Source organism: Psychrobacter okhotskensis, assembly GCF_965638355.1.
Taxonomy (GTDB): Bacteria; Pseudomonadota; Gammaproteobacteria; order Pseudomonadales; family Moraxellaceae; genus Psychrobacter; species Psychrobacter okhotskensis.
Genome location: NZ_OZ281822.1, coordinates 2,883,572 through 3,114,257, shown reverse-complemented (window position 1 = coordinate 3,114,257; position 230,686 = coordinate 2,883,572). Strand labels below are relative to the sequence as shown.

At 44.0% G+C, this 230,686-nt stretch carries 183 protein-coding genes, 3 tRNA genes and 3 rRNA genes (1 of these 189 only partly in view); 114 read left to right on the top strand and 75 right to left on the bottom strand.

Going from position 1 to position 230,686, the window contains the following annotated elements:
- Together ACSUPM_RS12930 and uvrC are read left to right on the top strand one after the other, a co-directional pair.
- Positions 1–596: the 3' end of a DUF3360 family protein gene (locus ACSUPM_RS12930; protein WP_173240041.1), read on the top strand. The gene continues 931 nt to the left of window position 1, outside the view; 596 of the gene's 1,527 nt are visible here — the last part of the coding sequence; its start codon lies off the left edge, out of view; its stop codon occupies positions 594–596.
- A 160-nt stretch (positions 597–756) separates the two neighbouring features.
- Positions 757–2,601, top strand: coding sequence for an excinuclease ABC subunit UvrC (gene uvrC / locus ACSUPM_RS12925; RefSeq protein WP_352287737.1), 1,845 nt, complete (start codon positions 757–759; stop codon positions 2,599–2,601).
- Between the two features lie 84 nt (positions 2,602–2,685).
- Here uvrC and ACSUPM_RS12920 read toward each other — a convergent pair whose 3' ends face one another.
- The 3 genes from ACSUPM_RS12920 to lgt all read right to left on the bottom strand — a co-directional run bounded on the left by ACSUPM_RS12920 (position 2,686) and on the right by lgt (position 5,215).
- Positions 2,686–3,258 (bottom strand): dihydrofolate reductase, encoded by a 573-nt coding sequence (locus ACSUPM_RS12920; RefSeq protein ID WP_101211429.1) that lies wholly within the window; start codon positions 3,256–3,258, stop codon positions 2,686–2,688.
- Positions 3,259–3,321: 63 nt separating this feature from the next.
- Positions 3,322–4,209: a thymidylate synthase gene (locus ACSUPM_RS12915; protein WP_201582815.1), complete on the bottom strand. Its 888-nt coding sequence runs from the start codon at positions 4,207–4,209 to the stop codon at positions 3,322–3,324.
- A gap of 121 nt (positions 4,210–4,330) precedes the next feature.
- Positions 4,331–5,215 (bottom strand): prolipoprotein diacylglyceryl transferase, encoded by an 885-nt coding sequence (gene lgt / locus ACSUPM_RS12910; RefSeq protein ID WP_025651504.1) that lies wholly within the window; start codon positions 5,213–5,215, stop codon positions 4,331–4,333.
- 303 nt (positions 5,216–5,518) lie between these two features.
- Here lgt and ACSUPM_RS12905 point away from each other — a divergent pair, with 303 nt between their 5' ends.
- The 4 genes from ACSUPM_RS12905 (at position 5,519) to ACSUPM_RS12890 (ending at position 9,989) form a co-directional block, all read left to right on the top strand.
- Positions 5,519–7,150 carry a DUF4139 domain-containing protein gene (locus ACSUPM_RS12905; protein ID WP_025651505.1) on the top strand — a complete coding sequence of 544 codons (1,632 nt, stop codon included), beginning with the start codon at positions 5,519–5,521 and terminating at the stop codon, positions 7,148–7,150.
- A 488-nt stretch (positions 7,151–7,638) separates the two neighbouring features.
- A complete protein-coding gene (locus ACSUPM_RS12900; protein ID WP_025651506.1) occupies positions 7,639–8,457 on the top strand; it encodes an NRDE family protein in 819 nt (272 codons plus the stop codon).
- 406 nt (positions 8,458–8,863) lie between these two features.
- On the top strand, positions 8,864–9,565 hold the full coding sequence (locus ACSUPM_RS12895; protein ID WP_350588135.1) for an alcohol dehydrogenase catalytic domain-containing protein: 702 nt from the start codon (positions 8,864–8,866) through the stop codon (positions 9,563–9,565).
- A gap of 58 nt (positions 9,566–9,623) precedes the next feature.
- Entirely contained in the window at positions 9,624–9,989 is a 366-nt protein-coding gene (locus ACSUPM_RS12890) for a zinc-binding dehydrogenase (RefSeq protein ID WP_350588136.1), read from the top strand.
- A gap of 151 nt (positions 9,990–10,140) precedes the next feature.
- Here ACSUPM_RS12890 and ACSUPM_RS12885 read toward each other — a convergent pair whose 3' ends face one another.
- The gene (locus ACSUPM_RS12885) at positions 10,141–10,662 is read right to left on the bottom strand and encodes an RNA pyrophosphohydrolase (RefSeq protein WP_350588137.1); all 522 of its coding nucleotides are present in this window, start codon (positions 10,660–10,662) and stop codon (positions 10,141–10,143) included.
- A gap of 512 nt (positions 10,663–11,174) precedes the next feature.
- Between ACSUPM_RS12885 and ACSUPM_RS12880 the strand changes: the two genes are divergently transcribed.
- The gene (locus ACSUPM_RS12880; protein WP_025651510.1) at positions 11,175–11,588 is read left to right on the top strand and encodes an OsmC family protein; all 414 of its coding nucleotides are present in this window, start codon (positions 11,175–11,177) and stop codon (positions 11,586–11,588) included.
- 14 nt (positions 11,589–11,602) lie between these two features.
- Positions 11,603–12,028, top strand: a complete 426-nt coding sequence (locus tag ACSUPM_RS12875) for an MAPEG family protein (RefSeq protein ID WP_025651511.1) — start codon at positions 11,603–11,605, stop codon at positions 12,026–12,028.
- Between the two features lie 47 nt (positions 12,029–12,075).
- On the opposite strand, the gene ACSUPM_RS12870 is transcribed toward ACSUPM_RS12875, so the two are convergent.
- The 7 genes from ACSUPM_RS12870 to ACSUPM_RS12840 form a co-directional block, all read right to left on the bottom strand.
- Positions 12,076–13,095 (bottom strand): tRNA dihydrouridine synthase, encoded by a 1,020-nt coding sequence (locus ACSUPM_RS12870; RefSeq protein ID WP_350588138.1) that lies wholly within the window; start codon positions 13,093–13,095, stop codon positions 12,076–12,078.
- A gap of 64 nt (positions 13,096–13,159) precedes the next feature.
- A complete protein-coding gene (locus ACSUPM_RS12865; RefSeq protein ID WP_350588139.1) occupies positions 13,160–14,659 on the bottom strand; it encodes a UvrD-helicase domain-containing protein in 1,500 nt (499 codons plus the stop codon).
- 171 nt (positions 14,660–14,830) lie between these two features.
- Positions 14,831–15,688, bottom strand: a complete 858-nt coding sequence (gene tatC, locus ACSUPM_RS12860) for a twin-arginine translocase subunit TatC (protein ID WP_350588140.1) — start codon at positions 15,686–15,688, stop codon at positions 14,831–14,833.
- Positions 15,688–16,386: a Sec-independent protein translocase protein TatB gene (tatB, locus tag ACSUPM_RS12855; RefSeq protein WP_025651515.1), complete on the bottom strand. Its 699-nt coding sequence runs from the start codon at positions 16,384–16,386 to the stop codon at positions 15,688–15,690. Before tatB ends, tatC begins: the two co-directional genes overlap by 1 nt.
- Before the next feature lie 62 nt (positions 16,387–16,448).
- Entirely contained in the window at positions 16,449–16,718 is a 270-nt protein-coding gene (gene tatA / locus ACSUPM_RS12850; RefSeq protein WP_025651516.1) for a Sec-independent protein translocase subunit TatA, read from the bottom strand.
- Positions 16,719–16,935: 217 nt separating this feature from the next.
- Positions 16,936–17,790, bottom strand: a complete 855-nt coding sequence (gene hisIE / locus ACSUPM_RS12845) for a bifunctional phosphoribosyl-AMP cyclohydrolase/phosphoribosyl-ATP diphosphatase HisIE (RefSeq protein ID WP_025651517.1) — start codon at positions 17,788–17,790, stop codon at positions 16,936–16,938.
- Between the two features lie 153 nt (positions 17,791–17,943).
- A complete protein-coding gene (locus tag ACSUPM_RS12840) occupies positions 17,944–18,387 on the bottom strand; it encodes a thioesterase family protein (RefSeq protein WP_025651518.1) in 444 nt (147 codons plus the stop codon).
- Between the two features lie 638 nt (positions 18,388–19,025).
- Here ACSUPM_RS12840 and rpmI point away from each other — a divergent pair.
- The 5 genes from rpmI (at position 19,026) to ACSUPM_RS12815 (ending at position 24,449) form a co-directional block, all read left to right on the top strand.
- Positions 19,026–19,223, top strand: a complete 198-nt coding sequence (gene rpmI, locus ACSUPM_RS12835; protein WP_025651519.1) for a 50S ribosomal protein L35 — start codon at positions 19,026–19,028, stop codon at positions 19,221–19,223.
- 124 nt (positions 19,224–19,347) lie between these two features.
- Positions 19,348–19,704, top strand: a complete 357-nt coding sequence (gene rplT, locus ACSUPM_RS12830) for a 50S ribosomal protein L20 (protein ID WP_025651520.1) — start codon at positions 19,348–19,350, stop codon at positions 19,702–19,704.
- Between the two features lie 357 nt (positions 19,705–20,061).
- Positions 20,062–21,117: a phenylalanine--tRNA ligase subunit alpha gene (gene pheS, locus ACSUPM_RS12825; protein ID WP_037026232.1), complete on the top strand. Its 1,056-nt coding sequence runs from the start codon at positions 20,062–20,064 to the stop codon at positions 21,115–21,117.
- A gap of 104 nt (positions 21,118–21,221) precedes the next feature.
- Entirely contained in the window at positions 21,222–23,633 is a 2,412-nt protein-coding gene (gene pheT, locus ACSUPM_RS12820; RefSeq protein WP_350588141.1) for a phenylalanine--tRNA ligase subunit beta, read from the top strand.
- Between the two features lie 516 nt (positions 23,634–24,149).
- Complete coding sequence (locus ACSUPM_RS12815) at positions 24,150–24,449, top strand: integration host factor subunit alpha (RefSeq protein WP_010197859.1); 300 nt, start codon at positions 24,150–24,152, stop codon at positions 24,447–24,449.
- 187 nt (positions 24,450–24,636) lie between these two features.
- Here ACSUPM_RS12815 and ACSUPM_RS12810 read toward each other — a convergent pair whose 3' ends face one another.
- Positions 24,637–24,993, bottom strand: a complete 357-nt coding sequence (locus ACSUPM_RS12810) for a hypothetical protein (protein ID WP_025651523.1) — start codon at positions 24,991–24,993, stop codon at positions 24,637–24,639.
- Between the two features lie 538 nt (positions 24,994–25,531).
- On the opposite strand from ACSUPM_RS12810, the gene ypfJ reads away from it, so the two are divergent.
- Positions 25,532–26,416 carry a KPN_02809 family neutral zinc metallopeptidase gene (gene ypfJ / locus ACSUPM_RS12805; protein WP_173240031.1) on the top strand — a complete coding sequence of 295 codons (885 nt, stop codon included), beginning with the start codon at positions 25,532–25,534 and terminating at the stop codon, positions 26,414–26,416.
- Between the two features lie 128 nt (positions 26,417–26,544).
- Here ypfJ and ACSUPM_RS12800 read toward each other — a convergent pair whose 3' ends face one another.
- From ACSUPM_RS12800 to trxA, 3 genes are all read right to left on the bottom strand, one after another.
- Complete coding sequence (locus ACSUPM_RS12800; protein WP_025651525.1) at positions 26,545–26,781, bottom strand: glycine zipper 2TM domain-containing protein; 237 nt, start codon at positions 26,779–26,781, stop codon at positions 26,545–26,547.
- A 298-nt stretch (positions 26,782–27,079) separates the two neighbouring features.
- Positions 27,080–28,348 (bottom strand): transcription termination factor Rho, encoded by a 1,269-nt coding sequence (gene rho / locus ACSUPM_RS12795; RefSeq protein WP_055125334.1) that lies wholly within the window; start codon positions 28,346–28,348, stop codon positions 27,080–27,082.
- A gap of 525 nt (positions 28,349–28,873) precedes the next feature.
- The gene (trxA, locus tag ACSUPM_RS12790) at positions 28,874–29,200 is read right to left on the bottom strand and encodes a thioredoxin (protein ID WP_057761928.1); all 327 of its coding nucleotides are present in this window, start codon (positions 29,198–29,200) and stop codon (positions 28,874–28,876) included.
- A gap of 479 nt (positions 29,201–29,679) precedes the next feature.
- Between trxA and ACSUPM_RS12785 the strand changes: the two genes are divergently transcribed.
- Both ACSUPM_RS12785 and ACSUPM_RS12780 read left to right on the top strand, forming a co-directional pair.
- Positions 29,680–30,393 carry an RluA family pseudouridine synthase gene (locus ACSUPM_RS12785; RefSeq protein ID WP_201578124.1) on the top strand — a complete coding sequence of 238 codons (714 nt, stop codon included), beginning with the start codon at positions 29,680–29,682 and terminating at the stop codon, positions 30,391–30,393.
- Positions 30,394–30,748: 355 nt separating this feature from the next.
- Positions 30,749–32,332 (top strand): flavin-containing monooxygenase, encoded by a 1,584-nt coding sequence (locus tag ACSUPM_RS12780; RefSeq protein WP_436880001.1) that lies wholly within the window; start codon positions 30,749–30,751, stop codon positions 32,330–32,332.
- Between the two features lie 60 nt (positions 32,333–32,392).
- Here the strand turns inward: ACSUPM_RS12780 and ACSUPM_RS12775 are convergent, their stop codons facing one another.
- From ACSUPM_RS12775 to ACSUPM_RS12765, 3 genes are all read right to left on the bottom strand, one after another.
- A complete protein-coding gene (locus tag ACSUPM_RS12775; RefSeq protein ID WP_201577805.1) occupies positions 32,393–33,334 on the bottom strand; it encodes a D-2-hydroxyacid dehydrogenase in 942 nt (313 codons plus the stop codon).
- Positions 33,335–33,545: 211 nt separating this feature from the next.
- Complete coding sequence (locus ACSUPM_RS12770; RefSeq protein WP_025651532.1) at positions 33,546–34,502, bottom strand: response regulator; 957 nt, start codon at positions 34,500–34,502, stop codon at positions 33,546–33,548.
- 83 nt (positions 34,503–34,585) lie between these two features.
- The gene (locus tag ACSUPM_RS12765; RefSeq protein WP_025651533.1) at positions 34,586–36,898 is read right to left on the bottom strand and encodes a sensor histidine kinase; all 2,313 of its coding nucleotides are present in this window, start codon (positions 36,896–36,898) and stop codon (positions 34,586–34,588) included.
- 975 nt (positions 36,899–37,873) lie between these two features.
- On the opposite strand from ACSUPM_RS12765, the gene rapA reads away from it, so the two are divergent.
- Together rapA and ACSUPM_RS12755 are read left to right on the top strand one after the other, a co-directional pair.
- Positions 37,874–40,762 carry an RNA polymerase-associated protein RapA gene (gene rapA / locus ACSUPM_RS12760; RefSeq protein WP_436880000.1) on the top strand — a complete coding sequence of 963 codons (2,889 nt, stop codon included), beginning with the start codon at positions 37,874–37,876 and terminating at the stop codon, positions 40,760–40,762.
- 390 nt (positions 40,763–41,152) lie between these two features.
- Complete coding sequence (locus tag ACSUPM_RS12755; RefSeq protein WP_025651536.1) at positions 41,153–42,055, top strand: acyl-CoA thioesterase; 903 nt, start codon at positions 41,153–41,155, stop codon at positions 42,053–42,055.
- 85 nt (positions 42,056–42,140) lie between these two features.
- Here ACSUPM_RS12755 and mutY read toward each other — a convergent pair whose 3' ends face one another.
- The gene (gene mutY, locus ACSUPM_RS12750; RefSeq protein WP_436879999.1) at positions 42,141–43,376 is read right to left on the bottom strand and encodes an A/G-specific adenine glycosylase; all 1,236 of its coding nucleotides are present in this window, start codon (positions 43,374–43,376) and stop codon (positions 42,141–42,143) included.
- 188 nt (positions 43,377–43,564) lie between these two features.
- On the opposite strand from mutY, the gene ACSUPM_RS12745 reads away from it, so the two are divergent.
- The gene (locus tag ACSUPM_RS12745; RefSeq protein ID WP_101211280.1) at positions 43,565–44,689 is read left to right on the top strand and encodes a hypothetical protein; all 1,125 of its coding nucleotides are present in this window, start codon (positions 43,565–43,567) and stop codon (positions 44,687–44,689) included.
- A 6-nt stretch (positions 44,690–44,695) separates the two neighbouring features.
- Positions 44,696–45,091 carry a hypothetical protein gene (locus tag ACSUPM_RS12740; RefSeq protein ID WP_101211279.1) on the top strand — a complete coding sequence of 132 codons (396 nt, stop codon included), beginning with the start codon at positions 44,696–44,698 and terminating at the stop codon, positions 45,089–45,091.
- Positions 45,092–45,112: 21 nt separating this feature from the next.
- On the opposite strand, the gene ylqF is transcribed toward ACSUPM_RS12740, so the two are convergent.
- The 3 genes from ylqF to ACSUPM_RS12725 all read right to left on the bottom strand — a co-directional run bounded on the left by ylqF (position 45,113) and on the right by ACSUPM_RS12725 (position 50,239).
- Positions 45,113–46,069 (bottom strand): ribosome biogenesis GTPase YlqF, encoded by a 957-nt coding sequence (ylqF, locus tag ACSUPM_RS12735; protein WP_101211278.1) that lies wholly within the window; start codon positions 46,067–46,069, stop codon positions 45,113–45,115.
- A gap of 124 nt (positions 46,070–46,193) precedes the next feature.
- Positions 46,194–49,310, bottom strand: coding sequence for a DUF2339 domain-containing protein (locus ACSUPM_RS12730; protein WP_436879998.1), 3,117 nt, complete (start codon positions 49,308–49,310; stop codon positions 46,194–46,196).
- 188 nt (positions 49,311–49,498) lie between these two features.
- A complete protein-coding gene (locus ACSUPM_RS12725; protein ID WP_201582835.1) occupies positions 49,499–50,239 on the bottom strand; it encodes a dienelactone hydrolase family protein in 741 nt (246 codons plus the stop codon).
- A gap of 161 nt (positions 50,240–50,400) precedes the next feature.
- Here ACSUPM_RS12725 and ACSUPM_RS12720 point away from each other — a divergent pair, with 161 nt between their 5' ends.
- Together ACSUPM_RS12720 and ACSUPM_RS12715 are read left to right on the top strand one after the other, a co-directional pair.
- Positions 50,401–50,997: a YcgN family cysteine cluster protein gene (locus ACSUPM_RS12720; RefSeq protein WP_025651545.1), complete on the top strand. Its 597-nt coding sequence runs from the start codon at positions 50,401–50,403 to the stop codon at positions 50,995–50,997.
- A gap of 45 nt (positions 50,998–51,042) precedes the next feature.
- Positions 51,043–51,840, top strand: a complete 798-nt coding sequence (locus ACSUPM_RS12715) for a hypothetical protein (protein WP_025651546.1) — start codon at positions 51,043–51,045, stop codon at positions 51,838–51,840.
- Positions 51,841–51,873: 33 nt separating this feature from the next.
- Here ACSUPM_RS12715 and ACSUPM_RS12710 read toward each other — a convergent pair whose 3' ends face one another.
- On the bottom strand, positions 51,874–53,157 hold the full coding sequence (locus tag ACSUPM_RS12710; protein ID WP_201582837.1) for an Lnb N-terminal periplasmic domain-containing protein: 1,284 nt from the start codon (positions 53,155–53,157) through the stop codon (positions 51,874–51,876).
- 256 nt (positions 53,158–53,413) lie between these two features.
- On the opposite strand from ACSUPM_RS12710, the gene ACSUPM_RS12705 reads away from it, so the two are divergent.
- From ACSUPM_RS12705 to ACSUPM_RS12685, 5 genes are all read left to right on the top strand, one after another.
- Positions 53,414–54,313 (top strand): CBS domain-containing protein, encoded by a 900-nt coding sequence (locus ACSUPM_RS12705; RefSeq protein ID WP_025651548.1) that lies wholly within the window; start codon positions 53,414–53,416, stop codon positions 54,311–54,313.
- Between the two features lie 538 nt (positions 54,314–54,851).
- Positions 54,852–56,426, top strand: coding sequence for an apolipoprotein N-acyltransferase (gene lnt, locus ACSUPM_RS12700; protein ID WP_201584635.1), 1,575 nt, complete (start codon positions 54,852–54,854; stop codon positions 56,424–56,426).
- Positions 56,427–56,565: 139 nt separating this feature from the next.
- Positions 56,566–57,018: a hypothetical protein gene (locus ACSUPM_RS12695; protein WP_201582841.1), complete on the top strand. Its 453-nt coding sequence runs from the start codon at positions 56,566–56,568 to the stop codon at positions 57,016–57,018.
- 323 nt (positions 57,019–57,341) lie between these two features.
- Positions 57,342–58,904 (top strand): peptide MFS transporter, encoded by a 1,563-nt coding sequence (locus ACSUPM_RS12690; protein WP_101211271.1) that lies wholly within the window; start codon positions 57,342–57,344, stop codon positions 58,902–58,904.
- 392 nt (positions 58,905–59,296) lie between these two features.
- The gene (locus tag ACSUPM_RS12685) at positions 59,297–61,114 is read left to right on the top strand and encodes an aminopeptidase P family protein (protein ID WP_350588387.1); all 1,818 of its coding nucleotides are present in this window, start codon (positions 59,297–59,299) and stop codon (positions 61,112–61,114) included.
- A gap of 257 nt (positions 61,115–61,371) precedes the next feature.
- On the opposite strand, the gene ACSUPM_RS12680 is transcribed toward ACSUPM_RS12685, so the two are convergent.
- The 3 genes from ACSUPM_RS12680 to ACSUPM_RS12670 all read right to left on the bottom strand — a co-directional run bounded on the left by ACSUPM_RS12680 (position 61,372) and on the right by ACSUPM_RS12670 (position 65,184).
- Positions 61,372–62,232, bottom strand: coding sequence for a hypothetical protein (locus tag ACSUPM_RS12680; RefSeq protein ID WP_201582845.1), 861 nt, complete (start codon positions 62,230–62,232; stop codon positions 61,372–61,374).
- A gap of 128 nt (positions 62,233–62,360) precedes the next feature.
- Positions 62,361–63,737 carry a beta-ketoacyl-ACP synthase II gene (fabF, locus tag ACSUPM_RS12675; protein WP_201582849.1) on the bottom strand — a complete coding sequence of 459 codons (1,377 nt, stop codon included), beginning with the start codon at positions 63,735–63,737 and terminating at the stop codon, positions 62,361–62,363.
- A 94-nt stretch (positions 63,738–63,831) separates the two neighbouring features.
- Entirely contained in the window at positions 63,832–65,184 is a 1,353-nt protein-coding gene (locus ACSUPM_RS12670; protein ID WP_101211268.1) for an anhydro-N-acetylmuramic acid kinase, read from the bottom strand.
- Between the two features lie 119 nt (positions 65,185–65,303).
- On the opposite strand from ACSUPM_RS12670, the gene tyrS reads away from it, so the two are divergent.
- From tyrS to ACSUPM_RS12650, 4 genes are all read left to right on the top strand, one after another.
- Positions 65,304–66,515 carry a tyrosine--tRNA ligase gene (gene tyrS / locus ACSUPM_RS12665; RefSeq protein WP_101211267.1) on the top strand — a complete coding sequence of 404 codons (1,212 nt, stop codon included), beginning with the start codon at positions 65,304–65,306 and terminating at the stop codon, positions 66,513–66,515.
- A gap of 94 nt (positions 66,516–66,609) precedes the next feature.
- Positions 66,610–67,737 carry an ImmA/IrrE family metallo-endopeptidase gene (locus ACSUPM_RS12660; RefSeq protein ID WP_025651557.1) on the top strand — a complete coding sequence of 376 codons (1,128 nt, stop codon included), beginning with the start codon at positions 66,610–66,612 and terminating at the stop codon, positions 67,735–67,737.
- A complete protein-coding gene (locus ACSUPM_RS12655; RefSeq protein WP_025651559.1) occupies positions 67,737–68,282 on the top strand; it encodes a DUF4411 family protein in 546 nt (181 codons plus the stop codon). Before ACSUPM_RS12660 ends, ACSUPM_RS12655 begins: the two co-directional genes overlap by 1 nt.
- Positions 68,283–68,297: 15 nt before the next feature.
- Positions 68,298–68,525, top strand: a complete 228-nt coding sequence (locus ACSUPM_RS12650; RefSeq protein ID WP_201566397.1) for a DUF1653 domain-containing protein — start codon at positions 68,298–68,300, stop codon at positions 68,523–68,525.
- 82 nt (positions 68,526–68,607) lie between these two features.
- On the opposite strand, the gene ACSUPM_RS12645 is transcribed toward ACSUPM_RS12650, so the two are convergent.
- Positions 68,608–69,366 carry an alpha/beta fold hydrolase gene (locus ACSUPM_RS12645; protein ID WP_320158118.1) on the bottom strand — a complete coding sequence of 253 codons (759 nt, stop codon included), beginning with the start codon at positions 69,364–69,366 and terminating at the stop codon, positions 68,608–68,610.
- Positions 69,367–69,553: 187 nt separating this feature from the next.
- Between ACSUPM_RS12645 and ACSUPM_RS12640 the strand changes: the two genes are divergently transcribed.
- Entirely contained in the window at positions 69,554–70,255 is a 702-nt protein-coding gene (locus tag ACSUPM_RS12640; protein ID WP_201578331.1) for an IS1 family transposase, read from the top strand.
- 171 nt (positions 70,256–70,426) lie between these two features.
- Here ACSUPM_RS12640 and ACSUPM_RS12635 read toward each other — a convergent pair whose 3' ends face one another.
- On the bottom strand, positions 70,427–71,395 hold the full coding sequence (locus tag ACSUPM_RS12635; RefSeq protein ID WP_201567833.1) for an alpha/beta fold hydrolase: 969 nt from the start codon (positions 71,393–71,395) through the stop codon (positions 70,427–70,429).
- Positions 71,396–71,631: 236 nt separating this feature from the next.
- Between ACSUPM_RS12635 and ACSUPM_RS12630 the strand changes: the two genes are divergently transcribed.
- Entirely contained in the window at positions 71,632–72,288 is a 657-nt protein-coding gene (locus ACSUPM_RS12630) for a hypothetical protein (protein ID WP_201577771.1), read from the top strand.
- 24 nt (positions 72,289–72,312) lie between these two features.
- On the opposite strand, the gene ACSUPM_RS12625 is transcribed toward ACSUPM_RS12630, so the two are convergent.
- Entirely contained in the window at positions 72,313–73,065 is a 753-nt protein-coding gene (locus ACSUPM_RS12625; protein WP_201577770.1) for an SDR family NAD(P)-dependent oxidoreductase, read from the bottom strand.
- A gap of 73 nt (positions 73,066–73,138) precedes the next feature.
- Positions 73,139–73,798 (bottom strand): uracil phosphoribosyltransferase, encoded by a 660-nt coding sequence (gene upp / locus ACSUPM_RS12620; RefSeq protein WP_057761878.1) that lies wholly within the window; start codon positions 73,796–73,798, stop codon positions 73,139–73,141.
- 311 nt (positions 73,799–74,109) lie between these two features.
- Between upp and ACSUPM_RS12615 the strand changes: the two genes are divergently transcribed.
- The 6 genes from ACSUPM_RS12615 to rrf all read left to right on the top strand — a co-directional run bounded on the left by ACSUPM_RS12615 (position 74,110) and on the right by rrf (position 80,846).
- Positions 74,110–74,766: a DNA glycosylase gene (locus ACSUPM_RS12615; protein WP_101210706.1), complete on the top strand. Its 657-nt coding sequence runs from the start codon at positions 74,110–74,112 to the stop codon at positions 74,764–74,766.
- Between the two features lie 776 nt (positions 74,767–75,542).
- Positions 75,543–77,081 (top strand): 16S ribosomal RNA (locus tag ACSUPM_RS12610).
- 92 nt (positions 77,082–77,173) lie between these two features.
- Positions 77,174–77,250: transfer RNA gene (locus tag ACSUPM_RS12605), tRNA-Ile, on the top strand.
- 9 nt (positions 77,251–77,259) lie between these two features.
- Positions 77,260–77,335: transfer RNA gene (locus ACSUPM_RS12600), tRNA-Ala, on the top strand.
- A 355-nt stretch (positions 77,336–77,690) separates the two neighbouring features.
- A 23S ribosomal RNA gene (locus ACSUPM_RS12595) occupies positions 77,691–80,552 on the top strand.
- 180 nt (positions 80,553–80,732) lie between these two features.
- Positions 80,733–80,846 (top strand): 5S ribosomal RNA (gene rrf / locus ACSUPM_RS12590).
- Together the 16S, 23S and 5S rRNA genes with 2 tRNA genes alongside form the textbook arrangement of a ribosomal RNA operon.
- A 339-nt stretch (positions 80,847–81,185) precedes the next feature.
- Here rrf and ACSUPM_RS12585 read toward each other — a convergent pair.
- Positions 81,186–82,337, bottom strand: coding sequence for a catalase family protein (locus ACSUPM_RS12585; protein WP_025651611.1), 1,152 nt, complete (start codon positions 82,335–82,337; stop codon positions 81,186–81,188).
- A 329-nt stretch (positions 82,338–82,666) separates the two neighbouring features.
- Between ACSUPM_RS12585 and ACSUPM_RS12580 the strand changes: the two genes are divergently transcribed.
- Both ACSUPM_RS12580 and ACSUPM_RS12575 read left to right on the top strand, forming a co-directional pair.
- Positions 82,667–83,719 carry a 5'-nucleotidase gene (locus ACSUPM_RS12580; RefSeq protein WP_350588477.1) on the top strand — a complete coding sequence of 351 codons (1,053 nt, stop codon included), beginning with the start codon at positions 82,667–82,669 and terminating at the stop codon, positions 83,717–83,719.
- Between the two features lie 39 nt (positions 83,720–83,758).
- Complete coding sequence (locus ACSUPM_RS12575; RefSeq protein ID WP_173239827.1) at positions 83,759–84,364, top strand: rhomboid family intramembrane serine protease; 606 nt, start codon at positions 83,759–83,761, stop codon at positions 84,362–84,364.
- A gap of 135 nt (positions 84,365–84,499) precedes the next feature.
- On the opposite strand, the gene ACSUPM_RS12570 is transcribed toward ACSUPM_RS12575, so the two are convergent.
- From ACSUPM_RS12570 to ACSUPM_RS12560, 3 genes are all read right to left on the bottom strand, one after another.
- Positions 84,500–85,045 (bottom strand): hypothetical protein, encoded by a 546-nt coding sequence (locus tag ACSUPM_RS12570; protein ID WP_350588476.1) that lies wholly within the window; start codon positions 85,043–85,045, stop codon positions 84,500–84,502.
- A 214-nt stretch (positions 85,046–85,259) separates the two neighbouring features.
- Positions 85,260–87,128 carry a sodium:solute symporter family protein gene (locus ACSUPM_RS12565; RefSeq protein WP_025651607.1) on the bottom strand — a complete coding sequence of 623 codons (1,869 nt, stop codon included), beginning with the start codon at positions 87,126–87,128 and terminating at the stop codon, positions 85,260–85,262.
- 4 nt (positions 87,129–87,132) lie between these two features.
- Positions 87,133–87,393: a DUF4212 domain-containing protein gene (locus ACSUPM_RS12560; RefSeq protein ID WP_025651606.1), complete on the bottom strand. Its 261-nt coding sequence runs from the start codon at positions 87,391–87,393 to the stop codon at positions 87,133–87,135.
- 880 nt (positions 87,394–88,273) lie between these two features.
- Here ACSUPM_RS12560 and ACSUPM_RS12555 point away from each other — a divergent pair.
- On the top strand, positions 88,274–89,770 hold the full coding sequence (locus ACSUPM_RS12555; RefSeq protein ID WP_025651604.1) for an alanine/glycine:cation symporter family protein: 1,497 nt from the start codon (positions 88,274–88,276) through the stop codon (positions 89,768–89,770).
- 104 nt (positions 89,771–89,874) lie between these two features.
- Here the strand turns inward: ACSUPM_RS12555 and ACSUPM_RS12550 are convergent, their stop codons facing one another.
- Positions 89,875–91,512, bottom strand: coding sequence for an electron transfer flavoprotein-ubiquinone oxidoreductase (locus ACSUPM_RS12550; protein WP_037026260.1), 1,638 nt, complete (start codon positions 91,510–91,512; stop codon positions 89,875–89,877).
- A gap of 740 nt (positions 91,513–92,252) precedes the next feature.
- Between ACSUPM_RS12550 and ACSUPM_RS12545 the strand changes: the two genes are divergently transcribed.
- From ACSUPM_RS12545 to ACSUPM_RS12530, 4 genes are all read left to right on the top strand, one after another.
- Positions 92,253–92,936 (top strand): DUF1285 domain-containing protein, encoded by a 684-nt coding sequence (locus tag ACSUPM_RS12545; RefSeq protein ID WP_025651602.1) that lies wholly within the window; start codon positions 92,253–92,255, stop codon positions 92,934–92,936.
- Between the two features lie 210 nt (positions 92,937–93,146).
- Positions 93,147–94,136, top strand: a complete 990-nt coding sequence (murI, locus tag ACSUPM_RS12540; protein WP_173239825.1) for a glutamate racemase — start codon at positions 93,147–93,149, stop codon at positions 94,134–94,136.
- Between the two features lie 144 nt (positions 94,137–94,280).
- A complete protein-coding gene (locus tag ACSUPM_RS12535) occupies positions 94,281–95,345 on the top strand; it encodes a DUF4062 domain-containing protein (RefSeq protein WP_025651600.1) in 1,065 nt (354 codons plus the stop codon).
- A 306-nt stretch (positions 95,346–95,651) separates the two neighbouring features.
- On the top strand, positions 95,652–95,951 hold the full coding sequence (locus ACSUPM_RS12530; RefSeq protein ID WP_025651599.1) for a hypothetical protein: 300 nt from the start codon (positions 95,652–95,654) through the stop codon (positions 95,949–95,951).
- A gap of 78 nt (positions 95,952–96,029) precedes the next feature.
- Here the strand turns inward: ACSUPM_RS12530 and ACSUPM_RS12525 are convergent, their stop codons facing one another.
- The 5 genes from ACSUPM_RS12525 to msrA all read right to left on the bottom strand — a co-directional run bounded on the left by ACSUPM_RS12525 (position 96,030) and on the right by msrA (position 101,041).
- Positions 96,030–96,992, bottom strand: a complete 963-nt coding sequence (locus ACSUPM_RS12525) for an IS30 family transposase (RefSeq protein ID WP_436879996.1) — start codon at positions 96,990–96,992, stop codon at positions 96,030–96,032.
- Between the two features lie 183 nt (positions 96,993–97,175).
- Positions 97,176–98,669 carry a lytic murein transglycosylase gene (locus ACSUPM_RS12520; protein WP_025650888.1) on the bottom strand — a complete coding sequence of 498 codons (1,494 nt, stop codon included), beginning with the start codon at positions 98,667–98,669 and terminating at the stop codon, positions 97,176–97,178.
- Between the two features lie 224 nt (positions 98,670–98,893).
- Positions 98,894–99,607 (bottom strand): DUF1499 domain-containing protein, encoded by a 714-nt coding sequence (locus tag ACSUPM_RS12515; protein WP_025650889.1) that lies wholly within the window; start codon positions 99,605–99,607, stop codon positions 98,894–98,896.
- Between the two features lie 69 nt (positions 99,608–99,676).
- A complete protein-coding gene (tmpT, locus tag ACSUPM_RS12510; RefSeq protein WP_101211113.1) occupies positions 99,677–100,345 on the bottom strand; it encodes a thiopurine S-methyltransferase in 669 nt (222 codons plus the stop codon).
- 174 nt (positions 100,346–100,519) lie between these two features.
- Positions 100,520–101,041 (bottom strand): peptide-methionine (S)-S-oxide reductase MsrA, encoded by a 522-nt coding sequence (gene msrA / locus ACSUPM_RS12505; RefSeq protein WP_025650891.1) that lies wholly within the window; start codon positions 101,039–101,041, stop codon positions 100,520–100,522.
- Between the two features lie 329 nt (positions 101,042–101,370).
- Here msrA and cmoA point away from each other — a divergent pair, with 329 nt between their 5' ends.
- The 4 genes from cmoA to ACSUPM_RS12485 all read left to right on the top strand — a co-directional run bounded on the left by cmoA (position 101,371) and on the right by ACSUPM_RS12485 (position 105,243).
- Positions 101,371–102,144: a carboxy-S-adenosyl-L-methionine synthase CmoA gene (gene cmoA, locus ACSUPM_RS12500; protein WP_436879994.1), complete on the top strand. Its 774-nt coding sequence runs from the start codon at positions 101,371–101,373 to the stop codon at positions 102,142–102,144.
- 31 nt (positions 102,145–102,175) lie between these two features.
- Positions 102,176–102,736: a hypothetical protein gene (locus ACSUPM_RS12495; RefSeq protein ID WP_201577241.1), complete on the top strand. Its 561-nt coding sequence runs from the start codon at positions 102,176–102,178 to the stop codon at positions 102,734–102,736.
- A 276-nt stretch (positions 102,737–103,012) separates the two neighbouring features.
- Positions 103,013–104,089, top strand: coding sequence for a tRNA 5-methoxyuridine(34)/uridine 5-oxyacetic acid(34) synthase CmoB (cmoB, locus tag ACSUPM_RS12490; RefSeq protein ID WP_201582886.1), 1,077 nt, complete (start codon positions 103,013–103,015; stop codon positions 104,087–104,089).
- Between the two features lie 32 nt (positions 104,090–104,121).
- Positions 104,122–105,243 (top strand): DUF1176 domain-containing protein, encoded by a 1,122-nt coding sequence (locus tag ACSUPM_RS12485; protein ID WP_436879993.1) that lies wholly within the window; start codon positions 104,122–104,124, stop codon positions 105,241–105,243.
- A 160-nt stretch (positions 105,244–105,403) separates the two neighbouring features.
- On the opposite strand, the gene ACSUPM_RS12480 is transcribed toward ACSUPM_RS12485, so the two are convergent.
- Positions 105,404–105,622, bottom strand: coding sequence for a DUF2788 domain-containing protein (locus ACSUPM_RS12480; protein WP_025668532.1), 219 nt, complete (start codon positions 105,620–105,622; stop codon positions 105,404–105,406).
- A gap of 611 nt (positions 105,623–106,233) precedes the next feature.
- Between ACSUPM_RS12480 and argS the strand changes: the two genes are divergently transcribed.
- The 3 genes from argS to ACSUPM_RS12465 all read left to right on the top strand — a co-directional run bounded on the left by argS (position 106,234) and on the right by ACSUPM_RS12465 (position 110,208).
- Positions 106,234–108,063, top strand: coding sequence for an arginine--tRNA ligase (argS, locus tag ACSUPM_RS12475; RefSeq protein WP_436879992.1), 1,830 nt, complete (start codon positions 106,234–106,236; stop codon positions 108,061–108,063).
- A gap of 80 nt (positions 108,064–108,143) precedes the next feature.
- Positions 108,144–108,968 (top strand): SPOR domain-containing protein, encoded by an 825-nt coding sequence (locus tag ACSUPM_RS12470; protein WP_025652537.1) that lies wholly within the window; start codon positions 108,144–108,146, stop codon positions 108,966–108,968.
- A gap of 145 nt (positions 108,969–109,113) precedes the next feature.
- Positions 109,114–110,208 carry a PTS transporter subunit IIC gene (locus tag ACSUPM_RS12465; RefSeq protein ID WP_025652536.1) on the top strand — a complete coding sequence of 365 codons (1,095 nt, stop codon included), beginning with the start codon at positions 109,114–109,116 and terminating at the stop codon, positions 110,206–110,208.
- Between the two features lie 130 nt (positions 110,209–110,338).
- On the opposite strand, the gene ACSUPM_RS12460 is transcribed toward ACSUPM_RS12465, so the two are convergent.
- The 6 genes from ACSUPM_RS12460 to rdgB form a co-directional block, all read right to left on the bottom strand.
- On the bottom strand, positions 110,339–111,226 hold the full coding sequence (locus tag ACSUPM_RS12460; protein WP_051395108.1) for an SDR family NAD(P)-dependent oxidoreductase: 888 nt from the start codon (positions 111,224–111,226) through the stop codon (positions 110,339–110,341).
- 486 nt (positions 111,227–111,712) lie between these two features.
- Positions 111,713–112,990 (bottom strand): ATP-dependent protease ATP-binding subunit ClpX, encoded by a 1,278-nt coding sequence (gene clpX / locus ACSUPM_RS12455; RefSeq protein WP_025652534.1) that lies wholly within the window; start codon positions 112,988–112,990, stop codon positions 111,713–111,715.
- 215 nt (positions 112,991–113,205) lie between these two features.
- A complete protein-coding gene (clpP, locus tag ACSUPM_RS12450; RefSeq protein ID WP_037025478.1) occupies positions 113,206–113,835 on the bottom strand; it encodes an ATP-dependent Clp endopeptidase proteolytic subunit ClpP in 630 nt (209 codons plus the stop codon).
- 399 nt (positions 113,836–114,234) lie between these two features.
- Positions 114,235–115,578 carry a trigger factor gene (gene tig, locus ACSUPM_RS12445; protein ID WP_025652532.1) on the bottom strand — a complete coding sequence of 448 codons (1,344 nt, stop codon included), beginning with the start codon at positions 115,576–115,578 and terminating at the stop codon, positions 114,235–114,237.
- Positions 115,579–115,583: 5 nt separating this feature from the next.
- The gene (locus tag ACSUPM_RS12440; RefSeq protein WP_201617272.1) at positions 115,584–115,790 is read right to left on the bottom strand and encodes a hypothetical protein; all 207 of its coding nucleotides are present in this window, start codon (positions 115,788–115,790) and stop codon (positions 115,584–115,586) included.
- 258 nt (positions 115,791–116,048) lie between these two features.
- Positions 116,049–116,729, bottom strand: a complete 681-nt coding sequence (gene rdgB / locus ACSUPM_RS12435) for an RdgB/HAM1 family non-canonical purine NTP pyrophosphatase (RefSeq protein ID WP_025652530.1) — start codon at positions 116,727–116,729, stop codon at positions 116,049–116,051.
- 513 nt (positions 116,730–117,242) lie between these two features.
- Between rdgB and ACSUPM_RS12430 the strand changes: the two genes are divergently transcribed.
- On the top strand, positions 117,243–117,872 hold the full coding sequence (locus tag ACSUPM_RS12430) for a superoxide dismutase (RefSeq protein WP_025652529.1): 630 nt from the start codon (positions 117,243–117,245) through the stop codon (positions 117,870–117,872).
- An 83-nt stretch (positions 117,873–117,955) separates the two neighbouring features.
- Here ACSUPM_RS12430 and ACSUPM_RS12425 read toward each other — a convergent pair whose 3' ends face one another.
- From ACSUPM_RS12425 to ACSUPM_RS12415, 3 genes are all read right to left on the bottom strand, one after another.
- The gene (locus ACSUPM_RS12425) at positions 117,956–119,035 is read right to left on the bottom strand and encodes a GTP pyrophosphokinase (protein WP_045455302.1); all 1,080 of its coding nucleotides are present in this window, start codon (positions 119,033–119,035) and stop codon (positions 117,956–117,958) included.
- A 404-nt stretch (positions 119,036–119,439) separates the two neighbouring features.
- Positions 119,440–120,258 carry a DUF72 domain-containing protein gene (locus tag ACSUPM_RS12420; RefSeq protein ID WP_436879991.1) on the bottom strand — a complete coding sequence of 273 codons (819 nt, stop codon included), beginning with the start codon at positions 120,256–120,258 and terminating at the stop codon, positions 119,440–119,442.
- 40 nt (positions 120,259–120,298) lie between these two features.
- Entirely contained in the window at positions 120,299–121,408 is a 1,110-nt protein-coding gene (locus tag ACSUPM_RS12415; protein ID WP_436879990.1) for a polyprenyl synthetase family protein, read from the bottom strand.
- A 779-nt stretch (positions 121,409–122,187) separates the two neighbouring features.
- Here ACSUPM_RS12415 and fadB point away from each other — a divergent pair.
- The 3 genes from fadB (at position 122,188) to ACSUPM_RS12400 (ending at position 126,493) form a co-directional block, all read left to right on the top strand.
- A complete protein-coding gene (fadB, locus tag ACSUPM_RS12410) occupies positions 122,188–124,347 on the top strand; it encodes a fatty acid oxidation complex subunit alpha FadB (RefSeq protein WP_025652525.1) in 2,160 nt (719 codons plus the stop codon).
- A 150-nt stretch (positions 124,348–124,497) separates the two neighbouring features.
- Entirely contained in the window at positions 124,498–125,670 is a 1,173-nt protein-coding gene (gene fadA, locus ACSUPM_RS12405) for an acetyl-CoA C-acyltransferase FadA (RefSeq protein ID WP_025652524.1), read from the top strand.
- 247 nt (positions 125,671–125,917) lie between these two features.
- A complete protein-coding gene (locus ACSUPM_RS12400) occupies positions 125,918–126,493 on the top strand; it encodes an isochorismatase family protein (protein ID WP_025652523.1) in 576 nt (191 codons plus the stop codon).
- Positions 126,494–126,636: 143 nt separating this feature from the next.
- On the opposite strand, the gene ACSUPM_RS12395 is transcribed toward ACSUPM_RS12400, so the two are convergent.
- Positions 126,637–127,905: an MFS transporter gene (locus tag ACSUPM_RS12395; protein WP_025652522.1), complete on the bottom strand. Its 1,269-nt coding sequence runs from the start codon at positions 127,903–127,905 to the stop codon at positions 126,637–126,639.
- 238 nt (positions 127,906–128,143) lie between these two features.
- Between ACSUPM_RS12395 and ACSUPM_RS12390 the strand changes: the two genes are divergently transcribed.
- Positions 128,144–128,788, top strand: a complete 645-nt coding sequence (locus tag ACSUPM_RS12390) for an HD domain-containing protein (protein ID WP_051395104.1) — start codon at positions 128,144–128,146, stop codon at positions 128,786–128,788.
- 187 nt (positions 128,789–128,975) lie between these two features.
- Positions 128,976–129,581: a DUF1287 domain-containing protein gene (locus tag ACSUPM_RS12385; protein WP_025652520.1), complete on the top strand. Its 606-nt coding sequence runs from the start codon at positions 128,976–128,978 to the stop codon at positions 129,579–129,581.
- 147 nt (positions 129,582–129,728) lie between these two features.
- On the opposite strand, the gene asd is transcribed toward ACSUPM_RS12385, so the two are convergent.
- Positions 129,729–130,571 carry an archaetidylserine decarboxylase gene (gene asd, locus ACSUPM_RS12380; RefSeq protein WP_201582914.1) on the bottom strand — a complete coding sequence of 281 codons (843 nt, stop codon included), beginning with the start codon at positions 130,569–130,571 and terminating at the stop codon, positions 129,729–129,731.
- A 128-nt stretch (positions 130,572–130,699) separates the two neighbouring features.
- Between asd and dtd the strand changes: the two genes are divergently transcribed.
- The 3 genes from dtd to phoR all read left to right on the top strand — a co-directional run bounded on the left by dtd (position 130,700) and on the right by phoR (position 133,194).
- Positions 130,700–131,152, top strand: coding sequence for a D-aminoacyl-tRNA deacylase (gene dtd, locus ACSUPM_RS12375; protein ID WP_201565617.1), 453 nt, complete (start codon positions 130,700–130,702; stop codon positions 131,150–131,152).
- A 164-nt stretch (positions 131,153–131,316) separates the two neighbouring features.
- The gene (gene phoB, locus ACSUPM_RS12370) at positions 131,317–132,021 is read left to right on the top strand and encodes a phosphate regulon transcriptional regulator PhoB (RefSeq protein ID WP_173239802.1); all 705 of its coding nucleotides are present in this window, start codon (positions 131,317–131,319) and stop codon (positions 132,019–132,021) included.
- 63 nt (positions 132,022–132,084) lie between these two features.
- Entirely contained in the window at positions 132,085–133,194 is a 1,110-nt protein-coding gene (gene phoR / locus ACSUPM_RS12365; protein WP_227687606.1) for a phosphate regulon sensor histidine kinase PhoR, read from the top strand.
- Here phoR and ACSUPM_RS12360 read toward each other — a convergent pair.
- Positions 133,191–133,781 (bottom strand): M23 family metallopeptidase, encoded by a 591-nt coding sequence (locus ACSUPM_RS12360; protein ID WP_173239801.1) that lies wholly within the window; start codon positions 133,779–133,781, stop codon positions 133,191–133,193. The two genes, phoR and ACSUPM_RS12360, sit on opposite strands and share 4 nt — an antisense overlap.
- 220 nt (positions 133,782–134,001) lie before the next feature.
- Here ACSUPM_RS12360 and ACSUPM_RS12355 point away from each other — a divergent pair, with 220 nt between their 5' ends.
- A complete protein-coding gene (locus ACSUPM_RS12355; protein WP_025652513.1) occupies positions 134,002–134,724 on the top strand; it encodes a putative quorum-sensing-regulated virulence factor in 723 nt (240 codons plus the stop codon).
- 70 nt (positions 134,725–134,794) lie between these two features.
- On the opposite strand, the gene ACSUPM_RS12350 is transcribed toward ACSUPM_RS12355, so the two are convergent.
- Positions 134,795–135,748, bottom strand: coding sequence for an alpha/beta hydrolase family protein (locus tag ACSUPM_RS12350; RefSeq protein ID WP_436879989.1), 954 nt, complete (start codon positions 135,746–135,748; stop codon positions 134,795–134,797).
- 501 nt (positions 135,749–136,249) lie between these two features.
- Here ACSUPM_RS12350 and ACSUPM_RS12345 point away from each other — a divergent pair.
- A complete protein-coding gene (locus tag ACSUPM_RS12345) occupies positions 136,250–136,927 on the top strand; it encodes a TIGR00730 family Rossman fold protein (protein WP_025652510.1) in 678 nt (225 codons plus the stop codon).
- A gap of 231 nt (positions 136,928–137,158) precedes the next feature.
- Here ACSUPM_RS12345 and ACSUPM_RS12340 read toward each other — a convergent pair whose 3' ends face one another.
- Positions 137,159–138,799 carry an FAD-dependent oxidoreductase gene (locus tag ACSUPM_RS12340; protein WP_227687607.1) on the bottom strand — a complete coding sequence of 547 codons (1,641 nt, stop codon included), beginning with the start codon at positions 138,797–138,799 and terminating at the stop codon, positions 137,159–137,161.
- A 710-nt stretch (positions 138,800–139,509) separates the two neighbouring features.
- On the opposite strand from ACSUPM_RS12340, the gene ACSUPM_RS12335 reads away from it, so the two are divergent.
- Entirely contained in the window at positions 139,510–139,944 is a 435-nt protein-coding gene (locus ACSUPM_RS12335; RefSeq protein WP_201582916.1) for a COG4315 family predicted lipoprotein, read from the top strand.
- Between the two features lie 158 nt (positions 139,945–140,102).
- On the opposite strand, the gene ACSUPM_RS12330 is transcribed toward ACSUPM_RS12335, so the two are convergent.
- Positions 140,103–141,254, bottom strand: coding sequence for a GNAT family N-acetyltransferase (locus ACSUPM_RS12330; protein WP_201565611.1), 1,152 nt, complete (start codon positions 141,252–141,254; stop codon positions 140,103–140,105).
- Between the two features lie 211 nt (positions 141,255–141,465).
- Positions 141,466–142,071, bottom strand: coding sequence for a YceI family protein (locus tag ACSUPM_RS12325; RefSeq protein ID WP_201565604.1), 606 nt, complete (start codon positions 142,069–142,071; stop codon positions 141,466–141,468).
- Positions 142,072–142,557: 486 nt separating this feature from the next.
- Here ACSUPM_RS12325 and ACSUPM_RS12320 point away from each other — a divergent pair, with 486 nt between their 5' ends.
- Positions 142,558–142,836 carry a type B 50S ribosomal protein L31 gene (locus ACSUPM_RS12320; RefSeq protein ID WP_201565603.1) on the top strand — a complete coding sequence of 93 codons (279 nt, stop codon included), beginning with the start codon at positions 142,558–142,560 and terminating at the stop codon, positions 142,834–142,836.
- 167 nt (positions 142,837–143,003) lie between these two features.
- Here ACSUPM_RS12320 and ACSUPM_RS12315 read toward each other — a convergent pair whose 3' ends face one another.
- The 6 genes from ACSUPM_RS12315 to ACSUPM_RS12290 form a co-directional block, all read right to left on the bottom strand.
- Entirely contained in the window at positions 143,004–143,864 is an 861-nt protein-coding gene (locus ACSUPM_RS12315; protein ID WP_201565600.1) for an SGNH/GDSL hydrolase family protein, read from the bottom strand.
- The gene (locus ACSUPM_RS12310; RefSeq protein ID WP_436879988.1) at positions 143,858–145,255 is read right to left on the bottom strand and encodes a nicotinate phosphoribosyltransferase; all 1,398 of its coding nucleotides are present in this window, start codon (positions 145,253–145,255) and stop codon (positions 143,858–143,860) included. Before ACSUPM_RS12310 ends, ACSUPM_RS12315 begins: the two co-directional genes overlap by 7 nt.
- A gap of 298 nt (positions 145,256–145,553) precedes the next feature.
- Complete coding sequence (locus ACSUPM_RS12305; protein ID WP_025652502.1) at positions 145,554–146,621, bottom strand: bifunctional nicotinamide-nucleotide adenylyltransferase/Nudix hydroxylase; 1,068 nt, start codon at positions 146,619–146,621, stop codon at positions 145,554–145,556.
- A gap of 112 nt (positions 146,622–146,733) precedes the next feature.
- Complete coding sequence (locus tag ACSUPM_RS12300) at positions 146,734–147,735, bottom strand: alpha/beta fold hydrolase (RefSeq protein ID WP_025652501.1); 1,002 nt, start codon at positions 147,733–147,735, stop codon at positions 146,734–146,736.
- Between the two features lie 262 nt (positions 147,736–147,997).
- Positions 147,998–148,522 carry an IS630 family transposase gene (locus ACSUPM_RS12295; protein ID WP_156915621.1) on the bottom strand — a complete coding sequence of 175 codons (525 nt, stop codon included), beginning with the start codon at positions 148,520–148,522 and terminating at the stop codon, positions 147,998–148,000.
- Positions 148,497–148,847, bottom strand: coding sequence for an IS630 transposase-related protein (locus ACSUPM_RS12290; protein WP_025652499.1), 351 nt, complete (start codon positions 148,845–148,847; stop codon positions 148,497–148,499). Before ACSUPM_RS12290 ends, ACSUPM_RS12295 begins: the two co-directional genes overlap by 26 nt.
- A 454-nt stretch (positions 148,848–149,301) precedes the next feature.
- On the opposite strand from ACSUPM_RS12290, the gene nfuA reads away from it, so the two are divergent.
- Positions 149,302–149,982 carry a Fe-S biogenesis protein NfuA gene (gene nfuA, locus ACSUPM_RS12285; RefSeq protein ID WP_025652498.1) on the top strand — a complete coding sequence of 227 codons (681 nt, stop codon included), beginning with the start codon at positions 149,302–149,304 and terminating at the stop codon, positions 149,980–149,982.
- A 236-nt stretch (positions 149,983–150,218) separates the two neighbouring features.
- The gene (locus tag ACSUPM_RS12280) at positions 150,219–151,541 is read left to right on the top strand and encodes an O-acetylhomoserine aminocarboxypropyltransferase/cysteine synthase family protein (protein WP_025652497.1); all 1,323 of its coding nucleotides are present in this window, start codon (positions 150,219–150,221) and stop codon (positions 151,539–151,541) included.
- 112 nt (positions 151,542–151,653) lie between these two features.
- Here ACSUPM_RS12280 and ACSUPM_RS12275 read toward each other — a convergent pair whose 3' ends face one another.
- Together ACSUPM_RS12275 and rsmI are read right to left on the bottom strand one after the other, a co-directional pair.
- Positions 151,654–152,673, bottom strand: a complete 1,020-nt coding sequence (locus ACSUPM_RS12275; RefSeq protein WP_025652496.1) for an adenosine kinase — start codon at positions 152,671–152,673, stop codon at positions 151,654–151,656.
- A 52-nt stretch (positions 152,674–152,725) separates the two neighbouring features.
- Positions 152,726–153,691: a 16S rRNA (cytidine(1402)-2'-O)-methyltransferase gene (rsmI, locus tag ACSUPM_RS12270; protein ID WP_025652495.1), complete on the bottom strand. Its 966-nt coding sequence runs from the start codon at positions 153,689–153,691 to the stop codon at positions 152,726–152,728.
- A 124-nt stretch (positions 153,692–153,815) separates the two neighbouring features.
- Between rsmI and ACSUPM_RS12265 the strand changes: the two genes are divergently transcribed.
- The 8 genes from ACSUPM_RS12265 to hisC all read left to right on the top strand — a co-directional run bounded on the left by ACSUPM_RS12265 (position 153,816) and on the right by hisC (position 162,070).
- Positions 153,816–154,340: a YraN family protein gene (locus ACSUPM_RS12265; RefSeq protein ID WP_025652494.1), complete on the top strand. Its 525-nt coding sequence runs from the start codon at positions 153,816–153,818 to the stop codon at positions 154,338–154,340.
- Positions 154,341–154,603: 263 nt separating this feature from the next.
- Positions 154,604–155,452, top strand: a complete 849-nt coding sequence (locus ACSUPM_RS12260) for a BON domain-containing protein (RefSeq protein WP_025652493.1) — start codon at positions 154,604–154,606, stop codon at positions 155,450–155,452.
- A 218-nt stretch (positions 155,453–155,670) separates the two neighbouring features.
- Entirely contained in the window at positions 155,671–156,678 is a 1,008-nt protein-coding gene (locus ACSUPM_RS12255; protein WP_227692010.1) for an alpha/beta hydrolase, read from the top strand.
- A gap of 192 nt (positions 156,679–156,870) precedes the next feature.
- Positions 156,871–157,116, top strand: a complete 246-nt coding sequence (locus ACSUPM_RS12250; RefSeq protein WP_025652491.1) for a BolA/IbaG family iron-sulfur metabolism protein — start codon at positions 156,871–156,873, stop codon at positions 157,114–157,116.
- 117 nt (positions 157,117–157,233) lie between these two features.
- Complete coding sequence (gene murA, locus ACSUPM_RS12245; RefSeq protein ID WP_025652490.1) at positions 157,234–158,502, top strand: UDP-N-acetylglucosamine 1-carboxyvinyltransferase; 1,269 nt, start codon at positions 157,234–157,236, stop codon at positions 158,500–158,502.
- 118 nt (positions 158,503–158,620) lie between these two features.
- Complete coding sequence (gene hisG, locus ACSUPM_RS12240) at positions 158,621–159,313, top strand: ATP phosphoribosyltransferase (RefSeq protein WP_025652489.1); 693 nt, start codon at positions 158,621–158,623, stop codon at positions 159,311–159,313.
- A 251-nt stretch (positions 159,314–159,564) separates the two neighbouring features.
- Positions 159,565–160,860 (top strand): histidinol dehydrogenase, encoded by a 1,296-nt coding sequence (hisD, locus tag ACSUPM_RS12235; protein ID WP_025652488.1) that lies wholly within the window; start codon positions 159,565–159,567, stop codon positions 160,858–160,860.
- Positions 160,861–160,936: 76 nt separating this feature from the next.
- Positions 160,937–162,070 (top strand): histidinol-phosphate transaminase, encoded by a 1,134-nt coding sequence (gene hisC, locus ACSUPM_RS12230; RefSeq protein ID WP_436879987.1) that lies wholly within the window; start codon positions 160,937–160,939, stop codon positions 162,068–162,070.
- A 122-nt stretch (positions 162,071–162,192) separates the two neighbouring features.
- On the opposite strand, the gene ACSUPM_RS12225 is transcribed toward hisC, so the two are convergent.
- A complete protein-coding gene (locus ACSUPM_RS12225; RefSeq protein ID WP_436879986.1) occupies positions 162,193–163,854 on the bottom strand; it encodes an anthranilate synthase component I family protein in 1,662 nt (553 codons plus the stop codon).
- 3 nt (positions 163,855–163,857) lie between these two features.
- Positions 163,858–165,093 (bottom strand): beta-ketoacyl-ACP synthase II, encoded by a 1,236-nt coding sequence (locus tag ACSUPM_RS12220; RefSeq protein ID WP_173239784.1) that lies wholly within the window; start codon positions 165,091–165,093, stop codon positions 163,858–163,860.
- 583 nt (positions 165,094–165,676) lie between these two features.
- On the opposite strand from ACSUPM_RS12220, the gene ACSUPM_RS12215 reads away from it, so the two are divergent.
- The 15 genes from ACSUPM_RS12215 (at position 165,677) to ACSUPM_RS12145 (ending at position 186,433) form a co-directional block, all read left to right on the top strand.
- Positions 165,677–166,777: an EcsC family protein gene (locus ACSUPM_RS12215; protein ID WP_201577926.1), complete on the top strand. Its 1,101-nt coding sequence runs from the start codon at positions 165,677–165,679 to the stop codon at positions 166,775–166,777.
- Positions 166,778–167,187: 410 nt separating this feature from the next.
- Positions 167,188–167,562 carry a 30S ribosomal protein S12 gene (gene rpsL / locus ACSUPM_RS12210; RefSeq protein ID WP_010200611.1) on the top strand — a complete coding sequence of 125 codons (375 nt, stop codon included), beginning with the start codon at positions 167,188–167,190 and terminating at the stop codon, positions 167,560–167,562.
- 210 nt (positions 167,563–167,772) lie between these two features.
- Complete coding sequence (gene rpsG / locus ACSUPM_RS12205) at positions 167,773–168,246, top strand: 30S ribosomal protein S7 (RefSeq protein ID WP_025652483.1); 474 nt, start codon at positions 167,773–167,775, stop codon at positions 168,244–168,246.
- Between the two features lie 363 nt (positions 168,247–168,609).
- Complete coding sequence (gene fusA, locus ACSUPM_RS12200) at positions 168,610–170,736, top strand: elongation factor G (protein WP_025652482.1); 2,127 nt, start codon at positions 168,610–168,612, stop codon at positions 170,734–170,736.
- Positions 170,737–170,959: 223 nt separating this feature from the next.
- The gene (gene tuf, locus ACSUPM_RS12195) at positions 170,960–172,150 is read left to right on the top strand and encodes an elongation factor Tu (protein ID WP_025652105.1); all 1,191 of its coding nucleotides are present in this window, start codon (positions 170,960–170,962) and stop codon (positions 172,148–172,150) included.
- A gap of 314 nt (positions 172,151–172,464) precedes the next feature.
- Positions 172,465–172,540: transfer RNA gene (locus ACSUPM_RS12190), tRNA-Trp, on the top strand.
- Between the two features lie 51 nt (positions 172,541–172,591).
- Entirely contained in the window at positions 172,592–173,080 is a 489-nt protein-coding gene (gene secE, locus ACSUPM_RS12185) for a preprotein translocase subunit SecE (protein ID WP_025652242.1), read from the top strand.
- Between the two features lie 107 nt (positions 173,081–173,187).
- Positions 173,188–173,718, top strand: coding sequence for a transcription termination/antitermination protein NusG (nusG, locus tag ACSUPM_RS12180; protein ID WP_010201718.1), 531 nt, complete (start codon positions 173,188–173,190; stop codon positions 173,716–173,718).
- Between the two features lie 92 nt (positions 173,719–173,810).
- The gene (rplK, locus tag ACSUPM_RS12175) at positions 173,811–174,242 is read left to right on the top strand and encodes a 50S ribosomal protein L11 (protein WP_010201717.1); all 432 of its coding nucleotides are present in this window, start codon (positions 173,811–173,813) and stop codon (positions 174,240–174,242) included.
- Complete coding sequence (gene rplA, locus ACSUPM_RS12170; RefSeq protein WP_436879985.1) at positions 174,243–174,944, top strand: 50S ribosomal protein L1; 702 nt, start codon at positions 174,243–174,245, stop codon at positions 174,942–174,944. It begins immediately after the preceding gene.
- Between the two features lie 394 nt (positions 174,945–175,338).
- Entirely contained in the window at positions 175,339–175,866 is a 528-nt protein-coding gene (gene rplJ, locus ACSUPM_RS12165; protein WP_101212190.1) for a 50S ribosomal protein L10, read from the top strand.
- Between the two features lie 120 nt (positions 175,867–175,986).
- Positions 175,987–176,358, top strand: coding sequence for a 50S ribosomal protein L7/L12 (gene rplL / locus ACSUPM_RS12160; protein WP_057761722.1), 372 nt, complete (start codon positions 175,987–175,989; stop codon positions 176,356–176,358).
- 807 nt (positions 176,359–177,165) lie between these two features.
- The gene (gene rpoB, locus ACSUPM_RS12155) at positions 177,166–181,284 is read left to right on the top strand and encodes a DNA-directed RNA polymerase subunit beta (RefSeq protein ID WP_025652246.1); all 4,119 of its coding nucleotides are present in this window, start codon (positions 177,166–177,168) and stop codon (positions 181,282–181,284) included.
- A gap of 188 nt (positions 181,285–181,472) precedes the next feature.
- Positions 181,473–185,690: a DNA-directed RNA polymerase subunit beta' gene (gene rpoC / locus ACSUPM_RS12150; protein WP_025652247.1), complete on the top strand. Its 4,218-nt coding sequence runs from the start codon at positions 181,473–181,475 to the stop codon at positions 185,688–185,690.
- Between the two features lie 215 nt (positions 185,691–185,905).
- Complete coding sequence (locus tag ACSUPM_RS12145) at positions 185,906–186,433, top strand: DUF6586 family protein (protein ID WP_025652248.1); 528 nt, start codon at positions 185,906–185,908, stop codon at positions 186,431–186,433.
- A 141-nt stretch (positions 186,434–186,574) separates the two neighbouring features.
- Here the strand turns inward: ACSUPM_RS12145 and ACSUPM_RS12140 are convergent, their stop codons facing one another.
- Positions 186,575–189,268: a penicillin-binding protein 1A gene (locus ACSUPM_RS12140; protein WP_025652249.1), complete on the bottom strand. Its 2,694-nt coding sequence runs from the start codon at positions 189,266–189,268 to the stop codon at positions 186,575–186,577.
- 193 nt (positions 189,269–189,461) lie between these two features.
- Between ACSUPM_RS12140 and pilM the strand changes: the two genes are divergently transcribed.
- The 12 genes from pilM to ACSUPM_RS12080 all read left to right on the top strand — a co-directional run bounded on the left by pilM (position 189,462) and on the right by ACSUPM_RS12080 (position 207,902).
- Positions 189,462–190,517 (top strand): type IV pilus assembly protein PilM, encoded by a 1,056-nt coding sequence (pilM, locus tag ACSUPM_RS12135; RefSeq protein WP_101212191.1) that lies wholly within the window; start codon positions 189,462–189,464, stop codon positions 190,515–190,517.
- Positions 190,517–191,176: a PilN domain-containing protein gene (locus ACSUPM_RS12130; RefSeq protein ID WP_025652251.1), complete on the top strand. Its 660-nt coding sequence runs from the start codon at positions 190,517–190,519 to the stop codon at positions 191,174–191,176. The genes pilM and ACSUPM_RS12130 overlap by 1 nt, the downstream gene beginning before the upstream one ends.
- On the top strand, positions 191,173–191,904 hold the full coding sequence (locus tag ACSUPM_RS12125; RefSeq protein WP_173238724.1) for a type 4a pilus biogenesis protein PilO: 732 nt from the start codon (positions 191,173–191,175) through the stop codon (positions 191,902–191,904). The genes ACSUPM_RS12130 and ACSUPM_RS12125 overlap by 4 nt, the downstream gene beginning before the upstream one ends.
- A complete protein-coding gene (locus ACSUPM_RS12120) occupies positions 191,904–192,437 on the top strand; it encodes a pilus assembly protein PilP (RefSeq protein WP_436879984.1) in 534 nt (177 codons plus the stop codon). Before ACSUPM_RS12125 ends, ACSUPM_RS12120 begins: the two co-directional genes overlap by 1 nt.
- 27 nt (positions 192,438–192,464) lie before the next feature.
- On the top strand, positions 192,465–194,825 hold the full coding sequence (gene pilQ / locus ACSUPM_RS12115; protein WP_436879983.1) for a type IV pilus secretin PilQ: 2,361 nt from the start codon (positions 192,465–192,467) through the stop codon (positions 194,823–194,825).
- A 197-nt stretch (positions 194,826–195,022) separates the two neighbouring features.
- Complete coding sequence (aroK, locus tag ACSUPM_RS12110) at positions 195,023–195,583, top strand: shikimate kinase AroK (protein WP_101212195.1); 561 nt, start codon at positions 195,023–195,025, stop codon at positions 195,581–195,583.
- Between the two features lie 81 nt (positions 195,584–195,664).
- Entirely contained in the window at positions 195,665–196,804 is a 1,140-nt protein-coding gene (aroB, locus tag ACSUPM_RS12105; RefSeq protein WP_201607779.1) for a 3-dehydroquinate synthase, read from the top strand.
- 113 nt (positions 196,805–196,917) lie between these two features.
- Positions 196,918–198,012, top strand: coding sequence for a hypothetical protein (locus ACSUPM_RS12100; RefSeq protein ID WP_201576123.1), 1,095 nt, complete (start codon positions 196,918–196,920; stop codon positions 198,010–198,012).
- Positions 198,013–198,916: 904 nt separating this feature from the next.
- Positions 198,917–203,380 carry a glutamate synthase large subunit gene (gene gltB / locus ACSUPM_RS12095; RefSeq protein WP_025652258.1) on the top strand — a complete coding sequence of 1,488 codons (4,464 nt, stop codon included), beginning with the start codon at positions 198,917–198,919 and terminating at the stop codon, positions 203,378–203,380.
- Positions 203,381–203,515: 135 nt separating this feature from the next.
- Entirely contained in the window at positions 203,516–204,937 is a 1,422-nt protein-coding gene (locus ACSUPM_RS12090) for a glutamate synthase subunit beta (protein ID WP_025652259.1), read from the top strand.
- Positions 204,938–205,187: 250 nt separating this feature from the next.
- Positions 205,188–206,423, top strand: a complete 1,236-nt coding sequence (locus ACSUPM_RS12085; protein WP_436879982.1) for an FUSC family protein — start codon at positions 205,188–205,190, stop codon at positions 206,421–206,423.
- A gap of 243 nt (positions 206,424–206,666) precedes the next feature.
- Complete coding sequence (locus ACSUPM_RS12080) at positions 206,667–207,902, top strand: FUSC family protein (RefSeq protein ID WP_025652261.1); 1,236 nt, start codon at positions 206,667–206,669, stop codon at positions 207,900–207,902.
- Positions 207,903–207,988: 86 nt separating this feature from the next.
- Here the strand turns inward: ACSUPM_RS12080 and ACSUPM_RS12075 are convergent, their stop codons facing one another.
- Positions 207,989–209,122, bottom strand: coding sequence for an ABC transporter substrate-binding protein (locus ACSUPM_RS12075; RefSeq protein ID WP_025652262.1), 1,134 nt, complete (start codon positions 209,120–209,122; stop codon positions 207,989–207,991).
- Positions 209,123–209,425: 303 nt separating this feature from the next.
- Here ACSUPM_RS12075 and ACSUPM_RS12070 point away from each other — a divergent pair, with 303 nt between their 5' ends.
- The 3 genes from ACSUPM_RS12070 to ACSUPM_RS12060 all read left to right on the top strand — a co-directional run bounded on the left by ACSUPM_RS12070 (position 209,426) and on the right by ACSUPM_RS12060 (position 211,258).
- Positions 209,426–210,223 (top strand): 3-oxoacyl-ACP reductase, encoded by a 798-nt coding sequence (locus ACSUPM_RS12070; RefSeq protein WP_051395094.1) that lies wholly within the window; start codon positions 209,426–209,428, stop codon positions 210,221–210,223.
- Positions 210,224–210,360: 137 nt separating this feature from the next.
- A complete protein-coding gene (locus ACSUPM_RS12065) occupies positions 210,361–210,624 on the top strand; it encodes a hypothetical protein (RefSeq protein ID WP_201565561.1) in 264 nt (87 codons plus the stop codon).
- A 208-nt stretch (positions 210,625–210,832) separates the two neighbouring features.
- A complete protein-coding gene (locus ACSUPM_RS12060; RefSeq protein WP_156915617.1) occupies positions 210,833–211,258 on the top strand; it encodes a hypothetical protein in 426 nt (141 codons plus the stop codon).
- A gap of 128 nt (positions 211,259–211,386) precedes the next feature.
- On the opposite strand, the gene ACSUPM_RS12055 is transcribed toward ACSUPM_RS12060, so the two are convergent.
- A complete protein-coding gene (locus tag ACSUPM_RS12055; RefSeq protein WP_201565559.1) occupies positions 211,387–212,214 on the bottom strand; it encodes a Cof-type HAD-IIB family hydrolase in 828 nt (275 codons plus the stop codon).
- A gap of 62 nt (positions 212,215–212,276) precedes the next feature.
- On the bottom strand, positions 212,277–213,812 hold the full coding sequence (locus ACSUPM_RS12050; protein ID WP_436879981.1) for a cryptochrome/photolyase family protein: 1,536 nt from the start codon (positions 213,810–213,812) through the stop codon (positions 212,277–212,279).
- A 244-nt stretch (positions 213,813–214,056) separates the two neighbouring features.
- On the opposite strand from ACSUPM_RS12050, the gene ACSUPM_RS12045 reads away from it, so the two are divergent.
- Together ACSUPM_RS12045 and ACSUPM_RS12040 are read left to right on the top strand one after the other, a co-directional pair.
- Positions 214,057–214,656, top strand: a complete 600-nt coding sequence (locus ACSUPM_RS12045) for a hemerythrin domain-containing protein (RefSeq protein ID WP_350587926.1) — start codon at positions 214,057–214,059, stop codon at positions 214,654–214,656.
- Positions 214,657–214,958: 302 nt separating this feature from the next.
- On the top strand, positions 214,959–215,498 hold the full coding sequence (locus tag ACSUPM_RS12040) for an REP-associated tyrosine transposase (protein ID WP_436879980.1): 540 nt from the start codon (positions 214,959–214,961) through the stop codon (positions 215,496–215,498).
- 72 nt (positions 215,499–215,570) lie between these two features.
- On the opposite strand, the gene ACSUPM_RS12035 is transcribed toward ACSUPM_RS12040, so the two are convergent.
- Positions 215,571–216,317 carry a hypothetical protein gene (locus ACSUPM_RS12035; protein WP_436879979.1) on the bottom strand — a complete coding sequence of 249 codons (747 nt, stop codon included), beginning with the start codon at positions 216,315–216,317 and terminating at the stop codon, positions 215,571–215,573.
- 142 nt (positions 216,318–216,459) lie between these two features.
- Positions 216,460–218,748, bottom strand: coding sequence for a DNA topoisomerase IV subunit A (parC, locus tag ACSUPM_RS12030; RefSeq protein ID WP_436879978.1), 2,289 nt, complete (start codon positions 218,746–218,748; stop codon positions 216,460–216,462).
- Between the two features lie 365 nt (positions 218,749–219,113).
- Between parC and ACSUPM_RS12025 the strand changes: the two genes are divergently transcribed.
- The 5 genes from ACSUPM_RS12025 to ACSUPM_RS12005 all read left to right on the top strand — a co-directional run bounded on the left by ACSUPM_RS12025 (position 219,114) and on the right by ACSUPM_RS12005 (position 226,770).
- On the top strand, positions 219,114–220,928 hold the full coding sequence (locus ACSUPM_RS12025; protein WP_436879977.1) for a vWA domain-containing protein: 1,815 nt from the start codon (positions 219,114–219,116) through the stop codon (positions 220,926–220,928).
- A gap of 368 nt (positions 220,929–221,296) precedes the next feature.
- Positions 221,297–223,024: an AMP-binding protein gene (locus ACSUPM_RS12020; RefSeq protein ID WP_201565547.1), complete on the top strand. Its 1,728-nt coding sequence runs from the start codon at positions 221,297–221,299 to the stop codon at positions 223,022–223,024.
- A 430-nt stretch (positions 223,025–223,454) separates the two neighbouring features.
- Positions 223,455–225,239, top strand: coding sequence for an AMP-binding protein (locus ACSUPM_RS12015; protein ID WP_025652275.1), 1,785 nt, complete (start codon positions 223,455–223,457; stop codon positions 225,237–225,239).
- 243 nt (positions 225,240–225,482) lie between these two features.
- Positions 225,483–226,199 carry a ribonuclease PH gene (gene rph, locus ACSUPM_RS12010; protein ID WP_025652276.1) on the top strand — a complete coding sequence of 239 codons (717 nt, stop codon included), beginning with the start codon at positions 225,483–225,485 and terminating at the stop codon, positions 226,197–226,199.
- Between the two features lie 73 nt (positions 226,200–226,272).
- Positions 226,273–226,770 carry a hypothetical protein gene (locus tag ACSUPM_RS12005; RefSeq protein ID WP_201615912.1) on the top strand — a complete coding sequence of 166 codons (498 nt, stop codon included), beginning with the start codon at positions 226,273–226,275 and terminating at the stop codon, positions 226,768–226,770.
- A gap of 120 nt (positions 226,771–226,890) precedes the next feature.
- Here the strand turns inward: ACSUPM_RS12005 and ACSUPM_RS12000 are convergent, their stop codons facing one another.
- Positions 226,891–229,026 carry a WG repeat-containing protein gene (locus ACSUPM_RS12000; protein ID WP_352288448.1) on the bottom strand — a complete coding sequence of 712 codons (2,136 nt, stop codon included), beginning with the start codon at positions 229,024–229,026 and terminating at the stop codon, positions 226,891–226,893.
- Positions 229,027–229,238: 212 nt separating this feature from the next.
- Between ACSUPM_RS12000 and ACSUPM_RS11995 the strand changes: the two genes are divergently transcribed.
- Positions 229,239–230,048: a hypothetical protein gene (locus ACSUPM_RS11995; RefSeq protein WP_352288450.1), complete on the top strand. Its 810-nt coding sequence runs from the start codon at positions 229,239–229,241 to the stop codon at positions 230,046–230,048.
- A 115-nt stretch (positions 230,049–230,163) separates the two neighbouring features.
- Here the strand turns inward: ACSUPM_RS11995 and hemJ are convergent, their stop codons facing one another.
- Entirely contained in the window at positions 230,164–230,598 is a 435-nt protein-coding gene (gene hemJ / locus ACSUPM_RS11990) for a protoporphyrinogen oxidase HemJ (protein ID WP_037025402.1), read from the bottom strand.
- Positions 230,599–230,686: the final 88 nt, after the last annotated feature.

The window sequence follows — 230,686 nt, the reverse complement described above, 5'->3', positions numbered from 1 at the left end:
ATTTTTTAGGGCATCAGGTGTTCCAAAAAATCAGCTATCCAAAACGCACTGAGCGTGTGTTAATGGATATCGATGATACGATGACCAGTGCCTCTATTCGTCAGGTGGCAGGCTCAGTATTGGGCGGTGCAAACTTTGCCTCATCATGGGGTACATATATTGTGCCAGCAGCGATTGCTAAGCGTCCTATTCCTGCAGGTGCCGTATTGACAGGGTTGTTCTGTGTTATCGCAGGTATCTGGGGCTATCCAATGGACTTGGCTATTTGGGAGCCCGTGATGTGTGTGGCACTGATTGTCGGCGTTTTTATTCCGTTACTTGAGGCAGGTATGGAGATGACACGCGAAGGAAAAACCACGCAGTCTGCTGCGATTGTCGTCTTTGCATCGGCACTGGTGAATCCTGCGTTTGGTTGGTCGATTACCCTTGTGCTTGATAATCTAGGGTTAATTGGTTCTAAAGAACGTAGTGCGAATTTATCAAAGATGAGCCGTTGGATTATTCCTGTGATTACTTTTGTGATATTGACTGGCGTGATGGCTATTGTCGGTATGTTACCGGGTATTCCAGCGCTAATGTCTAATTTTCGCCACTAGCAGCGCTTTATAAAATACAAGTAGCATTTTAAACTATAGAAAAAGTCAGCTTGGTGCTGGCTTTTTTTCTGTCTGACGTTACACTGATAGTTGCCTTGCAAAACTTTCGCTATCGCCCCATAAACAGCTATATATCAGTATCTTGAGAGCAATAAATTCTATGGTAACCGTCTCAGAAACAAGTCCCGTCGATGATAAAAAAGCCCGTCTAAAGCATTTGATTCAGCGCCTGCCAAATTTGCCAGGTGTTTATAAAATGCTGGGTAAGAATGGCGATATTTTATATGTCGGTAAAGCCAAATCGCTTAAAAGCCGCGTCAACAGCTACTTCGCTAAGACGATTGACCACCCAAAAACACGGGCATTGGTGGCGCGGATTCATAACATTGAGACCATTATTACCCGTAGTGAGACTGAGGCGTTACTGCTCGAGCAAAACCTGATTAAAGAGTATCGCCCACCTTATAACGTGCTACTGCGTGATGACAAATCTTATCTGTATGTGTTTATTTCGGCGGACAAGCCTTATCCGAGATTGGCTTATGGTCGTGGCAAAGGCAATCATCAAAAAGGTCGCTTCTTTGGGCCTTTTCCCTCTGCTCACGCGGCAAAAGAGACATTGGTTTTGATGCAAAAAATGTTTCAGATGCGCCAATGTACCAATACCTTTTTCAAGCAACGTAAGCGCCCTTGTCTTGAGTATCAGATTAAGCGTTGCCGTGCGCCCTGCGTGGGCTTGGTATCGCCAGAAGAATATGCAGAGGATGTGAATAACACCATTCGCTTTCTCAAAGGCGACTCTAGCGACATTCATAGTGCTTTGATTGAAAAGATGGAAGGTGCCGCCGAAGAATTAGACTTTGAAAAGGCGGTCTTTTATCGTGACCAGCTGTCTATGCTGCGTGAAGTCCAAGCTAAGCAAGCCGTTTATACTGTGCAGGGCGAGGCCGATGTGATTGCTATTGCCAGTCAGGCAGGCATGACCTGTGTCAACGTACTGACCGTCCGTGGCGGGCGTGTGCTTGGCGGTAAGAACTATTTTCCTGACGTCGATAGTAGCGAGCCGCTTGCTGATAATTTATCTGCCTTTATTACCTCGTTCTACTTTCAGGTGACGGATGACTTGCCAGCAGAAATTATACTCAGTCATGAGCTACCCGATCAGACGGCAGTTAGTGAAGCACTGGCAACGCATTTTGGTAGCAAAGTCGTCATCAAAACCAACGTACGTGAACATCGTGCCGAATGGTTAGATTTGGCAAAATTGAACACGAATAATGCGCTTAAGACTAAGTTGGGTGATTATTTAGAGCTGCATTCGCGCTTTGGCGCATTGAAAGACGTATTGGCCGATGTCACTGAGCGAACGATTGATAGAATTGAATGCTTTGATATCTCGCATACGATGGGTGAGGCGACCATCGGTAGCTGCGTTGTCTTTGACCAAGGTGGATCACGTCGCCGTGATTATCGTCAGTATGCCATCCATGATATTGTCGGTGGCGATGACTATGCCGCGATGAAGCAAGTGCTGACACGGCGTTATAAGAAGCAGCCGCTGCCTGATTTATTGCTGATTGATGGTGGTAAAGGTCAACTTGGCATCGCTAAAGAGGTATTGACCGAGTTGGGTATTCTTAATGATACGCTGCTCATTAGTGTGGCAAAAGGTGAGGGGCGTAAGGCCGGACTTGAAGTATTGCACTTTATCGATCATGAGCCGCTTGATTTGCCAATGGATAGCAAGGCGTTGCATTTATTGATGCACGTTCGTGATGAAGCCCATCGTTTTGCCATCACAGCGCACCGTAAGAAGCGTGATAAGCGCCGTTCATCATCAGTGCTAGAGGTCATACCGGGGCTTGGTGAAAAGCGTCGTCGTGACTTGCTGAATCACTTTGGCGGAATGCAGCAATTGCTTGGAGCATCACAACAAGAGCTGGCAGGTGTGCAGGGGATTGGTCCCATTTTGGCGAAAACGGTTTATAAAGTATTGCATGAGTAATCTGATTGATCGTAAAAAAGGGCTGTCCTAGAAATATCTAAGACAGCCCCAATTTTTCAATCATTTCTAATGAGTGAGCGACAGTTATTCAGCAGCTTTTATTTTATAAGTCACAAATCTAAAATCTAAATCACTCTTTTCATCGTGCATCTGCTCAGACTCTTCTGCCACTGTAAAGTCATTTGGTATTTTAGGATAAAAGGCTTCACCATCAGCGATTTCGGTATCTACATGAGTCAGCTCAATGCGATCGGTATACATCATCGCTTCTTTAAATACCCGCTCACCGCCAATGACCCAAATCGTATCAAGGTGCGCACCATGTGCCAGACTTGCCGCCTGCGTTAAGGCATCATCTAAATTATGTACGACATAAGCGTTGTTTTTGCCCACAAGGCCTTGTTGATCAGCATAATCCATCTGAGTGCTGATGATAAAGCTTACCCGCTTTGGCAACGGCTTGCTGCCCATTGACTCAAAAGTCTTACGCCCCATAATGACGATACCTTGAATAGCGCCATCGTTATCTTTGGTCGTCATTTTTTTAAAGTGCTGCAAGTCTGCTGAGATATGCCACGGCAGTGCATTGTCTTTACCGATACAACGATTGCTACTGATAGCAGCAACTTGGGCGACTTCAGTGTGGGCATAACTCATAACGTATCCTTTTTATTATCTATAAAATGCTATTCTTATTTAAAATATTTAGTCAGACAAATGCTATACAGCAACCTTTGCTTTGATAGCAGGATGCGACTCGTAGCTATCGACGCTAATATCTTCATATTTAAAAGCAAAAATATCATTAACATCAGGGCTAAGTGTTAATGTTGGAAGCGTATAGAGCTCACGTGTCAGTTGCAGCTCGACTTGCTCACGGTGGTTTTGGTAAATATGACAATCGCCACCCGTCCAGATAAACTCACCAACCTCTAGTCCGCAAACTTGCGCGACCATATGGGTCAACAGCGCATAGCTAGCGATATTGAACGGCACACCGAGGAATAAATCCGCTGAGCGCTGATAGAGCTGGCAGGACAGTTTATTGTCCGCGACAAAGAACTGAAATAGTGTGTGACAAGGTGGCAAAGCGACTTGCTCTGCTTCACCGGGATTCCAGCCGGAGACGATCAAGCGTCGTGAATTGGGATTGGTCTTGATTTGCTCAACGACTTGGGTGATTTGATCGACACCATCGTTATTATAGCTGCCATCGTCACGCTTACTCGCGCCATAATTGCGCCACTGATGACCATAAACGGGCCCTAAATCCCCAGCAGGACGCTTAAAGCGCGCCGTCTGCTCAGCCGTTGCCCATTCATTCCAAATACGCACGCCATTTGCTTGTAAGTAATCAACGTGAGTACTACCGCTTAAAAACCATAATAGCTCATAAACGATAGATTTGAAGTGGACTTTTTTGGTGGTTAATAATGGGAATCCTGATGCTAAGTCAAAACGCAGTTGCGCGCCAAAGTGACTTAGCGTACCAGTACCGGTACGATCGCCTTTTTCAGTGCCTTCACTCATAACCTGACGCAGCAAATCCAAGTAGGCTTGCTCATTTTTACTCTGCTTGTGGTGACTAATGGAGTTGCTAGTGCTCATAAAGTTACTCTTCTACGCTGCTAAAACGCATCATTGATATAGTGATTAACAGGGTTTTTGGGGCAAAGTACTGCTTTATACAAGATTGCTTTATACAAGATTGCTTTATACAAAATAATGCTTAATAAGCCGCTTGCTTACCCCAGTCATAGATACCGCGTTTGTAAGCATAAATCAGTAGGATGAAGCCTGCAATAATCATCGGTGCGCTGAGTATTTGACCTTTGGTCATCCAACCTAACAACACAAACCCTTGGTCAGCATCTGGCTGGCGGAAGAATTCGATGATAAAGCGGCTAATGCCATAACCCAACAAGAATACAGCCGTCGCAGCCATACGCGGGCGCGGCTTCGATGAATACCACCATAAGAAAAGGAACAATAGCAGTCCTTCTGCTAAGGCTTCGTATAACTGCGATGGGTGGCGCGGCAATAAATACTGTCCATTTACCTCAAGCATCAATTCTTGTAGCTCAGGATTGGTCTGTAATTGCTGCATATCAAAGGCAGCCGCTTGCGGGAAATACGTCAGCCAGTTATAGCCGCCATCAGAGACACGGCCCCACAGCTCCCCATTGATATAGTTGCCGATGCGACCGAACAGTAAGCCCGTCGGTACACAAGGAACGATAAAGTCAAAGACTTGAAAAGGTGTCTTCTTATATTTACGGGCGAAGAACCACATACCGAGCATCACGCCGATGAAACCACCGTGGAATGACATACCGCCTTCCCAAACCTTGAGAAGGTACGCCGGATTTTGCAACAGCTCGCCGAACTGATAAAACAACACATAACCGATCCGACCACCTAAAATGACACCAAGCGCGCCATAAAAGACCAAATCAGAGACCATATCGGTGGTCCAACTGTCGCGTTTGGTACTGCGATACCATGCTAGACCGAACGCCGCGGCAAAGGCCAATAAATACATCAGTCCGTACCAGTGTACTTCTACCGGACCCAAGGACAGCGCGACAGGGTCATATTGCGGATGAATCATCATAAGGATATCATTATTATTGATAATAGAATGTGGGTCATAATAGCAAAAATAGTTTGTTAGGCATACCAAATTACTATTAGGCGAATCCCATCGTAACAACTTATCTGCTACTGGTAACATCTAGAAAGAAAGATAGAAAACCGCTAAGATATAAAAAAGCTCCTTTAGAAAAGTGCTTTAAGAAATAATGCTTAGAATAACGATTATAATAAATATAGCATCATGTTTAATAAAGCGTTACAGAGCATGGGCTTGCGCTAATGAAACCTATTAATGGATTAAACGTACTTTTAAGGAATGATTATGCAAGCTGATTTATCCAAAGTGGCAATATCATCTAAGTTGATTGCTAAAACGCGGTTAATGTCGCTGAGTTTATTTGGCATAGCGGCTTTAAGTGTGACTCCTGCTCAGGCAGCCAATAGCAGTATTGAGCAAGTGACGATTTATCAAGGCTTAGCCAGTGTCACCCGTGCGTTACCCATTACTAATAGTGGCGAGCAAACACTGGTTTTTTCTTGTTTATCCCCTTATATCGATAAAGACAGCCTGAGTGTGCAAGCGGCTAATGGCGTTAATATTGGCGAAGTTAGCATTGAAACCTTAAGCGCTGAACAAGCGGCGCAGTGTCAATATCAAGGTGATGCCAACGTACAGACGCAGCAGAATAATTTGGACGCGATTAATGCGGAGTTAGAGGCGGCACGCTTAGCAAAAGCCTACTTGCAAAACCTTACCAAGGTCACGCAAATGAGTACAGAGGGTAGCCTTGCCGATAATGCGCGTGAGGTAGAGACGCAAGCGGCCAGTATCAATAAAAGAATTTTGAATATTCAGCAGCGCCAAGCGCGCGCGCAAGATACGCTGAACCAGCTGATGGCTGGCAGTACAACTCAAGCACAGGATAGTGTGACGCAAGTGAGTGTGCGCGTCGCAAGTCGTTCGCCAAGCAGCGTCAAGCTGCATTATCAAGTGCGCGGCGCCAGTTGGGAGCCGACCTATCAAGCACGTCTCAACACGGAGAGCAAACAATTAAACATCATCGCCTCTGCCGTTATTGCCCAGCAAACAGGGGAGAATTGGCTAAAGGTTCCTTTGGTATTAAGCTCAGTTAATCCCACTCAAACTACGACCAGCCAACTACCAAGAGTCGAGCGCTTGTCATTATATGAAGAACAGCCAAATAGTAAATTGTCACGCTATGCACAGCCTATGATGGAGTCTGCTCCAGTCGTTGTTGTAGGTAGTGATAGCTATGGCGGAGCAGGGGCTGCAGAGATGCCACCGCTACCGAGCTTTAGCGTGAGCAGTCAGAATAAAAACGGCATCACCGAATATCGACTGCCGCAGCGTATTAGTATTCCAAGTGATGGCAGGCGGGTACGGACGGTTATTGATGAGCAATCAGGCAGTAGCAAGCTGTGGATTCGTAGTACCCCGAGTGTGGAAGCCGCTGGCTACTGGTACGCATCCGCACCGTTTTTGACTCCGGCTTGGGTCGATGGCTCTTTGCAATTGTACCGTGATGACAACTATGTCGGGCAATCGCGCTATAGCTACCAGAATCTAAAAGAGCAGGGTATTGGTTTTGGCATCGATCCCAGTATGCTGGTCAAGCAACTCACTGATGAAGACAAACAAGGTGATAAAGGCGTGTTTAATCGTCAGCAAACCAGAACGACCATCCAAGCCTATCAGTTCACCAACCAGCACAATCGTAGCGTGCATTTACAAGTTTTGGGTAGTGAGCCGGTTAGTAGTGATGACAGTATCAAAGTCACTGCGATGCACACCCCAGCAGTGAGCCAAAAAGACTGGAATGACAATAAAGGTATGGTCGCTTGGGAGTTTGATTTGCCGAGTAAACAGTCGCAAGTGATGCAGTCTACTTATCAAATTAGCTATCCGGCTGATAAGCAGTTAAACACCAATTAATGCTAAATAAGAACTAGGGTCTGTTGAACATTCAAATAGTAGGACTGCTGATCGCTAAAATCGTCCCAAACCTTTTATCAAATCAGGCGTAAACCGACGATAATGTCGAGACCTTAGCTAGGTTTACAACAACGTTTGGGATGATTTTAGTATCAGCCCCAAGTATACAAGCAGGGGCAGGGCTATTTTTTGCCAATACATGGCGAAATTGTCTAACCTAGAACGACTAGTCGTCAAAAATTTCACTGCGTATTGTCTAAAAAATAGACGCTGCCAGTACCACATTTGAATGTTCATCAGACCCTATATAATCGATTCAATTGAAAAAAATATAATACCGATGGGAGTGCTGTTAGGATAAATTTTTTGAAGCCTCTGGAGTGCGAAGCGCACAGCAAGCTAGGAAAATTTATACCAGCAGGACGCTATTTTGAACGACCCTTTTTGATATCGGAACGATTATATAATAATCATATAAAAGGAATGCTATGTGTATCGTCGCCATTGCTTGGCAATTATTTGATGAGCTACCTTTGGTTTTATTGTCCAATCGCGATGAGTTTTTGCAGCGCCCAACCGAGCCGTTACATCAATGGGCTGATCACCCTATCTATGCCGGACGCGATAAACAAAGCGGCGGTACTTGGTTAGGTATCTATCAAAAGTCATATGACGATTTATATGAGCAAAACGGACGTTGGGCAGCGGTATTGAACTTTCGCGATGGCGTGCAGGCAAGTAATGACGAACGCTCACGTGGTGAACTGGTCACCGATTTCTTGACCAGTACGCTAAGCCCGATAGAGTTTGCACGGCAAATCAGTTTGCAAGACTATGCTGGCTTCAATTTAATTATAGGTGATGCGACCCAAGCGGTCCTCGTTAATAATCGTGGTCATGCTCCCACGCCCTTACATGCAGGATTGCACGTTATCTCTAACGGTCAGCCAGAGGATAGCTGGTTCAAAACTGAGCGCCTACGTGGCAGACTGCGGCAAGAAGTATTGCCCTTGATTGCTGAGAATAGCTCACCTGCATACTGGCAACAGGCGGCCTTTGAGGTGCTGTCAGATAATATCAAAGCACCAGCGGACAAGCTGCCAGATACTGGCATGACCAATGAGATTGAGCAAACCTTGTCTTCTATTTACATCGAGCCTGTCGCTTTTGGCGATAGTGCTAAGAACGTACCAACTTATGGCACTCGCACTCAAAGTATCTTAACGTTGCGTGATGAGGATAAAGGCTCAAATTTTACAGCTCAGATTGTCAGTCGCGAGTACCCACACTCAGCAGTTGGTGAATAAAACAATCACTTATTTTCAGTCATATGCACCCTTGTTCTCACACGAACCAGTAGGCAATTTTAAAAACCCTAAAGTAATTGTGGTTTTTGCTTTAAAGTGTCGCGCTTATGGCTTACACTCACTGAGTAGGGGCTTAGAATTTACTGCTAGTATCTAATGCAATTACTGACTATTAAATGACAGCCAGGGCGTGTTTTCAATTCACTCAATACTCATCTAGATGGGCTAAAAATGGATAAACCTTGCCAAACATTGTCAAATAGCTGGTTAATATCCCGATATTATCTACGCTATTTTTCTTGTTTGACGGCAATTGATCTCATTTTTATCACCATTTTTGAAATGAAGACACGCCCTAGTATGAATCAAATAAGTGTGAAAACAGTGTCAAAACAAGGAGTGTGACATGAGTATGATGAAATCACTAATATTTGTTGCGCCAGGTAAAATTGAAATTGCAGAGAAGAAAATTCCCGATGTTGGGCCCAATGACGCTCTTATAAAAATCACTACAACGACCATTTGCGGCACCGATATTCATATTTTTAAGGGTGAGTATCCCGTTGCTCAAGGGTTGACCATTGGTCATGAGCCAGTCGGTATTATCGAAAAGCTCGGTAGTGCGGTGATGGGTTATGAAGAAGGTCAACGAGTGATTGCTGGCGCGATTTGCCCAAGTTTTACTTCTTATGCCAGCCAAGATGGCTTTCCTTCACAAGATGGTGGTTACATCGGGCCAGACGGGACTTGTCCTTGTCATGGTTATAAAGCGACTGGCGGATGGCGCTTCGGTAATATCATCGATGGCACGCAAGCCGAATACGTTTTAGTACCCGATGCGCAGGCCAACCTAGCGCCTGTGCCTAATGGGCTGACTGATGAGCAAGTGCTGATGTGCCCAGACATCATGTCTACTGGTTTTAAGGGTGCTGAAAATGCCAATATCAAAATTGGCGATATCGTGGCTGTATTTGCGCAAGGTCCAATTGGATTGTGCGCCTCTGCTGGTGCCAAGCTGAGAGGGGCGTCTACCATTATCGCTATTGATGGCAATAACGAGCGCTTAGCGATGTCTAAGAAACTGGGGGCCGATATTACCCTCGTCTAAGAAACTGGGGGCCGATATTACCCTCAATTTTAACGAAGTGGATATCGTTGACGAGATTATGAAAATTACTGCGGGTCGCGGGGTTGATAGCAGTATCGAAGCATTGGGCTTACAATCTACCTTTGAACAATGTCTGAAAATTTTAAAACCAGGCGGTACGCTATCAAGCCTTGGCGTTTATTCAGAAGACTTAAGCATCCCCATGTCACACTTTGCAGCAGGTCTTGGTGATCATACTATCCGCACCGCCTTGTGCCCGGGTGGTAAAGAACGGATGCGTCGTCTATTAAATGTGGTGGAGTCAGGGCGTGTCGATTTATCTGAGATGGTCACACATACCTACGCGCTAGACGATATTGTTGCAGCCTATGACTTATTTATGCATCAACGTGATGGCGTACTAAAGGTTGCCATCAAACCATAAATCTAGGGCGTGTCCTCATTTTCATCACCATTTAGATTGTTATCAGTTGAATTGAGGACACGCCCTAGCTATTTTAAATATAAAAAATCCTGCATCCATAATAGATGCAGGATTTTTTATATTCACTAACAAACAAACAATAAACCAGAGGCTAGGTAAGAAGCAAATGGTTGGTATGCTCAGGGATAATCAGTTCTTGTTTAAGCGGTAATTCACGTGCCAGCTCTTGCAAAGCACGACGGTATACCCCGCGTTTAAAGTGAATCACTTGTCCGAGTGGATACCAGTAGCTGACCCATTGCCAATGGTCAAATTCCGGTTTTCCCTCATCAAAGCGGATATGTTGAGTATTTGGCTCATCTAAGCGCAGCAAAAACCACTTTTGTTTTTGCCCAATACACAAAGGGTGCTGTCCATGACGCACATAGCGTTTCGGCAGCCGATAACGCAACCAATCTTGCGTGACTGCCAATAAATCTACATGACGCGGATGTAAACCGACCTCTTCCCAGAGCTCGCGATACATTGCATCCATCGGCGTCTCCCCGCGGTCGATACCGCCTTGAGGAAACTGCCAAGCGTTGTGACCAATACGTTTTGCCCACAGAACTTGCCCTTGTGTATTTGCCAAGATGATGCCGACATTGGCGCGAAAGCCGTCTGCATCTATCATGACTAACCCTTTTTAATTTGTCTAAAAATAGCTTATTTCAACATGACACAACGATAGCAATCATAATTATTATAGGGTGACAGTTATCAATATCAGGTAAAAATAAGATTCATTACCGTTATTAAACCAAGAAACAACCCAAATGTGTAACAGTATTTTGCTATAAAATGTTTCACGAGTTTAACCCTTTAAAATCAGACAGTTATAAATGGATTTTTGTAGGTAAGTTTTAGACGCCATAACGATAAATATAAGTTATATTTAAAAAAGCATATTCAGAGCAGAACGATAAATCTCACTAACCAAAGTGAACACTCAAAAATAGACTCATCAAACGCTCAGGGTAATAATCTAAGACAGTGGCTTTTTAAAATCTCGTTTTAGCTTATGCTACACTAGGGCGTGTCCTCAATCTGAACCCTAAATGGTAAGTGGGCTAATCTCAAGCAAAAATAAAATATTCAGCCAATAAAAAACGTTTAAATCACACATTAAAATAAGGGTAATCTAACATGTCAGAGTCAAAAGCAAGCGTTACGTGGCAAGAAAATAAAGCCTTTATGGGCGTGTCCCCATCGGGACATAACGTTCAAATCGATGCCGATAAAGAGAAGGGTTCCAGTCCCATGGAGCTAATCCTACTAGGGCTAGGTGGTTGTGCGAGCTACGATGTGGTAGCGATTTTACAAAAGTCACGTCAAGCAGTGACAGACGTGCGTTGTGAGCTGACAGCTCAGCGTGCTGAAACCGTCCCAGCGGTATATACTGATATTCATATGCACTTTGTGGTGACTGGTCAAGATATCAAAGATAAGCAAGTTGAAAAGGCGATTCATTTATCAGCAGAAAAATACTGCTCGGCCAGTAGAATGTTGGTACAAGGTGGGGTGAATATTACCCATGATTTTGAAGTGATTGCAGGGTAGGGGCAAATAGACTAATGAATGCACTCTTTGGGTTGATCCCTAATACCGCAGCGTCAGCGATTTGGGCGATGGTGGTGGCAAGTCTGTTACCACTCGCTATGGCACTGACTGCGAAAGCCATTGGTGGCTTTAACTTGGCTGACAATGCGCATCCGCGTGACTTTTTACACAGTACGACTGGCGCAGCAGCACGTGCTAATGCCGCTCAGCAAAACAGCTATGAGACATTACCCGTATTTTTGGCAGCGGTATTGGTGGCGATGTTGTTCTTTGTACCGCAATCAATTATCAACACGCTGGCTTGGCTTTATGTGCTGATTAGGGTTGGCTATTGCGTGGCATATATTACTAATTTGGCAACGTTTCGCTCGATACTTTGGGTATTATCAATTGCCTGTTGTTTGATGCTTTTTTATCTGGCCATTCGGGTAAGCGTCTAGCGTTCGTTTTTTATCGAAAGACCAGTTTAGAATAAAGGCAGGTATTATTATCGGACACTCATTCGTAGTGCGCTAATAATAGCTGCTTTATTTTTTTCTCGCTTTATACGGTCCCACAATATCTTTGCCTCGCTATAGCCTTTGGTGAGCATCGCTAACCACTGCTTATAACGTCCGACCAATACCACATCGCTTTTTGCGGCACCTTCTAAGAACTTAATCTGATGCACGATTAAATCTTCCCAGACTAAGGCGGTCAATGTTTCTGCATCATTATTATGGCCATCAACCTGCGCAATCAAATCGGGACGAGTAACCGCGCCGCGACCTAACATCAAATGATTGGTCCCCGCTTGCGTCATACAATTCTGTGCATGCTCGGCGTTCCATATTTCACCATTGGCAATGACGGGAATATCTAAGTTATAAAAGTTTTGGATTTTATCCCAATAGGCTGGCGGTTTATAACCTTGGGTTTTTGTCCGTGCATGAATGGTTAGCCAATCAGCACCACTGTCTTCAATCGCACTGCGAATATCATCCATGCGACTGGTGTCGGTATAGCCCAAGCGAATCTTTGCGGATACAGGAATATCGCTAGGTACTGCTGTTCTTACTGTGTTGATTATCTCGTACATGACTTCAGGTTCATCAAGCAGCACTGAGCCACCACGATGGCTATTTACCGTTTTAGCCGGACAACCAAAGTTAATATCAATGGCCGGCGCCCCAAGCTCGGCAGCATAAGCGGCATTGTCAGCCATCAACTGCGCGTCACTACCGAGTAGCTGAATATGAATCGGCGTACCGGATGCAGTTTTGGCATCATAATGCAGCTCTGGCACGTACTTATAAAACACATGCGCGGGCAAGACAGTTTGGGTGACGCGAATAAATTCACTCACTGACCAATCATAAGGACGACCCAAGTCTGTGGCAATCTGTGTCAAAATTTGCCGCATTAATGGATCGGTCAAGCCTTCCATTGGCGCGAGCAGGCGAACGGGATTGGCAAATAACTGTTGTATGGTGTTTTGGCGTGTCTGAAGTTGCTGATTATGATTCATGATCGGAGAGTCAACATTATAAATTGAGAATGACAAAGGCGATAAAGTGTGAGCTCGAGCAACATTAAGTATTGCCAAAAATCACTTTTTTACCCGTCTGCAATCCTGATATCAAGTCTTTGATATGATGGATGTCCAAATTGCTTTGCGCACGTGTGCAAGCAACATAGAGCAAACGCAATTCTTCTGGGCTTATCTTGACCGCATTGGTGGTCACATCATAATAAAAATCATCATCGAGCTGTACTTTGCCCCATTCAAGACCTTTCGCTTTATGCGCGGTTGAGATGACATAATCGGCATTTTCAATACTGGATAGGCTATTCACGGCTTGGCTGAGTACATTAGTCCCATGGTCGTCGACCAATTTAACCAGAGTTTTTAAGTCACTGCCTTCGTTGGTTTCAGAATATTCTTGTACGTCACCCCAATTATAAAAATATGCCAGTTCAGGGACGCCATACGCCGATTTACCATTCTTTAAATTTTCGGCTGCCTGACAGAACTTAAGCATACGATCGGTATCCGCTTGTAGTGCCACCCGGTGACCGAGTTTAAGTCCAGTCAATAGCTGCGACATCGCAGCAGCATTGGTACGACATAGGATGGCATCTTTTTTACTGTGTGCCATGCCTTTTTCGGTAGAAGACTGCTTATTGGGGTTGCCTTTTAACGGTACGTCTTCTTGCAAGGCTTTGAGCAAAGTATTGGCAATCTCAGCAATCGGTTCACCAAAGCGAAACGACTGCGTCAACAAGGTCTGCGGCAATGGCAGCTTTTTCATCGCATTGATCGCGCCGCGCCACTCATAAATCTGCTGATGGGCGTCGCCGACATAAATCACCTGCCGTGGCTGCTGGGTCAAAATCCCCATCATTAAGGGGTCGGCATCTTGCGCTTCATCAAACAAGATGAAATCCGCAGGAATACTGGGCTTCGATAATGCCCATAATTTAAGATAGATATCATGCCCAATACCAGCCGGATGGCGCGCATCAATCGATTGTAGCCAGCGTTGCTCAACGGCAGGGTAGAGCATCTCGCGCAGCTGCTCGGCATCAGAATCATCGAGCCAACTTGGAAATTCAATATGCCGTGGTGCAGGATAACTGGCATGCGTACTACAAAAATTGTTCACCGCATCACTAACGAAGCGCGACAAGCGTGCTGGCGTGAGGGTGATATATTTATTAACCCCATCCATTTGCCGACGTACTTGCACCGGTTGTAAGCCTAAATCATCACCCAGACGTTTGGGTGAAAAGCGTGGCAACGACAGTTTGGCGGTAATATCACGGGCGACATGACGATAGGCGAGTGAGTGAAAGGTACGGCAATCCACGTGACCTGGGAATTTTTGCCGCGCATCGTTGGCAATCGCCTTGTTAAAGGCTAGATATAAGCCGCGCCCACGTAAGCGTTCACCGATTAATTTGAGCGTCGTTGTTTTACCTGCGCCTGCATAAGCGACCACTTTAAATGACTTGTGATCCATTGCCATATTAAGCGCGCTCAGCTGCTCATCAGTGGGATCGCTCATATAAGCTGGCATAGATGCGGACATAATAAAACTACCTAAAAGACTAAAAGTGAGTAAAAACCATGGGGGTAAAAAAAGCCACTGGATAAACAATGGCTGGCGGACAATGATGACGCTTAGTAAGGCTAATAACTACTAAGCTAATAAATGGGGTAGAGGACAGTCGAAAACAATTACTATAGGGGCTGTGTTTTTTTACTCGTTATCTACGGCTGTCGAATCAGAATTAGGCTTTTCTTTGATTAAGATTTTTGCTAATAGAAGCCCTAACTCAAACAATAGCCACATGGGAATGGCGAGTAACAACATCGACACACCATCAGGCGGTGTAACGACTGCTGACACGGCAAAACAACCCACAATAATATAGCGACGTTTCTCTTCTAGGCTTTGAATGGAGACAATGCCCACCAATATCAACAGTAAGGTCACCACTGGAATCTCAAAAGTCAGGCCAAACACCATAAACAGCTTAAGTGCAAAGCTTAAATAACTGTCGATATCCGTCATCGGCAAGACATTCTGCGGCGCAAACATGATAAAGAATTTCAACACGCCTTTGAGCACGATAAAGTAAGAAAAAGCCACACCCGCATAAAATAAAAAAATTGATGACGCAAGCACAGGAATCGCGATTTTTTTCTCTTTTTTATACAACCCCGGTGCGACAAATGACCAAATCTGATACAAAATATAGGGCATGGCACAGAAGGCAGCGACAAAAACGGTCAGGCGTATCGGCGCCATGAAATTGGAGGTGATATCCGTGGCAATCATGGTCGAATTGGCGGGTAGCTGAGCGACCAATGGATCGGATAAAAAATTATAGAGCTCGCGCGAAAACCCAACTAACGCTAAAAATATGACCAACACTGCCACGCATATTTTGATTAAATGCGAGCGTAGCTCAATCAGATGCTCAGTGATTGGCATATCAGCGAGTGAGGCTAATATGTCATTAGAGTCCTCATCAATCGCGGTATCAGCTACTTGCTCTCGGTCTGCGTCAGCGACTTTTTCTTGGCGACTCTTTTTGCGTTTAAATAAACCCACTAATCAGTCTCCTGCTTATTAACAGAAAGCTGTTTGTTTAAAGCGCTGTCTAAAGGCCGGTTTAGTAACATATCTGCTTTATAGTTTGGTAAATAGGGCGCTGCAGGTAAGCGTCGTGCCTTATCATAAGCGCCCAAACGAAACCACATGTTTTCCCATGGCTTGGTGGTGATGGCTTGAGTAATTGGTTGAGTATTAGCAATAGAGGCAGTTTTTGAGGTTTCGTCGTCAGTAGCGTGTTTCAGCAATTGCTCAGAATCTGTTGCTGTTTCGTCCTGACCGTAGGCGTAGTCGAATACCTTGGGCGTGATAGATGGCGTGTTTTTTTGACCGCTAGCATCTTGCTGGTGATTGCTTTTGTCATTATTAGCATGATCAGCGTCTGGGTCATGCGCAGCTTTTAGAGTCTGGTTCTGTGAAGACTCAAACTCTTGCATACTGCCGCGCATTTCTGCCATCTCACGCCGCATCTCCGCCTCAGTCTCACGGATTTTAGCCAGCTCTTTTTGCATTTGTTGCCGCGTTTCAGCCAAGTCAAGCTCAGCCTCTATTTCAGACTGTAACGTAGAGACCGTACGGCGAATTTTAGCATACCATTGCCCAGCAGTACGCGCTGCTTGGGGAAGTTTTTCTGGACCCAAGACAATTAAGGCAATAACGCCAAAGAGCAGTAATTCAGAAAACCCAATATCAAACATAATGGTTGATTATCACTATCTAGATGCTAGCAGTATTATACCCAGCACTATACTCGGTATTATCAATGGTGCTTATCGTCAACAGGCACAGTGTCAATATCGCTATCTTTCACTTTATTGGTTGCGGCGCGATCTGTTGGGTGTGCATTGCCATCATGATCGAGAACCACCTGTTTTTTGGCATGCTCTGCATTTTCGTCTTTGACTGCCTCTTTAAAGCCTTTAACAGCACCGCCCAAATCCTTTCCTGCATTTCTAAGCTTTGAGGTGCCAAATACGACCACCACTACCACCAATAATATCAGCCAATGCGTAATGGAAAAACTGCCCATAATGGTATCCTTAATGTCTTGGTTGCGATATCTATATATGAATGCCTTTATTTTATAGAATATAGATCTATTAAACAAAAAATATAGACGTAAGATGCGAAGCTAAAAAGAGCTATATTATAACCTACCATTGTGACAAAAAGGTGAAAGCAATAATAATCAAACAAGGAAGATGCTTATTCTAGAGTTCCACAAGTTATCTTTGTAATTTCACAAGTTATCGAGCCGCTTTTTCATCGATGCCTGATAGTCCAAAGCGTCGTCCCAGCTCATTCAACACCGCGTCCGACTCTATATCGAACCATGCCAGCCCAACCAAAGTATGAAACCAAACGTCGGCCACTTCGTAGATAAGCTCGTGCCGCGCTTCGTCATATTGTGCTTTGTCCGTATTTTCATCACAATGGGCAAAATCTTTGGCAGCGATGATACTCTCTGTGCTTTCTTCGCCCACTTTTTCTAGGATTTTATTCAACCCTTTTGCGTATAAGCTTGCCACATAAGAGCTGTCAGCGTCTGCTTGCTTGCGCTCTGCCAATACCTTATCAAGCTGTTGCAAAATAGAGGTATTGTCCGTTTGGGTATTATGATTTTCAGCGGCGTTATTAGCATTATCCGCATTAAGCGCAGCAGTATCGTGGTTGTGATCAGTAGCGCTGGCGGTTTTATCTGATTGATAAATATCTGCAGGGTCTTTTAATACCTTATCGACAGTTTGCCATTGCGGCGTTTGCCCAGACAAATCCAAACGCTGATAAAAGCAAGACTCGCGACCCGTATGGCAGGCGATACCCCCAGCTTGAGTCACGCTCAACACAATCACATCGGCATCACAATCTAAGCGAATATCATGGACTGTCTGAGTATGTCCTGATGACTCGCCTTTATGCCATAACTTGGCACGCGAACGTGAAAAATACACGGCGGTTTTTGTTTGTGCCGTTAATTGAAGCGCTTCAGCATTCATCCACGCCATCATCAAAATGCGCCCCGACGCATGGTCTTGAGCAATCGCAGGAATCAAACCATCAGCGTTAAACTTTATGGCAGTTAGCCAAGCAGGTAAAGTCATAATCTGTCTGTCGTCTTATAATTAGGAAGTGGTCAATAATTAAGTGGTCAGAAATAAAAGTCAATATCAGTATTGGCTATCTACTGATAAGATAAATAAATAGCTTGCGTCTATTGATGGACTACGTAAATTGATGGGTTATATCAGTGTTTATCAGAGCTCGAACAACTGCGGATACAAGGCTTTTTTAATCGTATTATCCAGCGTGGTTACTTTATTAAGGCGAAAGTCATAATTGACAAAATGCTGTCTGGCCTTTGCCACTATTTCGCCATTGTGCATGCGTGTGGCTTTGAACACGATATTGCCGCCATTATCATAAAGTGGCTCAACGCCCACCTCAAACAAAAGCTCTTCACGCGCCCGTACACAGCTGAAAACATTCAGCTGTAACTCATTAATAATCAAGCCTTGATGATCAGCGTTAATCTCTTTAATACCTTTGGCGTATAAAAAACGCTGCATAGCTTCCGTCAGCAAACCGGTCAATGACTCTAGGGCTAAATGTTGACCCATATCAATTTCGGTATTGCGCACGCGCATCACCGTTTCAAACACAAATATTCCGTCATCAAAGTTTAATTCTTGGTTTGACAACGCTTTCTCCTAGAATGATTGTCCATAATCAATTTTTTGAGCGCTTGGCAAGCGAGCTTAGGGCGTGTCCTCAATTCAAGCGCTTGTATCTAAATGGGCTAAAAATGGCTAAATTTTGCCAAACATCGTCAAATAGCTGATTAATATCCTGATATTATTTGCGCTATTTTCCTCATTTGACGGCAATTTATCTCATTTTTATGACCATTTCTAAAATGAGGACACGCCCTAGCAGTCCAAAAGCAACGAGCCGCGTATAATCCAAGACAAATATAGGCGATAAATGGCGTCGTTTATCGTCGCTTTAAGGTATAGCGCCGCTTAGTGTCTACTTAAGCACAGCTCAAGCTGACATTCAATCTATTTGCAAAAAAAATCGTGATTTACTAGGGTCTATTGAACATTCACAAATAGCCGTCACCAGTGCCACATTTGAATGTTCAATAGACCCTAATAATAACCAGACAGAACCTATTAAGGTAAGGCTAAAACTTTCCTTGGCAAAACAGCGCACTATCTGCTAAAATAGCGCCTCCCACCTCGAGGCAAATAGAGGTTTAGTGGTTGTTTTTAAAGCCACTATTCGTTATTGACTATTTGACGACCAGGTTCTATTAAAGACAAAGAGGCAAATCATCATGAAAAATAAGATGAAAACCAGAAGCGGTGCAGCTAAACGCTTCAAAAAAACAGCGAATGGCTTTAAGCGTAAGCAAGCCTTCAAAAGCCATATCTTGACCAAGAAATCAGCTAAGCGTATTCGCCAGTTGCGCGGTCTAAAGATGGTGGACAAATCTGACGAAGCAGCAGTTCGTCGCATGTGCCCATACCTCTAGTCGACTATCGTCATCTATTTTTAATTAAAAATATGTGACTTTGCAATCTGACAACGATGTCTGTTATTTACTAACATTCATTTCATAACATCGTTAATCGCTTAACAATATCTTGGAGTAATTTATGGCCCGTGTAAAACGTGGTGTACAGGCAAATCGCCGTCACAAAAAAATCTTAAAGCGCGCAAAAGGCTACTACGGTGCCCGTTCACGTGTTTACCGCGTAGCGGTACAAGCAGTGACCAAAGCTGGTCAATATGCTTATCGTGACCGTCGCAACAAAAAACGTACTTTCCGTCGTCTTTGGATTGCACGTATCAATGCTGGTGCACGCTTAAACGGTTTAAGCTACAGCCGCTTTATCAATGGCATGAAATTGGCTAACATCACTGTTGATCGTCGCGTACTTGCTGACATCGCTATGCATGATGCAGCAACTTTCACAGCCTTGGTCGAAAAAGCAAAAGCAGCCCTAGCATAAATATTAACTGTCCTTTAGGCATGCCGCTTGTTAAGTGATTATCTATAGTTACTTACTCATAAGGGATTATCTAAATGGATAGGACTAATATTGATTAACAGGTCGATATTAATAAAAGCTACCGCTGGTCGGTGGCTTTTTTTATATTAAATTATTTTACGGTCGGTTTTATTACCGTTATGATGTAAAACGCTTTTAGGGAAGTTGCACTTTTCATTGTCTAAATATTCAAGCCATTTCTGTAACACGTCTTTAATTTACAATGAATGGGTAAATGGTTTGCAATATTTGGTCAAATCCCTACAATTATAAATCACTATTACTAATAGTCCGTTTAAATCAGGAAGAATGCGTCTTATGACTACCCCTGCTGCTACCACCGATTTGTCGGCGCTACCGACCTTGTCTACAGAGCTCAGCGAGCTAACTGAAGCTCAGCTCACTGAGCTGGCCAGTGCTGCTGAAGCGTTGATCCTACAAGTAACTGATGTACGTGCGCTGCAAGATTTGCGCGTACAATTGACAGGCAAAAAGAGCCCGCTAACTGGCTGGTCAAAGCAGATGGGTAAACTCAGTAGCGATGACAAAAAAACCTATGGCGGCTGGTTACATCAAGTCCGTAGCCGTATTCAAGATGCATTGACGGCGCAGCAGCAGCAGCTAGAAGTGGCTGCACTAAATGCTAAGCTTGCAAGCGAAAGCATTGATATCACTTTGCCTGCTCGCGGTGGCCAAAAAGGTCACTTGCATCCAGTAACGATGATTACTCAGCGTATGCAGCAGTACTTTATACAAGCAGGTTTTAATGTCGCAACTGGCCCTGAAGTTGAAAGCGATTATTATAACTTTGAGGCGCTTAATATCCCTTCGCATCACCCAGCACGGGCGATGCACGATACCTTCTACTTCGATGCGCACTATCTATTGCGTACGCATACCAGTCCCGTGCAAATTCGTACCATGGAAAAGAATGAACCTCCGATTCGTATCATCTGTCCAGGTCGCGTTTATCGTAATGATTCGGACCAAACCCATTCGCCGATGTTTCATCAGTTAGAAGGTTTAATGGTTACTGAATCGAGCACTTTTGCTGAGCTAAAAGGCTTGATTAGTGAGTTCTTAGAAGCGTTCTTTGCTAAAGAATTGACTGTTCGTTTTCGTCCGTCATTTTTCCCATTCACTGAGCCTTCTGCTGAAGTCGATATCCTCGATGATAATGGTAAATGGCTTGAGGTCATGGGCTGCGGTATGGTGCATCCACAAGTGCTAACCAACTGCGGTATTGATAGCGATAAATACACCGGCTTTGCTTTTGGTATGGGTATTGAGCGCTTTGCGATGCTGTACTACGGCATTGACGATTTGCGCCTGTTTTTCCAAAACGACGTACGCTTCTTAAAACAGTTTGGCTAGAGCGCTCCTTGTTCATATAAAAAGTGCTCCTTGTTAATACAACAAGTTGATTCGCCAACCTTTAATCCAAAATCTTTATTATAAAATTCTGATCCGAGATATTTATGAAAATTAGCGAACAGTGGCTACGTCAGTGGGTAAATCCAAACAATAGCAGTGAGCAATTGGCTGAACAACTTACCATGGCAGGGCTTGAGATTGACGATCGCTTTGCGGTTGCCCGTGCCTTTAGTGGTGTGGTCGTCGGTGAAGTCATCAGCGTCGAGCAACATCCAGATGCTGATAAACTGCGCGTTACGCAGGTGAATATTGGTGCCGCTGAGCTGTTACAAATCGTTTGCGGTGCGCCTAATGTCTACGTCGGTATGAAAGCACCTGTTGCGACCGTTGGGGCAGTGCTCCCAAGCGATGATAAGAAAGGCTTTAAAATTAAAAATGGCAACCTGCGTGGTGTCGACTCTAACGGTATGCTTTGCGGTGGCTCTGAAATTGATTTGGTGGACGATATCGATGGCCTGCTTGAGCTACCAGCTGATGCACCAGTCGGTATGGATATCCGTGAATACTTAGGCTTAGACAATCAAATCTTAGATATCTCTATCACCCCAAACCGTGGCGACTGCTTCAGCGTACGCGGTATTGCGCGCGAGATATCGGTTATCAACGATTTACCGATGCAGCAGCCTAAAATTCCTGCCAACGTGGCAGTTACTGATAACGTTTCTACTACTACGCCAGCTGTCACAGTTAGTGCAGTTGAAGCGTGCCCGCGCTATTTACTACAATCAATCAGTAATATTGATCGTAGCATCGACACCCCAAGATGGATGCAAGATGCGTTGGTTCAGTCTGGACTACGCTCGCATAACTTCTTGGTTGACGTGACCAACTATGTATTGATGGAATTGGGTCAGCCGCTACACGCGTTTGATGCTGATACCATTGAAGGCGATATCGTGGTACGTTTGGCACAGCCTAGCGAGACCCTCACTTTATTAAATGAGCAAACCATTATCTTAACCGGCGATGAATTGGTCATTGCCGATGATAAAGGTGCATTGGCACTTGCTGGTATCATGGGCGGTCAACGTAGTAGTGTCACTGACAGTACCACCAATATTATTGTAGAAAGCGCTTTCTTTAGTCAGCTTGCTATTGCCGCTCGTGCACGCCGTTTTGGTCTGCATACCGATGCCTCACAACGCTTTGAGCGTGGTGTCGATTTTGAATTGCCAGAGCTTGCTTTGGCACGCGCTGTTGATTTGATTACCAGTGTCACTGGTGGTCAAGCTGGGCAAATAGTAAAAGTGGAAAGCAGAGAGCACTTGCCAGCACGTACGCCGATTACTTTGCCAATCACTAAAGTCCGTGAGGTCATCGGTATTGAGATTGAGCCAGCCGTGATGGTGCGTATTTTGACTCAATTAGGCTTTGAGGTAGATCAGCAAGTCGATAGGCTGATTTGCACGCCGCCATCGTATCGCTTTGATATGAGTATTAAGGAAGACTTAATCGAAGAGATTGCCCGTATTTACGGTTATGACAATATTCCGAGTGTGTTGCCGCATTTGCAAGTCAGCATGGATTATGACGATACTGCGGATTTAACGCATGAAATGAAGCTGGCCTTGGTCAATAATGGCTATATGGAAGCCATTAGCTTTAGTTTTAGTGATGCAAAAATAGAAGCCTTGCTCGATGATAAAGCGCTTGGAGAAGTGTTGGCACTGGCCAATCCTATCTCTAGCGACTTGGCGGTGATGCGCCGTACTTTGCTATCAAGCTTATTGCCTTGTGTACAATATAACCTTAATCGGCAACAGCCGCGCGTGCGTTTCTTTGAAACGGGTCTTAGCTTTGTCGGTCAAAGTATTGGCGAATTGGTACAAACGCCAAGTATTGCATTGGTCGCAGTGGGTGACATTTGGGACGAGCAAGCGTATCAAAACCGTGCGTTAGACTTTTATGACCTCAAACACGACATCGAACAATTGCTACCAGCGCAAATCGATAGCGCCCGCATCCGCTATGAGCGTAGTGCGCTTGCTTTCTTGCATCCGGGTCAAAGCGCAAAACTCTATATCGATAATGAGTATGTCGGCTGGTTGGGTCAATTGCATCCTAACACCGCTAAGCAGTTAGATTTGCCAGCTACGTGGGTGGCTCAATTATCACTTGCGCCGCTACTAACACTTGCTCGTGAACAAGATGCGATTACCACGCCAAGTAAATTCCCACAAGTACGTCGTGATATTGCCATTTTAGTAGATAGCGATATTAGCTTGCAGACCTTAGAGTCGACGATACGCACGGCAGCAGGTGAGCTATTGACTGACCTATGGTTGTTTGACGTCTATCAAGGCGACAATGTACCAACTGGGCAGCGTTCATTGGCTTTTGCTTTGGTATGGCAGGATAGGTTACAGACCTTGTCTGATGAAGCAGTCAAAACCGCGACTGACAAAGTGGTACGAGCTTTAACTGAGCAACATGCTGCGAAGTTGCGTGACAGCTAGCATTTAGCATTAATAGTAGAGCATGCTCTGTAGCCTTTATAATTGTGAGGCTATAGGGCATTGCTATTTATAGCGTTTTTTATCTTATCGATAGATTTTATTTGTAAAAAAAGTTAAGTGGTTATTAATAAAGGATTTTAATGCAGACTTTATTAAAAAGACGGTAAAAAACCTTTATAATGACTAGGGTCTGTTGAACACTCAAATATTAGGACTGCTGATCGCTAAAGTCGCATCAAACTAGGCGTAAACCGACGATAATGTCGAGACCTTAGCTAGGTTTACAACAACGTTTGGGGTGATTTTAGCATCAGCCTTTCAGGGCAGAATTATTTTTTGCCAATATCTGGCGAAATTGTCTAACCTAGAATAACTAGGCATCCAAAATTTCACTGCGTATTGTCTAAAAAATAGCTGCTGCCAGTGTCATATTTGAATATTCAACAGACCCTAAGATTAACCTGATACCGCTAATCCATGATATTCGACATCACGACATAGCATAGGAGTCGTACTGTGAGCACCTTAACCAAATCTGACATGATTGAGCATTTGATGAGTCATCTGAACCTGACACGCCAAGAAGGCCGCTGTTTGGTAGAGAATTTTTTTGATGAATTGTCAGAGAGTTTGATTGATGGCAACGAGGTCAAGCTTTCAGGCTTTGGTAACTTCGAGCTTAAAGATAAAAGCAGCCGTCCAGGACGTAACCCTAAGACAGGGGAGCCCGTGGCAGTATCAGCACGTCGTGTGGTCACCTTTAAAACAGGGCAAAAATTTCGTCAACAGGTTGATGAGCGCCTATTTGATGAGTAGTAAATAGCAGCTACTGAGTCTGAGTCCTACCTAACGCTTGTCATTGCGAGATCTTATAATATCGCGATGTTGTTAAAACTGACATGAGTGCTCTATAGTTGTAAATATACTAAATAGCAGACATAAAAAAAGAGAGCATAGGCTCTCTTTTTTTTACTACAGTATGTTTACCGTCGAGACGATAAAATTACTGAGCTGGCTCTTCAACAACAACTTCGTCAGATGCTGCAACAGCAGTATCAGTTTCGCTAGCTACGTCTACGCTAGTAGTAGTACCGTCTACAGGAACTTCAGCGTCCATTTCGTCAGTAGCAGTTGCAGCTTGTGCATCAGCGATGTCAGCTTCAGCACCGGCAACAGCAGCTTCAGCATCAGCAGTAACTTCGCCTTCAGCAGCAGCTTCGTTTAGCTCTTCAGAAGCATCTTGCACTTCTTCTTGCGCGTCAGATAAATCTTCAGCAGCGTTTTCTTTGTTGCTATCACAGGCAGTAAGGCCCATAGTTGCAGTCATGATACCAGCTAGAGCAAGTAATTTAAGTTTCATATGGTTTTCTCCGGAAAAATGAAATGAGCAGTAGCAGCGACAAAGGTTGAATGTCCGAGATGTCTCAGAATTCAACTAGTCTTAGTCACAGCTACTCAGCTTCCACGCATTCTATATGTTTTCTTTTCAAATGAAAAGACCTTGTACAATTGAGTAACAATAAAATTGTAAAAAGTATTTTACATAGCTCATCTAATATAATTTTTAATACAACAACCTCAATGAATCTACGTATAATTAACCAAAACCAAGCTGTTTTTAGACCCAATAAACGTCCATTATTGTTTAATATTTTCTTTTAAATATATATGCTTAGACGGATTACCTTAAATAGTACAGGCATAAAATTAATGTCTTATTAAGGCTAGGTAAATATTGTTAAGGATAGGTAAGTATTGCAAAAAGAAATGATACAAATAGGACCAAGCTTTAGATAACTAACAAGCATGGTTGTAGCAAAAGCGATTCAAAAATTATATAACATGAATAACTATCCATACGAATAGCAGGATGTATCGTATGTTTCTGGAGTAAGATTATGAAATGGCAAGGCAGACGAGGCAGCTCCAACGTACGTACGAGTAGCGGCGGTGGCAAGATGATCGGTGGTGGTATTGGCGGTATTATTATCGCGGGTATTTTGTGGTTAGTGTTTGGGGTCAACCCCATGACAGCCTTACAGACGGGTCAAGTAGTGGCCGGTGGTAGTAATACCTCGACTGAGCCGGCGACCAGTGATGACCGTGATACACAGTTTGTGAAAGTCGTGCTCGCTGATACAGAAGAAGTGTGGCATCAAATATTTAATGAGGGCGGTAGTACTTATCAGGAACCGTCGTTAATTCTTTTTAATGGACAAGTCAGTTCAGCCTGTGGCAGTGCCACGGCAGCGACAGGACCTTTTTATTGTCCAGGTGACCAGACGGTTTATTTAGATACGTCTTTTTTCGTAGAGATGCGTCAAAATCTAGGCATCGCAGGTGATCAGCAAGACTCTGGTGGTCAAGATAATGAAGGTAAGGCAGGTGACTTTGCCCAAGCCTATGTGATTTCACATGAAGTCGGCCACCATGTACAGACACTATTGGGTATTACTCAGCAGGTCAGTGAAGCCAGTCGTCAAGTCACGCGTGCAGAAGCCAATAAGCTCTCCGTGTTACAAGAACTACAAGCTGATTGCTTCGCAGGGGTATGGGCGCAGCGTAACCAAGCGCGTGTCCAGTTCTTAGAAGCAGGCGATATAGATGAAGCCATCAATGCTGCCAGCCAAATCGGTGATGATCGTCTGGCACGTGCTAGCGGTGGAGCGGTAGTTCCTGATAACTTTACTCATGGTACCAGTCAACAGCGCGTTCAATGGTTCACTCGTGGTCTAGAGAGTGGCAGTGTGCAGACTTGTGATACCTTTAGTGGCGCATTGTGAGATAGTAGCGCGTTGTAAGAATATTCTTAAAGTCATCAATGATCTATTAGACACAAAAAAGCCTGCAATGATTTGCAGGCTTTTTATTCTTACCGCTATCGCTTAATAGCTTCGATATTTATAACCAATTATTTGGTTTGGTCATAGATGTAACCACCAGCACCACCAAGTGCTGCACCAGCTAGTGCGCCACGTGCGATATCTTTGCTATCGCCTTTGCTTCTGATAAGGGCACCAGCAGCAGCGCCAGCAGTCGCACCTTTTACAGTGTTGCTTGCATTGCCGTATGGACCTGAGTTACAACCAGTCATGATTAGTGCTGAGCTAGTAATAGCTGTCATTGCAAATGTTTTAGCAAATTTCATAATGTCACCTGTTAAGTTGTTAAATTAAAAATACAATATACACGATATTTTTGAATACGTTTTACTACTTTTCATAGTAGTCGTTTAATACCTTTCTAGTCGTGGTAAAAACGCTAACCTTTGCAAATAGAGTGTAAAATATGTTGCTTCACTGTATCGATGGTAGTGCTTTTGATGAGGTTTATTGTATTTGATTCGATAATACGCTAACTGTTTTCATCTCTATTACTTATGTGAGTCAGAAAAAAGACCGCTTATAAGCAAGCGGTCTTTTTGTATAATAGCAACGATAAGACGATTAGTTTTGAGATTTACGTTTCATTTGCTCAAAGAACTCGTCATTGGTTTTCGCTTCTTTTAAGCGATCCAATAAAAATTCAGTGGCTTGTACACCATCCATCGGCTGCAGCAATTTGCGTAAAATCCAAACCTTACGTAGTTTGTCTTCGTCTAGCAAACGCTCTTCGCGGCGTGTACCAGATTTTTTGATATTAATCGCAGGGAAGACACGTTTTTCAGCCAAGTCACGCTCAAGCGTGATCTCTTGGTTACCCGTTCCCTTAAACTCTTCAAAAATAACGCTATCCATCTTACTTCCAGTATCAATCAATGCACTGGCAATAATGGTCAAACTACCACCTTCTTCAACGTTACGCGCAGCACCAAAGAAACGTTTTGGACGTTCTAGGGCATTGGCATCCAGACCACCCGTCAACACTTTGCCTGACGATGGGATAACCGTATTATAAGCACGTGCTAGACGCGTAATTGAATCAAGTAAAATCACCACGTCTTGCTTGTGTTCAACCAAACGCTTGGCCTTTTCGATGACCATTTCAGCAACTTGTACGTGACGCTGTGGAGGCTCATCAAAGGTAGAGGCGACCACTTCACCGCGTACCGTACGTACCATCTCGGTCACTTCTTCTGGACGCTCATCAATCAATAGTACGATCAAATAGCATTCAGGATTATTACGAGTGATTGATTGCGCGATGGTCTGTAGCAACATCGTTTTACCCGCTTTTGGCGGTGCGACGATGATAGAACGCTGACCTTTACCAATCGGTGCGATCAAGTCGATGATACGACCAGTCAAATCTTCAGTGGTTCCGTTACCAAGCTCAAGTTTTAAATGCTCAGTTGGGAATAGGGGTGTCAGGTTCTCAAAGATAAGCTTATGACGTGAGCGATCTGGCGTATCAAAGTTGATTTCGCCAACTTTTAATAGCGCAAAATAACGTTCAGAATCTTTGGGCGGGCGAATGGTGCCAGCGATACTGTCACCCGTTTTTAGGCTAAAGCGACGGATTTGACTTGGGCTGACATAGATATCATCAGGGCCTGCCAAATAAGAGCCTTCGGAGGAGCGCAAAAAGCCAAAACCATCAGGGAGAACCTCAAGCACACCATCACCGTAGATGGCTTCACCGTTACGAGCATGGGTTTTTAGGATAGCAAAGATAATGTCTTGTTTACGGCTACGAGCCATATTATCAAGACCCATTTCTTTGGCGATAGCCAATAGCTCAGCGATTGATTTTTTCTTTAATTCAGTAAGATTCATAGATAGGTCATTAGCAATTGATCAGATGAGAGATGCCATTAGCAGCACAAGTCACGACAGTGATTAAAATAACGGTAATATGATGATATGGGTGTGTGCACAGCGCTGTAGTTTATGTAGTTTTGGTTTTATATGTCTGCTTATGTACGCATTGCCATCATCGGAGGCAAGGTAATAAGAAATAAGGATAAAAAAGGCTACATAAGAGTCTGCGTCAAAAACTCAATATCAGTAATTGCGTTTAGTCATTTTGTTCAGCAATGGTGTTTATAATGACGATTGTGTTTTTGTTGATAAACACGAGGAGAATAGCGACAAGATACTTAGGAAAACAGTTGGTTTTCTCTTGTCAGCAGACTATACGGTCTTCACAATAGCGTTGTCAATAAATTTTGCCAAAAAAGTCACATTATCGAGTTTTTTGCACAAAAAACAAGCAAAAAAGCCACTATCTTAGTCAGATAATGGCTTTCTCAGTTATTCTATTTTACCCGCTCAAGATAGTCTGAAGCGAGAAAATTCAACTTATAAATGCTTGTCTAGTACTTTAGCCAATTCAGCTTTTGGCTGTAGGCCCATTACTGAATCAACTTTTTCGCCATCTTTGAATACAAATAGCGTTGGGATGTTACGAATACCAAAACGGCTAGCCGCTTGTGGGTTGTTGTCTACGTCTACTTTGACGATTTTAACTTTACCTTGGTACTCAGTCGCTAGATCTTCTAAAATAGGGGCGATGGCTTTACAAGGACCACACCATGGAGCCCAGAAGTCTACTAGTACAGGTACGTCTGATTGTAGAACGTCTTGATCAAAGTCTGTATCGGTAGTATGTACAATAAGGTCTGACATAATTTTATCTCTCTTGTTTTATTACTTCTATCACCACTCATCGACCTATATATCGGTTTAATAATAAATCAGTTGGTGGTCAAAGAATTGTTTAGAAGGGGTGAAAATGTGCCATTATATTAACATGTTTGGCAACGATTGGCAGACGCCAGCTGGTTAAATTGCTTAACAATTACTATTAGCACAATAAATCGAAACATAACTAAACAGGTTATGTTCTATCTGTCACTTGCATCCTCTGTTGTCATTTTAGTTTTGCACTCACACCTGACCTTGGCTTTGTGCGCTAAGATTGTTTTTATGCTCAGTTTCAGTTTCAACGTTAGCTAAAAGACTTAGTGTCAGTATTCAGTTTGTATACTTCAGTGTAGATAATTCAATTCAGATGCTATTGTCAGCTTGGCTTTTTGATACACGCTAGTCCCCAACTTTAAATCCAATAATATAATTTAAGTCCAATAATATAAGTAGCTTTTTTTATGCCTTTTACTGACGACAAAATCCTGACCCTTAACGCCCAAGAAAAGGACTATCCGCTTGAATTTTTTCAAGAATTTGCGCAAGCCGTTACCGTCTATGAAGATGATGACATCTGGGTGGTTGATAAGCCAGCAGGACTATTGAGTGTCGATGGTAAAACCCTAAAGGTGAGTCTGCTCGCGCGGCTTGAGCGTGCCAATCCGGCGGTTAAATTGATTCATCGATTGGATATGGATACCTCAGGGCTGCTCATTTTTGCAAAAAATGCCGAGGCGCAAACCAATATCAGTAAGCAATTTATTGAACGGTTACCACAAAAGAAGTATCAAGCACGGGTTTTTGGCGCGTGGGAAAGCGTAGGGGCAACGGGTAAAATCTCAGTGCCAGTGCGCTATGAGCCAAGCACCAAACCGCGCCATATCGTCGACCACGACTGGTCAAAGCACGCGCTCACTTTGTATGAAGTACTGGCGCATGAAGACTGCAATGGTCAGACGGTCACGCGCGTGATGCTAAAGCCAGTCACCGGTCGTAGCCATCAGTTACGTGTCCATATGGTACACGTCGGTCACGTCATGATTGGCGATCCCATTTATGCTGAAGGGGAGGCCCTAACGATTGCACCGCGGCTCAACCTGCATGCACAGCAATTGCGCCTCAAACATCCTACGCTTGGCGCGTGGATGGATTGGGAAAGCCCCAGCCCTTTTTAAAAGCTCTGTTATTAGGATCTATTGAGCATTCAAATGCTAGGACTGCTGATCGCAAAAATCACACTAAACTAGGCGTAAACCGATGATAATGTCGAGACCTTAGCTAGGTTTACAACAACGTTTGGAGTGATTTTAGCATCAGCCCCAAGTACAGAAGCAGGGGCAGGACTATTTTTTGCCAATACATGGCGAAATTGTCTAACCTAGAATGACTAGGCATCAAAAATTTCACTGCGTATTGTCTAAAAAATAGCCACTGCCAGTGCCACATTTGAATGTTCAACAGACCCTAAATTAATAATGTAAAAGTCATCATGCAAATTAAAACCCGTCATGTAAAAACAAGGAACGTATTATGCTTGATATGACTGCAACCAAACAAGCCATTAGCCAGCGCTTTAAACGCAAAAAATCACCAGCAACGCCGCCAGTAGATTGTGATGTTCTCATCATTGGTGCAGGGATTGCTGGCATCGGCATGGCCTGCCATTTACAACAACGCAAGCCAAAGAAGCAGCCGCGTAAGGCGGCAAAAACGCCGCCATTTATCGTGGTAGAAAAACGCTCAGATTTAGGCGGCACGTGGGATTTATTCACTTATCCTGGGATTCGCTCAGATTCTGATGCGCTGACCTTTGGCTATAGCTTTAGACCGTGGTTGGATCATCGCATGTTGGCAGCGGGTGAGGATATTAAGCGCTATATCGCAGACACGGCGCGCGAATTTGGCGTGTCGGAACATATTCGCTATCAGCATGAAGTCCAGCAATTGTCGTGGTCCAGTCGCGATCAACGGTGGTCAGCCACGATTAAAAATCATGCAAGCGGCGAGATGTCTACCTTGAGTGCCAACTTCGTCGTCGGTGCCACGGGCTATTACGACTACGAGCAAGGCTATCAACCGTATTTTGAAAAGGAAGAAGATTTCCAAGGTCGTATTGTCCATCCGCAGCATTGGCAGAATGTCGATTATGATGATAAAAAAGTGGTCATTATCGGTAGCGGCGCTACAGCAATGACCTTGCTGCCTGCGATAGTCAATAAAGACGATGGTCAATGCGTGCGCCATGTCACGATGCTGCAACGTTCGCCGACTTATGTGGCAAGCGTACCCGGTGATGATTATGCGCTTGACTGGCTGTCTGCTAAATTTTCGCCTTTATCAAAACAGCAAGCTTATACGCTGCTACGGACGCGTAACGTCTTAAGACAGCAAGGTGTTTATCAATTTGCTACCCACGCACCGAAAGTGTTAAAAGCGCTATTGACCCATGGCGTAAAAAAAGAGCTAAAGGGTAGTGGCGTGAAGGTTGATCATTTTGTACCGGCTTACAATCCGTGGGATGAGCGACTATGTGCGGTGCCAGATGGTGATTTATTTAATGCCTTGCATAGCAAACGAGCCGCGGTAGTCACTGATCAAATCAGCCACTTCACCAAAACGGGTATCATGCTTGAGTCAGGCAAACATCTCGATGCTGACATTATTGTCACAGCAACCGGATTGAAGTTGCAAATGCTCGGTGGTGCAGCCTTATATATCGATGGTCAGCCTGTCGATGTGGGCGCACGCATGACGTATAAAGCAGTCTTAGTTGAGGGTGTGCCGAATATGGCCGTGTTGTTCGGTTATATTAACGCCTCGTGGACGCTAAAGATCGACTTGGGCTGTCAGTATGTCGTACGGCTACTTGAGCATATGCAGAGCCATCGCTATCAGGTCGCTGTGCCAAAAGCTGAGACCAAGCACGAAAAAGTGCAGGTTCAGCCTGATACGGTGATGGGTGCACTATCGGCGGGCTATGTGCAGCGGGCGCAAGATGAGCTGCCCAAGCAAGGTGATCGTTATCCTTGGCACGTGACCAACAACTATGTCAGCGACCGCATCATGCTCAAGTACCGTAAAATAAAAGACGACTGGTTACGTTTTAGCCGTTAAGTGCGTTAGCGCCCATTCTTAACGGCAGTTCTTTGTTCACGATCTTTTATTGGTTGCCATTTAGTGCTTATTGATAAAATCAGCAACTTGTTTACTTAGCATTTCCCATAGGGTCTCTTGCGCGCTTTTGCTGCCCCAAGCGTTATGCGGGCTAAAGATGACGCGCGGATGATCACTGATGCTGAGTAGCGGATCCTCGTCAGTGATAGGCTCTTGCTCAAACACGTCGCTGGCATAACCGATGATTTGCTCGTTATTAATGGCATCAGTCAGCGCTTGGCTATCGACAACGCCGCCACGAGCAACGTTGACAATAAGTGGTTGCTTGGCCATTTTTGCCAGAGTATCTGCATTAATAAGGTGCTGGGTTTGCTCGTTTAATGGACAATGCAAGCTCAGCACATCAGACTGCGCCAGTACGTCTTCAAAGGTCGTATAATCCTCATTACGTGGGGCACGGCCTTGATGTTCTGCCCACAATACGCTCATACCAAAGGCACGGGCAATCTCGGTAACGCGCTTACCGATAGTACCGACGCCGATAATTCCCAGCGTTTTATCTTCCAAATCTATCAGTGGAATATCCAGTAGGCAGAAATTACCGTTACCTTGCCAAGTACCATCGACCACTTTTTGATGATAGTGAATGCTGGCGCGCATGGCAGTTAGCATGAGCATAAAGGTATGCTCGGGCACGCTTTTGACCGCGTAACCGGCAACGTTATACAGCGCAATATTGTGCTTAGTACAAGCGTCTTGATCGACATTATTCATACCTGTCGCTGTCAGCTGGATAAGTTTAAGCTTGGGTAGTTTAGCAATGACGTCAGCATTGATTTGGACTTTATTGGTGATGATAATATCAGCGTCTTTGCAGCGCGCCAAAATGACTTCATTGTCTTTTGGCGTATCATCATAAGTCACATAGTCACTGATGCCTGTCGGTGCTGGCAAGTCGACGCCATCAGAAAATGTCCCTTTGTCTAAAAAAACGGCTTGCATGGTTATTCCTTATCTCATTGTTATTTTAAATAGAGTACGTTTTAAATGGGCTTGCATTTTAAATAGGCTGACATAGTTATCCGCTTAATGTAGCACGTTGCAGGGTTTAGTCAAAAAGCATGTCAAAAACCCCATCAAAAAGCGCACAGTAAAAAACCTCTACTTCAAGTTGAAATAGAGGTTTTGTTTTATGGAACAGTTGTTTTTACACTTATAAAGAGAAACGCTTACGCAATTTACCTATTAGACTACGTACGCGACTGCTTAAATCAATACGCACATCGTTTTCAGGGTCGTGCTCGACTTCATAGCGCTTAACCAATTCAGGACTGGCTTTCAGTTTTGTATGATGCTGGAACGCACGGTTGACGCTAATCTCAAGGAGGCTAGCGCGCATTGGTTTTGGTAAGCAGCGATAGACCTGACCTTTATTAATCAAATCAATCAACAAGCCTGCATCTTGGAATTCAGTTTGTACTAAAACCACCAAGTGCGGCGCATCTTGTTTCAAGGTAAAGATAATCGGCGCGATGTTCTCGCCGCTGACATTGATGTCGGTAATACAAACACCGATATCTTCATTCGCCAAATAATCATAAGCTTCTTCTAAGCCTTTAGCATGCAGGACTCTATAGCTGTTCGAAAACTGCTTACGTATTTGCTCAATCAGATCGTTGGTTTCATCGATGACCAATAGCGTTTGTTTGTTGCCTGAGCTGTCGAATTGTTCAGCGTCTTCGTCTGGATTATAGGTCAAAGCTATTTCGGTGGCGCGACCGACGACGGCAAGCAGCTCTTCAGATTTACAAGGTTTGGTCAAATAACGATAAATCTCTCCATCGTTAATAGAGCCGATAATCGCGTTCAAATCAGCATAACCGGTCAATAAGATACGCATGGTAGACGGCGATACTTCTTTGACTTCGCGCAAGATATCGACACCAACGCGCTCAGGCATACGCTGGTCACTGACCGCCACGTGTACGTGGTTGTTTTTGATATAGTCGATATATTCAGTCGGGTCAGTGGTGATAAAAACGTCATGCGTTTTACGAAACAGCAGTTTCATCGAACGTAAAATGCGTTGTTCGTCGTCAATAAATGCCAGTTTTGGCTTTGGTTCAGACCCTAACTCCGTGCTAGGGGTTTCCATTTCAAATTCATTCATGATGGTATCCTTATGATGAATAATAGTGCTATAGCTTTATATAATCATTAAAATATCAATTATAATAAGACAGAACCTAGCGTTTACGCTGCTAGGCTTTGTTCCGTTAAGTCATTATCAATCGGTAGCGTTAAGGTAAAGGTGGTGCCAACGCCTTCGGTCGAGACCGCTTGAATGTCGCCATTATGCTGCTCCATAATCTGCTGACTGATGGCCATACCAAGTCCAGTACCTTCGCCTGCGCCCTTAGTGGTAAAGAACGGCTCAAAGATTTGATTGAGAATCTCTGTGCTCATACCTTTGCCGTTGTCGCTGACATCGATATAGACATTGCTGTCATCAGAGCGCGTCCGCACTTCGATTTTGCCATCCGGTTTTTCTCCCATAGCTTGCGCAGCGTTATTCAATAGGTTGACCAAGACTTGGTTAATCTGTGACGGCGAGCATTTAATCTCAGGCGTTGGGGCAAAGTCTGTGACAATTTCTTGATGTCTGATAGAGTTGCCAGCGATTTTCAATGACGCTTCGATACACTCGCGTACATCGATGGTTTTCACTTTTGACTCATCAAGGCGGGCAAAATTACGTAGGTTTAACACCATTTCAGTGATTTGCTCAACGCCAAAGAGTGAATCTTTAATCAGCTCTTTTAGCTCAGACGACAAGTCATCTTCTTGGATTTCATCGGAAGCACGGACGATATCTGCCAATAGCTTATCAATTTTGCCATCAGCAGCGGCATCCGTTTTAACGGCTTTTAACCCTTGTACCAGTTCAATCAGCTCTTCGTATTGCTCAGTCAACTGACCGATAATTTCAAGGTTGTTTTGCACATAAGATAATGGCGTATTTACTTCATGAGCAACACCCGCAACCATTTGACCTAACGTCGCCATTTTTTCTGAACGAATCAACTGCAGCTGAGAGTTTTTCAGCTCTTTTAGCGTATCTTGCAGCTCAGCGGTACGTTCTTCGACTTTAATCTCTAGCTGCTGATTGATATTGGCAAGCTTACCTTCGTTAGATTGGATACGGCCTAATAGGTCATTAATAGAGCCGTTTACCAGTCCAATCTCGTTGCGACCTTCAGCGAATTTAACCTCGCTTAGCTTATTATATTGCTTATTGTTAATCAGGTTTTCCGCTTTAGAGATTTTATCGGTGGTTTCTTTCAACGGTTTGAATGCCAAGAATGTCAGCATAAAGTAAATCACACCCGCTGTGATTAATAGCGCCAAGGCAATCCAGTTAATCAAGTTTTCACTGAGATTATCGGCGATAGCGTTAATTTCAGCATCAGGCTGGACAACGATAAGCTTCCAATAGGTCTCAGGAATCTCAAACACGTACGCTTGACTGCCGTTGTAGAAGTTGTCTTTAGTCAGCTCAAAGCTCTGCAATAAGCGACTATCCATAGCGTTTTGCTTGTTTTCGCTATTATTGAGATAAGCGGCATAATTGACCAAATAATAACCTTTGGAATCACCCGTTTCTGCTTTATCAATCGTATTCAATACTTGCTGTACTTGCGGCGATACGCTAGCAGCAACTTGCTCAATAGTCTCGTTACGTTGGACATCTAAGAAATCAAGCACCGGTTGCCAAGCAGGGTCTGAGTTGATAACTTGCTTAATATCAAGTGGCGTGCCTGTCTTTTCATCAATATAGCTCAAGCGTTCAGGGTTAGAAGAAGCGATAACCTTGTCACTGTTATCCAAGAGTAGAATGTAACCTGAACCTGAGCTTTCACTTAACTGAACGATGTTTTCTTGTAGCTGGTTTAGGGTAAAGTTGACCGTACTGGCACCCCAAAACTGATTGTCACGCTCGATTGCCACACCGCAGCTCATCGCCAGCTCGCCTTTGGTTTGGCTCGCGCGTACATGGTTCCAGATACAGCTCTCGGGTTTGAGCAGCTTTAAGACGCTAAACCAATCTTCCTGATAATAAGGATTGGCTGGATTTGGGTCGCTCAACACCGCTTGATAATCGCCGTTTTGACGTACCATCAGGAACGGGTGGGTAGCAGTATTTGCCCCAAGCGCACCGTTATCAGGCCAAATACCACCACTGCCTAACAAACTATAATCACGCTTATCAAAGGCATTGGCGGTACTGGCTTGTAAAATCGCCTCTTCTGTTGGCAAGGTTTGTGCGCTTTGTTGCAGCAGCAACGCACTACGCATCACCCGATTGATATCAGCAGAGATACTATTGACTGCCGTATTACCACGTTCAGCCACCAGTTTTGCAGATTCAAGGCGGATTTTCTCATAGCCTTCTTTATCAACAACATAAACGACGACGGCGAGTACGATTGCAAAAGCAATAAATAGAATAGTAGTCACTTGGGTACTGACTTGATTAAAAAAGCCAACTTTTTTGGAGGCACTCATGGTGGTGATGGTCCTTGGATAATGGTGACCACAAAAAAAACTGCCAATACAATTTAGGGTCTGATGAACATTCAAATGTGGTACTGGCAGCGTCTATTTTTTAGACAATACGCAGTGAAATTTTTGACGACTAGTCGTTCTAGGTTAGACAATTTCGCCATGTATTGGCAAAAAATAGCCCTGCCCTAAAAGGCTGATGCTAAAATCACCCCAAACGTTGTTGTAAACCTAGCTAAGGTCTCGACATTATCGTCGGTTTACGCCTGATTTGATAAAACGTTTGGGACGATTTTAGCAATCAGCAGTCCTAACATTTGAATGTTCAACAGACCCTAATGATCGCAATCAATCAGGTGGTTATGTGTAATTTTGATTAAAATGGTCTATGTATAACGGCAAAACACCTAAAAGTATAAAAGTTATGGCGGTATAACTTAATCGACTGATTAAATTTAATTGCCATAACTTTAAGGACTATAATTTTAAAGGCTATAATTTTAAAGACTATAAAAAGCCACGCTGTGCTTAAGAACACCGTAAAGCAGTTAATGACGAATAATGAGAGTCTAAAGGGTATATTTAGAAGAGCGTTTGGACAGTTCAGATAATTCAGGTAAGAAAAAAGAAATGTTCTATTGCATTTGTTAACAATACAGAAGCAATTTTATAATGACAATATTTTTCTTTACTTGCGAGTCGTTATCTTCTTGTTTTATATGACCAACTTATGCTTGGCATTGCGGTAATCTTGCACGAATCTGCCCTTGAAAACTCAACTAAACGCACTCATCTAGCCGCTAACGTTATATAATGGTCGGCTTTATCTTGCGACCTAGCTAATAAACTGATGCTGCCGGTATGGCCGGTGACCTATCAGACTATTGATGAGTGATATCGCGCTAGTGACAACCCTAGCGACTCTCATTGTGAGCTATCTATTTTTTCCTATTATCTGAGTACAAAAGACATCGCCTTATGACTATCTCTATTGCTTCATTGCACAGTACTGAATTCGCCGTTGGTCAACGTTATTTATCTGATACGGAGTCTGAGCTTGGCTTAGGTGTGGTCATCGATGTTGACGATCGGTGTGTGCATATTTTATTTCCGCAAAGTGAAGAGACACGCGTCTACGCAAAAAACTCTGCGCCATTATCGCGCGTGGTGTTTAAAGTAGGCGATAGCATCTACGATCAAGATGGAAAAAGCTATACGGTCAATGCCGTTGATGAAGTGATGGGCGTACTTAAATATGGCGTCGATGAGCACGAGCGCGGCATCATGGAAACCCGCCTTGCTGCCAATATCACATTGGCTAAGCCGCTTGAGCGTCTACTTGCTGGTCGTATTGAGCGCGGCGATTGGTATGAGCTGCGCCAAGATATCCTGCGTATGCAGTCGGCGCTGGCCGGTCATCCACTCAAAGGTTTGATGGGCGCGCGCGTCGATATTATTGAACATCAGCTTTATATCGCTCACGAAGTTGGCAAGCGTATCGCCCCGCGTGTGCTGCTCGCTGACGAAGTGGGTCTGGGTAAAACCATCGAAGCGGGTCTGATTATTCATCAACAGCTGTTAACGGGTAAAGCTGAGCGTGTGCTTATCCTCGTACCAGACAGTTTGCAATATCAGTGGATGATTGAGCTGCGTCGTCGCTTTAACTTAAACTTTGCTTTATTTGATTTGGTACGTACGGCAGCCATTAAAGAACACGATCCTGAACAAAACGTCTTCGCCACCGAGCAATGTATCATTGCGGGTATGGATCTATTGCTCGATCATCCTGACTTATATGACCAAGCGATGGAAGCTGGTTTTGATTTATTGGTGGTCGATGAGGCGCATCATCTGCATTGGGATGAGGCACAAGGCGGCAATGATAAATATGACTTGATTGCTGACTTTGCCGAAGAGACGCCAGGGGTGATGCTATTAACGGCAACGCCTGAGCAGCTTGGCGCGCAAAGTCATTTTGCTCGATTGCGTTTGCTCGATCCAGATCGCTTTGATGATTTGGATGAGTTTATCGATGGTCAAGAAGCCTTTGCTGAAACGGCTGCCGTCGCTGCTGTGTTAATCGAAGACAAGCCTTTGAGCGACAGTCAAATTGCCGCGTTAAGCAGCTTGCTAGACATCAGCCTTGATGAGTTGGCAACGATTAATGATGACGAAAAACTGCGCACACATGCCCTTAACGAGCTACTAGATCGTCACGGTACGGGTCGTATTTTATTCCGTAATACTCGTGAGAGTGTCAAAGGGTTTTATGGTCGTAGCAGTCAGCCGTATCCACTGGCATTGCCTGAGGCGTGGATAGACAGCTATCAAACCAATGGTAAATTGCGCGAGCAGCTATGGGGCGAAGAAAACCAACCTGACGGCGGCTGGCTAGAAGACGACCCACGTGTGCCTTGGTTGATTGATATTTTGCGCGGTGAGCTTAAGCATAAAAAAGTGCTATTGATTGCCCGTAGTGGCGCGACCGTTGAAAGCTTGGAGGCGGTATTACGTCTGCATGCAGGCATTAAGACGGCTATCTTTACTGAGCAGATGACATTGCTTGAGCGTGACCAAGCAGCCGCATTCTTCGCAGACAGTGAAGGCGCACAGATATTATTGTGTTCGGAGATTGGCTCAGAAGGTCGTAATTTCCAGTTTGCCAGCCAGCTGATACTATGGGATTTACCCGCCAATCCAGATACCTTGGAGCAGCGTATCGGTCGCTTAGATCGTATCGGACAAACCCAACAGATTATGCTGCATGTGCCTTACGTACAAGGGACGGCGCAAGAGCGACTGTATCAGTGGTATCACGATGCGCTCAATATGTTTAATCAGATTTCACCGACCGCACAGAGCGTGCAAGAGCAGTATATTCAAGACCTAAAGCCGATGCTTGAAGGCGCGGATACCGATGCTAATCGTACGACCTTGCAAGATATTATCGAAGAAGCACAACAGACGCGATTGGGGCTGGAAGCACAGCTACAAGCGGGTCGTGATCGCCTATTAGAATACAACTCGTGCCGTCCCCGTGTGGCTGGTCGTATCGCTGATGCCATGCGTGATTTTGATGGGCATAATCTATTGCCACAGTTTATCGAGCGTTTCTTTGCTTCTGCCAATATTGACCATAATATCCAACGCGATGGCTCGTGGGTGATTGCCCCTATTGATAGCACTGAGATTAGTGATTATATCGATGGCTTGCCACTTGGCGATGAAGACGGCATGACCTTGACCTTTGACCGTGAGCAAGCGCTACAGCATGAAGATATCGAATTTATCACTCATGAGCATCCATTGATGCGCGCGATTTATGAGCTAGCAAGTACCAGTACCTTTGGTAATACTACGGTGGCGATGTTAAAAAGTGCTGCCGTACCACAAGGCATGGTGTTGCTCGAAGTGAATTTTCGCGTTGAAGCCATTGCGCCAAGATTGCTCAATTTGCCAGCGACTTTAACCACACAAAATATCCGTGTGTTTATCAGTGAGCAGGGCAGTGATTTATCCGCGCGTATCAGCGCCGATATGATTATGCCGCATATTGAGCGTTTGGATAAAAACCGTGCGCGCCAAGTGATTAAAGTGCGCGGCGATGTGATTGAGCAGCGTTATTATGAAGCAGAAGACATTGCCCGTCAGCAGCTTGCAGAGATTGGTGAGCAAGCGAGTGCCCGCTTTAGCCAGCAGTGGTCACGTGAAATCAAACGCCTAAAGCACCTGCAAACCATCAATCCTAACGTCCGTCCTGCAGAGATTGAGCGTCTTGAGCAGCTAAAAGCCCAAGGCGAGCAAGCCTTGAGTAATTTATCGCTAGTGCCAGACTCTATCCGCGTGCTAGTGGCAGTAAAACCATAAGTTAAAATTCTGATAAAAAAACGAGGTGCTTAATCGTCTCGTTTTTTTATGATTGATTCATGACAATGGATTTCGCCTATCTTATCTGTTATCCCAATACATGAGACAGAGACTGGCTAGTAAGTGGCTATTATCTAGCCAAAGCCCACAATTTTGGGTAAGATGTTGGCCTTCTTGCCGAATAATGAATGTTTAGTCATCGTGCTACTACAACTGTATTTTTTGTTCTAGAATCTCCCTTGTGTCTTTCTAACAAGTGATTTCAAATTATTTTACATTCAACCGCAAAGGATCTTTCGCGATATCATATCGATATCGTTGAGTGCGTGTTTTTAGAGGCTCGTTTTTAGATGCTTAGCGTTTTTGATAAAAATAAGGAAACATATCGTCATGTCCGATTATTCGCAACTGATTGATGAGCTGCTGGCTACTGTAGCGCTTATTGAAGTTACCCCCGATGTCTTTGAGGGTAAGAGCCATGACTATGTTGGCAGTCGTATTTTTGGTGGGCAAGTGCTGGCGCAAGCGATCATGGCAGCGGCTCATACACTCGATCAAGAAAAGCCTTGTCACTCACTGCATGGCTATTTTTTGCGTGGTGGTGACATCAATCAGCCGGTGATTTATCAAGTGCGTCGCCTACGTGACGGTCGCAGTCTGTCTGCGCGCGAAGTAACGGCGATTCAATATAAAGAAGTACGTGGCAAAGCGCCGATCGAGCAAGTGATATTTTCGATGATTGCCTCGTTTTCGCCGATGGAAGAAGGCTTGGAGTATCAAGAAGATATGCCAGTCTATCCGCCGCCTGAAGATTTGCTCGCCGAGCAGGATTTAAAAGAAGAGTATGTCGGAAAAGTCCCAGACGCGCTAAAAGCCCGTTTTATGCGCCGTCGTCATGTTGAGATTAAGCCGGTCAAACCGCGTGACCCGATTCATCCAGAGCCGATGAAGCCTAAACAGGCGAACTGGTTGCGCATTCGTGAGCTTGGCAAGCAGCCTATTGCTATTCAGCAAGCACTGTTGGCATTCTCTTCTGATTTTTATCTGGTTGGTACAGGGCTGATGTCACACGGCGTTAGCTTTATGACCAGCGGCTTACAAGCGGCCAGTATTGATCATTCGATGCATTTTCATCGCAATTTTGATTTGAATAATTGGCTATTGTATGACATGTGGAGTGATACTACGTCTAATGCCAAGGGCTTAAACCATGGGCAGTTTTGGCAAGATGGTCGATTGGTAGCAACGGTACAACAAGAAGGCTTGATGCGTTTGCGTGTGCCAAAGTCTTAATCTTCTAGTATTTCTTAAATAAAAAAAGCGACTCATGATTCATTGTGAGTCGCTTTTTTTATGAATTTTATTTAAGTGAATTCACTTATTGTTCTAAAATCTTAACCATCGCTCGTGGCAACCCAAGGGTTGCCTGAGCATCATTAGCATTTAACCAATGAATATTAATCTCTGCCGCTTGTAAGGCTTCGGTCATTTCGGCAGTTTGCTTAGCGTTTAAAGTGACTGATTGCGGTGTTAAATACCAATGAAAATGGGTCAGCGAATGCTTAATAGGGGCATCGTCTAATAAAGTTTTACTGACTGTTTTTGCAACTATTTTATTGTTATTCAGCCACTCGTTAATAATCTGCTCAGCAGTGGTAAATTCTGTTTCATATACTTTTTCATTGCTAGCAACTTTTAACGGTTTATCATCGCTCGCTTCTGAATTTTTAGCAGTTGTTTTGCCACTTATTTTACCGTCAATTTTTTCAACAAACTGCAAAGGCAAACTCCATAGTCCGCCCCAAATACCGTTATCGGGGCGCTGTAACCACAGTATTTTGCCATCCGTATTTTTAATTAATAGCGCATTGCTATACTTACTGGGTTTAGGCTGCTTTTTTGCTTTGACTGGATAATCGGTTTCGCGACCTTGCGCATGGGCAATACAATCATCTTGCAGCGGACACAAAAGACAAGCAGGCTTGCTACGAGTACATAAGGTTGCGCCCATATCCATCATGGCTTGCGCAAATAATCCTGAGTTTTCCCTAGGGGTTAAGCGTTCTGCCAATGCCCACAGTTCTTTGGTCGTGGCAGATTTGGTAATGTCGCCATCGATTGCCGCCCACCTTGTGATTACTCGTTTAACGTTACCATCACAGATGACGCCATAACGATGTAGCCCCATCGCCATAATCGCGCCAGCAGTCGACGGGCCAACGCCAGATATCGCTTCCCAACCGGCTAAGGTTTGCGGAAAATCGCCCTTCTCATTAATTACTTCGACCAATTGCTTCGCGCCTTTATGTAAATTACGCGCGCGCGCATAGTAACCAAGCCCTGCCCAATGCTCTGCCACAGTATCCCAGTCCGCTGCTGCTAAATCTTGCACGGTCGGAAAGGACTCCATAAAACGGGCAAAGTAGGGCAGCACTGTCGTTACTTGCGTTTGCTGGAGCATGACTTCGGATAACCAAACAATATAAGGATTGGGCGTATCGGTTTGATGCTGTTGCCAAGGTAAGTCGTGGCGACCGTTTTCAGCGAACCAGTCAAGGAGGCGGGAGGCGAAGGAGTTTAAAGATGAATCAGGTTGAGAGAATAAAGTAGGCAAGAATAATCCTTGTCAATTAATAAGAAATATCAGACTATAAGAGGTTATCTTTGTTTATGGGGTGATGCAGGTCGCTATGCAATGGTCTGTTATTTTTATGGAAGAATATAGTTTAACTATTCATTGTTGGTTTAATAATAAATATAAGTAGAACCATTGTTTTCATTAATAGTTTAGGAGAGAGTATATTGTCAGCACAAACCTTTTTCGTTTGGGATATCCATCAAATTACTTGTACACCAAGTAAAGACAGTTCGTGGGAGCAAGCAACTCAAGACTTTGAAGCTTTGCGCCAGCAGCCAGTGGATGATATCAGTCCAAACATTATTGAGCTAGCAGATCGTCTTGTGGACGAAGCTAGAACCTCTGATTATTCAGAAGTCTTTTATGAATCCTACGTAAATACAAATTTAGAGATGAAAACACATCCTAAAACCGCTTGCGTCGCCATACCCACACCTGAAGCACTGCACGGTGAAGCGCTAGATGTTATCGTCCCTTTATGTGAAGAATTAGGGCTAGTGTTTTATGACACGCGGGGTATGGTCGCCTATCCAGATGGTACGATCTATCCGCCTAACATCGCAAGAGGCATGGCACTGCTAAAAGAAAAGCGGGCGCTGGCAAAACAGTCCGCTGATATTTATAAGCCAGAGGCACAGGTTCCTAGAGATAGAGAGGACTTTGAAAAAATACTGCACCCATTCATGCATGATTGTTTAGAACGCTATGGTTATCAGCGTAGCCAAGTAACAAGCGCTAACGTTATTGACTCTCTTGAAGTCGATGGTTGTACCAAGCCCATGCCTTATGGTCATGTGCGGCTAACTGGAGGAGCAGAAGGTAAGAACGGCTATTTTATATTAAAGATTCATGCGTATTTTGTATCACCAGCTTTTGAAGAGATTTACGATAAAGTATCGCTGCCAACTGAGCTTAGACAGCAGTTTCCTTATTTAAAGCTAGATTATATGAATGTATGTTATAGCAGCTTTTCAGATAAGCAAAAACAGATTCCTGAATTTATCAATACTGAGTTTGTCAGTAAACTGGATGAAGTAGATCAGATAGACAGCTACAATCAGCTTTTTTTGTTACTACATAATAAGATTGCAAAAGGGCATAGCCATGGTGAAAGTGCGGATATACAACTTATTTTAGCCAAACTTGCAGGTCGAGAGGACTATGATGATTTGATCATACAGTATCGTGAACTTATTGATAACTCACCAAACGACTATGTTAAGAATAGAATGAATGAGCGCTGGGATAGGCTTTTAGAGATTTTATCTACCGTAGAGCCATTGGAGTAGCTGATTATGACTGAATACGCTTTGTTTTATGTTTGGGATGCAAGTTTGGGTGATGGCGATGAGTATCTGCCTATCTCTTACGATAGTGCAGGTGTATTACTACCGCAGCTTATAGAGATAGAAGTCAGCGCTCATAGCGAAAACATATTCGAGTTTGCCACTGAGCTACAGCAACTGGCTCATGAAGGTGATTTGTCATTTGAGCTTTCATTAGCATTTGGGGCAACGGACGCTCATGTGCAGCTACAGAATACTTTTGCTGTCTCTCTGCCGCTGCCAGATAGTAATATGCAAGAAGCTGCTAGAGTAATTGCACCATTGGCAAAGAAACATGGGTTGGTGTTTTATTATTTGTTAGGGTTGGTTTCTTTGCCTGACGGGAAGATTTTCACTTCTACATGATTGGTTTTACGTTTATCAACCCTACTTCCGATTCTTCCGCGTTTTTAAACGACGTAAGCGCTTTTCTTCTTCTTTAGCGATTCTTTTCTCTTCGGCAGAGATGCGTTGTTCGGCGACGACCAGCTCTTCAGCTTCTGTCATGGCAGGCGTCTCAAGCGTAATACGCCCAAGCTTACCACTACGCAGCTCATTAATCAGAATCTCAGACATGCGGTAGGTGTCGACCTGATTGCCCGAACGCACACAGCCGCGATTACGACCCGCCACTTCAAAAAACTCCCAATCGGTCTTGGGTAGCTCATCAATTTTATAGCGGGTTTTTAGCAGCTCAGGATAGGCTTGCATCAAGTATTCAGCGGTGTAGCTAGCCACATCAGCGAAGTCAAACGCCGTATCACGAATACCGCCCGTCGCTGCCAGACGATAGCCAGAGTGTTCGTTTTCGACTTTTGGCCATAGCATACCAGGTGTGTCATAAAGCATGATGTCATCGTCGAGCTTAATCAGCTGCTGCGATTTGGTCACGGCTGGCTCATCGCCTGTCTTCGCCACAGCGCGTCCTGCTAGCGTATTGATCAGCGTTGATTTACCAACGTTTGGAATACCCATAATCATGGCTTTGATTTGACGACCTGTGCCAACTTTATTGGGTACAAGTTGTTTACAGATGGCGATAATACGCTTTACATCATTGGCTTTCTCGGTATCACAAGCAATGGCTTTGACACCGCTTTGCTGCTCAAGATAGTCCATCCATGCTTGGGTCAATTCAGGGTCAGCAAGGTCGGCTTTGTTCAGGATTTTGATCACGGGTTTTTCGCCGCGTAATGCTGCGACCATGGGATTTTCACTGCTATAAGGAATACGCGCGTCAATCACTTCAATGACGACATCCATCTGCGGCATGATTTCTTTGATTTCATTGCGGGCCTTATTCATATGCCCAGGGAACCACTGAATACTTACTCTCTTATCCATCTGCTTTACTAACCTTTTATAAAAAATGCTCAAAGTAAGACGATCGTCATTTACTTTTTATGGCGTTCAGTTTACTACAGAACCACAGTGCTCACGCCACAATTTCGCCCAACCAGATGTGCGGCTACTCTTGTGCCTGATTGACGCTTTCCTCGCGGGCAGGCGGCAACGGTGCCAAATAACCAATTAATAATATTAAACTGCCTGCGCCAAGGAAGGAAATCACTCGCCAAATTGCCTCGGTCTGTGATAAATCGACAATTACCAGTTTTAGCACGACAACGCCCAACAGTCCAATGCCCATAAACCAAAGTGCACGCTGCCAGTAGCGACTGGCAATGATGGTGGCGATTAAAGCCAAGAGCGTCCATAGAATGGTTAGTCCTGTCTGCACTTGCTCGCTACTCCACGCGCCGCCCTGAGTACTGTCCCATAGCGGCGTGCCAATAGTGGCATGTAAGGTTCTGATGAGCATGCTCGAGATCAGCCAAAAGCTGATAGAACCTAATATGACCAGTAGATTGTCAGCGGTAAAAATCCTGTTGCTACTATCGTTAATAGTGATATCGGCATTCGCTATGCCTAGTTTTTGATTATGCTGCTGATTTAGGCAGTAAACACCAAAGCCAACGAATAGCGCCAGAATAGAGCTAATATCATATAGGTTCAGTAGCGGAAAATAAGACAGTCCCCAAATCACGCCATCGTAAGACCAATTGGTAATGATGACCCAACCTAAGGCAATAGGGATGAAGAGCACAGCGCAGCTCAATAGCGCTTGTTGCCAATCAAACCAGTACAACGGACTTTGCTTAGAGACTTCATTGATTTGCGTGTTTTGCTGACGATAACCGGAATCACGATAACTGAACCATAACCCAACCAATATCAAAACGGCTGGAATCAAAATAGCCATCACCCCAGCTGAATCTGCGAGTCCATAGTGAGCTGCGGCAGCGATGACTAAAATTCCAGCGCCCAACCAGCTTGCCCCATCGTAGCGTGACAATTCTGAATGCTCGTACCACGTCTTTAACCACAACTGTCCGATGACCAACCCACCAATGATTAGGCCAGTAAATAACAACCAATATGTTGTCTGCCATGCTAAATGGAATTCGAATTTTTGCGGTAGCTGTAAAACGAGCATTAGATAAAACACCACTAATAAGCCGTGACTAAATTGTCTAATCTCTGCCCACAAGCGATAACGATTGATGACCCAGTAAGTACCCAAGCTGATGAGTGCTGCGATTGCAATCAAAGTCGTCGTTGCCAATCGCCAACTGGTAAGCCAGTGATTAAAATCAAGCAATAATACTTGTAGTAGCCAAGCCATAGCAGTAAAAGTTAAAAATCGTATTAATAGAGGACTGCGCCAAACAAGGTTAAAGATTTTGCTTTGGCTATTGATTGAGGTTAGCCACTGCTGCGCGGCTTGGGTGCTGATGCCCAGTGCATTGGCGTAGGCCGCTACTGCATCTGATGTGATGGTTTGCTCTTGAGAGTACGCTAGGTTGCTATTTGAGTTATTCTTTAATTCGCTATCCAAGATAGTGTTTAAATTAGCTGGCGAGTTGCTAGCGCGCAAAATAAATACAGTGCTTAGATAAGCGATAGCCGAAATGGTTAAGGCCAATATTGGGTAGTCTTGAATAGCAAAGACCACATTTAGTATCAGCATGCCGATACTAATTAGCTGCAATAATAAACCAAATAATACTGACCAAGCGCGTAGTGAGCGCCGTCCGAACCACACCAATGCCAATCCTTGTACCGACCAGCCAAAAGCAATCCATTCAGCATCGAATGCCAGCGGAATGACCAACGCCAAAAAGCCAAACCCTAATGCCAACATGCCCTCGGTAATTAAAGCATAACGCTGACTGTGCTGGACAAACAACCAGCCAAGTCCTAAATAAATGACTGCTAAAACTGCGCTAGTAATGGTTAAAGCGTTAGGGATGTCATCTAATAAGGCAGCAAATAAGCCAAATGCCAATATCGGTACTGAAAACAGTAAGCCCGTATCAATGGGAAATACATAGCCGTTATTTTTTGAATCAACTTTGCCCGTGTTATCTGCGTTGTTTGCATTATCTGTATGAGAGGAACTTTTTTCATTAAGAATGTTATAGGCGATGATTTGCTGTGCGTAGCGAATGACGACAAACAGATAAAGCAGTAAATGTAAGGCGACCAGCAACACTAAAAGCCAACGCTGTGATGTAACCACAGCATTTAAATTTTCGCTCATGCCCCAGTAATAGGCCAGTCCAAATGTCACGACCACCCCGAATAGGTTGAGTATTTTCCAAGGGCGGTAATGGGCGATAATCGCAATCGTCACGTTCAAAAGTAAATAATAGCTGAACAATGTCACTAAGCTGCCGGTATCGTTACCAGTCAAAATAGGCGCAAAGAAAGCACCCGATAATGCCAACAACGCTAAAGGAAAAGCGTTTTGACGTACGGCTAGAGCAATAGTAATGGCAGATAACAACCCGAGTCCAATAAAGCTCGGTAAACTTGGGATAATTTGATAGACACTATAAGCAAAAAAGGTGCTCAGATAAGCAATGGCTAAGCCTGCACCTTGTAAAGTAATGCCATACGAGAAACGTTTTGCCGTTAGCTTTAACCCTAGTGCTGCCAATCCCAGTCCTGCAATACCGATAGTCATGAGCTTTGCAGTAATCGAAATCTCTATATACTCGCTCAGCAAGCGTAGCAGTAGCACCACACCTACTAGTAATACTAATACGCCAACGCGCACGACCAAATTGCCACCAAAAAACCAGTTTTTGATTGAATGAATCAATGAGGTGACGATAGGTAGAGAGCGTTCATCAGGCTCTATCGGTGATAGATTTTTTGAGAGATTAGCGTACGCGTCATCGTCCTTGTATACCGTACTACCGGTAGCTTCAGTTTTAGACAGTAAAGCCACTTCCTCAAATAACTCTTCAGTAGTAAATTGGCTAATATCACTGTCGAGTAAGGCTGTCGGTGCTTCAACATTATTATAAGTATCAAGAGGAGTATCAAGTTTAGCGCTAGCCCCAACATCGTTGTCTTTATCGAATATAGGGGAGCGAAACCTTTGCTTTTGTATCTGCAACTCATTTTTCAGTTGCGTGATATCTTTTTGTAGCAGATCAAGGCGGGTTCTTAATTTATTATAAAGAACAACAATAACCGCTAGGCAGATAAATAGTACAAACCAACTGATATCAGACATGATCTTGGCGCACCGTTACTCAATATTAAATGAGAAGATAATGACTCGATTTAAGAACAAACACAAGTAACGCATTCACTTAAACAAAAAGGCTAGCCTGATATTATTAGGCTAGCCTTATTATATTAAGAAACTGTTTACTACTTACTGCGAAAAACTGTTACTACAAAAAATGAGTCTTAAATACCCTATGATCCTAAATTGGTTTTCATAAACTCAAGCATATTTTCCCAGCTTTGCTTGGCAGCGGTTTCATTATAGCCAAGATCAACGTCATTTTTCGCTGCACGCTCATCGGCGTGCGGATTGGTAAAGCCATGCTTAGCATTGTCATAAACGTCGATAGTGTAGTCAACGTCTGCTGCATCTAGCTCTGATTTTAGACCTTCGATTGCCTCCATGGATACCATCGAGTCATCACGACCATGAGCGACTAATACTTTGGCTTTGAAGTTCTTGTCTGCTGGCTGTTTCGCTGATGGGTTGCCATGGAAAGTTGCCACCGCTTTTAGTGGCATACCATCACGCGCCATATCGAGGACGACTTTACCACCGAAGCAGTAACCGATTGCCGCTAGATTATCACCATCAACCGCCAATTGATCGCTAAAGTCATTGAGAATCAAGCGGCAGCGCTCCATCAGCATATTTTGGTCTTCTAATACTTGCTCCATCCACATGTTGGCTTGTGCTGCATCGGTGGTCAGTTTGCCTTCGCCATAGACATCCATAGCGACTGCTGCATAACCTGCTGCTGCCAAGCGTTCGACCACTGATTTTGGATGATCGACCACGCCCCACCATTCTGGAGCCACTAAAATACCTGGCACTGGCGCGTCATCTGACGCATTTTCTGGTAGCGCTACGTAGCTGATAAGCTCAACACCATTTTCGGTTGTACTGATTAATTCGAAAGTTTTAATTGACATATTATTGTCCTTTTTTATGTTGTAAGTTTTATTTATTCGTCATTGTGAGGGTTCGTTTTTCTGACTTGTACTACCTTAACGCCCATATCCAGCAAAAACAGCTATAATACTGTAACGCTCTTTATCAAAATGTCTCTTTATAAAAAATCGACTACAATGCTATGACTATTAACTTGTTAAATCAATCTGCTGCTAATTTAAACGCTGATGCTGCTGGGCCGCTGAAACCAGACACAATCGTGAGTCTATTTCCTGACAGCGAATCAAATGCAGCGTCTGAAACACTGCGCCCACAGTTTTGGGAACGCTTTACGTTGGCAGAGCTAAATCATAGCGAATGGGAAGCGTTGTGTGATGGCTGTGGCAGTTGCTGTTTGATTAAGTATATCGATGAAGATGAGCATGGCGATGTGGACGAGGAGTTGGTCGAGTACACCGATGTCACCTGCCAGCTGATGGACTGTGCGACGGGCTATTGTCAGCACTATGACACGCGCCAAGAACATGTTCCCGATTGTATTCAGCTGACCATGGAGAATTTGCCGCAAATGATGTGGCTACCATCGCACTGTGCTTATAAGCGCTTGTATAAAGGACAAAATCTGCCAAGTTGGCATCTGTTGTTGACTCAAAATGCAGTAGAGACTCAGCAGAAAATGCGCGCTGTCAATGTGGGCGTAGCAGGTCGCTGTGTGTCGGAGATTGGTATGTCTGATGAAGAGATGGAAACGCGCGTGGTGAATTGGGTCAAGCCGTAGTTAATTATTTGCTGATATAAAGGGTTATGATTTAAGGGTTGGAATATGCATAAAATTTGCCTTACAACAAGTTTGATATTCAGTGCTGCTTTTTTGTCAATCGGCTGCTCAAATATATCTCACTTGTCTGAGACTAATTTTCCTACTCCTCAAACGGTTCAAGCTATACCTGTAAAGGGTATGTCAGCACCAGTGACTGCTCCTAAATCAGCTGCAATGGTTATTGTCAACTGGCAAAAGATAGAGGCAGCCGCAGATAAAAAATATGAAGACGAGCCATTGGCTGATTATTATCTGAATATTTTATCCGAGGAAGAAAGGAATGGTGCTCCTTGGTTTTATGCACAAGATTTTAATGTTTCTATTGAAGAGGCGCAGCGTCGATTATTATTGCAAAGGATTAGCTTGCCATTGAATGAAGCAATTTCAGAGCAATTAGGCGCGAATATTGCGGAATTTTATTATGATAACAATGACCCTGATGAGTTTTCTATTAGGGTGACGACACTAACCAAAGTTAAAGCCGTCCCGCCAAAATATGTGTATCACTTTAAGCAAAAGGAATTTGAAAATTATTCCTTTCCTATTTATATCCAAGCCATTAGTGATAAAATGCGTCAGCTGATTGTTGCAATACAAGAAAAAGCGTGGCCTGAGGTATTAAAGCGTTATCCTGACGCTCAAAGTATTGGCTTTAGCCCAATGACCAATACTATTAATGTTACGATTTACCGCCCAACACCCAATGAAACCGAGCGCCAACGTATAGAGGCTGAGTTGAATGATATTCTCGATTATTTGGTGATGGTTGAATTTACACAACATCGAATAACTACGCTTTAATGATGAGTACTATTTAATATATGATCAATACTATTATTGAGACGCTTGAGCTGCTGACTTGGCCTGCTCTTCAGCCTCTGCTTGCGAATCAGCCAGTGGTGGTATCGGAATATCTTGACGAATTTGCCGAGAGAACTCATAGCTATTGGCAATAGAGTGCAGGTTATTGAAGCCCATAGATTTTGGATTAATATGGGTGCGCTCATACCACGTATCCATCGACCAAGGCTGGTTTTGCTTTTCAGGCGCAGCGTCCAGCATGCCGACATCATAGAGATAGTTTGGCAGCCAGCCAGAGACCCAAATTCGGTAATCCCACGGTAGACGATCGCCACTGACCAGCCGCGCCATATAAAAGATAATATTGGTACAGTTACTGGTCAAGGTGTTATACCATGCAGGCTGCGCATTCAGCTCATCGGCAGCAGTCAGATAAGACTCAAATAATGACTTGACCTCATGCTGCTGCAAATGACTGATTGGCAATAGATAGACTTGCTCACCGCGCGCATTGGTCCGTGTATAGATAATATCGCGCTCTTCTGCTGCAATCAGGCTCAGCTCATAACGTCTAAAAAATCCTGCGAGCGCCGAAAAAGACTCGCCTTGTTCTTTGCGAATCTCAAAGGAGAAGGCGAGGGGTCTATCATCTTCAAAACGAAAGCTCACCAAGGTATGGGCAATCAGTGGTCCCATCCAGTAAGAGTTCGCCACATCGACGCCAGACAATTTTGACATATCAATCGTTCGCGTCTCCCAGCGTGCCGTCGCGTCATCTTCGGTATGCCAATCAAAGTTTCGGACATTGGTAAGCGTAATCAAATCAGGATTGTTTGGATCACGCTCATAAGTGATTTTTTGACTGACTTCAGGCATCCAGTCGCGTTGTTGCTCAGGGGTAATAGACATAAACCAGCCGACACCTGCGAACCAAATCGCCGCGTACAGTCCGACTAGCCATTTAATCTTTGCTTTCTTAGTTATCGTTTTTTTGCCAGTAGCTTGTCTATCCGCTGTTATATTATGCGGTGCTTTCTTAGTATCAGGCGTCCAATAACGTGTGGCAAACAAGGCGCTAAGCAATCCAATAATGACGATTATGGCCAACCACGTTAGCACTGAGCGCGCGCCAAACTGATACCAAATCGCCATCAGTAACCAAACAGCGGATAGCAGTAGGGTGGTAATGATTAAAAATTGTACAAGGTAATATCGCCATGTCGGCTTTTGCTGGTTGTTATGAGCCACACCACTCTCTGAACGATGGTTGTTTGAGTGCGGCGTGAGCAGTCGAGAAAAAAAGGAGCGTAAGGACATAGTGTTTGTTATTGATAAATAAAGGCTTTGACCATAGCAAAGTTTATAACACACTGACAATACAATTTGCGTGAATTTGTCGTTGAATGTCTTTAAGCCTTGCGATAAAGTGAAGCTAATTTAAACTGGTCTAGGTATTTATTAATTATTAACGACTGGTTTTATTTAGTACTTTCATCCCCATCTACGTTTTTACGCTATTAATTTGTCAACAATTAACATTTGCCAATAACTAAAGAGGTTAAATCACATTACCATGTCTGACGACACTCCAAGCCCGAGTAGTTGGTCGATGCGCGGCTTAAAACGCTGGCTATCGACCGCCCCCGAAACCCGTGATGAACTGATTCGTTTGGTACAGGACTCGCGCCAGTTCTTAGAGCCTGATACCGTGGATATGTTAGAAGGCGTGCTCGATCTGCCTGCGACCCAAGTGCGCGAAATCATGACTCCACGCCCGCAAGTGATTGGCCTGCACGAGAGCACCAGCCTTGCCGAAGTGATGGATATTATCCTTGAGACTACGCATTCGCGTTATCCCGTCTTTGACAGTCAAGATGATGATGCGGTCATTGGTATCTTATTGGCCAAGGATTTGATTCCTATATTAGTGCACATGGTGCGCGATCAAGAAGACAAAATCGATAGCAAGCGTCTAAAAGATTTGGTACGTCAGCCGCTCTATATTAGTGAGACGGCGCGTTCTGATACCTTGTTGCGCTCATTGCAGCGTACCCAAGTACATATGGCGATTGTGGTCGATGAATTTGGTAACTTTGGCGGTGTCGTTACTATGGAAGATTTGCTCGAGGAAATCGTCGGTGATATCGTCGATGAACATGATGACTTCGATGAAGACAGTGACATTAATAATATCGTCGCCGACCCCGACAAGCCAAACACTTGGCGTGTGCAAGCGTCGACCGTGATCGAAGACTGTAATGATGAGCTTGGTAGTCGTTTTGATGATACCGATGTCGATACGATGGGCGGTCTGGTCATGCAGGCACTGGGTTATGTAGGTGACCTAGAAGGCGAGAGCGTGGTGATAGACGATTGGCAAATTACCATTACTGATGTAGAAGGTCGTTTTATTCAAAACCTAGAACTGACCAAAACGAATCCTGAGCAGCACCTATTGATAGGCAGTCATTAATGTATTTTTGACGTCATTGTCATACGTGCCATTCATAAGTTTTATAACGCACTGATAATTTCTATAAAAACACGATTGCGATCGTGTTTTTTGCTGTCTGTTTGTCATTCACTTTTAGTAGCCACTTTCAATAGCCACTTTTAGTAGCTACTTTTATCAGTCGCTTTTAGCAGTCATTTTTTTTACTACTCAAATTTACCCATTGATCGGCGCAGACTGGTATCATGGGCGGGTTTAATTTTTAGACGCTGTATTTATATCAATCTTATATAGTCAGTGAAAAGTAATATTGAGAAATCACGCACTGCTGATATCCATTTTTCTTGCTTGCTGTGCCTACGCAGACAGAGGCTACAAAAAATTGATATCAGCAGTATCGTCGCGTTTTTGGGGTATTTTGACTATATTTATAAGACGATTATCAAACAATACTATTGAAAAAATAGGGCGTTTATAGCCATTGAGCCAGCTTTAGGTTAAATATTGGCTGAATACTAAACATGTAACATTTTAGATACTATGGTTTTGGATAACTGCTATGCGTCTGTCTACTGTTGATTTGCAAAAACGTCTGAACCCCGAAAAACCGAAAGGTTTGCCTATGGGTTTGGCCATATTGATTGCTTGGCTGGCAGGGGCAATATTTATTTTTGCGCTCGCGCCTTATGGTATTTGGCCAGTAGCACTGGTATCGCCCGCTATCTTATACGCGCTATTGATGCCTGAGATGACAGGTCGCCGAGCCTTTTTTATCGGTCAAGCATACGGCACGGGGCTATGGTGCGTGGGTGCATTTTGGCTCTATACGTCCATCCATGTCTATGGGGCGACGCCCGCATGGCTGGCGTTGATTATGATTGCGCTGATGGGTCTGGGCATGGGCTTGTTTCATGGCTTTTTGGCGTTGATTTTTAATCGACTGGTTGGCAAGCAGCCTTTGGCTTTTGCAGCGCTTTGGGTGTTGCAAGAGTGGATGAAGACTTGGCTGTTCACTGGATTCCCGTGGTTGTTCGTCGGTTACGCCTTTACCGAGCAATATTGGCTGTCGTCATTAGCACCCGTTGCCGGCGTATTTGCTGTCTCTTTTGTCGCCATCCTGTTAGCGGCAAGTGCCGTTGAGCTGTTGCGTCGCCGTGGTGGTTATATGATTGCGACGGCTGCCTTGCTGGTGCTTAGCGTCTCGTTATGGTTGATAAATCCACAATGGACGAAACCTAAAGGCACGCCTGATTTATCGGTATCACTGGTTCAAGGCAATATTCCGCAAGATCTAAAATGGCTGACCGAGTATCAAGTAGAAACCTTAAAAATCTATGCAACCTTGACGCGTACTGAGTGGGGACGTGACATTGTTCTGTGGCCTGAATCGTCGATTCCAATGTTTCAGACCGAAGCTGTAGGGTTTATCAGTGAAATGGTAAAAATGGCCAAAGCCACCAATACCACGTGGGTCACCGGTATTCCTTACAAGGATGAAGCAGCATTTGATCCGAGCACGGATAAATACCCACCGTTTTATAATAGTGTTATTGCGTTAGGTGCGGATGCAGAGGGCATGTACAAAAAGCAACGGCTAGTACCTTTTGGTGAATATATTCCGTTTGAAGGTCTGCTTGATATTTTACCCAACTTAGCTGGTAGCCAAGAGATTATGAGCTATAGTCGCGGTAGCGACAATCAGTCACCACTGCGTGTACGTGGGCACAACTTGGGCGCGGCCGTTTGTTATGAAGTTGCTTATCCCGATACCACGCGTAAAAATGCGATTGGAACCGACTTTTTATTGACCATCTCAAACGATGCCTGGTTTGGCACCTCGGCGGGTCCACTGCAACATCTACAAATGGTACAAATGCGCGCGCTTGAGAATGGTCGCTGGTTTATGCGAGCGACCAACACTGGTGTGACCGCTATCATCGACCATAAGGGCCGTATTGTAGAGCGTGCCCCGCAGTTTGAACGGACGGTACTACGCGGTGATATTCAGGCACGGGTGGGTAATACACCATTCATGCGTTTTGGTAACTACCCGATTTTGTTCATTATAGCGCTCCTATTGTTATTGAGCTATCTTGGCAAGCGCGCGACCCCTCGAAGCCGTTCGGTCAGCTAATGAATCAGACTAGCAAATGCTAATTTGAATGATTTATTCGATAATAAACCCTTTAAATCGTTAAGGGTTTTAACAAATCGACATAAATTGCGATATAATAGCCAAATATTTCAAATATTTTGTGTAAGGTGGATAAGGTATGTCAGAACATATTGTCGAAAACAACCCTAAGAAAGAGTTCTTATTTGCTTTAGGCGGTGTTGCCTTATTTTTAGGTATCGTCTTACTCATTGGTGTTTCAGCATTCTTGCGCCCAGCAGGAGAGCACATTACGGCTGAGACGGCAGAAGAATCTGTTGCCACTGATACAGCCGCCGCGAGTGCTACTGAAGACGCAGCCCCCGCTGAGACCGATAGCGCAGCAGCGCCAGTAGAAGCAGGCACTGATACAGCAGCACCGGCTACGGCTGCTGATGCAACGGTCACACCAGCTGCAGATACGAGTGGCGCGGTAGTGACAGCGGAAGCAGGTACGGCATCAGCATCAGGTACGGTAAACCAAGCCGCTGTTGGCGATGCTGACTTGAGCGCAGAACAAGCTGATGGCGACCTAGACGCTGGTAATACCGAAGAGACAACAACCGCAGAATAAGCGTGTCCTTACCTATACTGAATGCTATTCTTATAAGATTAATTTTGCAGAGCAACTTTTGACAAACAGCGTTTTCAAGAATGGCTAGTCTTATTATTAGTGCTCTATAAAACAGTTGACCGCATTTCTTCATTGATAATCCCAACAAAAACTCGCTCTTAGCGCTTAAGAGCGAGTTTTTTTATGGGTATTTGTGTAATTATTAGCCAACTTTTTCTTTACTTGGTTATAACCAAGTGAAACAATGTTCCGCCTATATGACCGTTCATCTGCGTAATTGGGTAGTTGGTCATCACTAATATGATATTTAAAGGAATAAATGTATGAGCAGAGAATCAAAGTTAGGGGTTGGTGCTGCTGAACTGGAAGCGCTAGACAACGGCTTTATGGGACATCCAAAACCATTACGTCCGCTATTTTTTACGGAAATGTGGGAGCGCTTTTCTTATTATAGTATTCGCCCACTACTCGTACTATTTATGGTGGCGACGGTAGGCAGCGGTGGTTTTGGTTTTGATGATGTTACCGCATCGGCCATTTATGGTATTTTTGCGGGTTCGCTATATTTAGCAGCAGTACCGGGCGGTTGGTTAGCCGATAATTGGCTAGGTCAGGAGCGTGCTTTGTGGTGGGGTAGTATCATTATCGCCCTTGGTCACTTATGTATTGCGCTCTCCGCATTATTTGGCATGACGCTGTTTTTCGTCGGCTTGATGTGTATTGTTATGGGTTCAGGACTATTTAAAACCTGTATTTCGGTGATGGTTGGGGCGTTGTATTCTGAAGGTGATGTACGTCGTGATAGTGGTTTTACCTTATTTTATATGGGTATCAATATCGGCGCATTATTAGCCGCACTCATCGTCGGTATCTTTAAAGAAAAAGGTATGTGGCACGTTGGCTTCGGTGTTGGTGGTCTTGGGATGTTGGTCTCACTACTCATCTACCGTTTTTCTGCTCAAAAAACGCTAACACACTATGCGCAAGCGAAAGGCATCACGCCTGAGTGGGAGCGCTCCAATGACCGTTATAAACATATAGGCCGCTGGGTCGCTGGATTCTTAGCGTTGCTAGTGGCAGTCGTCGTTTTAGTCTCTACAGGTCTGATGCCGTTTCAACCGCAGATGGTGGCGGAGTATATGACTTATATCATTGCAGGTGTAGTGATACTGTACTTTGCCATTATGTTCATCTCACCTAGGCTTGATAAAACCGATAAGCTGCGTCTATTGATTTGCTTTATTTTAATTATCGGCTCAACGCTATTTTGGTCAAGTTTTGAGCAGCAGCCGACGTCTTTTAACTTATTTGCTGACCGTTATACAGATTTGGATGTTTTGGGGTTTGAGATACCGAGTATTTGGTTCCAATCATTAAATCCTTTGTTCATTCTACTGCTAGCGCCAATCGTCAGTATTATCTGGGTTAAGCTTGGTAATAGAGGTGTTGAACCTAGTAGTATGGTGAAATTTGCTCTTGGTATGTTACTTGCCGCTGCAGGTTTTGGCTTGATGATTGTGGCCTCGAAAAGTATTTTGACCAATGATAGTGGGTTGGCATCACCTTTGTGGTTGGTAGGTAGTTTGCTACTACTCACCCTTGGTGAACTGGCACTTAGTCCTGTAGGTCTGTCTTCAATGACTAAGCTTGCCCCAAAAGGGATGCAAGGGCAGATGATGGGACTTTTCTTTGCTTCTTTAGCCATGGGTAATTTGGTTGCCGCATTTTTCGGTGGCAATGTCTCAGCGGATAAGATTGAAGGCTTACCAGATCTGTTTACGACGATGACAATTTTATTGGTTGTTACGGCTGCCTTATTACTGGTATTAGCGAAGCCTATTAATAACATGCTACAGAAAAGTGAGCGCGCCGATAAAGTCAGCTAATCAATAGGGTTTTCAATAAGTCATTGAGCGAGTGTAGCGCACAAGTCAATGACAGAGGATGAGACGTGTTACCATTGCTGGTAGCACGTTTTATTGTTTCATTCGGTGAGATATTTCTCTTCGGCCATTGAAAGCCTGTTATCTGCCCAGACATCTAATGATGTTCTACTGTAATGCTATTTTGCTGAAATAATAATTGGCCTCATATATTTGGCATCTGACTTTTTACAACATTTTAATTCTCAAACTATTGAATTTGGCTGATTCAAGTACTGATCATTTAATTAAACTTTAAAGCGATTTTAAACGCCCAAATAAGACGGCTATCCATAGTCGCCTCACAGTAGTATTTTTTACATCTAATTTCTCCAAAATCAATAAGGACACATTCAATGAATAAACAAACCATTCATGATCGTATCGATAGTTTACGCAAAAGCTTAGTTGCCCAAGACCTTACTGCGATTATCGTCCCCTCTGCTGATCCGCATTTATCTGAATACTTACCAGAATATTGGCAATCCCGTTTATGGTTGTCAGGATTTACAGGCTCTGTTGGCACGCTCGTCGTTACCGCTGATTTTGCTGGCATGTGGACCGATAGTCGTTATTGGGTGCACGCCGCTGATCAATTAGAAGGCACAGGTATCAGCTTAGAAAGGCTCGCGCCTGGTAAACCAAATCATATCGATTGGCTCGCCGAGCATTTACAAGAAGGTGATAGCGTAGCAGTCGATGGCAATGTGCTGTCTATCGCCGAGCAAGATAAGCTGCTAGACGCCTTTGATGCTAACGACATTACCTTGATCACTGAGCGTGACGTATTGACAGAAGTATGGAGTGATCGTCCAGCGCTGCCATCAGCAGAGTTGTATGCCCACGATGAGCAGTTTCTCGCCCAGTCCGCTACCTCAAAACTTGCTGCCGTGCGTGCCGGTATGGCGGATGCAGGCGCAACGCATCATTTGCTTTCCAGCTTAGATGATATCGCTTGGTTGACCAACTTACGCGGCGCTGACGTCGATTATAATCCTGTGTTCTTATCCCATATGCTGATTAGTGCAGACAAAGCAACGTTGTTTGTCGATAATAATAAAGTCAGTGCTGACATCGCTAAGAGCCTAAAAGACAGAGGTATTGCCCTTGCTGATTATGAAGCGGTACAAGAGGCATTGGGCGCCCTGACACCAGAAGATTTGCTGCTATTAGACCCAAGCAAAGTCGCAGTGGGTACACTATCAAGGATGGCAGACGATGTGGGCTTTATCGAGCAAATGGCACCGAGCACGTTGCTAAAATCGGTTAAGTCTGACGCCGATATCGATCATGTACGTGAAGCCATGCGTCAAGATGGCGCTGCATTAAGTGAATTCTTTGCCACATTTGAGCAGCGTCTAGCAGATGGCGAGCGTTTAAGTGAGCTTGATGTCGATAGCATGCTGATTGAGGTACGTAGTCAGCAGCCACATTATGTATCGCCAAGCTTTCCAACGATTGCAGGTTTTAATGAAAACGGGGCATTGCCACATTACCGTGCGACGCCAGAAAAGTTCAGCTACCTTGACGTCGCTGAGGGCGAGGGCGGCTTATTACTGATTGACTCAGGGGCGCAGTATCAAAACGGCACCACCGATATCACACGCGTGGTCGGTATTGGCAAAGTAAGCAGCGAGCACAAGCGTGACTTTACCACCGTGCTCAAAGCCCATATTGCCTTAGCAAAAGCGCATTTCCCTGATGGCATTGCTTCACCACTGATTGATGCGATTTGCCGTGCGCCATTATGGCAGGCACAGATGGACTATGGTCATGGTACTGGTCATGGCGTTGGTTACTTCTTAAACGTCCATGAAGGCCCGCAAGTCATTGCTTATAGTGCCAGCACGCCAAAAGAGCGGGCGATGAAAGAGGGTATGATATCGAGTAATGAGCCGGGTTTATATCGTGAAGGTAAATACGGTATTCGTATCGAAAACTTGATGGTAAATAAACGGGTTGCTCAGCCAGTAGAAACGGAATTCGGTAATTTCCTTAACTTTGAAACAGTGACTTACTGCCCCATTGATACCCGTCTGATTGAGCCGTCATTGTTGGATCAAGTAGAGATTGATTGGCTGAATGAATATCACAGCCAAGTCTTTGCTGAGCTAAAAGACCGTGTTGATGGTGCGGCATTAGAGTGGTTAACTGAGCGTACACAAGCTATCTAATTATAGTCAGAGCACTTTTAAACCGCTACGGTGTTACCCGCCCTAGATGTACTCAGTGTACTATCTGCGGTCAGTCGCCTTGTAGCGATTCTGAAATTCCTTGACTATACAAGCTTTGCAACTACCAACCTGAAATAAAAAAAGCCCTATAAACGATTTACGGGGCTTTTTCTTACGTGAATACTACTTATTACCTGAATACGGATTATTGACTAGGTGCTGTTATCCAGATGCCGTTTATTATCCAGATGCTATATTTAACTTTTTTGCGCATCTTTATGAGTTACTGATTTATCTTGCTCACCCAAATGTTGAGTCATCTCAGCACGTAGCCAAGATTTTAGATTTTCAGACATCAACATCATTTGCTCACTGAGATAGTCATCAATCTGCATCTCAAGTTCACGGATCAATTCTTGATGCGTTGCGCTTAGTTTTGCATCTTTTAATGCCAGTTTGATGGCGGCGCTGGCTTTATCATTGACAGCTTTGATACTGTTGTCATTTTTAATGTCATTATTATTTTTGATGCCATCATCGTTTTTGCTAAGAGTATCGTTAACAGCGTCATTTTTTGCAGCATCTGATTCTTCGGCGACTGTGCTTTCAGAAGAATTATTTGCAGCGCTATTGGCAGTATTGTTATCAGTATTTGTCTGGCTGCTATCGGTAGGGGCAACTTTATTATCAAGGCTATTTTTATCGGCTACTAGCTGTTCATTTTTCAGTTGTTCTTTTTGTGCAGCTTTTGCTTCTTCATGCAGTCGGGCTTCTTCTTTTAATTTTGCCTCTTCTTTGAGCTTAGCATCCTCTACCGCTTTGATTCTTTGTTCTTCTTCGAGACGTTCTTTTTCAGCAGCGGCGCGCACTTGCGCTTGTTTGTCGGCGATGGCTTGGGCAATCGCTTGCTCGGCTTCATGATTTTCATAAAGCTCATCGACATGCGCATCTAGATCATGGGTGCTAAAAACAAAGCTCTCAAACGGCGTCTCGGTTTGTAAGAGGGTGGTGATATCCTTTAGCTCTTGGGTAATGGCTGCGCGAATAGGCTCAGGCGCACACGTCCAGCGCTGGTAAAACTGATGGGAAAATGAGTAGCTTGACATGGTATCTTCCATAAATGTTCCAAAAATTACCCCTTATCATACGCAAGTACGATAAGGGGCTGCAAGTGGACAAACGTAGCAAATCTGACACCAAGGTTACAATGGATTGCCTCACACGCTTTTAGGCGTTCTTTTTCGCTTTAGGGTTGAACTGGCCAGCGCGCAAATACTAACGAGCCATTGGTGCCGCCAAAGCCAAAGCTATTGGACACCGCATATTGCAGATTTTCAACTTTACGTGATTGGTTAGCCACGTAATCAAGGTTGCAGTTATCTTCGACATTGTCCAAGTTAATGGTTGGCGGTATATGCTGATGTTGCAGGGCAAGGACAGTAAATATCGCTTCGACACCACCAGCAGCACCTAGCAAATGACCGGTCATGGATTTGGTTGAGCTGACCAAAATGCTGTCCTTGACGGGCGCAAATACCGTTTCGATAGCAATTGATTCAGCGACGTCACCAGCAGGGGTGCTGGTACCATGAGCATTGACATAGCCAACGGCGGCAGGCTCAATGCCTGCATCATTTAAAGCGTTTTTCATCGCTCGTGCCGCGCCGCTACCATCTTCTGGTGGCGCGGTAATGTGGCTGGCATCATCGCTCATACCAAAACCTACCAGCTCGGCGAGGATCGTGGCACCGCGCGCTTTGGCATGAGCAAGGCTTTCTAGCACTACCACGCCTGCGCCGTCACCGAGCACAAAACCGTCACGATCTTTGTCAAATGGACGCGAGGCTTTGGTCGGCTCATCGTTGCGAGTAGAGAGGGCGTGCATGGCACCGAAGCCTGCTATGCCCAGTGGGCTAGAGCCTTTTTCACTGCCCCCTGCCAGCATGACATCGGCATCACCGTAGGCGATTAAGCGCGCAGCGAGACCGATAGCATGAGTGGCGGTCGTACAGGCAGTCGACGTCGCGAGATTTGGGCCTTTTAAGGTATGTTTAATCGCGACCAATCCTGCTGCCATATTGACAATAGAGCCAGGGATAATGAAGGGTGAGACTTTGGTAGCGCCTTTTTCACGTAAGGTATCACGGCTGTTTTCGATGGTTTGTATACCACCAATCCCTGAGCCTAAAATAATGCCAAAACGCTCTTGATCCACGCCTTGCACAGGGGCGTCAGCAGCGCTGACTTCGTCGATAAAGCCCGCGTTCTGTAATGCCATGCTAGAGGCAGCGATGCCATAATGAATAAACTCATCATAGCGGCGGGCGTCTTTGGCATTCATATATTGTTTGGCGTCAAAGTCCTTGACCACACCAGCGATTTGCGCACGATATCCGGTCGTATCAAAGTGGCTAATTGGGGTAATACCACTCTCGCCATTGAGCAATTTCGTCCACGAGCTGTCAACGTCCAGACCCAGTGGCGTAATGGCACCTATGCCAGTAACCACCACGCGCAACTCATCAGAGCGCTCATAGTGGGGCGGCTTATGACGCGGTTTGTGCGCCGAGGTTGCGCTAACTTGATCAGCTTGCGAAGTGGTTGAACTGCTGTGTTGACTCATGCGATATATCCTGTACTTACGGTCCTAAGAGGATGTTATTTCAGAAGCCATTATAAAACACATAAGTGCACGCATGTAAACTAAAATCAGTAGACTATGCAAAACACACTTGTCCCAACACCACATTTTTACTCGCGCCAGTTACTGCAGGCAAGTTACCCGTTTCACCCATCAAGGTCTGCCGTGCCAACCAAGCAAAAGCAACGGCCTCTACCCATGTAGGCTCTAGTCCTAAGCTGGCTGTAGTTTCCACACTGCACTGAGGCAAATGCGTGCGCAAACGGCTCATTAGGTAGTCATTTAAGGCACCACCACCGCAGACATAAACTGCACTGTTTTTATTATTTTTGATAAATTGGGTGATTTGGCTACTGGCGCTGATAGCGGTCAACTCGGTTAAAGTCGCTTGCACATCGGCTGCTGCATAGCGGGTATCGACAGTGGTCTGCTCGAACGTCTGCAGCTCAGCTTGTAGCCAAGCTAAATTAAAGTCCTCACGCCCCGTGCTTTTCGGATAAGGTTTTGCAAAAAACGGATGGGCTAATAATTGATTGAGTAGCGGCTCGATAATTTGTCCAGACTGCGCCCAAGCGCCACCAGCGTCATAATCTTTACCCGTGTGCAATGCTGCCCATGCATCCAATAATAGGTTGGCAGGACCCGTATCATAACCAATCACAGCATTATTATTAATAACAGCCTCATTTACCGGCTTATCATTGACTGGTAAGACGGTAATATTGGCAATACCGCCCAAATTTAATAACACTCGCGTACTATCAGGCGTGGCAAATAAGGCTTGGTGGAAAGCCGGAACCAAGGGTGCACCTTGACCACCGACCGCCATATCACGGCGGCGAAAATCACTGACCACGCTAATGCCCGTACGCTCAGCGATAATATTGGCATCGACCAATTGTAAGCTAAAGCCCATCTGTGGACGATGACGCACGGTCTGCCCATGACAGCCAATCGCTAGCACTGACTCTGCGTCGATATCTGCTTGTGTTAATAAAGTATTGACCACCTCGCTGGCAAACTCACCATACTCGCGGCTTGCCCAACCGAACCACTCCAATTCGCTATGGCTTTCACTGTTGGGCTCAGCATCGCTGGCTATCAATTCCTTGACACCATTGGGCTGACATAAGGCCAATAACACTTCGCGCAGTCGTGGCGGGAAGTCTTGGCTATGAGTTGCTAACAGTCGCATCGGTGCTTGGCTATCTTCTTCAGCACTACTATCATTACTGAATTGACACAATACGGCGTCCATACCATCTAAGCTGGTACCCGACATCATGCCGATATATAAACCCTCATCGAAGCTCTCGAATACCGTCTGTTCAAGGGTTTCGGCGAGCGATAAAGCATCTGAATTTTCATGTATATTTGAATCTGAAAGATCGTTATTTTTATTATCAATCGCTGACCGAGGCTTACTCATGGCAATTTTCCTTAAAAAACGCTAGTATATCTGCCAAATTCTAACATTTTTTGCTGGCTACGAAATTCTAAATAGCCCAAACGCTCTACCCTTTCAATAAAGACCATAAAGAGATCCTCATGACCACTCAAACCTACACCCTAGAAGAACAACTTGCCCTTATCCAGCGCGGTACGCAAGAGATCCTATCTGAAGAGGATTTAGTTGCCAAACTTAAACTAAACCGTCCGCTACGTATCAAAGCAGGTTTTGATCCTACTGCCCCAGACTTGCACTTGGGTCATACGGTTTTGATTAATAAGCTCAAGCATTTTCAAGATTTGGGTCATGAAATTTATTTTTTAATTGGTGATTATACCGCCAAGATTGGCGATCCTTCTGGTAAAAACTCTACGCGTCCACCATTGACTGACGAGCAAATCAAAGCCAACGCGACGACTTATGCTGAACAAGTATTCAAAATATTAGATAAAGAAAAAACGCGTGTGGTCTTTAACTCCGAATGGTTTAATGACATGTCAGCCGCTGATATGATTCAGCTGGCCAGCCAGCAAACCGTCTCACGTATGCTTGAGCGTGATGACTTTTCTAAACGCTATGCGTCGCAAACACCTATTTCTATCCATGAGTTTCTTTATCCTTTAGTGCAAGGTTATGATTCTATCGCCCTAAAAGCGGACGTCGAGCTTGGTGGTACCGATCAGACTTTTAACTTGTTGATGGGTCGTACGCTGCAAGGTCGTTATGGGCAAGAGCAGCAAGTCTGTATTACCGTTCCAATTCTAGAAGGGCTGGACGGCGTCAATAAAATGTCTAAATCTTTAAATAATTACGTCGCCATCCATGACGCACCCGGCACGATGTACCAAAAAATCCTCTCAATGCCAGATACTTTGATTCGTCGCTATTTTGAATTTTTAAGCTTTAAGCCAATGGAAGCTGTCGAAGTCTTAATGGCAGAGATGGAAAACGGTCGTAATCCACAAGAGATCAAACGCATTCTTGCTGAAGAACTCATTGAGCGTTTTCATGATGCTGATGCCGCTGCCAATGCACACAAGTCAGCAGGTAATGTGCTTGCTGATGGCGAGTTGCCTGTTGATTTACCAGAAATCATGCTGGATTTGGAAGGTCAAGAGGCGCTATTTATCACCCAAATAGTGAACCAAGCAGCACTTGCCAAAAACAACTCAGCCGCCAAAGACATGGTCAAACGTGGCGCGGTGAAAGTAGACGGTGAAGTCGTCGATGCAGGCTTTAGTTTAACGTCGGGTCAGACTGCTGTTATTCAGGCGGGTAAAAAGGCTTATGCAAAAGTGACGGTGGGTTAGGTTAAAGACAATTCTTTTATAAAGTTTAATTTAAAATAGGGCTATAATATTAATTATAGCCTTGTTTAACTCTAAAAGGATATTCTAGGAAGTTATGACAAATCGTCAATTAGTGAGACATTCTCCAATAGCATTGAGTCATTACCGACAACAGATGTCGCTATCTGTAGATTTGCTTGCCAAAAAAACCTCCATTCCTTCTAAAAAAATTGAAAGTGCTGAGGTCGAGAATAATGTTTTCACAATTAAACAGCTCAATAAATTAGCTGACATACTTCTAGTACCAGTTTCTTATTTAACTTTTGATTCAGTCATTAGTCGTGAATTACCTAAAGTCATTGATTTTAGAAATAAGTATGAAGATATATCAGGAGAAGATGAAGAGCAAAGTTATCAATTCCAAAAAGTAGCTCAGGAAGCATATATCGACAGAGACAATCTATTAAGTATTTATGAGTCTTTAGATGAAAATATAAGTAATTTTGGTTTAAATCTCTTAGGAAGTAATGCACAGCACGATGCACAATTAATCATAGATTTCTTAAATTTAGAGGAAGAAAATCTTTTAGAGTCAGGCTCTGATTATTATAAGTCTTGGCGTACTATAGTGGAAAAAAATGATGTAATTGTTTTAGAGAAATCAAATCCTTCTTTAAGCTCAGAAGGTATGTCTTTGTACTATGATAAATTACCTATCATAGTGATTTTAACTACGGGACAGTCACCCGCACGTCGACTTTTTACTCTAATACACGAACTGGTACATTTAGGTTTGAAGCAAAGTGCTTTGGACGGCAACTTGATATATTCTAACTATACTGAAGAGGTTTATTGTAATGAGGTTGCAGGATATGTTTTAGTCCCTAGTTCAATTGTCTATAAATATTACTCTTCGAACTTATCTCTAAGTGAGAACATACTAGCAATTCGAAAGGTTACTAAGGCTAGTCGACCAGCTGTTGCTATTCAGCTTAAACAATTAGGTTTAGTAAAACAAATAGAGCTTGAAGACTACCTAAAAAGCCTTCAAGTTGAAAACTCTGGAGGTTTTGGGGTTAAGAAGAGACACACCACATATAATCATTTTGGTAAAGTTTATTTACAGCAAGTATTTTCAGCTATTTGGAAAGAAGAGCTAACTATTAACTCTGCAATGGACTTGCTGAGAATTCCTAATCGTATTGAGGATTTGAAGTACTTAGAAGATAAGGCGTTTTCTTGATGATAAGAGTCTGTTTAGATACTAATGCTATTATTGATATTTGCTATCGATATTATCCTATTGAAATATTCAAAACAATTTGGGATTCGCTTTTAAACTCGATATCTGCTGGACTTATTAAATTTGTCGTTTCTGAAGATATTAGACAGGAAATTTACGGTCGAGTAGCGCTTTTCGATGGGTATTCACCTATAGTTTTGGATGATTTTTTCAAATCATTCAACATTGAAGTAATAAGAAAGACGACATATCAAACTCAACTTTTATCTCTACAAAATCAAATGATTGAAGAATTACCATTCTTTCAGAACATGAAGGTAGAGAGGCGTTTAAAGAAGGTTAATGGGATTAGTAATGATCTATCTAATATAGCTGTTGCTATAAGCAAAAATGCTTGTGTTTTGACAAGTGAGCAAGGGTTTAACAAAGATATATCTAAAGAATTAGTAGGTGACATAAAGATACCTGATACATGTAAATATAAAAGCATAATATGTTATACATGGTTAGATTTATTTAATTACCTCGGAATCAATAAAATTTAATGAGAAAATGATTTTATGACCCAAACCATCCCCCAAGGCATTTACCGCCACTATAAAGGCAGTCTTTACCAAGTTTTGCATACCGCGCAGCATTCAGAAACCGAAGAACCGCTAGTGGTTTATCGCTGTCTTTACGGCGAATATGGCGTTTGGGTCAGACCTTTAGGCATGTTTGCGGAAACCGTTGAAGTCGATAGCAAAGTCATACCACGCTTTGAGCTTATTAAATCATTAGCGGATTAATGAATCAACTTGGTTAAAATCCATTGAGCAAATAAAAAAGCGACCCATCAAGGTCGCCTTTTTTATGTCTATCAAATGATCATTAGCTATTTAAAAAGTCAATCAAAGCCTTATTAAATTCATCTTTATGAGTGACATTAATGCCATGTGGGCCACCTTTAACCACATGTAATTGGCTATCATTAATCATATCGTGCGAGCGTTGACCACTAGCTTCAAGTGGCACGATTTGATCGGCATCGCCATGAATAACTAAGGTTGGCACATCGAATTTCTTCAGATCATCACGGAAGTCGGTATAAGCAAAGGATTTAACGCAATCATAAGTCGCTTTTGCTGAAGCAAACGAGGCGATATCGCGGTTATATAAACGCATTGGTTTGCTAACTAGTAGCTTACCCTCTGCTGGCGTAAAGAAATTCTTGGTAAAGTCGTTTAAGAAGGCAATACGATCGCCGCTGACGCCATCTAAGAATGCTTGAATATCTGCTTCTGCTAAGACCCCATCAGGATTATCATCAGCTTTGAACAGATAAGGTGGAACAGAAGAGGCGAGTACCGCTTTGCTAATGCGTTCTGAACCAAAGTTGCCTAGATAGCGAGCGACTTCGCCGCCACCCATAGAGAAGCCAACGATAGTAGCATTTTGCAGATCCAGCTCATCCATCAAGCCTTTTAGATCTTGCGCTAAGGTATCGTAATCATAACCTTCCCATGGCTTAGACGATTGACCAAAGCCGCGTCTATCATAAGTAATGACTTGATAACCAGCTGCAACGAGCGCCATCAATTGCGACTCCCAAGATCGTCCGCTAAGCGGCCAACCGTGGATTAATACCACAGGTTTGCCGCTACCTTAGACCTCATAATATAAATCGACAGCTTGATTGTCTTGCTGTGCAACGCTAACGTAAGGCATACATTGTTCCTTTTAGAATTATTATTAAAAATATTGGTGGTGTGTCAGAAAGTATGCTGAGGAGATAAAAGGAGGGTGACAGCCAAAGCAAGATGATATATTTAAGGTTATGAAGACACAAATAGATATCAGCTGCCCCGACTGTCACAGTCCCAGTTTAAAGAAAAATGGCATAAAAAGCTATGGTAAGCAAAACTACCAGTGTAAGGACTGCAAACGTCAATTCATTGGTGATCATGCTTTAACCTACCAAGGTTGTCACTCCCAAATAGAAGATAAAATACGGCTAATGACGGTTCATGGTTGCGGTGTTAGAGACATAGCGGTTATGGCCTCAGTCAGTATTGGAAAAGTGCTTAGTACCATAGGCTCATCTGTTTATAAGATCGCGCCTAAGAAGCGCTACTATGAACGCTTAGAGGTTGATGAATTCTGGACTTACGTGTATCGCAAAAAGCGTAAAGTTTGGCTTATTTATGCTTATGACCGTGCTACCAATGAGATTGTTGCTTATGTTTGGGGCAGACGTGACTTAAAAACGGCTAAGAAGTTAAGAGCGCGTCTTAAGCAGCTTACAGTCAGCTATGACTCGATTAGCATGGATAACTGGGACAGTTTTATAACCGCCTTTAAACTTGATCACAAACGAGTTGGCAAATCTCATACGGTAGGCATTGAAGGTAATAACTGCCGTCTTAGACACCGATTGCGTCGGGCGGTTAGAAAAACCTGTTGTTTCTCTAAGAAGCTTGATAATCACTTTAAGGTGTTTGATTTGGTGTTCTTTTATGTCAATTATGGCTACGTCTAATGCCAGCATACTTTTTAGAACACCACCAAAATATTTTACTTTAACGCTAATGCGCTTACGCAGCTAACGTCAGCTTTTTATTATAAGAGGAGTCTTGAGCCATTACTATAAAGGGTTGTACAGTCCTAGTGTGGGTTATAGCGTTTTTTTTGTGAGCTTTTAAGGGCGCAGTTACTCTTGTAAAAAGTGCTTTAACACTCGATAAAATCCAATCGGCTCATCCAAAGGAATGGCGTGACCCGCGCGTGGCAAAATAACTTCAGTGGCGTTAGGCAGCATTTGGGTAATCTTCTGCTGCCATTTGGGATCATAAAGCTTAGAGCGACCACCGATGAGATTGACCACAGGAATAGTCACTCTATCTATGGCACCGCGAAAATCGTAAGGTAAGACCAAATAGGCTTGCAAGCAGCGCATTTTTTGATGCCAAATGCTGTGGTCGTAAAGCGCGAGTGTGTGGTCGTTTTTATGAGTCATCGTTTGTATAAAGGCTTTTGAGCGCGTGCGATTAACGGATAATAAAGAAAACAGCCTTTCGACATCGGTTGCATGGCGCTTAAGCGCAAAGGGCAGATGGGTAAAGCTATTAGAGTCTGCATAAGGTAAGGTCAGATCGATTACTTCTTGAAAGATATCGAACACTTCTTGTTGCCGTGTGCCAAATAGTCCTCCTTGCCAGTCATCTTGATTATGAATCGCTAGATTTTGATCAATATTAAGATAGCGACTGACTCTTGAGGCACCAAAACGCTCAAAATAAGCCCACATAACTTGCGCGCCCATCGAAATAGCTGCCACTGGCAAAGCTTCTACATGACACCATTCACAAATTTGCTCAATCACAGCATTGGCATCATCCGCATATTGACGGACAAAATCAAACTCTTCCATTCTGAGTTCTTTTGCAGCACCAAAACCACGCAGATGTGGCAAATAAAAAGTATATTTGCCAGTTAGTGCCAAGATAAAAGGTAAGAACTCGCGGGCATCCATGCCATAGGCATGCAGCATGAGCACTGGCGTACCTTGACCAATGACTGAAACGGGCAGCGAGGTACCGTCGGCAGCAGTAACGGTCAGCGTTTGCAACTGGTAACGCGACTGGTAGCGACTGGGCAACGTCATTAAATTAGTCATCATAGCGTCGTATTTCCGTCATATATATTGTAATTAATTAGGGCGTGTTGAACATTCAACATAAAACATTTTTATCTTATCGATGATAGCTTGCTATAGTAAAATCTGTGCTAATAAAACTTGTATTAATCAAACACAGCTAAGCTGACCATAGCATAAAATGAATAGACAGTAAGTGGCGCTTGTGATTAACAGCCACTATCTAAACTTGAAATAAAACAATAAAGGGATGATGCTTTATGAGCATACCGACGTTGGCATCACTTGATAGCAGCCTTTACCCGCAAGTTTGGGAGCAGCAGACATTTACCGATGCGCACAGCTTATTGATAGCGATGTTAATGGGTAATATCACACCAGATACCAAGGCTTTTACTCAGCACTTGCTGGCCAATGATATCTATCAACAGTGGATTAACTTTACGGTATTTGGCGGTTATCTGCAGCGCAACTTTATTGCTTTTTATCGGCAGACAGAAGACAGTTTTAATGCGGATATGCCAGCGTTATTTCGCCGAGAGTTGATACGTCATGCTCAGTATTTACCACTGGCGCAGACGTTGTTTTTGGCAGGAAATATGCCAAAAAGTGCGCGCTTAGATAAGCTGTTAACCGTAACTGTGAATCCTGCTACAGCAGTCATCAATGCGCAGCACGCTCATCAAAAATCTGTCATGAATCATTTAGAAGTAGTGATTAATCAGATAACTGTCGTCGGTAGGCAGGTAGTTGGATTTCCGATACGTCACAACAAGCGCACCAGTGAGCGCACGCGCAATGAGGTTCTGATTTTAGATTTTCAGGAGTTGCGCTTGGTCAATGAAGAGAATGTCATCAGCAAAAAAAGAAGCAACATAGATGAGACTATGTTGCTTCGATATTATGAATTACGTTAATGAGCCAAACGCTTTGCTAAACGTTTAAGAGTCTTGCTTAGCAATCGTCAAACCATTATAAGTTTGTGCCACTGGCATGACTTCTAAGCGATTGACGTTAATATGGGCAGGCGATTCAATCAACCACAATAAAATATCGCCAATATCGTCACCGCTCATGGTTTTAAAGCCATCATAAACCTTGGCAGCTTTATCGTCATCGCCATGATAGCGCACGTTTGAAAATTCAGTGCCTGCGACATTGCCCGGTTCGAGGTTGGTCACACGCACTTGCGTACCGATTAAGTCCGCGCGCAAGTTTAAGCTAAACTGTTTGACAAAGGCTTTGGTCGCGCCATAGACGTTACCGCCAAAGTAAGGCCAGCTACCAGCAATCGAACCGACATTGATAATATAACCCCTATCGCGAGCGACCATCGCTGGCAAGACCGCATGAGTCAACGCCATTAAGCCTTTAATATTGGTATCAGTCATACGCATCCAGTCATCAAGACTGGCTTTGTGAGCAGGCTCTGTACCCAGTGCCAATCCTGCATTATTGACCAAAACATCGATTTGTTTAAAATCATCAGGCAAGTCAGCAATGGTTTGCGGGATAGCAGCTGTATCACTCACATCCATAACCACGGGTAAAAAAGCCTCACCTAAAGTCTCTGCCAAAGCATTCAGTTTATCAAGGCGTCTGGCGCAACCAATCACGCGATGGCCGTTAGCAACCAAACGTTCTGCCAACGCTTTACCAAAACCCGCGCTCGCTCCTGTAATCAATACGTTCATAATCTGTCCTTATTATTGATGCTGTCTGCTGTTGCCATAATTTTGATGACGGCTTTATTTACCCTAATGCAACTTATCTATTCGATAACTGCTTACCAAAAATCTTATCACCAGCATCGCCTAGACCTGGGATGATGTAACCGTGCTCATCTAAATGGCTGTCTAATGCGGCAGTGTAGATAGTCACGTCAGGATGCGCTTCATTTACCAAGCGTACGCCTTCAGGTGCAGCCACGAGTACTAATGCTTTGATATTGGTACAGCCATTTTTCTTGAGCATCTCGATGGTCGCAACCATTGATCCGCCCGTGGCTAGCATTGGATCGATGATAAGTGCAGGACGTTTGTCCATGTGGCTCACGAATTTTTCAAAGAACGGTACTGGCTGCAACGTTTCTTCATCACGTTGTAGACCGACCACAGAAATCTTAGCGGTAGGGATTAGATCGAGCACACCATCAAGCATGCCAATACCTGCGCGCAAAATCGGTACGATCGTCGCCGTCTTACCGATGATTTGCTCACCAGTAATTTCGCCACACCAGCCTTCCATTGGAAAAGTTTCAATTTCAAAATCACGGCTCGCTTCATAAGCCATCAAGCGCGCAAGCTCTTTGGTCAATGTACGAAATTTATAAGTACTACAGTCTTTTTCGCGCATAAGGCTGAGTTTATGACGGACTAGTGGATGATCGATTACCGTAATTTTTAAATCGCTGTTTAAGTCACTCATAAGTACTCTCTTGGTTTTGGTCTGATGCTTGCGCAGTTACTGCGGTTGCTATTAGTATAAAAGATACAAACACTTACCGCACTTCAACCCTATCTTTAGCCTAGCAATAGTAAGCTTAATGCTTCAATTAAAAGTAAGCCAAAGACATTTGTAGCAAGGCTGTTTTCATTTAGACCGACTATGTTTGACTATAATAGCGTCATGATAGATGAAGTAGTGTTTAGGCCTGCTATGATAGCAAAAAAACCGCTTTTCTGATGAAGAATCTTATGACTACACAACCATCCAATACTTATAATAATGCTAATAAAATGGATAATAATTCGATATTGTCCGCAGCTCGAGCAGCAGAAGTAGAAACCCATCCGTTCGGTCCAGTGTTACCACCCGATGCCACCGTGATGATGATGGGCACATTTCCACCGACCGCTGATAAATGGGCCATGAGTTTCCATTATCCGAACTTTTATAATGATATGTGGCGTATTTATGGCAAGGTATTTTTTGACGATGTGGATTATTTCAGAGTCGGTGATGAAAAGCGCTTTGACCCTGAGCGTATTCGCGCCTTTATGTTCGAGCGCGGCATTGCTTCTTGTCCTACCGTTACTCAGGCTATCCGCGAGACCGGCAATGCCTCAGATAAAAACTTAACCGTTGTCACCCCAGTTGATCTAGATAATATATTGCCACAAGTACCAAAGGTTGAAACCTTATTTACCACTGGCGGTAAAGCGACAGAAGTATTGCTCAATTTATTAGCTAAGCCACCTGCCAAATCCAAATATCCTAAGACCAATCAAAGTATGGCTTATCCTTATGAATGGCAAAACGAGCATAGTAAAAAAGCCGAGGTGAACAATCTTACCTTATATAGATTGCCGTCAACCTCGCGCGCATACCCGTTGGCGTTAGAGAAGAAAGTCGCTGCTTACAAAGACTTCTTTAAAAAGATAGGTAAACTATAAAAGCGTTATGTATAAAAGAAGAGTATATAGACAGCTTCTATATAGAAGAAATAAGCGATTTTAAGCAGAAAATGCTATTTCTTATCATGATAAAACTATTTTTAATCTTAACTGACTGATAAATATAAGATATTAATAATAAGGCGAGATAATCTTTAAAATAGCCAACAAATCCCCTTGACCCTCATATCAAACCGAGTATAATGCGTCCCAGTCGAAAGGGAAGGCGGTTTAGATAAGTGGTTTACCACTTAGGAGAATCAGCAAAATAAATTACTTTTAAAATAAAATAATTTACCTCTTGACTTACCAAATAAAGCGTCTATAATACGCACCTCATTAAGGCAAAGCAGGAAAGCTTATATGTAAATTACATATAAATAACCTGACTAACTTACTGAAACAAATTATAAAAAAGCTTGACAATCCCAATCATTATGATAAGATAGTCGGCTCGCTAGATAGCTTAACCCGCAAGGGATTAGAGCTAAATGGTGAAAGAGACACCCTATATAATCACCTACTGGACGACAGTAGATGAACACTATTTAAAAGCATAACTAAAGAACAACTTGTGTGGATTTTTGCTGATTCAGAATGCTAAAAAATAAAGTTGACTATCTTTTCTTTTCGGAGAGATTATTAACTATAAAAATTATCATTTAAGACAGCAGAAAAACTCAAAGTTAATTCATTACGAACATAATTTTTAGCGATTTTGCCAGATTAGATGAGCCAAGTTTAGTAGCCTCTTTAAAGGGTTACATAGCAAGATTAAACTGAAGAGTTTGATCATGGCTCAGATTGAACGCTGGCGGCAGGCTTAACACATGCAAGTCGAGCGGAAACGATGGTAGCTTGCTACCAGGCGTCGAGCGGCGGACGGGTGAGTAATACTTAGGAATCTACCTAGTAGTGGGGGATAGCTCGGGGAAACTCGAATTAATACCGCATACGACCTACGGGAGAAAGGGGGCAGTTTACTGCTCTCGCTATTAGATGAGCCTAAGTCGGATTAGCTAGATGGTGGGGTAAAGGCCTACCATGGCGACGATCTGTAGCTGGTCTGAGAGGATGATCAGCCACACCGGGACTGAGACACGGCCCGGACTCCTACGGGAGGCAGCAGTGGGGAATATTGGACAATGGGGGAAACCCTGATCCAGCCATGCCGCGTGTGTGAAGAAGGCCTTTTGGTTGTAAAGCACTTTAAGCAGTGAAGAAGACTCCGTGGTTAATACCCACGGACGATGACATTAGCTGCAGAATAAGCACCGGCTAACTCTGTGCCAGCAGCCGCGGTAATACAGAGGGTGCAAGCGTTAATCGGAATTACTGGGCGTAAAGGGAGCGTAGGTGGCTCGATAAGTCAGATGTGAAATCCCCGGGCTCAACCTGGGAACTGCATCTGATACTGTTGAGCTAGAGTATGTGAGAGGAAGGTAGAATTCCAGGTGTAGCGGTGAAATGCGTAGAGATCTGGAGGAATACCGATGGCGAAGGCAGCCTTCTGGCATAATACTGACACTGAGGCTCGAAAGCGTGGGTAGCAAACAGGATTAGATACCCTGGTAGTCCACGCCGTAAACGATGTCTACTAGTCGTTGGGTCCCTTGAGGACTTAGTGACGCAGCTAACGCAATAAGTAGACCGCCTGGGGAGTACGGCCGCAAGGTTAAAACTCAAATGAATTGACGGGGGCCCGCACAAGCGGTGGAGCATGTGGTTTAATTCGATGCAACGCGAAGAACCTTACCTGGTCTTGACATATCTAGAATCCTGCAGAGATGCGGGAGTGCCTTCGGGAATTAGAATACAGGTGCTGCATGGCTGTCGTCAGCTCGTGTCGTGAGATGTTGGGTTAAGTCCCGCAACGAGCGCAACCCTTGTCCTTAGTTACCAGCGGGTTAAGCCGGGAACTCTAAGGATACTGCCAGTGACAAACTGGAGGAAGGCGGGGACGACGTCAAGTCATCATGGCCCTTACGACCAGGGCTACACACGTGCTACAATGGTAGGTACAGAGGGCAGCTACACAGCGATGTGATGCGAATCTCAAAAAGCCTATCGTAGTCCAGATTGGAGTCTGCAACTCGACTCCATGAAGTAGGAATCGCTAGTAATCGCGGATCAGAATGCCGCGGTGAATACGTTCCCGGGCCTTGTACACACCGCCCGTCACACCATGGGAGTTGATTGCACCAGAAGTGGATAGCTTAACCTTCGGGGGAGCGTTCACCACGGTGTGGTTGATGACTGGGGTGAAGTCGTAACAAGGTAGCCGTAGGGGAACCTGCGGCTGGATCACCTCCTTATAGATGGCATTCGGTCAGCAAGAATTCACAACAAGTTGTTCTTTAGTTTAGCTAGTATTTATTATTAGCGCTTTGCCTTGACAGGCAGACACAGGCCTGTAGCTCAGCTGGTTAGAGCACCGTGTTGATAACGCGGGGGTCGGCAGTTCAAGTCTGCCCAGGCCTACCATTTATTTACGGGGCCATAGCTCAGTTGGTAGAGCGCCTGCCTTGCACGCAGGAGGTCAACGGTTCGACTCCGTTTGGCTCCACCATAATAAATACGATAGTAACTATATAAACAAGCATAAACAGAAACAAATAATTCAGATATTACATCATACGATTATTTCTTTCTGTTTTATACAGAACTTATGACTCGACGAGAGCGTAAGAACTATTTAAAAACATAGATATGAGTCTGGGTTAGAGTGGCGTGTTCACGCGACACTCTAACCTTAGTAACCGACCTCTTAACGACATCAGTTGTTATCCCAGGGGTTGGTTACTAAAAAAGTAAAGAGAACTGAATCAAGCGTATAAACATAGGTGATATCGTTATCATAATTAGACTTTATGACACTTTGAAGTTAAAACTTATTTATAAGTTAAGACTACTTGGGGTTGTATGGTCAAGTAATGAAGCGCACATGGTGGATGCCTTGGCAGTCAGAGGCGATGAAAGACGTGACAGCCTGCGATAAGCTTCGGGGAGGCGGCAATATCCTGTGATCCGGAGATTTCTGAATGGGGAAACCCACTTACCATAAGGTAGGTATCTTGTACTTGTACAAGAAGCGAACGAGGGGAAGTGAAACATCTCAGTACCCTTAGGAATAGACATCAAATGAGATTCCCCAAGTAGCGGCGAGCGAACGGGGAGAAGCCGATTAATGCTAATGTAGAAGAACAGCGTGGGAAAGCTGACCGTAGTAGGTGATAGTCCTGTATTCGAAACATTAGCGTTAACATATTAAGTAGAGCGGGGCACGAGAAATCCTGTTTGAAGATGGGGGGACCATCCTCCAAGGCTAAATACTCCTGACTGACCGATAGTGAACCAGTACCGTGAGGGAAAGGCGAAAAGAACCCCTGTGAGGGGAGTGAAATAGAACCTGAAACCGTGTGCGTACAAGCAGTGGGAGCCTTAATTTATTAGGGTGACCGCGTACCTTTTGTATAATGGGTCAGCGACTTATGTTCTGTAGCAAGGTTAACCGTTTAGGGGAGCCGTAGGGAAACCGAGTCTTAATAGGGCGTTTAGTTGCAGGGCATAGACCCGAAACCGAGTGATCTATCCATGAGCAGGTTGAAAGTGCCGTAACAGGCACCGGAGGACCGAACCCACTGTCGTTGAAAAGCCAGGGGATGACTTGTGGATAGGGGTGAAAGGCTAATCAAACTCGGTGATAGCTGGTTCTCCCCGAAAGCTATTTAGGTAGCGCCTCGGACGAACACCATTGGGGGTAGAGCACTGTTTCGGCTAGGGGGTCATACCGACTTACCAAACCGATGCAAACTCCGAATACCGATGAGTGATATCCGGGAGACACACAGTGGGTGCTAACGTCCATTGTGGAGAGGGAAACAACCCAGACCGCCAGCTAAGGCCCCAAATTCCTAGTTAAGTGGGAAACGAGGTGGGAAGGCATAGACAGCTAGGAGGTTGGCTTAGAAGCAGCCATCCTTTAAAGAAAGCGTAATAGCTCACTAGTCGAGTCGGCCCGCGCGGAAGATGTAACGGGGCTCAAACTAGGAGCCGAAGCTGCGGATTTGAATTTGTTTTCAAGTGGTAGGGGAGCGTTGTGTAAGCCTGTGAAGGTGTGTCGTAAGGCATGCTGGAGGTATCACAAGAGCGAATGCTGACGTGAGTAACGATAATGCGAGTGAAAAGCTCGCACGCCGGAAGATCAAGGGTTCCAGTCCAACGTTAATCGGGGCTGGGTGAGTCGACCCCTAAGGCGAGGCCGAAAGGCGTAGTCGATGGGAAATCGGTTAATATTCCGATACTTGTTTATAATGCGATGGAGGGACGGAGAAGGTTATGTCAGCCTGGCGTTGGTTGTCCAGGTGAAAGGATGTAGGCTTACAACTTAGGTAAATCCGGGTTGTTATATGGCTGAGATCTGATAGCAAGCTGTACTTGTACAGCGAAGTGGCAAATACCATGCTTCCAGGAAAAGCTTCTAAGCAATAGTTATAAACGAATCGTACCCTAAACCGACACAGGTGATCAGGTAGAGAATACCAAGGCGCTTGAGAGAACTCTGCTGAAGGAACTAGGCAAAATGGTACCGTAACTTCGGGAGAAGGTACGCTGTTGATGGTGATAGGACTTGCTCCTTGAGCTGTTGACAGTCGCAGATACCAGGCTGCTGCAACTGTTTATTAAAAACACAGCACTCTGCAAACACGAAAGTGGACGTATAGGGTGTGATGCCTGCCCGGTGCTGGAAGGTTAATTGATGGGGTTAGCGTAAGCGAAGCTCTTGATCGAAGCCCCAGTAAACGGCGGCCGTAACTATAACGGTCCTAAGGTAGCGAAATTCCTTGTCGGGTAAGTTCCGACCTGCACGAATGGCATAATGATGGCAGCGCTGTCTCCAGCAGAGACTCAGTGAAATCGAAATCGCAGTGAAGATGCTGTGTACCCGCGGCTAGACGGAAAGACCCCGTGAACCTTTACTACAGCTTTACATTGAACTTTGACCTGACTTGTGCAGGATAGGTGGGAGGCTTTGAAGCCGAGACGCTAGTCTTGGTGGAGCCAATCTTGAAATACCACCCTGGTCATGTTGGGGTTCTAACTCAGGTATAACAATACCGAGGACAATGTATGGTGGGTAGTTTGACTGGGGCGGTCTCCTCCTAAAGAGTAACGGAGGAGTACGAAGGTGCGCTCAGACCGGTCGGAAATCGGTCGTAGAGTATAAAGGCAAAAGCGCGCTTAACTGCGAGACCCACAAGTCGAGCAGGTACGAAAGTAGGTCTTAGTGATCCGGTGGTTCTGTATGGAAGGGCCATCGCTCAACGGATAAAAGGTACTCTGGGGATAACAGGCTGATACCGCCCAAGAGTTCATATCGACGGCGGTGTTTGGCACCTCGATGTCGGCTCATCTCATCCTAGGGCTGAAGCAGGTCCTAAGGGTATGGCTGTTCGCCATTTAAAGAGGTACGCGAGCTGGGTTTAGAACGTCGTGAGACAGTTCGGTCCCTATCTACCGTGGGCGTTGGAAATTTGAGAGGATCTGCTCCTAGTACGAGAGGACCAGAGTGGACGAACCTCTGGTGTTCGGGTTGTCACGCCAGTGGCATTGCCCGGTAGCTACGTTCGGATGGGATAACCGCTGAAAGCATCTAAGCGGGAAGCCCACCTCAAGATTAGATTTCCCTAAAGAGCCGTTGAAGACTACGACGTTGATAGGCAGGGTGTGGAAGCACAGCGATGTGTGTAGCTAACCTGTACTAATTGCTCGTTTGGCTTGACCATACAACACCCAAGTGGTTTGTATCAAAGCTCTAATTAATCTATCTTGTATAAGCGAAAGCTTATAGAATATATATATTTCGATATCACCTTTAACCTTGATTCAGTTAGGTTACAAGTTGGTCGACCAATAGATAATATCTTGACGTCATAATAACATCAGACTCATATCTAACTCCCTTTGCTGACGACAATAGCGCGATGGCCCCACCTGATCCCTTCCCGAACTCAGAAGTGAAACATCGTTGCGCCAATGGTAGTGTGGTTCGCCCATGTGAGAGTAGGTCATCGTCAGCTCTCTATTCTAAAAAGAGCCATCCTTAATTGGATGGCTCTTTTTTTTTGGCTTTTAATCGTTCAACAATAGTTGTCTATACTAGGGCGTGTCTTCAATTCATTCGATAGTCATCTAAATGGGCTAAAAATGGCTAAATCTTGCCAAACATCGTCAAATAGCTGGTTAATATCCCGATATTATCTATGCTGTTTTTCTTGTTTGACAGCAATTTATCTCATTTTTATCGCCATTTTTGAAATGAAAACACGGCCTAGAAAGCCCCATCATACATTTGTATGATGGGGCTTTTATTTAGCTATGATTTCTCCATTTTACTTCGAAATATCACGCTTGTGAGCTTAGTTAGTAGCGTTCTTATCAAATATCTGTTTCAAGCTAGTTGGCTCTTTGCGTTTAGCCATAGTTTGCTCATGGCGTGCCTTGGAGGATGCTTGATAAGCGCGTAAACGAGAATGTTGTATCTTACCAATAGGACGATTCTCTTCTAAACAGCGGAAAGTGGTAAAGCTTAAATCCTCTATCGCGTCGAGATTGCCATCGTCTGGGACGTCTTGACAAGGTATGGTCAAAGTCGCTACGGTAACGAATGGCGCATCAGACTCTTTCCATTCTTGTGTTAGCTGATCAATAGGCTGCTTTTTAAGGTTGCGGCATAATTGAATTTGTACATCGAACTGATAGTCGTGCTCGCGTATCTCTTCGATAATTGCGGGACGTATCGCTTCATCTTCGGTGAACAGGTGAATATTGGTACGCTTAATTTTTTTCATTGAAGCTTTGGTTGGAGTTACTCTGACTTTTGCCATGTAATCACCGTGACGAAAGGCACCTTGTGAAAAATAATCGTACAACCAAGCGTTCTTAGGAGGGGTGGTTGCTAGCTTTCTAAAGGCGTTGAGTGATCGCAAGCCTTCAAGATCAGGGAATTCTTTACCGTATTTAGTCAACCAATGAAAAATGAACTTACCTTTACCCAGTAGACCCTCGCCTAAGTAACCGTTTAAACCGAAATTTAGCTTTGATAAATAAGCGTAATTTTTAAGACTATTGGTAAAAAAAATTGGACTATTTACTAAAGCGTAGTCAAAAGTGGTGCTATCTTCCTCTCCTGGGGCTAATTTTTCACCTGGCACATCGAATATTTTTATCGCCAATCCTTGCCCCAGTCCCAATCGTCTATCTGCACTTACTGCCGCTGCTGCATTGGAAAATCGAATAACCGCATCGTGAATACCAGCTTTAGCGTACAGGCCTTGAGCATATTCCTTAGGAATGTCATCTAATATCTCAAATTTAGCTTTTAGACCACAATAGCTCTTGGCATGAACGGCACGAACATGATGATCGATATCGTTTAAATCTTTGCTTTTTTTGACATATAGACGAATATCATTAGTAATAGTATCAATAATTTTATTATCTTCGTCACTTAACGTAATATATTTCGAGTCATATTTGACATAATTAGGTTTAAATAGTTTTTTTAGCATATTCAGCTACCTATGTATTAGTAGATTAAAATGTGAATTTGTGACTATTTTACAAAAGTTTAGAGTCATTACTTTAAGATAAGTATTGAGAATATGTAACAGTAGATTAATTACTAAATGTTTTGAAAACATAGTGAAGCATTCAGGTTATCGACTCTGTATGGTAAAAACCATTAATGACTAAGCCGATTACCCATTGGGCATTGGGCATTGGACATTTTTATGGTCAGAGATAAGTGCTATATCATTAAAAGCTTACTTACTAGTTTGGTTTAAATTGTTAGACTGGCTAAAATTAACGACATTTATTAAATACAAGCAGAGAAAATATGGCAGTCGATTTAACCAATACTTTAATAGTGGCTATATCAGCGACAGCATTGTTTGATTTAACGGAGTCTGAGAACCACCTTTTACAGCTACTACAGCAGCGCCCTGACGAGGCAGTAAAGGAGTTTCGCGATTATATGGCCGCTCGTGAGAACGAGCCCTTGGATATTGGCGCGGGTTATCCGCTGATTAAAGCCCTACTAAATTTGAATCATTATTGTGAAGACGATACTGTACAGCTCCCTGATATTGAAGCGCCTTTGGTCGAAGTGGTGATTGTCTCAAAGAGCAGTCCAGATACGGGCATTCAAGTACTTAATGCCATTCGAGAACATGGACTCAATATTTCTCGATCGGCATTTATATCGGGCAGTCCTGTCTCGCCTTATATCAAAGACTTCAATGTTGATTTATTTTTGACCACCAATCGTGAGGATGCGCAGCAAGTTGCTGATGCCAATATTTGTGCCTGTGCGATACTCGATGCGACGCCTGTCAATACTTATAAATTGGATACCAAACAGCTGCGTATCGCTTTTGATGGTGATGCTGTGCTTTTTGATGATTCAGGCGAGCTATTATATAAGCAAAAAGGATTGCGTGCTTTTCATGATCGTGAAGCCCAAATGCGTGACTTACCGATTGAAAAAGGACCTTATGCCGAGCTATTGATTAAGCTATCAAACTTACAGGAACGTTTGCCTGCTGGTCTGCAATATTCACCGATTAAGATTGCGTTGGTGACGGCTCGCAACGCCCCCGCGGATCTGCGGGCTATCAAGACGCTACGAGAGTGGGGCGTCAATGTGGATATGGCGTTTTTCTTGGGTGGGCTTGAAAAAACAGCGGTATTAAAGACCTTTGCACCGCATATTTTCTTTGATGATTCGGTCAAACATATTGATGCCGCGCGCAGTTTTGTTCCTACCGCCTTAGTGCCTTATCATTCGGCCTCGTTACTGCATGCCAATAGTTATTTAACAGCGGACAAAGATGCTTCATTATTATCATTTAAACCGATACAGCAACCACTGTTTTCAGTCAACCATTAAGGTCTTTAATAAAATGAAATGAATAGGATAAAAGATTATATGAAGTGGCGGCAATTACTCACGTTGATATTAGTACGAATCAAGCAAGTTATTGGCTTATATGCTTTTGTTTTAGTGCCAATGTGGGGGATGTTTTTTCTTAACAAGTTTGCGCTGTTCGGGCTGTGGAATATCTTTGGTATCGTACCGCGAGCCCTTGATGTCGGCAGCATGATAGGGATTTTTGCTTCATGGACGATGCATGGTAATTTTTCACATTTGCTTGGCAATACTTTGACATTATTACAAATTCTGTTTTTATTTGGGCTGTTTGAAAACAACGCGTATCGTACAGTGGTTAAGCTTATTATAGCCTCTGGATTGGTAACGTGGATCATTGGCTCGCCGCTATCGATTCATATCGGGGCATCAGGACTATGTTTTGCGATGCTTGGTTATATGATAGGTGGCGCTGTCTTCGCAAGGCGTTGGGGCTATCTATTGGCCTGCATTGTCATGGGCACGGGCTACTGGTTGACTATCAAACAAGGATTAATGCCGCAGCAAGGTATCTCCTTTGCGGCACATTTCGGTGGTCTATGCGCTGGTTTATTGCTCGGGGCAAACTCAAAACATCAGTATACTGCCACTGTTCAGCGTTATTAATTGCTCAATATTATTCATTGATAGACACTACTAACTGCGAGGCGTTTTACGGATTATCTAGTGGTTTTGTAAACTTATCTTTATCTGAATATTTGGCCATTTTTAGCCCATTTACATTCAGATTGAGGACAGTCTCTAGCTTTTATTGTTACAAATACTGATGAATAGGGGATCATCTGTTGCTAAGGGCTGCCATTTGGTTGAGCTATTAACGTGCTCATCAACCGTCAAAGTACTGTCTTTCGCTGGCATAATATAATCGGCACGGGCTGGTGTGCTGCAGTCAATTACCTGTGCAACTTGCTTGACACTCATGCGTCTTTCAAACAGATATAGATTGGTTAGATAGATATCTGGATTGTCTATTTGCGGCCGCGCGTGACCACTATCGGCTGCCATAAAGCGTATTGTCTGTGGTTTTACATACGACCATGGTCGAAACCACACACTCTCTTCAATCTTTTTGACCACGGTCATCCCTTCTGGTAATTGAGCGACTTGCTGATCATACCAGTTATATTCTTGATGTACCTGAAACCCAAAAATACCAAGAGCAGCAAAGGCTGGAATCAGCCATTTTGGTGCTTTTTTGCCCGCCAATTTGCTGAGGTGAGTTATAACAAGTGCCAACCCAGCCAAACCAAATCCGGCAGCCATGGTGGCGATAAACTCATAAAGCATAAGACTTTTCCTTAATACATGGCGCGTATAGGCCAATCATAAAATAGTAAATTTTTATCATGTCGTTCTTATAAAGCGGCTTTTTATAGATTAACTGTCACTAAACGACTGTTATCAAATAATTTCTATTACGCTATATAGATAAAAAAACACTCACAAGCAGCGGCTGCCTGTGAGTGATATGCATAAAGGATACCATACTACATACCAGAGCTTAGTGGTCCACTGCGCCGCCAGCTCCGCGTGGAGAACGAACGCTTTCAACCAATTCTTGGATATGTAATGGTGGTGCTTTAGTCGCGTAAGATACAATGAACGCAACGATAAAGTTGAGCAAGGCACCAATCGCACCAAATGATAATGGCGAGATACCAAACAACCAGTATTCTTCCGTATCAGGGAAGTTAGCCGTACCACTGATGAAGAACCAGCCTTTGAAAACAAAGATATAAACCAAGATACTAATCAGACCTGTCAACATACCGGCGATAGCGCCAAGGTTGTTAATACGCTTAGAGAAAATACCCATCATCAATGCTGGGAACAGTGAAGCACCTGCAATACCAAAGGCTAAGGCAACCACCTGTGCCGCGAATCCTGGTGGGTTAATACCCAGCCAAGTAGCCACGACAATCGCGACACCCATTGTGATACGGGCGACACGTAGCTCACCCTTATCAGTGATGTTTGGATTAAGGTTTCTCTTAATCAAGTCATGACTGATGGCTGATGAGATGGCAAGTAGTAGACCAGCGGCTGTTGATAGTGCTGCTGCCAAACCACCTGCAGCGATAAGACCGATAACCCATGGTGGCAGTTGAGCGATTTCTGGGTTAGCCAATACTAAGATATCGGCGTTGACGTCTAGCTCGTTACCTGCCCAACCTGCATTGGCAAAGCGGCCATCGACTTCTAGATCATGTGCTGTGCGAGCTTCTGCTACAGCAGCAGTGGCAGCTGCAACATCTCCGCCTTCTGCTTCAGCCGTGTTGAGTGCTAGCTGAGCCGCACCCAATCCACTGTCGTTATATAACTGAATACGACCATCGTTATTTAGGTCGTTATATTTAATAAGACCAGTATCTTCCCATGTTCTCATCCAATCTGGACGCTGCTCATAAGTAAGCGCAGGCTCTTCCACACCTTGTGGATAGATCGTATCGATCAAGTTGAGACGCGCCATTGCACCCACTGCAGGGGCGGTAAAGTATAGTAATGAGATAAATACAAGGGTCCAACCCGCTGTCCAACGTGCGTCAGCGACTTTAGGAACCGTGAAAAAGCGAATGATAACGTGGGGCAGACCCGCAGTACCAATCATAAGCGATAAGGTAAACAGCACCATATTTAGCTTGTTAGGAACGTCAGCCGTATAAGCTGCAAAGCCTAAATCAGTGACTACTTGATCGAGTTTGGTTAATAAAGGAATACCTGCTTCAGTATGGTTAGAGAATAAACCAAGACCGGGAATTGGATTGCCTGTTAACTCAAGTGAGATAAAGACCGCAGGAATGGTATAAGCAATCATAAGAACGACATACTGCGCAACCTGCGTATAAGTGATCCCCTTCATGCCACCAAGTACAGCGTAGAAGAAGACAACGACCGCAGCAATCAGTAGGCCAGTGGTGTTTTCAACTTCTAAGAAGCGTGAGAAAGCAACGCCAGCACCAGTCATCTGACCGATAACATAAGTAGTCGAGGCGATAATCAAACAAACCACGGCAATCATAGCCGCTGTCTTAGAATAAAAACGGTCGCCGATAAAGTCAGGAACCGTAAATTTACCGAACTTACGTAAGTATGGCGCTAGGAGCATCGCTAGCAGTACATAGCCACCTGTCCAACCCATTAAATACGTCGAGGCACCATAACCACCAGCGGCAAGGATACCGGCCATCGAGATGAATGACGCCGCACTCATCCAGTCAGCAGCCGTTGCCATACCGTTTACGACTGGATGCACACCACCACCAGCCACATAGAATTCGCTGGTCGTACCAGCACGCGCCCAAATCGCAATACCGAAGTAGAGAGCGAAGGACAGACCCACAAAAATAATATTAATTGTAAATTGACTCATAGTGCTATTCCTCGTCTACGCCATATTGTTTATCTAACTTGTTCATACGCCACGCGTAAAAAAAGATCAAGATGATGAAGACTGCAATAGAACCTTGCTGAGCAAACCAAAAGCCTAGATCAGTACCGCCGATTCTAATGCCTGCTAACAGAGGACGTAAAAGAATAGCAAAACCATAAGAAACTAGTGCCCAAATGACTAGGCTACCTAGGATGAGACGGACATTGGCACGCCAATAACCGGATGGATCGTTGTGGTTTTCCATAGGACAACTCCTTTTGTCTTGCATAAAAGCGGAATTATTGGTTTAAGCGTGATAAGCCGTTATGGTCTAGCAAGTATCACTAAAAGCGATACGACGTTTATAGCAATGACCAGCATTGCCTGACAAACGATCAAAGCAGAACGGAAACGACCAATCAGCGTCATTAACTAAAATCACCAACAAAATAAGCGAGTTTTGGACTATTTTTCGACTGAAAACATCATAAAAAATAGCTATTCACTGCGCATTACCCTAAAAAAGTGGGTAATACCTAAAATATGATGGATTGCTTAAAATTTAATTATTTAAAATAAATAGCAGTATTAATTAAATATGACAGGCAGGAAGAACGATATATTTCGAGGAAGGTAGGTGGGGCATAACAATCCATCGTTCTTGAAGCTCTTGTCTTCCTGACAAGCATCTTAAGGTTTGTAGAACGCTAATTACTCATGCCAATAAGTAAATATTAACTTTATCGGAATGTCTATACCATTCAAGGTATCAGTAATAAAAAATTGATAACAAAATTTTAATTGCTAAGGGCATGATCAATCAATGCCACAAAACATTTATTTTGACAGGATACATGTACGTTACAAACGTTACTGAAGTATTACTAAAACTGTCTAAATTGTGCTGTAAATTTGTTACTTTATACATTCTATATGATATGAGCGGTAAGTAACATTTATTTTAAAAATAAATTTACTAAGTTGATAACCAAATGTGATGATTGTAGAGCATTTAATCTCTATAGAATGCCCGTAGCGTTTTGATAGCAAGTATTGAATACCAATAAATCAAGATTTTTACTGATTAAACCCTGTTATCAGTATCTAAAAAAGTAGGTTATACAAAGCGTAAATGAGGAGCTCGTATGAACGAAGGCATAGCAAATTGGTTCAATAGTATCGTCAATTATGGCGTTAGTATTATCTGGGGTAACAATGATTGGTTGATCGCGAGTAACCCTTGGTATGGATTGCTCATGTTCGTACTGATTGGCGCAGGTATTTATTTTACCATCGTCACCCGCTTTATCCAATTTCGCCACTTTGGTCACATGTGGCAGCTATTACGCGTCTCAAACCAAGGGCGTAAAGATGGCGGCATCAGCTCGTTTGAGGCTTTGATGACCTCACTCGCGGCGCGTGTTGGTACGGGTAACTTGGCGGGGGTTGCCATTGCTATTTATCTCGGTGGTCCGGGTGCTGTTTTTTGGATGTGGATGACCGCGATAGTCGGTATGTCGACCAGCTTTATTGAGTCGACTTTAGCGCAAGCATATAAGGTGCCGCACAATGATAACGTTTACCGCGGTGGACCTGCTTACTATATCGAGAAAGGTTTAGGAAAGCGCTGGCTGGCGATATTTTTCTCGCTTTGCCTACTCGTCGCATTTGGTCTGGCATTTAATGGCGTGCAATCCAATACGATTGCGCAAGCGACCAATGAAGCGTTTGGCATTCCAACGTGGATGACAGGTTTGGTGCTGGTCGTATTGGTAGCGCCAGTGGTATTTGGTGGTTTGCGCTCGGTAGCCCGCATCGCGGGCAAAATCGTACCAGTGATGGCTATTTTATATATTTTATTAGCGCTATTCATTATCGTGACCAATTTCAGTCAGTTCCCAGCAGCGATTGCTTTGATTGTAAAGTCAGCCTTTGGCTTTGAGCAAGCAGCGGGCGGGGTCATCGGTTACGGTATCGCTCAGGCGATGATCAACGGTATCAAACGCGGTTTGTTTTCTAACGAAGCCGGTATGGGCTCCGCACCCAATGCGGCGGCAACGGCCAAAAGTCATCCCGATCATCCAGCAGTGCAAGGATTTATGCAGATGCTCGGGGTCTTTATGGATACCTTGGTTATTTGTACCGCTACTGCCTCTATTATTATCTTGTCTGGAGTGGTTGACCCCAACGTCGAACAAGAAGGTATCCAGCTTACTCAGTTGGCACTATCGCAATATGTTGGCGATATGGGGGTAATATTCGTCGCGATTGCTATTTTCTTTTTCTCATTTACGTCTATCATTGCTAACTATAGTTATGGCGAGTCTAATCTTGAATTTATCTCTGGTGCCAAAAATGCCAAAGTGATGATTATGATTTTCCGCTTTATGGTTTTAGGTATGGTGTTCGTCGGCGCGATTGCTAGTTTGCCAGCAATATGGAACTTTGCTGATTTGTCGATGGGTCTTATGGCCTTGACCAACTTAGTCGCTATTTTAATCCTATCGCCAGTGGCCTTAAGAATATTGCGTGACTATGAGCGACAAGTAAAAGAGGGCAAAACTGGCGATCAAATTAAATTTAATCCTGATGACTTTGTGAAGCTAAAAGACGAAGCCAATCGTGATGCCTGGACGGATTAAGCTGACAGATTGGTTGTGATTATTAAATAAAGTGTATAAGTACAAAAAAACCGCCCTTATGATTAAGAGCGGTTTTTTATTGATTTCTTTATCTCAAATATGATTTACATATTTGGATAGTTAGGACCGCCGCCACCTTCTGGCGTCACCCAAGTAATGTTCTGCGAAGGATCTTTGATATCACAGGTCTTACAATGCACACAGTTTTGCGCATTGATAACGAACTTAGCGCCTTCTGCATCTTTGACCACTTCGTAAACACCCGCTGGGCAGTACAAACGTGCTGGCTCAGCATATAAAGGTAAGTTAATTGAAATAGGCACCGTTTGATCGGTAAGTTTTAAGTGCGTTGGTTGATCTTCAGCATGGTTGGTATTAGAGATAAATACCGACGATAACTTATCAAAGATCAGTTTACCATCAGGCTTGAGGTAAGTAGGCTGATAAGCGTGGTTGGCACGCTCTAGCTGATCGTAATCTGGCAGGTTATCGTGTAAGGTAAATGGCATTTTACCTTTCAATAAGTTGTGCTCGATAAAGGTGAAAGTACCACCCATGAATAGACCCATACGGTGTATTGCAGGCGAGAAGTTGCGCGACTCGTAATTATCTTGGTACAACCACGACTCTTTATACATAGTCGTATAAGCAATCACTTCGTCATGCTGACGATCAGCTTGTACCGCTTCGAAAATCGCTTCGGCGGCGAGCATGCCTGACTTCATTGACGTGTGCGTACCTTTGATTTTAGCTGGGTTTAAGAATCCAGCGTCATCACCGACCAATACACCTCCAGGGAAGGTGAATTTTGGTAAGGAGTTGAGACCGCCCTTAGTCAAAGCACGAGCGCCGTAAGAGATACGCTTGCCGCCTTCGAGTACATTCTTAATGACAGGGTGCGTCTTTAGGCGCTGCATCTCGTCAAATGGCGACATGTACGGGTTATGATAGGACAAATCAGCGACAAGACCAAAGCTTACTTGGTTGTTTTCATCGAAGTATAACCACCAACCACCAGTAGAGCCCGTTTCGGTCAATGGCCAGCCAAGTCCGTGCATGACCACGCCTTGCTCGTGCTTCTCTGGCACAACTTCCCACAATTCTTTTAGACCAATACCATAATGCTGAGGATCTGAGTCTTTATCAAGATCAAAACGGCTGATTAAGCGTTTGCCTAGATGACCACGGCTGCCTTCGGCAAAAATAGTATATTTGGCAAGCAGCTCATAACCCGGCTCAAAGCTTGGCTTGGCTTCGCCATTGGCCGCCACACCCATATCACCAGTCAGGATACCGCGTACCGAACCATCGTCATTATATAAGATGTCATCAGCTGGGAAGCCTGGGAACATCATGACTTCTAACTCTTCGGCTTGTACGGCCAACCAACGAACCACATTTCCCAATGAGACAATATAGTTGCCGTCATTGTGCATCGGTGCTGGGATTAAAGGATCTGGTACTTTGGTAGAGCGTGTGGCTGAATTTAAGTAGTAGAAGCGATCTTCGGTCGCTGGCACGTTTAGCGGTGCGCCTTTTTCTTTCCAGTCTGGTATCAGCTCATTTAAAGCACGCGGCTCGATAACAGCGCCAGATAAAGTATGAGCACCGAATTCAGAGCCTTTTTCAACCACACAAACCATAAATTCATCATTGCCAGCTTTGATAGCGAGCTGACGCAGACGAATCGCAGCAGATAGACCCGCAGGTCCGCCGCCGACGATGATGACGTCGAATTCCATTGATTCGCGCTCAATCTCAGGCTCTGCCGCGACAGGTTCTACTACTGGTTCAGGCGTTTTTTCGACCGCTACTTTCTCAGCAGGCTCTTTATCCACGGCGACAGGTTCGACTGCTGCTTCTGTCGCAGTTTCAATGGTCTCAGTTTCAATGGTCTCAGCTTTTTTGAGGTCTGCGGTTTCGACAGCAATCTCTTCAGCTGGCGCTTCTTTGGTCAGCGTCGTTGACTCTGGCTTTGTGGTGTCTAGCTTGGCCGTATCTGTCGCGACTGGTGCATCAGTGTGAACGCTATCACCGTCGACGACTGGCTTTTGATTGTCTTGCTCTTGCATACCTACTCCTAAACTTTTAGTGGCTTATCTCAGGGCATCATTAGCTTAACAATTGCATAATAAGGCTTGCGGCGCTAATTTCACTCAGACATATGGCTGCTCGACAGAAACTGTCTTTGCGGCATCAATTGACAACGTTGCTGTTAAACCTAGTGAATAAAAAGCGATCAACATATCCGCTAATAAAATGTGTCACTAAGACAACGCGCACTTGACTGTTTCAATAAAAAATCGTTACTCATTATAAAAGAAAAGTCCTACAAACACGATACGCATTTATGAGTATCGGTGTTAAGGTAAGATTTGGGTAGTAAAGGTATAATGACGATATGGTCCCATCATACCCGAAACTAAAATTTATAGTAATAGTAGATTTTCCAAACTTTAATTACTAGGTAAAGGATTAGATGATGAGCGATAATAATATTAAGACGGATAATAATTCGCAAAACAGTGCTAACAGACCGCAGGACGTGGCATCCAACCCAAATGCTATAGAAGCACTGAATCAATATTTAAAGTCTGCTGCAGGGACACGTGAAGGTCGGTCGATACCGCCACTGGAAAAGTGGCATCCTGAACAAGTCGCCGATATGGATTTGGTCATCAAAGCCAACGGTGAGTGGTGGCATGAGGGCGGGCAAATGACCAGAGAGTCATTGGTGAGCTTATTTGCCACTATCTTATGGAAAGAAGAAAATAATGGGGTAGTAGAGTACTTTTTAAAGACGCCTGTACAAAAACTTCGCATCCAAGTGGAAGATGCACCGTTACTTATCAATGATGTTGGTATCGTTAAAGAAGCTAATCATAGCTGGCTAGAGTTTACCACGACGACTGGCGATGTGGTACGTTTAGACGATGAGCATCCGATTACTTTGCAGACTTATACAGCTGATGACTCTGCTGATAATCAAGCTGACACGCAAGTAAAACCTTATATGCCAGTCAGAAATGGCTTGACTGCGTTGATCGCTCGTAATGCCTTTTATCATCTAACTGAAATCGGCGAATTAACAGAGCGAGCAGGTGAGACAATACTGACCTTGCAAAGTGGTGGCCAGTCTTATGAGCTGTCGATGCCAGCTGGCTAATTAGCATCAAGCCTCAATAAAAACTGTCTATCCATACGATAGACTGTTTTTTATTTATCATAAAAATACCGTTTTAAACGCGCTATTGAGAAGCTAAGTTTCAAGGGTTGCGTCTAAAAGATTGCGTCTAAAGAATTATGTTTAAAAATTAACATTTGAAAACTGCTATTGAAATGAAGGTATCGATATGAAAACAGCGGTAGCGTACCGATGAATATTGCTGCAGCCAACCTGTTAAACGTAGTTGAGACACCGTCGACTGCCGTTGAAAAGCAGGATTTTAAACAAGCGGTTATTCATAGCGCTGAAAATACCACTTCGGTTAGCCAAACTATGGCTAATAAAGAGCGCAATGCGCCGATTGGCTTATTTGATTCTGGGGTTGGTGGTCTGTCTGTGTATCTGCATTTAGCCCAGCAACTCCCTGCCGAGCGTTATGTTTATTATGCAGATACCTTGCATGTACCGTATGGCAATCGTGATAGCAAAGACATCGAAGCATTGACCTTGACAGCCGTAGAGTGGCTGTATCAGCAGGGCTGCAAGCTCATTGTGATTGCTTGCAACAGTGCATCTGCTTATGCTTTAGAGACAGCTAGACGTTGTTATCCGCAGTTGCCTATTGTCGGCTTGGTACCAGCGCTCAAGCCCGCCGTGTTAGCAAGTAAAAGCAATCATGTCGCGGTATTGGCCACCAAAGCAACTTTGAACGGTACGCTACTTAATGAAGTCATCACGGCTATTGCTAGTCCTAACCGTACCCTAGTGACCAAGTATTTTGATCCAGAGCTGGTGCCTTGGGTCGAGGCAGGCATGCCAGAAGAGTGTGAGACCGCACAACGGCTACGCCAGCAGCTACAGATATTTGCACAAAACGGAGTCGATCAATTGGTGCTGGGCTGTACTCATTATCCATTTTTTAAAGCATTCTTATTGGATGAGATTGCACAGCAACAGCTATCGATACAAGTGGTGGACTCAGGACAGGCAATTGCTGAACGGGTCAAGCAACTATTAGTGGCAAACCAAATTTCTGCTTTGCTTAATGATGGTGCTCAGGATGATCATAAAGAGAGTAGGGATGTGGGCATAATTAACCGACCACCGTTGACTTTTTATGCAACCAAATATGATGAAAAATTGGCTATACTGATACAGCGTTTGCTTGGCAAAGAGACACACCTACAGTACTATGCTTAGTAAGCTCCATCATTGATAGGTAATGGCAAGCCCTTTTATATCCACAATTTTGCATTTATATCAGTTACTATCCCTCTAATGAGAAAATAAACTGAGCGTATCTGCCTAGGATTATGCTAGGCTAGTCTGTGCAAGACAAGATATTTGTGCTTTTATTCCACCCATACTTATTTGTGTCATTATCCAAGCGCAGAGGTTATTTTGCCAAACCGTCGTTATCATATTCATGTCATTTGCGCTGACAACGATCAGTTGTTGGTTTTGAACAGTGTGGCGATTTTTTTTCAGGCGCGGGCATTTTTAACCTACGATGTCTCTAGTAAGTTACCGAAAGCTTCATTATACGGTCGCCAATGTATCGATGCCTGTGATTATGCGCTAATGATCATTGGCGATAGCTATGGCACCATGCAAAACACTGGTGTCAGTCAAATGCATCTGAGCTATCTGAATGCCAAAGCCAAGCTCAAGCCTTTACTCATCTTGGTCAAAAACCATCCTCAGGGTGCAGATGTCAGTCGGCAGTTGCAAGAGTTTATTAATACGGTTACTCAGCAAGCTAAGCATTTGCATCATTATGATGAGGATACGGATATTGAGAAACTGCTCATTCAAGCCTACCCTAACATGGTGATTCAACATAGCGTAAAAGACGTGTGGGTAAGGGTTAGTGAAGAATCAGTCCGGCTAAGCAAACAAGCCGCCTTGTCTGAATCCATAATCTCCCCATCCCCTACGAGCACGCTGCTAAAACAAAATAACCGTGTCGTCCACCAAGGTACTGCCACGGATAGTGTCAGTAAACCTATCGTCTTAACAGACACTTTCGTGATTCAATATAGTGCGCAAGCCTATGCTGGCGGCAACTTGACAGATGTCACCAGATCGATGACCTTAACGTGGCAAGAGATATTGAGCACCTTGATGAAAATACCGGCGACATTCTCAAGCTACGGTTTACAAAGTGCCATTAATCGTCTCATTGCCTCCAAGGCTGAGCACGATATTAAGCAAGAGATGCCCAACGTCCACGCCGTAGCACGCTGCCAAATTGCCCAAAATGACTTAAACCATTTGCAACGCCAGCTGGTCGCAGCGAACTGGATACAGTTAACGACTTATGGTACGCGAGTCTCACAAGAATTGTGGAAATTGACTTTCTATGCCCAAAACCTACTAAAAAATAAACAATCAACCGTTCAGACTTAGTAATGGTAATCAGAAACCCTAATCAATGGCACGGTAAGGATTGTCAACGGATTTCCTGTGCTTGCTACTACGTTTTGTAATACAAAGCATACGCGGCAACGGTTGTGAATTTAGCCAAGACTCGTGATAATAAAGGTCAATAGCGTAAAATGGTTTTACGATATTGGTTAGTAGAATAATAGTTATTAAAATAATAATTGAGATAAAAACGATTCAAATGGTGTACTAGCCTATATAAACTTATCTACCGTAAAAACGACAAACATAAAAGCGTATAATAATATTGACTGATTAAGGAGCACTATCATGAGTAATGATAAACATGACGAGTTAAGAAAAGAGATTGATGGCCTAGAGAAAACCATGCATGATGCCGAACAATATCACACGCTAGAAGAGCAAGTGGCGGATATGAAGCGCCGTGGCATCGACCCTAGTAAAGCCTATAAAGATTGGGACAAAAAACAGGAAGACGAAGATTGGGGCGACGACACCTGGAAAGAAAATGGTAAATGGGAGCCGAAGACGCCTGCGGATTTGGATGATAAAGCCCGTGAAAATTGGGATGGTAATAATGGCAAACCCAATCCACCACCGATCGTATAAATGATCTCAATAGGTAATCGCTTGATCAAAAAAAGCCACGCTAATCATATTAGCATGGCTTTTTTTAATCTCTTGGATTCAACATTGAAGTGCAACGCACCCGAAGCTAGATTTTACCTCAAGAGGCGTTCTAAACCCTAGCACCTTTCTAGGTCGATTATTTAAACTGTCTTCAATCGACTGAACTAAGTGCCTGCATAGGTTATCCAGACGCATTGACTTCGGTAGAAACTGACGAATTAACCCATTGGTATTCTCATTCGTTCCACGCTCCCAAGAATGATAAGGCTGAGCGAAGTAAATATCAGCCTTTAACGCTGTTGCCATCGTTTCATGGTCAGCAAACTCTTTACCGTTATCAAAGGTGATACTTAACGCCTGTTCACCTTTTAGCATGCCAATACAAGCTTGTGTGACGGCTACTGCCTTGCGATTGGGTAGCGCTTTGATCTTAGTCTCTCGAGTTGTTCTATCCACTAGAGTGACAAGCACACCTTGATGTCCACGACCAACCACCGTATCCCCTTCATAATCGCCCATACGACTGCGCGCTTCAATGATACTAGGACGCTCAGTGATATCACAGCGGTTCGCTATCTTTCCGCGCCTATCATAACCTTGCAGACGGCGTTTCCTATAGCGCTTTTGACATCTAAGGGCGCTATGTAAGTTACCCCCTGCCTTTTTGTCAGTATAGATGTGTTGATATATCGATTCATGGCTTGGGACCTCTTGCCAACCCAGCATTCTCAGTCGCCCTGTGATTTGCTCAGGTGAGTAGTGCTTGCTGAGTAGATGATCAATATAGCACCAGCCAAAGCGGCTGATCTGTGAGCTATTCACAACTTTGCGCGCGTTTGCCAATCGATGGGCTTGTTTGGGGCGATAACCCCTTTGTCCCATGTTTCGCCTTATCTCTCGACTCACCGTTGATTTATGACAGCCAATAATTCTAGCTATTTCACTCATGCCTTTTTTAGCTTGCAATAGCGCTGATATTTGATATCTTTGCTCTTGGGTAAGATGTGTATAGTGTTTCATAACGTTCTGATATGTAGGAGTTGAAGTTTGAAATGCAACACGGCACATCTTACTCTTCAACTCATTCTTTTAAAACGTTGCACTTCTTATTTGAATCTAGGTCTATAACAATTAGGTTTATCACAAACTTAGCGCATGCCCTCATTTTAAAAATAGTAATAAAAATGAGGACATGCTGTAGTGCTATGAACCTTCGTCAACACGCACGAGCTTCACGCTACCATCGGCACTTGTCACGCGGCGATAACGCGTATTGCCAGAACTTGATGGTTGGACTGACGACTGAGGGGAGTAAGTGATGGGACTGCTCGTTTGTTGTTGAATCAACTGTCCCATGCGATCAGCAGAGGCAGGCTGTAAAGGCTGACTGTTCGCTGGTTGCCCATATTGGTTGCCATATTGGTTGCCATATTGTGTGCTTCTTGGAGCTATGTTTCCTGCATTTCCAATGATTGAACGGTAAAATTTCTGTCCTGCGCGTCCATCAGCGGGGAAGATGCCCTTACTGGTTTGGTACTGCTGAATCGCAGTGCGAGTATTGTCTCCAATAATGCCGTCGACTTCACCAATATCATAACCAGCATTTAACAGCGCTTGCTGAATGTCTTTGGCTTGCTGGCGACTGATACCCGGATCATCGGTAGGCCAAGCAGTGACGAAGTCAGTTTTGCTGCTGTCTTCTTTGGTAATTAGGTCTGACAAATGCGCGATGGCTAAGGCGTAGTTCTCTGACGCGTTGTACGAATAAAACGTATCGAAGTTTTTACCCACTAAGAAAGCAGGGCCTTCAGCGCCTGCAGGTAATAGTAATCCTGCACTATTCAAGTCGTAAGGCAATGGACTGCCATTGGCGAGCGTTAGCCCTTGATCGCGCCAGTGGCTGATAGACTTTTTGTTCTTTCGGTCAGAGGCGGCCCAATAACCACTGGGCAACTTGACTTCGTAACCCCACGGCTCGCCAGTACGATAACCACGATTGTCCAAGAAGTTAGCGGTAGAGGCTAGCGCATCAGGGACGCTATTGACCAAGTCGCGACGACCATCGCCATCAAAATCAACGGCCAATTCTAAAAAGGTGCTCGGCATAAACTGCGTTTGCCCAAAAGCGCCTGCCCATGAGCCAGTCATATCGCTGGGCGCGATATCGCCATTTTGGACGATTTTTAGTGCATTGGCATATTCACCTTGAAAGTAGCTCTGACGACGGTCAAAACAAGACAGCGTCGCTAGGGATTCAAACAACGGCTTTTTGCCCAATGTCTGACCGAAGTTTGACTCAACACCCCAGACGCCTAGTACGTGCTCGGCTTTGACCCCATAGCGTGATTCGATTTTACGTAGCGTATCACTCCATTGACGCTTGGCGCGGATACCATCTTCGACACGCTCGCTATCGACCAGTGATGAGAGATAATCCCAAACGTCTTTTTGAAACTCTGGTTGATAGTTCAACGATTGAATGACGCTAGGATCAGGCTGGCTTGGGCGATAGTTGTTAAAGGTATAACCATCAACTCCGCTAAATTTGCTAGAGTTTTTTAATCCATCTAAACATTGTTGCAGCTCGGCATTAGATAAGTCTGGGGCTGGAGGTTTGGCCGCTTGGGCAGTGCTAGCAAAACTCAAACCAACAGCAAGGCTAAGTATCGATAAAGTAGAAACTGGAGTCAAACGCATGAAAATGTCCTATAAACGTCAAAGTGGTCATTAAAAGAGGATGCAGAACTGGTTAAGGTAGTATGGACTTAGAGTAACCAATCTAAATAGTAAAGAAAAGGTATCGAAGCACTCAGTTACTATAAATGGACGCTGGCGTGAGGTTAGGAGAGGGTTTTGGATGGAAAAGTCTAGTGTCAAAATGCCTAGCATCTTAGTAGATCCTTATTTTCACTAAAACCCAACTACTTCTCCAAAACCTTATCCAACTCATTAATAAAGTTATGAATGCGCTCTGCATTTTTGCCCAAATCGCTACCGCCAACCCGTGACTTACTGCGAATATCGAGCAGACGCTCACTGCCGTTATCCGTCACACGTACGACAACGTCGTCTTTAAAGCCGAACCACATCGTACTATCTGTCGCTTCGACAATGCCTTTATCCACATCACTATTTACCAAATCCCAGCCTAAATTATTGATGGCTTGTTCGGTCGCCTTGACCAATTCAGACTTTGATTGCGTATAGGTTAAGGTTTGCAGATCCGGATAGGCGTCACGTTGTTGTTTTGCAGCTTCCGCACCTGCGTACTCAACGGGATTTGGCGCGTCAGCGCGTAGTGGGGCAATGGCCACAAACTTAGGTGGATTAATCAAGTCGGTCGATATATCGTGAATAGGCGGTACACTTTTGCCTTTATTCATCATACTTAGCGGCATAGCTATGGCAATAGCAGACAGTAGCAGCGCTATTACCGTGCTACCAAGTGTCACTGTTTTGCGTTTAAATATCATTTGTAAAACGAGTAAGATAAGGGCAGCGATGCCAGCAAACACGCCGAATTTAAATCCCGTAAAGGCGGTACCCAAATCGACGATGCCATATTTATAAAGCGGACCGGGTAACGCCACCAGCAAAAAGGCGATTAAGCTGACGAGACTAACTAGAGCTTTCATTAGGTTTCTCCGTTATGATTTAATCGTCGCTTAATCACTATTGAATCATTGCGATAATTAAGCTTATATTTAATTCAACAGCCAAACATGCTCAGTGACTTTTAGCTCAGGTGCGGAGCCAATAGTAGCAGGTTCATTTATCAGCTCGTTAATTTGATAGTGCTCGCCATAGTATTGCTGTATCTGTTCGCTACTAATCGAGAAGGGTGGTCCATTCTTTTTACTTTGGTCATAATTCAATGTGAGTAACAGTTGCGGCGCTATTTTATTACTCACATTAACACCAAGTTTGTGTACGTGCTCGCTATATTTCATACGCATATTGGCTGGCAGGGCAATCAATGCCGCTTTATCATATACTGCATCGACAAAGCCAATATCCTCAGCTGTTAGCGCAAAAATATCAGCGACCCATAACGTTATTGTTCGTCCTGTTAGCTGACCTTGATAATATTTGATCGCTGGATTACGCACATGCTGATGTACAGTAGGTATGATATTTTGTTCAGCAAAGAATTCTTGTACGGCTGTCTCAACCAGTTCAACGCCAACCACGTCATAGCCTTGCGCTGCTAGCCATGCCATATCTATTGACTTACCACATAAAGGCACAAATACTCGACCACCAGTGGGCACGTTTAAATGGCTAAAGTATTTCGTTAATAACGGATTAACTTCAGACTGATTAAAACCAATGCGTTTCTCTTGCCAGCGCGCTTGCCAAAATTCAGGGTTCATAAGTTCGCCTTTATTCATTGAAGTTTATATTATTAGTTATTTTTATAATAGCTTTTTGGTTAATAATACTAAGGGTATTAAAAAGCCAAACGCCTATGGAATAAGCGTTTGGGTATGATTAAAAGTCGCTCTAAGAACTATGCTTTTTCAGCAGTTTCTTATTTAACGTTTTGTTTAGCTCACCATGTACTTACTGAACTCTTTACGCAATTTGGCAAGCTTTGGCGGTATGGCGAAGTTGCAATAAGCCTGTCCCGGATTTCTATTGAAGAAGTCTTGATGGGTCTCTTCTGCTTGATAAAATTCAACGGCAGGGTGTACTTCTGTGACGACGTTGAGACCCATGTCGCGTAGTTTGTTGATTGTGCGATCGACGGTTGGTTTTTGATCTTCGTCTGTGTAAAACACCACGCTGCGATATTGGCTACCAACATCATTGCCTTGACGATCCATCGTGGTGGGATCATGAGTGGCAAAGAAAACATCGAGTATGACTTCTAACGGGACGATAGACTCATCAAACTTAACCTTGATGACTTCAACGTGTCCGGTGTCGCCGCCGCAGACGGCTTCATAGTTAGCAGAGACAGCATCGCCGCCCATATAGCCTGAAACGACAGACTGTACGCCTTTGACGGATAAAAATACAGATTCGGTGCACCAGAAACAGCCACCGCCTAATATAATGGTTTGCATAATTTTTCCTATTATTATAGATGTTGTTATAGAGATAGGCTAAGGTCTTTATTTGGATGCAATGATGTCATTTTTCAATGACTTGTTACTTTGAAGAATTTATTACCCTTAGCGCGACCTAATCAGCTTAGCAGGGCAGTTGGCTGCGATAAGTAACAAACAGTAATGTTATAATGGGCTTTTGCTACGTTAGTCCGCTCTGGGCTAACGCTATCAGTTGAATACCATCGATTAAATAGCATCGATTAAATAGTATCGATCAGAACCACTGAGCATTTCCCAATCAAAGTTTCAATGTCGAAAACCAAAAACCAAAAACGAGTCGCACCATGAACCAAGCCAAGCCTGCTATCAAACATGACACCTTATTCACAACGCCACTCGATAAAGCGGCGCGCTTTTCCTTTGATGAGCAAGTGGTGGCTTGTTTCCCTGATATGATTCGTCGCAGTGTGCCTGGTTATGGTCAGGTGCTGGCAATGCTACCAATATTTGCCCGTCGTCATTGTAAATATCGCCAGCAGGATGATAATGGTCAGCGTGTCGGTCGCATTTATGATTTGGGCTGCTCACTTGGGGCGGCAAGTATGACGTTGGCTGGTGAATTTGACCCGCAAGATTTACAGATCAAGGCGATTGATATCTCACCGGCGATGACGACTGAAGCGACGACTTTATTGAATGATCATTATCCTGAGCACGATATAGAAGTCATCACTGCTGACATTCGCGACGTCAAGCTTGAGCCATGCGATATGGTAATTCTGAATTTAACGCTACAGTTTTTACCAGCCGCCGATAGAGTAGCAGTGCTAGAGAAGATTTATGCCGCATTAAGTGAAGGTGGCATACTAGTACTAACTGAGAAAACCCATGCGTTTGATGAGCAGTATGATGCATGGTTGGTTGAGCGTTATTACGACTTTAAGCGCGCCAATGGCTATACCGAGATGGAAATCAGCGGCAAGCGTAATGCGCTAGAAAACGTCCTTATTACCGATACCTTAGATGAGCATCATGCACGGTTGAGTGATGTTGGTTTTAAGCGTCATCTGACATGGTTTCAGTTTTTGAATTTCGTTTCTGTGGTGGCGTTTAAATAGAATTTATTTTGGGGGCAAACAAGGCACTAATATGATTCCATCTATAGCTGAACAACATATTCATCAAGTGTTAACAAAAAAAATGAGCATACAATCGTTTGAACAATGGTTGTATGAAGACAACGTATTAGAGTCTAGCAACCCTGATTTGTATCTTGAGCTGATTTCCTTTGATTATAGTTCTGAAGATAGTTTTAAGGATTACTATGATAGTTTTGCAAGATACGTCCATTTTTACAAGTTTGAAGCAGACCGAATAACAGAATATCTAAACTCAATTATCAATAGAGATGAAGGTTGTGGTGATGCGATTCATGAAATGTATCATTTGTATCACGATAATTACAAGTTTCTTGAAAGGCTAGGGATGGCATACGGAGTTCGCTTAACAGATTACGATACTTCGATACCAAATGATGAATTAAACGATATTTTAGATGACTTTTATCCCGATATTATTAGCAACGCTAAAAATGTATTAGGTTGGCTAGAAGAAGGCAAAATTGTTTTTAAAGGTCAGGGTGACAGTTACGACGCTTTTGAGTACGACGACCTTCGTAGTGAAGCGGAGATTCTACAAGGAAATGCGTAGCGTATACTTAATTTAATGGCACAAGTAAATACTCGCGTTATGAGCTATTAGAAAATTCTATTTAAAGAAATTTCAGGTGCGCTGGGCACACCCTACGAAGTATATGCTTTTGCCGAGGGACGAGGCGCGAATAAAGTTTTAAAGAGCGACGACCTATGCCTCGCATATTTGCCCACTTTTAAAGCACTCCAATCTCGAGGCTTATCTTTTTTTCTTTACTTTGACTTTTTTCATTATTATCCATTTAAATAACAATCAATACGGTAATCTGCTTTTATGCTTAACGACACTATCATCCACGCCGAACGCGAACTGTATTTAACCTTATTAGAGCTGGCACAGCAGCAGCCGAGCGCCTATGAGTGGCTGTCAAAATTACCCACGTGGTTAAATGATATCAAGGATAAAGCCAACTATGCGCATGCGCCGGCTTATCAAGCGTCGGTAGCACGTTTGCCAACATTAGCCGTTGATAATGTGGATTTGGACAGTGACATATTGACGCTGAATGCGCCGTTGAGTGACTCTGAGCGCAAACAAACCATGGCGCTACTAAAGCAATTGATGCCATGGCGCAAAGGGCCTTTTCAGATTGGTGGTCAAGTCGATAGTGGTCAGAATGAAGATCAACAAGCCGCGCCAATTTTTATAGATACCGAGTGGCACAGTGATTGGAAGTGGCAGCGGGTCGCACCGCATTTAGGAAATTTAAAAGGTCGGCGTGTTTTAGATGTCGGCGGCGGCTCCGGTTATCACGGTTGGCGTATGGCAGGGGCTGGCGCGGATACAGTAATTATCATTGATCCGTCTTGCCTGTTTTATCATCAGTTTATGGCGATTCGTCATTTTGTGGGTAACGCTGATGCTCATACTCATGTTCATGGTACAGGTCGTTATCGTACCCATTATATTCCCGTGCCATTAGAAGCATTGCCAGAGCACAGTCAGCTGTTTGATACCGTGTTTAGTATGGGCGTGCTGTATCATCGTCAGTCACCCTTTGAGCACCTGCAACAACTCAAAGGACAGTTGGTAAAAGGTGGTGAGTTGGTGCTTGAGACTTTAGTCATTGAAGGCGATGCCAATACGGTACTGGTGCCGCATGATCGCTATGCGCAAATGAATAACGTGTATTTTTTGCCGTCAGTCGCCGCATTAATTGGCTGGCTAGAAAAGGCTGGATTCTCAGACGTGCGCTGCGTAGATGTAGCCGTAACCTCGATTGAGGAACAACGTAAAACGGAATGGATGACCTATCATTCGTTAGCCGATTTTTTAGACCCCAATGATTCTAGCAAAACCCTTGAAGGCTATCCTGCACCGATGCGTGCGACCTTGATTGCCAAAAAGTAGCGCGTACTTACCTACCATAAGGAAAATGGGCAGTGAAAAAATTAACGATTTTACTCAGTGCTATGATGGGTTTGCTGCCATTGACGTCCATATCTGCTCATGCTGCCTATGGTACGCCATTTGAAGGGTGGGGCTTTGTACAGGATGATTGGCAACTGGTCTGTGATAATACCTTGACTTGCCGAGCAGCGGGTTATGCGGATGAGAGTATGTTGGATACGCCTGCCTCGATTTTGTTGACAGCTTTACCGCAAAAGTCGATACCAAACGTACAGGTGGCTTTTGAATACCAAGAAGACAAGGTGGATAGTAGCGACAATGAATTGAGGGCAACAGAGCTTTGGCTAAACAATAAAAATTATGGTGCCATTGAGAAGGGTGCGCTTAATACTAAGCAAACTCAGCAGCTTCTAAGTCATTCGCGTCAAAATACTAAGATAGAGATAAGAGCGGGTAATGATCGTTGGACAATCAGCGACAAAGGCATGAGTGCCGTGCTGCTCAAGCTTGACGAGGTGCAAGGAAGAGTAGGGACACCAGTAGCACTAGTGAGCAAAAACAATCCTAATCGGCAAACGCCTAAAGCAGCCAAAGCAAAACCTGTGATTAAAAAAGCGATCTCATATTCTGATGATAAACAGCAGCTCGATCCTGCAAAGCTAGTGTATTTTCAAAAAAATATAAATAAGTGGATTGATATTGATGCTAAGGAGCTTATCGGCTCTGAAGACGATATGGGAGACTGTGAGCTGGTCAATCCAAAGACCGAAGCGTACCAACGAATGCAAGAATATGGCGCTGATAGGCTAGACTGGGAATTTACACCCGTAGATGCTACCCATACATTAGCCAGTCATATTTGTTGGCAGGGCGCATACAACGAAGGCTATGGTTATTGGCTGATTGACAAGGCAAAACCCCGTCGTTCGCAGCTAATTACTACCATGGGCAATGATTATTCTAATGGCGAGATTTGGGCAACACACAAAGACCGCGGGGTTGGCGATTGCTGGAATCGGGCGATATGGGCTTGGGATGGAAAAGACTTTGTTCAAGCAGAAGATTCCAGCACAGGAATGTGCCGGGGTTTCGCCGGTGGCGCGTGGGATCTGCCGACTTACGTGAGTGACGTTATCCCGCAGTCAGATAAGTGAATGATTTGCTTTAATACACTCACATAAACAACATGAATAATGACTTTGGCAGCGACGGCTCTTTATTGGTGACTTTGTCTATTAGCGACAGGGTCAGTCATATTATCATTGACGAATAGCGCTATCCGTTTTTCTTATGGTTTATAAATAAGAGATCTGTTTAAATGAACCATTTGTTAAACGCCACTTCTATTAGCACCTTGAGTATAAATCCTATAAAGCCCGCACCAAGCGCTAAAAACATCCAAAAAGTACCGGCGCGACCGGCTTCAGAGCGTTTTGATAAGTCCCAAATGATAAAGAATAAAAACGCAATAAATATGGGTAATAGTACGTACAGCCCCCAACTGGTGACGGTACTGGCAGCAATAGCAAACATGGCTTAATCCTATAGAGTAGTAACATGCCATCTATTTAACGCTATTATCTTATAGTCAATTCACTATAAATTGGATAGGGTGTTAGCCTTGCTTGGTCTACTATTGGTAGTACTTTCGCTCAGCTTCCTTATATCCAAATTATAGTGAACCAACTTTATCGCTTTTTAAAAATCACCCTAAAAAAGCGCATCACTCCTCAAATAATGAGCAGCAATAAAATAATAAATGAAAATTAAATAGAGGGGCAAAATACAAAGCGTCATTATAACGCGGAAGTAAGCAGGTATAAACTGCTGCTATCAGTGAGACAACAGTAACGCTACAATTGCATTTTTTATTAAGGCGTGTTCTCAATCTGAACCCGAAATGCTAAATAACTGCCAATTAATCTCAAATATGAGTACCAACCTTCATCACCGTAAGATTTTGGTGCTAATTTTGGCGCAAATAGTGCAATGAAGCGCAAAGATTGTTATATTTACAGGTTACTTATCTTTTTATATTAATTTGTCACCTGCCATGTCAGTCGCTATTATAATAAGCCGTTACCGACTGCGCGCATTCGCCCCATTTTTTGTACCATTTTTTATTTATCTGAGTTTATAGTCCTATGTCACAAGCCCAAATTGATACGCTAGCATCCTTATTTAATGATGCGGTTCAAACCTTACAAGCCGATGGCGCGTTGCCAGCTGATTGGCAAAATAACAGTCAAATCACCCGTACAAAAGATTTAAGCCACGGTGATTTTGCCAGTAATATCGCGCTGACGGCTGCCAAAGCGGCTAAGAGCAATCCACGCCAGCTTGCCGAAAAAATCGTCAATGCGCTGCCTGACAACCAAGACATTCGCCAAGTAGAAATCGCAGGTCCAGGTTTTATCAATGTCTTTTTAAATGCCGACGCTAAGTTTTCGGTGTTAGACAATATTTTTAAACAACAGGATCGCTTTGGTTTGAGCGACCAGTTCGAAGGGCAAAAGGTACAGGTTGAGTTCGTATCCGCCAATCCAACCTCTAGTTTGCATGTCGGTCATGGGCGCGGTGCCGCATTTGGCATGAGCGTGGCAAACTTGCTTGAAGCCATTGGTTATGACGTCACTCGTGAGTATTATGTCAACGATGCCGGTCGGCAAATGGACATCTTGGCGACCAGTACGTATCTGCGTTATCTAGAAGCCAACGGTGAACAAATAACTTTTCCCGTGAACGGCTATCAAGGCGACTATGTCAGTGATATTGCCCAAACACTAAAAGCACAACATGGCACTAGCTACGTGCATAGCTTTACAGACGTTGCTAAAAATGCGCCAGAAGATGCCCAGTTTGAAATCAATGATGATGGTGAAAAAACACTGCTATCAGGCGACAAAGAAGCGCATATTGATGGTCTAATTGCTAATAGCAAAGCATTGCTTGGTGATGGCTATGAGCTGTTTTTAAATGCGGCATTGAGCAGTATTTTGGCTGATATCAAAGACGACTTAAATGACTTTGGTGTGCGTTATGAATGCTGGTTTAGCGAAAGATCCATTGATAGTGAGATTGCGCCGGTTTTACAGATTTTAGAGGATAAAGGCTATCTGTACGAAAAAGACGGCAATATTTGGTTTAAATCGACTGATTTTGGTGATGAAAAAGATCGTGTGGTACGCCGTGCCAATGGACAATCGACTTACTTTGCCTCTGATATCGCTTATCATAAAAATAAGTTCGATCGTGGCTTTGATAAAGTCGTCAACGTTTGGGGCGCCGATCACCATGGTTATGTGCCACGGGTAAAAGCGGCGTTGTTAGCTTTGGGGATTGATGCAGAACGCCTTGATGTGGTGCTGGTTCAATTCGTAGCATTATGGCGCGGCAGTGAAAAAGTGCAAATGTCGTCGCGTTCAGGCAAGTTTGTCACCTTGCGTGAGCTGCGCCATGAAGTCGGTAACGATGCAGCGCGCTTCTATTATGTCGCGCGTAAGCCTGAAGTGCACGTCGACTTCGATTTAGAGCTGGCCAAATCACAAAGCAAAGACAACTTGGTTTATTACATTCAATACGCGCATGCACGGGTTTGCCGCGTATTAGAAAAGCTAGAATCCAGTGGTCTGATTGTAGACGATTTGATTGGTGCCCAGCACCAAAACTTGCTGACAGCGCCTAGTGAAGATGAGCTAATCAAACTCTTAGCGGCCTATCCAGCGACACTGTTACGAGCTGCTACAGGCTATGAGCCGCATGTACTGACCAACTATCTAAAAGATTTGGCAGCACTCTTCCACGGCTGGTACGATAGCAATCGTATTCTGCCAGTGAGCTTGACCTCAGGTGAGACGCCAAGCCAAGAAGAGCTCGATATGATGCAAGCCCGTCTGCGCTTGTCAAAAGCGGTACGTCACGTAGTGTCCAATGGGCTTAGTTTATTAGGGTTATCTGCACCGTCTAGCATGTAGAACATATACAGACGAGCGATAGCAATAATTCGACGATAATTCGATAACGACAGATAGATTCAGTAGGGAGAAAGAGATCCATGCTAGCCAAAAAACCTAAAGGTGCGACCGAAAAGCGCAAATCAAGTAGCGTATCAGGTTTATTATGGATGTTTGTCGGGGCAGTATTGACCCTAATGATCGGGGTGTTTTTGTACCTCTCACCATTATTTGATTTTAGTCCCGCTGATAGCACTGCCGGTAATGATCCTGATCGGCAGGTAGAGCCCCGCGTCGATACCGATACCGATAATAGCGATTACGAATTCTACGATATTTTGCCCAATCAAGAGATGGCGACCATCCCTGATGAAAATATCGGTGAAACAGGTAATGATGGCTTGGGCAGTATCGGTGCTTTTGAGCCGGACGTCGTCGTTACTCAACCGGAGAGCAATTCAGCCAGTCGCAATGATGATACGGGTAACTTTGGTATTTCTGAAAGCACCGTGATCGAGCCAAGCCGTGGTAACAATGCTGGTACGGCCAATAATAGCGATGATATCGTTATCGTTGAAGAAGACGCTACCTATGATGGCGCGCCGGCGACTAGTAATAGTGGCAATACGGCAAACCGAGCCAATAATTCAGGGACGAATGCGGCTAGCGTCCAACCTGCCAAACCTGCGGCGACCTATATCTTACAGATTAACAGCTTTGGTGATGCTGATGAAGCCGATCGTCGCCGTGCGCAAGTGCTCATGGCTGGCGTGGATGCAAGAGTAGTCAAAAACACCACGGGTAATGGTTTGCCAATTTATCAGGTCATCTCGCGTCCAATGAACAACCGTCAAGCGGTTGCTAGTGCGCAGCAGCGCCTACAAAACAACGGCATTGACTCTATCATCGTTGAGCAGCGCCGTTAGGTTGAATGCTTTGTGCTCGTTTTAGTCATGTGTTAACAATAAGAAAGCGTCGCAATGACGCTTTTTTTATCTCTGATTTTTGACAAGAGTGTTTTATCTTTTCGGTTTATTCTATCTTATTAAAACCTTCACAAAGAGTATGGCTATGACAGTATCTGACTCAGCAACACCGCCTACTGGCAACGTTAAAGCCTTTTTTCAAAAGTATTTTATCGATGCTTTTACAGGTATGGCTTTAGGACTATTTGTCACATTGATTGCTGGTTTGATTATCTCACAAATCGGTGGTTGGTTAGAAATGCCAGCACTCATCGCAGTCGGCAAGCTGGCCTCTGTATTAATGGGTGCTGGTATCGGTGTGGGCATTGCTTATTACCTCAAAGCGCCGACCTTGGTTATGCTCAGCTGCTTGGTAGCAGGGATGCTGGGGGCGCACTCTGAAGCGTTGATGGCAGGGACGCTTTTTACCCCGCAAGTGGGAGGACCTGCGACGTTCGTGGCGTTACCCGGCAATCCCATTGGCGCGTACCTGACCTCGGTATTTGCTTATCGCGCTGGTACTTGGGTCGCTGGCAAGACCAAGCTTGATATTCTGCTAGTGCCTTTATTGGTATGCGCCGTGGCATTGGCAGTTTGTGCTTTGCTTAATCCGCCTATCGTCGCTGCCGTCGCTGCTATTGGTCAAGGTATTCAAGCGGCCACTGAGCTACAGCCATTACTAATGGGTATTGTGATTGCAGTAGTGGTGGGTATTTTATTGACCTTACCAACCTCTAGCGCTGCTATTTGTATCGCTATTGGGCTTGGCGGTGTAGCAGGTGGTGCAGCAGTTGTTGGTTGTGCGGCACACATGATTGGCTTTGCCGTTGCCAGTTTTAAAGACAATGGGATCAGCGGTGTCGTCTCTCAGGGTTTAGGCACGAGCATGCTACAGATTCCAAACGTGCTAAAAAAACCTGTGGTTTTATTGCCCGCTGTTGTCGCTAGCGCCATCGTTGGCCCCATCGCCACGGTCGGCTTTGGCTTGGCGTGTACGGCGACAGGCGCGGGTATGGGCACTGCTGGACTGGTAGGAGTATTTGGCGTTATTGAAGCGTCACAAGAGATTATGAGTAGCGCTCAACTATGGACAGCGATTATTTTATTGATGTTCGTATTGCCTGCGCTGATTGCTGGCGTCGTCGCTTATATGATGCGCCGTCTGGGCTGGTTAGTCGATGGCGATATGAAACTGCCTTAACATTAAGCTTTATATTTACTTTTATATTTAAAGTTACTTAAGATTTTTAGACTGTGAACAACCAAAAAAGCCCTGCTAGTGTAGCGGGGCTTTTTTGACCGTCTTTATCTTTATCTAAATCTTATAGCGACTAGGCCGATTTACGAACACCCGTTCTAGCAGGTTTCTTGCCTTTCAATTTGCGTGACAGCTTATTGACGTCATTCAGTATTTTGCTATAGCTTGCTGGAAACACGCGCTGTACGGCGTCGATCATTTTGGCATCGTTACCAATCAAGCAGCGCGGCTGGTTGCTTGCGGCCGCTTGCAGAATAATCCAAGCGGCATCGCTGGCATCGAACTTTAAGAATTTATTAAAACTGCTGATCGCTTTGCTGCCACCACGCATGCCAAGGTCACTGATGCTGTCATTACCACGCGCACTATTGGCAATATTGGTTTTGATGCCACCTGGGTGAATGCAAGTCGCTGAGACGCCGCAGCGCTGAATGTCGAGCTCTTGACGTAGGCTCTCGGTAAAGCCACGTACCGCAAACTTACTGGAATTATAGGCAGACTGCGAAGGCTGAGCGGTCAAACCAAACAGACTTGAGATATTAATGATATGACCATGTTCGTCAAATTGGCGTGCTTTGCTGTCTTTACCGCTTTTAGTCGATTCGCTTTCTTTGACGCTATTTTTGATCAAAGGTAAAAAGGCTTTGGTGCCATAGACCACACCCCAAAAATTGATATCCATGACCCATTCAAGCTCATCGATACTGCTGCCTTCTACGGTCGAATATAGCGCCACGCCTGCATTGTTAAAGATGAAGTTCACTTTGCCGTGATCGCTCATGACGTCGTCTGCCCACGCTTGCACCGCTTTATTGTCTGAGACGTCGAGTACGGTCATAGTGACTTTGACATCATAACCGACGAGCAGTGCTTTGGTTTGGGCTAACTGCTCAGGATTGATATCGGATAGCGCGACATGACAGCCCATTTTTGCTAAATGAATGGCAAGCTCGCGACCCATACCAGAGCCGGCACCAGTGATAGCAGCGACATGATTGCGGTAATAGGGGGTAATGTCATGGTTTTCATTAGCAGAAAAAGGGAGGTGCTGACGTAGGGAGGTTGCTATAGAAGTAACGTTGTTAAACATGATGAACAATCCTTTGTATCATTGATTCGGGAGGTTTGGTCGTAACTTTGGTCATCACTTTAGTCATGACTAAGGAGACCGCATAAGAAGTCGCTTTACCTTAGCATGATTTATGAATTTACCTGCCCACGATTGATAAACGCAGCTGTCATTTTTTGAGCCACCTATAGTCAGTGAAAAGTAATATCGAACCATCACGCACTGCTGATATCCATTTTTCTTGCTTGCTGCGTCTGTGCAGACAGACCCTATATCATTAAAAATGACCAGACATAAAAAAAGCGTCTTAGCATAATGCCAGACGCTTTTTTTGATGACAGTCAATTAAATAATTAGCTGTTATCATTGAACTATATATTAAGCGATTTCAGGGGTCTTGCCGTCGTTGATCACTTGCTCATCGACGAGCACAGTCTTTGCATCTTTCATAGACGGCAGCTCATACATAGTATCAAGCAACGCATTTTCTACGATAGAGCGTAAACCGCGAGCACCGGTTTTGCGTGCCATTGCTTTTTTGGCAATCGCATCAAGCGCTTCTTTGGTAAAGCTAATATCAGCGCCTTCCATATCGAACAAGTACTTATATTGCTTAACCAAAGCGTTCTTTGGTTCCGTCAATATTTGTACTAGCGCTTCTTCATCAAGCTCTTGCAGCGCGGCCAACACGGGCAGACGACCAATCAGCTCAGGAATCAGACCGAACTTGATTAAATCTTCTGGCTCGACTTGCTGGAGCAAATCTGAGCTACGTTTACTGTCATCTTTTGAGCTGACATCAGCATTGAAACCAATACCAGTTTTTTCTGTACGCTGCTGGATGACTTTATCAAGACCGGCAAACGCGCCACCAACGATGATAAGGATGTTGCTGGTATCGACTTGGATCAGCTCTTGCTGTGGATGCTTACGCCCACCGTGTGGCGGGATAGCAGCAACCGTGCCTTCGATAAGCTTTAGCAAAGCTTGCTGTACACCTTCGCCCGACACGTCACGCGTGATAGAAGGGTTGTCGCCTTTCTTACTGATTTTATCAATCTCATCGATATAGATGATGCCCTGCTCAGCTTTGCTCACATCGTAATCCGAGGCTTGCAAGAGCTTTTGCACAATGTTCTCAACGTCTTCACCAACATAACCCGCTTCGGTCAAGGTGGTGGCATCGGCCATTGCAAACGGCACATCAAGCAAGCGCGCTAGGGTTTGCGCTAGTAAGGTCTTACCAGAGCCTGTCGGACCAATCAGCAAGATATTGCTTTTTGACAATTCAACCATTGCTTCATCAGCGCCAATCTTAGCTTTTTTGCTATCATTCGCCAAAGTTTGACTGACTTTTAGACGCTTATAATGGTTATAAACAGCGACCGCCAAGGCCTTTTTAGCAGCGTCTTGCCCGATGACATACTCATCGAGTTTGGCACGCAGCTCTTTTGGCGTTGGCAGTTTTTTATTGACCCAAGAGGTATCAATATCGCCATCAGCATCGTCATTGTCGGTATCAACATCCGCAATCAGGTCGGTACATAACTCAATACACTCATTACAGATATTGGCATCGTCAGCGGCAATCAGCTGTTTTACTTCGCTTTTTTCTTTGCCACAAAAAGAGCAATGCGGTGTTTTATCTTCTGCCATATAAAGGCACTCCTAAAATTTAAAACGTACAGTCATTCCACTATAAAAGTATTACTGCGTTAACCTCGCTTGAAGTATCACTTATACATCTACACTCGGTTGCCTTGTACTACTTTTAAATTGAATCGACTATATCAGTATTCCGATTGTTTGCATAAATGCCAAAGCACATAGGGCAAAGGCATTTAATGCTTATCAAAGCTGCTATATCATCATTATAATGAGTTAGGGCGACGTTCTAATACTTCGTCGACCAAACCATACTCTTTGGCCTCTTTGGCATCCAACCAATAGTCACGTTCGACATCTTTTTCGATTTTCTCAACTGGTTGACCGGTACGCTCAGCCAAAATCTCATTTAAGCGAGCACGAGTTTTTAGAATTTCACGCGCATTAATTTCGATATCAGTTGCTTGACCTTGCGCGCCGCCTGATGGTTGGTGAATCATCACGCGCGAGTTGGCTAGGGCATAACGTTTGCCTTTTTCGCCTGCTGCCAATAAGAACGAACCCATGCTATAAGCGCCGCCCATACAAATGGTCGATACTTCAGGTTTGATAAAGTTCATGGTATCAAAAATAGCCAAACCAGCGCTCACGGAGCCGCCCGGTGAGTTGATATATAAATGGATGTCTTTATCAGGGTTTTCAGCTTCTAAAAATAGCAGCTGAGCGACGATCAAGTTGGCCATATGGTCTTCAACTTGACCGGTCAAAAAGATAACACGCTCACGTAATAGGCGTGAGAAAATATCAAACGAGCGTTCACCGCGCGCTGACTGCTCAACCACCATAGGAACCAATGCTGCTTGAGTCGTACTTTGTACGTTGTCATGCGCACTCATCAGCATATCAAAATGCGGGTTAGCAGTAATACGATCATAATCTGTCATAAAGATGTCCTGTTTATAAGTACATAAAATAAAGAGAATAAAGAAATAGGGATTAGCAAACAGCCAAGCTTTTATTGATGCTTATCATTGTAAATGTTGTCGTCTTTTAATCATACTAACGGGCTAAAATAATAAGCGCCAGATGTCGCTAAAAATAATTGAACCAATGGTAACTTTTTTATGGGGGCAATAATAACGTTTTAATGTGACAAACGATAAATGACTCCCTATTAATAAGGCGTCTATAGACATTTATCAAGGGCACAAGCCATAAAGCACCAATAAAAATGCCCTAACAGAGCGTTAGGGCATTTTTAATACATTCTAAAGCAGTAGCGCTAAAATGCTAAATTACATTGCTTGCTGCTGTTGTTGCTGAGCAGCTAGCAAATCTTGGTAGCTCACTTCTTTATCCGTGACTTTACCTTGCTCGATTAGATAATCAACCACTTGGTCTTCTAGAACGACAGACTCAATGTTCGCGCGCTGTTGCTTATCAGTGGTGTAGTATTCGATCACTTCTGCTGGATCTTCATAGTTTTCAGCGGCTTCTTTAATGAAAGTCTCAACGCGGTCTTGGTCCACTTCGATACCTTTGGTGTCGATAACACGAGCAACGATGATGCCAAGACGGGCAGCACGTAGCGCTTGCTCTTCGAACAACTCATTTGGCAGCATGTCTTTATCGAAGCTATCAGCATTGGCACCGAATTGCTGAGAAAAACGTTGCATCATCATGTTGCGTTGACGCTCGATTTCTTGCTCTAGCATGGCGTTTGGCACGTCAAACTCGTTCTTTTCTAGTAGCGCATCAAAAGTCGCTTGTTTTACTTGGCTACGCGCTGCGTTCTTGATTTCGCGTTCCATGTTTTTGCGTACGTCTTCTTTTAATTTCTCAACGCCGCCTTCTTTAACACCGAATAGCTCTAGGAACTCTTCGTTGATTTCAGGTAATTTTGATTTTTCAACCAATTTTACGTTGATTTTGAATTGCGCTTCTTTACCCGCTAGGTTCTCAGCTTGGTAATCTTCTGGGAACGTGACGTCGATCACTTTTTCTTCGCCAGCTTTCATGCCTTTGATACCATCTTCAAAGCCTGGAATCATCTGGTTGCTACCGATGACCAATTTGAAGTCTTCAGATGAGCCGCCTTCGAATTTTTCGCCGTCGATTGAGCCTTCAAAGTCAAAGGTTACTTGGTTATCTTTGGCCGCTTTACCTTTTTTCTCAACGAACTCTTCACGTTGTTTTTGTAGGTTTTCGATCATTGTGTCGACGTCTTCTTCGCTAACTTTAGCCGTGTGACGCTCAACTTCGATTTCATCGATACCTTGGACGTCAACTTCTGGGAAGATCTCGACAGTGGCTTGATAAACCAAGAAATCGTCTTCTAGTTTTACATCGTCGATGTTAGGCATGCCAACTGCGCGGATGTCTTCAGATTTGATCGCTTCAAAAACGGTATCACGGATCACATCGTTGATGACTTCTTGTTGAATGCCAGCACCGTACTGTGAACGGATATGTGACATAGGGACATTACCTTTACGGAAACCGTCAATCTTGGCAGTTTTCGCTACTTGGCGAATACGGCCTTCAACTTTGTTTTGAATTTTTTCAACGGGTACTTTAACCGTTAGCTGAGTTTCTTTATTAGATAGCTTGTTGGTTGTGACTTGTAAATCTGTAGCCATGTTAGTTACACCTTTAGGATTAAATAGTAATAGACAACCAAGCTGCAAAATACGCGTGAGCTACTGGTTGCCGTTGGAATAAATAGGGGATATTGATAGCGCGCAATTTCGCAGCCCATGCCCGTAGCAATCGCTACTGACACAAAAATGTGAAAAGCTTTATTTTGATAAACGCTACCAAATATCAATAATAAGCCGCTAATGTACCGCATAATAACGCTTTTTGCTCAATTATACAGACAAATAACGGCTTTCAATAAAATTTTAAAAGTAGAACAGTATAATCTATCTGCTTATTAAAGTAAAAGTTATCTGTTTATCATCCGTTTACTTTGCGTCCACTATAGTACCAATCGCGCTTAGAGAGTGCTTTGAGCATTTCATTTGACTGCTTGATAGTAACGTTAGCATGACTATCAAATGCAAAATAAGCTATAACCGTCTTTAGCGCTAGCGCTTATCAATGGTGCTTATAAAGGCAGTTGTGCCAATAGTTGCTGAATCGCCTGACCGCGATGGCTAATGCGGTTTTTATCCTCAGCGCTTAGGCTCGCCGCACTGGCTTGCAACTCTGGTAACCAAAATAGTGGATCATAGCCAAAGCCGCCATCGCCATGTGGCGCCGCCAAAATCTCACCGTGCCATAAACCTTGGGCTATAATCGGTAATGGGTCATCAGCATGACGCACCATTGCCAATACACAAACAAACATGCCTTTAATAGAAGCATCTGGCTTCGCTGCGCGAATAGGCTGCAAGTCAGCGATGAGCTTAGCATTATTTTTACTGTCATTGCCGTGCTCGCCCGCATAACGTGCCGAATAGATGCCGGGTGCGTTGCCCAATACTGGCACACAGAGTCCTGAGTCGTCAGCGATAGCAGGTAATCCGCTGGCTCGGCTGGCATGTCGCGCTTTGATAATGGCGTTCTCAACGAAGCTTAAGCCATCCTCAATCGCATCGTCGATATCGAGATGACCTTGCGGGATAATCGTCACATCCAAGTCAGCTTCGGCAAACAGTCTTTTAAACTCCGCCAGTTTGCCCTTATTATTACTGGCAAGTACCCATTGGCTATCTGGCGTTGTTTGTGTTGAATCAATTGAGGCTGTCGGCTGTTGATGAGTGTCTGTGGCGTTGCTATAACTCATGGTATTCGTCCATCATAGGGTTGTTTGTCAAGTAAACTGTTATTTTGACGTTTTATACGCTAGCGATAATAGTAAACAATGCGTGAGCGTTGTTTGTATGGTTTGCACAGGCATATTCTAAGCTAGCACCGGCTAAATTACCAATTAGCATAACGAATCAATGATTCATAACATTTGGTAACTGATATTTGTCGTTAATATTGCTATAATATAAGACAAGCTACAGTGAATTATATCTTATAGCTTGTAAACTTAAAGTTAATAATACTGTTAAACCCCAATAATGGCTTTTAAGTCAATAACTTGGTGTTTAACGCTGTAACAACGATTAAGTGTTGCTTGCTTGAGATAGCTTTCAAATTTAGAATTTTTTAGGTTTACCACGATATGCACAGCATATTGAGTAATAAATCTCACTAACAATAAACTAAGCCAATTTAGTCCAATAATTTATAGCATTCATTTGAAGCTATACCTAACACTAATGGCTAAACCAGCAAGGATAAAATAACTATGTCAAACATTACTTTACCAGACCTACCATATGCAAAAGATGCTTTAGAGCCGCACATCAGTGCTGAAACTTTAGAGTTCCATCATGATAAGCATCATAATGCATACGTGACTAAGCTTAACGAGTTGCTACCAGGTTCTGGTCTAGAAGACAAAACATTGCCAGAAATCATCGTAGCCACGGCTAAAGATGACAGCAAGCAAGGTATGTTCAACCAAGCAGCCCAAGTATGGAACCACACGTTCTATTGGAATTGCATGACGCCAACCAATGGCGGCGGCGAACCTACTGGCGACTTGAAAGCTAAAATTGAAGAAGATTTCGGTAGCTATGATAAGTTCCGTGAAGAGTTTAAAAACGCTGCACTCACTCAGTTCGGTTCAGGTTGGGCATGGCTAGTTGCTGATAAAGTCGGTGGCAAACTGTCAATTGCTAAAACAGCAAATGCTGATACACCACTTGCACATGACCAAGTAGCGGTATTGACTTGTGACGTGTGGGAACATGCATACTATATCGATTATCGTAACCGTCGTCCTGACTATGTTGACACGTTCCTAGACAAGCTAGTGAACTGGGACTACGCGAACGCAAAATACAAAGGTCAAGATGCTGGTGTTGAAGAGTAATCTTTAATCCAAGTATTTGATTAATAAAAAAGGACGCTGAGAGGCGTCCTTTTTTTTGGTTTGAAATATAGAATATACTATATCTAGCTGTTTTTCATTAGCCATTGATCGAAAGCTTCTTTTGAAACTTTTGTTAGAAAAGAAGAATATTTTTCTTTGTTATGGAGATATAAACAGTGTCTAATTATAGTGAAGGGATTTAATTTTTCATTAGATTCAGAGGCTTTTTCAAAAAATGATTTATACTGTTTCACTTTACTTATATTGTCTTTCATGTACTCATTAAAATCAGACCGAGTTATGTTTGGATCTACTGCAACTATTTCTTGCGTAAAGCCATCTACTTTATAGTCTTCAAAATCATAGTCTTTAAAAAAATGTTTTACTATTTTTAAGAACCCGAATGCATTCAACCGTCCATTGCTACTGCTTTTTGTATTCTCAGTTGGTCCAGTAGATCCATTCTTTGTAGTCTCACTAACTTCAATCTCCTCTCTTTCGACTTTTGCAATTTCTTCTTCAGTTGCTAACTTTATTTCTTTAAACTCTCTATCAGCTAGTTCGAATAGTGCGGCTAAAGTATTGATTCTTCGCTTAAGTGAGCTTGGAATGCTTTTTTTATACTTAATCTTATGATCTAAAACACTCCATGAATCTTGAGTGATTGTTCTAATTTGAATTTCAAAATTAAAATTAGTAAATTTTTTATATTCAGGTAATTCTCGTCTTTGCTCTCCAATTTTTAAATCTAAATGTAGACCTTTATAGCCAAAAGAATCTTCAGTGCTTTCAACTTGAGATATTTTATCTGTTTCATCTATTATAGAAAAATGGTCTGCTAGTATGTTTTTTATTTTTTCAATATCATCTTCATATAAGCACACTACTCTAATGCCAATTAAGTCCGTAATTTTATCTTTAATTATATAGTCAGTAGAAGATGACTCAAGTTTTTTACGATATTTGACATTAAATTTTCTTATACATTCTTCTTTATCTTTTAATCTGCTTTCTATTCTTGAAATAGGTATATCTTCAGAGAAATTAATTAAGGTGCTTATGAGAGTTTTAAAAGAATCTGTTGCTCCTTCCAATAATTTAATATTACTTGAATAATAGTCTCTAAAATCATTTTTTTCTTTCTCAAAATCTAAAGAAGGCATGTAAATTTCCTATAATTATTGGGAAGAGATAGTATATTTAGTTTAGTGATATAACTGCTTATTTAGAACAAGGGATATGTAAAATTTTAGATAAATGAAGAATAGATCTCTTGTATAAGTCATTGCTAGCCCTTGTAACTCCGTCAGTGGAAGTCAATGAACTGGTACTTTTTCAAGAGGTCTAGTATATGCGCACTATAGTATTACGAAATCTAATAATCAAGTGAAAGATAAACAATGTTTTAGTTATATTAGAGTGCATTTCATACACACTCCATAAAAGTAAATATTTAGGTAGAGTTTATATACATGAATATGTTTTTGTCATTAATACAAGTTAATTTTGTAAAATTTATCAGTATGTAAGAAGCATTCTACGCTGACAGACAGTTTCGCTATCCACTCTACAAAACCTCAAACCCAAACTTACCCAACGCTTCCCTCAACATCGCAATATTATAATACGCATGTGCTTTGGTAGTATTTTGAAAGAAGATATATAACGTATCAAAATGCTGACGCTGATTGGCAATCGCTTGCGCCCAATCGTTCATCTCTGCTTCACTATAGCGATAATCATGACGATCGGCAGCGCTCATCGCATCCCACCAGTTTAGATTATTACCATGCATACGCAGGTAACCAGTTCGCTCGGTAAATATTAGCCGTGACGGCGGCAGACCGCTGACTTTGGGATAATCGACGCTACACCAAATCAAGCCTTGCTTGATAAAGCTATCGACCACTTGCGGGGTGTGCCAGCCATTATGACGAAACTCAACCGCTAACGGATAGTCTTTAAACCAGCTAACGAGATTGGCGAGATAAAGCCGATGCTCATGGGTACGATCAAAACCATGTGGGAATTGCAGCAGTAATGGCGCGAGAGCGTTGGCTTCGATAAGTGGCGTTAGAGCAGTAATAAATGCTTGCGCGTGTTCGGCTGTGCCTTTACGCGCGTGGGTAAAGTCTTGGTGCAGTTTGACCGCGAACTTCAATTCACTGTCTACTTGCACATAGGCTTTATTGACCATACCGGCAAAGGCTTTTTGACCGATAGGCGCGTAGAAAGTGCTATTAATCTCGACCGCGCCGTATTGCTTGGCGTATTCGCGTAAGAAGTCCGTTTTTTTGGTGCCGGTTGGGTACAGCGTACCAAGCAGATCGGTGTCGCTATAGCCACCAGTGCCAAGGTAGATACGCTGAGTAGGGGTACTTTCCATGTTGACCACCCTTTATCGATTTTAATTATGATTGCTACGCTTATTTTTTACGTGACCATAGCCATTCGATTAATGCCAATAGTGCGTCGTTGTCTGTATTATCACCAAGCTCACGAATGATGGCCGCGCGCCCGTCATTAAAGAGCGATTGCGCATAGCTGGTTGCCTGCTCAACGCCCATCAATTTTACATAGGTAGATTTGTCTAACTTTTCATCGCTGCCAGCAGGTTTGCCAAGCGTATCGGTGCTGGTGGTGACGTCTAAAATATCGTCCTGAACCTGAAAAGCCAGACCAATATGCTGTGCACAATCCTGCAAGGCCATACGCTGTGGAGCGGTCGCGCCAGCACAGATACCGCCCATTAACATCGCAGCTTCTATTAATGCACCTGTTTTATCACGGTGGATGGCTTCTAACTCGCTTTGCGTGATATCAATGCTGGCTTCAGCATTCAGATCGAGCATTTGCCCTGAAACCATGCGTCTGGCACGCGGCGCAAATATCGCGATTAATTGGCTGGCGATAGCGGAGTCAAAGGGTGCAAAAGTGGGCAGCTCTGCGGTCAATACCTCAAAGGCTAGCGTCTGTAGCACGTCACCAGCGAGCAGGGCGGTTGATTCTGCAAAGACAATATGCGCGGTCGGCTGACCACGGCGCAAGTCGTCATCGTCCATACACGGCAAATCATCATGCACCAATGAATAGGTATGCAACAGCTCTACTGCCAACGCTGCACGGCGCGCCATATCATAGTCGGAATCGTTTTCTAGTAGTGATTCTAAATCGCTATTTTGAAGGGCTTTGTTATCAATGCTTTTATCCACACTTTCATCGTCATTACTAACATTATTATTAGCGCTTCCATTAACATTGTCATTATTATTAAAGGCATCATTAGCATTGCTACGATTTATGCTGTCAAAGGCACTGGCAACCAATAATGGGCGTACCAATTTACCTTGACCAGTCATCACGTAGCGGCAGGCATCAAGCAGTGGGTTTGGCAGCTCGGCATAAGCAAACAGCACGTCGATATCTTGTGACAATTGCGCGCGCACGGTGCTGTGAAATTGCTCAGTGTTGTTGTCAAAGCTAGCAAAGGATACAAGTCTTGAAGGCATAAAGCTTGGCATAGAAGAAACAGTCATAACCCAACCATCTATCAGGTGAATAATAAAAACGGTATTAGTGTAGCATGATAGGTTGTATTGCTTATGCGACACATGGTATCAATAGAGGGTTTTTTTGCAATTTAAAGCAGTCGTATGATGGTAAGGTATCCGTGCTTGAGCGCAATATGGCAACAAGGCACCGTTACGTATTGCTGATTTAACTTAGCGGTTGAATATGTTTTGATAAGGGAGCGCGTCGGGCATTTTATGCCGATTATCTACCCTGTTTAGCGTGTTAATAATTCAGTATACAGATACTCACTAAAGCACGTTCGCCGCTAGGTAAAGGGCTAGTATCGACTTAAGAGTGACTTGCGAGTATGGTATTAGCTTGTGACAGTCAGGGGCATAATCCCCTACACTAATTGACGTAAAAATGGTCTGATGACAATGTTGACGACGCTATTGTGCTTTTAACCACCCCATCTGATTGATAAAGCTCAGTATTGGCTCAAATCCCAGTCAGCATCTATAACATCAGTACCTGTAGCAATAGCATATAAATGAAGCGCCTTATGCATCGGTGCAATAAAGTTAGCATAGATGTATAGCAATGAGCGCTGGATAATAAAGATATCTTCACTGCTTAATCTGTCATGTATTTATGGTTATGATACAGCAGATTGGCGGTGCTATTACCCGTTTTACTAACAATAACCGGCTATTTTTTATATTCTAAAACATCGCTTTTATGATGTAATTTTTATCACTTAGCTTTTACTACATAGCCTTTATTACATAGCAAGGAGTTCCACATGGTATACCAAGGAAATCGCATCACGGTGACAATGCTAGAAGATGGCATCGCCAACATGCAGTACAACGCCGAAAATGAGAGCGTGAACAAGTTTGATGCTGAGACCAACAAGCAATTTGGTGAAGCGGTTACTGCATTAGAAAAAGCCGATAACGTCAAAGGTTTGATCGTAACCTCAAGCAAAGGCGTGTTTATCGCTGGTGCTGATATCACAGAATTTGTCGGCTCTTTTAAAAATCCAGAAAGCGAGATCAAAGACTGGGTCATTAGTATCAATCATGACTTTAATCGTTTTGAAGATTTGCCGTTTCCAAAAGTAGCGGCCATCAATGGCGCAGCGCTTGGCGGTGGTTGTGAGATGACCTTGGTTTGTGAATACCGTGTCATGAGCGACAAAGCTATCATTGGTCTACCAGAAACCCAACTGGGTATCTTCCCAGGTTTTGGTGGTACGGTTCGTAGTACGCGTGTGATTGGTATCGATAATGCGCTTGAATTAATCGCGACTGGTACACCGAAAAAACCACTGGACGCACTAAAACTTGGTCTCGTTGATGCAACCGTTGCTGCAGATGACTTGCAAGATGCTGCGATTGACCTAGTCAAAAAATGTATCTCAGGTGAGCTTGATTGGCAAGCGAAGCGTGAAGAGAAGCTTGCGCCTGTTAAGCTAAATCAGCTTGAGCAAGCGATGGCATTTAACAGTGCTAAAGGTATGATCTTTGCCAAAGCCAATCCTAAGCAGTATCCTGCGCCTGCGCTTGCTATTGAAGCAATCGAAAAGCATGTCAATCTGCCTCGTGACAAAGCAATCGAAGTCGAAGCGACTTACTTTGCAAAAGCGGCGAAAACCCCACAAGCAGAAAGCTTGGTTGGTCTATTTTTAAACGATCAGTTGGTTAAGAAACTTGCTAAGCAGCATAGTAAGCAAGCACATGAAATCAATGAAGCGGCCGTACTTGGCGCGGGTATCATGGGCGGCGGTATCGCTTATCAAGCAGCCAGTAAAGGCTTGCCAATCATCATGAAAGACATCAAGTCTGAGCAATTAGACCTTGGTATGGGCGAAGCCAGCAAGCTACTTGGCAAAATGGTCGAACGTAAGAAAATGACCCCAGCTAAAATGGGTGAAACGTTAAGCCGTATCCGTCCGACTTTGAACTATGGTGACTTTGCTGAAACTGATATCGTTATCGAAGCGGTGGTAGAAAATCCAAACGTTAAGCGTGCAGTACTAAAAGAAGTAGAAGGCTTGGTAAAAGACGATTGTATCCTAGCGTCAAATACGTCAACTATCTCTATTACTTTCTTGGCTGAAGCACTTGAGCGTCCAGAAAATTTCGTCGGTATGCATTTCTTTAACCCGGTAAGCCGTATGCCATTGGTTGAAGTCATTCGTGGTGAAAAGTCCTCTGAAGAAGCCATTTCTACTACGGTCGCCTTGGCTACTAAAATGGGTAAAGTGCCTGTAGTTGTGAACGACTGCCCAGGTTTCTTGGTAAACCGTGTGTTATTCCCATACTTTGGTGCCTTTGACTTGCTCCTTAAGCAAGGTGCGGACTTTGCTCATGTCGATAAAGTCATGGAAAAATTCGGCTGGCCGATGGGTCCTGCTTACCTAATCGACGTCGTTGGTTTAGATACTGGCGTACACGGCGCAGAAGTCATGGCAGAAGGTTTCCCTGACCGCATGAAGCCTGATTATAAAGGCGCGATTGAGCTTTTATATGAAAACAAACGCTTAGGTCAGAAAAACGGTGTTGGTTTCTATAAATATGAGATGGACAAACGCGGCAAACCAAAGAAAGTTGCTGATGAAGCGACTTATGAGCTATTAAAAGCCACGACAGATAGCGACAAGCAGACCTTTGAAGATCAAGCAATTATTGACCGCACTATGCTGGCTTTCTGCAATGAAACTGTACGCTGCCTAGAAGACAATATCGTCAGCACGCCATCAGAAGCTGATATGGCGATGATTATGGGCGTTGGTTTCCCGCCATTCCGCGGTGGTCCTTGCCGTTATATCGACCAAATGGGTCTAGATAACTACTTGGCACTGTGTGAAAAATACGCATACCTTGGCAAAGCCTATGAAGCCCCGCAAAAGATTCGCGATATGGCAGCAGCAGGCGAGACCTTTTACGCCACGGCGTAATGGGCAGTCATTACTAGGATAAAGTGCAGTACATCATGCTCGATAAGATTATTGGTAATTAATTTATTATTAGTAACCTTAACATTCTAAATTAGATAGGCGAGCATTGCGGTACTGCCACTGACAATAAAAATTGAAAAGGAAAATAGTATGACAACTTTAAGTCCAAAAGACGTGGTCATCGTAGATGGCGTACGCTCAGCAATGGGTAAAACTAAAAACGGCATGTTCCGCCATGTTCGCGCCGATAGCATGTCTGCTGAATTGGTCCGTGCCTTGGTTGAGCGTAACGACTTTGACCCACGTGACGTCGAAGACATCATCTGGGGCTGTGTCAATCAGACGCTAGAGCAAGGTTTGAACATCGGTCGTAACATTGGTCTGCTAGCTGGTATTCCAAAGACTGCTGGTGGTCAAACGGTTAACCGTCTATGTGGTTCATCTATGCAGGCGCTTCACACTGCTGCTGCTCAAATCATGACCAACCAAGGTGACGTTTTCATCATCGGTGGTGTTGAGCATATGGGTCACGTCGGCATGATGCATGGCGTTGATCTCAACCCTGAAGCGTCAAAGCACTATGCAAAAGCTTCAAACATGATGGGCTTGACTGCTGAAATGCTTGGTCGTATGAACAATATCACTCGTGAAGAGCAAGATGCTTTCGGTCTTGAGTCACATCGCCGCGCATGGGCTGCAACGACTGAAGGTCGTTTTGACAATGAAATCATCGGTATCGAAGGTCATGATGCTGCTGGTCGCTTGCAACTATGTACCGTTGATGAAGTGATTCGTCCAGACGCGACGATGGAGCAAATGCAAAAGCTACGCCCAGCCTTTGATCCTAAAGGTGGCACGGTGACTGCTGCAACCTCATCTGCCCTGTCTGACGGTGCGTCAGCGATGCTAATGATGAGCGCGCAAAAAGCCAAAGAATTAGGTCTAAAGCCACGTGCACGTATTCGTAGCATGGCAGTCGCTGGTTGTGATGCCGCTATCATGGGTTATGGTCCTGTACCTGCGACGCAAAAAGCCCTTAAGCGTGCTGGCATGAGCATCGATGACATGCAAACCATCGAGCTAAACGAAGCGTTTGCCGCGCAAGGCTTGTCAGTCCTAAAAGCCTTGAACTTGACGGACAAGCAAGACATCGTCAATATCAACGGTGGTGCGATTGCCCTAGGCCATCCACTAGGATGTTCAGGCGCTCGTATCACGGTTACTTTGCTAAATGCGATGGAGCAGTCAGATACTGAAATCGGTCTAGCGACGATGTGTATCGGTCTTGGTCAAGGTATCGCGACGATTATTGAGCGTGTGTAAGCTTTAAATTTTTTATAGCTGTTAGCTTATTATTTTTCAATGAAACCCTTAGTCATAATGACTAGGGGCTTTTTTATGGAGTCAATAAAGTAGAGAAAGATATCATATTACTCATTAATAAAAATTATCTCCATTGACGCCCTCAGCAAACTATGACTAAATAAGAGCTAGGTTTAATAATAATGATATAGAGGCCAAATATAGCGTCGCCTTTACCTATTAATATCAGTCGTACAAGGAGTGTGCCATGTCTACTATGATTACCGATCGTACCTATCGAATCGCTCGCGAAAATACCCAAGCGATGATAATCGATGTTCAAGAACGCTTAACGCCGCATATTTATGACCATGAAAATATCGTCAAAAAGACAGTCACTTTGATCAAAGGTCTACAAGCCCTCAACATCCCAATTATGCTCAATGAGCAATATAAAAAGGGACTCGGCGATACCCTGCCTGAGATACGTGATGTGCTAGAAGGCGACAATGCCAAAAGCTTTGAAAAAATCACTTTTAGCGCTTGTGATAATGACGATTCATGGCATTATTTAGCCCAACAAAATCGTAGCATTGTTCTATTATTTGGGGTGGAGGCGCATGTCTGCGTCATGCAAACGGCGCTTGATTTGCTCGATAATGGTATGCAGCCAGTGATTATTGGTGATGCGGTTGGCTCGCGCTTTCCTTATGATAAGAAGCAAGCGATTCGCCGTATCCGCCGCGCTGGTGGCGTGATTAGTACGGTAGAATCCATTCTTTTTGAATTGTGCCGCAGTAGTAAAGACCCTGCTTTTAAGACCATTAGTAATTTGATTAAGTGACTTAATTAGCTTAATTAGCTGGATTGATTGGTTATAAGACAATGTTTAATCATTAATAAAAAAGATAGCGCTTAAGGCTTAGGCGCTATCTTTTTTAAATGCTAACTTTTTTCGCCTTTAAGTAACGATTTGAAATAAGGCTCTTAAACAACTTTTGAAGTTGGTTTAACAGTAGGTTTAATTACTGGTTTGTCCTTTATTTTCAAGACTAAAAAAGTGGCTAAAGCGACGGCAATAATCAGTACCCAGCCAGTCGGCATCCAACTGCCTGTCAATCCTTTCACGCTCTGCATCAGCAACACCATCATAACGCCACCGAGATTGCCCATCATCATCAGCATGGCAACTGCTTTGGCGGCTTGTGACGCATGTACGGTGTCTTCAGCAGCGGCAATCAGTAATGGATAACCTGCCAACAAGAAAAATCCTAATATAAAGCTCAGCAATAATGTTGTGGTTCCTGTCGTTAAATATAACAAGGGATAGGTGGCGCTAGCACCAATTAGCGTTGCCAATATTAAAAAAATGCGCCGTTTTTGTAGATAGTCAGATAATAGCGGAATCAGTAGCGCGCCTAAAATACCGCCGACGATCAGCATGGCAGTAATGATGCCCGCCGTCGCTTCATCAATGCCGCGGGGCGCAAGAATAGGTGCAATCCAGTTACTCAGCCCATTAAAATAACCCATCGCAATAAACACCGCTAATGAGATAAACCATAGGCGCTTATTTTTTAATAGCGATTCGATTTCGTGCAGTGAGATAGCGCTATCTTGTTGTTTGGGTTTTTCAACGACCACTAATAAAAAGCCTACTACTGCCACCGCCGTAATAATAACATTGATAAGTAGCATGCCAGAGAAGCCAAACGCCTCGATTAATGGGGCAGGGGCAAAAGCACCAAGGGCAGTCGCCAAAAACATCCCGCCCATAATCACGCCCGTTACGGTGGCGATTTGCGATTTATCAAACCAATCCGAGGTCACCTGATTAATGGCATTGGTAATATACGGCTGAGCGATGGCGATAAGCAATTGCCCTGCAAATACTAGCCAATAATGATCAGCGCCCAACCAGCGTATGATTGAGCCTATCAGCATAAGCAGCGCGGCTATGCTTACGATTTTTTTATAGCCAATGTTATCGAGCACCTTGCCTGAATGGATGGCAAGCAACACAAAAACGATAGGGAACATCAAAGTTAATAAATTGGCGAAAAACTCATTAACGCCGAAATGTGCCTCGGTGCTAATTACGATGGTCGCAAAGGTCAGCCATAAAAACTGATTGACCCCAAGTAAAAGAGAGAATCCTGCGATAATAAGCCATTTATTAGGCGGTTTTTTCTTAAAAGGTGGTGCCGTAGCAAGTGGTAAAGTGGCACGCGTTGCAGCGTCAGTGGTGGGTGGCATCGACATATCCTTGTCTGGTGCAGGTTCTTATAAATTGTTTTACAATCTGCCTGCTGACTTATTATGAGCATTAGTTGAATCTTAAACAATAAAAAATTAAGACACTTGCTATTATTACCCCTGCAAAAATTTAGATGGTTAGCAGTACGCGCAAAATGTCGACTACAATAATTACTTTTGCGTAAAGATTAGATTCGGATACAGCGTTAACCATTCACCGTTTAAATGAGAGAAAGCCATGTCAGAAAACGCCATATTATCAACCAAGCAGACCCCAGTACCCAACCCGAAGATTCCCTCCAACATCGGTATTGATGACGTGACCCATTTTTTATTAGAGCTTGATGCGCTTAAACGTGTTAATCGGCGCAGCTATGTGACGGGTACGACCCGTTTAGAAAACTCTGCCGAGCATTCTTGGCATTTGGCGATGGCGTGTTGGTCAATCGCTGATTTGTTTGAGCTGGATGTCAATCATGAGAAATTGCTCAAGATGGCACTAATACATGATTTAGGCGAGATTGATGCCGGCGATACTTTTTTATACGCCGATACGCGAGTTGATGCGCATGTTGAAGAACGTGCGGGAATTGTTAGATTGCAAAATGAGCGTGGAAATGGGATTGCTGATTTAAGTGAGATTTGGGAAGAGCAGGAAACAGGTGATAGTAAAGAAACCCAACTGCTAAGAGTAGTTGATCGCTTGTTACCATTTTTGCTTAATATAAATACCAATGGAAAAACTTGGATTGATGCTAACGTTACACGCTCGCAAGTTGCTGGCGCGCATGGCTTTATTAAAGACAGCTTTCCGAGTATCCATGATTGGATAGCAAAACAGATTGAATATGCGACTAAGCAAGGATGGCTGATTGATAAGTAAATTGATAGCAGATTTGACAGCTAGCCTTTTTATTTAATAGCCTTTTTATTTAATAGTGTGGTCATTTAATAGCTTTGTCATTCAATAGTATTGTCATTTAACAGCGTCACCTTTTTACTGACTCACCATGGTTGACGCTGTCTAAAACCTTTATATTGAATAGTATCAATAATAACAGAGAGGCTACATGCGCTTATTTAAAAACTATAAAACATTGTGTAAATCTCTAGCCTTTGTCAGCATGCTGGGACTAGCGCAAATGGCGCAAGCGCTTGCTCCTATCAGTGATGGTGATAAATTGGCGCACGATGCCAAAAAACAGATCGGTGTTACGGTGAGTTATGATCCTACTTATCGTAAATTGGAGTTTCCGCGTGGCGATGTAGCAATAGAGACCGGTGTCTGTACCGATGTGATTGTCCGTGCTTATCGTTTGCAAAATGTGGATTTGCAGCAGTTGGTCAATCATGATATGAAAGGAAATTGGTCCGCCTATCCAAAGACTTGGGGCTTGAAGTCAACGGACAAAAATATCGATCATCGACGTGTGCCCAATCTTGAAACGTTTTTTGCGCGTCATGGAAAAACGTTATCTACGACTGATAAAGACAGCTTTAAAGCCGGAGATATTGTAACGTGGCGCTTGCCAAACGGCGGTTTGCCGCATATAGGTATCGTCTCAGACAAAGCAGCTGCTGATGGTGCGCCGCTGATTATTCATAATATTGGCCGTGGTACGCAAGAAGAAAACATCCTTTATGCTTATCCTATACACAAACACTTTCGATATTGATAAAGGCCTTTGCACAGGGTAGCCCAAAGTAGTAAAAATAGGCAATACAAAATAGAAGTAGTACAAACTAACAGCCATTAAAAAGCCCAGTTAAACGTCATCATCTACGTTTAACTGGGCTTTTTAGTACTATGATTTTCTTAAAAACTAAGCTTGCTGAGTTTTTGCCTCACCCAATAGCTGTCCCATTTTTACCACGCTATTGGCTTTCATGCTGTCCTGCCAATCCGCTTTTGCGGCTTTTGGTAAGACGACAATCGCCGTTGAACCTAAATAAAAGCGTCCAAGCTCATCGCCTTTCTCAAAGCTCATGTCGTGATCTGCTTCTTGGATGTCCTCAGTGCGGCTGATTTTTCCGGTAGCGACGGTTTCGATACCAGCGACAATCATAGCGCCAACCATTACCACGGCCGCTTTGCCATATTTTGTATCAAATAAACAGACCAAGCGCTCATTACGGGCAAACAAATCAGGCACGTTAGCGGCTGTGGTATTATTGACCGAAAACAGCGTACCCGGTACATAGCGGGTCTTGGTCAAGGTACCATCAAAAGGCATATGAACGCGGTGATAATTGCTGGGCGCTAGATACACGGTCGCAAAGCTACCATCAGCGAAATAGCTGCCATCTTCGCTATTGGCCAGTAATTGACCAACGTCATAATGACGACCTTTGGCTTGCAGCAATTTATGGTCTTCAATCTGTCCTAGCTGCGAGATGATACCATCGGCAGGACTGACAATACCGTTTACGCTGCTATCGATGATACGGGCGTTTTTTTTGAGCTCACGGGTAAAGAAGTCATTAAAACTCTCATAAGCATTAAAGCTCTGACGCTCATACTCACCTAAGCTGACGCCGTAAGCCTTGGCAAAACTACGAATAAAGGCACGTTTGACATACGGATGACGGCTGGCGGCTAGACGCCCAGCGACTTTACTCAGCTGCTGCTGCGGGACAAATTGTTGAAGGGTAGTAAATAAATTCATAATCGGGCTACCAAGATAGGGTTTGATGTAATAATTAATAAGCAAATCAATGGCGGTATTTTATCATGGACAGCAGAGTATTGTATGACCATAATCTGTCAGACATTTATAAATAAAAAAGGCTCTAAATGAAAGCGCTTATACAACGGGTTCACTGTGCCAGTGTCAGCGTCGATGCACAAAATATCGGTGCCATCGAGCATGGGGTGTTGGCGTATATTGGCTTGGGGCATGATGATAGCCTGCAAACTGCCCAGCGCATGATTGATAAAATTCTGACCTATCGCATATTTGAAAATCATGACGATCCTGCCAAGGTCGGTAAACTGGATAAAAATGTGCAACAGGTCGGTGGCGGGCTATTATTGGTGTCGCAATTTACCTTGATGGCAAAAACAGACAAGGGTCGTCGCCCTGATTTTGGTGGCGCGATGGCACCTAATGCTGCTCAAATGTTGTTTGAGCAAATGATTACTTATGCTAAAACTCAGCATCACAATGTTGCCACTGGTCAATTTGGTGCTGATATGCAAGTGGCAAGCGTCAATGATGGGCCACTAAACTTTTTATTAGAAGTCTAGAAAGCCGTTGTCATGAAGCTGTCATAATTAACCCGTTTAATAAGTAGAAACTGGTGACTGTGTATTGCCTTTTTTGTATCTTAATTTCTTTATGTTAATTTTCCTAATTTGAGTTTTGGTGCGCTAAATTTTTGAATCTTAAAATCTAATAACAAGGCTGCCGTATGTATAATGAGCAAATTTTGATCGTTGAGGATGAGCCTGCGATTCGTGAAATGATTGCGATGACCTTAGAGATGGCTGGCTTTGATAGCCTGCACGCTGCGGACGTAGCAGAGGCGCATCAGCAAGTGGTTGATCACCGTCCGGCGCTGATACTATTAGATTGGATGCTGAACGGTGAAAAAAGCGGCATTGATTTTTGCCGGATGCTCAAAAACGACGATTCGCTCGCCGAGATACCGGTCATTATGCTGACTGCCAAAAGTGAAGAAGACAGTAAGGTTCATGGGCTCGATGCTGGGGCTGATGACTATATGACCAAGCCTTTTTCAACACGTGAGCTAATCTCAAGAATCAAGGCGGTGCTACGTCGTAGTAGTGCACTCAGCGCTGATAAGCCTATCGAAATCGGCAAGCTTAGCTTAGATCCTAAAAGCCAGCGCGTGACGGCAGCGGGTCAGCTCATCGATATCGGTCCGACAGAGTATCGATTGTTGGCATTTTTTATGAGTCATCCAGAGCGTGCTTATACGCGGACACAGCTGCTAGATCAGGTTTGGGGCGGCAATGTCTATATTGAAGACCGGACGATTGATGTACATATTCGGCGCTTACGTAAATTACTGCAGCCTTATGATTGTGCTACGCTGATACAAACGGTACGCGGTACTGGGTATCGGTTTTCTAGCTTGATTGAATCCATTTAATCAGCCGCAGAAAATGTCTTGGTAAGCGTAAAGAAACACAGTATCTAGTGGTAGGGATGATAAATGACGATGACAACACCGATAATGCCTATGATGCCGATAGAAAATGAGCAACAGGGTGAGCAAGCGCAAGTTGCCCAGCACAATACAACGGATCAACTTAAAAAAATCCGCAGCGCCTTACGAGCGTTACGGGATGCGGTTATTTTGCTCAATGATGAAGATGGTTTGGAATGGTGGAATCAGGCAGCGGAAGACTTGTTGTTATTGCAGGCAACTGATAAAGGTCAGAGTATTTTTGACTTTATCACCATACCAGAATTTCGCCAGTACTATCAGGCTATCACCCCACCGAGCGATGGTGTGCACATGGTGTCATGGCGAGACCCTAAACGTTATCTAAAGTGTGAGCTTACGCCTTTCGATGATGAAAAATTACTGATCATTTATGATGTGACCCGCTTGCAGCATTTGGAGGAAATGCGTCGTGATTTTGTCGCCAATGTCTCGCATGAGCTGCGCACGCCATTGACTGTGTTGATGGGATATTTAGAAAATTTTTCCGAGCAGGAAGATATGCCACCGCAGTGGCGACGTGGCTTTGAGCTAATGACTCAGCAGACTGCCCGTATGAATCGGATTGTAAATGACTTACTGCTGTTGTCTCGTATCGAAATCGAAGAGACGCACGAGCTTAATGACATTGATATGACCAAGTTACTGACGCATATCTATGATGATGCGCAAGCGTATAACCAAGAATATAATCATACTATTCATTTGCAGATAGACACTTACGATGGGTTATACGGATCAGAGATGTACTTAACGAGTGCCTTATCCAATTTGGTCATTAATGCCATCAAATACACGCCAAAGGGTGGCAATATAGCTATCAGCTGGACAAAAACAGCGGAAGGCTGCCGCTTTGCTGTTGAAGATGATGGTCTCGGTATTGCGCCCCAACATATCGAGCGCTTGACGGAACGCTTTTATCGCATCGATAGTGGACGTAGCCGTGCTAGCGGTGGTACGGGCTTAGGCTTGGCTATTGTGAAGCACGTTTTATATCAACATGAGGCGCAATTAACGATAGAGTCGGTAGAAGGCAAAGGCTCGACCTTTAGTGCAGTATTTCCAGCCGCGTATGTGCGTTCTGCCCATACCTCCTAATTTTTTTGTAGAAGTGGGTAGGGGTTAACCGCGCTGCCATTGATATAAATACCATAATGCACGTGGGTCGGCGTGCCTTTGGCATTACCGCTGTCGCCAACATAGCCAACGATATCGCCAGCATTGACCCAGTCATTGGGCGCGATGTCGGCATAATCTTCTAGATGAGCGTAATAATGTCCTGCGCCGCCCGGTCCAACCACCACCACCACGCGTCCCCCCAACGCATTGTCGCCGACTTTGCGGACGATGCCCTGCGTGGTCGATTGTATTGGTGTGCCCCGAGGTGCAAAAATATCAATGCCTTCATGAGAGCGCCCTTGGCTACGCGCAGCGCCCCAAGTATCGGTTAGATGCTGCTCTGGTAGTGGACTGGGTAGGCTGTTTTCTATGGGTAACGCTTGTTGTAATAAACTCAGTTGCTGCCATTTTGCTACGACAAAAGACTGAGTCTGTTGGCTAATGCTGGGTAATAATTTATCGAATACAAATAACAGCGCTAGCAAGACACTTGCTTTAATCAGTACGCTTAATACACGACTGAAAAAAGAGGGGTTGGGCTTTTGGTTGCTTCCATTTGCTTGCATCGATATCTCTTAGTTTTTTACATCAATTCTCGTCGATATTATAAAGGCTCAATTCTTATCTCTTTGTATAGCATTGTTATAGCTAGTTGTTATCTTTACCTTTTAGCCCCATAAATGAGAGGGTGATAGATAAAATCTCATCCAATAAAATTTTTTACGATTTTTTTCAAATGATAAAAACTGGCTGCTATTTTTAGCCAACGTCTATGGTTAAGTTTTTATGACTGACGCTTTTAATTCTGCGGACATTTCTACCACGGCTGATACAGCGCTGGTTATCGATACCGAAACCGATCAAGGCCGTGATCCACGACCGATTCAAGTGGCGACGATTAATGTGGCTAGCGGATTTGAGTGGATGAAATATTTCAACAGTGGTCGCTCGATATCCCCAATCGTCATCAGGGTGCATGGTATTACGGATGACGACGTGGCTGGGCTTGAGCGTTTTGATTTGGCGCAATTTGAATTGCCCAAGTACTTAATTGGTCATAACGTACGTTTTGATTGGCGGGTGATTGGTAGTCCCTCTGCCAAGCTAATTTGTACCGTGAGGCTGGCGCGCGTAGCTTTCCCAGAATGGAGCGGCTACAGTCAATCTAAGTGTATCGAGCAATTATTGGGCAAGTCTGAAGCGAGAAAAATGACGATTGCCGCTCATGATGCGCTAGGTGATGCCCGTATGTGCTATCTGCTTTATCAAGCTTGCTGTGAGCGTTTGGAGATTGCGCCGACTGATTTTGCGGCGGCCCATGCTATCGCTAACAAGGCCAATCCAGTGAGCAAAATGCCCTTTGGTAAGCATAAAGGTAAGCTGATTAAAGACGTGCCCATCAACTATGTTAAATGGATGCTCGGTAACATCCATAACATGCAGCCGTCGCTTTATTCAGCATTGACGAAACGTATTAAGGCAGCAGACGTAGGAAATGCACAAGAGTAAAGCGCGTTATCAGCCGTTCTATTTTTATTCATGCTTGAAGCCGTCGTTTTCAAAGCTATGATTTCTGGAGCTATTGCTGCTGATTTAACCAATCTACTGCCATTTGCCATAACTCAGGTGCCTTGGCATTGGTTCGACTACTAAAATAGCGCATATGACCAATGCTGCTCAGACCAAAGTCTTTTGGCTTAAAAAAGCGTTTTTCGACCGGCATCTTTGTATAGACGCGAATCATGTCGTCGATGTTTTTGCTATTGGCAATTTCGTCATCGCTAAAGCCTAGCCACAGTGCTGGCATGCGAATGTCATCATAAAAATGCGTATGAATGCTTTTGCCAAAGGCGGTTTTGATATAACCTGAGCCATTGCACCATTCGCGCCACTGACGAGACACGCCGCGCGGTAGCGGTTCGCCCATGCCGATTTTATCTGATGGGGTATAGCCCAGCGCAAAGTTCGTAACAGGAATAAATGCATCCATAAAACCCATCGCCTTGAGTTTATAAGGCATGTCCATGTTTTTGATACAACCTGACGAGCAAGCGACATTGAACACCGAGGCGATAGCATCATAATTGCGCATCAGACCAATCAGCTGACCGCCTGCACTATGACCGACGAGATGGTAAGAAGCATCGGGAAATTCATCTTGTAAGGCATCGAGGACGGCTGGCATGTCATGACGACCCCAACTTATCAGTGAGGCATCACATTTGGCCAAATCGGTTGCTAGTGACTCGCCGATACCTTCGTTGTCAAAGGTCAGGACACCGAAGCCCTGCGCTGCTAAATGGCTTGCAAAGTTGTGATAAAACTGACGCTTGATACCGGTAGCGGGCGCTATCATGACAGCGGCTTTGACCGTCTCTGTAGGGCGATAAACCGTTGCGGCCAACGCCTGATTGCGCTCAGTCATAATACTTAATGAATATCTGCCATTATCAGCGTTGCTTTCATGGTCATTAGTCGCGTCGATCGTGTCGCCTTGTAGTGCTACAGAAGATGGCGCATGGTTATTATGCATAAAAATACCTTGATGAGTTTCGTCGTTTTTATTAAAGAATAATGAATGTGGATCTGCAACGTTTTATAGCAAGTCAGTGCTAAAAAATGTAGTCATTGCGTAGTGATAAATCGTTGCTACCATGTGATAGCATGGCTTATGTTAAGATAAACGCTAACAAATAGCAGCATAATGAGCGTTGTTTTATCTTTCTCATGAATCACCGGATTTATAATACTTCTACTGGCTGTTTATAAAAAACCAAATATAAACAATAGTTATGAATTCCACTGATGTTCATTATGCGTAATTAATAGACTGCTGACAACACCTTAGACCTTATCAGAACGCCTCATCACAAGCTTTTATCAGCAAAGCATGAAAAAAGTAAAAGATGACAGCACCGCAGAATACAGCGAGTTAACGTTAGTGATAAGCGTCATATTGTGTCATTCTAACAAGCAATAAAACCTTTTACCGAACCATTTAATACAATAATCCAAGCAAACTTAGGAGCGTTATATGCAAATGAAAATTAATAATGATACTTATGAAGTGATTACCAGCCAAGACATTACGAATATCGAAAAAGCGGTGGATAAATCAACCCTAGCGATGCCATTGGTGGCTGTTTATTGTGGATCACGGTTGGGTAATAGTGAGGTTTATGAGCAGGCAGCGCGTGAGCTTGGTCGTGCTCTAGCCGATAATGGCATGGGCTTGGTTTATGGCGGTGCCAGCATTGGTCTGATGGGCGCGGTCGCCGATGAAGTGATTAAAGGCGGCGCACAAGCCGTTGGGGTGATTCCTACCTTTATGCTTAAGCACGAAATCGCCCATGAGGGTCTTACGCGTCTGCATCTGACCGATACCATGCATACGCGTAAGACAGTCATGGCGGAGTACGCCGATGCGTTTATTACCTTACCCGGTGGCCTTGGTACGCTCGAAGAGATTATGGAAATCGCCACATGGCGTCAGTTGTATCAACATGAAAAGCCCATGATTATTCTGAATATCAATGGTTTTTATGATCGGATGATTGAGCACCTAAAATATACTACAGAACAAGGCTTTATGAAGCAGCAAGATCTAGAGCGTTTGGTGGTTTGTAATACCATCGGTGAAGCGATTGAGTTGCTGCAGACAGTTGTAACGATAGATGATGCAGTTGATACTGAAAAAATGGCAGGTAATTAAAGACCGGCGCTGTATATTTCTTTAACATGGCTAATTAATACCTATAAAGGTGTTGATCAAATATACCTCTGTTAGAATATGAAACGTTAAATTGTGTCATTGTATATAAGAAAAAAGGAGGGCGTTGCTAGTAATTAGCAACGCCCTCCCTTTTTCTTAATAATTTTTAACGTTGTTTTTGCCAAATTTAACACCTCGTTAAAACAGCTAGTCAACTGCAAATACAAATATCTAAGGCTGAACTGGCGTCAAACTCTCTAACGCAATCTCACGAATGCTATGATTAACATCTGCCATCGCCGCTGGGAAGCCACGGTCTTCAGCCAAGCCGCGTGCTACTTTATCAATCGTTAAGCTGTCATTGTGGGCTAGATAGGTCCAGTCATGTGTATAGCGGCTACGATTGGCCACTGTGTCGTTATCTATTAAACCGAGATCGGTCAGCTCATCGACGATTTGATCAGCAGCAATCAAGGTGGACGATGCTTTGACATTTTCCGCGCGGGCGTAGCGTATATTTGAGTATAAGCTCACATCTGCCACCCGTAGTGTATCGTCCTGACCCGGAATTTGCTGCCCACCATATAAGGCATTACCGATGGTGCGCGCGCTATTAAAGGTCGGCACAAACTCTGCTACGTATTCAATTGCTTGCTGACTACGCGCTTGCAATGGTGCTTTGTCCCAGCCATCTTCGATATAATGTACATATTGCTGCGGCAACTTAGGCTGCGCGCTGCCTTTATTAGAGGCCACCAATCCATCATTGAACAGGGTAATGGCTTTACTCATGCCATGGATTTGGAAGTAACCACCTGGATAAGGTGTTAGCTGTGCCATACCTTCTGGCGTACCGCGACTGCCGTACACGATGATTTCGGGTATCTGTCCGCCAGCGTCACCCCAGTGTGTGATATAAGAAGATTTGAACTCAACCATACGCTCGACTTTGACGCCCACCATATCGTCGATGACACCGGTGCGAAAGCCGCAAGCATTGACTAGGTAATCGACTTCGATAGACTCAGGTTGAGACTCACCAGCTTGCTGATAATCGACGCGCCATTTTGTGACATGGTGATCAGCGTTGGTACAGTTCTCACAGTCGACAGGCATGACTTGCTTGATTTGCGTATTGGTAAAGACGTGCGCGTGCTCATAGCCTTCTAATGCAAGGTGCGCAGAAGCGGCTAAACGAAAAATATTCCAGCCATATTCTTGTACGACAATGAGCGGAAACTTTACTTTATTCAAGTCCAAATACTTAGCAACCGGTATCATCCATTCGTCAACCGTGCTCGGTATCGCAACTTGCTCACGTTCAGACAGCGCAATCAGTTGCTCATGACTATAGAGCTGATAATAGTTTTCCGGTTCGCCCAATACTTTGTTATTGCTGTCTTGTGCGATGAGCTCACGATATGCGTCCGTCAAAATATCGAGACGCGGTAGCAAATCTTCAGGCAAGCCTTCATCACGCGTCGGTACCGCGAACACCGTTGGACGTACGTCGATGGTATAAGGATAAAGGCGCAAGATATCGATACACTGCTTAAGCAGGGCAACGCAATCCTCGTCAGGAATTTCACGATATAGATTACCACCCGCGTGCAAATGGCACATGGGTGGACCATCGATCAGTGATTTTTTCTTCTCAAATACGTAGGTCTCAAGCCCTAGAGCTGCTAAGCGAATGGCAATCGTTGCCCCTGCAGTACCGCCACCCAAGATGCCGACACGTTTGGTAGATGGGTGGTTCTTTATTGCCACCGCTGTTGTATCAAGTTTAGTGGCTGGAGACTTAATATCTTTGAGATCAGTCTCTTGAGCACCAGTATCTTTAGAGGGGTTTTTACTTAAATTATTGGTCATTGTCGTGGTTATATCCTTAATAGCATCAGCATCGGGACATGCTCCGCTTATTCATATAATTGTCTGGGCATATAAATTTCTGATCATGTCAGTGTCTTGGATCGTGCTATAGCTATTTATATGCGTGCGAAGGTAGCCAAGTTCAACATTCATATGGAACCGCCATAGTCATACTTTTAATGGCTTGGTTCTTGTTATCGACTATTTATTATAGATAACGTTATTTTACGAAAACCTATTAGGGATATGACGGCAAATACGTAAGTAGTTACATTAGTTTTGTCAACGACCTGCCATGCACTGTCTTAGCTATAAAAGATAAAGGTAGGGATGAAACGCATAGCATCATTTAAGTACAGTCAATCCTTACTTAAGTATCATTAATTCTTTAAACGTCCGCGAACAAGTACTGCCTTCGCTCATAAACTTGACCCTGTAGTTTACTAATTTGTAATATTCGCAAGTTTTTGTAAGTTTATATGCCGACAAAAACGACCGTTTTAGGGCATATGCTATAGTGAAATTACTTGAAATCAGCTGTGAGAGTAAAGTGTATGAAAATAAAGCAGTTGGCTGAGCGTATGACTTAACTATCGCACAAATCAGCAGATTGCAATATTGATAATTAATAAACACCATGTTCAATAAAAATTCAATTCCATAAAAATCTAAATTAATGAGATGTTTTTTTTAAATACAAGGAAGTGATTATGAAACGTATTTTGATGTTATCTGCCCTAGCCAGTGTGTTGACCGTAACGGGCTGTTCGACGCTAAACAATGTGTTTGGCAACGACGATTCAGGCATGCATGATGTACAAGCGACCATGAGCAACAAAGCACCAGTTGCCAGCATGAATGGGATGCTAGTGGATGCCACCAACAAAATGACGCTATACACCTTTGACAAAGATTCCATGAACAAATCAGAGTGTGGCTCGGCGTGTCTACTGGCTTGGCCGGCGTTTATGGCACCCAGCAATGCTCAAGCTTCTGGCCAGTTTGCCGCTTTCCAACGAGAAGATGGTAAGTATCAATGGGCTGTCAACGGCAAGCCTTTGTACTTTTATGCCAACGATACCAAAGTCGGTGATACCGACGGCGACAATAAGCTTGGCGTTTGGCATATCGTTAGAACTAAATAAAACGGTAAAGTGTTAACCTTAAGCCGAACACAAAAAAGCAGCCAATATAGTGGCTGCTTTTTTGTGTTCAGATTGAGATGATTTTCATAGCTTCAAATAATGCTCAACAGACTCTAGTTAAATTAAGCCAAAAAGTGATGTATGACTTTTTTATAAGTTTAGGAGATATCTGCTAAAACTTCCGCCTGAACGATCTCCAAGGCAACTTCCTCTGTTGTTTCTTTTCTATATAAAGGGAAGAAATCTGAGCTTAAGTCACTTTCTGAAAACCAACTATCAGCAACCAGCGCTGCATACTTTACGGGATTGACGATTAGTCTATAGGTTTTAAACAACAACTCTTGCGAGCTAAAGCCTTTTTTATATTCATATAAAGAATCTAGAGCCGCACCAACGCCACCGCCGAGGTGTAGCAATTCATAACGATTTTCTCTACCCCAGTCACGAGCAACATGAGTAATTAACTTTGAAGGCTGCAAATTAGTATAAGCGTTGAGTGTGCCGCCGAGATGGAATTGCATGATACCCGATTCTTTACAGATCGTATAAATAGAGGAGGCGATCGCTTTGTCTTCTTGATAAGCAGTGATTAATACGATTCTATCTTGAAGGTTCTCAAGCAAATTAAAAAAATAATCATCGTCAAAAAAGTAGTATTGACTGGCGTTGACCTGTGCCATGGTTTCTTTATAAATGCTGGAGAACACCATGGCATTTTCTCTGGTCAATGGCTCAATCTTGGTCACTACGTTCATTTTCACCGCTTTTTTGATACCTCTACGGTGTCGATTTTGGGTTTCTCCCCAGTGCTCCTCGGCCGACTTGCTCAAGTCAGACATCAATGTCAGTCCGTGAGTTAGAGCTTTACCAACCGTTGGAATCCATTCTTTATTAATGATGGGATGCAGTCTCATGAATAAGGAGACACAGCCTTTGGCAAAGAGGACAGCTCTGATTGCTTCCATAATGATGTCTACCTCGGCATCAGTTAAGGACTTGTCCATCAAGGGGCCACCGTAGCCATAAGTAGAAGTGGCATCCCAATATTGAGCATCAGTATATTCGCAATTACTGTTCTCAGAATCAGTATATTCGCAATTGGTATTTTCACGATTAATGTCTCTAATGATAATTGGCAAAAACACTTTTTTATTTTTATAGTGAGCGATGATACCCTGCGGTTTACCCTTGTCTACGATAGCTGAGGCAGCTATCCAGCCAGATAAATGATAGATATCAAAATGATAGTCGGCGATGTTTTTGTCCCAGTTTTTATCTATAGTGACAAAGTCGATATTTACTGTATCCATCTTTCTGCTCCCTCAGTGTTATGTTTATATTCGTAAATTCACATATATGAATATAACAATAACTATAAGGGTTAACAAGCAAATAAATGGATTTATTCATTTATTTGCATATATTTGTTTAGCAAATAGTGCAGGGCTATAAAAAAGCAAAAAAAACAGCCATCGTAGTGGCTGCTTTTTTCAGTGAATACTTTTTAATAAGACTTCAGTATTATTTTGTGGTTTTCTGTACCAACTCACCATCGATTTGAATAGGCACATTGGTCGTGATGCCAGCTGCATAAGCCGTCATACCGTAAGCAGCGCGATCGATATTACCCGTTGCGCGAAAACCAATAACTGGCTCTTTAGTAAGAGGGCTATTAGCAATTTTGTTCAACGTCACATCTAATGTAAGTGGCTTAGTTTGACCAAGCATGGTGAAATCACCTGTTATTTTTGCTTGTTGTGGATTGATAAAACTGACCTTAGTAGACTTGAACGTCATCGTTGGATATTTGGCCACATTAAAAAACTCATCGGTTTTTAAATGCTTATCACGGGCATCCCAATTGGTATCGATACTATCGGTTGCGATCGTAAAGTTCATATTGGTCTTGTTAGGGGTTTTGATATCGTAATTAACCGTACCTTGCACATCATTAAAGCGGCCCATGGTCGTTGAAAACCCTAGGTGATTGACAGAGAAGCCAACACGAGTATGTGAGTCATCTAATTGCCATTGGCTAGGTAGTGCCGCGCTCGCCATGGTAGTGATTGCCAGTGCAGAGCTGATGAGTAGGGCTTTCGTGGTGTTTTTTAGAGCAGCGTTTATCATTGGCTATTATCCTTATTTAGTGAGGGTTGATTAAATAGTGATTCAGTTAATAGAGGGTCTGCTATAAACCTCAATACTAAAAAATAAGTATTATTTAAATAATCTACAACTACGATTGCTATTAAGTGGTTTATCTAATCAAGCATTATACTAGCATAAAACACTTATCTCAATACCATTGTCGGTTTGTTAGCGATTCATTGTCTATACTTATCATAACTGCTGCTTGCATCAAACGGCAAAAACCGTTAAAATCGCGGTTTGATTTTCCCGCTGGGGAAGGCTAAGAGAGCAGAGGTATGGTGTTGGGTGCTGGAATAAGCCAGTGATGCAGCTGCCAGCCTTGCAAATGTCCTTAGTGCCTCAGTTACGTATGCGCAGTTTTATAAGTACTTTTTTATGAAAGCTTTTTTGTAAGAATTTCTTTATAAAAATTCGACACATCGTCGATAAGACTGTAGATACATCGGACATAGAGAGTTTATTATGCGTAAAGATATCCATCCTGATTACCAAGAAGTTTTATTCCACGACACTAACGCTGACGTGTTCTTTTTGACTCGTTCAACGGCTAAAACCAAAGCCACTCGTGAATACGAAGGTAAAGAATACCCATACTACCCACTTGATATTTCAAGTGCGTCGCATCCATTCTATACTGGCGAGCAACGTAAAACTTCTACTGAAGGTCGTGTTGCTAGCTTTAACAAACGCTTTGGTGCGTTTGGTGGCCGTAACAAGAAAGCTGCTGATTCTGCTGAATAAGTTACGCTTATCGCGTCAATTTATTTTGCTAAGTCATAAAAAAACCGCTGAATAATCAGCGGTTTTTTTTGTTTAAATTTCAACGTTAAGTTTTAGGTTATTAAATCTTGAGCTGTCATTTTTCAAGATACCATTTTTCAAGATATCATTTTTTGAGATATCAGCTTTTAGAAAGCAGGGCTGCTCAATTCGGCAGCTGATGAATTAAGCAGTTTGACAATGAGCTCTGCTAATTGCTGAGCCCAATAGCCGTACATTAAGCTGCTAGGGTGAAAGCCATCACTAGCGAACATCACCTTGATATCAATTGGCGTACCCTTAGAGTGCTCTTCTATCATCCGTGGAAAATCAGTGGCCATATAAGTGATGCCCTCATTACTCGCACACACTTGCTGTAATGTCTTATCAAGGATTGAGGCTTTAGCACCGACGAAGTTATTCAAAGGGGCCGGTATCGCAGGCATTTGTGCCATGGGCGGTAGACTCAAAAAAATCAATTGCCGTACGCCAAATTTACGCTGAGCGATAGTAATAATGTCTTCGATTTGCTGCTGCCATTTACTCACAGAGACGTTTGAGGTAGTGTCATTAACACCAACACTCAGTACCATCACATCGACAGCTTGACTAGGCGTAGGCAGGACATAAAGCCTGCGCAAGATATCGAAGCTGGTATGTCCAGTGGTCGCTTGCAACGACCAAATTAGGCTATCAAACTGGGTATTAATCTCGGATTGCTGCGCTAAGATAGGCATCAAATTACCAACCAGCGCTTCTTGTTGCGTCTGACTACCGACACCCGCTGCTGCTGAATCTCCAACGACCATGATATTTAGTGTTTGCTTGGTCTTATCTTTAGTATTAGCAGTGGCATCAGTCGGTTTGCCTAATTGGATATGTCCGTGTCGCTCTCCATTTGGCTCAGGCAAGCGCACCGTATCACGCTTGATTTTGCGACCTTGGTAAAGATAAATAGGGGCCAGTAGGACGTCTCTTGCGACCGAGGCTATTTTATTGCTATTTACCATCCTGCACGCTCCCGAATCGTAGTGAGGCTGTCTTCTACCAATAATTTGCCCTCGATATAAACGTCACGTAATAGGTTGTCTGCACCAGCGGGTAAGTCATTCACTTTGATGGTTTTTGGCTTGCCATTAGTGCTTTGTATTAATGCCAAGCGACCTTTTTTTGAGCGTTTCGAGCGGCTGGTGACAGGATCTTTATAGATATCTTTCCATACGCCATCGATAGAGATGGCACTGGCTTTCATCGCCCAGCTCATGGTATCGCGATTGACTTGTTGTAGTAGACCACCGCCCATGCCAAAGGTAATATTGTCAGCACTAAAGCCTGCCTTCATGACTACGTCGATAATTTTGCTCAAGCTTTGCGGGCTGATGCCATCCCCTTGGATGACACGTACATAATCTGGCAAAACTTTGTAGCCTTTGCTATTAATAGTCGTGCCAAATTTCACTGCCAAGCGCTCCAGCGCCTCGCGAACTACTTTAGCAGGCTCACCACTATCAGGCCTGATGACTAAAGTACCGCCCATGTTTTTTACGTCGTCCTTCAAGCTGCCGCCCCAAATATTGTCAATAGCATTCCATAAATCATAGCTATCAGAGACCACTGAAAAACTTTTGCCAGCCCCGCCAAACTGCTCAATCATATTGGCAAATGCCGCTGTCTCACCATCACGACCCCAAGCAGTCATAGTACTATGTTCAGCCGCAGGGATAGAAAACGCAGGCATGTCTTTATCCATTTGATACCAGCGACTGGCAGCCACCAAAGCCGTCATTGAGTCTGTGCCAGCAAAGTTTACCAAATGTGCCAAGCTGCCCAGTGCGACAGATTCTTGACTAGACGCACCGCGTGAGCCAAAGTCATGTAAGCGGAACGTCAGTGATTCGGTATTATCTGCTGATTTTTCTAGCGCTTGACGAATGATGCCTTTGCAATAGTGCGAGACACTGGCGACCGTCGACGGATACCAGATAGCACGGAGTAATGCCGTTTCGATATAACTTGGTAGCCAATAGAATTCTGGGTCAGTATTGATAATCTGACAGACCACATTGGAGACGGACACGATGCTGCCTTCAGGTATGGCTTCGATACGTAGTGGCAAATAGCCGCCATGCTTATCAACCAAACGCTCCCAACCTGCACGGTTAAAGGTTAAGCCATGCGCTTGAATCAGTATTTCGGCTTCATCAATGTCTTGGTGGGTAATAGGGGTACTCAGGTATTCTTTGATAAAGGCTTGCAGACCAAAGAACACTACGTCGTAATCGCCTTTACGCGCTTCGATATAGCTGGATAGATACTCACTACCGCTTGGATATTGCACCCAATGTGAGGTTTTATAGCTGTCGCTATTTAAGATTAAATTATTTAAATTGCTGGTATACATCACAGAACTCCTCTGCTTTGAGTGAAATGGACGACTTGCGTCACTGTTGAGTCTTAAACGGACTAGAAGTATTTATATAAATTAGCATTAATTTATTGCTCAACAGTCTAACGGTTCATCCATTGACAGCATCTAGTAAGGACACCTAAATGCTGCGTAATAACCCGTACCGTCTATCGGTTTGGGCGGTGAAATTATAAGTGGCACTGATAAAACCAAATTTATGAGGTAAATTATATAGAGTGTCGTTAATTGAAAGTAGGGCATTAATGCACTAAACAGTCAGCGACAGAACACCTTATAAGCCAACCATTTTGGTGATAATCGCATAATGATCTTCAAACATCATGGTGGCATCCAACTCGGCAAGTGGTAGCCAAAATGCTTTGGCCGCGTCGTCACCGCCTTTTACTTTGGGCAGACCTTTCGGGTCGTTTTTTAGCTGAAAGTAAAAGGCTTGAGTAATCGTGCGACCACGCGCTGAGCGGTAAGGGTCGTCAAAGGTATGCTGACTATGACAAGAGCCGCGTAATACTGGCTCTGGGACTTTAAGGCGTGTCTCTTCGCGTAGCTCACGGATACAGGCGTCAAATAGGGTCTCTTTTGGATTCAAAAAACCACCGGGCAGTGCCCACAGCCCGCGCCCTGGCATGCTGCGACGTTCTACCAACAGAATATGACCTGACTGGACGACCAAAGCGTCTGCCGTCATAAAGGTAGGCGGGTAAGGCGCAGACTCCCATTGTCTTTTATACTTATCGACGAAGTCAGCTTCTTCGTGCAACTGTTGATAATCCTCGGTTTTCTTGAAGTCATTTAGGACGTTGCGGGTCGACTCAGGGGTGCGCTCAGGCGTTGGCGTGGCACCCATCAGATAACTATCCCGAATAGGGGTAGCCGATAGATTGTGATAATTGGGCACAGAGACAGACGCCCAGTTGGGGAATAGCGATAAATAATATGATGAGCTGTCCTTTGAATGACCAATGAGACCGATATCGGTCTGCAAGTCGCCAGTGACTGACTTTACGCCTGCTTGCACGTATTGCAGCCAGCGCGTGTCATTGTAGAGCGCATCATCGAGTCCAACGCAGTGAATACGCGCGGCATCTGCTGTTGAATACGCGCCTTTAATCATCGCGGCGCGCTCAGCAACGCTAAAGGGATTGCGCAAGCTACGTGGTAAGTTGGCGGAGCCGATGAGCATGATGACATTGTCGGCACGCTTCAAGGCTTCATCCACAACCGCTTTGTGCCCGCAATGAAACGGCTGAAAGCGGCCAATAAACACCAAATAACGATAGTGTTTTTTGTCCTGCTTATCTGGGTTTTGTATCTCTAGATCTTGCTCTGATAATTCACTCATAGACGCCACTTTCCTACGACTTATTTTTTATTGGTTAAAAATTGATGACGCTAATACTGACACAGCCTATGACTTTCTGACAAGTATAAAGATGTATAGGGGTGTATCATCGTTAAGTTGCATGCTGTGCAATCCACGCTGCCACCGTTGGCCAAATCTCTGTCGCAGCATTGCGGCTAATCATAATGCGGCTATGGGTATAATCGTCCAAATCGCCATGGTTGATTGCGTATTCACGAAAGACGTTGTGAGGGTTAGCGAACTTGTCAAAAAACAACTGACAGCCACGGGTTGGCGAAATGAAATGGTCACCTTTGGCACTGATCGCATAGATAGGCGTGGTAATAGTTGGCATATGCTGACGATAATCGAAGTGGCTGTTATTAGATACAGTATGAGATGTAGTATTTTTAGAGGCGATAGTAGAGGGCGTATTGTCATTAATCGTCGTTGTTTCAAATTTACTTTGTTGTATAAAGCTGCTTTTAAAGTCTTTGTTTAGGTTCCAGTTGTACCACTGGTTCATCGTATAGTAGCTTTCGTTAAAAGGACCCATTTTAAGCTTCTTAGCTGGGATAAAGCCTAGTAGTCTCGTAAATACTTTGGCTGCGAGAATTTTAGTGCAGCTAATCGGGTTCGATACTGCGCCATAAACTTGACAGGCAAACATACTGATACTGTTTATGCGGTTAATGTACTGCGGATGTTGGATTAAAAACATCGTTAAGCAGGCACCGCCGCCACTGTGGGTGACGCAATGTAGATTATCCAGTGTTAACTCAGTGAACAAGTAACGAAAGGTGGCCTCAAAATCATAGGTTGCAACGGTTTCGAAGTTGAATTTGTCTGTTGGTATCGAGCTTGCACCATGACCGCGCCATTCCATAATGTAGCAATGATGACCAAGTTGTGCCAGATAGTGGGTGATTCTCAAACAAGTCTGTTTGTCCGAAAAGGTCCCATGGGTCAATAGGATGTTTTGTGCTTTTATCTCAGGCGTATGGGTGGTGAGGATATCAGTTTTGTTTTCGTTTTTCGCTGTATCCACAATTTTCCAGACGGCTATTTGCTCACCATCTTTGGTGCTTACCAGTTTTAGGGTCTCTGTCATCATAAAACGGTCTCGTCTAGATTGTCTTATTATTAGGTAGATGATTAGGGCGCGTCTTCAATTCACTCGATAGTCATCTAAATGGGCTAAAAATGGCTAAATCTTGCCAAACATCGTCAAATAGCTTGTTAATATCCCGATATTATCTACGCTATTTTTCTTGTTTGACGGCAATTTATCTCATTTTTATCGCCATTTTTGAAATGAAGACACGCCTTAGGTCATTTGCTGTATCGTTAATGCGACAGCAATGCTATCGCTATAGTCAGTTCAAAACAAAAGTGTTATGGCTAGGACAAACATCATAAAATAATTTGGATAAGTCGTTTTCCATCCACCCTTGGCGTAGAAACTTCACTTGAGCCCATTTTTTCTCAATAGGGTTCAAGTCTGGGCTGTACGGCGGCAGCCATAGGATACGATGACCATGCCTGTTCAGTAATTTTTGGATACGTCTACTTTTATGAAACCGAGCGTTATCCATGACAATCACGCATTTGGTTTTAAGGCTTGGGATTAGGGTGTGTTTGCACCAATCGTAGAATATGCCGCTGTTAATGTTGTGTTCAAAGTAATCCAGTGCAAATAGCATCTTTTCATATAGAGCCCCAATGACGTTGGTTCGCTTTTTACCTTGCCAGTTGTAGCTGTCGATACAGGGTTTGCCTATCAGTGCATAACCATGAGGACGAATGGTCTGGCTTTCAAAACCGCTTTCGTCCATATACACAATGGGATAACCTTGCTGTTTAAAGTTATCAAGCTTACTCTGATACGCCGCTCTTTTTATTGGACATGCTTTTGGATGCTCTAAGGTCTTTTTTTTGACTGATGCCTAGGCGTTTTAAAGCCTCACAAATGGCTGGGGCAGTACAGTTGAACCGTCTTGCTCTCTCATAGTGATAGTCATCAGGGTAACGCTCAACGTCTTTACGTAGTGCATCATCTGGTATTTTTGATGGCGTAACATTGCGAGTGCTCTTACTATGCAGCCGTTTCTTCCACTTTTGAATGGTGGTTGGACTAATATCATAAAAAGAGGCTGCCTCGGCAAAAGTCATGCCACCTGCTAAGCTTTTAAGAACTTGTTTGCGATAATCTAGTGAGTAAGTCATGATAATTGAGTATATCTGTTGAGATGTTTTATCTTATAACATTTTTATATTTAATACACTATACTATGTTTTTATCCTTGATAATTCATTTGCCAGCCTTAATATAAACAATAGCAGACGCGGTGTGGGTAATTAAATAATTTTGCATCGCATTATTAGTGGTCGCTATTATCTATATTAATGTCACCTATTTATCTTTTATATGTCACCATTAAAAAAACCAATAGTGGCTATTTATAACGGTCACGCTTTAATTCGCAGTAGCGCAGTCGGAATTATTGACTGAATGCGCTATAATAGTGATTATAAAATCATCAAACCTTTATCAAGATTGCCGTTAGAGCACTATAATATCAACCGTTATGCTTGATAATTTTTAAATCAAATTGCCCAAATTCACGACACAGCAGCTATGACAGCAGTCGCGTTTGTGTCATAACGCATAGGAAAAATTATGAGTGAGCACAATCAAACCAGCCAAGCAGATCAATCTGCAGACTATGAATCAGCGCTAGATACTGAGCAAACAGAAACAAAAAGTAATATTACCATTACCGAGTCAGCCCAAGGGTACTTGGCCGATTTACTGTCCAAGCAAGATACTGACGGCATCGGTGTGCGTATCTTCGTCGAGCATCCTGGTACGCCGCGTGCCGAGTGCTGTATGGCTTATAACCAACCGGGCGAAGAAGACAGTGCCGATTTGCGTTTTACTTATGATGATTTCTCTGCCTTTATCGAAGCGTCATCAGTCCCTTATCTCGAAGATGCAGTAATTGACTATAATAAAGACCGTTTCGGTGGTCAGCTGACCTTCCGCGCGCCAAACTCTAAAGTACCGAAAGTCGGTGCCGATGCCAGCGTCGAAGAGCGTATCAACTATGTATTGCAGTCTGAGATTAATCCAGGCTTAGCGGCGCATGGCGGTGACGTACAGTTGCTTGAACTGATTGATGAAGAAGGCGTTGGTCTCACTGCCGTATTGAAATTCGGTGGTGGTTGCCAAGGTTGTTCAGCAGTCGACATGACCTTGCGTCAAGGCGTTGAAGTACAGCTTAAGCAGCAAATACCAGAGCTGACACAAGTCATCGATGAGACGGATCATACTCGTACTGAAAATGCTTATTACAAATAAGTGGTAAGTATCAATACAATCAGAAGTAGATTGAAATAGGGTTACTTATGCTGGGTGGTTATTAATAAACCCAACATTGGCTATTCTTTTCATAAAGAAGCTGGGTTATGATTAACTCAGCTTTTTTTTATGGCTATCATTTATAAGATGGCTTTTTTAGAGATTATTGGTCAATCTATACCTTTGAATGATTTATTTTGATTGATGCTTTTTTAGTGACTACCAAGGAGTTTGTTATGAGTGATGGACAACCAGAGAGCAATTTAGATAACGGCACAAAACCTACGCAGCGTCTAGAGACCTTAGCGATTCATGCCGGTTATAGTGTTGAGCCAACGACCAAAGCGGTCGCTGTGCCTATTTATCACACCAGCTCGTATGCGTTTGATAATACCCAGCATGGCGCAGATTTGTTTGATTTAAAAGTCGCAGGTAATATCTATACCCGTATCATGAACCCGACCAATGCGGTATTAGAAGAACGCGTAGCAGCGCTAGAAGGCGGTATCGGCGCGCTTGCGGTTGCATCTGGTATGGCAGCCATTACTTATGCCATTCAAACCATTTGTGAAGCGGGTGATAATATCGTGGCGGTATCAACGCTATATGGTGGTACTTATAATCTATTTGCTCATGCTTTGCCGCGTCAAGGTATCGAAGTCCGCTTCTTTGATCACAAAAATCCTGAAGCGATTCGCGATTTAATCGATGATAAAACCAAGATGGTCTTTGCTGAAAGTATCGGTAATCCACTGGGCAACATTATTGATATTCAAGCACTCAGTGACATCGCGCACGAATATGGTGTGCCAGTGGTGATTGATAGTACGGTTGCCACGCCAGCGATTTGCCGTCCGTTTGAGTTTGGCGCGGATATTGTCATTCATTCATTGACCAAATATATGAGTGGTACGGGCACCTCGATTGGTGGGGCGATTGTCGATAGTGGTACGTTCCCTTGGGGCGATTACCCAGAGCGCTTCCCGTTATTAAACACGCCAGACGACAGCTATCACGGTGTGAACTTCGTCAAAGACGTCGGCGCTGCGGCCTTTATCGCTCGTGCTCGCGTGGCACCATTACGTAATACTGGTGCAGCGTTAAGTCCGCTAAATGCGTTTGGTATCTTGCAAGGGATGGAGACATTGAGCTTACGTATGGAGCGTCATGTACAGAACGCGCAAGCCGTTGCTGAATATCTACGTGACCATGACAAGGTCGCTTGGGTAAAATATGCGGGTCTGCCGGATCATCCTGAGCATGAGCTTGCCAAAAAATACATGAAAGGTACGCCTTCTGCGATTTTAACCTTTGGGGTAAAAGGTGGACTTGAAGCAGGCGCGCGCTTTATCGATGCCTTGCAACTAATTACGCGCTTGGTCAATATCGGGGATGCCAAATCATTGGCGTGTCATCCAGCGACGACCACCCATCGCCAGCTCAATGAGCAAGAGCTAAAAAATGCAGGTGTGAGTACCGACATGGTACGTCTGTCGATTGGTATTGAACATATTGACGATATCAAGGCTGATTTAGAACAGGCATTAGCCTTGGCTTAATGTACAAGTTTCTTATTTCTTAACAATAAAATAATTTGCAAAAGAAAAAGCCCATATCGATTTGATATGGGCTTTTTTATTAGTGCTTTTCCGTCTGAAATATATAAAGAGATTAAGCGGACAGTACCCGTTTGGCAATCTCTTTATAGTCCTGCGGCATGAGTCGCGGGCCAAACTGCTGAATCACTTGTGCGGACACTTCGCTGGCAAGACGACCACATTCTGGTAAGGTGTAGTGCTGCGATAGCGCGTATAAGAACGCACCGGCATAGTTGTCGCCAGCGCCATTGGTATCGATGACATTGGCAACGACTGGCGTAGCAATATCATGGACGATTAACTCTGACTCGGCATCAGGTTTATGAGCGATAACGGCACCTTTTGCGCCATCAGTCACTACCGCAATTTGGCAATGCTCAAGTAGCGCACGTGCGGCAGCTTTGACTTGTTTTTTATCCGTAAAAAGCTTGGCTTCTTCACTATTACAAAATATCACCGCCACTTTATTGCCTAGCATATTGAGCAAACCGTCTTTGGCGAATTTAACCACGGCTGGATCGGCGAAGCTCACCGCAATCTTTGCATTATGAATGCCAGCTTGCTGACGTAACTGAGTCATGGCTGGCTGGATGCCCTCGGACATGGCCAAATAGCCTTCTAGGTATAGCCAATCTGCTTGCGTTAGCGCATCAAAATCGACGTTATCAGCGACAATATCGCTTGAGGTGCCTAGATAAGTCTGCATGGTGCGTTCACCATCTTCGGTCACTGCCACCACACAAGATCCAGTTACACCGCCTGCATGTATAGACTTGTCTGAGGTGGCGACGCCTGCTTCGTGCAAGTCCCTGAGGTAAAAGGCGCCTTGATCATCATCGCCCACACGGCACGCATAAAAGGGCTTGCCGCCTAAGCTGGCAAACGCATACATAGTATTTGCGGCTGAGCCACCACCGGCTTGTTTTGATGGCGCAATTTCTGCAAGTTGGAAGTAGGCCAGCAGTTGCTGCTGCTCTTCGATACCTGCCAAGGTCATATTCCCTTTGGTCAACTCTGTCTCTTCTAATGCTGCATCAGATAGCACATATTCGTGGTCAACCAAGGCATTCCCTATCGCCATTACATCGTACATTGTTCATTTCTCCTCAATTAAATTATAAACGGCTATTTTTTATATTCGAAAGTCATTCGGCTTGTAGTTCAAGCAAACGCTGATAAAGGGCATTCTTTTTGACGCCCGTAATATCGGACGCCAATGCAGCCGCTTTTTTGACCGATAAATCCTCTAACAAACGCTGTAATAATTTATCATGGAGGCTGATATCGTCAGTATCTTGTGCCGCATCAACGCCAGCGACCACCACGACTATTTCGCCGCGCTGCTGATTGTCATCTGCTTTGACAAACTCAACCAAGTCGCCCAGCGTACTCTTACGAACAGTCTCAAAAGTCTTGGTCAATTCACGGCAAAAAGTCACGTCACGATCGTCGCCAAATATCGTCGCCATATCTTCTAAGCTGGCGATAATACGATGCGGCGCTTCATAAAATATCAATGTTTCGGTACGCGTGTTTAGAGCAGTCAGTTGTTTTTGGCGACCATGAGTTTTCGCTGGTAAAAAACCAATAAAGCTAAAACGGTCTGACGGCAATCCCGCTACAGACAATGCAGCAATAGCGGCAGATGCGCCAACGATAGGTGACACAGTAACCCCAGCGGCATGGGCAGCTTGCACCAATTGATAACCAGGGTCACTGACCAACGGCGTGCCGGCATCACTGATTAAGGCGACCGAATAACCTTGCCCGATCATCTCAATAATTTTAGGCGTTTGAATGGCGCTATTGTGCTCATGATAGGCCCACAGCTTATTATGTCCTTTTTGCTTACCTACAGTCTCGGTGGCATCGGCATTATCAGCGCTATTATGAGTGGCTGGCGCTTTGGTATCGTCCGTTTTACTGCCTTTGCTATCTTTAGTGTCGATGCCAAAATGCGACAACAGTTTACCTGAGGTACGGGTGTCTTCACAGGCAATGATAGCGACTTGCTTTAGGATATCGACCGCATGCGGCGTCATATCGGTGAGATTACCAATCGGCGTGGCAACGATATAAAGACAAGCTGGCATCGCAGTAGGGGTAGACATAAAACCTCGAAGTATTAAAAACAGGAATTAAAAAATAAGGTGGCGCTGGCATTTATCATATATCAATCATTCAAGTAGTGAATAATTAATAGCGATAAAAGGACGCAAAAGTGGTTAGTTTAGCATGTTGTGCTATGATAATTATGAAATGTTGAGCAGACCCATGGACGTTATGGCAGATCATAAACCTTTGACCCTTACTTCACCAAAACAGCGCCAAGGCAGCCGCTTTGAACAACGAGCGTGCGAGTTTTTACATGCGCAAGGATTGCAGCTGATTGCGCAAAACTGGCAGCAGCCTAAAGTTGGTGAATTAGATTTGGTAATGTTGGAGACGGGTTCAGCATGGTCGACGCTGGTATTTATTGAAGTACGCCAGCGCCAGCATTCAGGGTTTGGTGATGCCGCGCTTAGCGTTACGGCAAGCAAACAGCGTAAAGTGATCAAAACAGCTCGTTATTTTTTACAGGCGCACCCTGAATATAGTCACTATGAGTGCCGCTTTGATGTCATTGCTTATGATACGAATAAGGTCAATGCTCGCAGCATTGCTGCTAACCATACAAATAGAAATAACGATTATATCAATGATAAATCAGAGAATAAGCCGGAGTGGCTAAAAAGCGCTTTTATAGCCAGCGCGTGGTAATGTTGCGTTTTGACTGTGTTACCAAACAGGCAAAGAAAATACGACGGCATGTTATCGTTACCAAAAACCTAACTGTCCACCGTAAAAATTAAGTAAAGTAATTGAACGAAAATGGCTAGTCGTAGAAACGATGACGTTAGCGATTACTCAGTCGATAATTCTTACTTTGATATTTGATATTTGATATTTGATAGTTACTCAGTTAAAACTGCTAAACCAATTGAACCCAAACAATCGTCACATCATGCTCTAAGAGGTAAATAATGACACGGATGCATTTGCGCACTGCTATTTTTGGCTTATCACGTCGCACTGCGATAGGCGTTATGCTAATGACTGGTCTCATCAGTACAGGTTGTACCACCAATTATCTGACTAATAGTACCGAGGGCACCTATGGCGTGCCAATGACTGAGCGTACGATTCCACAGCGTCTGCTCGATCGTAGTATTGAGCATACGGTCAAAATCAATGTTTATGGTCTCAAAGAAGACCTACAGCAAACCAGCCGCATGGGCATTGATAGTTTTAACAGTGAAGTGTTGCTGACTGGCGAAGTGCCTACCGAAGCGATTAAAGCAGAAGTCGAAAAAGTCGTGAGCTCTATGCCCGATGTACGCCGTGTCTATAACGAGCTGAGCGTTAGTGCCTCGAAGGGTTATAGCTCAACGGTTCATGATGGTTATATCACTTCCAAGCTGCTGGCAAAAGTCGCGGCAAGTGATGGCGTCAAAGCCTCACAGATCAAAGCGGTGACCGATGATGGGGTGGTTTATATCATGGGACGCATGACGCCTACCCAGCAAAGCCACCTGATTGATATCGCTAACGACACAGTCGGAATCACAGAGCTGGTATTACTGACCACCGTCGTCGATGATAGAGGGGTTAAGTTGGCTGAAGACGATATTATGTATGAAGATAATTTGGCCAACCCTGCCACAGCGCCCGTTATCGACCCTAATGTAGCGTCTAACGTCAACCCTAATGTAAATAATGTCGCAACGGCTGATGCTGCTAGTACTGCGACGCCTATCGTTATAACAGAGGAAGGCGAGTCAGTTACTCAGCCGTCATCTAGTCCTTATATTGACCTTTATCAGAATCAGTAAGCCTTTATTGAGATCAACACGGCCTAATAGGCTTACTGCCGAACAATCACAATAAGCCTAAACAGCGGCAACAGTAAAAGCACGATAATGCATCGATCAGCCAGTAAGATATAACAGGTGAAGAATAGACAAGACAGACCCTAATGTTCATTCTATAAGACGGCTGTCGCAATGCTATTAGGTTTGACCAATATATAAATATAATAGGGATACTGACAATGAAAGATGCAAACAAGCGCGCGCAGCACAATACAATTAATCATAAAATAAACAATGAAAGCCTTGTTAGTAATACCGCTAGCAAACTAGGTATTTTAAAATTGACGGGCGCAGCCGCATTGGCAGTAGGTGGTATCGCACTTGCCGTTCAAAACGCACAAGCTTTGTCACCGCTCGCTGTGGTCAATGGCATTACGTCAAGTGGTGGTGTTGGTGTTAGTAAAAATATTCTATACGGTGATGAGCCATTACAAGATTTGGATATTTATTATCCCAAGCCTTTAGCCCAAGCTATGAAAGCCGAGAGTGCTACTAAAGATGCTGTTATTAATGACAGTTATCCGATGGTGGTTTTCGTCCATGGCGGCTCGTGGGAGAGTGGTAATAAGGAACAGTACGCCTTTGTCGGTCAAAGTTTGGCGCAGGCAGGTTATGTCACCGCCGTAATTAATTATCGTAAAGCACCTGAGCATGTATATCCCGATTACGTCGAAGATGCAGCGCAAGCGATTGCTTGGAGTTTCGACAATGCGACCAGCTTGCATGCTGATCCAAAACGCTTGGCAGTGGTTGGGCATTCTGCTGGTGCGTTCAATGTGGTTGCTGCCGTTGCTAATGAAGATTTTTTAGCGCCTTATGGTATTAAGCCAAAGGACATTAAGGCAGTCATTGGGATTGCAGGTCCTTATAGCTATGATTTCCGTAAATTTGACAGCGCAACGGCTTTTGCTGCTGATGCCACACCAGACGAGGTTATGCCCGACCGTCATATCAAAGGCGAGCAGCCGCCTTATCTATTGCTCACTGCCGAAAATGATAAAATCGTGTACGCTACCAATACTATCAAGATGACTAAAGCGCTAAAAGAGGCGGGTGTTATGGTAGAAAACGGTGAAATTGAAGGGGCCAGTCATGCGACCAGTATCGGAGCTATGGCGCCACCACTACGCTGGCTAAACGATGTGCGCGCGCAGGTTTTGACTTACTTGGATAAAGAGCTCAAGTAGTCGTGTTTGTTAATCTCAGTACTGCTTGAATGTCTAGCGTCTAGAGTGTTTATAACCGTATCCTCATTGCTGGTTTTATGGCTTAGGCGCAGTTGCGTAAGACAGTACTGTAAGATGCTTAAACTCTTGTTATAATGTCGTCACTTTACCTCTATACCCTATTTAACACTTAAGGCAGAATATTCTATGAGCATGAACGCTGACGACCTGATTGCATTTTTACAGACTCATTTCCCAGACGCTTTTATTCAAGCTGCCAATCAAGGTAATAAGTTTGATGTACGCGTGGTTGATGCTAGTTTCGAAGGCAAGCGCGCCGTGCAACGCCAGCAAGCGATCTATGCGCTAGTCAACGACAAGATTGCCAGTGGTGATATTCACGCGCTCAATATTCAAGCGCTGACACCTGCTGAATGGGATGTTCAGTCAAAAGGTTAAATTTTTTATATACGCTGGGCTTGCACAGAACTGATTGTTTTAACGATTATTACAATGATTGGTTCGATAAGTCTGATTTTCACTATTTTTAATACTCATCGCTAGGTTGTCACTTCTATGGATCAATTTTTAATCACTGGTAGTAGTCGTATCGCAGGGGAAGTCACTATCTCAGGCGCCAAAAATGCTGCTTTGCCATTATTGGCAGCTATGATATTGGCCGAGACCCCAACGACATTGCACAATGTGCCCTCATTACAAGATGTGCGGACGTTGATTGAATTGATCAGTGGCATGGGTATCAAAATCCAAAAGCAGGACGATACTGTCACTTGTGATACCAAGAGTATTGATAATTTCTATGCGCCGTATGATTTGGTGAAGACCATGCGTGCCTCGATTTTAGTCCTTGGGCCATTGCTGGCACGTTTTGGTGAGGCAGAAGTGTCATTGCCCGGTGGCTGTGCGATTGGTTCACGTCCTGTAGACCAACATCTAAAAGCCTTTGAGGCGATGGGTGCTGAGATTAGTGTCGAGAATGGCTATGTAAAAGCAAAAGCGCCAAAAGGCGGCAAGCTGATTGGCTGTAACTTTTCATTTGACATGATCACCGTTGGCGGTACTGAAAACGTCATCATGGCCGCCGCACTTGCCAAAGGCACGACTGTTTTGGGTAATTGCGCGCTTGAGCCAGAAGTGGTCGATTTGGCCAATATGTTGGTGGCGATGGGCGCTAAAATAAGCGGTATCGGTACTTCTATCATGACCATCGAAGGCGTTGAACGCTTGCATGGTTGTGAGTATTCAGTGGTGCCAGATCGTATCGAAACTGGCTCCTACCTTGCTGGCGCGTTGATGACGCGCGGTGATGTGTTGACCAAAAACACATCTGCGCTGCTATTAACACCCGTGTTAGAAAAATTCGAAGATATGGGTGCGGTGATTACTAGCGGTGATGATTGGATTCGTGCACAAATGAAAGGTCGTCCACTGCCGGTTGATATCCGTACGCAGCCACACCCCGGCTTTCCAACAGATATGCAAGCGCAAGTCATGGCGATTGCTTGCTTGGCGAATGGCACCAGTACTTTTATCGAAAATATCTTTGAAAACCGCTATATGCATGTACCTGAGCTTAATCGTTTAGGTGCATCTATTCAAGTAGATGGTCATACGGCTGTGGTTAAAGGCGTCGAAAACTTTACGGCTGCACCGGTAATGGCGACTGATTTACGTGCGTCTATGTCACTGGTGATGGCGGCAGCAACGGCGGAAGGTGAAAGCTTAATCGACCGTATTTATCATATCGATCGTGGCTATGAGCATGTTGAAGAAAAACTGCGTGCGCTTGGGGTCAATATCGAACGTATCAATACTAACGACTAAACTAACAACTAAACCAGCGATTAAGCTTGATTGGCTTTATAAAGTTGAACGTTTGGTGTTATAAATTAAAAAATCCTCTTTAGTGGGGATACTCACTGCACATGGACACGATGTCATTATGACTGAAGCAAGCAATAGCCTACCAAATGATGGTTTATTAAACGAAGTAAATGATGAGTTCTTTGGCTTAACACTGGCCTTATCAAAGGGTCGTATTTTAGAAGAGACCATGCCACTGCTACGTGCAGCGGGTGTTGATCTTTTAGAAGATCCTGAAGCCTCGCGCAAACTTATTTTTCCAACCTCAAACCCAAATGTACGTGTATTAATCTTGCGTGCAAGCGACGTACCGACCTACGTCGAACACGGCGCGGCTGATTTTGGTGTAGCGGGTAAAGATGTGCTGCTTGAGCATGGCGCGAACCACGTGTATGAATTGCTTGATTTAAAAATTGCTCAATGCAAATTGATGACCGCTGGCGTAAAAGACGCACCACTGCCCAATCGTCGTCTGCGTATCGCGACCAAATATGTCAATGTAGCGCGCGCGTATTTTGCGAGCCAAGGTCAGCAAGTTGATGTTATCAAGCTTTACGGTTCAATGGAGCTTGCGCCATTGGTGGGCTTGGGCGATTTGATTGTCGATGTGGTTGATACGGGTAATACCCTACGCGCGAATGGACTTGAAGCACGCGATCATATTTGTGATGTGTCATCACGTCTTATCGTCAATCAAGTCAGCTATAAGCGCAAATTTGCGTTACTAGAACCCATTTTAGATAGCTTTAAAAACAGTATTGCCGATGCCTAGTAAACCGGTGCCAATCATTGGTAATATAAAGCATGATGATGCGAATTTTTAAACCAGTTTAGCAGGCTATGAGTGATATAGCGTGCTAAACTGGTTTTATTGTCTTAGCTTGCGAAAAAATAAAATCACCGTAAAATTTAGACAAGAAGACAGCCAGTAAGTCGCCATATTTGTGAATAATAAGCATACTTTAGTTATATTCACGCCGTTTATTTTCAGCAGTATTTTATGCTCAGATATAGGATTAGGTCATGCGCCAGTTAAGTACCCAAGATGCCGATTTTGACAATCAATTGACACAACTGCTTGCCTTTGAAACCGTCAATGATGCTGAATTATTGCATACCGTCGACGATATCATCGCACAAGTACGTGCGGATGGTGATAGCGTCGTATTGGCATTAACTCAGCAATTCGATCAGCATCCAGCGACAACGATGCAAGAGTTAGAGCTGTCTAAAGAAGCACTTGCCGATGCATTTGCCAATCTGGATGAGAATGTAAAAACGGCATTGACCACAGCAGCTACTCGGGTACAGACCTTCCATGAGCGTCAAGTACAAGAAACGTGGCAATATGAAGATGAGCTAGGCAATCGCTTAGGTCAAAAAGTCACGCCACTTGATCGTGTTGGCATTTATGTGCCGGGTGGTTTGGCATCTTATCCATCATCAGTATTGATGAATGCTATTCCTGCCAAAGTAGCTGGGGTTACTGAAGTTATCATGGTCGTACCAGCGCCGAAAGGGGTGCTCAATCCTTTGGTATTGGCAGCAGCACATTTGGCACAAGTTGACCGTGTCTTTACCATTGGCGGCGCACAGGCGGTAGCAGCTTTAGCCTACGGTACCGAAACCATTCCAGCGGTGGATAAAATCACAGGGCCGGGGAATAAGTATGTCGCGGCAGCCAAACGCGCAGTATTTGGACAAGTCGGCATTGATATGATTGCAGGCCCCTCAGAAGTGTTGGTATATGCAGAGGGTGAAGCGCAAGATCGAGCTGATTGGCTCGCGATGGATTTGTTGTCGCAAGCAGAGCACGACCGTATCGCTCAAGCTATCTTTGTGACGACCAGTGAAGAGCAGTTAAAAGAAGTCGAGTTAGAGATAGAAAGAGCACTCGCTGAGCTGCCAAAAGCAGATATCGCGCGTGACTCGCTGCAAAATCGTGGTGCACTTATCTTAGTGAAAGATCGTAGCGAGGGTATGGCACTGATTAATCGTATTGCCCCTGAGCATTTGGAGTTATCCGTTGATAACCCTGATGCATTGCTAGATGATATTCGTCATGCGGGTGCTATCTTTATGGGTCGTCACACGCCTGAGGCGATTGGCGATTACTGTGCAGGACCGAACCATGTGCTACCAACATCTGGTACTGCGCGCTTTTCTTCACCTTTAGGTGTCTATGACTTTCAGAAGAAATCATCAATTATTTATTGCAGTGAATCCGGCAGCAAGCCATTGGCTGAGACGGCTGATATTCTAGCGCAACGTGAGGACCTAGAAGCCCATGCGCGCTCAGCCCGTTATCGTTATCAGTAAGATATTTTGAGCGTCTTCATTTTTACTTTTGATAGATATTTTTAATAGTCTGTATGGCTAATTAGTAGGATAATTTATGAGTGAGTCAAAGATAGATACCAGACTTTGGTCATCTAAAGCACGCAACTTGTCACCTTATGTGCCGGGTGAACAGCCACAGCACGACAATTTATGCAAACTGAACACCAATGAAAACCCCTTTCCGCCGTCACCGAAAGTAGGCCAGGCAATCGCTAAGGTGTTAGAGAAGCAAGCGGAAGATTTGCGCTTGTATCCTGCACCCGAATCTGATGATTTGCGGGCGGCCTTAGCGCAGCTTTATAGTCTTGAGGCAAACCAAGTCTTTGTCGGTAACGGTTCAGACGAAGTGTTGGCGCTCGTCTTTGCCAGTTTTTTCCTAAAAGAGCGTCCTGTCTTAGCACCTGATATCAGCTATAGTTTTTATCCGGTTTATGCACAGACGTTTGGTGTCGATCTGATACAAATTCCTTTAGAAGAAGACTTTAGTGTCGATCCTGATGCGTATCGTCAGCCTTGTAGCGGTATCATCATCGCCAATCCTAATGCGCCAACCGGTTTACTGTTATCGCTTGATGACATTCGTAAGCTGGCGGGTGAACACTCAAATGCAGTGGTTGTGATTGATGAGGCGTATATTGATTTTGCTCAAAGCACTGAAAATAATCAAGATACGACGGTTTCAGCCATTAGCTTGATTAATGAGTTTGATAATATTCTAGTGACGCAAACTTTTTCAAAATCACGCTCGCTCGCCGGTCTGCGCGTCGGTATGGCTTTTGGCAATGTCTCATTGATTGAAGCATTAACACGTATGAAAAACAGCTTTAACAGTTTTCCACTCGATAAGCTGGCGCAAGCTGGGGCGACTGCTAGTGTGATAGATGTCGAGTATTTTGAGCAAATGCGTCAGCAGGTTATGGACTTGCGCGAATCACTGACTGCAGATTTAACGGCACTTGGTTATGACGTGCTGCCATCGCATGCCAATTTTGTCTTTGCCCGTCCTAAAGATGGCAATGCTAGCACGGTGGCTTCTGCCCTACGTGAACAAGGTATCATTGTCCGTCATTTTGACAAACCGCGTATCAATGAGTACTTACGCATTACCATTGGTACGCCAGCACAACATGAGCGCCTGATTGAGGCCTTAAAAACGCTACATGACTCTAACGATATCGCTGCGGGTTAATGCGTAATCTTTTGGTTAGCTCATAACGACGATAGCTGAATTGCCGCAATAAATATCGACAATAAAGCCTGCTCAACGTCACGTTGGCAGGCTTTATTTTTTATCATAGGGTCATATAAATCTTAATACCATTTACTAGCACTATTGTCAGCAAGGACTGAGAGCAAATTACCTACCTTATCGAGGCATTCTTGATATTCTGCATCGCAGTCGGAGGCAACCGTGATGCCACCACCTGCCCAGAGACTGACTTGTCTATCACCATTCAATGAATTGGTGGCTTGCAGGGTACGAATGAGCACATTCCATTGGCCACTACCATCAAAGTTCATATAGCCCATGGTGCCACAATAAGCACCGCGCGGTGCAGTTTCCAGTTCGGATATAATTTCAACCGCCCGTTTTTTGGGCGTCCCCGTGATAGAGCCTGCGGGCAAACTGCCAAACAATACAGCTAATGGATGAGTATCTGCCTTTAACTCAGCGGTGATGGTACTCACCATATGATGCACATTGCTAAAGGTCTCAATCGCAAATAATTGCGGCACTTTGACGCTACCAATTTTGGCGTATTTACCCAAATCATTGCGCAGTAAGTCGACGATCATGACGTTTTCGGCACGGTCTTTTTCGCTATCGATAAGCTGCTGTTTATAAGCATTGTCTTGTACAGTATTCAATCCGCGTGGCATCGTTCCTTTGATTGGTTTGGTACGAATATGATGTTTGCCAGTGTTCGTCTCTTTTGTAAAGGTAAAAAATAACTCAGGCGAGCAGCTTAATAATTCAAAATCACTATTACCCTTATTTGCATGGCCCTCACGATCAAGATGACTGGTTTGTAAGTACCCTGCAAAGGGAGCTTTGGTATTTCGATGTAGGGCAGGTAAGTAATCAACCAGTTTCGTTGCGCTACCATGATTAGTAATATTATTAAAAGTGCCTTGCCATGCTTGCGTCAGATTGATTTGATAACAGTCGCCTTGCTGTAGATACTCTTGGGTTTTTGCAAAAGCCCTTTGATAATCATTTTTATGCCAGCGCTCGTTCAATATTAATGGCGCCAACGGTGGCTTATTATCATGAGAGGGTTTGTTTCTACTAGATAGTTGATGCTCTAGCGTGTCTAAATACGATATAAGCGCTGATAGTGTGGTGTCTGTTGCTTCACTAGCAGTATTTAAACCTAGCGTATTTAGCCTCCAGCCATTTTCTTTATCTGATGGGGTGAGGTAGATATCGTAATGTCCCAAAATGGCACAAGGCTGCGTTGCTAGCTCAATATGTGCAGCTGGGCTAAGCTCATGAGCAGCGATATCGTAACCGATAAAGCCTATCAGACCATGATGATAACTTGGTTTTTCATTTAAATCGCTTACTGGTTCTGGGTTTTCATTATTAGCATCATAAGTTTGACTATAACTGATTAATTCATCTTGCCAGTCGTTATAACTCCTATAAGTGACAGTGATATCATTGTGAACGGCGTCACGGCAGGTTTTTCTGACTTGATAAAGGGCTGCTTGTTCGTTTGAATCTGGCGTGTTTTCAGCGCAACCATAAACAGACCAGCTGACTTTGGGGAGCAAGCCAATCACTGATCGGCCGTCATTATTGAGCCAAACCAATTGCCAGTTTGCTTCGGCCTGTTGTGCGATTAAATATTGCTGTAGCAGTGGCAGCAGTTCGGCAGCCGTTAGCCCACCAAAACGCCAGCTAGGTTGAGTAGCTGGCGATAGGGCAGAAACTGTCTGCTCAGTATTCTTATGATTTTTTACGGGCATAATTTACGCGTCAAACTTTTTGATAATTAAGGTGGCATTGGTACCGCCAAAGCCAAAGCTATTACTCATCAAGGTTTCGAGATTGGCGTCGCGTTTTTCGGTGACGATATCAAAGCCTTCAGCCGCAGGGTCTAAATTCTCAACATTAATACTTGGCGCAATGAAGCCTTCTTGTAGCATCAGTAAGCAATAGATTAATTCTTGCGCACCGACGGCACCCAAGCTATGACCGGTCATTGACTTGGTCGAGCTGATAGGCGGGACTTTGTTGACATCATTACCGAATACTTTAGCAATCGCTTTAAGCTCAGTGATATCACCTAGTGGCGTACTCGTACCGTGGCTATTGATATAATCGACGCTTTGTAAGCCCGCTTCGGCTAGTGCTTGCTGCATACAGCGTACTGCACCTTCACCGCTTGGTGCGACCATTTCTGCACCATCAGAGCTGGCCCCGTAGCCGACAATTTCAGCCAATATATTGGCACCACGTGCTTGGGCATGCTCTAAGCTCTCAACAACAACCATCGCGCCACCAGCGGCAATGACAAAACCATCACGGTCTTTGTCATACGCTCTTGAGGCAAGTTGTGGCGTGTCATTATACTGAGTACTGACCGCACCCATGGCATCAAACATACATGACTGCGTCCAGTGTTCCGCTTCACTACCACCAGCGAGTACAATATCAGCTTTACCGAGCTGAATAAGCTCAGCGGCATGGCCGATACAGTGGGTTGAGGTCGCGCAAGCAGAGGCAAGAGAGTAGGAAACTCCTTGAATTTTTAGCCCAGTGGCCAAGGCGGCGGATACCGAGCTGCCCATCGTTTTTGGTACCGCCATCGCACCGACACCGCGTAGACCTTTTTCACGCATCGCATCTATGGCATTGACGATATTTTCTGTCGATGCGCCGCCCGAGCTGGCTACGACACCCACACGTGGATTGCTATTGATAGTCTCAAGCGACAAGCCAGCGTGCTCGATTGCATTCAAGGCGCTAACATAGGCATAGAGGCTGGCATCACTAAAGAAGCGCTTTAATTTACGATCTATAGCGGAGGTGTCAAGTTCTGCTTTATCGATACTGCCACTAACGTGCGACTTAAATTCATGCTCAGCATAAGAGTCGTTAAATGTAATACCAGACTGCCCTTGCTTAAGAGCGGCAGTGACGGTGGCTAAATCATGTCCGATACAAGAGACAATCCCTGCTCCAGTGATAACAACGCGGCGCATATTCTATTCCTTATTAATAACGATTTTTGATAATTACCTTTAATAATCGCTTTTGAGTCCAACATTCTATTATGTAGCGGTTGGCATGGCTGTTTTTTGTAGCAATAGCCTGATGAAGACAGCCTAGAGGCTTAAATAACGACTATTTCTAACAAGTCTTTTAACCTATATAGGCCGCTTTCACAGGATTATTGCTTTTATCATAGAACCAAATCCATGATAAATAGTGGCCAGCTAATGCCTCAGCCTATGCCATATGATAACGTATCAAGGGTTCAAAATCTTTGGATAAGTGCAAAATAACGACAAAACATTGATTACGGTTAAAAGTAACTATCCCTGTCTGTTTTGCGATATGATAATCGTTGTTTTGGTCATTGAGACATGGCTATTTTTGTCCAAATAAAAGCAGGGTAGAGGGGTAGGAGAAGTTCGACAATTATAAATAAACTATACTTTTAGATACAAAATTTGTGAGCGCGATAACATTGTTCGCACTGACAGCCGTTTGCCTCATTGGCTAAAATGACCCATTCATTACTACTATAAAAAAACGACCAATCATCATATTAAGGACATCACGATGGCAAAGCGTAGCACTCTCTCTAAAGGCATCAACACTATTGGCTCTTTTACGCGCAATAATCTGGAGCGCATGGGTGCAGTGATTGACAGCATGAATGCAAAAACGGGTAAGCCAAGTCACTATAAAGCGGTAAATCTAGGCGATGAAGATTTTCAACAAGACCTATTCCGAGAACAAACCCTAAAGGCGACCCAGCAGTTATTGGGCACACGATTTGCGACTTATGGCAAGTATGCCAAAAAAGTAGTGCCGAATAGTTTATTCCAATCGACGGTTGACGGGGCATTTGCACAAATTGCTAAGCTTGCAGCCACTTGGAGCCAGATTGATTTGCCCAATGAGCATCGTTTTGCCAGCGTGGCGAGTTTAGACGATGAAGAGCGCTACGCATTGGCGACCGACATTGCCAATCAAAACCGTGCGCTTGCTACGATTGGTGGTTTGACTGGTTTGGCCGGACTACCAGGTTTGTTGGCTGATACTTTATGGCTATTGCTGGTCTCTTTGCGTACCGTTTATCAATTGGCGGCGGTTTATAATAAGCCGTTGACAGGTAAGCAAGGCGTGAAGATGGCGTACGAGCTGCTTGCCAATGCTGACCTCAGCAAGATGCAAGAAAAACAAGCGCTACTGGCGGGCATTGGTATTGGTAAAGGCTTACTGGATAATGCGCAAAGCAGCGGTTTACACAATGAGCTTAAAAATCTAGGTCTTAAAAATAAAAATGTGAACTTCTATGCTGAACAAGTAGACAATATTGCCAGTCAAGTAGGCATCGATCTTGATCAGATCAATTTGTCATGGATACGTCGTTTTTTACCAGGCACTGCGGTAATAGTAGGTATGCGTTATAATAGTCAGCTCATTGACGAGGTTATCGGGGTAGCGCAAGCAACCTTTGCTCCAGAAGCAAAACTTGCCAATCGTGCGATTACTGATGATAGCGGTAGCGAGGAAGAGGTAAGTAAAACCACCAGTAACGATGAGCAGAAAGAGCCAAAAGACCAAGACAGTAAAAAAGACAGCTCAGATAAATCGTCAGATAGCCAGCCAAAAAATACAGAGACGGACAAAGCAGCTAACCAACCAAAGAAGTAAATTGAAATAACGGTCCATATTTAAATGTAGCGATATTTTCTTGGCTGTCTTGAAAAACAAGATAATATCGCCATTTAATGGTCACGAACTGCCAAGCATTTATCTCTAAATATCTTTTATCGATAATGCTTGTGTTCATACTGCCTAAGTCTGCCAGCTTTACCGTATTTAACGTCTTGTTTTTCAGCTATTTTTTAGTGCAGAACAGATAAAGTGTTATAGTGGTAGGCTTAATGCATATATATCGAATGTTGTAAAGTAAAACCACTCATAAGTGGTTGAATTAGCAGCAACAACTCTTTATAATATACTGTCCTAAAAATGGGTGTGCCGAAATCTGCGAATTGCGTCAGATCGATGGTGCATTGCCCCATTTTTTTGTTTTATACCAAACGGGAGAAGGATGCCTCATGGCAACAACTAACCAATTGATTCGCAAGGGTCGCAAAACCATCAAGGAAAAGTCAAAAGTTCCTGCGTTGCAAGCGTGCCCACAACGTCGCGGTGTATGTACTCGTGTATATACTACCACGCCTAAAAAACCTAACTCAGCCATGCGTAAAGTATGTCGTGTACGTTTGACTTCAGGCTATGAAGTATCAAGCTACATCGGCGGCGAAGGTCATAACCTACAAGAGCACAGTGTTGTTCTTATCCGTGGTGGTCGTGTAAAAGATCTACCAGGTGTACGTTATCATACCGTTCGCGGTGCACTAGATTGCGCAGGCGTTAAAGACCGTAGACAAGGTCGCTCTAAATATGGTGCCAAGAAGCCTAAAGCTTAATATTAGCTTAGCTTATTTGCATTACCCAATAACTGTGCATGGGTTCGGTGTCAGCGGTAGTATTGGTTAATATAAATTATTTTATATCGACTGGTTACTCGCAAACATACCACCATGCAGTAAGGCTAACTGACAACTCATCACCCTGTCCTATTATGACAAGTATGATGTTGTGAATGTTGGACACTCCTGAAGACAAGGAAATTTATTATGCCAAGACGTCGCGTCGTTGCTACCCGTGAGATCCTACCGGATCCTAAGTTTGGTAGCCAAACTGTTGCAAAATTCATCAACCATGTAATGAGTGATGGTAAAAAATCTACTGCTGAGCGTATCGTTTACGGTGCTCTTGAGACAGTAAGTGAAAAGCGTAAGATTGAAGATCCAGTCTCTTTCTTCGAAGAAGTTTTAGAGAATGTACGCCCAATGGTAGAAGTAAAAGCTCGCCGTGTTGGTGGTGCTACCTACCAAGTACCAATGGAAGTACGCCCCTCCCGTCGTACTGCCTTGGCTATGCGTTGGTTAGCTGAAGCTGCTGCAAAGCGTTCTGAAAAATCTATGGCTTTACGTTTGGCTGGCGAATTGAATGATGCCGCTGATGGTAAAGGCAACGCTATGAAGAAACGTGACGAAGTTCACCGTATGGCAGATGCTAACAAAGCGTTCTCTCATTACCGTTTCTAAGCTATTTTTTAGACTACCTATCAAGAGTAGTTTTAAAGAAATAGCTGATGCTAGTTAATTATTTATTCTATTGATTGCCGTCATCCTCATCAGATTATTGATATTTTTTCATCGTAAGATAATAAAATACTCACATAATCTGGATGGCGGACATCTGTCAAGATGCTGTCCTGAAAAGGATACTGTTCTTTATAGACAGCATCCCAAATTTGATGCCGCACTATTCTAAGTATTTGCTCTTTTTTTGTCCGTATTAGGCCCAATAATCAGTAAGTAATATTACGAAGCTGACTGCTTTGTCATAGAGTATGAGGTAGAGATACAACACATTAATATATACACGAATTTCCCTAGGAAAACACTATGGCTCGTAAAACTCCCCTAAAACGCTATCGCAATATTGGCATTTCTGCGCACATTGATGCTGGTAAAACGACCACGACAGAGCGTGTCTTATTCTATACCGGCGTTAGCCACAAGCTTGGTGAAGTTCATGATGGCGCAGCCACCATGGATTGGATGGAGCAAGAACAAGAGCGCGGTATTACTATTACTTCTGCGGCGACGACTTGCTTTTGGTCAGGTATGGCAAAGCAGTTTGACGAACATCGTATCAACATTATTGACACCCCAGGTCACGTTGATTTCACGATCGAAGTTGAACGTTCTATGCGTGTACTTGATGGCGCTTGCATGGTTTACTGTGCAGTAGGCGGCGTTCAGCCACAGTCTGAGACCGTATGGCGTCAGGCAAACAAATATAAAGTTCCACGTCTTGCATTTGTAAACAAAATGGATCGCGTTGGCGCTGATTTTTATCGTGTTATTGAGCAAATCAAAACTCGTCTAGGTGGCAACCCTGTACCATTGGTTATTCCAATTGGTAAAGAAGACGACTTCGAAGGCGTTGTTGATCTTGTGACTATGAAAGCTCTATATTGGGATGAAGCGTCTCAAGGTATGGAATTTGAAGAGCGCGAAATCCCAGCTGAACTACAAGAAAAAGCGGAAGAGTATCGCGAACATCTTGTAGAAAATGCCGCTGAAGCATCAGAAGAACTCATGAATGAGTATCTTGAAAACGGTGAATTGTCTGTAGAGCAAATCAATGCTGCTATTCGTCAGTTGACTATTGATAATCAAATCATTCCACTACTTTGTGGTACTGCCTTTAAAAACAAAGGTGTACAAAAGATGTTGGATGCGGTTATTCAGTATCTGCCTGCGCCAATGGATGTACCAGCTATCCGCGGTATTCTTGATGACAAAGAAGAAAGTGAAGGCACTCGTGAAGCATCAGACGAAGCCCCATTCTCAGCTTTAGCATTCAAAATCATGAATGATAAGTTCGTTGGTAACTTAACCTTCGTTCGTGTTTATTCAGGTGTTTTGACGCAAGGTAGCAGTGTCTATAACCCAGTTAAAATGAAGCGTGAGCGCGTTGGTCGTATCGTACAGATGATGGCGAACTCTCAAGAAGAGCTTGCAGAAATTCGTACTGGTGATATCGCAGCATTGGTTGGCATGAAAGATGTGACGACTGGTGATACGCTATGTGATGAGCAAAATGTTATCACACTTGAGCGTATGGAATTCCCAGATCCAGTTATCAGTCTTGCCGTTGAACCTAAGACCAAAGCTGACCAAGAAAGAATGTCTATCGCTTTAGGTCGTTTGGCCAAAGAAGATCCATCGTTCCGTGTACATACTGACGAAGAATCTGGTCAGACGATCATCAGTGGTATGGGTGAGCTGCATCTAGAGATTCTAGTTGACCGTATGAAGCGTGAGTTTAACGTTGAAGCCAACATCGGTGCGCCGCAGGTTGCTTATCGTGAGACGATTCGTGAGACGGTTGAGCAAGAAGGCAAATTCGTACGTCAAACAGGTGGTCGTGGTAAATTTGGTCACGTTTGGTTACGTCTTGAGCCTATGGATCCAGCGGGCGACGTTCTATATGAATTCGCTGAAGAAGTGGTTGGTGGTACGGTACCAAAAGAATTCCACGGTGCGGTTGATAAAGGTATTCAAGAGCGCATGAAAAACGGCGTACTTGCTGGCTATCCAATCGTTGGCGTAAAAGCGACATTGTATGACGGTTCTTACCATGACGTTGACTCGGATGAGCTATCATTTAAAATGGCTGGTTCTATCGCTTTCAAAAAAGGCTTCATGGCAGCAAACCCTGCACTACTTGAGCCAGTGATGAAAGTTGAAGTTGAGACCCCTGAAGATTACATGGGCGACATCATGGGCGATTTAAACCGTCGTCGTGGTATGGTTCAAGGTATGGAAGATTTACCTGGTGGTACTAAGCAGATTCGTGCAGAAGTCCCATTAGCGGAAATGTTTGGCTATGCCACACAGATGCGCTCAATGTCTCAAGGCCGTGCAACATACTCAATGGAATTCCAAAAGTACGCTGAGATTCCAAAATCAGTGGCCGCTGACATCATCTCTAAGTTCAACTCTAAAGATGGCGACGAGTAAATAATCGTTATTTAATAATGACAATATAGGGCATATCTTTATATTGTCATTGAAGAATACGCCAATAATTGGTTAAAAGACTTGTTATTGGCCGTGATTTTCTTATAATATCTGCACATTAGTATGTGCACCCTTTTAACAATTATCTTAATGTGGTCAGGATTGTCTCAACTACTGTATTTATCATAGTTGAACACTGCCCCCAAAAAAAGAGGAAATACCCATGGCAAAGGCCAAGTTTGAACGCAGCAAGCCACACGTCAACGTCGGTACCATCGGACACGTTGACCACGGTAAAACCACACTAACCGCCGCTATCGCAACCGTAGCAGCAATCACCTCAGGTGGCGAAGCCAAAGACTACGCGTCTATTGACTCAGCCCCAGAAGAAAAAGCACGTGGCATCACCATCAACACCTCACACGTAGAATATGACACCCCATCACGTCACTACGCCCACGTCGATTGCCCAGGTCACGCCGATTATGTTAAAAACATGATCACCGGTGCAGCCCAAATGGACGGCGCAATCCTAGTCGTATCAGCGACCGATGGCCCAATGCCACAAACCCGTGAGCACATCCTGCTTTCACGTCAGGTTGGCGTACCATACATCGTCGTATTCATGAACAAGTGCGACGTTGTTGATGACGAAGAACTGCTTGAACTCGTAGAAATGGAAGTTCGTGAATTACTAAGCGACTATGACTTCCCAGGTGATGACACCCCAATCATCCATGGTTCTGCTACTGAAGCCCTAAAAGGCTCACAAGAAAAATACGGCCAACCAGCCGTCGTAGAACTACTAAACGTACTAGACACCTACATCCCAGAGCCAGAGCGTGACATCGACAAAGCATTCCTAATGCCAATCGAAGACGTCTTCTCAATCTCAGGTCGTGGTACCGTTGTGACCGGCCGTGTTGAATCTGGTATCGTTAAAGTTGGTGACGAAATTGAAATCGTTGGTATCCGTGACACTCAAAAAACCACCTGTACTGGTGTAGAGATGTTCCGTAAACTGCTTGACGAAGGTCGTGCAGGCGAAAACTGTGGCGTACTACTACGTGGTACTAAGCGTGAAGACGTCCAACGTGGCCAAGTACTAGCGAAGCCAGGTTCAATCACCCCGCATACCAAATTTGACGCAGAAGTATACGTACTTTCAAAAGAAGAGGGTGGTCGTCACACACCATTCCTAAACGGCTATCGTCCACAGTTCTACTTCCGTACCACTGACGTAACTGGCGCAATCCAATTACAAGACGGTACTGAAATGGTTATGCCTGGTGATAACGTTGAGATGGGCGTAGAGCTTATCCACCCAATCGCTATGGACAAAGGTCTTCGCTTCGCAATTCGTGAAGGCGGCCGTACGGTAGGCGCTGGTGTTGTTGCTAACGTATTGAACTAAGATTTAACCTATCAGAGTCATCTGAGACAGTTGATCAGTTCGTGAAAAGCCATCCTTGAGAAAGGGTGGCTTTTTTTTGGATTTATACGACTATTCTTTATAATGGTGATAGCGTTTAAAATTAGATACGGCATCAGTTCTATCTTCTATTGTAATATGGCGCTTGCCTTGTTATATTAACGCAGCTTTGTACGAAGTCTCTTGGATGAAAGGCACACTTCTTCATCAAATAAAACTGACTAAAATGTACAATTTTACCGCTAAAGGCTTGCATTCTATGCTGAATATTGTATAATGCTGTCCTTTACACCCATAGGCGATTGGCTCAATTGGTAGAGCATCGGTCTCCAAAACCGAGGGTTGTAGGTTCGAGTCCTACATCGCCTGCCATCTTCTTATCACATCTTTGTTGTCTCCCACCATCTCCGAAGCGAGTTCTTTATGAGCAATAATCAAGATAACCTCGAGACTAAGTTATCTGATGCCAAGGCGGGTACTGGTGGAATGCTGTCTAAAGGTCAGCACATCTCAGCAGGTAATCAAACAACTGCTGTTGAAGTGGCCAAGACTGGCTCAGCAAAAGATGTGGTTTTGTGGCTACTTGCTGCAGTAGTATTAATTGGCGCGACGTTAGTTAACCAATATTTACCTGGCTATTGGCAGCCTGCCAATGATGTCTGGGTACGTATCGGTCTTATTGTCGCCCTTATCGTATTGGCATTAGTATGCTTGGCATTAACGCATCAAGGCCGCGCTTTTAAAATATTATTAAAAGACGCCGCCGTTGAGCTACGCCGAGTGACGTGGCCGGGCAAAGACGAAACCTTTCAATACACATGGCAAACCATTGTCATGATTGCGATTGTTGGGTTTTTTGTTTGGTTGCTAGATAACTTCTTTAATTGGTTCGTTGGGATATTTATTGGTTAAATAGTCTAGGGTTTGGCGCATATCGTGCATTACGAATAGCGAGTATCTTGATTGTTTAACTCAAATTTTATTTATAACGACTTACTTACAATGATCAGGAGCGTGATATGCGTTGGTATATTGTCCAAGCGTTTTCAGGATATGAAAAACAAGTACAACGTTCATTAACTGATCGTATCAATCGTAGTGACTTTGCTGAGTCATTCGGTGATGTATTGGTGCCTACGGAAGAAGTCGTCGAAATGAAAGACGGCAAAAAGCGTAAGAGCGAGCGTAAGTTTTTTCCAGGATATGTATTGATCCAAATGGAGATGAACGACAATACTTGGCACATCGTAAAAGACTGTCCACGTATTATGGGTTTCATTGGTGGTACACCTGAGACGCCAGCGCCTATTACGCAAGTAGAAGCCGATCGCATTCTAAACCGTTTGAATCAGACTGAAACTGACCCACGTCCTAAGACGCTATTTGAGCCGGGCGAAGAGTTGTTGGTTATCGATGGTCCATTTACTGACTTTAAAGGGTTGGTTGAAAAGGTGGATTATGAGAAGTCTAAATTGCATTTAACAGTAAACGTATTTAATCGACCGACTCAGGTTGAGCTTGAGTTTAGTAAAGTTGAAAAATTAGACTAAACCTGCAAAAAATTTATCAACCGGGGAGCTGTTAGTCAATAAGAGTTATACCGTATTGATTTGGCGCTATTACCCATAAAGGAGAGTATCTCATGGCTAAGAAGATTGATGGTTACATCAAACTGCAAGTGCCTGCAGGCAAAGCAAACCCTTCACCACCGATTGGTCCAGCATTGGGTCAAAAAGGCGTGAACATCATGGCGTTTTGTAAAGAATTTAACGCTGCGACCTCAAATCAAGAGCCGGGTCTACCGATTCCTACTGAGATCACTGTATACAGCGATAAGTCTTTTACCTTCATCATGAAGTCACCACCAGCGGCATACTTACTACGTAAGGCTGCTGGTATCGCTAAAGGTTCTGGTACACCAAACACCGCTAAAGTCGGTAAAGTGGACCGTGCTCAGTTAGAAGACATCGTTAAGACTAAAGACGCAGATTTAACGGCTGCTGATCTTGATGCTGCTGTTCGTACCATCGCTGGTACTGCACGTTCAATGGGTATTACCGTGGAGGGTGTGTAAATGAGTAAACTTACTAAGCGTCAAAAATTAATCGCTGAGCGTGTAGAAAGCGAAAAGTTATACACTCTTGAAGAAGCGGTTCAAATCCTAAACGATTTGCCAGCTCTTAAATTCAAAGAGTCTATCGACATCGCAGTAAACTTGGGCGTTGACCCACGTAAATCTGACCAAGTCGTTCGTGGTGCAACTAACCTACCTGCTGGTACTGGTAAAACCAAACGCGTTGCGGTATTTGCTCAAGGTGCTGCTGCTGAAGCCGCTAAAGAAGCGGGTGCTGACATCGTTGGTATGGATGATTTAGCGGATCAAATCAAAGCCGGTAACATGGACTTTGACGTGGTCATCGCGGCTCCTGATGCGATGCGTGTCGTCGGTCAGTTAGGTACTATCCTAGGCCCACGTGGTCTAATGCCTAACCCAAAAGTTGGTACGGTAACGCCTAACGTTGCTGAAGCTGTGGCTAATGCGAAAGCGGGTCAAGCACAGTATCGTGTTGATAAAGCGGGTATTATCCATACCACTATCGGTCAAGTTGGCTTTACTGCTGAGCAAGTTATAGAAAACGCTCAAGCATTGCTATCTGATCTAAAACGCGCTAAGCCTGCTACGTCTAAAGGTACTTTCATTAAGAAAATCACCTTGTCTAGCACCATGGGCCCAGGTATCACGATTGATCCTGTTCCATATCGTGTTGCTAAATAATTTTACTGCATAAAGAATTACTCATGATTCAACAGTTTTGAAGCATGAACACACTATTTTAAAGAATTAGGTCAGCGTAGCAAACGCTATGCTGTCTAAGACCGTAGGTAGAAAGCGGTTTCGCGTTATTAGTTTTAATCTTCGGATTATTAATAATAGCAACGAGCTGCTTTTGTTAATCGACGACAGATGAAAATCTCAGTTGTCCTACGCAGACGGTGACCCACCCAGTTGTTGATAAGAGCCGATAGGGCAACCTATCACTTGATGTCATTCTGATAACGGTGCCGTAATCAGTCGTTATGAGTGAATTCTTTATAGAATTTATAAATAACGTGTCGTATCAAGTCAATCTTAGTATGAATTAGATTGATAAGATTAAAGGAGTCAACTTATGGCATTAACGCTAGAGCAAAAACAACAAGTTGTGGCTGAAGTGTCTGAAGTTGCTGCTAATGCTTACTCAGCAGTAGCTGCCGAATATCACGGTATTGGTGTTGCAAAGCTTACTAAGCTGCGCGAACAAGCTCGTGATAAAGGTGTTGTTTTGAAAGTGGTAAAAAATACCCTTGCAAAACGCGCTTTTGAAGGCACTAAGTTTGAGAGCATGTCAGACCGTATGACTGGTCCACTACTTTTGGCTTTCTCTATGGAAGATTTGGGATCTGCAGCACGAGTCGTTTTCGACTTTAGCAAAGATAACAAAGCTTTAGAGACCAAATTGGTATCAGTCGGTGGTGAAGTTTATGGTCCAGAAGAGCTAGAGCGCGTATCGAAGCTACCAACTCGCGACGAAGCAATCTCTATCTTGATGGCTACTATGAATGCACCAGTGACCAAGCTTGTCCAGACTATGAACGCTGTTCCTGGCAAGTTCGTTCGCACTGTAGCGGCAATCAAAGACGCAAAAGAAGCTGCTTAATTGCTTGTTTTAACGTAACTTTAACATCGCTAATTTTGGTTGAATTTTATTGCCACATTCGGCAATCAATCAAAGCGATATTAGAATCAATTAATTTTTATCAGATAACGGAGAGTTCTCATGGCACTATCTAAAGATGACGTGTTAAATGCAATCGCTGAAATGTCAGTAATGGATATCGTTGAATTAATCAGCGACATGGAAGAAAAATTCGGCGTAACAGCTGCTGTTGCTGCTGCACCTGCTGCTGCTGGTCCTGCTGCTGCTGCTGCTGAAGAAAAAGACGAATTTGACGTAGTTCTTGCTAGCTTTGGCGAGAAGAAAGTTGGCGTAATTAAAGCCGTACGTGAAGCAACTGGTCTTGGCCTAAAAGAAGCGAAAGATTTGGTTGAAAGCGCTCCAGCTCCAATCAAAGAAGGCGCATCTAAAGCTGAAGCTGAAGAGTTGAAAAAGAAACTTGAAGAAGCTGGTGCAACTGTTGAACTAAAATAAGCTGAGCTTATCTTAGTGTTGTACAAAAAAAGCTGGTAATGCCTTGCATTGCCAGCTTTTTTTTATTATAATTCGTAGCTTGACCTTTTGTGTCTGCCAACAGTCGTATGCAACATCACGGTGGATACCCATCAAAAGGACAGACGATAGCTATGCAAATAAACACAGTGCAAGCACACATACCAGTTTTTGAAATCAGTTAATATCAGCTAAACGTCCATAGATGTTTGGCATTTTTTTGTGTCTGCATGCTTTCCCATTAACACTATAGTTTATACTGATTCTAAAAGTTATAGCTACCCCAATTATTAATCCTGAAAAGCTGTTGATCTTAGGTTGTCCATTTAGCATGGTTTTACTGTCAGTAGGTAGGCTCATAGACGGTAGATATTAGCGACGATATTGATTTTGATAGCAAGTGGTTTAGCATGACTCGAATAGAAGTTATTTCTTCTCAAGAATATTGGTAAATTTGGCCTTTTAGGCAATTGAATATAGATTGGCTGATATTGAAATTGTCGTTCTAAGGCATCATATAGAGTGGCTTAGATACCGATTATAAGATTAGAGCAACTTGTGAGATTAAAGGCAGTTATAAGATTGAATACAGTGTCATAGTGACGCACTGCTGAAGCACATACCACTGTATCACCTGTACTAATGGATAAACAGTCACTAGCTAAGTATTAACACCCGTTTTATATTATCGTTTACGTTGTCAAGTTTGCATAATATTAATATTAAATAGTATTGATGCAAGCTGGCCACGCTTTCAATTCGTTTCCACGTTTACTGTAAGGACTCTCGATGGCATATTCTTATACTGAAAAAAAGCGTATTCGCAAAAGTTTTGCTGAATTGCCCACTGTGATGGACATTCCCTATTTGCTGTCTATTCAAGTAGATTCCTACGAGCAATTTTTGCAAGAGCATAAAAAACCAAAAGCTCGTGAGAATAGTGGCTTGCAAGCTGCGTATTCCTCTATTTTCCCAATTGAGAGTCACTCTGGTAACGCAGAGCTACAATTCGTTGAATATTACTTAGGTACACCTGAATTTGACGAGCGTGAGTGTATCCTGCGTGGCTCAACGTTTGCAGCGCCTATGCGTGTCAAAATCCGTCTGATTATCAAAGATAAAGACAGCAAAGACAAAGACAGCAAAGCGGCAATCAAAGATATCCGTGAGCAAAGCGTCTATATGGGCGAGATGCCTTTGATGACCCAAAATGGTACCTTTATTATTAATGGTACTGAGCGAGTTATCGTGTCTCAGCTGCATCGCTCTCCTGGCGTTTTCTTTGATCATGATAAAGGTAAGTCACATTCAAGCGGTAAAGTGCTATATAACGCCCGTATTATCCCTTACCGTGGTTCATGGCTTGACTTTGAATTCGATGCCAAAGATCTAGTCTTTGCTCGTATTGACCGTCGTCGTAAGCTATTAGCGTCTATTATTCTTCGTGCATTGGGTTTGAGTACCTCTGAAATCTTAGATTTGTTCTTTGATAAAGTAGCCGTTTATAAGGGCGAAGAGCAGTTTGAGATTGATCTGGTTGCTGACCGCTTACGTGGTGAGATGGCACAGTTCGACATCGTATCACCTGAAGGTGAGGTTATTGTAGAGCAAGGCAAGCGTATCAACGCCCGCCGTATCCGTCAGCTTGAAGAAGCGGGTATGACTAAAATCTCTATCCCTGATGAGTACTTATATGAGCGTATCTTGGCCGAAGACATCGTCGTTAACGATGAAGTTATTGCCAAAGCCAATACGTTAATTGACCATGAATTATTGGTTAAATTAAGCGCGTTTGAAGCCAGTGAGTCTATCAAAGAGTTCAGCATTCTGTTCACCAATGATATCGATCAAGGCAGTTATATTGCCGATACGCTACGTGCAGATAGCACCTCAAGCCGTGAAGAAGCATTGATTGAGATTTATAAAGTCATGCGTCCAGGTGAGCCACCAACGGTTGAGACCGCTGAGAAGCTATTTGATAGTATGTTCTTTAACGCTGATCGTTATGATTTATCTAATGTCGGTCGTATGAAGTTCAACCGCCGTCTTGGTCTTGATTTTGTAGATACCGATGATGCTGATATTCAGCGTGAACGTAGCGTATTAACCAATGCCGATATCGTTAACGTCCTAAAAGAATTGATTGAAATTCGTAATGGTCGCGGCGAAGTCGATGATATTGACCATCTAGGTAACCGCCGTATTCGCTCGGTAGGCGAAATGGCAGAAAACCAATTCCGTGTTGGTTTAGTACGTGTTGAGCGTGCGGTCAAAGAGCGTTTAAGCTCGGCGGAATCTGATAACTTGTCGCCACAAGATTTGATTAACTCAAAGCCAGTAGCGGCTGCGGTAAAAGAATTCTTTGGTTCAAGTCAGTTGTCACAGTTTATGGATCAGAATAACCCGTTGTCAGAAGTGACCCATAAACGTCGCGTATCTGCATTAGGGCCCGGTGGTCTGACCCGTGAACGTGCAGGCTTTGAAGTACGTGACGTACATGATACCCATTATGGCCGTGTATGTCCGATTGAGACTCCTGAAGGTCCAAACATTGGTTTGATTAACTCATTAGCGACCTTTGCAAAGACCAACAGCTTTGGCTTCTTAGAAACGCCTTATCGCCGTGTGGTTGATGGTAAAGTAACGGACGTTATTGAGTATCTATCAGCGATTGAAGAAGTAGGTACGGTCATTGCACAGGCTGATTCACCAGTAACCGCAGAAGGCGCATTATCTGATGAAATGGTCAGTGTGCGTAGCTACGGTGAATTCGTCCGCATGCCGCCAGAAAAAGTGACGCATATGGATGTGTCGCCAAGTCAGGTCGTATCGGTCGCAGCAGGTTTGATTCCGTTCCTAGAGCATGATGATGCTAACCGTGCCTTGATGGGTTCGAACATGCAGCGTCAGGCTGTTCCTACGCTACGTGCTGATAAGCCGTTAGTAGGTACGGGTATGGAGCGTCACGTTGCGCGTGATTCTGGTGTTTGTGTCATCGCTAAGCGTGGCGGTGTGATCGAAGACGTTGATGCCTCACGTGTCGTTGTTCGTGTGAATGAAGATGAGATGATCGCTGGCGAAGCCGGTATTGATATCTATAACCTCGTTAAATACACGCGCTCAAACCAAAACACGTGTATCAACCAACGCGTCATCGTCAACCAAGGTGATGCTATTGCTGTAGGTGATATCTTAGCTGATGGTCCTTCTACGGATCTTGGTGAGCTTGCATTGGGTCAGAACATTCGCATCGCATTTATGCCGTGGAATGGTTACAACTTCGAAGATTCGATCTTGTTATCTGAAAAAGTGGTAAAAGAAGATCGTTTCACCACGATTCATATTCAAGAATTGACGTGTGTGGCACGTGATACCAAGCTTGGCACAGAAGAGATCACTGCGGATATTCCAAACGTTGGTGAAGCGGCGCTATCAAGTCTTGATGAAGCTGGTATCGTTTATATCGGTGCTGAAGTGGACGCTGGTGATATTTTAGTTGGTAAAGTCACGCCAAAAGGTGAGACGCAACTGACGCCAGAAGAGAAATTACTACGGGCTATCTTTGGTGAAAAAGCGGCTGATGTGAAAGACACCTCATTGCGTGTTCCAACATCAAGCAAAGGTACGGTCATCGACGTACAGGTCTTTACCCGTGATGGCGTCGAAAAAGATGCGCGCGCAAGAGCGATTGAAAAATCGCAGCTTGATAGCTATCGTAAAGATTTAAAAGAAGAGCTACGTATCTTTGAAGAAGCAGCACGTGGTCGTATTGGTAATCTATTAGATGGCCAAAAAGTCAGTGGTGGTTCGGGTCTAAAAGCCGGTACGGTTATGGCATTGGCTGATATGAAAGACATGAGCCTTGAGACCTTGCTTGATATCCAGCCGGTTGAAGAAGAAATCTCTGAGCGTCTCACGCAGATTGCCGATTACTTAGTCGATAAGCAAAAAGATATCGATGTTAAATTTGCTGAGAAAAAACGCAAATTGACCGCTGGTGACGACTTGCAACATGGCGTACAAAAAATTGTTAAGGTATATCTAGCGGTTAAGCGTCGTATTCAGCCTGGTGATAAGATGGCTGGTCGTCATGGTAACAAAGGTGTTGTATCGCGCATTATGCCGGTTGAAGACATGCCTTATGACGAGCATGGCAACACAGTTGACATCGTACTGAACCCACTTGGTGTTCCATCGCGTATGAACATCGGTCAGGTGCTAGAGACGCATTTGGGTATGGCGGCGAAAGGTTTGGGTGAGAAGATTGATGGCATGCTGAAAGCACAAGCTGCGATGAAAGACTTACGTGAATTCTTAGACCAAATTTATAACAAAGTGGGCGGCGAGCAAGTCGATCTTGATAGCTTGTCTGACGACGATATCATGGCATTGGCAGACAACTTGCGTGGCGGTGTACCGATGGGCACAGCAGTATTTGATGGTGCGCATGAGCATCAAGTCAAAGACTTGCTAGAGCTTGCTGGTCTAGCTAGAAACGGTCAGCAGACATTGTATGATGGTCGTACCGGTCAGAAGTTTGATCGTCAAGTAACGGTCGGTTATATGTATATGCTGAAACTTAACCATTTGGTTGATGACAAAATGCATGCACGTTCTACCGGTTCTTACTCACTAGTAACGCAGCAGCCACTCGGTGGTAAAGCACAGTTTGGTGGTCAGCGCTTCGGTGAGATGGAAGTTTGGGCACTAGAAGCATATGGCGCGACTTATACCTTGCAAGAAATGCTAACGGTGAAGTCGGATGACGTTGAAGGCCGTACCCGTATGTATAAAAACATCGTCGATGGTGAGCAATATATGGATCCAGGTATGCCTGAATCGTTTAACGTCTTGACCAAAGAAATCAAATCACTGGGTATCAATATTGAGTTAAAGCAAACCCATTAAGCACGGCTGACTGAAGCTACCTTTAACATAGCTTTAGTTAATTATTATTCTTAGTGGTCAATCTAGAAGCAGTACGCGCATAGCTGCTGCTTTTAGTGATTTGTCTCAACCCTATTCATTGCCTTCATTCATCTTATTTGCGTCAATAGTACGCCATCAGATGATTATAAAGATAACGGAGAAGCAACTTGAAAGATTTACTCGATATCATGCAAAGCCCTACCGGCAACGGTAATCAAGAGTTTGATAGCATCCAAATTACGTTGGCCTCACCTGATGTGATCAAGTCATGGTCGCATGGTGAAGTGAAAAAGCCTGAAACCATTAACTATCGTACGTTTAAACCTGAGCGTGATGGTCTCTTTTGTGCCAAAATCTTTGGTCCAGTAAAAGACTTTGAATGTCTATGTGGTAAGTACAAACGCCGTAAATTCCAAGGCGTTATCTGTGAAAAATGTGGCGTTGAAGTCACGACCGCCAAAGTTCGTCGCGACCGCATGGGTCATATCGACCTAGCCAGTCCTGTGGCGCATATTTGGTTCTTAAAATCATTACCAAGCCGCATCGGTCTATTGTTAGACATGACGCTGCGTGATATTGAGCGTGTGCTCTATTTTGAAAGCTATATTGTCACAGAACCTGGTCTGACTTCTCTAGAGAAGTATCAATTGCTTGATGATGAAGATTATTACAGAGCACTTGAAGAGTTTGGTGATGAGTTCACAGCCAAAATGGGTGCAGAAGCCGTTCAAGACCTATTAAAAGACATCGATTTAGATTTAGAAATCGATGAGCTGCGTGAAGCGATTCCGCAAACAGGTTCTGAAACTAAGCTTAAAAAGATGTCTAAGCGTCTTAAGCTATTAGAAGCATTCCGTGATTCTAATAACAAGCCTGAGTGGATGGTAATGAATATCTTACCAGTCTTACCACCAGACTTGCGCCCGCTAGTACCACTAGAAGGCGGCCGTTTTGCGACATCAGATCTAAACGATTTATATCGCCGCGTCATCAACCGTAACAACCGTCTTAAGCGTCTATTAGAGCTAAGCGCCCCTGATATCATCGTGCGTAACGAAAAACGTATGTTGCAAGAATCAGTCGATGCGCTACTCGATAATGGTCGTCGCGGTCGTGCGATTACCGGTAGTAATAAGCGTCCATTGAAATCTTTGGCAGATATGATCAAAGGTAAGCAAGGTCGTTTCCGTCAAAACTTATTGGGTAAGCGTGTCGATTATTCTGGCCGTTCGGTCATCGTTGTCGGCCCTACGCTACGTCTACATCAGTGTGGTCTACCGAAGAAGATGGCACTTGAGCTATTCAAGCCATTTACTTATAACAAACTATTGTCTCATGGTTTGGCAACGACGATTAAAGCTGCTAAAAAGATGGTTGAGCGTGAAGAACCGCAAGTGTGGGATATGTTGGCCATGGTTATCCGTGAGCATCCAGTGCTCTTGAACCGTGCACCAACGCTTCACCGTTTGGGTCTACAAGCGTTCGAGCCAGTACTAATCGAAGGTAAAGCCATCCAGCTGCATCCACTCGTTTGTACCGCATTCAACGCCGATTTCGATGGTGACCAAATGGCAGTTCACGTGCCATTGACGCTAGAAGCTCAGCTTGAGTCACGTGCTTTGATGATGTCTACCAACAACATCTTGTCGCCTGCGAACGGTGATCCAATCATCGTACCGTCACAGGATGTGGTACTTGGTTTGTATTATATTAGCCGTTCATCAGTAAATGCCAAAGGCGAAGGCATGATTTTTGCCACGGTCAATGAAGCATTGCGTGCGATTGGCTCAAACGATTTACATGTGAACGCCAAAATTAAAGTTCGTGTGACTGAAACGCATTTTGATGAAGAAGGCAACGAGACCAAAGAGATCAGTATCAAAGACACGGTTGCTGGCCGTTTGCTTATCTGGAACATCATGCCTAAAGGTATGACGTTTGATGAGTGTAACCAAGAGATGACGAAGAAAAACATCTCTAAATTGATCAACTCTTGCTATCGTAAAGTAGGTGTTAAAGACAGTGTTATGTTTGCTGACCAATTGATGTATCTAGGTTTTGCGCAAGCAACGCTATCTGGTGTGTCTATCGGTTTGGATGACATGGTTATTCCGCCAAGCAAAAAGCAAATTATCGAAGTTGCTGAAGGCGAAGTGCGCGAGATTGAAGATCAGTTCGAGCAAGGTTTTGTGACCGCTGGTGAGCGTTATAACAAAGTGGTCGACATCTGGTCACGTACCAATGACAAAGTCGCGAAAGCGATGATGGATAACTTGGCAACGGATAAAGTGATCAACGCCCAAGGTGAAGAAGAAGAGCAGAAGTCATTTAACTCTATCTTTATCATGTCAGATTCGGGTGCTCGTGGTAGTGCGGCGCAGATTCGTCAGTTGGCTGGTATGCGTGGTCTGATGGCGAAACCAGATGGCTCAATTATTGAGACCCCGATTAAAGCCAACTTCCGTGAAGGTTTGACCGTACTTCAGTACTTTATCTCTACGCATGGTGCGCGTAAAGGTCTAGCAGATACCGCATTGAAAACCGCTAACTCGGGTTACCTGACTCGTCGTTTGGTTGATGTGGCACAAGATTTGGTCATTACCAGTGATGACTGTGGTACTGAGCAAGGCTTGCTCATGAAGCCGCATATTCAAGGTGGTGAGATCATCGAGAAACTCGGTGAGCTAGTACTTGGTCGTGTGACGGCTCGTGATGTGACGTATAACGATGATGCCGATAAGGTATTAATTCCAGCGGGTACGTTGATCGATGAGCATTGGGTCAATGTGCTTGACGAAAACGCAATCGATGATATCTGGGTACGCTCAGTTATTACCTGTGATATCGAACATGGCGTTTGTTCACAGTGTTATGGTCGTGACCTTGCCCGTGGTCATAAAGTCAATATCGGCGAGTCTGTCGGTGTTATGGCGGCGCAGTCTATCGGTGAGCCAGGTACTCAGTTAACCATGCGTACGTTCCACGTGGGCGGGGCAGCAAGCTCAGCATCAGTGGACAACAGCATCTCTGTACGTAATGCTGGTCAAGCGCATTTCGAAAACATGAAAACGGTTCAGCATACAGACGGTCACCTAGTTATCGTATCGCGTTCTGCTGAAATTGCGTTGACCGATGAACTTGGTCGTGAGCGTGAGCGTTATAAAGTTCCTTATGGTTCAAGCGTTCTTGTCAAACACGAAGATCAGGTCGAAGGTGGTCAAACCATCGCTAAATGGGATCCGCACACGCATCCAATTATCACTGAATTCGCAGGTACTGCACGCTTCAGTGATATCACTGATGGTATGACGGCGACTGTGAAGGTTGATGATGCGACGGGTATGAGCTCATTTGAGATTCTAGCCACTCGTGACCGTTCAAGCTCAGCCAAAGACTTACGTCCAGCGATTATCTTGAACACTGACGAAGGTAAAGAAGTGGTTTACTTCTTACCTGCTGAAACCATCATTCGCGTGAGCGACGGTGAAAAAGTAGCAGCGGGATCGATTCTAGGCCGTGTACCGCAAGCGTCTTCAGGTACTAAAGACATTACCGGTGGTCTACCACGTGTTGCTGACTTGTTCGAAGCACGGCGTCCAAAAGACCATGCGATTATGGCTGAAATGAGTGGTGTGGTTAGCTTCGGTAAAGAAACCAAAGGTAAAAACCGCTTCATTATCACCAATGAAGATGGTGAGGTTCATGAAGAGCTGATCCCGAAATGGCGTCAAATTAACGTCTTCGAAAATGAAACAGTTGCTCGTGGTGAAGTTATCGCTGATGGTCCACAAAACCCGCACGATATCTTACGTCTGAAAGGTCAAACGGCGCTTGCTGATTATATCGTAAACGAAGTACAGGACGTTTATCGCTTGCAGGGTGTAAAAATTAACGATAAGCACATCGAAGTTATTATTCGTCAGATGCTACGTAAAGTTGAAATTACTGATGGCGGCGATTCAAGTCACTTCAAAGGTGATCAGGTCGAGTACGCTGATATCAAAGCATTGAATGCCAAACTAGAAGCGGAAGATAAATTCCCAGTACAGTTTGAGCGTCAATTACTGGGTATCACTAAAGCCAGCTTGGCAACGGAAAGCTTTATCTCAGCAGCATCATTCCAGGAGACTACTCGTGTCCTAACAGCTGCTGCCGTCACTGGTAAAGTCGATGAGTTACGTGGTCTGAAAGAAAACGTTGTTGTTGGTCGTTTGATACCTGCTGGTACTGGTCTTGCTTATCATAAAGCACGCAAAGAGAAAGCAGATCAGAAGCTACAAGACAAAGACTTAAATGCAGCGTTTGACATGACAGCAAGCACTGATAGTAAAGACTTTGCTAGCTTTGACGAAGCCTTTGCTCAAGAGCTAAATCAAGACAACTAAGCGTCTGCTGTTAACTTTTGAATAAAAATAAAAAAGCCAGCCCAGTCGCTGGCTTTTTTATGCGTTGAAATATAGAAGCATCAGAGAAAAGCAAATACTTGAAAGTCATATAATGAAAATAAATTTTTTCAGAAATATCTCTTAGAAAATAGTAAACTGGAAAAATAGCGTATTCTTTGTGAATACTGACCCTCTAACACAAGGATAATTAAAGCATGGCAGGTAAAACGCGCGTTGCCAAATATCAAGCAGATCGAACCAACCAAAAGCTGTATTTTTGTCGTCTATCTTGCCAAGCGGCAGGAAGTACCAACGATAAGCAGTTATACCAAGCACACTGTGAGACTGCTATTTTTCATTTATACGGCAGTTTTTTAGCCTTTATCCAAGAGCTTGGTCATTTTTATAGCCTAAATATGACTGCCCCAACCTTGGCAGATATCGAGCAAGCGCTGAGCGAACGTACCCAAGTGTCGCCTGAAATTCAACGCTTGCAGCAGTTACAACAACATGGCTTTTTGGCCAATGTAGAGCGGGCTTACCAACGTTGCCTGTATGCCGTATTACCCGATAATTCGACAGCTGAAAATGTTAATACGGTTGAGATAGAACCAAAAGATCTTATCGTCAATGTCGTTACTTTATCGAACCAATGGTTACCAGATGAGGCAACCATACGTGAATGGCGCCAACAGTTTCTTGAGCTGATTGAGCAGTTGCGTGCTGGTATGGTTGAGTTTTAGCAAGGTAGGACTTAACTGATTTTATAAGCAAAGTTTTAAAAGAACAGCTTTGAGAGCATGGTTTTAAAATAAAAAAAGACTGGCTCAGTGATTGCTGAACCAGCCTTTTAACGTTAAATAGCCATTATCATGACAAAGGTTTTACTCTGGCATGGGCGGCATACGCTCCACAGGAGTGACCGACAGCGGGTTTTGTGGCACGCTATCATTGTTACTATTATTTGGTTTTGCCACGGGCGCACGCTCTGCTTCTTCAACCGGCTCAGGTTCTGGTGCCTTACGTTGCTGCGCTTTGGTCTTGACAGGTTTGTTGGCTGAAGTACTGACATCAGTATCCTCGTCTTCGCTAGCAATAGTGCCATCATCCGTCATTTCTATAATTTGTTGTTTTTGCTTTTTAGATTTGGCACGGTTATTAACGGAGACCCATTGATTGGGTACACCTTTAAGCTGGGCTCTCATAAAGTCCATCCACACAGGTAATGCTGCCACACCACCATACTCACGGCGACCAAGGGTCGATGGTTGATCAAAACCCATCCATACGACGGTCGCGTTGGTCGGATGGAATCCGGCAAACCAAGCATCTTTCGCATCGTTAGTCGTACCGGTCTTACCACCGATATCGTTGCGTCCTAAGGCTTTTGCCCGAACGGCTGTACCGCGTTGTACCACATCACGTAAGATATCAGCCATATCATAAGCCACTCTTGGCTTTAAAATACGTGGTGCTTGCGTTGCCATAACGTACTGCACAACAGGCGCTTTTAAGCGATCTGAAGCTGGACTTGCATCATAAACATTTAAATCAAGCGCCTTTTCATCTTTTACCGTATTGTCACTATTTTCTGCATTTAGCTCAGCAGCTGATCCATTCTCTGATGCTTTGTCTTTAGTGTTAGCCTTTTCCTGTTTTTTAGCAGCAAGCGCTTCATTCTCTTTTTCTATTTTTGCCTGATAATCTTCAAGCAGCTTTTTATTAGCATCTTCCAGTTGTTCGTTAAAGCATAAAGCACAAGCTTGCTGCGGATTGGCTTGGAATAATAGCTTGTTGTCATAATTATAGATTTGTTCGATAAAGTAAGGCTGAATGCGATGACCGCCATTAGCGAAGGTAGAGTAGGCGGTTGCCATTTGTAATGGTGTTGCTTGTCCTGCACCCAATGCCAGCGATAAGGTCGTCGGTAGCTTTTCTTTATCAAGACCAAATTCATCTAATAGGTTACGGGCGTCAGAGATACCAATCGCCTGTAATAAGCGAATGGATACCAAGTTGCGTGATAGATATAAGCCACGGCGTAAGGTGATGTCACCTAAGAAACGTTGATCGGAGTTTTTAGGTTTCCAATCGCCTACTTGAATGGGTCGATCCGAGACAATGCTGTCTGGACGGTAGCCTTTTTCTAAAGCAGTGGTATAGACCAGCGGCTTAATCGTTGAGCCCGGTTGACGCCACCCTTGCAGAGCGCGGTTGAATTTACTGTGGTTAAAGTCAAAACCACCGACCAAGGCATTAACTGCACCCGTTTCAGGATTTAACGAAACCAAACTGCCTTGCACCTTAGGTACTTGCGCCAGTTGCCAATTACCATTAGTTGTCGGTATCAGACGAACGATGTCATTTTTATTAACAATTTGTCCGGCGTTACTCGGATAATAACCAATACGATTGGCTGAAAAATATTTGCGTGCCCAGCTCATGCCTGACCAGTTAACGGTCACGCTTTCACCTGATGGCATGGTTGCCTCGAAACTACGCGAATTAACCTTGGTAACTTTGGCAGGGGACATGTTGCTGTAACGACGGAAATTCTCAAGTGGCTCATCATTGGCTTCCGCACCGCGCCAGCCATGACGATGATCATAAGCTACTAGACCTGTCAGCACGGCAGCTTCTGCATCGGTCTGGGCTTTGCTATCAACAGTAAGACGCACACGCCAGCCACCATTCATGACTTGCTCACCATAACGCTCAACCAAGGTAGAGCGAGTCATTTCTGCCAGATACGGCATATTAACGTCTAGCTTTTCTTGGTATAAATTGATAGCTACCGGTGAGCTTACCGCTTCATCGTGTTGCGCTTTGCTGATATAGCCAAGCTCAAGCATACGACCAATGATCCAATTACGGCGAGTAAGAGCGCGGCTAGGATTAGCAACTGGATTGTATTTAGAGGGGGCTTTTGGCAGACCTGCTAACATGGCCATCTCAGCGATAGAGAGATGCTCTAAAGATTTACTGTAATATTTTTTGGCAGCGGCGCGGATACCATAAGCACCTTCGCCGAGATAAATTTTATTGACATAAAGAGTCAAAATATCGTTTTTGCTGAGCTCGTCTTCAATTTTGCGAGCTAAAAACAGTTCCGTCAGTTTGCGATTTAAGGTACGCTCTGGGCTCAGAAAGTAGTTTTTGGCAACCTGCATAGTAATGGTAGAGCCACCAGTTTGGCTGTCATCATCAGTCACCACTTCGGTGACCGCGCGACCAAGACCTTTAATACTAATACCACTGTGCTGAAAGAATGCCGCGTCTTCTGCTGCTAAAAAAGCATGAGTAAGATCTTCAGGGATTTCATCAAAAGTAACCGGTAGCGAGAGACGGTTACCATACTGACCGATTAATTTGTCATCACTACTATAGATCTGTAAGGGCATCTCTAAATTGGCAGTTTTGATTTCTTGAATACTAGGTAGGGTGGGCGATAAATACATCGCCATACCATAGAAGCCAATAGGCACGGCCAGCGCTAAAATAAGCGCTAACGCTAAGCAGGCAATGAAAAGCCCCACCAAAAAGTGAATGAGACGAACGGTAGCATTTTTTTTGGTCATAATCAGACTTATCAATTAAAATTCGCAACAGATAGACTATTATACCTTGAACAAAATAGGTAGGTCATAATAAATGTGTAAGCTACCCTTAATAACTTATTTAAATGCTTGAATCTATCTGGTAAGTAAAGTATTGTACTAAATTATTACAAATAACTATCAGATTGTACATTTAATATAAGGTATAGAGTTTGTGAGGCTATTTACTTCCAAAAGTCGACATTTGATTGGCATAGATATCTGTGCCACTTCAGTCAAATTGGTCGACATACAGCGCCAACAAGGGATATTTCATCTGAAATCCTATGGTATTGAAAGACTACCGGAAGGCGTAGTCGTCGACAAACTCATTGTAGATACTGAGGCAGTGGGTAACATTATAGCTGGTTTGGCGAGACGCTGTCAGGTAGCTGGCAGCGACGCCGCTGCCGCCGTCTCAGGCTCAGCAGTAATTACCAAAATCATTGATATGGATATGGTGCTAAACGATGTCGAGCGCGAAGCACAAATTCGTTTGGATGCGGATCAATATGTGCCTTATCCATTAGAAGATGTCAATTTGGACTTTGAAGTCTTGGGCCCGTCTTTGATCAATGATGAGATGGTGCAAGTACTGCTTGCGGCCTCACGCTCGGAAAATGTTGACCAAAGAGTAGATGCTTTGACCTTTGGTGGCCTGCAAACCAAGGTAATGGATATTGAAACCCATGCTATCGAACGCGCTTTTGGCCTAATGGCGGATAACCTACCAAACATGCCAGAATTGGTCGCTTTGGTCGACATCGGTCATAATCAAACCACTTTATATATTGCTAAGAATGGTGAGTTTATCTATAGTCGCGAGCAATTGTTTGGGGGCTCTCAACTCACAGAGGCGATACAAAATCGCTATGGACTATCAGCTGAAGAAGCAAATATCAGCAAACGTGAACGTACCTTGCCAGATGACTATTATCCTGATGTGTTGACTCCTTTTATAGAAAATACCATCCAACAAATCACCCGCTCCCTACAGTTTTACTTTTCCTCGAGCCAATACAGCAGTATTGATCATATCGTGCTCGCCGGTGGTAGTAGCTCTATTGCCGGTCTTGCTGGTATGGCGCAACAAAAACTGGGTGTGACGGTCAGTATCGCCAATCCATTTACCAATATGACCATTGCGCCGCACATTGATAATGAGCAGTTGGTCATTGATGCACCGAGTTTAATGGCCGCGTGCGGTCTTGCGTTAAGGAGCTTCGACTAATGGCTCGTATTAATCTATTGCCCTGGCGGCAAGAAGAGCGCGAACGTCGTAACAAAGAATTTCTTACCCTAGTAGTGGCGGTAACTTTACTCGCCTTGTTAGCAGCGTTCGCTTCGTGGAGCTATTTTAATAATGAGCTTGATGAACAACGCAATGCCAATGCCCTGATTGAGCAAGAGAACGCCCGCTTAGACAAAGCGTTGACTGAAATTGATAGCCTAGAGCAACGCCGCGAAGATATCATATCGCGTATGCAGGTGATTCAAGATTTGCAAGGTAGACGTCCCGTCCCTGTACGCCTGTGGGATGATTTGGCCAAAGCCATTCCTCCTGCGCTTTATCTAAATAATCTAAAACGTGAAGGTGACACCCTTACCTTGACAGGTCTTGCGGACAATCCAAATGTCGTATCAAGTTTGATTCGTAATCTTGATAGCAGCAAATGGATGGGCAATTCAGCGGTCAGTAATATTCAGCAAAATATCAGCGCTTATGCACCAGCACCTGCGCTCAATGAAACGGTTACGACTGGTGAACAGCCACGCCCTGTTTATCCTGAAGACAGTTATGTGCAGTTTGTCGTAACGACCAAGGTACAATCAGAGACGGCGGTACCTGCAGATGCTAATGCAACTACTGGGCTTGGAGGTGAGTTATGAAACTTAGCCGTAAAAAAAGCCTAATTAAAACCAAAAAGACGGCTGTCAATCCTAAAAAACAGTTTGACTTGAATGAGTTTCGCCGCAGTTTTGAGTCTTTAGATTCTGAAAACTACGGCAGCTGGCCTCTTCCAGTAAAGATAACGGTGATTGGATTTATTGTTGCTCTGATAGCCGCGCTATCGTGGGCGCTACCGATTAGCAGCAAAATTGATGAGATTACTGCAGCTGAAAGTCAGCAGCAAACCTTACTTGACAGCTACCGTGAAAAAGAATCACGGGCGCGTCATTTAAAGGCTTATCAAGCACAGGTTGTCCAGATGGAAACGGAGTTTAACACCTTACTTGACCAACTGCCAAAAGACACGCGTGTGTCAGAGCTGGTAGAGGGTATCAATATGACGGGCGTTGGCAGTAATATACGTTTCCAAGATATTTCTGTAGAGCCTGAAATTGAAAATGAGTTCTTTATTGAGCAGCCTATTCGCATTGCAGCGTTAGGGGAATATCATCAGTTTGGTAGCTTTCTCAGTGGACTTGCTGCTTTACCACGTATTATTACCATGCACGATTTTGAAGTCAGTAATCCACAACCTACTTTGGATGTGTTGCCGGAGCTGAATTTGGTATTACAAACCAAAACCTATCGCTCAAAAGAGGCGGCACCTGAAGGTGAAGAAGCCGTCGCGACTGATGCTGCTACAACTGATGCTGCAGGAGGCAACTAATGACTATTCAAAAATTGCCCATGCTACTGATTTTAAGCACCGCTGTTTTATCAATGACAGGTTGTAGTGACCGTATTGGTATGGCAGAGCAAGCGATGACAGATATTCGCAATCAGCCCGCGCAGCCTATCGAGCCACCGCCAAAAGCTGAACTGGTAGAAGATTTTGTCTATAGTGCCAGTACGCAGCGCAGCCCGTTTTTGCCACCAAGCTTAGTCAATGTACAAGGTCCTAGTACCTCTATCGATGGCATACGCCCTGATATCACTAGAGTCAAAGAACCACTTGAGCAATATGAGCTGTCACAGCTGACTTTTCGCGGCGTCGTAATTTCGCCTGAAGGTCAGCAATATGCACTCGTACAACGTCCTGATGGTTCAGTGGCTAGTGTGAGAGTAGGTGATTATCTTGGATTAAATGACGGCCGTATTGTTGAAATCACGCCGACCCAGATTAATTTGATTGAAATTGTGCCAGACAGTCGCGCCGGGTTTATTGAAAAGCCCCAGTCGTTGGTCTCCCCTATAAGTTAAGTCGGCAGATTTTTTGAGGAATAAATAATGACAGTACGCAACAACAAGGTAATGATGATGAGCAACCGCGTCTCTTCTGCTTTTGCCATCTCTGCATTGGCAATCAGCATGGTAGCAGTTAATAGCAGCGCCCATGCCGCCCAGCGCATCAATAATGTGTCTGTGGTACAGACTGCACCCGCAGTGACACAAATGCGTTTAGGCTTTGCAGGCTTGCCAGTATTACCTGCCGCTTACCAGCTGGATGATCCTAGCCGTTTGGTATTGGATTTTGAGCAAGTACAAAACGGACTTGCCAGTCGTTTTAACGAATACAATATCGGTATGGTCAATGATGTTACGACGTTAAGTAGTGACAGTACCACGCGTCTGATTGTTGGGCTTAAACAAGCGGGCAACTATACGACGGCGATTGACGGCAATGATCTGCTGTTGACCCTGACCGATCCCAGTCGCCCAGTCATTACCAATGACCCGATCCAAGACGTACTCAATGACAACAATGCCATTATCACGACGGCAGTAGTCACACCGATTGTAGAAACCAGTAGTGTACCCGTTGCCCCAGTTAGAACAACGGCAACTAGCCCGACCGTGATCAATAACCAAGCGCCAACGGATACGATGGTCGTACGCGTAAATCCACTATTAAATCCACAGCTTGCTGCCTCTCAAGTTAGCAAGCAGTATAGCTATGACGGCTTGACGGCTGTAAATTTTTCGGCAGGAAATAACGGCGGCGGCAACGTCAGTATTGCACTTGCCAATGAAGCGATTCCGGTGGATGTGCAGCGCCAAGGTAACAAGCTGGTCGTACGCCTAACGGGTAGCACGGTGCCTAGAAACCTATTACGTCGCTTGAATATTAATAGTGGTCTCGTGAGTAGTATCGATACCAAAAACCAAGGTCAAAATGGCGTTATCACCATTAGCATGACTGAGGATTATGAGTATCAAGCTTACCAATCGGGTAACCAGTTAAACGTGAGTATCAGTAAGCCTGAGCTACTAAGAGAGCCAACCCTAGAAGAAAGAGTCTATAGTGGTGAAGCGCTATCTATGGAGTTCCAAGACGTGGAAATTCGTAGCGTCTTAGATATTTTAGCGCAGTTCACTGATATGAATATCGTCGCTAGTGATTCGGTGGCGGGTAACATCACTTTGCGCCTGATCAATGTGCCTTGGGATCAAGCGCTTGATATTATTCTAAAAAGTAAAAATCTGGGCAAACGTGAGAATGGTAGGGTGATCTTAGTCGCGCCTGCTACGGAACTTGCTGAACAAGAAGCGCGTGAGCTTGAAGCGCAGCAAGCAGTTGAGTCTTATGCACCACTCCGCACCGAATATATTCGCTTAAGCTACGCAAAAGCGCAAGATGTGTTAACCCTTATCTCGAAAGGTCGTGGCTCATCTGGTGGCAGCAATACTGGCAACGCCAATTCCAGTGCCAATAATACCTTATTATCTAATCGTGGAACGGTCACGGTTGACGAACGTACTAATACTCTGATTATCAAAGATGTGGCGGATAGTATCGAAAATATCCATAAGCTTATCAGCAAAATTGATATACCGGTTCGTCAAGTGATGATTGAAGCGCGTATCGTTAGTGCGACTGATAGCTTTAGTAAAGAGATTGGTGTTCGTTGGGGCATCCTATCGAATGGCGCGGCGAATAACCGTAGCCTACTGGTCGGTGGTAGTAATCAGACTTTGGCAGATTTGAAGGATTTTGATATTGAAACGACGACAGTTAACGGTCAAACAGTTTCTTATCCTTCTTACGATATCAGCCGTCCTGATAACTTAAACGTTGATTTAGGCGTGGCCAATCCAGCGGGTAGTATTGCTTTTGGCTTGCTAAGTATGTCGGATGTGATGCTCGATCTTGAGTTGTCAGCTTTGCAAGCCGACAATCGCGGTGAAGTTATTTCAACGCCAAAGATTTTGACAGCGGACAAACAAACGGCCAAAGTATCATCGGGTACGCAGATTCCTTATCAAGAAGCATCGGCTAGTGGCGCAACCACGACCAGCTTTAAAGAAGCGGCGCTAAGCTTAGAAGCAACGCCGAACATTACACCTGATGGTAAAATTGGTTTGCAACTGGTCATTACCAATGGCACGCCAACGATTATTAATAATCAGGTAGCGATCGCTGAAGATTCAATCTCGACTAACGTTATCGTTGAAGATGGTCAAACCATCGTGCTAGGTGGTGTCTTTAAAAATCGTACTACCAATGAGGTTTCTAAAGTACCTTTCTTAGGAGACTTGCCTTATGTTGGCCGAGCTTTCCGTAAAGACGTACGTAATAACTCTAAAGAAGAGCTACTGATATTTGTCACGCCAAAGCTGATCAACGATGGTGTAAGCCGTTTAAATTAATAATCTTACTATCAATTATCAATCGAAAAAAGCAAGCCTTAGTGCTTGCTTTTTTTATGGATAAATTTAGGTTGATTTGACCATAGCAAGACACTGTCAATCGTATTTTTTGAATTTGGTACAACAATAATCATGGCTCATTACTAGCCAGAATATCAATGACGTTGTATCATACCTAATTTAGCTGAGTGAGTACTATGATGGAGGAATTACCGTCGGTGTTTTTAGTGGGACCGATGGGAGCGGGGAAGACCACCATTGGTCGATTGCTTGCCAAACAATTGGGGCGGACGTTTGTAGATAGTGATTGGTATATCGAGTCGCAAACCGGCGCTGATATTGCTTGGATATTCGCTAAAGAAGGCGAAGCGGGCTTTCGTGAGCGTGAGACACGTGCCATCGATGAGCTGAGCCAACAACAGCAGATAGTATTGGCAACGGGTGGTGGTGCCGTTATGTCTGCTGAAAACCGCGAGTTTTTAAAGCAGCGCGGTATCGTGGTTTATCTTAATGCGCCAGTCGATGTACAAATGGCACGCACCGCGAAAGATAAGTCGCGACCTTTACTACAACAGCCCAACCCTAGAAAAATCTTGCAAGATTTATACAGCACCCGCGACCCATTATATCGGCAAGTGGCTCATATCATCATGCCTACCGGTCATACTTATCCTCGTCATATGGTCAGTCAATTATTACAGCAACTCGAATCGTTCTATTGCACGCCTTCTATAACGCCAGAATCTAAAGAAGATTGATGGCAAAAAATAATAGAACATAAATATAATGATACTCAGTCAACTAACGTTCCCTCATTAAAAATGCTCAAGGAGACTTTCATGGCAACGCCACTGTTTCATGATGGCTTAACCGTACACACGCACAGTCATGATTATCCTATTGTCATTACTGAACAAAGTAGCACTGAGCAAAACAGCACTGAGCAAAGCGCTATGGCTCAGCAAATCATGCCCTATATTACTGGTCGGCAAGTATTAATTGTCACCAACGAGACGATTGCACCGCTTTACTTGGCAGCGCTAGAGGCACCATTGGCAAAGCAGTTCATCGTGAAGGTATGTATACTCCCAGATGGCGAACAATATAAGAATCAGACGAGCATTAACCAGATTTATGATGCGCTCATGGCCGAGCATTTCAATCGGGATGTGACATTGATTGCTCTCGGCGGCGGCGTCATTGGTGATATGACTGGGTTTGCAGCAGCCAGTTTTATGCGCGGTGTCAACTTTATCCAAATTCCAACCACACTATTATCACAAGTGGATTCAAGCGTTGGCGGCAAAACAGGCATCAATCACGCACAAGGCAAAAACATGATCGGGGCTTTTTGGCAGCCGCAAATGGTGCTTGCTGAGATGAGTACATTAAAAACCTTGCCAGCGCGTGAGCTATCAGCAGGTCTTGCAGAGGTCATTAAATACGCACTTATTATGGATGCGGAATTTTTAACGTGGCTTGAGCACAATTTACCAGCGATGATGGCGTTAGATTTGGCAGTACTTGGCGAGGCGGTCAAACGCTGCTGTCAATACAAAGCCGATGTCGTGGCGCAAGATGAAAGAGAGTCGGGTGTACGGGCGCTATTAAACTTCGGTCATACTTTTGGTCATGTGATCGAAACCCACGAAGGCTATGGTAATTGGCTGCATGGTGAGGCGGTTGCCGTTGGTATGGTACAAGCAGCCGAGCTGTCTCAAAAAATTGGCTGGTTAACGAGCGAAGACGTGGCTCGTATTAAACGCATTTTGACATTGGCCAATTTACCTATTGCCCCACCTGCTATTGATGTTCAGACGGCTTTAGACTTGATGGGGCATGATAAAAAAGTGAAACACGGACAAATCCGCCTTATTTTGTTAAAATCACTGGGTGACGCGGTATTAACCAATGATTTCGATGCTGAGCTTCTTACTGACGTATTGTCACAGCACAGCTCATCAGAACGTCAAATTTAGTGATATCACTAAACCCTTGCAAGCGAACCATTGCAATGGAGCTGTTAGTCACTACTGTATTGGCATGAGCACAGGTTTAAAGCGTTTAACTCTATTTCACCAAGGACATCCTCATGGCAGCATCTAGCTCGTCGACTCGTAACGCTGGCCAATCATATCGCCGTCAAGCACTGATTTGGTTGTTGGTGACCCTGTTGCTAGGCGTCGTCACCGCTTTGGTTTGGATGTTTAGTCAAACGCCAGCGATGGGTGCCAAGATTGAAAATGCGCCGATATCTGCGCCGCAAACAACGAGCACCGAACTTGAGCAGCCATTGGCCATTGAATCATTGCATGAGCTGGATACCGACGTGCAGCCGATCAATTTTGATGCGACCGTTCGTGATTTACGCAGTTATCCTGACGAGTTTAAAGACAAGCGTTATCTGCTGGCTAATAAAGGCAAATGGACTGTACAGGTCATGAATGTCGCGGAAAACGAGGTGATCGTCAGTTATTTAGAAGGTCGGGAAGACCGTGCGAAGTTTTCCTACTTTCGCTACCTTGATGACAACAATCAAGTCCGTTATATGCTGACTTATGGTTTGATGAGCAGCCCGCAAGAGGCCGTTGGTGCTGCCAAATTGATTGACTTTAGGCTGCCGGCCAATGTGCGTGTCTTACCTGAAGAGATCAATCGCTACGTCAGTATCATCGACAATTATGAGCGCCCTGATCCGGTGAAAGACTTGAGTGCGAGACGCACGCGCTCTGTAAATTTGCGCCCGACCAAACGTGAAGTGCCAGTCCGTCAGAAAGTGCAAGCTAATGATAGTGATGGCGCTAATGAGCAAGCAGCAAGCAATAATACCAGTCGTAGTGGTCAAGAAGCGGCTAACAATAGTAATGATGAAAGCATTCGTCAATCGGTCGATACCTCTGCGACCCTATCGGTCAATGAAGAGCGTACCGTCGGCAATGAAGAGCAAACACTGACTGCTCCGAGCGCTAAAAATGATGATACTCGTAAGCCTGAGCAAGCTGCCAAAAAACCTGCAATTGATAATAGCACGCTAAAAAAACCGCCGGTTGTACCAACGCCTAAGCCGCCAAGTTCGACTAATAGTACAAATAATGGCTCGAATGCCGCTAATAAAAACAGCAATAGTAGTGCGCCTAAAGCCAATAATGACAGTATAAAAGAGCTGATCGAAGAAAAAAGCAATTAATTTTTGGTTAGTGCTATGCCCTAAAAAAACCTCACTAAAACGTTTGTTTAGTGAGGTTTTTTTATGTTTGTCTATCTGCTCATTTACATACTTGCCTATTTTGTTAGACAACTAACCAAGATAGAGTTTAAAAGAACTTCGTCAAAGCAGCTTTAAAAACCCTCGTATCCTATAGCTGTAAAAGCCATTGCAGTAAGTTACTGATTGTTTATTAGCAACTCATAATATAAGCTCTTACAAAATCTGGCTGATGAATCGACAGAAAAGACTAGATTTTTTGTCCGTCATTAACTAAGATGACTATGGGCAACGCTCTGTATAGTTATCGTAAATAACGATTTAACGCACAGTCATTTAGTTACGTACTATTAGTGATAACATAGTTGCGTACTAAGCGATTGTTGTCTCAAGCGCAGCGATTTGCCATCGACAGTAAGCTTATTGCAAATCGCAAAATCCCTCTTATTGTCACTGCTATTAGGGTCATTAAGGCGCTTGAATATAGAGCGTCTGATATTCAAAATTAGTCAAATGTCATATTTTCGCATGCTCAACTAGCCGTCGACTAAGCCGCGCTAGTAGGATATAACGCCAAACGTTAAGGTGCGTGCTGACGAGTGAGTAACTGGTATACGGGATATTATTTTATCCAGTTGCCATGGGCGGTTACTGACTATTTATTGGTGCATTTTGTTATAACACCGTTTGTCTGTTATCAGACTATCAAGCGACTGTGAGAGTCAGGGGGTTATCTCACGCTCACAACATAACTATCTACTGAGCTGCACGTCATTTATTAATTCGGATATACGAATATTTACCTACCAGCCCGTTCTGCCTGCGGTCACCAGTTTATGTTCCGCATTGGATATATAAGCTGCCCGTTTACTTAAAAGGACAAGCTATGTCAATGATTTCTTCCCATACGCATTTGGCCACGCCGGATGACTTTTCTGATAACTGTGGCTTTGGTTTGATTGCTCATATTGAGGGACAAGCCAGTCATGATTTGGTAAAAACGGCTATTCATAGTCTCAGCTGTATGACCCATCGCGGTGGTGTTGCTGCTGACGGCAAGACGGGTGATGGTTGTGGCTTGCTACTGGCAACGCCGACCGCTTTTTTTAAAGACATTGCTAGCGAGCAACAGTTAACAGTGACGGATAACTTTGCTGTGGGTATGGTGTTCGTCAATTTAGATGAGACCAAAGCACAGCACAGCCAGCAGGTACTCGCCGAAGAGATTATCGCTGAAGGCTTAGAGGTTGCTGGCTGGCGTGATGTGCCACTTGATTTGAGTATCGTTGGTGAGATTGGTCGTGAGACCTTGCCAGACTTTAAGCAAGTGTTTGTCAATGCGCCTGATAATTTAGATGCGGATGATTTTAACCGTAAGCTGTTTGTCGCGCGTAAAAAAGCAGAGCAACGTCTGGTCGATGACGAGCTGTTTTATGTTTGTTCGCTGAACTGTCAGACTATTATTTATAAAGGTCTGGTGATGCCATCAGATCTACCAGCGTTTTTTCTAGATCTCCAAGATCAACGTTTGGCATCACATATTGTGGTATTTCATCAACGTTTTTCAACCAATACGCTACCACGCTGGCCATTGGCACAGCCGTTTCGCTATCTTGCGCACAATGGCGAATTAAACACCATTACCGGTAACCGTAACTGGTCTGAGGCACGCACACCAAAATTAAAATCTGCCAAATTACCCAATCTGAATGAGCTAACACCGCTGGTTAATAGCACGGGCTCTGATTCGTCAAGCTTAGACAACATGCTTGAAGTGCTTATGTCTGGTGGCATGAATCTGTTCCATGCGATGTCTATTCTAGTGCCACCAGCATGGCAAAATGTCGATAGCATGGATATGGACTTGCGGGCGTTTTACGAGTTTTACTCGCAGCATATGGAAGCATGGGATGGACCAGCAGGTCTTGTGATTCAAGATGGACGCTATGCCGTCTGTATGCTTGACCGTAATGGTCTACGCCCCTCGCGTTGGGTGACGACTAAAAATGGCTATATCACTGTGGCGTCAGAAGTAGGTGTTTGGGACTATGCACCAAAGGATGTACTGGCAAAAGGTCGTGTGGGACCAGGTCAGATGCTAGTCATTGATACTTTAACTGGTCAAATCTTAGATACCAAAGCGATTGCGACCTTATTGAAAAAAGCCCATCCCTATCGTAAATGGTTACGCGAAGAAGCCACTCGTATCCGCGATGATGAGCGCTTAGAAGAAGAGTTGGCAGCACAAGCTTGCCGCGGTGATAAGCTAAAAGCGCTGCAAAAAATGTATCATATTACCAATGAAGAGCGCACAGAAATCATTCGTCCTAATGCCGAAAATGCGCAAGAGCCAGTCGGTTCGATGGGTGATGATACGCCCATGGCAGTACTGTCACAGCAGATTCGCCATGTCGGGGACTTTTTCCGTCAGCAGTTTGCTCAGGTGACCAATCCACCGATTGATCCACTGCGTGAGTCGATCGTGATGTCGCTACAGACTTGCTTGGGCGCTGAAACCAATGTGTTTGCGCCATCTGCGCGAGATGCACACCGTATTATCTTATCGTCGCCTGTATTGTCCGCTAGCAAAATGCAGCAGCTTGAAACTTTGGATGATCCAGCGTTTAAGGTTGCCCGTATTGACCTAAACTATGATCGCACCCTAGAGCTATCAGCGGCCATCACTGCTATCTGTGAGCAAGTGGCCAGCAGCATTCGGGCAGGGCAGACGTTGATTGTGTTGTCTGATAAAGACATCGATGCGGAAAAAGTACCGGCCAATGCCATTATGGTAACGGGTGCGGTGCATCATTACCTCATTGGTCAAGGTATTCGTACTGATGCCAATTTAATCATTGAGACGGGTCTCGCGCGCGATTCGCATCAAATAGCAGTATTGATTGGCTTTGGCGCGACTTGTGTCTATCCATATCTGGCTTATGATGTCATTGATGATTTGGTTGCAACCGGTGAGCTATTGGGCGATCCGATTCAAGCGCGGGTTAATTTCCGTAAGGGCTTAGATAAAGGTTTGCTAAAAATCTTATCAAAAATGGGTATTTCTACCATTGTCTCTTATCGCGGTGCACAGTTATTTGAAGCTGTTGGCCTTTCTGAAGAAGTCGTGAGCTTGTGTTTCAAAGGCGTACAAAGCCGTATTAAGGGCGCTACCTTTGCAGACTTGGCTGCTGATCAAGCGCAGCTAGCCGCCAATGCCTTTAAACGTCGTGCGCCACTGGATCAAGGTGGTTTGCTGAAGTTTGTCTTTAATAAAGAATATCATGCCTTTAACCCAGATGTGATTAACAGCCTGCATACCGCTGTACGCACGGGTGATTATGACAATTATCGTCATTATGCCGATTTGGTCAATAGTCGTCCGGTCGCCACTTTGCGTGACTTATTGCAACTAAAGACCGACAACTCCATCGATGTTAATGAAGTCGAAGATATCTCCAAGATTTTGACCCGTTTTGATTCGGCTGGTATGTCGTTAGGGGCGTTGTCTCCTGAAGCTCATGAAGCCATCGCGATGGCAATGAACACCATTGGTGGGCGCTCAAATTCTGGTGAGGGCGGCGAAGATCCTGTACGTTATGGCACGCTGCGTAACTCAAAAATCAAGCAAGTTGCCTCGGGTCGTTTTGGTGTGACCCCAGCGTATTTACGCTCAGCAGAAGTCATGCAGATTAAAGTCGCGCAGGGCGCCAAGCCGGGTGAGGGTGGTCAGCTGCCGGGTGGTAAGGTCAATGCTTTGATTGCTCGTCTGCGCTATTCTGTGCCGGGGGTGACGCTCATATCACCGCCGCCGCATCATGACATTTATTCTATCGAAGATTTGGCACAGCTTATTTTTGACTTAAAACAAGTCAATCCAGACGCCTTGGTTTCGGTCAAGTTGGTCTCACGTCCGGGCGTTGGTACTATTGCTACTGGTGTGGCAAAAGCTTATGCCGACTTGATTACCATCTCAGGGTATGATGGCGGTACGGCAGCGTCACCGTTGTCCTCTATTCACCATGCTGGCTCGCCGTGGGAATTGGGTCTTGCCGAGACCCATCAGTCATTACGCGTCAATGGGTTGCGCGACAAAGTACGTATCCAGACCGATGGTGGTCTAAAAACTGGTCTTGATGTGGTTAAAGCCGCTATCCTTGGTGCCGAAAGCTTTGGCTTTGGTACGACGCCGATGATTGCTGTTGGTTGTAAGTATTTACGTATTTGCCATCTCAATAACTGTCCGACGGGCGTTGCCACCCAAAAAGCCCAACTGCGTGACGAGCATTTCATTGGCGAAGCAGAAATGCTGATTAACTTCTTTAAGTTTGTCGCCACCGAAACGCGTGAGTGGCTTGCTGCATTGGGTGTGCGTAGCATGGAAGAGCTGGTCGGACGGACAGACTTGCTTGATGTGCTAGAGGGTAATACCGATAAACAGCGTCATTTAGATTTGTCGCCGCTGTTATTTAGCCATCCAGCCAGTAGCGGCAAAGCGCAGACTTGTCAGGTAGAACGTAATGAGCCGTTTGATAAAGGCTTGCTTGCGGAGCAAATGATTAGCGATATGCTGCTCAATATTCGTCAAGGTAATGGCGGCGATTATAGCTATTACGTCGGTAACTGTGATCGTTCCATTGGCGCACGTATCTCAGGTGAGATTGCGCAAGTATGGGGCAATCTGGGCATGAATGAGAAGCCAATCAAACTGCATCTGACGGGTACTGCTGGGCAGAGTTTGGGCGTCTGGAATGCTGGTGGCTTACATATTGAGCTAGAAGGCGATGCCAATGACTATGTGGGCAAAGGCATGGCAGGTGGCGAGATTGTCATTTATCCACCCAAAGACTCTAGCTTTACCGCGCAAGATACTGCCATTATCGGCAATACCTGTCTATATGGCGCAACCGGTGGTAAGTTGTACGCAGCGGGCACAGCAGGCGAGCGCTTCGGGGTGCGCAACTCTGGCGCGCATGCGGTCATCGAAGGCACGGGTGATCATTGCTGTGAGTATATGACGGGCGGCATCATGACTATTCTTGGTCGTACTGGTCTTAACTTCGGCGCGGGTATGACGGGCGGCTTCGCTTATGTGCTCGATATGGAAGGGGACTTCTTTGATCGTTGTAATCATGAATTGATTGACTTAAACCGTATCTCAAGCGAGCAGACGGAAGGTCATCGTATTCACTTACAACAAGTGCTTGAGACTCATGTGGATAAAACTGGTAGCGCGTGGGGTCAGACTATTTTGGCTGACTTTGAGCATTACGTGCGCAAGTTTTACTTGGTGAAGCCAAAAGCGGCGAACATTGCAAGTTTGCTTAAGACCACGATGGCTGACCCACAGTAGCTCAGTCAGTAATAGGTTTACGAGCATCTTAACTCATAGGTTTTGAGCAGGTAAATGACAGCCCTTATCCGTAAATTTGCCTCATTGAGGCTGCAGATATTGGCTGTTATCACCCACTATAAAAGAGATAACACCATGGCAAAACGCTTAGAAAATAGTTTTCAGTTTTTAGATGTGCCTCGGCTTGAGCCGACTAAAAAAGACATCGCGACGCGCTCAACGGAGTTTGTCGAGATTTATAAACCATTCGAGAGTGAGCCAGTGGCGCAGCAGTCACATCGCTGTCTTGAGTGTGGTAATCCGTACTGCGAGTGGAAGTGTCCTGTACACAACTACATTCCTAACTGGCTCAAATTGGCCGCCGAAGGGCAGATATTCCAAGCTGCTGAGTTGTGCCACCGTACCAATACTTTGCCTGAGGTTTGCGGCCGTGTCTGTCCCCAAGATCGCCTATGTGAAGGGGCCTGTACCCTGAACGATGGCTTTGGCGCGGTCACTATTGGTAATGTTGAGAAGTATATTAACGATACCGCCTTTGCGCTTGGCTGGCGACCTGATATGTCTGACGTGGTTTGGACGGACAAAAAAGTCGCTATCATTGGCGCAGGACCTGCAGGTTTGGGCTGTGCAGATATCTTGGTGAGAAATGGCGTTAAACCAGTTGTCTTTGACAAACGTCCTGAAATCGGCGGCTTATTAACCTTTGGTATTCCAGAGTTTAAGATGGAAAAAGACGTCATGCGCAATCGCCGGGTCATCTTTGAAGACATGGGTATCGAGTTTCGTCTAGAGACAGAAATTGGTACCGACGTTAGTATCGATGAGCTATTAGGCGAGTACGATGCGGTGTTTATGGGTATGGGCACTTACACTTATATGCGTGGCGGCTTCGCTGGCGAGGAGTTAGACGGTGTCTATGATGCGCTAGATTACCTGATTGCCAACGTGAACCGTTGTAACGATTGGGAAAAAAATCCCGAAGAGTATATCGATTTTAAAGGCAAAAGAGTGGTGGTGCTCGGTGGCGGTGATACAGCAATGGATTGCAATCGCACCAGTATCCGCCAAGGCGCTGAGCAAGTCGTCTGCGCTTATCGCCGTGATGAAGAAAATATGCCAGGCTCGCGCCGCGAAGTAGTCAATGCCCGCGAGGAAGGTGTTGAGTTCTTATTTAACCGTCAGCCAACCGAAATCATTGGCTTAAATGGTAAGGTCAAAGGCGTAAAAGTCGTGACCACCCATTTAGGCGCACCTGACAACCGTGGTCGTCAGCGTCCAGAGCCAATTGTAAATTCTGAAGAGATTATCCCTTGTGATGCAGTGATTATGGCCTTTGGCTTCCGCCCTAGTCCTGCCGATTGGTTCGAGTCACAGCAAGTGGCGATGGACAGCTCTGGCCGTGTTTTGGCTCTCGAAAAGCAAACCTTTAAATTCCAAACCAAAAACCCCAAAATCTTCGCTGGTGGCGATATGGTACGTGGTTCTGATTTGGTCGTAACCGCCATTTGGGAAGGGCGTGAAGCCGCTGAAGGTATTTTGGACTTCTTAGAGGTTTAATGGGTTTGATTTACATCCAGTGACTGATTGCCTTGCTTTGTTCTCAAACGTCTTTTACCTTTTAACAGGCAAAAGACGTTTTTTTTGATAGCTGGTTATGCTGCTAATGTCTAAGTAACGCTTAGTCTTTTACGTCTAATGCCATTCACGAAAATTAGAGTAGCAAGAAAAATCGATATCAGCAGTACATGATGGTTCGATATTATTTCTCACTGACTACATATTCTTCAATTAATAAGAGTACCTGTGCGTGAAACCAAAAATCTGGCAACGATTTACTGCACCATTTATTGAACCTTATGCGCGCTATCAGCACGCTGATATCTTGCATGCCATACGTATAGGTGCAGCCATCGTACTTGCGCTGTTAGCCAATCAAATAAGCCGTTTTCCGCACGGAGAATGGACGACGATCACCGTCTTTATTATTTTAGGATTGCTACAGTATCAAGGCGCTATTTATACTAAGGCCAAAGAGCGAGTACTGGGTACAGTTTTGGGTATTGTCGTGGCATTTGCGATCTTATGGTTTAATAAAGGGACGGGTGCTTGGTTAGGGGTAGAATACTTGCTGATTGGAATCAGCAGTGGGGTTATTGGTTATTTTTCGGTTAGGCGGCTAGGCTATACCGGATTACTGACTGGCATTACTATGCTAATGATCGTCTCTAACTTAAATCAAATTAACATAGCGCAAGATGGCGTCTATCGCGCACTCAATATCTTAATCGGTACGGGTATCGCAGTCATGGTGACAGTGATCTGGCCTCTCAAATCTACCTTGATGTGGCGCTTTTTATTGGCAAATAATTTGGAGGCCTGTAGCACTCTTTATGCTGGTGTCGGACATCATATCGATGCTGAAATAGTGGCTCCTAAGTCGATTGTTTATACTAAGGCGACAAGCTCAGCTAGCCCAACTTATCCTCAAAGTAGCGCTACTCCAGACATGCCTGTCAATAAAGCGTTGATAAAATCGCTGCAGCAAATAAACAAGCGACTACTCGCAGTACGGCCCCATATCGCTGCGACTGCAAGCGAGTCTGGCATTGATAAAGAAACCATAGAAACGATTCAGCGTACCCACCGCAATATCATCGGTACCATCGATTTATTGCTCAGTGCGGCGCCGCGCTTGGCGAATATCGATATCGATGATGAAAACCATACGCTACTGATTCACTATCAGCACGAGTTGACACAAGCCATGCAGCATATCGCAGCAGTACTACGCAGTCCAAGCGATCAAACCTTTCGACCGATTACGCGTATTGCGCTATCAGAATATCCTAGCGTACAGACTGCAACGTTTGAGTGGCAGGGCTATTTTTGGCTGACGCAAACGTTGCAAACCCAACTGCGACAGCTAAGTGATCTGCTACAAGCGACCAAGCCGCAGTGGTATGCTGCTTCTGGTCTGCGCTATCAAAGGCGCGAGCAGCGTAGAATGAAAGAGCAGGGTGGCGAGTCCGACTTACACTTGTAACTGACATAGATGCTGACACCTATTTGCAACTACTTGTCAGCGTCTCTTAGTGTTATCAATAGCCAAATGCTATCTTCTTCGGATGTTTTTTTGTCGTTATGTGCTAGCATGTTTTGACCTTTGACGTCTTTTATCTTTTAATAGGTAAAAGGCGTTATTTTTTGACCATCGCTTTATTCGTGGTTAAGCCAGTAGCTAGGATTTAACCACCTTTTTATTCCTTTATTATAAGAGATACCCTGCGTGAAACCGACTTTTTGGCAACGATTTACGGCACCGTTTGTAGAGCCTTATGCCCGCTACCAGCATGCGGATATTTTGCATGCCATACGTTTGGGTGTGGCCGTACTTATTGCACTGTTGTTAAATGAGTTTACGCACTTGCCACATGGCGAGTGGACGACCATTACCGTGTTTGTAATTTTGGGTTTGTTGCAATATCAGGGCGCGATTTATACCAAGGCTAAAGAGCGGATATTGGGTACTTTGCTTGGAGTGTTGGTCGGGCTTAGCTTCTTATGGTTGATTAAAGATATCGGTGGTTGGCTGTGGTTGTATTATGGGCTGATTGGCATTATCAGTGGCATAATCGGTTATGTGGCAGTCAAGCAATTGGGTTATATTGGGCTGCTAACAGGCATTACCATGCTGATGATTGTATCGAGTCCTGACCACAGCAGTATTGCCCAAGATGGCTTATATCGCGCGTTTAATATTTTGCTTGGCGCAGGGGTGGCGGTCGCAGCAACATTAATTTTACCGCTGAAGTCGACGTTGATGTGGCGGTTTTTGTTGGCCAGCAATCTTGAGACGTGCAGCAATTTGTATGCAGGAGTGGGCAATCATATTGATGCCGATGTACTAGTACCCAAGCCGTTTAAATATAGTAAGGCGACCAGTTCAGCCAGTATTATTTATCCATCGAGCAGTTCTATACCGGATACACCCGTCAATAAAGCCTTGGTGAAGGCGTTACAAAAGATTAATAAGCGTTTGCTTGCCGTGCGTCCGCATATCGCAGCGACTGCCAGTGAATCGGGCATTGATAAAGAAACGTTAGAAACCATTCAGCGTACCCATCGTAATATTATCGGTACCATTGATTTGCTGTTAAGTGCCGCACCGCGCTTGGCAAATATCGAGATTGACGATGAAAATCATATTTTGCTTATCCATTATCAGCACGAATTAACGCAGGCAATGCAGCATATGGCTGCGGTATTACGTAGCCCAAACGATGAGGTATTTCGCCCCATTACTCGCATCGCGGTATCAGAGTATCCGAGCGTGCAGAATTTAGGTTTTGAGTGGCAGGGCTATTTTTGGTTGACCCAAACTCTGCAAGTACAGTTGCAGCGATTAAGTGATTTATTACAAAAGACCAAGCCGCAATGGTTTGCTGCTTCTGGCCTGCGTTATCAGCGCCGTGAACAGCGCCGTATTGAGCATAAAGGCAGCGAGACAGATTTACATTTATGAAGAAAACAAATAAAAACGCTGACTCTCACAAGTCAGCGTTTTTATTTAAACAATATTTTTAGGGCGTGTTTTTCTAGCCTTCTGTATTAACGACCCGTTTTTAGCTTATCCCAATACTGCTGGTACACTTGCAGGGCTTCATCACCGACGTCTTCTTGGAATTCAGCTTTGGCCAACACCTCTTTGCTAGGATAAATGGTTGGGTTATTACGCACGCTTTCCTCCATCAGCTCACGCGCTGCCAAGTTCGGCGAGGCATAACCAATCTCTTCACTGACAATCTTGGCGTTCTCAGGACGCAGTAGGTAGTCGATAAATTTGTGCGCGGCATCCACCTGTTTGGCGTTCTTCGGAATGACAAAGTTGTCCATCCAGAGTATCGCGCCCTCGCTTGGGTACTTATAGACCAAGCTGGTTAAGCCTTCGTCATTGGCCATGACGGCTTCGCCATTCCACGTCATACCGAGTGACGTTTCGCCTTCGATATAAGGCATGCGTGTCGCATCTGAGTTAAAGGTTTTGACGTTTGGCATCAAGGTAGTGAGCTTGTCATAAGCGGCTTTGATCTCGTCAGGATTGCTGCTGTTACCCGAATAGCCAAGGGTGAGGAGCGCCATACCAAACACTTCGCGTACATCATTGGTCAGCATCACTTGACCTTTATACTCAGGTTTCCACAGATCGTTCCAGCTATTGACCGTCGCAGGATCGACCGAATCGCCATTGATGGCCAAACCAGTGCTGCCCCACATATAAGGAATTGAGTATTTGTTCTCAGGGTCAACCTTGGTATTGGTAAATGAGGTATCGAGGTTTTTAAAGTTACTCAGTTTAGATTTATCAAGCTCTTGCAATAGCCCTTCTTTGGCCATTTTTTCGACATAATACGTCGATGGAATCGCTAAGTCATACTGACTAGAATCATCGAGTAGTTTGAGCTTGGCGTACATGGCTTCGTTAGAGTCAAAGGTGGTGTAATTGACCGAAATGCCCGTCTCTTCTTCAAAGCCATCCAAAATCTCTTGCGGCATGTACTCTGACCAGTTATACAGATTTAGCGTCTCATTGCTAGCAGTAGCGTTGCCATCAGCGGCATTGTCAGCGTTGCTACAGCTGGCCAGTGCTAGGCCGACTGCCATGGCTAATAAGGCTTTTGGTACTAAACGACCGTTACGCGCCGCTGTGTTGGCAGTGGCATGGGGCGATGATAAATGAGTCAAAATATCTCTCCTAGATAAAGGTAAGGCAAATCGATAAAAATAAATAAAGGCGGCTAATGATTACAGGCTCAGCACCGATAGTTGCCCTGTTATGGTTATTATACCCAGTAATTTAAAGGGCAATCGCGAATAGACATTACGATAGGCAATGCCTTACAAGTCGAAGGCAGTGTCAGAATAGCCCAGCCTAGGTAAAGCAATCAAAGGAAGCAATCATGCTATGATGAGCTGGTTTATTTTTATACCGTATTTTCAATAACGTGAATAGACCAACCATACCATAATAATAAAGGATGCAACATCATGACCCAGAATAACACTGTTATACCGGCGTTATTGCCTGAGAAAGTCGCCATCGTCACTGGTGCCAGTCGTGGACTAGGCGCACAAATTGCCCAGCAAATGGCAGCGGCAGGGGCAAGCATTTGTGTCAATTATCTCAATAGTAAAGAGGCTGCTGAGGCAGTCGTTGCCGACATCGTCGCTGCTGGCGGGCAAGCATTTGCTTATCAAGCTAATGTCACTGAACTTGAGCAAGTACAAGCGCTGGCAAAGGCGGTCGTTGCGCGCTACGGGCGCATTGACATAGTGGTCAATAACGCCTTGCCAAGCTACCAATTTAATCCTAGTGCCGACTATACCAGTATTGAAACCGTTAAATGGGCGCACTTCTCCCAGCAAATGGATGGCATCGTCAAAGGCGCAGTTAATACCGTACAAGCAGTACTACCACAAATGAAAACGCAAAAAATGGGCAAGATTATCAATATCTCAACCAACCTTGTTTATAATCCTGTGGTCACTTATTACGACTATACGACTGCCAAATCGGCGTTGATTGGACTGACGCGTAATTTAGCCGCTGAGCTTGGTCAACATGGTATCCGCGTGAATTTGTTGGCAGGTGGCTTGCTTAAAACCACGGACGCAAGCCGCTCAACCACCGAAGAAGTATTTGATTATATCGCCAGCACCACACCGTTACGTCAAGCAACCTCAGTGGATGACTTTGCCAATGCTGTATTGCTCATGGCATCGGATTTGAGTGCGGCTATTACTGGTCAATCCATTGCTGTGGATGGTGGTTTGACGATGCCTTAACGAGGCCTCAACGATGAATCAACAATGCTTTAAGCGGTTAGTGGCATAGATTAAGACACTAAAAAATGTATAGGTTTTCAAAATTAAAAGATGAATCACTTGATAAGCAACTTGATTGAATTAAGAAGAGGAATGAGATGAATAATCGTAAACGTGCTGCAATAATCACGGCTGTGCTTGGTATCGTCGCCTTTATGACGCTGTTTAACGCGGGCTCACCGACCGCTATTATTAATTGGCCAGTTGAGACCTATATGGGTTTGGCATTTACGATTGGCTGGTTGAGTAGTGTGCCCAACTGGCTGGCTTATATATTGGCGGCAGTGGTACTTGTTTTGATTATGGTCGGGTTTTATAAAATTGGTGGTTGGGTTTATGGATTGATTGCAGCGAAGGGTTGAGTCTTTCTTTTCGGGTTAAAATTTCAACCTATACAGCCCCTAGTCATGTTTGAAAAAAAGTGGCTAAATAAGCAAGTTAACAATATAACAGATTAAAAATGGTTGCTTGCGTTGTTCATTATTTAGTACGTAATTAGGACTAAAAACTTTCAATCTAGAAATGAATAAAAAGTGGCCTGATAAAAATGTTAGTGAAGAGAAGTCATTTATGATCGCCTCAAAAAATATCTATAAAGTTGTCGTTATACTATTTATAGCTATATATACAACTGCCTGCCAAGAAGAAGGGCAAAACAATAAAGTCTATGAGACGGTATGTGTTGATGCAGATACCTCGATTAAAGGCGATGTAACAGACAATGGTATTTTATGGTCGCTAACCCACAAAGATTTAAAGTATATCTTATCATTGGTCACACAAGAGTCTGATAGAGATATTTATATCATGAACTCTATAACCACTTGTGATATGACATTCAAAGATATCAAAATACATAATAATATTTGTGAGATTACTTTAAATGCTGGTGCTTATGGCTATGTAGAATGCAGCGATGGTTCTAAGTATAGCTTTGGTTGTTATAAAGATGAGTGCAGCCAGTACTTTCCATTTCCGTACGAAGAGCAAAATTAAAGGTAAGTATTTTTTAATAAAGCTTTCAATAAAAATAGTCAGAGACTTTAATAATTTTGAAATACAGTATTATGCAACATCTTACTATTGTTAGTTTAGATAACTATGAAATTGAAACTGTATAAGGCTTAGCTTAGATCCAAACGCTCAAGCACCGACTGAATACCACGCTCTTCAATCGTGCCTGTGACAAAATCTGCACGCGCAATCAAATCCGGTTGCGCGTCACCCATCGCTACGGCAAAGCCTACCAAATCAAACATCTCCAAATCATTCATGCCATCGCCAAACGCCATGCAGTCGCTAGCGTCGATGCCATAATATTCACAAACATCGAGAATGCCACGCGCTTTTGAGGCGTCACTCGGTAGAATATCCGCGCCAATGTGATGCCAATGTACTAATTTCAATCCATCCGAGGCAAAATCGATATCTTGCATTTTATCGACCTGATTATTAAAAAATACCGAGCACTGATAGACTTCATTACTTTGGTAATAACAGGGATCAACGATTGAGTTCGGCGTCCGCGCATTAAACTCGCGCAGACGATCGTTTTCATCTGACCATGCGATATGGGTCGCAGAGTCGAATTTATGAATGAGTTTGCTCTCCTGACACAGCTGCACAATTTTAGCCGTTTGCATATCTGATAATGGATAGTGACTGATTCTGCTATGGTTATCAAAGCTATATTGACCATTCATACAGATAATAGCGTCGAGGACATTTGCCTCTAGTAACGCTAAAATGTCAGGCGGTAATATGGCTTTTGAGCGACCTGTGGAGATGACTAATTTAACATCGCTGTCGGCTAAGGTTTCTAAAGTGGCTTGATTGTGTTCTGCGATAATTCCTGCACGACTTAGCGTATCATCAATATCAAAAAAGATGATCTTTGGCGTTGGAATTTTATTGGTACTTGAGGCGCCGCTGGCTTTGAATTCGGTAAACATAAATATCCTTTATAGTTTTATACTTTATTTTTTATTGCAAGTGTTATTTTATAGATACTAGCTTAAGCTTCTTTATCAAGTTTTTTTAAGAAATCATTAGCATTTTTTAGATGCTCTTTTTGTTGAGCTTTATCCATCTTATCCCACATCGATAGTAGCATACCAATACGCGGATTCTTTTCAAAAAAGTCACGATGGACATGCATAAAGCGCCAAAACAAGCCATCCCATATCGCCGCCCATTCTAATGTCTCGCCTTTGGATTTGACGGGATAATCACTCATTTTATTAATATAATTACTACCACTGATATAAGGCTTAGTCGCCATAAGACCACCATCGGCAAACTGACTCATGCCATAGATATTGGGCACCATGACCCAGTTGTAGGAGTCAATAAATAGCTCCATAAACCATTGATACACCTCATCAGGGTCAAACTCACACAGCAGCATAAAGTTGCCAAAAACCATCAGGCGCTCGATATGATGCGCGTAACCTGTCTTAAGCAGCTTTTTAATCGTGGTATCAATCGGCTCAATGCCGGTATCACCGGTATAAAAGCTTGGCGGTATCTTACGTTTAAAACCCCAAAAATTACTCGTGCGCTGCTTACGTCCAATAGACTCATAGAGCCCATACATAAACTCGCGCCAGCCGATAATTTGGCGTATAAAGCCTTCTAAGGAATTAATAGGAATGTCATATGCTTCGCTAATCTCAAGCGTGCGCGTGATGACTTGTTCAGGCGTTAACAGTCCCGTATTCAGCATTGGGGTTAAAATACTATGATGCAAAACGTGCTCGTCGGCAACGATAGCGTCCTCGTATTTACCAAAGTCTTTGAAGCGTTTCGATAAAAAATTCTCTAGCCAAGCTTCGGCCTCAATATGACTAGTCGGATAGCGAAAGTCAGGATTGGCCTCACCGTAGTGCGTGCTAAAGTTGTCCTCAACATACGCTATTGCTTCTTCATAATATACGGTTAATTCAGGGAATTCGACCGCAGGCGGCGTCTGTTTACGTGGATACTTTTTGCGATTGTTTTCATCGAATGACCATTGCCCACCGATAGGTTTTTGCTCGTCATCGATAAGGATTTTTTCACGTTTTCGCGCTTGGATATAGAAGTCATGATGAAACAGTCGATTGTTTCTAAAGAAGTCACAATAGATAGGTAGCGGGTTCAAAAACATTGGCGTTGGCGAAACATCAAACTCAATATCAGCTTTTACTATGGCTTCTTGAATGTGTATCCGTAACCAGTCATCGACGACATCAATGCAGTATATTTTTGCAATGGCATCGCTATTATTAATGTCAGTATCAGGCTCATGCTTAATACTGACAAAGCTAGCAATGAGCTGGCGGCAGTCACTATGCTCATGTGATGAGTCAATATAATGTACGGTTTTGCCAGCATCTATTAGCGTTTGCTCATAAGCTTTCATACTCGCGCGATGCAGGACTAGCTTTTGCTTGTGAAAAGGAAACTGGGTAAAGTATAAATCTTCCTCAATCAGATAGCATTCCTCTTGCCAAAGCGAGGTATCAGCAAACAGTTGATGCGGGAAAATTAGGCTGATACGTTTACTCATGGCGTAAGCTTATATTCACTAAGACAAGCCATTATAAATGAGCGGTTATGAGGTTGTAATGGTGGGTTATGTTACTGGTTTCGCGCCCAAACAATGTCTTTAATACTATTGTTGCGAAGATTAGAAAAGTGTTTTGCTTGGTTGCCACTATAAAGAAGGGATAAAAAACCCCATATAGTAATTATTAAGCTAAAGAGTTAAGCCGTAAAAATTGAACGCTAACAATAAAAACGAGGACTCCCTAATGACTGATTTCGTCCAAAACAATACTAGCCAACAAGCCCTCGACGATGATTTATTCAGTCTCGCGCCAAGACATCCAGATAGCCGCTTAGAGGCAGATTGGTTGTTTTTATACAATAAGCTGCCACCTGATCAATGGTTTGCCGCCGATTATGCCTATAAAACTTCAGGTTGGCTCAAGGTACATACCAATATTCGTAAGCGCCAACGCATCCTTACGCAAATCAGCGAGGCTTATATTGATGGCGAGTATGACTGGGCAGAATACCGCTCGCAGATACTGAAACGTATCAATATGCATGTGCTTAAACTGCATCAACATCATGGCGTAGAGGATGACGGGTTTTTCCCAGAATTTGTGAGGATGTATCCGCAGCTACAGGCAGGGTTTGAGGTATTAGGTCATGACCATGAGTATCTCAATGCGCTACTGGATAAATTGCAAATTCAAAACGATGCGCTGGCGAGAAGTGAGGTAGAGGATAAAGCGCTGGCTGAAGAGCTACATAAAACGCTAGTAGCCGTGACCGATTTACTGCAGCAACATCTCACGGATGAAGAGGATTTGGTGATTCCGATTTTGGGGTTGCGGCAGGGGTAGGGGTAGAATATATAAAACGTTATTAATAGCTTCTCCCGCCTTACGCTTGTATCTGCTTACCCGCGCGAGACGAGGGCTACGGTTTGGGGTGTCTCCTGCTCTGCGAGCCACCCCAAAACCTAGCCCTCACAACTCGCCCAGCTCAGCAGGATACCGCTACAGTCGGGGCTAGCGGTGAGCTTATGATTTTTTTGATAGTGGTCGTAGTTGGGTTTTGATACATTGGTTTAGAATGAAATTCTTTGTAGGCTGGGCTTTTAGCCCAGCATTTAAATGCTTTAAACACCCTATAGGCGCAATCCATGCGAACTTATATCAGAGATAAGACAAAAGGGGGCACCTACTTTCTGACCGTGAATCTAGCAAATCGTAAAAGTAAGCTGCTGACAAAGCACATCAATGAGTTTCGTCATGCTTATCAACTGACTAAACAAAACCACGATTTTGAACTTCATGCCATGATATTGCTACCTGATCATATACATATGCTCATTACTTTAGCAGAGACTAGCGATAATTACGCTGTGATCATCGCCAGTATTAAAACGCATTTTTCTCGTCGAATTAAGAAATCTGCAAGTGAAACCATAAGTCAGTCTCGGATAAGAAGCAGAGAGCGCGGTATTTGGCAACGGCGGTTTTGGGAGCATAGAATTAGAGATGAGTTAGATTATAGGCGACACATGGATTATATCCATTACAACGCAGTAAAACATGGTTATGTAAATAGTCCTGTTGATTGGCCGTATTCGACGTTTCAAAAGTGCGTAGAAGATGGGTTTTATTCGTCAGATTGGGGCGGGGTAGGTATCAATGGCATTGAAATTGATCATGATGAATAGTTTGAGATTTGGTTTTTTTGACATAGTTTTGCTGGGCTAAAAGCCCAGCCTACGCTTACTAATTGTACTCATTTAAGCTTCCTTTTCTTTCGAGATTTCTAGGTATAGAACGAAAATTAATACACCCGATAAAATATAAAAAATACTACCAAGTAGTATGTGTTTAATAGCTTTACTACGAAATTTTATATAATGTTCTTTAGCTGAACGATAGTTTAGATATACTCTATCATCGTTACGGATTTCATAAGCTAAGCGAAAGTGGTCTTGTTTAGAAGGTGATTTTCGGTTCAGCTCAATATATTTAATTTGAACTTTAGTTCCCTGAGGGACATACACTTCTTGTTTTTTAAAACTATTATATGGATAGTTGAAAACGAAGCTATGTTTATTGCTATTAGCATCATTTATTTTAATAATTTCGTTATGATTGACATCTTTTATAACTGTACCGCTAATAGTATCTAAATTAGACTCATCGACTGCAAAATTCATAAAATAGATATTAGTTGCTCCTAAATTTGTAAATAAAGGAAGACCTATTAGTATAATTGTGGGAAGCATAGCAAAGCTAAACATATCACCAACTGACCCAGCTAATATTTTATTTCGCCTTACTCTAGCGCTACCTTCTGATAAAATTAAGAATATAGATATATAGAAAGTAAAGCTTCCCAAACCCACTGCATATCTGTAATTATAAGTAATAACTAAAAAAACGATAAAAACGACGAAGTAATATATATATCTGTATTTATATAATTTTTCTGGATCTGTATTTTGAAATACTCTTTTTTCTAATTTTTTTAAAAATCTCAACGATATACCTCTATTTTATATCTATATCGAACATACTTAATTTTTATTATTATTTATTAGACCTCTTGCAAAAGTAGTTGTAAGTAAGCGTAGGCTGGACTTTTAGCCTAGCTTTATAAAACTTAAATAAATAAACCCCAGACTAACCAACCTCAACCGAACTCACATTCTGAAAGCCTCTTGGCAACTGACCACCGCGATTACCACGCGTGCCCGTATAATTCGCTAGATCCATCGGCTTTAAAGTCACATGACGCTTACCCGCAGTAATGACTAAACTATCTTGCAAGCTTAGCGGCGTAATCGCTAATACCTCTTCATCGCCCTTAAGCGTGATCATTTTATTACCCTTGCCGCGCGCTTGTTCCGGCAAGTCATCGAGTGCAAAGATTAATAAATATCCTGCATTCGTCACCACCGCGACGTGATCAGGAGTAACTTTTTCTGCGTTATCTTCACTACTCGTTATATTAGCGTCAATACGAGCTACTGGCAACAGCTGACTGTCGGCGGCCAGATTGATGATCTTTTTACCCGCTTTTTGATTGCTATCAAGATTAGCTAACGTATTGATAAAGCCATAGCCGTTAGAGCTGGCAAGGATGATACGCTTATCATCGTTACCCGTGAGTAGCTGCTCAAAGCTTGCGCCTGCGGGTGGTTTGAGTACGCTGGTGAGTGGATCACCTTGACCACGCGCTGAAGCTAGATTGTGCGCGTCAATACTATAGCTACGGCCTGTGCTATCGAGCACGTAGATTTTCTCATTTGATTTACCGCGCACATACGCTTGATAGGCGTCACCTGAGCGATAGCTCATGCCTTGAGGGTCGACCTCGTGACCTTTAGCTGCGCGAATCCAGCCTGCTTTCGATAGGATAGCAGTGACAGGCTCACTCGGTACGAGGTCAGACTCTTTTAACGCTTGCGCTTCCTCGCGTTCCGCCAATTGTGATACGCGCTCGTTGCCGTGTTCTTTCATATCGGCGGTAAGCTCATCAATCATCAGATTGGTCAGGCTGTCTGGATTGTCCAAGTATTCTTGAATGATAGCGCGTTCAGCAGCCAGCTCATCTTGCTCGCGGCGCAGCTCAATCTCTTCTAGTTTAGCGAGCTGGCGCAGACGAATGTCCAAGATAGCATTGGCTTGTATCTCAGTCAGGTCATAGTCTTGCATCAATGACAATTTTGGATCGTCTTCTTCACGAATAATACGAATGACCTCATCGATATTCAGATAAGCAATCAGCAAACCTGCAAGGATATGCAAGCGCTTATCAATTTTATCGAGGCGATATTGCAAACGGCGCGTGACCACTGAGCGGCGACAGACGAGCCATTCTTCAAGGATTTCTTTGAGGTTTTTGACTTGAGGTTTACCATTTAGGCCAATCATATTCATATTGACGCGGTAATTGCTTTCAAGGTCGGTACTGGCAAATAAATGGCTCATTACTCGCTGCACGTCGACGCGGGTAGATTTTAGCTCAAGCACGATACGGCAAGCGTTTTCATGGTCTGATTCATCGTGAATATCAGTAATCCAAGGCAGCTTTTTATCCGTCATGAGCTTAGCGATTTGCTCTTGAATCTTATTGCCTGACACTTGGTAAGGAAGCGCATCGATGATGACGAGATTTTTTTCTTTTGGGTCAATATGAAAGGTGGCGCGCATTTTATAGCTGCCGCGACCAGTCTCATACATCGCCTGCAAGTCTTTTTTACTGGTAATAATTTCAGCTGGCGTTGGCAAATCAGGTGCTGGTATTGATTGGGTTAATTGCTTAACCGATAGCTCAGGATTTTTTAGCAAACGAATAGCCGCGCGTACCACTTCATTTAGGTTATGCGGCGGGATATCGGTTGCCATACCGACGGCAATACCAGTCGTGCCGTTTAATAAAATATTCGGCAGGCGGGCAGGCAGAGTGGTTGGCTCTTGCATGGTGCCATCGAAGTTATCTTGCCAATCGACCGTGCCTTGTCCGAGTTCTGCAAGCAAAGTATTGGCATAAGCAGACATTTTAGCTTCGGTATAACGCATCGCGGCAAAGGACTTGGGATCATCAGGGCTACCCCAGTTACCTTGACCGGTGATCAGCGGATAACGATAACTAAACGGCTGCGCCATCAGTACCATGGCTTCATAACAGGCGCTATCACCATGCGGGTGATATTTACCCAGCACATCACCGACGGTACGCGCAGACTTTTTCGCCTTCGCCGTCGATTTTAGTCCTAGCTCGCTCATGGCATAGACGATACGACGCTGGACAGGTTTTAGGCCGTCAGCGATATTGGGCAACGCCCGATCCATGATGACGTACATGGCATAGTTGAGATAGGCTTGTTCGGTGAATTCCGCCACGGAGCGGGTATCCATCACATCATCAGATAGAATCGCAGGACTGTTATCAATAATATCAGGCATAAAATAGGGTTCACTTATCAGTTTTAATAGATATAAATAATTGGTGCAAGTGTGCAAATAGGATAGTGCTATCGTAAAGGATATTGGCAAAATTAAAAAGGTATAAGTCAGAATAGACGACAGGTCATGACGTGCCAGATAGATGTACTGATGGCACTTTGGCTGATAGCTTTTACAAAATAAGATAAGTATAGTGAATTAGACGCATATGGTTTGCCTTTTTACTAAACGCCTGTTTCATAAGGCACTATGCAATAGTGCTCAGCAATAATTATTATAAAAGCTTTAACACAGAACCATTATCATCGAACTGTCTATCCAAGCCGTCTATCTATCCAAGCCGTCTATCATATGGAGTAGCTATTATGTCATCGTCATCTATATCACCTGTCTATTTATCACGAACGCATGCTCATTCTTTAACCAAAAATGCGCTATTAGTCAGTGCTGTCGCCAGTATGATGGGACTGACGGCGTGTAGCTCATCACAGGTAAGTAAACCGATGACGGAGACATCGAGCAGTACCGTCACGCAAGATGCAACAGCGTCAAACCAAAATATTACGTCACCTGTCATAGTGGTAGAAACATCAGCACAATCAGAGATGATAGCGCCAAGTAGTTTCTATACGAAAAGCGCCAATACTAGAATGATAAACGCTGCACCGCAGTTGAGTGTACGACCATTATCAGGAATCATTGTACAGCCAAAAGACCGTGATAATTATCAAAAAAACGACGCCAATCCGGTACACCGCACTACTGAGATGGCGGTTGCCACTCTATCCATCGATACCGATACTGGCAGCTACGCCAATGTGCGCCGCTATCTTAATGACGGGCAGCTGCCACCTGTCGATGCCGTGCGCGTAGAGGAGTTGATTAACTATTTTAATTATCAATTTGATGATGGCAAACGTATCGCCAATGCACCTTTTGTGGTCGCAACAGAAGTGGTTGATTCGCCATGGGACAAGGCCGATCAGGATAATAAAATTGTCAAAGTTGGGATTAAAGCAGTTGATAATAGCTGGTCTAATAAAAGCACCAATCAAGTTATGCCGCCCGCCAACTTAGTGTTTTTGGTCGATGTGTCAGGCTCCATGTCATCACGCGATAAACTGCCATTAGCACAGTCGTCATTGAAGTTGCTCACCGAGCAGATGCGCGCGCAAGACAGTATTAGCATTGTCACGTATTCGGGCAGTACAAGTGTGGCATTGCCTGCGACCAAGGGCAATCAAAAAGCCAAAATACTTACTGCCATAGAGAGCTTAAATGCTGCTGGCTCGACCAATGGCGAAGACGCCTTAAAACTGGCCTATAGACAAGCGCAACAAGCGCTGAAAAAAGACGGTATCAATCGTATTATCATGCTCACCGATGGCGATTTCAATGTCGGTATTAGTGACGTCGACGAGATGTTGGACTTGGTCAAAGCCAATCGTGATCGTGGTATCTCTCTATCGACTGTCGGTTTTGGTCGTGGCAATCTCAACGATTATATGATGGAGCAGATGGCGGACAACGGTAATGGTAATTACAGCTATATCGACAGTTTGACTGAAGCCAAAAAAGTCTTTGGCGATGAGCTGGCAGCGACCTTTAACACTGTTGCCAAAGACGTCAAGGTACAAGTGGAGTTCAATCCAAATGTGGTGAGCGAGTGGCGCTTGATCGGTTACGAGAACCGTGTACTGGCGGAAGAAGATTTTAATAATGACAAAGTAGATGCCGGCGAGTTGGGAGCAGGTAAGGCAGTCATTGCATTGTTTGAAGTGACATCAACTGGTGCAAAAGGATTGTTTAGCGACCGCCGTTATAGTGATAGCGATAGCAAATCTAGCGTCAAAAACAGTCAGGCACTAAATGAGCTTGGCTATCTAAAAATTCGCTATAAAGCGCCAAAAGGTGGCAGCTCTAAGCTCATTAATCAACCGATTAATAAGCGTAGCCAGTCTTTAGACAGTGCCAATGTAGATACCCAGTTTGCCATCGCCGTTGCAGGATTTGGTCAACGCTTAAGTCAGAGTGACTATATCAATGATTGGCAATATAGTGACAGCTCTAAACTGGCGACAAATACCTTTACCAAGCAACCAAATAGCGATAAAGAGGGCACGCGCCGTAACTTTGTGACCTTAACAGAACTTGCTAGTGCGCTCGACAGCAAACGCTAACGAAACGGCTATTAGGCTACGATGGCTGATATAAATGGATAAATGTTCAGTAGTTAGATATGGTAATAGTTGCTGTTAACTGCTATCAATTGTCAGGTAAGCTATTGATATAAAAAATAATATAGTGCGTCAAGGTACTTTGCGAACTCAGGTAGCAATCTTTTGTATTGAGTAGTTTGTATAAAGTGTGTATGTTAAAGAACAAAGGGCTATTTAACGCTATATTGTTTACTCATCGCCATACGCCCACTTCGTCAGCCTCGCCATCCTGAAGAGGATTTGCCTGCGCTCCGAGTTTTCGTATGTTTATCACCCTGTGATTGATATGGGTGAACGATAGCGCACTATTTACTAGGAGAGATAAGATTATGGAAAATCAAGGCAACCTCATTCGTCGTAATGACAAAGTATGGGTCAAAACTTACGAAAAACTTGGTATTCAGTATAATATTGAGATGCCACCTGCCAACACTTCTTTAATCGACATACTTGAGCAAAACTTCATCAACCATGCGGGTAGAACTGCATTTGTCTGCATGAATGTCGAGCTCTCTTACGAAGATTTAGACCGTTATAGCAAACAAATTGCCGCTTATTTGCAGTCACTTGGGCTGAAAAAAGGCGATAAAGTCGCGGTTATGATGCCAAACATCTTGCAGCTACCCGTTGCTGTATTGGGTGTATTGCGCGCTGGTATGACCTTAGTGAATGTCAATCCGCTTTATACGACAAAGGAGCTTGAACATCAGTTAGAAGACTCTGATACCAAAGCTTTGATTCTGTTAGAGAACTTTGCCAAAACCTATGAAGACATTGGCAAAAACTTGGTTGATCATGTAGTCGTGACCTCTATGGGTGATTTGATGAGTCCACTAAAAGGCCTCATTGTGAACACAGTGGTGCGTCATGTCAAAAAAATGGTACCTGCATTCCATATCAAAGGTAGCGTAAAATTCAAAAAAGCGCTAAACCGCTTCCCAGCCAAGAGCTATAAACGCCCTAATAATATTGGTCTTGACGATGTTGCGGTACTTCAGTATACCGGTGGTACTACTGGTGTTGCCAAAGGCGCGATGCTGACCCATGGCAACTTAGTCGCTAACCTGATTCAGTGTGATACTTACCTTGGCGATGCTTTTGATAAGTTTGACAAAATGAATGAGCAGCCGGTTATCATGACGGCCTTGCCGCTGTATCATATTTTTTCGTTTACCGTTTGTGGTATGTATGGGTTATATCGTGGTTGTATCGGCTCGCTGGTACCAAACCCGCGCGATGGTGCGAGCTTGATTAAGGCTTATAAAGATTATCCACCAGCATTTTTCCCTGCGGTCAACACCTTATTCAATGCCCTTGCTAGCAGCGAAGCTTTCCAAGCGTTAGACCATAGCAAGCTTGAGATGTCTATGGGCGGCGGCATGGCAGTGTTGAAGGACACGGCGGACAAATGGCAGAAGATTACTGGTAATGTGATCGTACAAGGTTATGGCTTATCAGAGACCTCTCCCGTTGCCTCAGCGAATCCGCAAGGGACAGGCGAGTTCTCAGGCAACATCGGTTTACCAATGCCAGCGACGGATATGGCCATCTTGGATGAAGAAGGTAACGAAGTGGCACTGGGTGAACGCGGCGAAATTTGTGTTCGCGGTCCGCAAGTTATGAAAGGCTACTGGAAACGCGACGATGCGACGGCCGAAGTCATGACCTCTGACGGTTATTTCCGTACTGGTGATATCGGCGTGATGGATGAAGAGGGCTACTTTAAGATTGTCGATCGCAAAAAGAATATGATTTTGGTCTCAGGCTTCAACGTGTATCCAAACGAAGTGGAAGATGTAATGTCAGGTCATCCAAAGATTTTAGAATGTGGCGTCATTGGTGTCGAGGACGAAAAAAGTGGTGAAGTACCAAAGATTTATGTCGTGCGTAGTGATAACAGCCTGACTAAAGAAGAGGTTATCGCTTATGGTAAAGAAAACTTGACCGGCTATAAGCGTCCTCGTTATGTTGAATTCATCGATGAATTACCGAAGTCGAACGTCGGTAAGATTTTGCATAAAGATCTGCGAGTGCTTGAAGAAAAAGACCATGGTTAGATGGTAAAAGGTTAGACGATAAACAGTCTATTCTAGACAGTTTGTTATCAGTTACTGTCTATGAGCACTGATAGCAATTGTTATGGTATAAGACATCGTGATTACTAAAAATGATAAGGCCGTTTATATACCGCCTTATCATTTTTTTTGTTTCTAGCCGTGTGTTTTGCCAGTATTCGTAGAGAATTATGAGTAAAACTGCTATAGTGTTTGCCGATATATTTTCTTATTTAGCGATAGAGTAGTACGGGTTTGGCGCTATAGAGCTGGCATAATTATCGTCGTAAAAACGTATTAGCGGCATAAATTTTTTGCCTGATTTGTAGTAGGCTTAATAATGAGCATCAGATTTTTTATCTATTTGAATTCATAAAAAATCTCTGTCGAGCAGATTATTCTATCTTTTTAACGGTAATATTTAGGGAAAGTTATGACGGACAATATCAATAAAGAGACAACCAACGACAATGTGGCGAAAGATACTCAGTCAGCAACCGAGACAAACACCTTTCCTACGATGCCGACGATAGCCAGCGACAGTCCTTGGCTGAATGCTTATGAGCGTTATGGTATCGATGCGACTATCGACATGCCAGATGACAGTACCTCTTTACTTGAAGTGTTCGAGCGTAACTTTAGCCGTTATGGACAAAAACCTGCCTATATCTGCATGGGTTCGTCTATTAGCTTTAAGCAATTAGACCTATACAGTCGCCAAATTGCTAGTTATTTACAGTCGTTAGGACTGGTCAAAGGCGACAAAGTGGCAGTAATGATGCCCAATGTCCTGCAATATCCGATTGTGATGCTAGGTATCATTCGGGCAGGTATGGTATTGGTCAATGTCAACCCGTTGTATACCAGCCGTGAGCTGTCGCATCAGTTGCACGACAGCGGTGCCAAAGCGTTATTCATCGTCGAAAACTTTGCCAAGACTTATGAAGAGGCGCAAGATAAAGGTCAGGTCAAGCACGTCATCGTCTGTAAGCTTGGTGATATGCTTGGCACGGTAAAAGGCACTGTGATTAATCTCGTCGCTCGCCATGTCAAAAAGATGATTCCTTCTTATAGTCTGCCAGAGAGCACCAGCTTTAAGCATGCGCTAAATGCGGTCTCAGCCAGCAAATATAAGCGCCCTGATATGAATCTAAGCGATGTGGCGTTGTTGCAATATACTGGCGGTACCACTGGGGTGGCCAAGGGTGCGATGTTGTCGCACGGCAACTTAGTCGCCAATATGCTACAGATCAGCGCCTTGATGAACAGCGCCTTTGAAGACGATGCTGAAGCGAATGATGTCATCCTGACTGCGCTACCGCTATATCATGTGTTCTCATTTATGGTGTGCGGTATGTATGGTATGTATCAAGGTTATGCGGGACTACTGATTCCTAATCCTCGCGACCTTGACGGCCTGATCAAAGAGATGGCCAAATATAAACCGTCTTTTATTCCTGCAGTCAATACCTTGTTTAATGGCTTAGTACATAAAGAAAGCTTTGCAGACTTAGATTTCTCTAACCTAAAAGCAGCTATCGGTGGCGGTATGTCTGTCCTGCCAAGCGTGGCAAAAGAGTGGCATAAAATCACTGGTTTGCCTATCGTTGAAGGTTATGGCTTATCTGAGACCTCGCCTGTGGTGGCCTTTAACCCCATGACCATCGCTGAATTCACGGGTAAAATTGGTATTCCGGCCTCTAGCACCGATGTGATTCTTATCGATGATGACGAAAAAGAAGTGTCTATTGGTGATCGTGGTGAGATTTGTGTCAAAGGTCCACAGGTAATGATTGGTTATCAAAATCGCCCAGAAGAAACCGCTGAGAGCTTTACAGCCAATGGTTACCTAAAAACAGGTGACATCGGTATCATGGACGAAAAAGGCTTTATCAAAATCGTTGATCGCAAAAAAGACATGATTTTGGTCTCTGGCTTTAACGTCTATCCGAACGAAATCGAAGAAGCCATGAGTGAGCATCCAGCAGTTGTAGAGTGCGGTGCTATTGGGGTGCCAAGTGACAAGCGCGGCGAAGAACCAAAAATATTCGTGGTCAAAAAAGGCGACGTGACCGAGCAAGAGCTGCTTGATTTTGGCAAAAAGCAATTAACTGGTTACAAGCGTCCGCGTCATGTTCAGTTCGTCGATGAATTACCAAAATCAAACGTGGGCAAAATCCTGCGTAAAGAATTGCGTAAGATGGAAGGGTTAGAATAAATGTAGCATTACAACTGACCAACGCAGCGGCGTAATGGCTTGAGCGAATCTTGCTATTGCGCCGCTGCCACGTTAGGATATCTTAAGATTTGGGTTCGCTAAGGCGTTCAGTTAGCTTCTATTCGATCATAGAATTCTATTTGACGATATAAACACAGTGCTAGATAAAGTTTGGCTAGTCAGTTGACCCTCTATTTATTATTTTTATGACATTGCTTTTATAACACCGTACTAGGGATTTTTATGCGTATTGACAATCGTGAGCTTGACCAACTTCGCTCGATCAGCTTTGAGCGCCATTATACTAAGCATGCTGAAGGGTCTGTATTAGTCAGCTTTGGCGATACTAAAGTACTGTGTACGGCTAGTGTCGAATCAGGCGTACCGCGTTGGCTCAAAGGTAAAGGTAAAGGCTGGATCACCGCAGAATATGGTATGTTGCCACGCGCGACCAATACCCGTAACCAACGTGAAGCGGCACGCGGCAAACAGTCAGGTCGTACCCAAGAAATCCAGCGTTTGATTGGTCGTAGCTTACGGGCGATGATTGACTTGAGCAAGCTGGGTGAAAATACCATTTATCTTGATTGTGACGTGCTACAAGCTGATGGCGGTACTCGTACTGCAAGTGTGACCGGTGCAGCGATTGCACTTATTGATGCGTTAGAAAGTATCCAAAAAACTAAAAAGCTAAAAGCGGATCCCCTGATTGGTTTGGTCGCGGCGGTGTCAGTTGGTATGAAAGATGGTAAAGCGTATCTAGATTTGAACTACGAAGAAGATGCTAGCTGTGATACCGATTTGAATGTGGTTATGACCCAAAAAGGCGAGTTTATCGAGTTGCAAGGAACGGCGGAAGAAAAGCCATTTACTCGTGCGCAAGCCGACGATATGCTGATTCTCGCTGAAAAAGGCATCGCTGAGCTTATTGCCATGCAAAAAACAGCCTTAGGTTGGTAACTTGCTATTAATGCTTAAGAGACTTTGATAGTCTATTTTGATTTTATCGTTATCCTACAATAGGTAGTACTGCATGCTTAAGCTGACTGATGATGGCGCCAAAATTACCTTACAGGATCAGCCACCAATGGCTGATAATGGCCTGTTTTGGTTTGGGGCCGCGTTATTGGTTGGTGCGGTTGCAGTTGCGATGGCGATGAGTCTACTCTCTGAGCGTTTGGCTATTGGTGCGCTGGCGTTGCTTATTATCGGCAGTTTTATCTTTAATAAACAACGCCAGCAGCGCAAAAAAGCCATGAGTGGCGTTATCAATAGCGGCATCTTGTGGGTGCGTGTCGGCGAATTGGTTCATGACAATCACGGTAAGCGTGCGCATATTCAACTGCTTGATGGCGATAAAGTGAATCTCATCGGCGCACAGCTACAAATTGTCGATAGTGACAATGCACGTAAGTACCATGTTAGCGGCTTCGATACTGCCCAAGAAGCAACTGCTGCCAAAGCTATTTTGCAAGGTCAAGCATTGGGCAAGCGCCATGTGAATATCAAGATGGATGATGATACGCCCTAGCATTAAAAATCTAGCATGGTATTTAGACATCATAATATGTAATGACGTAACGCAATCACTTAAACCTCACCGAATATCTGAAATACTCAGCGAGTTACTTTATTTTTTGGCTTTAATTTATTAAGGTAGCTTCTCTATAAGAATAGATTCTTTCGTTTTTTTATTGAAAATGAATGTTTGCTTATCGCCTACAAAGTGTAATTCATCCTTATAGCCGTAATCGAGCGGCTCGTCTTCAAAGTCTATAGGAATGATGATTTCTCCTTTAGCGTCAATTAATCCCCATTTTTCTTCTGACTGAACGACAATGCTGTCATTATTTAATGCTGTGATTTTAGAGAACCGCTTATCAGGATGAAGGCGCTTGCCTTGAGCATCATATAGGCGCCAGTCTCCTGGGTCAGAAAACCCTACCATTGTGGTCGTCATACTATCTGTCGTTGCACTATCAAATATACTAAACTCTTTTATATCATGGTATTTGATAGGCACTATGGTCTTATTGGTGGAACTTATCATACCCCATGCGTTTGGTTTTGCCGCAAAGTAGGTCTGCGCCCCAATTTGCATCAGTCTATTGTACATGGGCGGTATAAGCACGTTGCCTTTCACATCTATCATGCCAGTCTTACCGTTTTTACTGACCCTATAGCGGTTAGGATTATTATAAGTAATCCTGTCAAAGGGTAGCGGTAAAACCTTACGACCTTGTTTATCAATAAACCAGTTTTTATTGTCTATTTTGACAACCGCAATACCGTCATGAAATGCTTGTGCACGCTTATAAATGTTTTTAATGACCAGCGTTCCAGCAGTATTTATATATCCCAATTTGCCGTCTTTTTGAACTGCTGATAGGCCATCACTAAATGGAGATATATCTTCATATACGATAGGAGTCATGAGCTGTTCTTCTTTATTAGCCAAACCTTGTAGATCATCACGTGCCACTAAAAATAGCCCATTGAGTGAGACGCCTTCATAATCATAGTCATCGGACAAATATATCTTCCCAGACGAATCAATGACTCCTTGATTATGGCCTTTTGCGATAGAGCCATAGCCATTTGCATAACAGCAAATTAGCATATCATATTCAGGGGGTATCAGGATGCTGCCGTGACGATCGATAAGCCCGTACTTGTCCTCTTTCCTGATCGTTCGAACACCTGATTCATCATCTGGATATCCCAATTTATCGTATTCTACTGCTAAAATGATTTCGCCAGCACCATTAATGAGACCGTATTTTTTGTTTTTTTCAACCACTCTCAAATCTTGTTCATCGGCGGTACTAATATCAGCGTATTCAACTGGAGCGATAAGTTGACCCGCGGAGTTGGCAAGGCCGTAAAGATTGTCGTTTTTTAATTCGTATTTTTTATCGTCAAAAACGGAGATGTTATCGTAGTTGGCTGACGATACAATCTTACCTTCGTTATTAATAAAGCCAACCTTGCCATCCTTTTTGAATGTTTCTATTCCAACCTCATCGGGATAGAAGCTAGGCAGTTGGTCAAACTCAAAGGGATGTAGAATATTGCCTTTTAAATCTAGGAGCCCCCATTTGTCCTCCTTCTTTGCTTTTAGCATCATAGGACGATGCGAAAACGTTTTAATCTCTTGATACTCAATTGGGCTCAGTAGATTTCCTAGTTCGTTGGTTAGACCATATCGGTTACCTATAGCAACTTTGCCGTAATAAGGCTCTCTACAACAAAATAAGCGGTCGTATTTTGCAGGTAAGACAATATGACCTTTTTCGTCAATTAACCCTTTTTTCTCCTGTTTTGAAATCAAGGCTCGATTGTGATTGTGGTCATTATCTAGACTGTCAACCCAATCATACTCCAAGGGCAATACGATGTTTCCAAGAGGATCAGCCACTCCATACTTTCCGTCTTGATTTAGACGAAAGTAGTGATTGTCATAGAGCGTAATGCCATCATAAACGGTCGGTAAAATCTGTTTTCCTTGTTTGTTGATGATACCTTTTTTACTGCCACTAGCCACCCCTAATAGCGTGTCATTAATATCAATAAAGTTGTCGAACGTATAATCTGTTAACAGCGCCCCTTTTTCATTGACTAAAGCCCATAAGGTGTTATCAAGCGTTGCCACCGTTAATTTATCTTCGCGTAAACAGCCTACGTAGGTAGCACCATTCACTGACGGTTTGACGCACTCTTCATTGGCATGAACCATAGAAGTGGGTATAAAAATACAAACAATAATCAGTTTTTTAATCGATAACACGCTATTTCCTAAGTTTTTTATCGTTTGGATGAATAATAACTCAACTAAATTTAAATGGTAAGGTGGTCTTAAGGTTTTCTTACAATGCATTTGGGTTTGAGAATGTATTCACAAAGCTTGCAGACGCATAGCGAAATAGTTTATAAGTAAGCCTGCAATGTTCGATTGTCATTTATGCGATGACTTATATATTATTGGCAAGGAGTTAGCCCATGTCGTGTTTGCCCATATCGTTGGTTTCAGCGTCGTGTAGCTTATTTTTATTAACTTTTGGCGCCGTCAGTCAAGCTCAGGCAGATAGTATGAGCGCACTCATTGCCCAAAAGTCCGTCCAGTCTGATTATGCTTCACCTTCATACTCTTCCGTGCCCTCTGCCAAAGTGAGCACGCGCTCTACGATTCAACGTGCTGGCAGCTATCGCTCAAGCCCTATCAATGTTCGCCCGACAACCAACACCACTTATTCAACCACGACTTATTCTAATAACACCCTTTACACCAATCCGCCAGCTGTCAATACTGCTTATCGTTATCCTGACGTACAACGTCAAACGCCTAGAGCATTACCAGAATTTTTGTCCGGTAATTATGACAATGTCGATAGTGAGTATTTACCGTTACTCAGCAGTGCTGAGATGCAAAGCAACAGGGCGGCGCGTGAGGTGGTAAGTACCGCGCGCAAAATGGCACTGAACGAGCGCGCGATTGTTCAAGGCGGCTGTTGGGATTATCTGGATGCGGTATTTAAGCGCGCAGGGGTGACTCGTGATACTGTGCATAAAGGCACTTATGGGCAAGGACCTTATGCCAATAGTAGCGAGATTGAGGTCGGTGATTGGCTCTATTATATCAATCATGGCTACAATGGCGTCGAGCATAGCGGTTTGTTCGTCGGTTGGGTCGATGAACGTGCAAAGCAAGCCTTGATACTGAGCTATGCAGGCGAAAACCGCCGTGAGCCTGCGCGCTACCGTGTGTATGATTTAAGCAATGTCTATCAAATCATGCGCCCTAGTGTGTAAGCACTAAGGTTCAAAAGGTTCTAATAAAAAACGTCCGTTACTTATTAAAGTAGCGGACGTTTTTTATTTTTAGATCGTTAGTTCTAAAGCCGGTCATCAGTCCTTTGTCTGAATGTTAGAAGGGTTTGACCACCACTAAAATGACGATAATTACTAAGGCAAAAACTGGTACTTCATTAAACCAGCGCCAAAACTTGTGTGATTTATAGTGAGGATTATCCATCAGCTTTTTGCGATAAAAACCACACGCACCGTGATAGCCAGATAGTAGTACCACTAATAACAGCTTGACGTGCAACCAGCCTTGGGTTTTATAAACATCCCAGCCAAGTCCCAACATCCATAAACCGAATACCCATGTCGCTATCATCGATGGCGTCATAATACCGCGATATAACTTGCGCTCCATAATGACAAAGCGCTCTTGGCTAATGCTATCATCGCTCATCGCATGATAAACAAACAGGCGCGGTAAATAAAATATCGCGGCAAACCAGCACACCATAGAAATAATATGTGCCGCTTTAATCCAGTTAAAATAATCTGGCATCATCCTCTCTCTTACTTATTTTAGGACACGCCCTCGTTTATTAGGGCGTTCAATAATGTTGGCAAGCTTAGCGCAGATTATCCAATAA

Coding starts and splice junctions, on each gene's coding strand:
- uvrC (WP_352287737.1), top strand. CDS start 757: ATGGTAACCGTCTCAGAAACAAGTCCCGTCGATGATAAAAAAGCCCGT.
- ACSUPM_RS12920 (WP_101211429.1), bottom strand. CDS start 3,258: ATGAGTTATGCCCACACTGAAGTCGCCCAAGTTGCTGCTATCAGTAGC.
- ACSUPM_RS12915 (WP_201582815.1), bottom strand. CDS start 4,209: ATGAGCACTAGCAACTCCATTAGTCACCACAAGCAGAGTAAAAATGAG.
- lgt (WP_025651504.1), bottom strand. CDS start 5,215: ATGATGATTCATCCGCAATATGACCCTGTCGCGCTGTCCTTGGGTCCG.
- ACSUPM_RS12905 (WP_025651505.1), top strand. CDS start 5,519: ATGCAAGCTGATTTATCCAAAGTGGCAATATCATCTAAGTTGATTGCT.
- ACSUPM_RS12900 (WP_025651506.1), top strand. CDS start 7,639: ATGTGTATCGTCGCCATTGCTTGGCAATTATTTGATGAGCTACCTTTG.
- ACSUPM_RS12895 (WP_350588135.1), top strand. CDS start 8,864: ATGAGTATGATGAAATCACTAATATTTGTTGCGCCAGGTAAAATTGAA.
- ACSUPM_RS12890 (WP_350588136.1), top strand. CDS start 9,624: ATGAAAATTACTGCGGGTCGCGGGGTTGATAGCAGTATCGAAGCATTG.
- ACSUPM_RS12885 (WP_350588137.1), bottom strand. CDS start 10,662: ATGATAGATGCAGACGGCTTTCGCGCCAATGTCGGCATCATCTTGGCA.
- ACSUPM_RS12880 (WP_025651510.1), top strand. CDS start 11,175: ATGTCAGAGTCAAAAGCAAGCGTTACGTGGCAAGAAAATAAAGCCTTT.
- ACSUPM_RS12875 (WP_025651511.1), top strand. CDS start 11,603: ATGAATGCACTCTTTGGGTTGATCCCTAATACCGCAGCGTCAGCGATT.
- ACSUPM_RS12870 (WP_350588138.1), bottom strand. CDS start 13,095: ATGAATCATAATCAGCAACTTCAGACACGCCAAAACACCATACAACAG.
- ACSUPM_RS12865 (WP_350588139.1), bottom strand. CDS start 14,659: ATGTCCGCATCTATGCCAGCTTATATGAGCGATCCCACTGATGAGCAG.
- tatB (WP_025651515.1), bottom strand. CDS start 16,386: ATGTTTGATATTGGGTTTTCTGAATTACTGCTCTTTGGCGTTATTGCC.
- tatA (WP_025651516.1), bottom strand. CDS start 16,718: ATGGGCAGTTTTTCCATTACGCATTGGCTGATATTATTGGTGGTAGTG.
- hisIE (WP_025651517.1), bottom strand. CDS start 17,790: ATGACTTTACCTGCTTGGCTAACTGCCATAAAGTTTAACGCTGATGGT.
- rpmI (WP_025651519.1), top strand. CDS start 19,026: ATGAAAAATAAGATGAAAACCAGAAGCGGTGCAGCTAAACGCTTCAAA.
- rplT (WP_025651520.1), top strand. CDS start 19,348: ATGGCCCGTGTAAAACGTGGTGTACAGGCAAATCGCCGTCACAAAAAA.
- pheS (WP_037026232.1), top strand. CDS start 20,062: ATGACTACCCCTGCTGCTACCACCGATTTGTCGGCGCTACCGACCTTG.
- pheT (WP_350588141.1), top strand. CDS start 21,222: ATGAAAATTAGCGAACAGTGGCTACGTCAGTGGGTAAATCCAAACAAT.
- ACSUPM_RS12810 (WP_025651523.1), bottom strand. CDS start 24,993: ATGAAACTTAAATTACTTGCTCTAGCTGGTATCATGACTGCAACTATG.
- ypfJ (WP_173240031.1), top strand. CDS start 25,532: ATGAAATGGCAAGGCAGACGAGGCAGCTCCAACGTACGTACGAGTAGC.
- ACSUPM_RS12800 (WP_025651525.1), bottom strand. CDS start 26,781: ATGAAATTTGCTAAAACATTTGCAATGACAGCTATTACTAGCTCAGCA.
- rho (WP_055125334.1), bottom strand. CDS start 28,348: ATGAATCTTACTGAATTAAAGAAAAAATCAATCGCTGAGCTATTGGCT.
- trxA (WP_057761928.1), bottom strand. CDS start 29,200: ATGTCAGACCTTATTGTACATACTACCGATACAGACTTTGATCAAGAC.
- ACSUPM_RS12785 (WP_201578124.1), top strand. CDS start 29,680: ATGCCTTTTACTGACGACAAAATCCTGACCCTTAACGCCCAAGAAAAG.
- ACSUPM_RS12780 (WP_436880001.1), top strand. CDS start 30,749: ATGCTTGATATGACTGCAACCAAACAAGCCATTAGCCAGCGCTTTAAA.
- ACSUPM_RS12775 (WP_201577805.1), bottom strand. CDS start 33,334: ATGCAAGCCGTTTTTTTAGACAAAGGGACATTTTCTGATGGCGTCGAC.
- ACSUPM_RS12770 (WP_025651532.1), bottom strand. CDS start 34,502: ATGAATGAATTTGAAATGGAAACCCCTAGCACGGAGTTAGGGTCTGAA.
- ACSUPM_RS12765 (WP_025651533.1), bottom strand. CDS start 36,898: ATGAGTGCCTCCAAAAAAGTTGGCTTTTTTAATCAAGTCAGTACCCAA.
- rapA (WP_436880000.1), top strand. CDS start 37,874: ATGACTATCTCTATTGCTTCATTGCACAGTACTGAATTCGCCGTTGGT.
- ACSUPM_RS12755 (WP_025651536.1), top strand. CDS start 41,153: ATGTCCGATTATTCGCAACTGATTGATGAGCTGCTGGCTACTGTAGCG.
- ACSUPM_RS12740 (WP_101211279.1), top strand. CDS start 44,696: ATGACTGAATACGCTTTGTTTTATGTTTGGGATGCAAGTTTGGGTGAT.
- ylqF (WP_101211278.1), bottom strand. CDS start 46,069: ATGGATAAGAGAGTAAGTATTCAGTGGTTCCCTGGGCATATGAATAAG.
- ACSUPM_RS12730 (WP_436879998.1), bottom strand. CDS start 49,310: ATGTCTGATATCAGTTGGTTTGTACTATTTATCTGCCTAGCGGTTATT.
- ACSUPM_RS12725 (WP_201582835.1), bottom strand. CDS start 50,239: ATGTCAATTAAAACTTTCGAATTAATCAGTACAACCGAAAATGGTGTT.
- ACSUPM_RS12720 (WP_025651545.1), top strand. CDS start 50,401: ATGACTATTAACTTGTTAAATCAATCTGCTGCTAATTTAAACGCTGAT.
- ACSUPM_RS12715 (WP_025651546.1), top strand. CDS start 51,043: ATGCATAAAATTTGCCTTACAACAAGTTTGATATTCAGTGCTGCTTTT.
- ACSUPM_RS12710 (WP_201582837.1), bottom strand. CDS start 53,157: ATGTCCTTACGCTCCTTTTTTTCTCGACTGCTCACGCCGCACTCAAAC.
- ACSUPM_RS12705 (WP_025651548.1), top strand. CDS start 53,414: ATGTCTGACGACACTCCAAGCCCGAGTAGTTGGTCGATGCGCGGCTTA.
- lnt (WP_201584635.1), top strand. CDS start 54,852: ATGCGTCTGTCTACTGTTGATTTGCAAAAACGTCTGAACCCCGAAAAA.
- ACSUPM_RS12695 (WP_201582841.1), top strand. CDS start 56,566: ATGTCAGAACATATTGTCGAAAACAACCCTAAGAAAGAGTTCTTATTT.
- ACSUPM_RS12690 (WP_101211271.1), top strand. CDS start 57,342: ATGAGCAGAGAATCAAAGTTAGGGGTTGGTGCTGCTGAACTGGAAGCG.
- ACSUPM_RS12685 (WP_350588387.1), top strand. CDS start 59,297: ATGAATAAACAAACCATTCATGATCGTATCGATAGTTTACGCAAAAGC.
- ACSUPM_RS12680 (WP_201582845.1), bottom strand. CDS start 62,232: ATGGAAGATACCATGTCAAGCTACTCATTTTCCCATCAGTTTTACCAG.
- fabF (WP_201582849.1), bottom strand. CDS start 63,737: ATGAGTCAACACAGCAGTTCAACCACTTCGCAAGCTGATCAAGTTAGC.
- ACSUPM_RS12670 (WP_101211268.1), bottom strand. CDS start 65,184: ATGAGTAAGCCTCGGTCAGCGATTGATAATAAAAATAACGATCTTTCA.
- tyrS (WP_101211267.1), top strand. CDS start 65,304: ATGACCACTCAAACCTACACCCTAGAAGAACAACTTGCCCTTATCCAG.
- ACSUPM_RS12660 (WP_025651557.1), top strand. CDS start 66,610: ATGACAAATCGTCAATTAGTGAGACATTCTCCAATAGCATTGAGTCAT.
- ACSUPM_RS12655 (WP_025651559.1), top strand. CDS start 67,737: ATGATAAGAGTCTGTTTAGATACTAATGCTATTATTGATATTTGCTAT.
- ACSUPM_RS12650 (WP_201566397.1), top strand. CDS start 68,298: ATGACCCAAACCATCCCCCAAGGCATTTACCGCCACTATAAAGGCAGT.
- ACSUPM_RS12640 (WP_201578331.1), top strand. CDS start 69,554: ATGAAGACACAAATAGATATCAGCTGCCCCGACTGTCACAGTCCCAGT.
- ACSUPM_RS12635 (WP_201567833.1), bottom strand. CDS start 71,395: ATGATGACTAATTTAATGACGTTGCCCAGTCGCTACCAGTCGCGTTAC.
- ACSUPM_RS12630 (WP_201577771.1), top strand. CDS start 71,632: ATGAGCATACCGACGTTGGCATCACTTGATAGCAGCCTTTACCCGCAA.
- ACSUPM_RS12625 (WP_201577770.1), bottom strand. CDS start 73,065: ATGAACGTATTGATTACAGGAGCGAGCGCGGGTTTTGGTAAAGCGTTG.
- upp (WP_057761878.1), bottom strand. CDS start 73,798: ATGAGTGACTTAAACAGCGATTTAAAAATTACGGTAATCGATCATCCA.
- ACSUPM_RS12615 (WP_101210706.1), top strand. CDS start 74,110: ATGGATAATAATTCGATATTGTCCGCAGCTCGAGCAGCAGAAGTAGAA.
- ACSUPM_RS12585 (WP_025651611.1), bottom strand. CDS start 82,337: ATGCTAAAAAAACTATTTAAACCTAATTATGTCAAATATGACTCGAAA.
- ACSUPM_RS12580 (WP_350588477.1), top strand. CDS start 82,667: ATGGCAGTCGATTTAACCAATACTTTAATAGTGGCTATATCAGCGACA.
- ACSUPM_RS12575 (WP_173239827.1), top strand. CDS start 83,759: ATGAAGTGGCGGCAATTACTCACGTTGATATTAGTACGAATCAAGCAA.
- ACSUPM_RS12570 (WP_350588476.1), bottom strand. CDS start 85,045: ATGCTTTATGAGTTTATCGCCACCATGGCTGCCGGATTTGGTTTGGCT.
- ACSUPM_RS12565 (WP_025651607.1), bottom strand. CDS start 87,128: ATGAGTCAATTTACAATTAATATTATTTTTGTGGGTCTGTCCTTCGCT.
- ACSUPM_RS12560 (WP_025651606.1), bottom strand. CDS start 87,393: ATGGAAAACCACAACGATCCATCCGGTTATTGGCGTGCCAATGTCCGT.
- ACSUPM_RS12555 (WP_025651604.1), top strand. CDS start 88,274: ATGAACGAAGGCATAGCAAATTGGTTCAATAGTATCGTCAATTATGGC.
- ACSUPM_RS12550 (WP_037026260.1), bottom strand. CDS start 91,512: ATGGAATTCGACGTCATCATCGTCGGCGGCGGACCTGCGGGTCTATCT.
- ACSUPM_RS12545 (WP_025651602.1), top strand. CDS start 92,253: ATGAGCGATAATAATATTAAGACGGATAATAATTCGCAAAACAGTGCT.
- murI (WP_173239825.1), top strand. CDS start 93,147: ATGAATATTGCTGCAGCCAACCTGTTAAACGTAGTTGAGACACCGTCG.
- ACSUPM_RS12530 (WP_025651599.1), top strand. CDS start 95,652: ATGAGTAATGATAAACATGACGAGTTAAGAAAAGAGATTGATGGCCTA.
- ACSUPM_RS12525 (WP_436879996.1), bottom strand. CDS start 96,992: ATGAAACACTATACACATCTTACCCAAGAGCAAAGATATCAAATATCA.
- ACSUPM_RS12520 (WP_025650888.1), bottom strand. CDS start 98,669: ATGCGTTTGACTCCAGTTTCTACTTTATCGATACTTAGCCTTGCTGTT.
- ACSUPM_RS12515 (WP_025650889.1), bottom strand. CDS start 99,607: ATGAAAGCTCTAGTTAGTCTCGTCAGCTTAATCGCCTTTTTGCTGGTG.
- tmpT (WP_101211113.1), bottom strand. CDS start 100,345: ATGAACCCTGAATTTTGGCAAGCGCGCTGGCAAGAGAAACGCATTGGT.
- msrA (WP_025650891.1), bottom strand. CDS start 101,041: ATGCAAACCATTATATTAGGCGGTGGCTGTTTCTGGTGCACCGAATCT.
- cmoA (WP_436879994.1), top strand. CDS start 101,371: ATGAACCAAGCCAAGCCTGCTATCAAACATGACACCTTATTCACAACG.
- ACSUPM_RS12495 (WP_201577241.1), top strand. CDS start 102,176: ATGATTCCATCTATAGCTGAACAACATATTCATCAAGTGTTAACAAAA.
- cmoB (WP_201582886.1), top strand. CDS start 103,013: ATGCTTAACGACACTATCATCCACGCCGAACGCGAACTGTATTTAACC.
- ACSUPM_RS12480 (WP_025668532.1), bottom strand. CDS start 105,622: ATGTTTGCTATTGCTGCCAGTACCGTCACCAGTTGGGGGCTGTACGTA.
- argS (WP_436879992.1), top strand. CDS start 106,234: ATGTCACAAGCCCAAATTGATACGCTAGCATCCTTATTTAATGATGCG.
- ACSUPM_RS12470 (WP_025652537.1), top strand. CDS start 108,144: ATGCTAGCCAAAAAACCTAAAGGTGCGACCGAAAAGCGCAAATCAAGT.
- ACSUPM_RS12465 (WP_025652536.1), top strand. CDS start 109,114: ATGACAGTATCTGACTCAGCAACACCGCCTACTGGCAACGTTAAAGCC.
- ACSUPM_RS12460 (WP_051395108.1), bottom strand. CDS start 111,226: ATGGGTCGCGAGCTTGCCATTCATTTAGCAAAAATGGGCTGTCATGTC.
- clpX (WP_025652534.1), bottom strand. CDS start 112,990: ATGGCAGAAGATAAAACACCGCATTGCTCTTTTTGTGGCAAAGAAAAA.
- clpP (WP_037025478.1), bottom strand. CDS start 113,835: ATGAGTGCGCATGACAACGTACAAAGTACGACTCAAGCAGCATTGGTT.
- tig (WP_025652532.1), bottom strand. CDS start 115,578: ATGGCTACAGATTTACAAGTCACAACCAACAAGCTATCTAATAAAGAA.
- ACSUPM_RS12440 (WP_201617272.1), bottom strand. CDS start 115,790: ATGCGGTACATTAGCGGCTTATTATTGATATTTGGTAGCGTTTATCAA.
- rdgB (WP_025652530.1), bottom strand. CDS start 116,729: ATGAGTTATAGCAACGCCACAGACACTCATCAACAGCCGACAGCCTCA.
- ACSUPM_RS12430 (WP_025652529.1), top strand. CDS start 117,243: ATGTCAAACATTACTTTACCAGACCTACCATATGCAAAAGATGCTTTA.
- ACSUPM_RS12425 (WP_045455302.1), bottom strand. CDS start 119,035: ATGCCTTCTTTAGATTTTGAGAAAGAAAAAAATGATTTTAGAGACTAT.
- ACSUPM_RS12420 (WP_436879991.1), bottom strand. CDS start 120,258: ATGGAAAGTACCCCTACTCAGCGTATCTACCTTGGCACTGGTGGCTAT.
- ACSUPM_RS12415 (WP_436879990.1), bottom strand. CDS start 121,408: ATGACTGTTTCTTCTATGCCAAGCTTTATGCCTTCAAGACTTGTATCC.
- fadB (WP_025652525.1), top strand. CDS start 122,188: ATGGTATACCAAGGAAATCGCATCACGGTGACAATGCTAGAAGATGGC.
- fadA (WP_025652524.1), top strand. CDS start 124,498: ATGACAACTTTAAGTCCAAAAGACGTGGTCATCGTAGATGGCGTACGC.
- ACSUPM_RS12400 (WP_025652523.1), top strand. CDS start 125,918: ATGTCTACTATGATTACCGATCGTACCTATCGAATCGCTCGCGAAAAT.
- ACSUPM_RS12395 (WP_025652522.1), bottom strand. CDS start 127,905: ATGCCACCCACCACTGACGCTGCAACGCGTGCCACTTTACCACTTGCT.
- ACSUPM_RS12390 (WP_051395104.1), top strand. CDS start 128,144: ATGTCAGAAAACGCCATATTATCAACCAAGCAGACCCCAGTACCCAAC.
- ACSUPM_RS12385 (WP_025652520.1), top strand. CDS start 128,976: ATGCGCTTATTTAAAAACTATAAAACATTGTGTAAATCTCTAGCCTTT.
- asd (WP_201582914.1), bottom strand. CDS start 130,571: ATGAATTTATTTACTACCCTTCAACAATTTGTCCCGCAGCAGCAGCTG.
- dtd (WP_201565617.1), top strand. CDS start 130,700: ATGAAAGCGCTTATACAACGGGTTCACTGTGCCAGTGTCAGCGTCGAT.
- phoB (WP_173239802.1), top strand. CDS start 131,317: ATGTATAATGAGCAAATTTTGATCGTTGAGGATGAGCCTGCGATTCGT.
- phoR (WP_227687606.1), top strand. CDS start 132,085: ATGACGATGACAACACCGATAATGCCTATGATGCCGATAGAAAATGAG.
- ACSUPM_RS12360 (WP_173239801.1), bottom strand. CDS start 133,781: ATGCAAGCAAATGGAAGCAACCAAAAGCCCAACCCCTCTTTTTTCAGT.
- ACSUPM_RS12355 (WP_025652513.1), top strand. CDS start 134,002: ATGACTGACGCTTTTAATTCTGCGGACATTTCTACCACGGCTGATACA.
- ACSUPM_RS12350 (WP_436879989.1), bottom strand. CDS start 135,748: ATGCATAATAACCATGCGCCATCTTCTGTAGCACTACAAGGCGACACG.
- ACSUPM_RS12345 (WP_025652510.1), top strand. CDS start 136,250: ATGCAAATGAAAATTAATAATGATACTTATGAAGTGATTACCAGCCAA.
- ACSUPM_RS12340 (WP_227687607.1), bottom strand. CDS start 138,799: ATGACCAATAATTTAAGTAAAAACCCCTCTAAAGATACTGGTGCTCAA.
- ACSUPM_RS12335 (WP_201582916.1), top strand. CDS start 139,510: ATGAAACGTATTTTGATGTTATCTGCCCTAGCCAGTGTGTTGACCGTA.
- ACSUPM_RS12330 (WP_201565611.1), bottom strand. CDS start 141,254: ATGGATACAGTAAATATCGACTTTGTCACTATAGATAAAAACTGGGAC.
- ACSUPM_RS12325 (WP_201565604.1), bottom strand. CDS start 142,071: ATGATAAACGCTGCTCTAAAAAACACCACGAAAGCCCTACTCATCAGC.
- ACSUPM_RS12320 (WP_201565603.1), top strand. CDS start 142,558: ATGCGTAAAGATATCCATCCTGATTACCAAGAAGTTTTATTCCACGAC.
- ACSUPM_RS12315 (WP_201565600.1), bottom strand. CDS start 143,864: ATGGTAAATAGCAATAAAATAGCCTCGGTCGCAAGAGACGTCCTACTG.
- ACSUPM_RS12310 (WP_436879988.1), bottom strand. CDS start 145,255: ATGTATACCAGCAATTTAAATAATTTAATCTTAAATAGCGACAGCTAT.
- ACSUPM_RS12305 (WP_025652502.1), bottom strand. CDS start 146,621: ATGAGTGAATTATCAGAGCAAGATCTAGAGATACAAAACCCAGATAAG.
- ACSUPM_RS12300 (WP_025652501.1), bottom strand. CDS start 147,735: ATGATGACAGAGACCCTAAAACTGGTAAGCACCAAAGATGGTGAGCAA.
- ACSUPM_RS12290 (WP_025652499.1), bottom strand. CDS start 148,847: ATGACTTACTCACTAGATTATCGCAAACAAGTTCTTAAAAGCTTAGCA.
- nfuA (WP_025652498.1), top strand. CDS start 149,302: ATGAGTGAGCACAATCAAACCAGCCAAGCAGATCAATCTGCAGACTAT.
- ACSUPM_RS12280 (WP_025652497.1), top strand. CDS start 150,219: ATGAGTGATGGACAACCAGAGAGCAATTTAGATAACGGCACAAAACCT.
- ACSUPM_RS12275 (WP_025652496.1), bottom strand. CDS start 152,673: ATGTACGATGTAATGGCGATAGGGAATGCCTTGGTTGACCACGAATAT.
- rsmI (WP_025652495.1), bottom strand. CDS start 153,691: ATGTCTACCCCTACTGCGATGCCAGCTTGTCTTTATATCGTTGCCACG.
- ACSUPM_RS12265 (WP_025652494.1), top strand. CDS start 153,816: ATGTTGTGCTATGATAATTATGAAATGTTGAGCAGACCCATGGACGTT.
- ACSUPM_RS12260 (WP_025652493.1), top strand. CDS start 154,604: ATGACACGGATGCATTTGCGCACTGCTATTTTTGGCTTATCACGTCGC.
- ACSUPM_RS12255 (WP_227692010.1), top strand. CDS start 155,671: ATGAAAGATGCAAACAAGCGCGCGCAGCACAATACAATTAATCATAAA.
- ACSUPM_RS12250 (WP_025652491.1), top strand. CDS start 156,871: ATGAACGCTGACGACCTGATTGCATTTTTACAGACTCATTTCCCAGAC.
- murA (WP_025652490.1), top strand. CDS start 157,234: ATGGATCAATTTTTAATCACTGGTAGTAGTCGTATCGCAGGGGAAGTC.
- hisG (WP_025652489.1), top strand. CDS start 158,621: ATGACTGAAGCAAGCAATAGCCTACCAAATGATGGTTTATTAAACGAA.
- hisD (WP_025652488.1), top strand. CDS start 159,565: ATGCGCCAGTTAAGTACCCAAGATGCCGATTTTGACAATCAATTGACA.
- hisC (WP_436879987.1), top strand. CDS start 160,937: ATGAGTGAGTCAAAGATAGATACCAGACTTTGGTCATCTAAAGCACGC.
- ACSUPM_RS12225 (WP_436879986.1), bottom strand. CDS start 163,854: ATGCCCGTAAAAAATCATAAGAATACTGAGCAGACAGTTTCTGCCCTA.
- ACSUPM_RS12220 (WP_173239784.1), bottom strand. CDS start 165,093: ATGCGCCGCGTTGTTATCACTGGAGCAGGGATTGTCTCTTGTATCGGA.
- ACSUPM_RS12215 (WP_201577926.1), top strand. CDS start 165,677: ATGGCAAAGCGTAGCACTCTCTCTAAAGGCATCAACACTATTGGCTCT.
- rpsL (WP_010200611.1), top strand. CDS start 167,188: ATGGCAACAACTAACCAATTGATTCGCAAGGGTCGCAAAACCATCAAG.
- rpsG (WP_025652483.1), top strand. CDS start 167,773: ATGCCAAGACGTCGCGTCGTTGCTACCCGTGAGATCCTACCGGATCCT.
- fusA (WP_025652482.1), top strand. CDS start 168,610: ATGGCTCGTAAAACTCCCCTAAAACGCTATCGCAATATTGGCATTTCT.
- tuf (WP_025652105.1), top strand. CDS start 170,960: ATGGCAAAGGCCAAGTTTGAACGCAGCAAGCCACACGTCAACGTCGGT.
- secE (WP_025652242.1), top strand. CDS start 172,592: ATGAGCAATAATCAAGATAACCTCGAGACTAAGTTATCTGATGCCAAG.
- nusG (WP_010201718.1), top strand. CDS start 173,188: ATGCGTTGGTATATTGTCCAAGCGTTTTCAGGATATGAAAAACAAGTA.
- rplK (WP_010201717.1), top strand. CDS start 173,811: ATGGCTAAGAAGATTGATGGTTACATCAAACTGCAAGTGCCTGCAGGC.
- rplA (WP_436879985.1), top strand. CDS start 174,243: ATGAGTAAACTTACTAAGCGTCAAAAATTAATCGCTGAGCGTGTAGAA.
- rplJ (WP_101212190.1), top strand. CDS start 175,339: ATGGCATTAACGCTAGAGCAAAAACAACAAGTTGTGGCTGAAGTGTCT.
- rplL (WP_057761722.1), top strand. CDS start 175,987: ATGGCACTATCTAAAGATGACGTGTTAAATGCAATCGCTGAAATGTCA.
- rpoB (WP_025652246.1), top strand. CDS start 177,166: ATGGCATATTCTTATACTGAAAAAAAGCGTATTCGCAAAAGTTTTGCT.
- ACSUPM_RS12145 (WP_025652248.1), top strand. CDS start 185,906: ATGGCAGGTAAAACGCGCGTTGCCAAATATCAAGCAGATCGAACCAAC.
- ACSUPM_RS12140 (WP_025652249.1), bottom strand. CDS start 189,268: ATGACCAAAAAAAATGCTACCGTTCGTCTCATTCACTTTTTGGTGGGG.
- ACSUPM_RS12130 (WP_025652251.1), top strand. CDS start 190,517: ATGGCTCGTATTAATCTATTGCCCTGGCGGCAAGAAGAGCGCGAACGT.
- ACSUPM_RS12125 (WP_173238724.1), top strand. CDS start 191,173: ATGAAACTTAGCCGTAAAAAAAGCCTAATTAAAACCAAAAAGACGGCT.
- ACSUPM_RS12120 (WP_436879984.1), top strand. CDS start 191,904: ATGACTATTCAAAAATTGCCCATGCTACTGATTTTAAGCACCGCTGTT.
- pilQ (WP_436879983.1), top strand. CDS start 192,465: ATGACAGTACGCAACAACAAGGTAATGATGATGAGCAACCGCGTCTCT.
- aroK (WP_101212195.1), top strand. CDS start 195,023: ATGATGGAGGAATTACCGTCGGTGTTTTTAGTGGGACCGATGGGAGCG.
- aroB (WP_201607779.1), top strand. CDS start 195,665: ATGGCAACGCCACTGTTTCATGATGGCTTAACCGTACACACGCACAGT.
- ACSUPM_RS12100 (WP_201576123.1), top strand. CDS start 196,918: ATGGCAGCATCTAGCTCGTCGACTCGTAACGCTGGCCAATCATATCGC.
- gltB (WP_025652258.1), top strand. CDS start 198,917: ATGTCAATGATTTCTTCCCATACGCATTTGGCCACGCCGGATGACTTT.
- ACSUPM_RS12090 (WP_025652259.1), top strand. CDS start 203,516: ATGGCAAAACGCTTAGAAAATAGTTTTCAGTTTTTAGATGTGCCTCGG.
- ACSUPM_RS12070 (WP_051395094.1), top strand. CDS start 209,426: ATGACCCAGAATAACACTGTTATACCGGCGTTATTGCCTGAGAAAGTC.
- ACSUPM_RS12065 (WP_201565561.1), top strand. CDS start 210,361: ATGAATAATCGTAAACGTGCTGCAATAATCACGGCTGTGCTTGGTATC.
- ACSUPM_RS12060 (WP_156915617.1), top strand. CDS start 210,833: ATGATCGCCTCAAAAAATATCTATAAAGTTGTCGTTATACTATTTATA.
- ACSUPM_RS12055 (WP_201565559.1), bottom strand. CDS start 212,214: ATGTTTACCGAATTCAAAGCCAGCGGCGCCTCAAGTACCAATAAAATT.
- ACSUPM_RS12050 (WP_436879981.1), bottom strand. CDS start 213,812: ATGAGTAAACGTATCAGCCTAATTTTCCCGCATCAACTGTTTGCTGAT.
- ACSUPM_RS12045 (WP_350587926.1), top strand. CDS start 214,057: ATGACTGATTTCGTCCAAAACAATACTAGCCAACAAGCCCTCGACGAT.
- ACSUPM_RS12040 (WP_436879980.1), top strand. CDS start 214,959: ATGCGAACTTATATCAGAGATAAGACAAAAGGGGGCACCTACTTTCTG.
- parC (WP_436879978.1), bottom strand. CDS start 218,748: ATGCCTGATATTATTGATAACAGTCCTGCGATTCTATCTGATGATGTG.
- ACSUPM_RS12025 (WP_436879977.1), top strand. CDS start 219,114: ATGTCATCGTCATCTATATCACCTGTCTATTTATCACGAACGCATGCT.
- ACSUPM_RS12020 (WP_201565547.1), top strand. CDS start 221,297: ATGGAAAATCAAGGCAACCTCATTCGTCGTAATGACAAAGTATGGGTC.
- ACSUPM_RS12015 (WP_025652275.1), top strand. CDS start 223,455: ATGACGGACAATATCAATAAAGAGACAACCAACGACAATGTGGCGAAA.
- rph (WP_025652276.1), top strand. CDS start 225,483: ATGCGTATTGACAATCGTGAGCTTGACCAACTTCGCTCGATCAGCTTT.
- ACSUPM_RS12005 (WP_201615912.1), top strand. CDS start 226,273: ATGCTTAAGCTGACTGATGATGGCGCCAAAATTACCTTACAGGATCAG.
- ACSUPM_RS11995 (WP_352288450.1), top strand. CDS start 229,239: ATGTCGTGTTTGCCCATATCGTTGGTTTCAGCGTCGTGTAGCTTATTT.
- hemJ (WP_037025402.1), bottom strand. CDS start 230,598: ATGCCAGATTATTTTAACTGGATTAAAGCGGCACATATTATTTCTATG.